This window comes from Terrihabitans rhizophilus (assembly GCF_033898525.1).
GTDB lineage: Bacteria > Pseudomonadota > Alphaproteobacteria > Rhizobiales > Methylopilaceae > Flaviflagellibacter > Flaviflagellibacter rhizophilus.
Map to the genome: position 1 here is coordinate 572969 of NZ_JAXAFJ010000001.1, position 191877 is coordinate 764845.

The window sequence follows — 191877 nt, forward strand, 5'->3', positions numbered from 1 at the left end:
ATGGCTCTGTCGCTGGTGGACATGGTCCAGCAGTTTGGCTTCGTGGAGGACACGCTCCGCGTCATAGGACAGCCGCAGACGGTGTCCGACGCGCCCGGTGCCGTGCCGATGCGACCGGGCAGCGGTCGCATCGAATTCCGGGATGTAAGCTTTGGGTACGGAGCCGGTGCGGACGCTGTGCGCGGCATCAACCTCGTCATTCCGGCGGGGCAGAAGGTTGGCATCGTCGGACCGTCGGGTGCCGGCAAGTCAACCCTCATCCAGCTGCTGCAGCGCCTCTACGATGTCGGCTCCGGTGAAATCCTCATCGACGGGCAGCCGATCCGGTCCGTGAAGCAGGACAGCCTCAGGTCGGCGCTGGCCGTGGTGCCGCAGGAGATCCTGCTGTTCCACCGCCCGCTGATGGAGAACATTCTCTTCGCGCGCCCGGAGGCAACGGACGAAGAGGTGTTCGCAGCCGCCCGCGCTGCCCATTGCGACCGTTTCATCCGCCGCCTGTCCCACGGCTACGATACGGTGGTGGGAGAGCGGGGATCGAAGCTTTCCGGAGGGCAGCGGCAGCGGATCGGCATTGCCCGCGCATTTCTCAAGGCGGCACCCATCACCATCCTGGACGAGGCGACCTCTGCCCTCGACACGGAATCGGAAATGGAGATCCAGCGCACCCTGGTCCGCCTGATGCGCGGACGCACCGTGATCGCCGTGGCTCATCGGCTGTCCACGCTCACCGCGTTCGACCGCATCCTCGTGGTCGCGGACGGGCGCATCGTAGAGGACGGCTCGATTCAGGAACTGCGCCGCCGGGGCGGATTGTTCGAGCGCATGTGGCGTCTGCAGGCCGAAGGCCTCGATCACGAGCCCGAACCCCAGCCCGCCGAGGAAGCGATCCGGCCGCTGGAGCTCCATCCCGGATAGTTCTACGGAAGCGCGATCAGTTCGCGGATCTTCAGCGCCAGCGCGTCGAGGACGAAGGGCTTGGTCACCATCATCGTTCCCTCGTCCTCCATGCGGTTGCTCTGGATGGCGTGCTCGGCATAGCCCGTGACGAACAGGATCTTGAGACCCGGCCGCTGCTCCCTCGCCGCCTCGGCCAGTTGCCGGCCGTTCATGCCCGGCAAACCGATATCCGTGATCATGAGGTCGAGCCGCGCATTCGAAGCCAGCACCGGCATCGCGCCGGCCCCGTCCCCAACCTCGATGCAGGCATAGCCAAGCTCGCGAAGCACCTCTGCGATAAGCAGCCGCACCGACGGATCGTCCTCGACCAGGAGAACCGTTTCGCCCGAGCCCCGGACAAGATCGACCACTTCCGTCGAGATCCCGGCAGGCAGGTCTCCCTCATAGAGCGGCAGGTAGATGGCAACGCTCGTGCCTTCTCCGACCCTGCTCTCGATCGTGACGTGACCCCGGGACTGCTTCGCGAAGCCATAGATCATGGACAGGCCGAGGCCTGTGCCCTGCCCGATCGGCTTGGTGGTGAAGAACGGCTCGAACACCTTCGCCAGGACCTCGGCCGGGATGCCCGTGCCGCTATCCCGCACCTCGACCACCACGTATTCGCCCGGCGCGATCTCTTCGGTGCCGGAGCGTTCGACAGCCGCCAGCGAGGTGTTGCGCGTGGTGATCGTCAGTTCGCCGCCGTCCGGCATTGCGTCGCGTGCGTTGATCGCAAGATTGAGGACGGCATTCTCCAGCTGGTGGGCATCGGTGACCACGGAGCCGAGCCCTTCTCCCAGGACTATCGACAGCCGCACCTGCTCGCCCAAGGTCCGGCGCAGCAATTCCTCCATGCCGCCCATCAGCTGGTTGAGGTTGAGCGCCTTCGGATCGAGCGGCTGGCGGCGGGCGAAGGCCAGCAGTCTGTGCGTCAGCGCGGCAGCGCGATTGGCAGAGACAATGGCCGCATCCATGAAGCGCTGGATGTCCTCGAAGCGATTGGCCGCAATGCGCCGCTTCAGAACCTCCATCGAACCGATGATGCCCGTGAGGAGATTGTTGAAGTCGTGCGCGATCCCGCCCGTCAGCTGACCGATCGCCTCCATCTTCTGGGACTGGCGCAAGGCATCCTCGGCTTCCCGCAGGGCCTTCGCAGCTTGTCGTTCGGAGGTCACGTCGCGTCCGACAGCCTGGAACAGGCCCCCATCGGAAACGGCGCTCCACGCGATCCACCGGCTGCCCTGCTTCAGGGTCGTGAGCCGCAGTTCGAAGAGTTGCGGCGCGGTGCTGGCCGACAGGCTGGCAAGTGCCGCCTGCAGGAGCGGCTGGTCCTCCGGCACCAGGAAATCCGCAAGGTTCGCGCTGATCAGCACGTCCTCACTCCAGCCGAACAAGCGTGTCCACGCCGGATTGACGGCATTGATCCTGCCGTCGAGTTGCGCCACGAGCATCACATCGGACGAGAGCCGCCACATCCGATCACGGTCCGCGGTGCGCTCGGCAACCTTGCGCTCCAATGTCTGGTTCAGTGTCCTGAGGGCGTCCTCGGCTGCGCGGCGCTCGTTCACGTCACGCAGGATCGCGGTGACGAACACCCGCTGCTCGCTTTGCCAGCGCGACGCCGAAACCTCGACATAGGACGGTGAGCCGTCCTTGCGCCGCGCCACCAGCTCGACGGCCCGGGGCAGGTCTGTGCCGTCAAGGACTGGCTGCCAGATGCCATTCCACTCACCTGCGTCGGCGAACAGGAGGCAGGCGGACTGGCCAACCAGCTCGTGCTGTGCGTAGCCGAATTCCCGCGCCGCAGCCGGATTCGCCAGCTGGATCACGCCGTCCGCATCCACGGTCAGAACCGCGTCGGGCGCGCTGTCCACCACGGCGTCATAGCGGGCCTTTTGGCGTGTCCGCAGCACCAGCTCGCGTTCGGTCGAGACCGTGACATCGGCGATCTGCACCAGGCAGCAGTCGAAAGGCTGCCCCCCGAGGGGCCGAACCGAGACATTGAAGATCAGGGTTCGCCCGGTCCTGGTCTTCAGGGGCAGCATGCCGGGATGCAGCGAATGGGTCAGCACGCTCGACGCGCCGGCGGACACGGCCTGCTGCACGGCGGAGTTCAGGCGCGCCAACGGCGCTTCGGGAAACAGTTCGGCGAGGGTCCTGCCGACCGCGGCCTCGGCGGGTATGGCACTCGCGGCGGCGATCCAGCCGTTCCAGTGCACGATGCGGTCGTCGCGTCCGAGGAGGATCAGCCCTGTGTCGAGTGCGTCGAGAACGACCGATGGCCGCTGCAGGTCAGGTCCGCACATCGGTCCGCGTCTCAAGGCCTCCCGCACGCTCGATCAGTTCGCCGAGCAGCGTCTTCAGGGCGGTCAGCGACGGCATGTCCATCAGCATGGCGATGTAGCCGCGGATGTCGCGCTTACGCATGGCGAAGTTGATGTACAGGAACAGCACTACATCCTCGCCATCGGCCGAAGACTGGAGCCCGAAAAGCTGCTCGCTCTCGCCGCGAAGGATTTCAGGCAGGGACATCTTCAGGCTGCGCTGGAGCATGTTCGCCATGGTGGCGAGACAGCCGTTGAGGATCACATTGCCGGTTTCGGCCAGTGCCTCCTGTTCGAGTTCGATGATGTCCTCGAGCGGAAGTTCGCCGCCGGTCACGGCGCGCACCAGTTCCAGGCTCTTCGTTTCCGGGAAGATCAGCAGCGCCCGGCCCTTGATGTCCCCCTCGAAGAGCTGATGCACCGCCACCAGCTTCTTGGACTCGCGCTCACCGAGGATCTTGACGGCCTGGTCGCGGCTGACAAGCGCCACGTTCGGCACCGACAGAAGCACCTGCTCGCCGACCATTTCGCGCAGGCTGGCCGCGGCACCGCTGACGCCGATATTGACCAGCTCGGTCAGGGCATCGAGCTCGAGGTCATTCAAGACGGACATAGAAGGTTGGGTCACTGATGGCCCGTCTTCGTCCGCATCACGCTGGCTTCGAGAAAGTCGTTCAGCGCCTGCGCCGTCAGAGGCTTGGACAAGAAGCTCGCACCCGCTTCTCGTGCACGATTGACGATCTCGACCTGATGGTTGGCCGAGATGACAGCCACCGGAAGCTCGGGATAAAGCGCCAGCAGTTCGGCGGCGAGGGTCAGGCCATCGCGCCCCGGCATGTTGAAGTCCAGCAACGCCACGTCGATCGGTGATCGACGGGCAAGTTCCAGGGCCTCGTCGGCGTTCGCGGCCTCTATCCTGATCCAGTCGGGGTGGCTGGCATTCAGCGCCTTGGCCACGGACATGCGGGCCAGCTTGCTGTCGTCGACAATAAGAACCTTGATGCTCATGCAGTACTCGTATCCCCGCGAAGCGCCGGAGACATAGCGTTTTTTCATCCTGCAGCGGAATCGCTAAGGGCGCGTTGCGGATGCCTTCATCGTGTCATCAATGAACCTTTGCAGCCATTCGCCGCGCGGTGGTCCGAGGGTCTGCGCCTTCGAGGCCAGCAGCACCTGGATGACGGCTGTGTGAGCCCTGTCGCACAGGCGCCAGTCCACGACCGCGCCAGGCAGGGAGAGCAGGTGCCTGAGCAGGGCCTCGGCGTCCTCGGCACCACAGCTGCCTTCCATCTCGATGGTGCCGTGGTCTGTTGCCCGCACGCTCATCGCAGCAATTCCTCAAGATCGAGCACAAGCATCACCCGACCGTCGCCGAGAAGAGTTGTGCCGCCGATGCCTGGCATACCGGCCAGGAGCCCTTCGACCGGCTTGAGCATCACAACCATTCGCTCGCCGAGACGCTCGACCTCCACGGCACCAACTCCGTCGCCGAGCGATGCAACCACGAGGATCGCATCGGCAGGCTCGTCCTGCGATGCAGGAAGATCGAGCGTACGCGCCAGATCCACCACGGGAATCGTGCGGTTGCGGAGCACGAACGCCTTGGCGGCGCCGATGGCGATGATCCTCTCGCGCGGAAACCTCACCGTTTCGCGGACGGCTTCGAAAGGAATGCCGAACACCTGCCCCCCGGCTTCCACGGTCATCACCCGCGTGATCATCACGGTGAATGGCAGGACGAACCGTACGATGGTCCCCTGCCCGGCCCGGCTGCCGATGCGGACGCGGCCACCCAGACGCTCCACGGCACTGCGCACGGCATCCATGCCGACGCCGCGCCCCGAGAGGCTGGTCACGGTCTGGGCGGTCGAGAAGCCGGGAGCGAAGATCAGATCCACGGCCTCCTCGTCGCTCATCGCGGCAAGCGCTTCCGCCGTGGCCACGCCGCGCGCCTCGGCAACCTGCCGGACGCGGGCGACGTCCACGCCCCCGCCATCATCCTCGACGCGGATCACGACCGTCTCGCCCTCGCGGGCGGCATTTAGCCTGATGGTCGCGACGGCCGGCTTCCGCCGCTCCGCGCGCAGGGCGGCGGGCTCCACACCATGATCCAGGGCATTGCGAAGCACGTGCAGCAATGGTTCGAAAAGGCTTTCGACAACCGCCTTGTCGGCTTCGGTCGCGTCGCCCTCGACAACCAGATTGATGGGCTTGTCCAGCTTCACGGACATGTCGCGCACGAGACGCGGGAACCGCTGGAACACATGGCGCATCGGCAGCACGCGGATCTCCAGCATCGAGCGCTGAAGCTCGCCGGCAAGCCGCTCCAGAAGCGCATGCTGCTCCTTCAGCCTGGCGGCAACATCGGCAGGCGCTGTTCCCTCAAGGGCCAGCCCCGTGGTGTGCCCGAGCGCGTTCTTGAGCACGATCAGCTCGCCGGCCAACCGCACCACCGCGTCGATCTTCTCGACGTCGACGCGCAATGTCTGCGCCTGAAGGTCCTGCGGAACCGATGCGGATTGATCCGAGGGTTCCGGGGCAGTTTCGAGGGGACCGTCAAGTTCTGCCCGGATTGCGGCGACCAGCATTCCGGGATCGGCTTCTTCCCGGCTCCGTTCGAGCGCGGCCTCTAACCGGGCCTGCGCCTCCCCGAGACCTGCGTGCCGCAGCACATTGATCGACACGGCAGCTGCCGACCCGATCCGGCCCCCGACATCTTCGGCCTGCGACTGGCCGAGCATCGCCATCTGCTCACGGAGCACCGCGACCGCCTCTGCCGAGAGGCCTCCCCTGCCCGGTCCTTGAAGCACGGCCGGGCGCAGCTCTTCGAGGTCCACCTGCGCGCCGAGATCGTGGAGTGCCGCCCTGACCTCGGCGACAGGTGCGGTGCTCAAGGCCGTGATGACGATCTGGCACGTGAACGGGTCGAACGCCTCCAGCGCGGCCCATGACGAGCGTGGCCCCAGGCTCACCGCGGCGACGCCGGGCAGCGCCTCGATCCGTGCAAGAGGGTCTTCGCCGCGGAAGAAGCTGTCAGGCTGGGGGGTATAGCGGAGCGCCGTGGCGGCGGCTCCGGCTATTCCGACATGCTCAGCGACAAGCTGGGCGACCCAGTCGTCATTGGCCGCTCCGGTATTGGGAAACCCCTGCTCGCGGCCCGCCTCGAACCGTGCGAGCACCGCATCGGCGGCCGCATCAGCCCCCTCCGGCACGTCACCGCTGGCCTGCATGGCATCCAGCCATTGCACCACCTGGTCGAGGCAGGCCAACAGCCGTCCGGTCGCGGCAGGCGTCAGCGTCTCGCCACCCGCCCGGACGGCGGCGAGCAGATCCTCGCCGGCATGCAGCACCCGGCCCATGGCGTCGAAGTCGACGATGCCGGCCGCGCCCTTCAGCGTGTGGAAGGCCCGGAAGGCGCTGTCCAGCCGCTCGGCCTGACCGGGATCCTGCTCCAGTGCGAGGAGGTCCTCGGTCGCCTGTACGACGAGTTCCCGCGCCTCGACGAGAAACTGTTCGATGAAGTCATCCATGCCCGGGAGCCCCGCAGAGCATGGCGGCGTATTCGGCCAGGGTGTCCTGAGCCAGCGGTTTCACCAGGTAGAAGTTCGCACCGGCCGCGCGGGCGGCGGCCACGTCTTGCGCCCCGGCTTCCGTGCTGGTCACGAGCGCCGGAATGCATGCCTCCGGCCCCTCTTGGCGGCGGAGCCGCCTCAGGAAGGTCATGCCGTCCATCTGCGGCATGTTCACGTCCACGATCAGCAGGTCGACAGGCGTGCTGAGCAGCTTCTCCAGCGCCTCAAGCCCGTTCATGGCTTCCTCCACCTCGTAGCCGGCCCGCTCCAGCGCATCGCGGTAGTAGAGCCGGACGAGAGCCGCATCGTCGACGATCATCACGCGCTTCCTGGATGGGTCAGCCACGCGCAGCCTCCGGTGGTCGCTGGTAGACAATGGCATCCGCATAGCGGCGCACCTCGAAGAGCGGCGAGATGCGGCTCATGGATTCCGTATGGCCAAGGCAGATGAATCCTCCGGGCCTGAGGTTCTCGAACAGGTTTTCGGCCGCCACGCGCCGCGAGGCGTCATCGAAGTAGATCAGCACGTTTCGGCAGAAGATGATGTCGAACTGGCCGTGGGCGCGCGTCTCCGCAGGCTCGACAAGGTTCACGGGCGAGAACCGCACGGACTGGCGCAGATCGTCGATGATCTGCCAGTCTCCCCCTTCGTGTTCATGAAAGTAGCGTTCGACCAGAGCGGACGTCAGCCGCATCAGGGCTCGCTGCCGGTACACGCCCCGCTCAGCCGCCCTCAGCACCTTCGTGTCGATGTCCGAACCCAGTATCTCGATGTCGTGGCGATCCACCTCGGGCCAGGTCTCCAGCAGCCACATCGCGATGGAATAGGGCTCCTCGCCGGTGGAGCACGGAACGGACCAGATGCGGATCGGGTCGCCCGGTCTCTTGGCCCGAACCCTCTCGCCCAGCAGGTCGCTGGTCATGCAGCGGAGCTGGTGGTCCTCGCGATAGAAATAGGTCTCGTTCACCGTGAAGGCGTTGATGAACTGCTCCACCTCGCCGTCCGCATCGATGCGCAGCCGCGCGAAGTAGCTGGCGAAGCTTGCGGCCCCGACCGCCTTCATCCTGTCGAAGATGCGCCGCTCGACGTAATATCGCTTGCTCTCGGTGAACACCATTCCGGTGCGGCGGTAGACGAACTCGCAGAGCCTGCGGAACTCCTCTTCAGAAACGGGCTGTTCAGCCACGCGGCCCGCCGTCCCCGGAGCCGATCCGGTCGGCCGCGACCTTTATCGAGAAGCCCAGAAAAGCCTCTTCCGGAAAACGCGCCGCACATCTCTGAAGCGCGGGCAGCGCCTCGGCCGTACCGATCTCCGCCAGCACTTCCACGGCCGCCGCACACACATTGACCTCCGGCTCGTCGTCGAGCAGCCCGGCCAGAAGGCGCGAGCCTTCGTCCGCCGGCAGGCCACGCGCCAATTCGCAGGCCAGGAGCCGCACATCAGGATCGCGGTCTCCGAGGAGCAGCGGCAGATGCACGCGGCACGCGGAAGGCATGGCGCGCAAGGCATCCAGCGCACCCGCGCGCAGCCCGGCATCGTCGGAGCGCAGGCAGGGGATCATCACCGCCACGGCGTTTTCGGCCTGGCCCGCCCGGGACAGCGCGGTGAAGATCGCTTCCCGCACCCTTGGATCCGGCTCCACCGGGAGAGCCCGGCCAAGAGCCTCGATCCCGCCCGGCAGTTCGGCTGCACGACGGGCAGCGGCGAAACGCGCCTCAGCGCTTGGAGCCGTGAGCGACGACAGGATGTCCGCCTCCGGGATCGCCGCAGGTTCAGGTGTGCCTGCAAGGTCTTTGCGGATCAGGGGCATTTCGGCACCAGGCGCTGCAGACGCCCTGCAATCAAGGGCAACGGCTCCACGAAATCGGCTCCCCCGGCCTTCACAAGTTCGCCCGGCATGCCCCAGACCACCGCCGTCTCCTCGGCCTCCGCGATGGTGCGTCCACCCAGTTCCCGCAGCCGGGCCATGGCTCCGGCACCGTCATTGCCCATGCCGGTCATGAGTACGCCGACGAGTTGGCTTGCCGGGAGATGCTCCATGGCCGTCCTCACCAATCGATCGGCGCTCGGGTGCCAAGGGTAATCACGTTCGGGCGGCGCGGCCATGGCCACCCGGCCGGCAGGCCGGGTGGACACGATGAGGTCGGCCTCGCCACGGCCGATATAGACCATGCCCGCCTCCAGCAGGACGGGTGCTCCAGCCTCGACGACCTTAAGCGCGCACAATCCATCCAGACGGCGGGCCAGCGCACCCGTGAAGCTTGCCGGCATATGTTGCGCCACGAGGATGGGCCAAGGGAAGCCTGCGGGGAGGCGGGTCAGCAAGGCTTCCAGTGCCGGCGGCCCGCCCGTCGACGTGCCCACCAGAACAAGGCCATCCCCCTGCGCCGCCGCAAGGCTGGGGCCTGTCACGAGCTCCGCATCCGCCTTGCGGGCGATAGCGGGAGCCGCGCCCCCGATGCGGTGCCGGACCCTTTCCTTCAGGCGCAGGCTGGACCTGAGCTTCGCCCCCGCGGCCGCGCGCACCTTGGCGACAAGCTGGGGCACGAACTCGTCCATCCGCAGCGAGACTGCACCCGTTGGCTTGGCGACGAAATCGACGGCGCCGAGCCGTAGGGCCTCCAGCGTCGCTTCCGCGCCGGCGGCGGTGAGTTGGGACACCATGATCACCGGCTTCGGACGTTCGACCATGATGCGGTCGAGGCAGGCGAGGCCATCCAGCTTGGGCATGTGGACGTCGAGCGTCACGACGTCGGGATCGAACACGGTAAGCCGGTCGAGCGCCTCCAGCCCGTCGCGGGCGAATTCAACCTGGAAGTCCGGTTCCACTGCAAAGGCCTGGCCGAGCAGCTTCCGCACAAGTGCGGAATCGTCCACCACGAGGATCTTGATCAAGGATCGAGCCGCTCCGCTCTCGTTGCGAAGTCGTCGAGGAGCACCTGTTCAGCCCGCGTCAGCAGCTCCGCCGGATCAAGCAACAGGATCATCCGACCGGCCCCGGGGGTGATGACGCCGTGCACCAGTTGCGTCGTCTCCCCGGCGAGATCGGGCGCGGGCTCTATGGCATCCGCCTCACTCCGCAGCACCTCGGTCACGCTGTCGACGATGATGCCTGCTTTCAGGCGCTGGGTGCTGATGACCACGAGGCGTCGCATCGCCCCGTCCGCAAGCTCCGGCATGTCGAAGCGGCGCCTCTGGTCGATGACGGGCAGCACCTCGCCGCGCCTATTGACGATGCCCTCAAGGAAGGCCGGAGCCTTCGGTACGCGGGTGATCTGATCCGGCACCCGCGCGACTTCGTTGACGGCCTCTACCGGCAGCGCGAATTCATCATCGCCAAGGCGGAAGACAAGAAAGCGGCGATCCGCACCCGTGCCGGTGGAAGGCGCCGAAGCTTCCAGCTCGGCCCCGCCGTTCAGTCGCCGCATGACCTCCTCCCGGAACAGGTGCTCGGGGGCGAGGATGGAGACCAGCCGCTTTCCCTCCTCGCCACGATAGATGGACTTGATGGCCGCCTCGCCGCCGATCCGCGCGGCGAGAACGGGCGGAACGGGTTCGATCCGCGAAACATCGGCCGGGATGATGGCGCGCATCCGGTCCGCCACCAGCCCGACCCGGACGCCGCCAATGATGGTCACGACGACCCGCTCGTCCCCGGTCGCCGGCGCCAGGGGAAAACCGAGCAATCCGCGAAGGGACATGAGTGTCAGCAGCCCGCCGCGATACGACACCACACCCAGAACGAGCGCTTCGGCTTTCGGCATCAGGGCTGTCGCAGGTGGAGCGGTGACGATCTCCCCGACCGCCGAGAGAGGAAGCCCGAATTCCTGTCCCGCAACCTCGAAGGTGACGAGCATCTCAACGTCCGCAGGGGCTTCGCTCTGCCGTGCATCGCCTGCGGAGCCATGTGCCGAGGCCTGTCGCGGCGGCCGTGAGCGAGGCGTGAAAGCCGCACCCAGAAGTGCCTGGATGTCGAGAATCCGGGCGACGCCTCGCCCCTGTCCGGCCTCGAACGCGCCACGCAGCCTTTCGCCACGCTCGGCGCCCAGCTCCGCCTGCATGGTCTCCACACGGGCCCCGTCCACGCTGAGCAGTTCATCCACATGATCGACCGCGAGCACCACAGGGGCTGCTCCCATCAGGACGATTGCGCGCGATGCCGCCGCACCGCTGCTCTCATCCTGCCCCAGCAGACCCCGGACACTTGCGACCGGCAGCACCGCGCCACGCAGATTGGCGACGCCGAGCAGGCCCCTCGGCCCGTGCGGCACACGTGTGACCGGTGGCACCCGCACGATCTCGGCCACCTCTTCCGAGGGCAAGGCGTACAGCCGCGCACCTATGCGGAATGTGAGGAACCGCCGCGCCTCCTTTTGGCCCGCTGACCAGGCCGGATCAGCCATTCTGCTTCAGCTCGTCGGCCAGCAGCGCGATCTCCTCGACCGCGGCGGCGAGATCCTCGGCGCCGCGCGCCTGCTGCGTCGACGCGGTAGCGGCCTGCCGGGCGGCGGCACTTGCCTCCTCTGCCGCCGAGGCGATCTGCCGGGCACCGGTTCCTGTCTGCACCACAGCCTCGAGAACCGTCTCGATGCCGTCGAGAATCGCCCGGCTGTTGGTGCCGAGTGCGTTGACCTCGGCATCGATCCTCTCGAGCGTTGCGAAGATCGCCCTGTTGCTCTGCACCTCGATCTCGGCTGCAGCGATGGCGGCTTCCAGATCACGGCGCAACCCGGCTGCTCCGTCGAGGATGCTGCGCACGGTGTCCTTGGCCACTTCCACGCTCTGGGACGCTTCCCGTGCAAGGGTGCGGATGTCTCCGGAGACCACGGCAAAGCCGCGCCCGGCATCCCCGGCCCTCGCCGCCTCCACCGACCCACTCACCGCCAGCATGTTGGTCTGGACGATGATGAGGCTGATGGCATCGATCACCTTCTCGATGCGGCGGCCGACGGTCTCGATGCCGCTGATGGTCGCGAGGCTCGTCCGCGTCATCTCACGCGCGCCGTCCACGCCCTCGATGAGCTTTTCGACCAGGCTGCGGCTCTCGCGCAGTGCAGCTTCCATCAGGGTTACGCGATCTGTCGCAACGTTGGCGTTGCTGCGGGACAGACCCGCGCTCTTCTCGATCTGCGCAAGCGCGGCCGAGGTCTGCTGCGTGGCGGCAGCCTGCTGCTGCGAGCCGCGGTTTATCTGCTCCACCGCAGCCATGATCTGGCTGGCCGCGCTCGACAATTCCTGAATGGTCGCGGACAGCTCCTCTGCCGTCGCTCCGATCTGCTCGGCGGCGGAGGCTTCGGCGCGGCCGGCGTGCAGGGTCTCGGCCAGCACCGCCAATGCCTGCGCGGCGACCTGCCCCTGCTCGAGCGACTGGGCCTGCTGCTGGATGCCGAGCTGCGCTTCGGACGCTGCGGACGCCTGCTCCTCCGCGGCACCGGCCACCTGCTCGGCCCCGCGCTGCGCTTCCGAAGCCGCCCGTTCGGCCTCGATGGAGGCGTTCAGCGTCTCCTCGCTGCCGCGTGCGATACGCTCCATGTCGCTGCGCATCGCATCCAGCGTCTCGATCACTCCGGCGCCGGACTTCGCCTCTGCGATCGCAGCATCCGCCGCATCCTTCACGGCGACGACGACGCCTCGCACATCGCGCTGGATGCCGTCGGCAAGCGCTCCAACTTCGAGGGCGCTTTTCTCGGAGGTCTCCGCCAGCGCCCGCACCTCTTCGGCCACGACCGCGAATCCGCGCCCGTGATCACCGGCACGCGCGGCCTCGATGGCGGCATTCAGCGCCAGAAGATTGGTCTGGTCGGAGATGCGGCTGACCGTGCGGGTGATGTCCCCGATATCGCGGGCGCGCCGATCCAGTTCGTTGATGATGGCGATGGACGCGGTCTGCCGCTCGGCATTGCGCTCGATCGCGCGGACGGAGGTGGTGATCTGCACCGCCGTCTCCGCCAGGACGATCTGCACGGACTCGGTGCGGCGGCGCGATGCCTCCGCCTGCACGCGGGACTCGGACAGGCTGGCGACGACGGTATTCATCGCGGCGAGCTGCTCCTGCGAAGCGCCCGCCGCCTCCTCGGCGCCGCTGGCGATCTGCTCCATGGAGCGCCGCAGTTCCTCGGCTGCGGCCGAGGCTTCCGCTATGCCGCTCGCCAGTTCCTCGGTCGCGGCCGCGATGCGTCCCGCCAGCCTGTCCCCGCCTCCGGCAGGCGGGCGTCGGCTGCGGACCGGCGGCTGGACCGGCTCGGCCGTCGACGGTTCCGAGGGTGCAGCGCCGGTCCTCTTGCTCAGGATCTTTGATGTCTTGACTAAGGTCATAGCGTTCCGGCCTGAGGATCTCGACGAGGCGACCACAGGAATGGGGCGTTTCGAAAGAACAGTCGATGCGGGAAAGTATTTGAGGCCGGTGGCTTCTCCAAGCGAAACGTTCCGGCAGGACGGAACGGCAATTCCGTCAGCGTCCTTGCGCATTCACGCACGCAGAACACGGCCGGCCGGGACTTGATTTCCGCCGCCTGCGGATAACATCAGGAAGAGGTGCGAACTCAAGCTGGACGCCGATATGGCGGAGGCCGCACCATGTCACACGCCGAAACCGCACCCCACCATCTGGTCACCGACCGGCCGGATGCCGCAATCAGGCGCATCGGCATCCCGGATCTGAGGGACAGCCTCCGGGACGGCTGGAACGATTTCCTCAAGCACCCATCGCACAACGTGTTCCTTGCGGTGCTCTACCCCGTCGTCGGCATGCTGCTCGGGCTCTTCGTCGCCGGCGGCAATGCGATGGACCTCCTCTACCCGCTGATCAGCGGCTTCGCCCTTGTCGGCCCGCTCGCGGCCCTTGGCTTCTACGAGATCAGCCGGCGGGAACAGATGGGCGAGCGGGTGCCCTGGACCCGGGCCTTCGATGTTCTGCGCGGACCGGCGGCTTTGGCCATCATCCAGATCGCCATTCTCCTGACAGCGATCTTCGTGCTTTGGCTGATCTGCGCACACGCGTTGTTCACGTATCTGCTGCCCGGCGCCGAAGGGCAGGACCTCGGTGGTCTTCTCCGCACCATCTTCTCGACATCCGAGGGATGGGCGCTGATCGTGGTCGGCAACGCCCTCGGCTTCATCTTTGCCGCAGTCGCGTTTTCCGTGAGCGTCGTCTCCCTGCCCTACATCGTGGACCGCAAGGGCGGCGCAGCCCCGGCTGTCGCCACGTCGTTCAGGGCCGTGCGCGCGAATCCACTGCCCATGGCGGCGTGGGGCCTGGTCGTTGCTGCCCTGCTGGTCCTTGGATCACTGCCGTTCCTCATGGGCCTCGCCGTGGTGGTGCCCGTGCTTGGCCATGCGACCTGGCACCTCTACAGGCGGCTCGTCATCGCCGATTAGGTAGGCAGGTCCGGAGCGCCGGGCCGACCCGGTGAACGAAAAAGGGGGGCGAAGCCGCCCCCCTCTCCCAGACTCCTTGCCGCCGATCAACCGAAACGGAAGTCGTCGGCGTCGAGGCTCGTGAGCTTCAGGCCTTCCAGCAGGACAAAGTTGTCGTCGCCGTCATCCAGGCTGATCATCACCCCGTCCTCCGTCTGGGTCGTCGCGGAGCGGACATCGTCGAAATCGCCGAAGTCCAGTTCCGCGAGGTCGATGACGTCGCGGCCACGACCGAAGTCGGTGATGACGTCGGCACCCGAGTTCTTGGAGAACACGAAGGTGTCGTTGCGGAAACCGCCGGTGAGGACGTCGTCGCCCTCGCCGCCGTTCAGGCGGTCATTGCCAAGACCGCCGTTCAGGAGGTCGTCGCCCGCGCCACCCTCGAGGGTGTCGTTGCCGATGCCGCCGTAGAGCTCGTCATTGCCTTCACCACCGGGCAGCTTGTCGTTTCCGATCCCGCCGTTCAGCACATCGTCGCCCACGCCGCCATTCAGAGTGTCCTTGCCACTGCCGCCGTTGAGGAGGTCGTCGCCCGCATCACCGTTGATGACGTCGTCGCCGAAGCCACCATTGATCTCGTCATTGCCGTCGCCGCCATCCAGCCGGTCGGCCCGGAAGCCGCCCCGGATGGTGTCGTTTCCGGCATCGCCGAAGATGCTGTTGGCCTTGAAGATGGAGCCCTTCAGGGCGTCGTCGCCCGTGGTGCCCTTCGTCCAGCCTTCATGCGCATCCTGCGGCGCGACGTTCACGACCACCTTTGCGGTGGAGGTGCCGCCCTGTCCGTCCGACACGGTGTAGGTGAAGGACCCCTCGCCGCTGAAGCCGGCGGTGGGGGTGAACACCACCTTGCCGTCGGCCAGGGAGACGGTGCCGTTGACCGCTCCGCTCACCGCCGTCACCGACAGGGTGTCGGCATCGGCATCGGTGTCGTTGGCCAGCAGCGCCGCGACCGCGATGGTGGCGGCAATGCCGGCCTTCGTGGAGACGGTGTCATTGGCAGCGACCGGAGCGCGGTTCGGCTGTGCCTTGACCGCGACGGAGACCGTGCCCTGCGCCTGGCCACCCTTTCCGTCGGAGACGGTGTAGGTGAACTGGGCGTCTCCGCTGAAGCCGGCGGTGGGTGTGAACACCACCTTGCCGTTGACAAGCGCCACCGTGCCGCCGGTGCCGTTCTGGACCGAGACGAGGCTCAGCGTGTCGCCGTCCGCGTCGCGATCATTGGCCAGCAGGGTCGAGGCCGAGACCGTCAACGGCTTGTTCTCAAGGCCGACGAGGCGGTCCTGAGCCGTCACCGGGGACACGTTGGCGCCGGCGCCGACATCCACGCCGACTGTGGCGGTGGCGGTGCCGCCCTTGCCGTCGCTGATGGTGTAGGTGAACGAGCCCTTGCCGACGAAGCCGGCAGTCGGCGTGAACACCACATTGCCATCGGCATCGAGGGTCACCGTGCCGTTGGTCGCGCTCTGCACCGAAGCGATGGAGAGCACGTCGCCGGCATTGGCGTCCGTGTCGTTGGCAAGAAGGAAGGCCGCGGCAACGGTGATGGCCGCGCCCTTGATGGTGGACAGGCCCTCATCGGCCACAGCGACCGGCGGCGTGTTGGTGCCGGGCTGCGGGCCGGGGCCCGCGTCCTCTTCCGCCAGCGACACCACCGTCACGTCATCGAAGGACACGCCGGCGCTGCCCCAGGAGTACAGGCCGACCGTGCCCTTGGTCTGGGCATGGCTCTCGATGGCGTAGGCGAACAGCTGCTCGCCGTTCACATAGGCCTGGATCTTGTCGTCGAGGACGTCCACGCGCAGATCGAAGGCCTGGCCCGGCGTGTACTTGGCCGGGAACTGGTTGAGGTAGCTTTCCACGCCGTCCTTGACCTGGATCAGCTGGAACAGGCTGCCCGCACCGTTGCCCGGAGTACGGTCGTAGTCACCGTTCGCGTCGAGCTCGACCTTGTAGTAGTTCTTGGCGTCCTGATAGTAGACGAGCACGCCGAGAGCACCATTGTCGGGGGTCTGGATGGTCGTTTCGACCGAGTAGTCGCTCCATTCCTTTGCTTCCGCATCGTTGTACAGGGCGTAGGTGCCCTTGCGCAGCACATTGACGCCGTCGCCCAGGGGGCTCCAGCCCGTCTTCCACGGATCGGAGTTCGAGGCGCCGCTCCAGGTCAGCTGGCGGCTGGCGAGGTCCGACAGCTGGACGTATTTGCCGTCGCGAAGCTCCCACTGGGACGCGGTGCCGTTCGGGCCCACGCCGCCCATCTCGCCCTCGTCGACGATCGTCCAGTTCGCCAGAGAAGCCGCCGAGCCGAAGCTCTCGGACATCAGCACCTTGTCCTTGGCGACGGCTTCGACGAGCACCGTGTCGGTGGCCGTCTTGCCGGCGCTGTCCGTCACCGTCAGCGTCAGCTTGTGGCTGCCGGCATCCAGCGTGACATTGGCCGTCTTGCCCTCGGCAACCACTTTGCCGTCGGCATTCTTCCACACATAGCTGGTGATGTTGGACAGGCCGAAGGTGCCTTCCGCATCGAGCGCGACCGTGACCTTGCCGTCGCCGTCAAGGTCGAGCGAGCGGACATCGTCGCCGGCATGCGCGGTGAGCGCCACCTTGTTGACGACCACATTGTCGAACTGCGAGCTGCGCTGGTTGTTCGAGTACAGGCCGATCGTACCGCCCGTCAGCGGGTTCGCGTCCTTGACCGAGCCGAACACGCTGGAGCCGTCGATGAAGACGTTGATCTCGTTTCCGGCGACAGCAACCTCGAGCTGGAAGTCACGGCTCCAGGGGGTGCCGCCATTCTCCTTGGCCAGCACCGTCTCCACGCCGTTCACGACCTTCACCAGCGAGCGCGTATTGGTCTCGGCATCGAGCGCAACGCGGTAATGGTTCTTGTCGTCCTGGTAGTAGAACACGACGCCGACGCCATCATTGTCGGTGGTCTTGATCGTGGTCTCGAAGTGGTAGTTGGACCACGACTTCGCCGCGGCATCGCCCCACAGCAGGACGTTGTTGCCGGCATCGCTCTGGTCGAACAGGCGACCTTCAAGAGCAGCCTGACCGTCCTCGACAGTGTCGCGAGAGGCGGCCGTTCCCTTGACGATGAAGCTGCCGGTGCCGCTGCCGGCCGCGCCGCCGATGACTTCGCTCGTCACCTTGGCATTGCCGAAATCGTCGGCGAAATCGGGCTTGCTGAAATTGACCTGGACCGAACGCTCAGACGGCTGGGTGGCGACGATGCCGCCGGCCTTCGGACCGCCGAGCGCCGCGATCTCGGCATCGGTGAACACCTTGTCGGTGAACAGGACGCTGGAGGCGTAGCCGTTCGCCGTCTCGTTGCTCTCGTCGGCGAAGAGCAGGATGCCCTTGTTGAGGTCGATGGCGTAACGGCCGTGATTGCCACCGCTCTGCGTGGTGGTGCCAACATTGACGCCGTCGATGTACTTGGTGATCAGCGTGCTGGTGCCCTGGTCCTGCAGCGTGAAGGCGACGCGGTGCCACTGGCCGTACTTCACCGTCCCTTCGTAATCGCTGTTGATGCCGATGCCGCCTTCCGTGGCGGAACGGGTCTTCAGCGCAAGATCCTGATCGCTCTTGTTGGTGATGTCGGTCTGCAGGAACGAGAAGTAGCTCGCAACGCCCGGCTGGATCAGCACGTCATAGACGAGCGAATAGGACGTGACGACGTTCGCGCCCTCCGGAAGGGGCTCGCCCGCGACCACCTTGATGCCCTGCGTGGGGCCGAGCTTGGGGATGTAGGTCACATTGGCATCGCCGCCCGGGAGCGCCGGCAGGTTGAAGCCTGATGCCGAGCCGGTGTTCGTGGCGATGGCGGGTGCGGGCTTGACCGACCAGCCGGCAGCATTGCCGTCGTTGAAGTTGTCGACGAGCAGCGTGTTCTCGGTCGAGACAACCACCGCCACCTTGTCGGTCGATACGCGGCCTTCGCCGTCCGTCACGGTCAGCGTCAGATCGTGATAGCCGGCACCGAGTTGCACCGTCGGCTTGGCCTCGGTGGAAACCACGTTTCCGTCGCGATCCGTCCAGCTGTAGGACAGGTCATCGTCCTCGCCGGGGTTCAGCGTCCAGTCACCGTCGAGCGGGACAGCCGCCTTGTCCTGACCGGCTTCGGCCGTGACGAACTTGTCGTTGCCGGCCTTGGCGATGGCAACGAGGTCGGGCGTCGTTAGGTCGAGGTTCTCGAAGGTCTCCTGATGGCCGCGATAAGGGCCTGTCAGGCCGTCGCGGTCCAGCTCGCCATCGCCGCGCGGCGTGTCGAGATAGTCGTCGAGCTCGGTGAAGTAGGTCGAGGTGTAGACGGCCTTGTTGTCGGGATCGACCGTGACGAGGCGGATGGCGCCGTTGCCGCCATTGCTGCCGCTGCCCATACCACCGCCACTAGTGATCTCGCCGGCCACGCCGTTCTGGTAGTTCACCATCATCTGATGGACCGGATTGCCGAACTGGTCATAGCTCACGAGCGTCTCGGCGGCGTCGCCGAAGATGTGGCCCGAGAAGGTGAAGGCGATGTTCGAGTACTTCTGCACCAGCTCGCGGTACATGGTCTCGCCGTCGTTCGCGCCTTCCGCGCTCTCGCCCATGCGGTAGTCGTAGCCGGCGCCCTCGTCATAAAGCGGCGCGCCGGTGGCGTCGTGGCGCCCGGCCCAGTTCATGTAGGAATGGTTGGCCAGGATGACCTGATGGTCGAGATGGTCTTCCAGCACCTCGCCGGCCCAGCGAAGCACGTCATCGCGCGGGCCGAATTCGAGGCTCAGCACCAGCCACTTGGTGCCGTCCGGCGCCGTGAAGGTGTGGTAGGTGTTGGCGCTGCGGGTGGGCTCCTGGTCGTAGACGCCGCCGAAGGTGGGGCTCGTCGCGGCCTGCTTCTCCGGCGAGAAGCGGATGTCCAGCGGGTCCGTCGAATGGTTGTGGGCGTTGCCCTGGTTCTGGTCGTGGTTGCCCGGCAGCAGCGAGTAGGGGATCTTTCCGTCCAGGATGCGCAGGGCCTCCTCGGCGAAAGGCCAATGGGCCGTGTCGCTGTTGTTCGTGGTGATGTCGCCGACATGCACGACGAACTGGATGTTCTGGCTTTCTTTGTTGTCGACCAGCCAGTTGGTCATGTTCTTGAAGATGCCGACCTTCGCCGCATTGGTGTAGTCCTGCGTGTCCGGCAGCACCGCGATCGTATAGGCGTTCTCGCCGGTCACGCGGACGCGGACGTTCTCGGTCGTGGAGACGCCGAGGGCATCCTTCGCGATGATCTTCAGGTCGGAGTGACCGAGCGTCTCGAGGAAATCGACGGTCAGCTGGCTGCCGTTGAGGGTCACGGCCGCAACCGAAGGATCGCTGCTGACAACGGTGTAGGACAGACCGGCACCATCGAATACTTGATCAAGATCGATGATCCGGTTGTCGCTTCCGCGCTTCACCATGGAATCGAGAATAGGTTCGGCAATTATCGGCATGTCGCGCGTCCTTGCTTGCCGTCTATCCCGAAGGTCTACTTCGGAATGCGGCCAGGAATAGAAACTTTTGCTACCGGGGCAGTGCTCGTCCGGGCAGTTGGACGATTAACCCTCGATCATGACGGCTCGTTAAAACGCCGGGAGCGCGCCCTATACAAAGAATCCACCCGGGCCATCGGCTGAGCCGATGGGTGCGGCGTCACAATCACGTAGCGGCCGCCGACTATCGAAGCGCCTCCTACAGGCGAGGCGCCGATGTCGATTGCTCAGCTTCGAGCTTTTCACAGCGTCGCGACGGCCGGCGGTTTCTCGCAGGCCGCCCGCGAGATTGCGATCAGCCAGCCCACCCTTTCGGGGCAGGTGCGGCAGTTGGAACAGCTGTCCGGCACCACCCTGTTCGAACGCCGCCAGCGGGGCGTGGAACTGACCGCCGAGGGCGAAGCCCTGTTCGAAGTCACGCGCCGCCTGTTCGAGGCGGAAGCGGAGGCCCGGACCCTGCTCAAGGACGACATGAACCGGCTGGGTGGCCATCTGCGGGTGGTTGCCGACGGCGCCTTTCATTCGGTGCCGATCATCCGCCACCTCAACGGCAAGCGCCCCCGCCTCACCTTCTCGCTGGCGGTGGCCAATTCCGAGCGGGTCATTGCCCATCTGCTGGAATATCGCGCGGATGTCGGCGTCACCGCCTGCCTGGCCGCCGACCCGCGCCTGCACCTCGAACCCTTGCTGGAGAGCCGCATGGGCGCATTCGTCAGCCGTGATCACCAATGGACCGGCCGCGACCATCTGGTGATGAAGGATCTGCAGGATCAGCCCTTCGTCATGCGCGAGCGCGGCTCACGCACCCGCGCCGTGTTCGAGGAGAACCTCGCGCAGCATGATGTCGGCCTCGGCCAGATCATGGAGGTGTCCACGCAGGAGGGCGTGCGCGAGGCGGCCGCGGCAGGCTTCGGCATCGGCATCAGCGCCGACATCGAGTTCGGCCATGACAGCCGGCTGCACTTCCTGCCGATCCTGGACGCGGACATCCTCCTCATCGAATATGTGACCTGCCTGGCAGAGCGCCGCAGGCTGCCGCTGGTGCGGGACTTCTTCGAGAGCGCCGCTGATCTCTACGGGTCCATTAGTCCTCGCGCAGCGCGTTCTCCAGCTGGTCCCGAAGCGGCTTGACGATGTAGTTCATCGCCGTGCGGTCGCCGGTCTGGACATAGATCTCCGCCGGCATGCCGGGCAGCAGGACGAGATCGCCCAGCTTCTGCATCTCCTCGGGGGCGAGAGCCACCCGTATGGTGTAATAGCTGAGGCCTGTTTCCTTCTCCTGGATAAGATCCGCCGAGATGCGGGTGACCTGCCCCATCACCTCCGGCGTGGTGCGCTGGTTGAAGGCTGCAAGCCGCACCTTTGCCGTCTGCCCCGTGTGCAGCTGGTCGATATCCGCCGGCTTCACCTTGCCATCCACCGTCAGCTTCTCGGCGTTCGGCACGATCATCATCACCGTCTCGGACGGACCTATGACGCCGCCCACGGTGTGCGCGGAAAGCTGGTGGACGATGCCGGCGATAGGGGCCCGCAGTTCGACGCGCTGAAGCTGTTCGCTGGACGCGATCTTCTTCTGCACGAGCTCGCCCCATTTGGCCTCGGCCTCGCGCAGATGCTCGATGACCTCCGTGCGGAAATCCTGGTCGATCTGCAGGATCTGCAGGTTCGTCTCGGTGATCCGTCCCTTCGAGCGCGCAAGATCGGCCTGCAGCTGGCCGCGCTCGCCGTTGAGGCGCGTCTGCTCCCGCTGAAGGGTTCGCAAGCGGGTGAGGGGCACCAGCCCCTGCTTCTGAAGTCCGGAGACATCCATGAGCTCGAGCCCGATCAGGCGCAACTCGCCGTCCTTGGCTGAGATCTGCGCGGAGAGACCGCGCGCCTCCTCATCAAGCTGCGCGGTGCGCTCGCGAAGCTGCGCGATCTGGCCTAGCCGCCCCTCCCGCCGGGAGCGGAAGAGGCTGGCCTCGCCGGCGGAGGCTGCGGCGAGCAAGGCGTCTGCCTCGTTCTGCGAGGCGGTCTCGGCCATGGCCTCCTGCCCGTCACGCTCTGCAATGAGGCGTGCGCGCCGCGCTTCCAGTTCCGCCAACTGCGTCTCGACCACGGTGAGATTTGCGCGGGTGATCGTCTCGTCCAGCCGGAGCACGAGCTCACCGGCCGCGACCGCCTGCCCGTCCCTCACGAGGATGGCCCCGACGACGCCGCCTTCGGGATGCTGAACGCGCTTCGCATTGCCCTCGACAACAACCGTCCCGGACGCGATGACGGCGCCGCTGAGCGAGGCAAGAGCTGCCCAGCTTCCGAAGCCTCCGAACAGGACAGCGGTGATGACCACACCGGCCACCACATGGCGGCGGATGGTGCGGCTGTTCTCGACCTCGTGCGCGGTGTTGATCATGCGACGGCCGCCGGCTGCTTGAGGACGCGGCCAAGCACCTCTTCCTTGGCGCCGAATGTCTGCTGCCGTCCCTCGGCCAGCACTAGGACGAGGTCCACGGCCGCAAGGGCGCTGGGCCGGTGCGCGACGACGATGACGATGCTGCCCGCCTGCCGCGCCGAGCGGATGGCATGGGTCAGCGCCGCCTCGCCATCGGCATCGAGGTTGGAGTTCGGCTCGTCGAGCACGATCAGGAACGGGTCGCCATACAGAGCGCGGGCAAGCGCCACGCGCTGACGCTGGCCGGCGGAGAGCGCGTGACCGGCCTCCCCGATGCGTGTGTCGTAGCCGCCGGGGAAGCGGACGATCATGTCGTGGATGCCCGCCCGCTCGGTCGCGGCCAATATCTTCTCCGGCGTGGCGTCGGGCTGAAAGCGGCTGATGTTCTCGGCGATGGTGCCGTCGAACAGCTCGATGTCCTGCGGAAGGTAGCCGATGTGGGGGCCAAGCGCGGCGCGGTCCCACTGGTCGAAGGTGGCGCCGTCGAGCCGCACGCCGCCCCGGCTTCCCGTCCAGACGCCGACAAGGCCGCGGGCCAATGTCGATTTGCCCGAACCGCTGGCGCCGATGACGCCGACGGCCGCTCCGGCCGTCGCCTCGAACGTGATGCCGGCCAGGGTCGGCCGCGTCTGCCCGGGCGGCAGCACCGAGAGATTGTCGACTTCGAGGATCTTGTGCGGCTTCGGCAGCGGCATGGGAGCGGCGCGGGCCGCATCCGCGCCGGGCGCGGCAAGGCGGCGATAGCTCTGCCGGGCACCGACGAAGCCGCGCCAGTTGGCGATGGCAAGCTCCACCGGCGCCAGCGCGCGCTACGACAGGATGGAGCTCGCGATCATCACGCCCGGCGAGATCTCCTGCAGGATGGCGAGATAGGCGCCCACCGCGAGCATCAAGGATTGCAGGAAGAAGCGGAACACCTTGGCCGCCGCGCCGATGCCGCCTGCGGCATCGATGGTGCGCTGGTTCTCCTGCAGATATCCGCCATGAGCCTGCACCCAGCGCTCGCGCAATGCTGGCATCATGCCCATTGCCGACAGCGGCTCCACATTGCGGCGGCAGGTTTCCGAGACCGCATTCCGCGCGGAGGATTTCTGCGAGGCCGCACGCGTGGGGTTGCGGGTGCGCATCTCGGTGATGAGGGTCAGGATGCACAGCACGATGCAACCGCCGAGCGCCACCGCGCCCAGCCAGACATGGAAGATGAAGATCAGCGCGAGATACAGCGGCATCCAGGGCAGGTCGAAGATCGTGATCGGCCCCTGACCGCCGAGGAACTGGCGCAGGCCGTCGAGGTCGCGGATCGGCTGCTGGCCGTCGCCCTCGCGCCGCCCGCTCATCGTGAGCGAGGTCATCATGTCGAAGATCGGCCCGCGCAATTGCAGGTCCAGCCGCTCGCCCAGCCTCACGAGGATGCGGCTGCGCACAAGGTCCAGCGCGCCCTGGATGACGTAGAGCATGGCGGCGAGGCCGAGCAGCACGGCAAGGGTCGGCACGCTGCCGCTGGCCAGCACGCGGTCATAGACCTGCAGCATGAAGAACGGGCCGGTCAGCATCAAAAGGTTGATGACGCAGCTGAAGAGCCCGACGGCGATGAAAACGCCTCGACAGGACCTCAGCGCAACGACAACCGCCGGCTGGTCCTGCCGTGGTTTCGGCGGCGTTGCGGACATGTACTTCGTCCCGGCTGACAAACGCGGTAGGGGCGAAGCCGGCATTGTGCGGCTTCGCCGAATTGGCGGCACATTGGCCGCGCCGCATTACAGCCGCGTGTTGCCTGGATGACGGCCGGACGACATGGCCGCGCCGGACCGTTTATCCCGGAAGCACCGTCCAGGGTTCGTCGAACGTCCATTCCTCAAGGTTCACACCGGGTCCGCCACGGTCGACCACGATGAAATCCTGTGGCTGGCCCAGCGGCGCCAGGACGCCATGCCATGTGTTCCGATGATAGTTGATCCCCTGCCAAGGCGCGGTAAGGAAGGCCTGCGGCGTGCCGGGTCGGCCGTTCTCATCGGGGCAGACGATGACAAGGAAAGGTTCGGCCGTCAGCGGGATGAAGGCCTGGCTGCCGAGCGGATGACGCTCCACCAGATCCAGCTTCAGAGGGAGCGCGTAGGGGTCGCCCTCGACAAGGCTGATGAAAACCCCACCACCTTCCCCTGCCGCCACGGCCTCGGCCATCGGCGGAAGCCGTCGTGCGCGGCCCCCGTTGATGGGGATGCGTCCGGGATAGTTCGGCTTGTCGATGACATCGCCAAACGGCGCAAAGGCTTTGCGCGTCAGCGCCCGGGCCGTGATCGTTCGGCTCACCGCCCGAGCCCCGCATGCGCGCCCAGCCTCAGGTTCATGTGCCGGTTCACGTCCTTGTAGAGCAGGTACCGGAACGGGCCGGGCCCGCCGGCGTAGCAGGCCTGCGGGCAGAAGGCGCGCAGCCACATGAAGTCGCCGGCCTCCACCTCCACCCAGTCCCTGTTCAGCTTGTAGACGGCCTTGCCCTCCAGCACGAAAAGGCCGTGCTCCATGACATGGGTCTCCTCGAAGGGGATGGTCGCGCCCGGCTGCAGGGTGACGATGGTCACGTGCATGTCGTGGCGCAGGTCCGCCGGATCGACAAAACGGGTGGTTGCCCATCCGCCTTCGGTGTCGGGCATGCCTGCGGGCTCCACCTCGCTGTCATGGCTGAAGAGCACGTCGGGGGCATCAAGTCCGGGCACCGGCTGATACAGCTTCCGGATCCAGTGAAAGCGGGCGTTCGTGTCGCCACGGTTCCACAATGTCCAATCCTTGCCCGGAGGCAGATAGACAAAGCCTCCGCCCCCGAGTTGGCGGCTCTCGCCGTCCACCGAGAGGGTGATCTCGCCGCAAACGACGAAGAGCACGCTCTCCGCGCCTGTATCGGCTTCCGGCCTGTCGCTGCCGCCACCCGGCGACACCTCCATGAGATATTGCGAGAAGGTCTCGGAGAAGCCCGACATCGGCCGGGCGAGCACCCACAGGCGCGTCCCTTCCCAGAACGGCAGCATGCTGGTCACGATGTCGCGCATCACGCCTTTGGGGAGGAAGGCATAGGCTTCCGTGAAGACCGCGCGGCCTGTCATCAGCTCGGTCTGGCGGGGCAGGCCGCCGCAAGCCTCATGGTAGGACCGGATGTTCATTGCCTCTCCAGATGCGTCGCTTTGCGGAACCTTCGGTGCCAAGCACCCAAGCTATCTGATGATACGTGCAGAGCGCTGTGTCCATTCAGCAATTCTGCCGAAAACCGCTTCAACGGCTTGCGGGCGCAGAGATCGTATGCGGGCCGGAGACTGGAAGCCCGACTCCACTCCGCAGTGTCCCAGCGCCGGCTAGGTGGATAGACTTGCGGAAGATCATCGAGTGAGTTCATGGAACGGCGCATGCGCATACTGGTCATCAACCCCAACACCACAGCCTCGATGACGCGGAAGATCGGCGAGGCTGCGCGCAAGGCGGCGGCGCCGGGAACGGATGTCCTCGCGGTCAATCCCGAGGACGGGCCGCCCAGCATCGAAGGCTATTTCGACGAGGTGTTCTCGATCCCCGGCCTCATCGGCTGCATCCAGAAGAATCCAGACTATGATGCCTATGTCATCGCCTGCTTCGACGACACCGGCCTCCACGCCGCCCGCACCGCGACGTCCGCTCCCGTCATTGGCATAGGGGAAGCCGCCTTCCACATGGCCAGCCTTCTGGCGGGACGCTTCAGCGTGGTGACCACGCTCGCCGTCTCGATCCCGGCAATAGAGGCCAATCTTGTCCATTACGGGCTGTCGGTGCGGTGCGGACGGGTTCGGGCCTCGGAGATCGCGGTCCTCGAACTCGAGCGTCCGGGCTCCGATGCCTGCTCCACGATTTCGGCGGAGATCGGGCGGGCCATCAAGGAAGACCATGCGGATGCCATCGTGCTTGGCTGCGCCGGCATGACGGATCTCGCGGAGCGCCTGTCGCGCGAACATGGTGTGCCGGTGCTGGACGGCGTCTCCTGCGCGGTAAAGCTGGCCGAGGGGCTGGTGCAGCTTGGCTTGCGTACATCGAAAGCCGGCGGCTATGCGGCGCCACGCCCCAAAGCCTATTCCGGGATCTTCGCCGCCAACTCGCCGAAATAGTCTTCGGCGTTCCAGCTAAGGCACGAAGACCGGCAGAGCGGCGCGGCTGATCGTGAAGTGTGCCGGCGTCGAGGTCAGCAGTTCACCATCGGTGTTCACGAGGTGGGGACGCCGTGTGCGGATCGTCAGTTCCGTAGTGCCGAATGCGCGCACGCTGGCATGCTGCCCGTGCGTACCGCGCCGCAAGGCCGGGGCCAGCCGCACCAGCTGCCACCAATGCTCCACTTCGAGGCTGTAGAAGTCGAGCCGCCCGTCGAATGGCGTGGCGGAACTCTCGACCGTCATGCCGCCGCCGTAGAACCGGCCATTGCCGACCGACATCTGCATGGTGCGGACCTCCTCGACCGTACCGTCATGGTCGATAAAAGCGGTGAAGGGCCGGCTCTGCGAAAGGATGCGGCTTGCGGCGGCGGCATAGCCCAGCACCCCGAAGCGCTTCTTCGCCTCGCTCGTCAGCTGGCGGGCAAGGTTCACGCTGAAGCCGATGCTCGCAACATTGAGGAACGGGTGACCGTTGACGTTGCCGAGGTCGAGCCGCCGGACAGCGCCCGCAGTGATGACCCGCGCTGCCTCCACCGGGTTCACCGGAATGGACAGGCTGCGCGCCAGATCGTTCGCCGTGCCCAGAGGCAGTATGCCGAGCGGCAATCCGGTGTCGCGAATGGCACCCGCGGCTGCATTCATGGTTCCGTCGCCTCCGCCCGCAACCACGAGATCGACGCCGCTCGCGTTGTCCCGGATGCACCGATCAAGATCCTCCCGGGTGCACAGGCCCGCCGGCTCCACCAGATCCACGCCGCTCGCGGTGAGAACGTCGAGCGCGTCCTGGACCCGGGCGGTGCCGCTCCGGGCCTTCTTGTTCACCAGCAGGAGGGCACGGCGTCGAAAAGCTTGGGGGTGCACGGCGGGAATCCTGACGCGGGATATTCGCGGCCCTGGAACGGGCGCTGCGAATAGACCTCACACGCCTGGGGCAGGAACAAGGCCGTGCGAGCCGGACCGCCCGGCACCCGCCATTTCCCGGTCTCGCTGCGCCTGCCCTAGTCGATCCGCTCGTAGGTCGCCGACATCACCTGCACCCACTCCCCGTCCGCGCCTTTCATGCGGGAGGTAAGCGTCCGGCGGGTGGGGCTCTCGAAGGTGTAGATGTCCTGGTAGGGCAACAGGGTGTCGGGTGCGTTGAAGTCAGGACCCGTGGTGTCCAGCGTCAGCACATCGCCGCTCGCGTCCAGCGTGCCCTCATAGACCCAGAACACGTCCATCATCGAACCGGACCAGCTGCCGACATAGCGCCCCTTCCGAGGATCGTAGCCGAGGACCATCAGCGTTTCCGCACGCGCCCCGTCGTCGGGCATGGTGCCGCGGCCTTCGCTGACGACGAACAGGTCGCCAAGTTCCCGCACGGTCTCGATCCACTTGTTATCCGCAGGACCAGCCTGTCCCCCGTCCCCGCCGGGCATCTCGGCGGCGCATTCAGCCATGGTCATCCGCCAGGTGCCCACCAGTCGTTTCAGCCAGCGATGCTCCGCATGCGGGTCGGTCTTCATCTCATCGTCCTCTCAAGCAGGATAACATTGATATCAATCTATTTGGGTGCCAACGCCGTCGAAGACCTCGCCAGGCGGTCCGCCCGGCGGCCGGCTCCACGCGCATCCACGGGCAATTGATCGGGGTTGAGGGTTGCCCTTGTCATCTTCATGGAGGAGAAACAAGGAACCCTTGTGAACTGCTGCTGCCCCTTCATCGAAGCACAGCGACGGATGCACGCCATCCTCCTGTCGCGGCGATGATCCCCGAAGCGGCAATTCTGCTGCCGCGCCCCGGCGCGAGATGCAGCATGATCGGCAACCGGCCAAATCCCTCCGCTCTGGAGGGGAAACAGGGTGCGAGACGGCTCTTTCACGAGCGATCAGGATTGTTCAGGTAGGAAGTGCATCGATGGTGTGGCAGAGCAACAGTTTGGTTCTTCTTGTTGCGTTGCCGTTCGTCGCCAGTTTCATTGCCATCCTGCTTCCCGCCAACGCACGAAACGCCGAAGCCTGGGTCGCTGGCCTGGCGGCACTGCTCGGGGTGGTTCTTACCGCCCTCGCCTATCCGCTGGTGCAGGACGGCGGGGTGGTGCGGCATGTCGTCGAATGGGTTCCGACGCTCGGGCTCAATGCAGCCCTGCGGCTGGACGGCTTTGCGTGGATGTTCTCCATGCTCATCACGGGCATCGGCCTGCTCGTCGTCATCTATGCCCGCTATTACATGTCGCCCAAGGATCCGGTGGCACGCTTCTACGCGTTTCTGCTTGCCTTTATGGGCGCGATGCAGGGCCTGGTCCTGTCCGGAAACATCATCCTGCTCGCGGTGTTCTGGGAACTCACGAGCATCTTCTCGTTCCTGCTCATAGGCTACTGGCACCAGAACCAGGCTGCCCGGGACGGGGCCCGCATGGCGTTGACGATCACCGGCACCGGCGGGCTCTGCCTGCTGGCCGGCATGGTGCTGCTGGGCCGGATCGTCGGCAGCTACGATCTCGACGTGGTGCTGGCGTCCGGGGCGGCCATCCGGGCGCACGATCTCTACCTCCCGATGCTGCTCCTGATCCTGGCCGGCGCATTGACCAAGAGCGCGCAGTTTCCGTTCCACTTCTGGCTTCCAAACGCCATGTCGGCGCCCACGCCCGCATCGGCCTACCTGCATTCCGCCACGATGGTGAAGGCGGGCGTGTTCCTGCTCGCCCGCTTCTGGCCGGTGCTGTCCGGCACGGACGAATGGTTCTTCATCGTTGGGCTGGCGGGAATGTCGACGCTGCTGCTGGGCTCGTTCTTCGCCATCTTCCAGCAGGACCTGAAGGGACTGCTCGCCTATTCGACGATCAGCCATCTCGGCCTCATCACGACGCTTCTGAGTTTCGGCAGCCCTCTGGCGGCTGTCGCGGCCATCTTCCACATGCTCAACCACGCCACCTTCAAGGCCAGCCTGTTCATGGCGGCAGGCATCATCGACCATGAGGCCGGCACCCGCGACATGCGAAAGCTGTCTGGCCTGTTCGCCTTCCTGCCGGTGACGGCGACGCTTGCGATGGTAGCAAGCCTCGCAATGGCCGGAGTGCCCCTGCTGAACGGCTTCCTGTCGAAGGAGATGTTCTTCGCCGAGAGCATCGAGCAGCACCGGGTCTCGTGGCTGGACCACATCGCGCCCTATGTAGCGACCGTCGCCGGTGCATTCGCCGTCACCTATTCCGTGCGCTTCATCCACAAGGTCTTCTTCGGGCCAAAGCCGGTGAACCTGCCGCGGGAGCCGCACGAGCCGCCGCACTGGATGCGGGTGCCCATCGAACTCCTCGTCCTCGTCTGCCTTGTGGTCGGCATGGTGCCGGCGATCAGCGTGGGCGGCTTTCTGGACACCGCCGTCTTCGCGGTTCTGGGCCAGCGCACGCCCGAGTACAGCCTTTCGGTGTGGCACGGCCTCAACCTGCCCCTGCTCATGAGCACGGTGGCGCTCGTAGCCGGCCTCGCGATTTACGCCCTGCTGCAGCCCTATCTGCGCAATTCCGAGGAGGGTCCGCCGTTCATCCGCCGCCTGCAGGGCCGGCGCATCTTCGAGCGGATTCTCGTCACCCTCAGCTGGCGAGGAGCCCGCTTCCTAGAGCGCTTGCTGGCCACGCGCCATCTGCAGCCGCAGCTGCGCGTGCTGATCGGAGCAGCTCTGCTCGGTGGCATCTGGGCCATGTGGGGCTCGGCGGAAAAGCTGCCGGCGCTGTCGGCCGCGGGCATGGATCCGGTGCTGGCGGTGCTCTGGGCCGTCGGAGCAGTGTGTGCCGTGGGCGCCGCCTACCAAGCCAAGTTCCACCGGCTGGCGGCCCTGATCCTGCTGGGCGGCGCCGGGCTCGTGAACTGCGTGACCTTTGTGTGGTTCTCGGCGCCCGACCTTGCAATCACCCAGCTCCTCGTGGAGATCGTGACCACCGTCCTCATCCTGCTGGGCCTGCGCTGGCTGCCCAAGCGTGACCCGGAGATCCACGACAGCTTCCATCTGAGGACGCTGCTGCGTCGCTCCTTCGATCTCGCACTCGCGGTCGCGGCGGGTCTCGGGACTGCCGCCATGGCGTATCTGACGATGCGGACCCCCGTGCCGTCATCCGTCGGTGACTACTATCTGGAGCGCGCGTACAGCGAGGGGGGCGGCACCAATGTCGTCAACGTCATCCTTGTCGACTTCCGCGGCTTCGACACGTTCGGCGAGATCGTGGTGCTGGGCGTGGTCGCGCTCACTGTGTTCGCGCTGCTGCGCCGTTTCCGTCCCGCCGAGGACACGAGCGAGATCCCCGTTCAGCAGCGCGAGCAGAACATCTTCGATGACCTGCAGCGCGACAGGACCGTCGGCGAAACGCTGAACGACTACCTGCTGGTGCCCTCCATCATCATGCGCTGGATGTTTCCGGCCATCGTGCTCCTGGCCGCCTATCTCTTCCTCCGTGGCCACGATCTGCCGGGCGGCGGCTTTGCGGCCGGCATCACGATGTCGATCGGCTTCCTGCTGCAATATCTCGCCGGCGGGACGCGATGGGTGGAGGAAAGGCTGCGCATCCGGCCCGTCGTGTGGATCGGGCTCGGCCTCATGGTGGCGGCGCTGACAGGCCTTGGCTCGTTCGGACTGGGCTACCCGTTCCTCACCTCCTACTCCCAGTACACGGAGCTTCCCCTGCTCGGTAAGGTGCCCACGGCCTCGGCACTGCTGTTCGATGTCGGCGTCTTCAGCCTCGTCGTCGGCGCGACGGTGCTGATGCTCATCGCCATCGCCCATCAGTCCATCCGCTCGGCCAAGACGAAGGTGCCAAAGGCGCACGCGGATGTGGGGGCCGGCTGATGGAACTGCTCATCGCACTTGCCATCGGCACGCTCACCGGCTCAGGCGTCTGGCTCATCCTGCGCCCGCGCACCTATCAGGTCGTGGTCGGACTGGCCCTGCTGTCCTATGCGGTCAACCTGTTCATCTTCTCCATGGGACGCCTCCGCTCTCATGCCGCCCCCGTCGTCGACGGATCCTCGGTCGTTGACCCGTCCGCCTATGCGGATCCCGTGCCGCAGGCTCTGGTTCTCACCGCCATCGTCATCGGCTTCGCCACCACGGCGCTGTTCCTCGTCGTCCTGATCGTCTCCCGCGGCCTTGCGGGCACCGACCATGTCGACGGACGGGAGAGGTCGTGATGGAGGTCGCGCCGCAGCACATCGTCATCGCACCGGTCCTGATCCCGCTCATCGCGGGCGCGCTGATGCTGTTCTTCGACGATCGACAGCGCCAGCTGAAAGCCGCCATCGGCATTGCCTCCACGCTGGCCCTGCTCGTGACCGCGGGCATGCTCCTGCTGCGCGTGCACCACCATGATGCGGTGGCCCTCGTCTATCTGCTCGGCAACTGGCCGGCCCCGATCGCGATCAACCTTGTCGCCGACCGCCTCTCGTCCATCATGGTGGCCGTGACGGCGCTTCTGGCGCTCCCTGCCCTCGTATTCTCCATGCAGCGGTGGGAACGGAGCGGCCCGCACTTCCACAGCCTGTTCCAGTTCCTTCTGATGGGCCTGGGCGGCGCGTTCCTGACCGGCGACCTGTTCAACCTCTTCGTCTTTTTCGAGGTCATGCTGGCGGCCTCCTACGGGCTCGTGCTGCATGGATCGGGCGCCGCGAGGGTAAGGTCCGGCCTGCACTACATCGCGATCAACCTGGTCGCTTCGCTCATCTTCCTGGTTGGCATCGCCCTTGTGTTCGGCGCGACCGGGAGCCTCAACCTTGCGGAGATCTCGCAGAAGGCCGTGCAACTCACGGGCTTTTCGGAACCGGCGCTCAGGGTCGGCCTCGCGATGCTGGGGCTGGCCTTCCTGATCAAGGCGGGCATGTGGCCGCTGGGCTTCTGGCTGGTGCCGGCCTATTCGGCCGCCGCCGCTCCGGTGGCCGCGATTTTCGCGGTCCTCAGCAAGGTCGGCGTCTACGCGCTGCTGCGGCTTTCGCTGCTGGCGTCGGCGGAAGGAGAGGCTTTCGGGGCGATGCTGATCTTCGTCGGCGGCTCGCTGACGCTGGTTTTCGCCTCCATCGGCATTCTTGCCTCGCAATCGCTTCCGCGTGCCGCCGCCTACTTCGTCCTGATGTCCTCGGGCACGCTGCTGGCCACCTTCGGCATGTCCGATCCCGGCAGCACCGCCGGCGCGCTGTTCTACCTCATCAGTTCCACGCTGGCGGTCAGCGGCCTGTTCATGATCGTCGAACTGCTGGAACGCGAGCAGGGCGCGGCCGCAAACGTGCTGGCCGTCACCATGGAAGCCTATGGCGGGGCGGAGCCGGGGGCGGACGAGGAGACCGAGGTGGGCCGGGTCATCCCCGGCGCCCTCGCCGTGCTCGGCATCAGCTTCTCCCTGCTTGCCCTGGTCCTCATCGGACTGCCGCCCCTCACGGGCTTCCTGGCGAAGTTCGCCATTCTGCACGCGGTGATCGGGCTGCCCTCGGTCGAATCCGGGGGCACCGGAAACCAGGCTGCCATCCTCGCAAGCCTGCTGATCATCTCGGGCCTCACGGCGATGATCGCGCTGGTGCGGATGGGCATCCGCATCTTCTGGGCGCCCGTGGAAAGCTTCCAGCCTCGCGTGACGGTGCTGGAGATCGCGCCGATCCTGTTTCTCGCGGCAGTTCTTGTGGCAATGTCGGTCGGGGCCGGCACGGTCATGAGCCTCGTGACGGACGCGGCCGGCGACCTGCACCAGCCCAGCCGCTATCTTGATGCCGTGCTCGGTGCCGGCCGCGTTCCCCCTTACGCCGAGGCGGGCAAATGAGGGCGTTCCTTTCCTATCCACTGCTGGCCGCTGGCCTCGCCGTCATGTGGCTGGCGCTGTCTGGCCTCACGCCGGGCCATGTCGTGCTTGCCGTGCTGGTGGCGTTCGGTGCCAGCCATGCAATGCACGCGCTGGGCGAGCCGAGCCCGAGATTGCGCCGCCTGACCGCGATACCCGAATTGCTGGGGTTCGTGCTCGTCGACATCGTGCGGTCCAACATCGCGGTGGCCCGCATCATCGTTCTCGGCAGCCGTCACCGCCGGTCGTCCGGGTTCATCTCCGTACCCCTGAAGCTGACGAACCCGTCAGGGCTCGCCATCCTGTCGATCATCCTCACATCCACGCCGGGCACGGCGTGGCTGGACTACAACTCCGCGCGGGGAACGCTGCTGATCCACGTCTTCGATCTTGTCGACGAGCAGGTCTGGATCGACATCATCGCCAACCGCTACGAGCGTCTCCTGCTGGAGATTTTCGAATGAACGTCCTCATCATGCAGGTGGCGCTGTCCATCGCACAAACCCTGCTGGCCTTCGCGGTTCTTCCCTGCGTCTACCGGATGATCGTCGGCCCGCGCGCGCAGGACAGGGTTCTCGCCCTCGATGCGCTTTATGTCTGCGCGATGCTGCAATTGCTGGCTTTCGGCGTGCGGACCGGGAGCACGCTCTACTTCGAGGCGGCGCTCATAATCGGCATGCTGGGCTTCGTCGCGACGGTCGCGCTGGCCAAGTTCCTGATGCGTGGCGAGGTGATCGAATGAACGCCTCTTTCGAGGACATCCCGCTATGGGCTGCGGTGCTGAGCGCCGCCTTCCTGCTGCTCGGCTCGTCGCTTGCGCTGATCGGCACGATCGGCCTTGCCCGGCTCGGCTCGTTCTATGACCGCATCCACGCGCCCACTTTGGGCACCAGCTGGGGCGCCGGCGGCATGATCGTGGGGTCCATGATCTTCTTCACGGCGGCGGCGTCCCGGCCAGTGGTGCACGAGATCCTGATCGGCCTTTTCATCACCGTCACCACGCCCGTGACTTTGATGATGCTCGGCCGCGCGACCGTCTACCGCGATCGCTCGGAGAAGCACCCCGACGTGCCGCCGATCTTCCCCGACGAAGCCGCACTCGTGGCCGAAGACAAGCCGAAGGGCATCTAGTCTTTCAAGCGCCAGCTTTGCCAAAGCGAATCGAGAACACCGCTGCGCCAGCCGGGCGTTAGTTCTTTGATCCAGAGCAAACGCAATCTTGCATGCGACGGCAGCACCAGCCTTGCTGTCCGCGCTGTTCGCCGCACGAATGGCCACCATAAGTTGTTAATCATAAAGGCCCAGAGCGCCGCTAATCTGCAGATGTGGCTGCTTTGGAAGCAAATTCCGGCGTCAGTACTAAGCAGCCGGAGTAAAAAGCCCCTGACCCAGAGTCTGCAGTGTAGCGCCATTGCCACATATATGACCTAAATGTGGTACTTTTCCAGACTCAAGTTGTACTTTGGTTGTGTCCTCAGCTATGGCCTGAGAAAGCAATTTCGGGGGACGCCATGCAGCCGTTTACAAGTCATCGGACCATCAACGGCCGCGTTTCGCGCCGAGCAGCGCTTCTTCTCGGAACGGCGCTGACGGCTGGCGTCCTATCGCAGGGCACCTTCATTTCGGGAGCTTACGCGGCCAACGAATGCGGCGCGCCCGTCAATCAAGCGGTGGTCTGCGACGCGACGAACTATCAGGCTGCCGAAGGCGATATCGGATACTTCAATCCCGGTGCGCTGACCCTGACGCTGCAGGATCTTACGGTCACGGCGAACACCGCAGTTCGGCTTACGAACAGCGCCGTCACTCCGGGTGATGCGGCGATCATCGTTGAAAACACGGATATCACCACCGCCACGGGTGCTGGTGTGCAGGTCAACGTGGCCAGCGATAGCGCCGCGACACTGACCGTGAACTCTGGCAGCAGCATCGTCAGCGGAAATACCAATGCCGCTTTCGTCCGTTCGGTGGGTGGAACAGTCACCGTCACGACCGAGGCTGGAACCACGCTGAATGGTGGTGCCAACGGCCTTCAGACCCGGACGGAAGAAGACAACCTCACGACCGTGACGATCGGCGGTGAAGCAATCGGCGGGACCGGCAGCGCGGTTGCCACTGCCGCAGTCGATGGTGACACCGTCATCACTATCGAGGGAACGGCATCTCTCACCGGCAACGGTAACTCGGGCATCTACGCCGACAGCAACGATGGCGACATCACGATCAGCACCGCGGCTGGATCGAGCGTGACCACCACGGCTGCCAACGACGGCTACTATGCCATCGAAGCCGCGTCTGACACCGGCACCATCAACATGACACTGGCAGGCGAGGTCGTTGAAGGCGGCGTTGCCGCGTTCACGAGCGGAGCCGGTTCGGTCAACATCGACATCCTTGGGCGCATCAACAACGCGTTCGGCGGCGGCGTTCAGGTGGAAACCGAGGACGGCGACATCACGCTCAACCTTGGCCAGACCGACGAGACGGGTGCGCCGATTCAAACTGTCGTTGAGAGCAGCAGCGATGCTCTGCAGCTATACAGCGATGAAGGTTCGATCTTCGTCACTGTTGGCGCCGGAACCAGCCTGATCGGCGGGCCTGCGAACGACGAGCTGGACGAAGAAGGCGGAGACGGCATCGAGGCCGTCGCAGATGCCGGCGATATCACCATCGGGGTGCTGAGCGGCGCGACCATCACGGGGGGCGACGACGGCATCTATGCCTCGACGGACAACGGCTCGGTCGTCATCAGCAATGCCGGCCTGATCGGTTCGGTATCCGAAGATGAAGACGGCCCGGTATTCTCCGGTGTCGGCGACGATGGCATCGATGTCGAGGCCTATGGAGACGGCCTCGTCGAAGTAGTCAACGAAGTCGGCGGCCTCATCTTCGCTGAGGACAACGGCATCGAAGTCAGCCAGGAAGGCAGCGGCGAGGTGTTCGTTGAAAACCTCGGCAGCATCGGCATCTTCGGAAACGCGGTTGGCGACGATGGCATCCGTGTCACGAACTACGGCACCACCTCGTTGGACGTTACAAACGGCGGCGCAATCTGGGCCACGAACTCCGCAATGGACGTCGCCAGCTTCATTCCCGGAGATGTGTCCATTCTCAACCAAGGGCTCGCCATCGGCAGCGGTCAGGAACCTGACGAAGCCGTGGTGCGCATCCGCACGGTCGCGTCGACGGAAGGCTCCGAGGTGCAGACGGCTCTCAGCTTCGAGAACACCGGCATCATCGCCAGCACCGATGCGGCCAACGCGCTGTTCAGCTTCATCGAGGCTGTCGAGGACGAGGACATCCTCGCCGGCGGGGATCTCGGCACGCTGCTCGGCAGCGAGGCGTTCTCCACCTTCACGGCTGATCTTGGCGACGCCGCCGAAGACTTCGCGATCTACGCGCAGGGCGACGACTTCGAAGACGAAGGCAGCTTCGGCTTCGGTGCTGGCGGGGAGTTCACCAATTCCGGGCTTATCGTAGGCCGCATCGGCATCGACAGCTTCGAAGCCAGCACCTTCGAGAACAACGGCCTGTGGCTGACCCGTGGCGACAACTCTTTCGGCGTCGGCGAAAGCAGCGTCCTGACGAACAATGTCCTGATCCAGACCGCCTTTGTATCTGGCGTGGAAGACGAAGCCTCCTTCAGCGGTCTGGACGTCTTCCAGAACAACGGCGTGCTCAGCATGATCGACAACTTCGGCGCCCTTGCGGGCATCGAGGGAACGCCGGTGTTCAACAACGACCGTGTGAGGGTGGACGGCACTTACCAGGCTTCGGGCAGCGCGATCCTCGCGGTCGATGCGACACTCGGCGCCGCAGGTCAGTCGGACTCGTCCGACCTCCTCGTCGTCGATGACGTGGATACCGGCGAACAGGGCGTGGTGGGCGACAGCCTGACGTCGATCCTCGTTCTGGACTCCAATGCGTCCGGGCTGGGTGCCCTCAACCTCGACGGCGTTGCGCTGGTCCGCGTCAACAACGGCGACGCCTTTCTCCAGAACTGGAAGCTCAACGAGGGCTCCTCGAATTACGACAGCTCGCGTGGCGTGATCGACAAGGGCTTTGTCTACTACACCCTTGGAGAGCGTGATGCCCCGGAGGAGATCTCCGAGGAGATCACTTTGCAAATCGCGGAGGACAACGCTCGCGAGATCGTCCTTATCGGCTTGCCGGACGTGGAAGCCTATCAGGCTGCGTCCATCATCACCGGCGCACAGGAGATCTGGCACAACACCACGGCCATCTACTCCGAGCGTCATGCCGATCTGCGTGACTTCATCATGGCCGGCGTCAACAGCCGCGCCGAGCGCGCCGACCTCCCGGTCGACGGCCCGGCTCCCACGACGACGGCAAACAACGTAACGCCGGGCGTGTGGGCAAAGGGCTTCGGCGGCTGGGTCCAGAACGATGGCGAGGCGGCCGGCTTCGATACCGGCTTCGACCAGGACATCTACGGCATGATGGCCGGCATCGACACGGGCCGCGAAAGCGTGTGGTCCGCGGACGATGCGATCCTCGGCGGGGTCTTCGCCGGCTACCTCTCGTCCGACCTCGACTTCAACACGGGCGGCTCCTCGATCGACTACGAGGGCTTCACGGTTGGCGGTTACGCCAGCTTCCTGAAGGGCAACTTCTTCGTGGACGCCACCATCAAGGCGGACTTCCTGGAGATCGAAGGCGCCGGCGGCGTCTTCGGTGACCTCAGCACCGATGCGACCTCCATCGGCGGCACGCTCGAGAGCGGCTATCGCTTCTGGTTCAACCGCTTCTTCGTGGAGCCAAACGCGGTGCTCGCCTATGTCCAGACCGACATCGACGACGCCACTGTGCTTGGTGGCGACATCGACTTCGCGGATGATGCGGAAAGCCTCCGTGGCGGCGTCGGCATCCGCGTCGGCGGCAATGTCTACACGGGTATGACGCACACTGTGGGCGTCTCGTTGGTCGGCCGTGCCTGGAACGAGTTCGAAGGCGAGAACCAGGTCACGATCGGTGGCGAGGGCGGTTTCGACATCGTCGATCAGGGCCCCGAGGACGTGTACGGCGAACTGGGCGGCACCTTGTCCGTCACCAGCCGAACCACCGGCTGGTCGGGCCAGGTCAGCGGATCGTACAAGTTCAACGACGAGTACGAGTCGGCCAGCGTGAAGGGTGGCGTGCGCTACCAGTGGTAAGCACGGCCTCCTAGGCTAGGACCGGGGCAGGCCTTTGGCCTGCCCCTTTTTGTTTGAGAGGTTTCCGATGCGCCCCTTCTTGCCGACAGCAGCTGGACTGCTCCTCCTGTCCTCGCTCCCCGTCCTCGCACAGGCGCCCGCGACGCCGCGCGCCCAGAAGGCCGAACCGGCGGCGCCCCCAGCAGCCCCGGCCATTCCGCAGAAGCGGGAAGAGATCGTCTATGGGGCATGGACGCTGGTGTGCACCTCCCCCGCGCAGGGCGCCGGCGCAAAGGTCTGCAATGCCGTGCTGCGCATCCGCGAGCAGAAGTCCGGAAAAGCGGTCCTGGGCTGGATCATCGCGCGCACCGAAGCCGGCGGTCTCGCGGGCGTCTTCGAGACGCCCACAGGCGTCCAGATCCCGGCGGGCGTCGAGTTGACCCTCGGCAAGGGTGCCGTTCGCAAGCTGCCTTACGACTGGTGCGACCCCCAGCGCTGCCAGGCTCGTGCCACGATCGACGCCGCGTTCCTCAAAGAACTCTCGGCCGCCGGGACCGCCAGCGTGAAGATGGTGTCCAAAGAGGGCAAGGCCGTGAATCTGGGCTTCGGCACCGAAGGCTTCGACAAGGTCGCGCCCTCGTTCCGCTAACAATCGTGCAGCCTGCCGGACGGGTGCCGTCAGGTTCTCCTTTGCCGCAGGTCAGTACTCACGCTCGATGCTGATCCCGCCGGATGCACTTCCGTCGGCGCCGGCCTTGCCCTTGACCTTGAGGTGGCGGCTGACGTCGAGGTTCAGGGTCACGCCGGCATCCTCGGGCTTGGCTCCGGCCTGTACGCCCAGGCTGACGCGGTCGTTGATGTAGCGGGACGCGCCCACGGCCACCCCGCCGCCCTCGCCCGTGGTGATGTCGAGACTGTCGACGCCGAGCGAGCGCCTCAGGTCCTCGAACGCGCTGCTGCCGCCGCCGGAGAACTGTGCCACGGCCTGTGCAAGCTGCAGCGCTTGCCCCGCCGAGAGGCCGCCCGAAGCCTTGCCGAAGAGCAGGCGCGACAGCACCTCGTCCTGCGGCAGATCGGGGTTGGAGCTGAACACGAAGTCCGGCTCCGAGGCGCTGCCCGTGACAGCGATCTGCGCCGTGACATCTCCCGCCGTGGTCTGCGCGAGGAAATCCAGATCGGGCGTCAGGCTGCCGGCAAAGCCGAGGCGGCCCCGCGTCAGGTCGATGCGCTGGCCCAGCACGTCGAAGCGCCCGCGCCTGAGCTCGAATGCACCGAGCGCGATCACATCGCTGCTCGTGCCCGTCAGCCGCAGATCGCCGCCTAGCTCGGCGTTGAGCCCGCGCCCACGCACGAAGATGCGGTTCGGCGCCGAGACCACGAGGTCGAGTTCGGCGTTGAAGGGCGCACCGGCGGCTGCCGCCTGCTGCCGCCGCGCCTTGGTGGCCAGGCGCTGCCGCGCCGCGCCCATGGCGCCGACATGGCGTGTTTCCGGCAGGGGCTGAAGCGTGCCCGGCAGGCGGTCGGGCACCGCGACATCCATGGCGATGATCCCGATGCGGCCAGAAACGCGCGGCGTGCGCGCCAGCGGGCCGGCAATCTGGAGGTCGAGATCGGCCGTTGCCGTCACCACGTCGTTCTGGATGAGCTGGGCCCGTTGGCCGATTATCCGCAGGTCGCCGGGGAAGCCGGCCACGGGATCCACCGCCACGCGCCCGCTTCCCGAAATGCGCCCATTGGCCGGCGTCGCGGCGGAGAGGCTCTCCACAGTGATGACGTCGCCCCGGGCAGCAAGGCGCGCCCGGATGGACTGCAGCGAAACGCCCCGCGTCGGGTCGGCGAAGCTGCCATTGTCGAGCGCGGCCGTGCCGTCGATGCGGGGATCGGAGAAGGTGCCGGCTACACGCAGGTCGAGCTTCGCCGATCCCGTGACCCGCTGCCCCTCGGCGCTGAGCTGCGTGTTCGCGATGGCCGCGTCCAAGGTTCCGCGAACCGCAAGTTCGAGCCCGCCGCTGGCCACCATAGGAACCGAGCCCGACACCGTGATCGTGCCGGCGCGCCCGGCGTTCACCGTGGAGTTGACCCCGGCGCGCCCATCTGCGAAGCGGCCATCGGCCTTGATGGCCAGCGGCGGAAGCCCGGCCTCGCGCGTCTGAGGCGACGTCAGGGCGTTGATTGTCAGATTGTAGGATCCCGCGGGCGCCGCAGCCGGACCCCGCACGTCGATCCGCCCGCCAAGGGTGCCGGTCAGGCCAAGTCCGGGCACCGCGATCTCGGCGGCGGCCAAAGGAAGACGTTCGATGATCGCGGACAGGTCGAGGCTGCGCCCGACACGACCGGACGCCGCAACGCGCCCGCCATCCACCCTCAGCACAAGATCGGCGATGTCCGCCCCCTCAGGCGTAAAGGCGATGCGCGCCGGCCCCGCGAGCGCGATCTGCCTCTTGCCACGGCGGGCGGTGAAGCTCGCGAGGTCTAGCCGGCTGGGCGTGCCGGGCACCAGCCGTCCCTTGCCCGCCAGATCGAAGCCACGCGCCCGCGCGGTCACGTCCAGCAGGCTTGAGCCGGCATCTCCCCTCGCCGTAAGGCGCAGCGTTTCGATGCCTTGGCCGGACGCCGAAATGCCATCGGCTTCGATGACGCCTTCGGCACGCGGTTCGCGGTAGAGGTCGCTCACCCGCGCATCGGCGTGCACGCGCCGCAGCAGGTTTCCGGCAAAGGCCAGCCGCTCGCCAGTTACGAGGATGGAGGCGTTCTGCCGTCCATCGGGCGCATCGAGCGTCACATCGGCGTCGAGGCTGCCCGCAAGCCGCGTCAGCACGATGGGCGAGATGTCGTCGAGGTTCGCGGACTTGATCGTCAGCCGACCGGCGGCCGTGTTGTCCGATGCGAGACGAAGGGCGCCTCGCGCGGTCACGCTGCCGATGCCGAGATCGAGCGTGTCCACGTCCCAACCGCCGGCTTGGATCCGTGCGAGTTCCAGCACGCCGTTAGCAGGCTTGCCGCCGACATCGCCATCGAGGGTCACGCGCGCCTTCGGCAACGCCGCAAGGTCGGTGGCATCCACGTCGAGCATCAGCGTCTTGATGGGACGACCCAGCGCCGTCGCATCGCGCGTGGCAAGGCTCGCCTTCACCTCGGGAGCGCGGAGGGAGCCTGTGAGCCGGGCGTCCAGACCGGCCTTCCCGGTCAGGCGGGCGTCCGCGCGGGCCAGATCCGTGATCTGGGCGGTAAGCACCACATCGGCATTCTGCTGCGTCGCGCGGCCATTGGCCACGGCGCTCAGATGCGCGCCGTTCAGCCGCAGACCATCGAGTTCGAAACCTCCGCGCACGCGCCGCAGCACTCCGGCAGCTGAGACTTCGCGCCCGAGCAATCCGTCCACGGCAGGCGTGCCGGTGCGCAGATCGGCCAGCCGCCCATCGATCGCCGCGTCGATCACGCGCTGCGGATTGCCGGTGAGCCGCGCGGTCAGGCGCGCCGAGCCGGCGACGGTGCGACCCACAAGCCCGGAATAGGGAGCAATGTCCGCCGCCTGCAGACCGGCGTTCGCATCGATCATGGATGCCCCGAAGCGCCCGTCGAGCGTTGCGGTCGCGCGCGCAAAGTCGAGGCGACCGGCTTCCAGGTTCAGCACCCGGTCCTCGTCAAGCACCCCCCGCGCGGAGAGATCGATGCGGTCACCCAGCGCGCGCGCAAGGTCCCGGTCCTCGGGCGCGAGGCCGCGAACCTTCAGGTCTGTGTCCAGCGCGAAACGCCTGGTGCCTTCCACGGGCACCATGGAGATGCGCCCGTCCACGCTGGCCAGCGCACCTTCGGGCACCCGGATATCTGACGCCATCAGGGTTCCGTTGATGCGTGGCTGGGCAAGAGGCCCTTCCACGCGCGCATCGAGAGCCAGATTGCCGATCTCGGCCTGCCCGGCACGGGTGCGCGTGCCGTCCGTCGGCAGCGCACGGGCCTGAAGCGTCAGGTCCAGGTCTCGCCGCGCCGTCACATAGCCGCTGACACCGAGGCGCGCGACTTCGGAGGTGATGCCGAAATCCTCGACGGCATAGCCACCGTCGTCACCGAACACGACGCTGCCCGTCATCTGCGTGGTGTTGCGAACGACAGGGGCCAACGGAGCGGGCACAAGGCCAGAGATGCGCGCCGCGAGGTCGAGCCTGAGCCGGCGGATCGGTCCGTCACGGTCCAGCACGGCGCGGCCATCGGCGCCGATGTCCGGCCCGGCGACGAAGTCGAGCCGCGAGGTCCAGCCATCGAGCGGTCCGCTGCCGGCGATCTTGAAGCTGACCGGCGGCAGCCCAGGAACATCGGCGGCATGCGCCACGAGGCCGCCCGCAGGCTCGTCGAGATCCACCGACAGGTCCAAAGTCTCGGTGCCCGGCGCATAGCCGAGACCGACCGCGAAGTGGCCCGGCGCGTCCTCCCGCTGCGCGTCGAGCGCGAATTTGAGGCCTTCCTGCGGATCGCCGATCTCGGCGCTGCCCGTCGCCGAAAGCCGGGCCGCCGTGCCGAGGATCGGCTCTCCAAGCTGGAAGCCGTTCAGGGCGAAGCGCGCAACCACCACCTTCACAGGCAGTTCCGGCAGGATCGGCTGGTCCGCGTCTTCCGGCACCTCTTCCGCGGGCAGGGGCCGGCGCAGGACGGACAGGCCGTCGACCGCCAGTTCGTTGATCTGGAGGCGGCGGCTCAGCAGTGCCGTGCGGCTCCATGAGAGCTTGGCCTGCCGAAGGACGAGCCATTCGCCGTCCGCGTCCGAGATGCGGATGTCGTGGATGGTCGAGTTCGACGACAATGCGCCCTCGACCCGTCCGATGCGCACCGTGGTGGCGGGCGTCGAGAGCACGCGCGACAGCAGCCTCGCGAGAGTGCTCTGGTCGTCTTCCTGCGTGTAGCCGGGCACGCCCACAAGGGTCGCGGCGGCGGCGGCGGAAAGCCCGATGGCGAGAAGCAGAGTGGCGGCTGTCCTGCGGAAGCGGCCCATCAGAATGCCTGCCCGATGCCGATATAGACGGCGTAGTCGGGATCGCCCTCGCCCGGATTCACGGGCACCGCGACGTCGAGGCGGATGGGGCCGATGCCGGTGTAGTAGCGCAGGCCGAGACCCGCCGCGAAGCGCACATCCTCATCGAATTCCGGCAGGCTGTCGGCGAAGGCCGTGCCGGCATCGATGAAAGGCACGATGCCGATCTTCTCGGTGACGCGGATGCGCGCCTCCACCGAGGCCTCCAGAAGGCTGAGGCCGCCGAGCGGTTCTCCGTCCAGCTGCGGGCCGAGGCTGCGGTAATTGTAGCCACGCACCGAGCCGCCGCCGCCGGCGAAGAAGCGGCGATTGGCGGGAATGTCCTCGATGTCGGCACCCGTGATGGAGCCGATGCCGATGCGCCCCGCCAGCACATAGCGTGCATCCTCGTCGAGCGCGAAATAGGTGGAGGCCTTGGCCTGCCCGACCGTCATGGAAACGGAATCGTCGAACACGTCGAAATAGGATCCCACCGACGCCGTAGCCCGAATGCCTTTCGTCGGTTCCAGCGCATTGTCCGTGGAGTCGTAGGTGACCGCCGCGCGCAGGCCGAACAGATTGTAGTCCAGCGCCTCTCCGGTGAGGTCGGTGAGCACGTCCTCGCTCTGGCCGATCTCGAATTCCGGGCCGATCTGTGCGGAGAAACTGTCGGTCCAGCGATGGCGCAGCGCCGCCGTCACATTGCCGAAGCTTGCGAGATAACCCTCCGTCGCCTCGCGGCTGACGGTGGTGTCGAGCAGGAAATCGTTGCGGCTTCCGCCAAGCGCGGGCTTGAGGAAGCTTGCCGACAGGCGTCCTCCGAGGTCTTCCCAGCCGAAATCACCGAAGTCCGGCAGGCCGGTGTCGTTGCCGCGCTGGGCGAAGAACAGGCTTCCGTCGAGGCGCAGGCGCTCGGCGCCGCCGAACAGGTTGCGGTGAGCCCAATAGGCGCTCAGCGCCGGACCATCCACGGTGGAATATTCGGCGGAAGCACCGATCAGGCGCGGCTTGCGTTCGGTCACCTCAAGCGCGATGGGGAGATTGCCCAGGGCGTCGAGGCTTTCCGCCTCGCGGATGCGAACCGAGGAAATGGCCTCGATCCGGCCGACGGATTTGCGCATGTCGCGCAGCTCGTCCGGCGAATAGGGGTTGCCCGGCTCGGTGTAGACATAGGAGCGCACCACCCGCGGATCGACCTTCTCGGTGCCGCTGACGGACACCTCACCGATGCCGGCCTCTGGCCCCACCCGGATCGTCAGCGTCAGGTCCATCGCCGCCTGTCCGTGGAACACCACGGGATCGCGGCTGACGGTCTTCACGAAGGGATGCCCCGCCCCGCGGAAATGGTCGATGATGCGGGCCTCGGCGGCCAGGATGTCGGCGGCCCGTGCGGGTTCGCCGGCATTCAGGTTCACGACCTTCGGGGGCAGCTGGTCCTCCGGGAACGGCAACCCGGTGGCGGCGTCCAGCACAGTGACGCTGCGGAAGGTGAATTGCGCTCCCGGATCGACCACGATGCGGACCGGCACATGCGCTCGGTTGCGGAACGCCTCGGCATAGCGCGCGACAGCGGAGGTATCGACCTGCTGCTGGCCGATGCGGTGGTCACCGACGATGACTGCGGCGGACGCGTTGTAGTAGCCGGCGCCCCACATGGCATCGACGAGGCGCTGCGGCTCCGTCCGTGCCCGCAGGGCCAGCGCTTCGCCATCCGCCGGCGGATCGGCCCGCAGCCGGTAAAGCGTGGAGGCATCCTTGAGCGCCTGCTCGACATCCGTGGCCGTGCCGGTTTCAAACGTCAGTGCGTAAGGCAGCGAAGCCGGGTTGGCGGCCGGAACCTTCTCGCCGCCAAACAACCCAAAAAAGCTGAACGCCTGCGCCGGCTGATCTGGCAAGGCCAGCAGCCCCACGGCCAGAACAGCCACCGCGATGCGAGGTTCTACGCGATACAATTTACCCAGCATTGTCCCCCGGCCGGCACCAGCCGGTCTAGAGACCCTCCCGCCATACAGGCACAAGAGCCATGCGTGCATTCAAACACTGCGCAGAATGGCCACACCTCGCCGGCCAGGGCAACCCCGAAGGCCACAAGGAGCAGGCGCTCAATCCCCGCCGCGAGCAAGCTGCTCCAATATTCTGTGCGCCGCCTTAATGCGAGCCGGGATGGGGAAGTTCTTGTTCGCCAGCATGACCAGCCCGATCTTCTTGTCCGGGAAGAAGGCGACATAGGCGCTGAAGCCGTTCGTCGATCCTGTCTTGTTGAACAAGGTCGGCCCTTCGGGCTTTCGCGGCGGAACGATCTCCGTGGCCGGGTTGGGCTCCCAGATCATCTGAGTGGAATTGCCCGCCAGCAACGACTCCAGGGACACGGGATAGGGATACTGCTCCCATCCTAGGCCCTGCGTCATCCCCGCCGTCCGGAAGAAGCCGATATGGGTGTTCTCAACGGCGCGGCGGATTTCCCCATCTAGGACTTCCGGCGTGATGTTGGCTTCCACGAACCGGATCATGTCCCCGGCGGTCGACCGGACGCCATAGGCCTCCGCGCCGAACATGCCTCCGGTTATGCGGATTGGCTTGTCGTCCTTGGTGTAGCCCTGGGCGTAGCTGCCCATCGCGCTCTTGGGCACACGGACATAGCTCTGGCTCATGCCAAGCCTCGGGAACAGGTCGGCCTCCACCGCAGTCGCATAATCGCTGCCGAGGGCGACCCCGGTGACGTGCCCCAGCAGCCCGATGCTGGGGTTGGAGTAGCGGCGTTGCGTACCGGGTGCCGCGTCCGGTTTCCACGTCCGCAGATAGACCTTCGTCTCCTTGTCCGTGCGGACGGTGTCCGGGAACTGCAGGGGCAGGCCGCCTGCCGTGTATGTCCCGAGGTGGAGCAGGCTTGCCTTGTCTACGGGCGCTCCGCGAAGCTCAGGCACGTATCTGCCGGGATGATCGCCCAGGGACATCTTTCCCTGCACCTCCGCAAGCGAGGCGAGCGTAGCGGTGAAGGTCTTGCTGACCGACCCGATCTCGAACAGCGTGCCCTCCGTCACGGGAGCGTCCGTCTCGCGGGTGGCAACGCCATAGGTGAAGATGCGGGATCTTGCCCCGGCGGTCACGGCGATGGCCATGCCGGGCACATCGTGCGCGGCCATGAGAGACCCGGCGGCATCATCCACCGTCTTGCGGATGTCTGCACCCTCTTGCGCCCGCGTCGGCACGGCTGCGCAGCAGACCGCCAGAACGAGGACGGCCCAGATGCCGCAAGCAGGGGCTGCAGGGTTCATCCGCCTGGCCGGCATCTCTTCATCCATCGTGCAGCGTCCTCTGACATGAGCCCCGTTCGATAGCGATCCAACGAATGGCCGACACCCCGAACGCGGAACCCGGATGGCCCGCCATTCGTATCTTTACCGGCTGCCCCAGCCGGATCGAGACGCCAGATGAACCATGCCTATCACGGGCCGAGCGCCGCAATCGCGGCCCATCCCCTGTACTCCACCTTCGTGTCGTTCCCCAGCGCCTGCTTCATCGGAACGCTCATGAACGACATCGCGTATTGGCGAACCGGGAACCTGCAATGGCAGAACTTCTCGGAATGGCTGCTGTTCGCGGGGCTTGTCGTCGGCGGTTTCGTGCTGCTGGCCGAGATTATCGCGCAGTTCAGGACATCCCGCACGGCGCCGGGCGGTGGGTGGCTTCGCGTCATCGGCATGCTCGTCGTTCTGGTGCTCGCCTTCATCAACAGCCTTGTCCATGCCCGCGACGGCTGGACGGCGGTGGTCTTCGACGGGCTCATCCTGTCCGCCACTACGGTCGCCGTGATGATCGTCACCGGGCTGGTGGGAAAGCTCTCCGTCCGCCGCGCATCAGGAGCCGTCCACAATGGCTAATCGCACCCGCTCCTTCCGCATCGCCGCACTTGCGGGCACCTGCGTTTTCGCGCTCGCGACAGCCGGCCACGCCCAGGAATTCGATACCACCCAGCAGATCGGGCCGAACCCGGTCCTGCCCGAGACCGACTCGCCGCTGCTGCCCGACCTGAAGGTCGCCGAGGTGATCGGATGGTCCGACGGGCAGACGCCCAAAGTGCCGGAGGGCCTCAAGGTCACAGTCTATGCGAAGGATCTCGTCAATCCGCGCACGGTGCACACCCTGCCCAACGGCGACGTGCTTGTCGTCCAGTCGCGCTCGCCCGCCGGCGAGCCAAAGGTACGCCCCAAGGACATCATCCGCGGCTGGATCATGTCCATCGCGCATGGCGACACCGGAGCCGACCAGAAGCCCAGCAACATCATCACGTTGCTGCGCGACACCAATCGCGACGGACAGGTCGATGAGCGCCATGATCTTCTGAAAGAACTGCACTCCCCGTTCGGCGTCGCCTGGGCGGACGACACGCTTTACGTGGCCGCCGCCGACGCCGTGCTGGCCTATCCCTACCCGCTCGGGCAGACCGCCATCTCCGCTGCGCCGCGCGTGCTGGCCCCACTGCCAGGTGGCCCGCTGAACCATCACTGGACCAAGGATCTGTCGCTCAGTCCGGACGGCCGCTTCCTCTACGCCTCCGTGGGATCGAACTCCAATATCGTGGAGAACGGGCTCGAAGCGGAGAAGGGCCGCGCCGCCATCTGGCAGATCGACCGCCAGACCGGCGCCAGCCGCGTCTTCGCATCGGGCCTGCGCAATCCCAACGGCCTGACCGTGCATCCACAAACCGGCACGCTCTGGGCCGTGATCAACGAGCGCGACGAACTCGGGCCGAACCTCGTGCCGGACTACATGACCTCGGTGCAGGACGGCGCCTTTTACGGCTGGCCGTGGAGCTATTACGGCAATCATGTCGACGAGCGCGTCTACCCGCCCCGTCCGGACATGGTGCAGCGCGCAATTGCTCCCGACTACGCGCTCTCCAGCCATGTCGCGGCTCTGGGCATGACCTTCTCCATGGGCTCGGCGCTGCCGGCGCAATATGCCAATGGCGCGTTCATCGGCCAGCACGGCAGCTGGAACCGTACGGCGTTCAATGGCTACAAGGTCAGCTATGTGCCGTTCGAAAACGGAAAGCCGAATGGCAAGGCGCAGGATGTCGTCACCGGCTTCATTGACGGAGACAAGGCGCATGGGCGACCGGTCGGCGTCGGCATAGACGGCACGGGCGCCCTTCTGGTGGCGGACGATGCCGGCAACACCGTGTGGCGCGTGGCGGCAGCCGATGGCACGATCAGCCCCGCCCCCCTCGCAACCGATCATGTGGACGCAGGTGCCGCCGGAACCTCCGCTGCAGCCGGCGCTCCACCTGCCGGCACGAACCCGGGCAGCGCGGCTCCCGCTCCGTCACCACTCGAGGTCGCACCCGCTGTGCTGCCTTACGGCGCCGAGCGCGCTGAGCAGTCGCCGCCTCCGAGCCCCTGAACGGCGGATGGTTGGGAATCAATGCTCTGATCGCAGGGCGCTGGCATCGGCCGGCGCCCTATCCGTATGCCTCTGGTGCTCGCTTCCTGATCGAATTCAACAACAAAGCCGGGCGGCTACTTGCTTATTGAGAATGCTTCGCAATATCATTCTCATATGATGGGTTGGAGGGCAGGCATGTTGGTTTCGCGAGGTCTGGTGTTCGCTGTTGCCATCTCCGTGGCGTGGGCCGGAACGGCGGCGGCACAAGCGCCTGCGAAGCCCTTCAAGGTGGTCACCACCTTCACCGTGCTGGCTGACATGACCCGCAACGTGGCCGGCAATGCCGCCGAGGTGGTCTCCATCACCAAGCCCGGCGCGGAAATCCACGGCTATGAGCCCACGCCCCGCGACATCGTCTCGGCGGGCGACGCACAGCTCGTTCTCAGGAACGGGCTCAACCTCGAGCGATGGTTCGAGCAATTCCTGCGCAATATGGGCGAGGTGCCCTCCGCCACCCTGAGCGACGGCATCAAGCCGATCCCGATCTCGGACGGGTCCTACAAGGGCGCGGCGAACCCGCATGCCTGGATGGCTCCGGCCGAAGGCCTCATCTACGTGGACAACATCGCGGCGGCCCTCAGCAAACATGATCCCGCCAACGCCGCGACCTACGCGGCCAATGCGGAAGCCTACAAGGCGAAGATCCGCGCCACCATCGAGCCGGTGCGGGCGCGCCTTGCCTCCGTGCCCGAAGAGCAGCGCTGGCTCGTGAGCTGCGAAGGGGCTTTCAGCTACCTCGCCCGCGACCTCGGGCTGAAGGAGCTCTATCTCTGGCCCATCAATGCCGACCAGACAGGAACGCCGCAGCAGGTGCGCAAGGTCATCGACGGCGTGAAAGCCAACAAGATCCCGGTGGTGTTCTGCGAAAGCACCGTGAGCACCGCGCCCGCCGAACAGGTGGCTCGGGAAACCGGAGCACGCTTCGGCGGCGTGCTCTATGTGGACTCCCTGAGCGGCCCCGATGGCCCGGTGCCCACTTATCTGGACCTGCTGCGCGTGACATCGCAGACCGTCGCCGACGGCCTCACAACGAAGGCTGCCGAATGAAGCTGAACCTTGATGGCGATGCGCCGGAAATGCCTGGCGTCGCGCATGCTCCGCCTGCCGAGGACGGCATCGTTGTTCGGGACCTCACCGTCACATACCGGAACGGCCACACGGCCCTGCGCGATGCCAGCTTTTCAATTCCGGCGGGCACCATAACCGCTCTGGTCGGCGTGAATGGCGCCGGCAAGTCCACCTTGTTCAAGGCGGTCATGGGCTTCGTGCCGGCCGCACGCGGAGAGATCCGGCTTCTCGGCCGCACGGTGCGGCAAGCGCTGCGGGAGAACCTCGTCGCCTATGTTCCGCAGGCCGAGGAAGTCGACTGGAGCTTCCCCGTTCTGGTAGAAGACGTCGTGATGATGGGGCGCTACGGCCATATGGGCTTCCTGCGCCGCCCATCCTCAGCCGACCGCCGCGCCGTCGACGACGCCTTGGCGCGCGTCGACATGACCGCGCTGCGTTCGCGGCAGATCGGTGAGCTTTCCGGCGGGCAGCGCAAGCGGGTCTTCCTTGCCCGGGCGCTGGCGCAGGACGGGCGCGTCATCCTGCTGGACGAGCCCTTCACCGGCGTGGACGTGAAGTCGGAGGACCAGATCGTGGCCCTGCTGCGCGAGTTGCGGGACGAGGGCAGGGTCATGCTGGTCTCCACCCACAATCTCGGCTCCGTGCCGGAGTTCTGTGATCGCACCGTGCTGGTGAAAGGCACCGTGCTGGCCTCGGGCCTCACCGAAGACGTGTTCACCCGCGACAATCTCGAACTCGCCTTCGGGGGCGTGCTCCGCCACTTCACCTTGACGGCCAAGGCCCTTCACGACGACGAAGACACGCGCGAGGTTCGCATCATCACGGACGATGAGCGGCCTTACGTCCAGTATGGCGACTGCGCCCGGCGCAGCAGCGGTGAAGCAGCGCAATGACCGAGCTGCTGCTCCAGCCCTTCGGCTATGGCTACATGGTCAACGCGATGTGGGTCAGCGCACTTGTCGGCGGTGTGTGCGCCTTCCTCTCCTCCTATCTGGTGCTGAAGGGCTGGTCGCTGATCGGCGATGCGCTGAGCCATTCCGTGGTGCCCGGCGTCGCGGCGGCCTACATGCTGGGCCTGCCCTTCGCGGTCGGCGCGTTCCTCTCGGGTGGGCTCGCCGCGGCGGCCATGCTGCTCCTGTCCGAGCGCTCGGGGCTGAAGGTCGATGTCGTGATCGGCATCATCTTCACCTCCTTCTTCGGCCTCGGCCTCTTCATGATCTCGATCAGCCCGGTCGCGGTCAGCATCCAGACGATCACCTTCGGCAACATCCTCGCGATCACGCCCGAGGACACGCTGCAACTGGCGATCATCGGCGTCGTGTGTCTGGCGGTGCTGGCGGCGAAGTGGAAGGACCTGATGGTCGTCTTCTTCGACGAGAACCATGCACGTTCCATCGGCTTGCGGCCGGGCCTCCTGAAGGCCGTGTTCTTCATGCTGCTGTCGGCCGCCGTCGTCGCCGCCATGCAGACGGTCGGCGCATTCCTCGTGATCGCCATGGTGGTGACACCCGGCGCCACGGCCTACCTGCTGTGCGATCGCTTTCCGCGCCTGATCCTGCTCTCGGTCGCCATCGGCACGGTCACGAGCTTTGTCGGCGCCTATGCCAGCTACTTCCTCGATGGCGCGACGGGCGGCATCATCGTTGTGCTGCAGACGCTGATCTTCCTCGCGGCCTTCCTGCTGGCGCCGAAGCACGGACTCCTTGCGGCGCGGACCCGTGCGCGTGAAGCGCTTGCAGGCGAGCCCGGCCCTGTGGGGGGCACGTCGTGAGCCTCGATGCCGCCCTGCTGCCGTTCGGCTTCCCCTTCATGCAGAACGCCTTCCTGATCTGCATCCTCGTAGCCGTGCCGACAGCTCTCTTGTCCTGCTATCTCGTGCTGAAGGGCTGGGCGCTGATGGGCGACGCCGTCAGCCACGCAGTGCTTCCCGGCGTGGTGCTGGCCTGGATCTTCAACATCCCGCTGATCATCGGGGCCTTCGCCGCCGGAATGCTGTGTTCGGTCGCGACGGGCTACCTCTCGGACAACAGCCGCATCAAGCAGGACACCGTGATGGGCGTGGTGTTCTCCGGCATGTTCGGGCTTGGCATCGTGCTCTACACCTCGATCACCACCAACGAGCATCTCGACCATGTGCTCTTCGGCAATATGCTGGGCGTGGGTACCGAGGACCTCGTCACCTCCGGCGTGATCGGCCTGATCGTCACGGCGGTCCTCGTCCTGAAATGGCGGGACTTCCTGCTCTTCGTGTTCGACCCCGCGCAGGCGCAGACTTCGGGCCTGCGCACCTCGTGGCTGCACTATGGACTGCTGGCGCTGCTGTCCCTGACCATCGTCGGCACGCTGTCTTCCGTGGGGCTGATCCTCGCCGTGGCCCTTCTCGTCACGCCGGGCGCCATCGCGTTCCTGCTGGCGCGCTCCTTCGGGCGGATGCTGGTGGTGGCGACCGTGGTCTGTACCGGCGCGATGATCGCCGGCACCTATGCGAGCTTCTTTCTCGACAGCGCGCCCGCGCCGACCATCGTGCTCATCCTCACCGCCGTCTTCATTCTGGCGCTCCTGCGCAAACTGGGGCTGCAGCGGGCGGCTTCCGGCCGGATGTCCCAGGTCGCGTGAACAGGTGCATGGTGTCCGATGACGCGGAGTGACACGCAACAGTCACTATGGGCCGGGCAGCCGCTGGTATATGGGTGAGCGATGGAAACAATGATCGCGCAGCTTGAGCAGTTCATCCACACCCATCAGGCTTGGAGCGGGGTGATCGTCTTCCTCATCGCCTTCGGCGAGTCGCTCGTGCTGGTAGGCATCCTGATCCCCGCGACAGCGGCCATGGTCCTCATCGGCGGGCTCATCGGCACCGGCGTGATCGGCCCCGTTCCGGTGATCATCGGAGCGATCCTGGGCGCCGTCTGCGGCGACGTGATCTCCTACATCATCGGCCGCAAGTTCGGACCGGGCCTCGTGCACCACAAGCTGCTGCGCCGCTATCGGCAGGCTATCGCCAGGACGCGGCTCTTCTTCCGCAAATACGGCTTCGCCGCCGTCTTCCTCGGCCGCTTCCTGGGCCCGCTCCGGTCCACGGTGCCGCTCGTGGCGGGCATGATGCGCATGGACCAGAAGCGCTTCCAGATCGCCAATGTGGTGTCGGCCGCCATCTGGGCACCTGTGATGCTGACCCCCGGCTGGGTCGGCGCCAAGGGGATGGAGGAGATGGGCGGCGGCATGGGCTCGCTCATCGGCCCCGTCGTCATCGTGCTGATCGTCACCATCGTCGGCACCTTGCTGGGCGGACGCCAGCTCGCGCGTTCCCGCCCGAACCGCCGCCGCCGTGCCTCGGAAATCGACGCCTCCTAGTCGGGCGGGGCGACTTACTCCGGACTTCTACGGATTGCGCCCGAATGTCGACTGCGCAAGATGCACGGGCTGGTTTCCACCCGGATTTCCATCAGCAGGGCCGCTCGACACCCGTGTCGCAGCGGCCCTTTTTTCATGAGCGATGCCTCGCCTAGATCTTCCCGAGATCGCGATAGCTGTCGTGCAGAGCCCAGTCCCCGGCGCTGAAGCGGTCGGCGGCGAAATTGTGCTGGTGCCAATAGGGATAGATGTAAGCCGGGCGGCTGGCGCGGTTCAGCCGGTCCAGTTCATCCCCGGAGAGCTTCAGCTCGGCGGCCGCCATGCTGTCGCGGAAGTGCTGTTCGGTCAGCCCGCCGACCACGAGGGTTGCAACGCCGGGGCGTGACAAAGTCCAGGCCAGGGACACCTGCGCCACGGAGACACCGCGCTCCTTCGCGATTGTGTCGAGCACGTCCACGATGCTCCACAGCCGTTCCTCGTCCCGGATCGGCGGCTCGCTCCAGCCCGCCGCCTGACGCGAAATCTCCGGTGCACGGTCGCGGCCGAAAGCACCGGACAGGAGGCCCGCCGCAAGCGGGCTCCACACCATCACGCCCAACCCCTGGTCTACGGAGATCGGCAGCAGCTCGTATTCCGCCTCGCGCGCCTCCAGCGTGTAGTGGATCTGCTGGGCCACGAAGCGCTGCAGGTTCCGGCGCTCGGAAATGCCCAGCGCCTTCATCACGTGCCAGCCCGAATAATTGGAGCAGCCGGTGTAGCGGACCTTGCCCTGCTGGACGAGTGTATCGAGCGCCGACAGCATCTCCTCGAGAGGGGTGAGGCCGTCCCACTCGTGCATCAGGTAGATGTCGACATGGTCGGTGCGCAGCCGCTTCAGGCTGCGCTCGCATTCGCGGATCAGGTGATGGCGCGAGACGCCCTCGTCGTTCGGGCCGCCGCCGATGCGCATGCGGGCCTTCGAGCAGATCAGAACGTCGTCGCGCCGGCCTTCAAGCACCTCGCCGAGGATCTCTTCCGAGCGCCCCATCGAATACATGTTCGACGTGTCGAACAGGTTGATGCCGCCATCAATGCAGGTGTCCACGAGCCGCCGCGCGTCCGACACGCTTTGCTTCGCCACCATCGCGAAATCGCCCTCCCCGCCGAAGGAGAAGGTGCCCATGCTGAGGGCCGAAACCTTCAGGCCCGACCGGCCAAGCGCCCTGTATTCCATGGTGATGGTCCCTTGCTGGTGCGTGTCGTGATCTTCGGTTGCCGCAGGCGGGTGTCAGGCTGCTCCGGCAGTCGCATTGGTGCAGCGGTCGCTGTCGCGCGCGATCAGCCGAGCGCCGACCTGGATCTTCACAGCGGGCTGCGCTTCCGTGGCGTTGATCATGTCGTCGAGCAGGGTGACGGCCAGGTAGCCGATCTTGCGCTTGGACACGTCGATGGTCGTCAGCGGCGGGTGGATCGTTGCGCTTTGCGGCAGGTTGTCGAATCCGATGATCGAGACATCGTCCGGGATGCGCAGGCCGTGCTCCCGCAGCGCCTTCATGAAACCGAACGCGATCACGTCGTTCGTGCAGAAATAGCATTCCGCCAGTTCCGCGCCCGACTTCAGGAGCGTCATCGTATCGGCATAGGCACCGTCCGACGTGGACTCGACCGACAGGACGTCGGCCGCGCCCACCGGCAGGTCCAGCCTCTCCATGTTCTTGAAGAACGCGTCCCGCCGAAGGCGGAAATTGGTGGTCTCGACATGGCTCGCCACGAAGCCGATGCGCCGGAACCCTTCGTCCTTGAACCGAGCGAGGACGGTGTGGACCGCGTCCTCATTGTTCATGTTGACGAAGCTCGCATCCGCTACGTCGTAGAACGTGTCGATGAAGATGGTCGGGCGGCCCACAGCCTGGATCGTGGCTATGTCGCTTTCACTCAACTCCGTTCCAAGGACGATCAGGCCGTTTACGGAGGCGCTGGATACCTGGTCCGCGATCACGCTGACCGGTTGCTCCTCGTGGCTGAACACCTCCAGCGAATAGCCCCGGCGCCGCGCCTCCATGGACATGCCGTCGATGTAGTCCGAAATGAAGTTGCTGTGGTCGCGGTTCACGGTGTGGCCGTGCTTGGCGATCTTGAGGAAGCGCAGGATACGGCTTGCCTCCCCGCGGCTCTTCGAGGGACGCGGCGTGTAGGACAGGCTTTCGACCGCCTTTAGCACCCGCACCCGGGTGCCTTCGGAAATCTCCCCCTTCCCGTTCAAGACGAGAGACACGGTCGCGGGCGATACGCCTGCAACGCGCGCAACGTCCCGGATCGTCGGGGGAACGACACCTTTCTGAGCTGTCATTCCGCTCCGTCCCGCACGGCGAACCCTCTCCAGATGAAGCCGGTGGACAGCACCGTGGAACCCCGCTTTGCTGCATTAGCCGAAAGGCGAAGCGTCCGAACGTGGCTTCTGCCCCGCTCCAGCCGCGCAACAGCCTTGCAGCCTGTACATAGCTCTGCTAATTCTTTTAGTAAAGAAGAAGAAAGTTTACTAAACGGAGGCGGACCTGCCTAAGACCCGAGGGCACATAATCGTACTCGTTGCGATAAACCTCCTCCTGCTCGCGGCCGGCGCTGCCATCTCGGGCGGCTCCTTCCTGTCGATCTTCAACCTGCAGTCCATGGCCAACCAGTTGCCGGAGATCGGCCTGCTCGCCATCGGCGTCATGCTGGCCATGTGCGCGGGCAATGGCGGCATCGACCTGTCCGGGATCTCGCTGGCCAATCTGTCGGGCGTCCTCTCCGCGGTTGTGGTGGCGGGGATGTTCTCCAGCGTCGAGAACGAATTCGCGTTCTCCGTGGCGTTCATCGCGGGTGCCGTGCTCATCGGACTGGCAGGCGGCGTCATCAACGGCGTGCTGATCTCGAAGCTCGGCATCACCCCCATCCTCTGCACGCTCGGCACGCAGATGGCCTTTACCGGCCTCGCCGTCGTGGTGTCCGCAGGCCGCGCCGTGACGGTGGGTAGCCCGGAACCGCTGTCCAGCATCGGCAACGGCTATATTCTCGAGCTGCCGATCAGCTTCCTGATCTACATCGCAGCCGCGCTGCTCATCGCCGCCGTGCTGCGCTACACGCGCTTCGGCTTTTGGCTGATGCTGATGGGCACCAATCCCAAGGCCGCGGAATATGCCGGCTTCCCGACCGACCGCGTGGTGATCGCCACCTACGCCATCAGCGGCACCTTGTCGGGCCTTGCCGGCGTCATCATCGCCGCCCGCAACGTCAACGTGAAATGGGATTACGGCACGTCCTACCTGCTCATCGCCATCCTGATCGCGGTGATGGCCGGCGTGCGCCCCGAAGGCGGCTACGGCCGCGTCGCCAATGTCGTGCTTGCCGCCATCGCCCTGCAGCTGTTGTCCAGCATGCTGAACTTCGGCGGCCTCTCGAACTTCGTGCGTGACTTCGCCTGGGGCGCGCTGCTGCTCGCCTTCCTCGCTGTCGCGCGGTTTGACCTCATCGGCTTTGCCTTCCGGGGCAGTGGCCAACAGGCCGCCCTGGCGCGCGCACCCCGCGCGGCAGGCGAAGGCAGCAACATCAAGCAATAACAATGGAGGACGTTATGGGAGTGAAAGCCAGGATTCTCGCCGGCTCCGTGATCGCCGCGGTGGTCGCGGCAGGCTCCGTCGGTTCGCTGATGGCGCAGGAGAAAAAGCCCGTCATCGCCACGGTCGTGAAGATCTCGGGCATTCCGTGGTTCGCCCGCATGAATGTCGGCGTGCAGGAATACCAGCAGAAGAACCCCGACGTGGTGGCCAGCCAGAGCGGCCCTGCGACGGCGGACGCTGCCCAGCAGCTCCAGATCGTGCAGGATCTCATCGCCAAGGGCGTCGACGCTCTTGCCGTGGTGCCCATGGACCCGCAGGTCCTCGAAGGCACGCTGAAGCGCGCCATGGACCGTGGAATCGTCGTGGTGACGCATGAGGCCGACAACCAGGTCAACACGCAGGCCGATGTCGAAGCCTTCAACAACGACGACTACGGCACGGCGCTGAACGAGCGTCTCGCCGAATGCATGGGCAAGTCCGGCAAGTGGACGACCTTCGTCGGCTCGCTCGGCAGCCGCACGCATCTGCAGTGGGTGGGGGCGGGCGAGAAGAATGCCGCGAAATACGCGGACATGCAGCTCGTGGACAAGAACAACGAGTCGTTCGACGACGCCAACGCCACCTACGAGAAGGCCAAGGAAATCCTGCGCAAGCACCCCGACATCAAGGGCTTCCAGACCTCGGCCGGCAATGACGTGCTGGGCGTCGGCCGTGCCATCGACGAGGCTGGCCTCTCCGGCAAGGTGTGCCTGGTGGGCACCGGACTGCCGAACCCCTCGGCCGACCTCCTGGAATCCGGCGCCATCACCGCCATCGGCTTCTGGGACCCGAAGAATGCGGGCATGGCCATGAACGCGGTTGCCCGTCTTCTCGTCGAGAAGAAGCAGGTGACCGACGGCATGGATCTCGGCGTCGATGGCTACAACAAGGTCACCGTCACCAAGGGTGCCGGCAAGGGCCTGCTGGTGGTCGGCAACGGAATGGTTCTGGCCGACAAGTCCAACTACAAGGAACGCCTGTTCTAATCGCAGGCCTTTCGCGCCGGGGCTTCCTCACCGAGGCCCCGGCGTTCTGCCTTAGCGGCCAGATCATCCAGACAGGTACGGACCTTTGCAGGCGCCAGAGAACGCAGGCGGCGCGAGCCGCTTCCTAGTTATGCGGAACATCCACAAGCGCTTCGGCGGCGTGCACGCGCTGCGCGGCGTGGATCTTTCGCTCGAGCTCGGGGAGGCCTACCACCTCCTCGGCGAGAACGGCTGCGGCAAGAGCACCGTCATCAAGATCATGTCGGGCGCGCATGCTCCCGACGAGGGCGAGATCGTGCTCGACGGCAAGAGCTACAGCTCGCTGACGCCGATCCAGGCCCTCAGTGCCGGCATCGAGACGGTCTACCAGGATCTCTCGCTCCTCCCCAACCTGACGGTCGCTGAGAACGTCGCACTCAGCGAGCAACTGGTCTCCAGCAAGGGCCGCCTGGCGCGCATGCTGAACGGCGCGCGGCTGCGCGAGACGGCGGCGAAGGCGCTCGACATGGTGGGCCTGCCCTCGGACCGCGCCTTCCTTGCGACCGTCGTGTCCGACCTGCCGCTCGCCCAGCGCCAGCTGGTGGCGATCGCCCGCGCGGTCGCAACGCGCGCCAAGCTCGTCATCATGGACGAGCCGACCACATCCCTCACCCGGCGCGAAGTGGACAACCTCATCTCCGTGGTCGCGCGCCTGCGCTCGGAGAACGTGGCCGTCCTCTTCGTCACGCATAAGCTGGACGAGTGCTACCGCATCGGCGGAAACGCCGTCGTGTTCCGCGACGGCGAATGCGTCGCACAGGGGCCGCTGGAAGGCTTCACCAAGCGCCAGCTCTCCGAGCTGATGACCGGCCATGCCATCGATTCCGAGCGCTACCGCACGGGCAGGCCGGGTACGGAGGAGCTGTTCAGCACCAGCGATCTCGGCGCTGGATCGGCCTTCCGCGGCATCACGCTGTCGATCCGCAAGGGCGAGGTGCTCGGCATCACGGGTCTGGCGGATTCCGGCCGCAACGAGCTTGCGCTGGCAATCGCCGGAGTTGCGCCAGCACGAACCGGCACCCTGCGCATCGATGGCACCGACACGGCGATCCACACCCCGGCCGACGCCATCCATGCCGGCATCGGCTATGTGCCGGAAGACCGGCTGGCGGAAGGCCTGTTCCTCGACAAGTCCATCCTCGACAACGAGATCGCCCTCGTTGTCCGCCAGCTCAGCAACAGCGCCGGCGTGCTGGACAAGACGGCGGGAGCGAGGCTCGCGGGCAAGCTGGCCGAGGACATGCGCCTCAACACGCGCGATCTCGATCTGCCGGTGGGCTCTCTTTCCGGCGGCAACCAGCAGCGCGTCCTCATCGGCCGCTCGCTCGGCAACGCGCCGAAGCTGCTCGTGCTCCATGGACCGACGGTCGGCGTCGACGTGGGATCGAAGGACACCATCTACCGCGCCATCCAGAAGCTGGCCGACGGGGGCATGGGCCTCCTGATCATCAGCGACGACCTGCCCGAACTGCTCCAGAACTGCGACCGCATCCTCGTCATGAACGGCGGACGGCTGGTCGCGGAATTCAACGCCGAGACAGCCGACGAAGACGCGCTGTACCAGGCCATGCTTACGCCGACGGCGAGGATTTCCGATGAGCGTATCGCGTCCTGAAGAACTGCGGGAGAGCCCGCAGGGATCGCGAGCGTTCAGCCTCGGCAGCCTGATCCGCCGCCGGCCGGAACTTGTCACGCTCGCTATCCTCATCGTCATCTGCATCGCCGTCGCCGTCGCGAACCCGGCTTTCCTGCAGCCATCGACGCTGATCGATATCGGCCGTGCCAGCGTGGTCATGGGGCTGTTCGCGCTGGGCGTGTTCGTGATCCTGGCTGCCGGCGGCATCGACGTGTCGTTCACCGCCATCGCGGCGCTGACGATGTATTCGACTACGCTGCTGGTGCAGAACTACGCGCCGGAGCTGCCCATCCTGCTTGTGATCCTTGCCGCGACTTTGGGCGGCGTGGTGCTGGGCGTGATCAACGGCCTGCTCGTCAACATTCTGCGCGTGCCGTCGCTGATCGTGACCATCGGCACGCAATACCTGTTTCGTGGCGCGTTGCTGTCCTTCATCGGCACGGTGTGGATCATGTCCATCCCCACCCAGATGGGCGCTTTCGGGCGGATGCCGCTGCTGCAGTTCGAGACGGCCAACCGCGCCGTCATCACGCTGCCGGTCTACTTCCTGGTTCTGCCGGTGGCCGCCTTGCTGACGTGGTGGATCCTGAACCACACCCTGATGGGCCGGGCCATCTTCGCGGTCGGCGGCAATGCCGATGTGGCCCAGCGCCTGGGCTACAGCCTGCGCACCGTGCACCTGTTCGTGTTCGGCTATGCCGGCGCGCTGGCCGGCCTGGCGGGCATCATCCACGTCTCGGCCAACCGCCTCGCCAACCCATTCGACCTCGTCGGCACCGAGATCAACGTCATCGCGGCCGTCGTGCTCGGCGGCGCGCGCATCACCGGCGGCACGGGATCGGTCATCGGGACGATCCTGGGCGTGCTGCTGATCGTGGTGGTCAACAGCGTGCTCGTGCTCGTCGGCATTCCCAGCACCTGGCAGCGCCTGGTCGTGGGCAGCTTCATCCTGCTGGCCGCCGCCTTCTTCGTCATGCGCGGCCGCCGCGCCTAGAATTCCAACTTCGAGGAAACCCAACCATGAAGAAGTTCCTGAACGAGACCGAGAACTTCGTCGACGAGATGCTGGACGGGATCTATCTCGCGCATCCCCGGCAGCTCACCTACGTCAACGACGACAAGCGCTGCATGGTCGTGACCAACCGCAAAAGCGGCAAGGTCGGCATCACCACCGGCGGCGGCTCCGGCCATCTGCCGCTGTTCCTGGGCTATGTCGGTGACGGCATGCTGGACGGCGCGGCGGTCGGCGGCGTGTTCCAGTCGCCCAGCGCCGAGCAGATGTACGAGGTCACCAAGGCCGTCGATCAGGGAGCCGGCGTGCTCTACATCTACGGCAACTATTCCGGCGACATCATCAATTTCGACATGGCCGCCGAGCTGGCGGACTTCGACGGCATCAAGGTCCGGCAGGTCGTCGGCAATGACGACGTGGCCTCCTCCGTCGTCGGCGAGGAGCACAAGCGCCGCGGCGTGGCTGGCATCTTCTTCGTCTACAAGGCGGCCGGGGCTGCAGCAGCAGAAGGTCTCGACCTCGATGAGGTGACGCGCCTCGCCGACAAGGCCCGCCTGCGCACCCGCACCATGGGCGTCGCGCTCTCCAGCTGCATCGTGCCCGAGATCGGCCATGCCACCTTCTCCATCGGCGAGGATGAGATGGAGATCGGCATGGGCATCCATGGCGAGAACGGCATCAGCCGCAAGAAACTGGCGCCCGCCGATGCGGTCGTGGACGAGATGATGGAGCGCATCTTCGCCGAACAAGACTACAAGAGCGGCGACGAGGTGGCGGTGCTGGTCAACGGCCTCGGCGGCACGCCGAAGGAAGAGCTGTACATCCTGTTCCGCCGGGTGTCGCAGCTGTTCACCGAGCGCGGCGTCACCGCCAAGCATGTGTGGGTGGGCGAATACGCCACCTCCATGGAGATGGCGGGTGCGTCCATTTCCGTGCTGCATCTCGACGAGGAGCTGGACCGGCTGATCGCCTCTCCGGCCAACACCCCATTCTTCTGCCACACCAAGATCTGACGGGCCGTCATGGACGCGATTTCCAGCAATGACCTCCCGGCCCTGTTCGACGCGCTGCGCCGGACATTCGCCGAGCAGCGCGAATTCCTGATCGCGCTGGACGGCAAGGTCGGGGACAGCGATCTCGGCATCACGATGAGCAAGGCCTTCGCGGCGGCGCACGAGACGGTTCGGGCGTTGGAAGCCGGCACGCCGGCGGCGCGCCAGTTCAAGGCCGCCGGCATGGCCATGGCCAAGGCCGCGCCGTCGACCATGGGCACCCTGACCGCGACCGGCTTCCTGCGCGGCAGCCAGACCTTGGAGGGCAAGGAAGAGATCGGCGTGGCCGAACTCGCCGCCTTCTGGCGTGCCTACTTCAACGGCGTGGCAGAGCGCGGCAAGGCAAAGGTGGGCGACAAGACGCTGCTCGACGTGCTGGACCCCATCGCGAACTCGATGGAAGCCTCCGCCGCATCGGGCGCCTCGCTGACGGAGGCGCTTGCGGCCGCAAGCCAGGAGGCTGACGAGGCGCTGGAGCGCACCAAGACCATGATTGCCCAGCACGGCAAGGCCGCAGCCTTCCAGGAGAAGTCCATGGGCCTTCAGGATGCCGGCGCCACGGTGGGCGTGCTGATCATCCAGACCATGCGCGACTTCGTGTCCGGGACGACCGGCGCAGCCTGAGAGCGCCTCCGGTCTCAGGCCGTGCCGACCTCGCGCCGCCACGGTGGATCCGCACCGGGGCGGCTGCACGTAACAGCGGCGCACCGGGCGGCGAAGCGCAGCGCGCGATGAAGATCGTTCTCGCCGATGGTCTTCAGGGCTGAACGGTCGAGGGCACCGAGATCGCGCAGCGCGACGAGCATCGCGCCCTGAAAGCTGTCTCCGGCTCCAATCGTATCGGCAATGTTCAGGTGTGAGGCTTCGACTTCGACGATCAGGCCGGAGCGCTGCCAGGCGCTCACGCCTTTCTTGCCGCGCGTGATCACCACGAGGCTGGCGCCCTCCCCGATCAGCCGTGCCGCCACATCGGACTGCTCCGCCCCCGGAAAAAGGAAGCCGCAGTCCACGTCCGACATCCGCACGATGTCCGCGCGACGGGTGAACCGGGCCATGCACGCGGCATAGGCCTCGCGATTGCGGATGAGCGCTGGCCGGCAGTTCGGGTCGAAGTGGATGACGGTCCGCCCGTGTGCCTCCTCCACGAGGGCCAACGTCTCCGAGGACGAGGGTTCGTTGATCAGCGTGGTGGAGCCGACATGCAGCGCGTCCACCGCTTCGAAGGGGATGGAGCCCACACTCCACGTCCAGCGCCGCGCGGCCGAGCTTTCATCGTGAAACGCGTAGTGCGGTTCGCCCTCCACCACCCGTACGAAGGCAAGCGTCGTCTGGTCATCGCTGCGCGCCGCATGCCGCAGGTCGACACCCGACGCCGTCGCATGATCCGCGATCATCCGGCCGAACATGTCCGTGGACAGTCCGCCCAGGAAGCCGGCCGGCGCCCCGAGCCGCGCCATGGCGACCGCCACGTTGAGACACGAACCGCCGACCGCCGGCACCAGGGCGTCCTGGCCGTCCGACGCCTTTGCCGGCATGAAGTCGATCAATGCATCGCCGCAGCTGAGCAGCATCAGGCGCGCGCTGCCGTGGACATGATCGACCGGCTCTCACGGTCCAGCCCCTGCATGAGCACGTGCACCCGCCGCTTGGCCGCGTGGAAGGCGGCGATCTCCGGTCCGGCCGGCGTGACGACTTCGCCCAGCCCTGACATGGCGCTCATGGCATCTGGCAGGCCTGAATGCGCACCCGCGGCCACCGCGCCCAGCATGGCGGCGCCCAGCGTCACGGGCTCTGCTGTCGATGGCAGCGCGACGGCAAGCCCGGTGGCGTCGGCGATGATGTGGCGCACAAGACGGCTCCGGCTTGCGCCACCGCTGATGACGATGGTTCGGCTCTCGATGCCCTGCTCGTGCATCACATCGACCACTTCAGCCAGTCCATAGGCCAGGCCGCACATTCCGGCGACGAACAGGCGCTCCAAATCCTCGACACCGTCACCCAGATCGAGTCCGGCGATGACCGCCCGCGCGCCCGGATCGGCATGGGGCGAGCGATTGCCGAGGAATTCCGGCAGGACGTGCAGGTCCTGCGCGAGACGGGCCGCCTGCGACGGATCGGCCACCCGGGCGAGCACCCGCCGTTCCAGATGCTCCAGCAGGCCCAGCCCCGCCGCTTCCGCCGCGGCGGCGGCTTCCGAATGAGCGGGATGGCAGCGCATCAGATGGTCGATGCCCGCGCCGGAGGCTGACTGACCGCCCTCGTTCAGCCAGACGCCCGGAAGCATGGCCGAGAAATACGGCCCCCACACACCCGGCACGAAGCGGGGATCGGCCGTGCTGGCCATGATGCAGGCCGAGGTTCCCATGATGTAGGCGATGCGGCCCTCCAGCGGCGCAGCACCGTCCTCTCCGCGCGCGCCGACCGTGCCCACGCCGCCGGCATGCGCATCGATCAGCGAGGCACCCACCGCCGTGCCCGGCCGAAGGCCAAGCTCCGCAGCGGCATCCGTCGTCAGGCCTTGGCCGAGAGCGGTGCCGGGCTTCACGACATCCGCGCCGATCCGGGCATGGCCGTCATCGTTCAGGTCAGCCAGCCCGATGCGCTCGAAGAAGGACGGACTCCAGCGCCCCTCATGCGCGAGATAGGTCCATTTGCAGGTGACGGTGCAGGTGGAGCGAGCGGTGCTGCCGGTGGCGCGGTATGTCAGGAAATCGGCCAGATCGAAGAAGTGTGCGGCGGCGTTGAAGGTGCCGGGCAGGTTCTCCTTCAGCCAGAGCAGCTTCGGCATCTGCATCTCGGGCGAAATCGTGCCGCCGACATAACGCAGCACCTCGTCCCCGGTGGCGTTGATGCGCTCGGCCTCCCCGATCGCCCGGTGGTCCATCCACACGATGATGTTCCGCGAGGCGTCGCCGTGCGAACCTACCGGGAGCGGCCGATCCCCCGACCCGAGAACCACCAGAGAGCACGTGGCGTCGAAGCCGATGCCGGCGACCGTCTCCGCCTCAACTCCGGATGCTGCCATGGCTTCACGCACGCAGCGGACGCAGGCGTTCCAGATGTCGTCGGAGGATTGCTCCACCACGTCGCCCGGCTCATGCCAGATGCGGATGGCGTGGCGTGCGCTCGCCAGCAGTTGCCCGTCCGCGTCGAAGACGCCGGCCCTCGCGCTGCTCGTCCCGACATCCACACCGATGAAAACCTGCCGCATGATCCTCTCGCCCGCCGTTCACAGCGTTTATAGCGGCCCTCACCCGGTGCGGCGACCCGGCCGATGGTCATGGTGGATCGTCCGATCTTCAGTCACAGAGGACCGGCATCTCGTCTGGAGGGAGGCAATTGTTTAGCCGCTCATCCCGGCTTCTTTGGAATGCCTCGACATAGATCAACAATTGTTTGGGCCCGTTTACCCGGCAATCCGGCTCTATTACATGGGGCCGGGTGCGGATAAGCGCCGCTATACACGTCCGCATGGCCGGACGTCTCCGGAGCTCTCAGACCTATGTCGATCCAGTTGATCAAGGACGATGCCCCGAGTTGGTCGGAGATCTACGATTGGTACACCGATCTGGAAGCGCCCTTCACCGCCGCGCAGGTCGAGGCGCTCGGGCTGCGCGGCGACCAGACGGTGGTGGACATCGGTGCCGGATCGGGCCGGCTGACCATTCCCATGGCCCGGAAAGCGGCGTCCGTCACAGCCATCGACGTCCTGCCCGGCCTGCTCGATCGCCTGCGGCAGCGCGCTCAGCGCGAAGGCCTCTCCAATATCCGTACGGCCAATCTGGACTGGCGCACCATCGAACCCGCCCGGGATCTGGATCGCCACGACGTGGTCGTCGCCTCACGGTTCGACGGCATCGAAGACCTGATGAAACTGGATGCCGCCGCCAATCAGCGCGTCTGCCTCCTGATCTTCTCGGGCCCCAGCACCGGTGCGCTCCATCGCGCACTCCTTCAGGGCATCGTGCGCGAGGCGGTCGAGCCGCAGGTGCTGCAGCCCGGCTTCACGACCATCTTCAACGATCTGTGCGATCTGGGGCTCGACCCCAACGTCCTGCACATCATGGACGGCTTCACCCGCAGCTACGCCAATGTGGACGAAGCCGTGGAGGATTTCGCGTGGATCCTTCCGGACGCGTCCTTTGCCTTCAACCTGCGCCGCAATCTGGAGCAATTCCTGACGCCGGACGAGAAAGGCGTGCGCTTCCTGTTCCGCACCCGCTCGACGCTCCTGTTCTGGGACAAGTAGGCGCACTTCCTCCACCAGCGGGCAGGCCCCGGCTCCTGAGCCCTAGAGCTCGGGCATCCGATGGGCCCAATCCGCCGCGCCGAAGCGCTGCACGCAGAAGTCCACGAAAGCCGCCACCCGGGCCGGCTTGATGGACCCCGGCGGCATCACCGCATGGAGCCCGAGCGGTTCCGACGACCAGCCGGGCAGAAGCTCCACTAGCGAGCCGTCCCTCAGCCGCTCCCAGACCAGAAATTCGGGCACGAACGCCGCGCAGGATCCTGCGAGCAGCAGCGGCACCACCACATCGGCATTGTTGGCGGTGACGCTGCCCTTGAACCGGTACGGAGAGGCCTCATGCCCCTCGGAGCGAAGAGCGAGTTGGCCCGGCGAGGAAAGATGCGAGAACAGCACGATGTCGTGGCCGCCGAGTTCGTCCGGATGCTGCGGCATGCCTGCCCGCGCCACATAGGCGGGCGCCGCCACCAAGGGCCTGCGCACGGCGCAGATGCGTCTCGCCCGCAGCGATGAATCCGCCAGCAGGCCGATGCGCAGCGCCATGTCGAAGCCCGAGGCGACCAGATCGGCGGTTGCGTCGCTGAGGACGAGATCGAGCTCGATCTCCGGATAGCGCGCGACGAAATCCGGCAGTGCCGGCCCGAGATGGTGGATGCCGAAGGAGATTGGCGCCGCGACACGCACCCGCCCGCGCGGCGCGCGGGCAAGGTCCGACAGGTCGGCATCGATCGACTGCGCGTCCGCCAGCATCCGCGTCGCCCGCTCCACCGCCATCTGCCCTGTCTGCGTCAGGGCGAAGCGGCGCGAGGTGCGGTTGATCAGGGGTGTGCCGAGCCGCTGTTCGAGCCGCGCCACGGCCTTGGATACGGTGGCCTTGGACAGCGCGAGATCGCGCGCGGCGCCGGAGAACGAGCCGAACTCGGCGACGCGCGCGAAGATGGCCCAGGCTTCGAGGTCCGGCAGATTGGGCATGGCCTGTCCTCGGTGGCGGGAGCGGCGGCGCGCGCCGCTCCCTTGGTCAGTGCATGGCGATCCACGCCTTGGCAAGATCGACATCGTTCTGCGTCAGCCCATGCTCGCCGGCCACCACTTCGTGCCGGACATCGGCACCCCGGTCGCGGAGCTGGCGCGCAAGCGTTTCGGCATTGGCGGCGGACACCATCGGATCAGCCCTCCCGGACAGCAGGAGAACCGGCTTGCCCACGAGGTCTGCCGCAGGCGGCTGCACGAACGGCACCATGCCCCGCAGCAGCACCGAGCCGGCAAAGCTCGCCGGCCTCAGCATCAGCGCGGCCGAGGCGATGTTCGCCCCGTTGGAAAAGCCGAGCGCAAAAGGCGCGGCGATCCCGTGGCGCTCGCGCGCCCAATCGACGAAATCCGCGAGTTCGTGAGCCCGCAGTTCCAGATCGGCCTCGTCGAAGCGGCCTTCCGCATGACGCCGGAAGAAGCGCGGCATGCCGTTTTCGAGCACGCGCCCGCGCGGGGACAGCAGCGCCGAACCCGGCGAGAGCTCGCGGCCAAGCGGCAGGAGATCTCCCTCGTCGCCGCCGGTGCCGTGCAACAGCAGCAGCGGGGGCCGGCCCGGTTCAGAAGAGGGTTCGAAGCGGTGGATGAACTCCACCTTGGACAGAGTGGTCATCGTTCAGGTCTCCGGGGACGGCTCTCGCCGCCCCCATCTATGTTCAGCCGATTGGGGGAAGAGCCGCCTCGATGGCGGGCCGGCGGCCTTCCAGGAAGGCCGGCAGCTTCAGGTCCCGGCCCAGCCGGTCCCTGCTCTCATCCGCGTCGAAGCCCGGCTCGTCGGTGGCGATCTCGAACAGCACGCCGCCGGGTTCGCGAAAGTAGACGGACCGGAAGTAGGCCCGGTCCTTCTGCTCCGTCGCCCTGAGGCCGTGGCGTTCGCGCAGCCGCTTCACCATAGCGTCCTGCTCCGCATCGTCCTTCGCGCGGAAGGCGATGTGGTGAACCGACCCGCCGCCTGCGCGGCCGGCAAGGAAGCCGCCGGCTTCGTGCAGGTCCACGATGCCGCCGATCCCCGTGCCGTCCGCACGGAAGCGCGTGACCGAGCCCTCGCGTCCGGCCTCGGCGAAGCCCAGCACGTCCGTTAGCACGGCCGCCGTGCCGGCGATTTCCGCCAGCAGCAAGTTGACGCTGTGGACGCCACGGATGGCGGCCTCCGGGGGCACGTCGCCCTCGGACCATGCCGGTTCGGACGCGATGCCCGGTACGCCCGCCAGGCCGAGGCGCATGCCGTCCGGGTCGCGGAACGCGATCACGCTCTCGCCGAAGTGCCGGGTGACCGGTTCATGCTCGACTCCATTGGCGACGAAGCGATGGATCCAGAAGCCGAGCGCCTCCTCGGGCACGCGGAACACGGTCTGCTGGGTCTCGCCGACGCCCACCCGCCCCGCGGCGACATGGTCCCACGGAAAGAAGGTGATGATCGTTCCCGGCTGGCCGGCCTCATCCCCGTAATAGAGATGGTAGGTGCCGGGATCGTCGAAATTGACGGTCTTCTTCACCAGCCGGAGGCCGAGAACGCGGGTGTAGAAATCCGCGTTACGGCCAGCAGCGCCGGCGATGGCGGTAACATGGTGGATGCCGTGCGTGCTCATGATCCTGTCTCCAGAGGCGCCGCAGTACGGCGCTGTTGGAAGCCAAGATAAGCATGCCCTGCATCTGTGAAATAGAAACCCTGGATACGCAGAGTTTCTATTATCGAACTATGCCACGATCCTTACCGGCACTGCCTTGTACGCCGGCGTCTTCGAGGCGCCGTCATGATGCTGCAGCGGCACCAGTGGGTTCATCTCCGGGTAATAGCCGCCGAGGCAGCCGTCCGGCAGGTCGAACGGGGTCACCTTCAAGCCCCTCACCTCACGGTGCACATTGTCGCCGGCATCGGTGACCAGGGAGACGGTCTGCCCTTCCCGGAAGCCACGCCGCCGCATCTCGCCGGGGTTGATCAGCAGCACGTCGCGGCGCCCTTCGATGCCGCGCAGGCGGTCGCTGTAGCCGTAGATCGTGGTGTTGAACTGGTCGTTGCTGCGCATGGTGATGAGGCGGTAGCGGCCCTCGTCGTCCTCGATCCCGGAGGCGTTGAGGCCTTCCGGCACGGTGAAATCGGCCTTGCCGCTTTCCGTTTTCCAGACGCGGTCCCGGGCCGAATTGCCGCGATAGAAACCGCCCGGCGTCCACATGCGCTCGTTGAAGTCGTGGAACTCGTCCGAATAGGTTTCGGCGATCAGGTCGCGCACCAGCGCGTAGTCCCCCACCCACCGGTCCCATTCGACCTTCGGGTTCGGCGGAAGAGTGGCCTTCGCCAGGCCAGCCACGATCGCCGGCTCGGACAACAGGTGTTCGCTCGCCGGGGTACGGCGGCCCTGCGAGCCGTGGATGCAGCTGAAGGTGTCCTCCATGCTGACGGCCTGCGAGCCGGTGGCCTGCACATCGTCCTCCGTACGGCCGAGGCAGGGCAGCAGATAGGCGACCTGCCCGTTCACCAGATGACTGCGGTTCAGCTTGGTGGCCACCTGCACGGTGAGCCGGAGGTCCCGCCATGCGGCCTCGAGCCGTTCGGTTTCCGGGATTGCGCGGATGAAGTTGCCGCCAAGGCCGATGAAGCTCTTGACCCGGCCGTCGAGCACGCCTTCGCAGGCCTCCACCGTGTTCATGCCCTTGTCGCGCGGCGGCTCGAAGCCGAACTGCTCGGCCAGCTTGTCGAGCGGCACCAGCTCCGGCTTCTCCGAGATGCCGACGGTGCGCTGCCCCTGCACGTTCGAATGCCCGCGCACCGGCGAGATACCGGTGCCTTCGCGGCCAATATTGCCTTTCAGCAGCAGCAGGTTGACGAACATTGCCACATTGTCCGAGCCGTGGACGTGCTGCGTGAGGCCCATGCCATAGACGCCGATGACTCGTTCGGCCTCGACATAGACCTGAGCCGCCGCCTCGATATCGGCGCGCGGAAGCCCGGACTCCTTCTCGATGTCGTCCCATGCCGTGGCGCGGACGCGGGCCTCGAACTCGGCAAGCCCGCTTGTGTGCTGCTCGAGAAAGGCAGTGTCGAGAACCCGGCGCCCCTGCGCCTTCGCGGCATCGTCGGCGGCAAACACATGCTTGCAGAGGCCCAGCAGCACCGCGATGTCGCCGCCGGGGCGCACCTGATGGTATTGCGTGCTGATGCGCGTCTCGTCGCCGGTCAGCATCTCCACCGGGCTCTGCGGATTGGTGAAGCTCTCCAGCCCCTTCTCCCGCACGGGATTGAAGGTGATGATCTTCACGCCGCGCTTCGCGGCCTCCTGAAGCGGATGCAGGAAGCGCGGGCTGTTCGAGCCGGTGTTCTGGCCGAAGAAGAACATGGCGTCGCACTTGGCGAGGTCGTCGAACACCACGGTGCCGACGGAAGCGCCGATGGACTTCTTGAGCGCCACCGAGGTGGTCTCGTGGCACATGTTCGAGCTGTCGGGCAGGTTGTTGTTGCCGTAGAGCCGCGCGAACAGCGCGTACATGTAGGACGTCTCGAGGCTGGCGCGGCCGGACGCGTAGAAGATGACGGACTTCGGATCGAGCGCCTTCAGCTCGGCGCCGATGCCGGCGAATGCCTCCTCCCAGCTGCACGGCACGTAGCGGTCGCTGTCCTTGTCATGGCGCATCGGGTGGGTCAGCCGGCCCTCCTGCTCCAGGTCATAGTCCGACCAGGTGCGCAGTTCCGTCAGCGTGTGCTTCGCAAAGAACTCCGGCGTGCAACGTCGGGTGGTCAGCTCCCAGAGGGTGGCCTTGGCTCCGTTCTCGCAGAACTCGAAGGCGTGGTAGTTCGCGGGCTTGGCCCAGGCGCAGGATACGCACATGAAGCCTTCCGGCTTGTTCTGGCTGGCCAGCGTCTCGGTGGCGGCGGGCGTCGTCCATTCTGCGCCGAACACGCGGGTGATCCCCCGCAGCGAGCCCCACCCGCCGGAGGGGCCGTCGTAATGCACTGTGTCGTTTCGCTCGGTCATCTGCCCTGCCGCCAATGCTCGTTCTCGTACGCTTCAGGGCGAACGAGCATGCGACGGCTGGGTTCCTGCACGCTGTCGTGAGCGGAAGGCGTTGTGCGGCAGCAGGCCCCGGGTCAGGCCTTTGCCGGTTCCGGCACTTCGGCCGCTTCGGGGGGTATGGACGTGACGTGGCGCGGCTTCGTCAGCGGCTCCGGGCGGGTCGTCAGCACATTCCCACGCATAAGGGCTGCGGCTGGGTCGATGCCGGTCGTGATCTGGAGCTCGAGGCGCTCCGCGTCGCGGCGCCGGACATCCGCCATGACCTCGGCGGCGTCTTCGACATCGACGCCAAGCCCGATCAGCACGTCGTGGCCGAAGGTCATGGCGGATTCGAATGTCTCACGCATCTGGTAGGCGACGCCCGCATTGGCCAGCCGCACGGCATGGCCACGGTCGTAGGCGCGGACGAAGAGGCGTGCGAGCGGGAACTCGGCGTGGCAGAGCTCCACGATGCGGTCATTCGTCTCCGCCTTGTCGGTGCAGATCAGGATGGCTTCGGCATCGGCCGCCCCCGATGTGCGCAGCACGTCGAGGCGGGTTCCGTCTCCGTAATAGATCTTGAAGCCGAAGGTGGCCGCGACGCGGATCAGGTCCACATCGGTCTCGATCAGCGACACCTCGACCCCGCGCGCCAGCAAAGGCTGTGAGACGATCTGCGCGAAACGGCCGAAGCCTATGATCAGCACCCTGCCCTGCAGTCCGTCCGCCTCCTCCACGCCATCCATGGATGCCGTGGGCTGCGGCAGGAAGCGCTCCACCAGCATCACGACGACCGGCGTCAGCGCCATGGAGAGAATGACCATCGCCGTGAAGATAGCCGAGATCCGGGCGTCGAACAGGCCCGTGGCAAGCGCCGCCGCATAGAGGACGAAGGCGAACTCGCCGCCCTGCGCGAAGATCGCCGAGCGCTGCACGGCCTCGCGGTTGCCGGCGCCGAACAGCCGGGCGATGGCGAAGGTCACCACCGCCTTCAGCGCCATCAGCCCCAATACGCCGCCGAGGATGATGGGCCAGTCGGCCGCCACTTCCGCGAGATCGAGCGACATGCCGACGCTGAGGAAGAACAGGCCGAGCAGCAGTCCACGAAACGGTTCGATGTCCGCTTCGAGCTGGTGCCGGAACGAGGATTCCGAGAGGAGGACGCCGGCCAGGAAGGCGCCCATCGCCATGGACAGCCCGCCCCATTGCATGAAGAGCGCAACGCCGAGCACCACCAGCAGCGCGGCCGCCGTCATCACCTCGCGCGCACCGGCGCGGGCCAGCACCCGGAAGAACGGGTCGAGCAGCCAGTGCCCGACGACGACGACAGCGGCGATGCAGCCGAGCCCGATGAGCACCGCCTGCCACCCGCTCCCGTGCGCCTCCCCGGCTCCCGCCTGAAGCGAGCCGAGAAACGCCACCAGCGCCAGCAGCGGCACGATCGCGATGTCTTCGAGGAGCAGGATGGCAATCGCGCGTTCGCCGGACGCGCCGACCGTTTGCCCCCGTTCTTCCAGCATCTGCATGATAACGGCGGTGGAGGACAGCACGAAGCCGAGCGATCCAATGAGGGCCGGGATCGGCGGAACGCCCGCGAGCACTGAGGCGCCGGACAGGACGGCGCCGCAGGTCAGCACCTGCGCGAGGCCGAGGCCGAAGATCTGGCCCCGCATCGCCCAGAGCTTACCGGGCCGCATCTCCAGCCCGATGACGAAGAGGAAGAGCACGACGCCCAGTTCGGCGATGTGCAGCGCGGATTCCGGATCCCCGAGGACGGCAAAGCCGAACGGACCGATGACCACGCCGGCAGCGAGATAACCGAGGACCGAGCCCAGCCCCAGGCGGCGAAACAGCGGAACGGCGATCACGCCGGCGGCCAGCAATGCCACCGCCTGCCCGATCTCCGGACCCGAGCCCTCCACCGCCATCTGGACCTCCATGGCGCCACCGCGCCGACGTTCCGGCGTGGTTAGCGCCCGTTGGCTGACGGCGCTAGTTCTTCATGGAGAGGAACTTCTCCATGTCGCCCTTAAGCTGGGCGTCCGCGTCCCGGAAGAAGTACTCGGACACGATGGTGGGCGAGGTGACCTTGCTGTTGATGCCGTCGTTCAGCGACATGTGCACGCCGTCGCGGCCGGACATCTGGTGGCACTGCGCACAGGATACGGTGTTGAAGCGCAGCGCATGCACGTCCTGCCTTTTGGGATCGCGGAAAGTGTCGACCTTCAGGGAAGACAGGGCCTGCTGAAGCTCTTCCTTCCGCGCGCCGGTGCTGCGCTCCATCTCGGCACGCAGCAGATCATTGTCATAGACGGACGAGTAGAACCCGTAGTCGATGCCGTGGCGCACGGTGGTCAGCGGCAGCAGTTCGCGCGTGGTGTTGTCGCGCTCCAGATTGCCGAAGATCCAGATGCCGGTCAGCGCGGAGCTGAAGGACACCGAGTGCACCGGGCGTGCCGAGGTGAATTCAGCCACGAACTTGCGCAGCTCCTCCTCGCCGCCGCCGGCTTCGCGCGCCTTCGTCACCTGGTCGAGGCGGCTCAGGAAATAGCTTTGCTGCTCCTTGCGGGTGGCTTCGTCGGCGGTGCGGTCGGTGGTGTCGTATTTGAGGTGCAGGAACAGCTGTTCCGTCACCTGCTCGCGGTTGTTCGGGTCCACCATCTGGTAGACGAAGCGCAGCTGCGGGATGATGCGCTCGCCTGCCCAGTCGGCATCGAGCTGCGGCTCCTGCGGCTTGAAGGTCATGCCCACGAGGCGGAAATTGTCCATGCTGCCGGTGTCGGACTTCACGTCCTTGATGGGCACCATCTGCAGGCCGTGCGTGTAGACATTGGTCTTCGTCACGTCCGCGAGGCTGAAGGTGTCGTTGCCCGGCTCTGCCTTCGGATCGTAGTCCGGGTAAGGCTTGCCATTGAGGTAGTCGAGGACCTTGGCGAAGTCGCCGTCCTTCAGCACCAAACGCAGCGGGTACTGCGCCTGCAGTTCAGGCGTGCCCTGCACCACCATCTGGCGCGGCAACTGGAAGCTTGTCAGCCCCTTCTGCGGGCGCGGCGTGTCCAGCCCGTAGTCGAAGGCATGGCCATCGGGGTAGTACCAGAGCGAGTTGCGCTTCAGGTCGTTGAGGTCGAAGCGCGGGCGCTTGTCGTAGCCGCGCTCCTCGACCATGGGAAAGTTGACCGAGAGCTTGGCCTCGAACCGCTGGAGGTCCTTCTGCGGGAAGTCCTCCAGGTACATCGCGTCCCGGTTCTCCCACATATACTTCATGGGGTCGAAGTTCGGATCCGGATCATGCGAGACATGGCGGCCGCATTCGGCATCCGCGCGCAGCTTCGTGTAGTGCTCGAGACGGACGACAACGCGGGTATAGCCTTCCGCGCGCTCCTTCTTGAACATGTGGTCGGGATACTCGGTGATGTTGCGCAGCAGGTAGGCGCTGTCGACCTTGCAGCCTTCCGGCGTTTCCAGCGAGGACTGGTGGTCGATGTGGCGGGCATCGAAGAAGAAGGCGGGCGCCAGCTGCATGTAGCTGGCCTGATGGCCCTTCTGCATCATGGGATAGAGCGGCTCGGTCGCGCCGAGGCCGGAATCGATGAACTCGTAATTGTAGCCCGGTCGCGGCGCGCGCAGCAGGCTCTCGAAATAGGTGACGACGTCGTAGACCGAGCCTGGACGGAGCGAGGACGTATTGCTCTGCAGGATCTTGGTGCGGTTGACGTTGTAGACCGTCTCCGCCACCAGCGAGCTGTTGACGGGCTTCTCCTCTTCGGCAAATGCCGCGCCGGTGCAGAGGGTGAGGGCGAGCGACGCCAGAACGGTACGCGCGGCAGACGGCATCATCAGAATTGTCCCCTTGGCGTGTCCGACGGCAGGAGGCTTCGCCACCATGCATCCCCGGACCACGGAAGGACGGCGCATCGCGCACGTCCCCAGCATGGGGCCAATGCTGCCGACCGCCCCCTCTTTCGTCAACACAGCGGATAGGCCTAGGCGCAGATGTGAGCAGGAGTGTGACGCGCGCACCATCAGCGCGCTTCCGTGCGGATCCGGTTATCCGCGGCGCCTGCCTGCAGGCTCAGGTGCCCGCTGCGTCGTCCCCAAAAGGAACCAGAGCAGGGCAGCGGTCTTGATGGAGAGGTACGAGTTGCTGATCAGCATGGTGGTGACGAGGAAGATCAGCGCCGAACGCTTGAATACCGCCTGCTCCCGGCTCTCCTCGGCCGGCACCAAAGTGATGTAGAGCCAGATCGCCAGCGCCCCGAAGATGGACTGGTTGACGATGAGGAAGGTGATGCCGCTGTCGGCGCTCTGTGCCCAGCCTGCCCGTGACATGCCGAGCCATTCCGGCAGCCCGAAGCGCGAGAACACATAGGCCGCGAGAGAGGAGCGGCCGGGAAGATCGTCAGTCCTGACATCCACCACCGCATCCACGGCGAAGGAAGCCAGAACTATGACGGGGAGGAAGAAGAAGGAGGCGCGCGGCACGCGCGGCCGAAACAACGACGAGCCCACAATGACGGCGGTGACCATGATCGCAAGCCGGCCATCGCACGCCACCAGCAGGATAATGGTGGTCAGCAGATAGAACACCAGAAGCGGCCGCGCCATGGTGCGGGCATAGGCTGACACATAGGCGGCCACGATGATGCAGTAATTGCCGAGAGAGACCGGCTCGAGAAAGATCGACGAGGCGCGGTGTATATCGAGGAACGGGAAGAGGTTCCGCTGGCCGGGCCGCGTGGCGCTGACGAACAGGGTGGACTCATTGTTCCAGAAGGCCTCCGCCGCAAGCCCGCGTGTGGCGATGTAGAAGCCCTTGACGTTGAAGAGCCAGGAATAGAGGTCCAGCGCGATCACCTCGAACAGCACCACGCCCGTTGTCACCACCTGCAGCAACAGCAGCAGCGGCGCCGCGGCGCGCGGACCGGCGGCGATCCCGAGCGCGAAGAAGGTCGGGATCAGGATGACGTCGCGCACAGCCTTTGGATCGACGGTCCCGATCAGGCACCAGCGTGCTGCACCCATGATGAGAAGGAAGGCCAGCAGCAGGTACCAGGGCGTGATCAGGCGATCGTAGTTGCGCAGGATGATCACGTGGGAGAGCCCCACGACGCCCGCCTCGGCAAGGATCACATGGCTCGCCGAAAGGCCCATGACCTGCGCATTGATGAAGGCCAAGCCGAAATTGAAGAAGACCGCGCCGGCCACGACGGCAGGACCGGCCCACACCGCCCATCGATGCTGCACGGGCATGGACCGCTCGAAGGGCAAGGACAGGCTCACCCCGTCACGCTCCTGCCTTGCGGCTCACCGCGCAGGGTCACGCGCCTCCCCAGCCGCGCCGATGCGGCGGGGGCGGTGGGCGAAGGCCAGCACGGTGAACCTGGCGATGCCTAATGTGTAGCGCCCGGCGAGGCGCCGAGGCTCGATCAACAGGCGGTAAGCCCATTCCATGCTGAGCCGCTGCACAATGCCCGGCGCGCGCTTGCGGCGGCCCGACAGCCAGACGAACAGTGCGCCGACACCAGCGATCAGCGGCGCGTCCAATGCCTGATGGTTGGCGAGTATCCACGCCTCCTGCAGCGGATTTCCCATGCCGACGAGGACAATGTCCGCTCGTGAGGCGTTGATCTCGGCCATCAGGGCGTCACCCTTCTGCCGGAAGGAGAAACCGTCCTGCACGCCGGCCAATTCTATGCCCCCCATCGCCGCCAATGCTGCGGAAGCCCCAGCCAGATCCTCTTCGTGCGATCCCAGCAGGAAGACGCGGATCGGCCCCGTGCCACGGCGTAGATAGAAGGGGATGAAGTCCGTCCCGTTCATGTTGGCTGCAAACCGGCGCCCGTGCACGGCAAGGCTGGCGAGCTTCATCCCGAGGCCGTCGTTCACGGCAATGACCGGGGCGGCTGCCATGTGCTCTCGCAGCGCCTGGCACTTCACCACGAAGTTGGAATTGACGAAGAAGAGCAGGGTCTTCTGGCGCATGGCGATGCGCCGGTCGATCTCGGCCGCAAGATCATCGGCCGTGACATCGCTGATGTCGAAGCCGCCGATCTGCCGTGTCGCAGGGCTCTTCATGGCGGCGACCTAAGCGGGAGCGACGGTGCGCCGTGGCGCCGTGCTCACAAGCCGGGAATAGCGGATCAGGATTGCCAGCCCGCCACCCACTCCAAGCCCCGCCAGCAAGGCGGCCAGCATCACGCCCACGGCCGGAGGTCCTGCCCGCGAAAGCGAAGCACCGCGCACGATCTGCGCTGCACCTCCGGCCGCATCACCCTCCGCGAGCGAAGGCGCGGGTGCCGTGAAATAGGTGCCGAGCGTTGCGACCACGCGGCGCGCGAGGTCGGGATCGTCTGACTGGTAGGTGATGTCCAGCCGGGACCCCATGCCGACGCGCGCGACGAGCAGCGAGCCCTGGATCTTTGCCGCGGCGGCGGAAACCGCCTCCGGCGTTCCGGGCTCCGGCGGGGATTTTCCGGAAAAGCCCGGCAAGCCGGAGAGAAGCGAAGGTGGAGCGTAGAAGTCCGGCCTGGAATGGAGATCGAGCCGGGTGGCGATCTCGCGCGCCGTGGCATCCGACATCATCAACTCGATGAAGTTGGCGATGCCGGCTGAATCCACCGGCACGGACTGGCGGGCGCCGGTCAGGGACCTGATGCGGTTGTCGGACGCCTCCAGTGAGGCCGTCGTCTCCTGCAATTCGAGTAGGAGAGCGTTGCGGACGCCGTTCGAGGTATCCGCGATGCGTTGCTGTGCGGTGAATATGTCCTGCTGGCGCTGGAGGAGGCGGGTCTCCACCTCGATGCGGCGAGCCCCGAAGGTAGCCGCCGTCCGCTCGAGATCGCTGACCCGGCTGGCAGGCGCCAGCCCCTTCTGGGCCAGCGCGCGGACCGTCTCGAGTTCTTTGTCGATGGATTGCTGCTGCTCCGTGGCATAGCGCAGCTGTTCGGCCAGCGATCCGATTTCCCTCCGCGTGAAGTCCAGAAGCTGCTGCAAGGATGTGAGCTTGGACCTCAGGTCCGTCTGTCGCGTCTGGTGGAGCAGCCGTTCGTTCTCGATGATTTCGGCCATGGCCGGCTCGCGAGACGCTGCCAGGGCCGGCGGGAACGTCACGGTTTCCTTGCCGCCCAGTTCGCTCTTGATCCGGGCCAGACGCGCCGTCAGGCGTGTCTTGTTGTCCAGTTGGGTGCGCAACTCGCTCTCGGCGGCGACCAGGTCGCGCTGGCCCGCAGGTCCCGAGGCGGCCGCACCCGCCACGATCGCGGCGCGCGAAATGAAGATGGTCGGCCTCGCCGTCAGGTAGGCCATCGCCAGGCACAGGAACAAGATGACAGTCGCCGCGATGAGGCGTCGCGAAGCGATCAGGGTTGCGGGGCTGAACGCGTCGATGACGACCTCGGGCCGGTCCCAGTGCTCGGCCCTCCGCTGATGCCCGGCTCCCGACACGAAGGGCGGCTCCGCCGCGAAGTGCCTCATTGGCCCAGCCCTTCCACGTGAACCGGAGGCATGGGCTTGGCATCGGCGTCAGCCGAGCCCGATCGGCCGGAAGCGCCCAGCAGAGGCTTGCGAACCGGCAGCGGCGCGAACGAGGGCAAGCCGTCCAGCCGCTCCACCAGCTCATGGATCACATCATCCCAATCGCTGACGCTTCCGCGATCGATCGTGGTGCGGTCGAAGCGTAGCGCGCTCACCAAGGCAGCCACGGCCGATCCCGGCGCGCTGGGATCGTAGGGGATGATGTGCGCCCGCCCGTCGCGCGCGAAAGCCGGCGCAAGCGTGGGCAGGCGGCAATAGGTGTACTGGTGAAGCTTCAGGCTGGATTGGGCGAGATAGTCGAGCTCCGGCCGGGGAAGGTATGGGGCGATGCCGACATCGGCGTGCTGCATGAAAGGCACGAGGCTGGCAAACGGCACCTCGCCGTGGATGACGACATTCGGGTGTCCGGCGAGGCGCCGCAGGTCCATGCGGCCGAAGAAGTGGAAGTCGACGACCGGGAATGCCTCGACGAGATGGCGCACGATGGCTTCATCGAACGCCATGTCGCCGCCCACGATTGCGGCCGGGCGATTACCGGTGAAGGGGCTGGGATGGCGAGCATCGAGCGCGGCCTTGTCCACGCCGTGGCCGATATGCGCGACACGGCTGCCGGCGGGGAAATCGCCTGCCATGGATTGCGACGGCACGCGAATGAGGTCGTAGAGAACGGCCGTCCGCTGCAGGCGACGCTGCAGCGTGGGATGCATGCCCACGGCCCCCAGCCTGTCGCTGGCGCAATAGACGATGCGGGCACGCGGATTGATGTCCTTCAGCCGCTCGAAAAGCGCCACGGCGGCGCAGCTTTCCAGCACGATCACATCGGCCTGCGCAGCGATGCGCCTGATCTCGACGGGCAGCGATCTTGCGTAGAGATCGCCCAGGAAGGACGTCGCGGCATTGACGAGCCGCGACCGGACGGCAACGGGATGGACCGCTGGAACCCAGACAAAGCCCGTCAGGTTCGGACCACGCGGCACCCAGCGGTTCACCTCCGACGGTGCCACCGCCGCCAGCCTTTGCGGGTTGAGCAATGCCGACAGCTGGCTCAACTGCGTCGTGACCGCGAAGGTCGACCAACCCAACCGGGCGAAGGTCTCCGCCCAGAACACCATGCCCGTCTTGCGGGTGCCGAGGCCCACGAACTGCTGCGTGAACAGCAGGACGCGCCGTTGCGGGCAGACCGCCGCTTCGCCGTTCATGCCGCCACCCCCTTGGGGGCCCTCTGGTCGAGGATGCTCCGGTAAAGCTGGAGCACCTCTTCCGCGCGCTCCCGCCAGTCATAGCCGCCGGCCGAACTCATCAGCCTGCGGCGGGCATAATCACCGCTGCGGGCAAGATCGGCCGCGATCTGGCGCAGCGTCGATGCCGCCTCCTCGCTCGCGAAATCGTCGACCAGAACGCCCGTCCCGACACCCGAAAGCAGGGCCTCGAAGGCCGGTATGCGGCTGAGGACGGGGAAGAGCCCCGCCCCCATGGCTTCGACGACGCTGATGCCGAAGCCCTCATGCTCCGAAGCCGACGCATAGAAGCTGGACTGCTGGATCAGTTCGCCGATCCCCGCGTCATCGGGGGCAATCTCGAGATGGACCTGAGCGCCGAGGCCAAGGCGCTCGATCTGCTCGCGAACGGCACCTTCCTTCACATCCCAGAACGTACCGGCAATGATCAACCGCCATTCGGGATCGGCGGAGACCAGCCGGCTCAGGAGCAGGAGGAGAAGGTCGACCCGCTTGTTGCGCGAGATCCGGCCGAAATAGATCAGCGTCTTTGTCGGCTCGCGGCTGGCGCGATCTGCCCACTTCGCGCTTTCTACGCCGTTGCCGATGCGGTGGACGCGGTCGCTGATGCCCGAGAACAGGGCATAGTCGCTCTCGCCCGAGGCGCAGACCGCATCATAGGCCTTGATGCTGGCGCGGGTCGCGGTGCGGAAATAGACCTTCTTCGGCCCGCGCGCGAAATCGGTATGGAAAAAGCCGCCATGGGTGGAGGCCACCATGGGTTTGCCATGGAAGGCACGGGTAGCGGCCAAAGCGTCGAAGAAGAAATCGACGGCGTGGACATGGATGATGTCGGCGTGGCGCGTCGCGTTCCAGATGCCCGGCGCGACGGGGTAGCGCCGCGAGCCGAACCAGCCAAGGCGGCGCACATCGAGCCCATCCACCACGTCGCGGGCGGGCAGGCGCTCGCGTGGATTGGAGAACAGGCGATCCAGCGTGACGATGTCGACCCTGATCTTCTCCGAGAGCCGGGCGCACAGCCGATGCACGGATTCTTCCAAACCGCCGATCCCGGGCCTGAACTGCCGCACCACATGGACCACGCGCAGCGAGGACGGCAGAGCAGCAGCCGACGACGGCAGCCTGGAAACAGAAGGGGCTCGCAGGGGATCTGGCATGTCCGCACGTCCGCCTGTTTGCGACTCCCCCGCCGGGGCGCGCTTCCGCATCGCAGCGCCAGGACAGAAGAACCGCATCCGCACACCGCCAATCCGGCGGCTGCAACCTGTATAACCTATTTGGCGAAGAAATCACGCATAAGTTGCAATGAGGGCGAAGCCGTATCCGCAGGGTTGAGGCGGAAGGGGTAGTCGGATTTCCACAGGGAGCCCGCGCCCCACGCCGTCCAGCCAGCCCACACATCATCACTGGCGTGGATGAAGGTAAGCATGCGGCGGCTGGCCTCCAGCAGGTCCGGATCTCCCCCCGCCGGCAGTCCGAACTCACCCAGGAACAACCTCTTGCCGTTCTTGCGCGCCCACTCCGTCACTGGTGCCAGACGCTTAACGCCAAGTTCGTGATCCCCGCCGGCCAGCACGGCATGCCGCCCGCTTTCATCCGGATCGAGATATTGATGCACATGGAACACCAGGGCATTGCGCGGGTCCCTGATGGTGAGTGCCGCTTCCGAGAACGAGCCGACCAGCGCCGACGCCTTGGCATACCGAGGCGGCTCGATGTGGATGACATTGCCGGCTCCTGCGGCACGGATGGCATCCACGGCCGCCTGGTAGATGCGCGCCAGTTGCACCGCCTCCGTCGCTCCGTCCGCCGACTTCAGGTCATGCGGCTCGTTCATGAGGTCGAAGTGCACGCGCTCGTCGCCGGCAAATGCCTGGGCGAGCTTGCGCCATAGATCCGCGTAGTCGGCGCGGGTCACGAGCGCGGACGGGCCGTCGATCTGCGCCTGCTTCAAGACGCCGTCCACCTCCACCCAGCGGTTCCCGTAGTTGTGCAGATCGAGGATCGTGGACAGGCCGGCAGCGCTGGCGGTGTTCACTATCCGCCTCAGTTCCGCCGTGTCCACCGGTCCGCGAAGTACGGGCTGAACGCGCTCCCACCGGAGGGGAACGCGTATGACGCGGGCGCCCGCCGCCGCCCAGTCCCGGATCACGCCGTCGCTCGGCCACACATAATCGCGGCCGGGCCGGCCGTAAGGCGCGCCGGGCAGGCCTGCATTGACCCGGCCGAACTCGGCGCCCGACTGGTTGACGCCCACGAGATCGAGAGCACGTCCCGGCTGCGCCGAGACACACAGGCACAGAATGACGAGCAGGGTGCGAAGTGGAAATCCGGTCATGCGCTTACCTCCAGAGGGGCAGGCAGGAGAGGACCAAGCGGGCGGCGCCCAAGCGTGGCAACACGCCCGTAATACGAGACGCGGCGCACCTTCTCGATGGCTCGGTGATATTGCCGGTGCAGGGCGTCACCGGGCGACAGGGCCGGCAGGCTGCGGCGAGCGCCCTCGATCGTGGAGCCGAAATCCACCTCGATGACCGGGTAGGGAAAGACGCCTGCGCTCGGCACGCCATGGGCCCAGCAGCGGTCCATCTCGTCATCGATGGGCCGCACCACCTCCGGGATCGAGGCCAGGAACCGCTCCGCCATCGGACGCGTGATCCAGTAGGCCTGGGTGCCGTAGACGGGACGTTCGAAATAAACGATCTGCCGCCGCCCTATGGTGTCGCAAATCCGGGTGGTGGGGACCGGCAGCTTTCCGTAGAAGCGCACATAGCCGAGCGGGCACTCCCGCACGAATTCGGCCATGCGCCCGAAGAATGTGGGATCGATCAGCAGGTCGTCCTCGAACACGCAGAGGCCGTCGAGCCCCGGCGTCTCCAGAAGTCCGCGCCAGACCGCGACATGGCTCGCAAAGCAGCCCAACTCTCCCGGCGTCAGCTCGCGCCCGCGCATCCAGCGCGCCATCTGGGGCCGGTAGCGCAGCCTTTCCGGCGCATCGCGCCGCGCGTCGAAGAACTGCCAGTCCGCGCCGATCTGCTCCATCTGCCGGGCCATTGCCCGGCGGCGTTCATCGGAACCCGGCAGGCTGATGATGCGGAAGGCCGGCTTCATTCCGCCGCCACCCATATGGGAGCGACAGGAGAGCCGGCGTCCGCCAGCAGTCGGCAGGCAGCCTCGACGGACGAAACCATCTCGACACCCTCCGCCTCGGCCGTCCAGTCGCGCACGAAGCGCGCCACCTTGCCGTTGGCATTGTCGATGACGAATTGCGGGCGGCCGATCAGCAGCGAGAGGATGTGGGCGTGCAGGCGATCGGTCACGACGGAGCGACCGCTGCCAAGCAAGGCCTTGCCCCGCGACATGCGCGACCGCGCAAGTGCCCCGAAGGCTGCGCACACCGGCTGCTGGGACGGGAGAACCAACGCGGCGCGGCGTGCGAGCGGAAGGGCCGTGCGGTTCAACAGGCGGGTATCAGGGCCATCGTCCAGCCAGTCCGTGACCAACACGCCCTTCAGTTCGGGATCGACCTGACCCCTCCCCTCGCCGCGCTCGATGTCGGTGCGCAGCAGAAAAACAGCTTGGTGGGTCCAGGCCCCCACGGCTTGAGGGCCCAGCGCGAAGGCCATGTCCGGGCACAGATGGCTTTCGCACCGGAAGCTCTGGCGCGCGAGGTCCAGGCTCTCCCGGTCACGGACCAGCAGCACGAAATTGCCGTGCTGCTCGATCATGCGCTTCGTCGCGGCCATGTTGGCGGGCGACCTGAAATGCATGCTTTGCGGCAGCTGGATCACGCGCCGGTCCGGGAAGGCCTCCAGAACCAGCCGCCGGAAGTTCTGGAACTTCGGCCAAATGTCGCCGAAATTCCCGCCGCCGCTCAGATAAATCGGCCCGCTCGGGCAGAACCGCCGAAGCGCCTCGGGATCGAAGCCGTCCCGGGTACAGACATAGGATGGAGTGCAACCTGAAAGGGCATTCAGAGACTTGACGGCGCCGAGCCAGATAAGACTGTCGCCGACATTCGGATAGTTGGGGAAGTCGAGAAGTGCATATCCGGCACCCGGATCTGCAAGAGGCGTCACTGTTTCCAGTAGCCTCTGCTGGAGTGAGCATATAACGTCTGATCTGTGGATCGGCATGTTCATCGTCATCCGGTCGATCATCATATGGTCAGCAGGTCATGAACATCTCACTGGTCATATGCACTCGGAACCGAGCCGCATCTATCGGCAAGTGTCTCGACCGTGTAGGCGAGTTGCACTCTACCACAGATTGCAATGTGGTGGTGGTAGATAATGGCTCCAGCGACGAAACGCCGGCCGTCATCGCCGCTTTCGCGGACCGCGCGCCGTTCCCGGTGATCTATGTCCGGGAAGAGCGTCCTGGGCTCAGCACGGCCCGCAATGCCGGGGTGCGCGCCAGCAGCGGCCGCATCGTCGCCTTCACCGATGACGACTGCTATCCGGATCCCGATCTGCTCGACGCGGTGCGGCGCCTGTTCCGGGAGGATGGGCTGGGCTACGCCACCGGGCGTGTTCGCCTCTTCGATCCCGACGACTTCCCCGTCACCATCAACGAATCCTGCACCCCGGTGCTCTTCCCGCCGGGCTGCTACATCGCGCCCGGCGCGGTGAAGGGCGCCAACATGGTGTTCACGCGCGAGGCGCTGGAGCGGATCGGTGGTTTCGACGAGGATTTCGGAAGCGGGTCCTACTTCCCGGCGGAAGACTGCGACGCCGCGGCGCGGGCCAGTCTCGCGGGCTATGCCGGCAGGTATGCGCCCGAACTCGTGGTCTGGCATCATCATGGCCGCAAGGCCGCGGATGTGGAGAAGCTTCACCGCGCCTATGATTACGGGCGCGGCGCCTATCACATGAAAATGCTGGTGAAGGGCCGGGGAGTTGGGCCAAGGCTGCGGGGATGGAGGGGGCTTCCAAGGCGCGTCTTGGATCGCCCCGCGAGCCTGTACTGGGAGATTGCGGGTGCCGCAGGCTATCTAAGGGTCGCTCGCCGCAGGAACGGCCCAGGAAATAATTGAGGATGAGAACGGGTTTGATGTCGGCACAATAGGGACAGGATTGTACGCCACCATTCGTGAAAACTTGCTTTCTCTGCGAAGCTCCCATGCTTAACAAGAGAACCGGCCTGAGAAGATCTCGGCCGGTTCGTTAACTTGTTCTCATGGCAAGCCGCGATATCAGGCGGCTTGAAGATCCAACGCGCCGGTGTTTTCGAGATACTGGAGGAACTGGTCTTCCTGCCAGCTCGTGTTCTTCAGCGCATCAATAAGATATACGCTTTGCGTAAAAATCTGGCCTTTGTCTTCCCACTGAAGAGTCAGCATCACGTCGAAGGCCTTGGCATCATTGTGCAGGTCGATCCCGCGGACGTTCTGGGGCCCGTCCAGAGTGGCTTCGTAGCCGACGATCTTGACGCCGTTCTGGAACTTGAGGAGGTCGCCGCCGCCGCCTGTCTCGAACTTGAAGTCATCGATATAATCGACATCACCATCGTTGGCGTTCTTGCCGAACTCGAAGGTGTCCTTGCCGAGGCCACCGAAAAGGACGTCATCGCCTTGACCGCCGATGAGGAGATCATTGCCGTTCGAGCCGATCAGATGATCGTCGCCCTGCTTGGCGTCCAGCTTCGTGTCCTCACCAGCTTTGCCCCAGATTTCCTCGCCCGCAGGCGTTCCATTGACGAGTGCCATTTCAATCCCCTCCTCGGCTGGCTCGGATGAGCTCTCAGCCGCCGGAGGTTAAGCAAACCTTAAGATTTTATGCAACTTTTATTTGAGTGCAAGGTTGTACTAACAACTTTGGGTATACACCGGGAAGTCTCTGGGCGCGCGCTGCAAGACCTGTGTTCCGTCGCCTTCAATCATGCAGCGACCGTGCATACGGTTCACCTCGATCGCTGCGGCCCACATTGACCTTCATATTTCTTTCCGGTTATATTCGGATATGGAATATAGCCGCCTGGATATAAAATTCGCCGCCCTCGCCGATCCCACCCGGCGCGCCATCCTTGCGCGGCTGGCGCGGGGGGAGGCCAGCGTACAGGAATTGTGCGAGCCTTTCGCACTCAGCCAACCGGCCATTTCCAAGCACCTGAAGGTGCTGGAACACGCGGGGCTGATCGAAGCCGGCCAGTCCGCTCAGAGGCGGCCGCGCCGGTTGAAGATCGAGGCGCTGGACGATGTCGCCGAGTGGATGAACGCGGTTCACGACCACTGGGCGGAGAGCTTCGACCGGCTCGACGCCTTTCTCAAGAGCAACACCGACAAGGGGACGGAGACGCCATGACCGACGCAGTGGACACCGGGAACGAAGCCATCTTCCGCATCAGCCGCGTCTTCGCCGCACCCCGGCAGCGGGTGTGGGACGCCTTCACCAAACAGGATCAGCTGGCGCAATGGTCCGGCCCCAAGGGCGTGACCTGCCGCTTCCACACCTTCGACATGCGGCCCGGCGGCTTCAACCATTACAGCATGCAGGGAGAGGGCTTCCCGCCGAGCTACGGCAAGTCGGTCTACCCCGAGGTGGAGGAGCCGTCCCGCCTCGTCTGGGTGAATTCGTTCGCGGACGAGAACGGCAATGTGGCCCGCGCGCCCTTCGCCGACACCTGGCCGCTGGAGATGCTGACCACCGTGACCTTCGAGGAGCGCGGCGAGAGCACGCTGCTGTCGCTGGAATGGGTGCCGCTGAACCCAACCGAAGAGGAACGCGCCACCTTCATCGCCGGAATGAGCGGCATGACGGCTGGCTGGAACGGCAGCTTCGAGGGGCTGGACGCCTTCCTCGCGGGCGGGCAGCCGGCTTAAGCGTCGCCGCCGCCCTTCGCGCCGCAATCCCAAAGGGCCATCGCAGCGTCGGCGATGGCCTGGAGCTCCGCCTTGCCGGCGCCATCGCGGGCCTGCAGGGACATGCCGCCCTGCACCGCCATGACGTATCGGGCCAGCGCATCGGGCGTGATCCCGGCGGGCAATTCCTCCGGGGGCGCTTTCGTCAGGCGCTCCCGCAGCACCCCGAGGCCCTCGTCGCGCGCGGCGCGCACCTTTGCGCCAAGCTCGGCATTGCCCTCATCGCCGGCGGCCGACAGCGCCACCATGCAGCCGGCAGGATCGTCGGCTCCCTTGCCGAGAACGGCCGCGGAATCCGACAGCAGCGCCTCCACCGCACCGCGCGCCGTCTTGGCCGACGCGAAGCCGGACCAGATCTTCGGCGCGTGCTGGCAGGCGTAGTGCTGCAGGGCCTCCGCATAGAGTGCGTCCTTGGAGCCGAAGGCGGCGTAGAGGCTGGTCGAGCCGATGCCGATGGCTTCCGTGAGATCTGAAATCGAGGTGGCCGAATAGCCCTTTCGCCAGAACACGCGCATCGCGATCCCCAGCGCGCTGTCGCGGTCGAACGCGCGCGGTCGGCCACGGCAGGGTGCCGTTGATGCTTGTTCAGAGGGGGAAGAAGATTTCGGCATCGATCATTATATAAATCCGTTGACCGCCCTCGGCAATGCGCTTACCACTTCTGGAACGATCACTGCATAAATGGAGCAGGACATGAGCGATTTGTCAGGTAAGAAGGCGCTGGTCACCGGCGCATCGCGCGGCATCGGTGCCGCCATCGCGAGGCATCTGGCGGAGATGGGCGCGGATGTCGCCATCACCTATCAGAACTCGGCGGAGAAGGCGGCGGAGGTGGTGCGCGGCATCGAGGCCGGCGGTCGCTGCGGCTTCGCGATCCAGGCGGACAGCGCCGATCCCGCAGCGGTGAAGCGCTCGGTGGAAGAGGCGGTGGCGCAGCTCGGCGGGCTGGACATCCTCGTCAACAATGCCGGCATTGCGGGCTACGGGCTGGTCGAGGAAATGGCGCTGGCCGACATCGACGCCTTGCTCAACGTCAATGTCCGCTCCGTGGTGCTGGCCTCGCAGGCGGCGATCCCGCATCTCGGCGAGGGCGGCCGCATCGTCTCCATCGGCTCCTGCCTGGCCGAGCGCGTCGCCATTCCGGGCGTCACGGTCTATTCCATGACCAAGTCGGCGCTGCTGGCCTTCACGCGCGGCCTAGCCCGCGAACTCGGCCCGCGCGGCATCACGGTGAATCTCGTCCATCCCGGCGCGACCGACACCGACATGAACCCCGCCGACGGCGCCAATGCGGACAATCTGCGCGCCATGACCCCGCTCGGCCGCTACGGCACGCCGGACGACGTGGCCGCCGCCGTCGCGTTTCTCGCGAGCCCGGCTGCGCGCCAGATCACGGGGACGGGGCTTGTGGTGGATGGCGGGATTAATGCGTAGGGTCTGAGGCAGATCTGCCTGACAGTGGCGTCGTCCTCCGGCTTGACCGGAGGACCAATGAGCCGCCGTGGTGAATCCTCCGGTCAAACCGGAGGATGACGGCACGGAGGGTAGTTCCTCCCGCCCGCAGAAACGCCGCCTCCCCCGAACCTCATCCTGAGCTTGTCGAAGGATGCTGGAGGACTGTGCCTGGGGCCATCCTTCGACGAGCTCAGGATGAGGCCGTTTAACGAAGTCGGCGCTTCTGGCCCTCACGCGCGGCCTCGCCCGCGAACTTGGCCCAAGCGGCATCACCGTGAACCTCGTCCATCCCGGCGCGACCGACACCGACATGAACCCGGCGGACGGCGCCAATGCGGACAATTTGCGCGCTAGGACCCGCTCGGCCATTACGGCACGCCGACGACGTGGCGGCAGCCGTTGCGTTTCTGGCGAGCCCGACCGCCCGGGAGATCACGGGAACGGGACTTGTGGTGGATGGCGGGATTCAACATGGTGCCTCGGCTCTACGGCGCAACGAGACGATCTGAAGTTACGGATGCCAACCGATGATCAGAAGTACTCTGCCTTATTTCGCGGAGACCAATCAATCTGCTCAATGCCGAAGTTCATTTTCTTGCCGCAACTGTGACAGTCGTAAGTATCTCGGCCTGAGGCATTGTAGCTGAATTGAAGGACCGACCTGATTTTCTTCTCATAACAGGCAGGACATATGCGGTGGATAGGCTCACCTTCAGCGGCGTTCGCCCTTAGTTCGTAAGCGAAAGTGGCGCCGCCGTAGTCCTTCAGGAGGTAACGCCTCTTCGTCGCGTCCCAACCCTCAAGTTGTTCGAGTTTGCTCTGCAGCCCGCGTAACTGATGCATCAGCGTAAACTGATCAGATTGGGCGGAGAGAGCGCTACTTTGTGCAGCAACAATCACGCTCTGCAAATCTATAACCTTGGACTGGATTGCCGAAGCGTCTCGTAGGTCCATAACTGCCTTGGCCATCTCGGAGGCCGTCTTCAGCGAACCAATGGCTCCAGCGATTGCTCCCATGTCCATTAAGCGCAGCCCTCCCGATGTCTAAGATTAGAGATTTGTCTCAGGCCCTCACTGCCAAGAACTCTCGTGCCTCCATCACTCCCAGCTCAGCGCGCCGCCGTTCTGGTACTCGATCACCCGGGTCTCGAAGAAGTTCTTCTCCTTCTTGAGGTCCATGGCTTCGCTCATCCACGGGAACGGGTTCTCGGCTTCCGGGAATACCGGGGCGAGGCCGATCTGGGCGCAGCGGCGGTTGGCGATGAAGTGCATGTACTGCTCGCACAGAGCCGCGTTCAGGCCGAGGAAGCCGCGGGGCATGGTGTCCCGGCCATAGGCTGCCTCCAGCTCGGCCGCTTCCTTGATCATGGCGCGCAGCTCTTCCTGGAAGCTCTTCGTCCAGAGGTGCGGGTTTTCGATCTTGATCTGGTTGATGACGTCGATGCCGAAGTTCAGGTGAATCGACTCGTCGCGCAGGATGTACTGGTATTGCTCGGCGATGCCGACCATCTTGTTGCGCCGGCCGAGCGAGAGGATCTGCGCGAAGCCCGTGTAGAACCACATGCCCTCGAACACGACGTAGAACGCCACGAGGTCCTTCAGGAACTGCTGGTCGTTCTCGGGGGTGCCGGTCGCGAAGTCGGGATCGTCCAGGCCCTGCGTGTGCTTCAGCGCCCAGGCGGCCTTTTCGGTGATGCTGGGCACTTCGCGGTACATGTTGAACAGCTCGCCCTCGTCGAGGCCGAGGCTTTCCACGATGTACTGGAAGGTGTGGGTGTGCACCGCCTCCTCGAAGGCCTGGCGCAGCAGGTACTGCCGGCATTCCGGGTTCGTCAGGTGGCGGTAGATGGCCAGCACGATGTTGTTGGCAACGAGCGATTCCGAGGCCGCGAAGAAGCCGAGATTGCGCTTGATGGCGTGGCGCTCGTCCTCCGACAGGCCGTCGCGCGACTTCCACAGCGCGATGTCGGCCTGCATGGAGACCTCGGTGGGCATCCAGTGATTGTTGCAGCCGGAGAGGTACTTCTCCCACGCCCATTTGTACTTCAGCGGCAGGAGCTGGTTCACGTCGGCGCGGCAATTGATCATGCGCTTGTCGTCGACGGAGACGCGGCCGCCCGAGCGGTCGATCTCGCCGAGGCCGGTGGCGTCGCCGGCTTCCGCCTCCGGCTCATGCACGGCGGCATGGGTCGGCTGCTTGGCGGGGGCGTTGGGCGTGGTGTCGGACCAGTCGAGCATCGTCTTCTTCCTTGGGATCTCCGGGGCCGGGCCGCACGGAGACGTCACTTGAACAATCGGGGCGGCGCCGGCTCACCCGGCGCCGCTGGCGAGGGCCTTACTGGCAGGCCTCGCAGGTCGGGTCTTCGATCGAGCACGCATTCGGCACATTGATGAACTCGGGGGCCGCGGCCACCGTTCCCGCCGAGACGGCGTTCAGCTTGCCGTCGGTGCCCTTCAGCGTGGACTTCTCGACATGCGTCGCGGAGCGCGAGCGCAGGTAGTAGGTGGTCTTCAGCCCGAGCGTCCAAGCCAGGCGGTAGAGCTGGTCGAGCTTCTTGCCGTTGGGATTGGCGATGTAGATGTTGAGCGACTGCGCCTGGTCGATCCACTTCTGGCGACGGGACGCCGCCTCGATCAGCCAGGACGAGTCAATCTCGAACGCGGTGGCGTAGACGGCCTTGATCTCGTCCGGCACGCGGTCGATGGCGCCCAGCGAACCGTCGAAATATTTCAGGTCCGACACCATCACCGCGTCCCACAGGCCACGGGCCTTGAGGTCACGCACCAGATGCTCGTTCACCACCGTGAAATCGCCCGACATGTTCGATTTCACATAGAGGTTCTGGTAGGCGGGCTCGATGGACTGGGCCACGCCGCAGATGTTGGAGATCGTCGCCGTGGGGGCGATCGCCATGGTGTTGGAATTGCGCATGCCGGTGGTGACGACACGCTGGCGCAGGCTGTCCCAGTCGAGACGCGAGGATCGGTCCATCTGCACGGTCACGCCGCGCGCCTCGTCCAGCAGCTTGATGCTATCGAGCGGCAGGATGCCCCGCGACCACAGCGAGCCCTCGAAGCTGGGATAGCGGCCACGCTCGGCGGCGAGGTCCACGGAGGCCTGGATCGCGTTGTAGGCGATGGCTTCCATGCTCTCGTCGGCGAACTCCACCGCCTCCTTGGAGGCGTAGGGGATGCGCAGGATGTTGATGGCATCCTGGAAGCCCATCAGGCCGAGGCCGACCGGACGGTGCTTGAGGTTGGAATTGCGCGCTTCCGGGATCGTGTAGAAGTTGATGTCGATGACGTTGTCGAGCATGCGCATCGCGGTCTTCACCGTGCGCGCCAGACGCTCGCGGTCGAACGTGCCGCCCTCGACATGGGCCGCCAGATTGACCGAGCCGAGATTGCAGACGGCGACTTCCGTGTCGGAGGTGTTGAGCGTGATCTCGGTGCAGAGGTTCGACGAGTGCACCACGCCGACATGCTGCTGCGGCGAGCGCAGGTTGCAGGGGTCCTTGAACGTGATCCACGGATGCCCGGTCTCGAACACCATGGTGAGCATGCGGCGCCACAGATCGGTGGCGCGCACCTCCTTGTGCACCTTCATCTCGCCGCGGCGCGCCTTCTCCTCGTAATGGGCGTAGCGCTCGGCGAACTTCGCGCCGGTGAGATCATGCAGGTCGGCGGTCTCGTCGGGCGAGAACAGGGTCCAGATGCCGTCGGCCTCGACGCGCTGCATGAACAGGTCCGGCACCCAGTTGGCGGTGTTCATGTCGTGCGTGCGGCGGCGGTCGTCGCCCGTGTTCTTGCGCAGGTCGAGGAATTCCTCGAGGTCGATGTGCCAGGTCTCGAGATAGGCGCAGACCGCGCCCTTGCGCTTGCCGCCCTGGTTCACCGCGATGGCGGTGTCGTTGGCCACCTTCAGGAACGGCACCACGCCCTGGCTCTCGCCATTGGTGCCCTTGATGTGGGCGCCGAGGCCGCGAACGCGCGTCCAGTCATTGCCGAGGCCGCCGGAATATTTGGCGAGCAGGGCGTTGTCCTTGATGGACTTGAAGATGCCGTCGAGATCGTCCGGCACGGTGGTCAGGAAGCAGGACGACAGCTGCGGGCGCTGCGTGCCGGCGTTGAAGAGCGTCGGCGTCGAGCACATGAAGTCGAACGACGAGATCAGGCTGTAGAACTCGATGGCCTTGGCCTCGCGGTCGATCTCGCGGATGGCGAGACCCATGGCGACGCGCATGAAGAAGGCCTGCGGCAGCTCGAAGCGCACATTGTTCGAGTGCAGGAAGTAGCGGTCGTACAGGGTCTGCAGGCCAAGAAACTGGAACAGCAGGTCCCGCTCCGGCTTGATGGCGGCGGCGATGCGCTTCACGTCGAAGCGGGCGAGCTCGGTGTCGAGCAGGTCAAGTTCGATGCCCCGCTTCACATAGGCCTGGAAGTACTCGGCATAGCCTTCGGCCATCTCGGCCTGCGTCGCCTGCGTGGGGCGGCCGTTGATGAAGGTCAGGGCTTCGCGGCGCAGCCGGTCGTTCAGCAGGCGGGCGGAGACGAAAGCGTAGTTCGGCTCCTGCTCGACAAGCGTGCGGGCCGACATGATGAGCGCCAGCGCGAGCTCGTCCTGCGTGATGCCGTTGTAGAGGTTGCGGCGGGTCTCGGCGAGCACCGGCTCGGCGGCGGTGCCGTCCAGCCCGGCCACGGCCTCGGCGACCACGGCGTTAAGGCGCACCTCATCGAGCGGCGCCAGGGTGCCGTCGGGGGCGCGAACCTGCAGCGACGGCGCGGCGGGCGCAGTCGCGACGGCGGCGGCCTTCTCCTCGCGGCGCGCCTTGGCGCGTTCCTCGCGGTAGAGAACATAGGCGCGGGCCACCTTCTGGTGCTCGCCGCGCATCAGCGCCAGCTCGACCTGGTCCTGGATGTCCTCGATGTGCAGCGCACGCTCGGAATCGACGCGGCGGGTCAGCGCGGAGACGACCTGCTCGGTGACGGCCTCGACGGAATCATGCACGCGGCGCGAACCGGCGGCCTGCTGGCCCTCGACGGCGAGGAAGGCCTTGGTGACCGCGATGGCGATCTTGGACTGGTCGAACGGCGTCACGGAGCCGTTGCGGCGGATCACGTGGAAGGTCGGCACGGAGCCGGACTGGGGGGTCTTCGGTGTGTTCACGGCGTGCACCGGCGTTGCAGAGCCCTCACGGCCCAGATCGACGTTAATTCCCACGGCAGACCCCATATATAGGTGTACGAGAGCAGACATCCACGCTCTTTAGCGGTTCTGGCTGCTCGGCTGATCCTGAACGTCTTCCGATTCGAGACGATTAGCGACTCCTAACTGCGGGACTCACAGGCACCTATCCCCAGAAGATTCACGATGTCACCGGGATACAACAGCTTGGGCGGCAACCTGTTCTGCGATCTAGATGTGGTGGCAAGATGGCGCGTCCATCGCGTGGAGCAGCCTGTGGACTGCGGGGATAGAACGGGGCTCTCCACCAGACGGTAACGTTCCGGGGAAGATCGCCAAAAACGGTCGAGAGAGCCCTACTTCAACTGCAGCCCCAACCAGGGACACCTCATCCTGAGCTTGTCGAAGGATGCTGGAACGCACTCGACATCCTTCGACAAGCTCAGGATGAGGCACAGAGGATGACTACACCCATGCTTTCTACATAAAGAAATCTGCATATCCTTATTGACTCATGTGCAGCCAACTGCCACTCTGCACCCGTCGAGGTTCCGTGGGCGGCGTTCGTCCATGGCTAAGAGGGAATCCGGTGTGGTGCCGGAGCTGCCCCCGCAACTGTGAGCGGCGAGCCCGGGTCCATCCACGTCACTGGTGCGCAAGCACCGGGAAGGCAGGACCCACGGGCCGTGACCCGCGAGCCAGGAGACCTGCCCCGGCCAGATAGAACGTCCTCGGCGGGGTGCACGATGGATCGCGTATTCTGCGCATCGCGGGCGATCCATGCCGGACCGCCCCGCCGCGCCACGCGATCCCATGCCCACGCCACAGCAGATTGGGGTGGGTACAATGTCGATTACCGTCAGCAGCCTTGGCTTTCCGCGCATCGGGCCGCGCCGCGAACTGAAGAGCGCACTCGAAGCCTCATGGTCCGGCAAGACAGCGCCGGAGGCACTCGCCGAAACGGCGCAGGGGCTGCGCGCCGCAAACTGGCAGCGCCAGAAGGCGCTGGGGGCCACCTCGATCCCCTCTAACGATTTCTCGCTCTACGACCATGTGCTCGACACCGCCGCGATGGTCGGCGCCGTGCCGAAGATCTACGGCTGGACCGGCGGCGAAGTGCCTGTCGAGACCTACTTCGCCATGGCGCGGGGCACCCATGGCACGACGGTGTGCGAGCACGGCCATTCCCATGGCGGCAAGGGCCTGCCGGCACAGGAAATGACCAAGTGGTTCGACACGAACTACCATTACATCGTGCCGGAGTTCACGCCCGGGCAGGAGTTCGCGCTAGCCTCCTCCAAGGCTGTCCGCGAGTTCCGCGAGGCGAAGGCGCTGGGCGTGCACACCCGCCCGGTGCTGGTCGGTCCCGTCACGTTCCTCAAGCTCGGCAAGAGCGGTGAGCACGGCTTCGCCAGGCTGTCCCTGCTGCCGGGCCTCCTGCCGGTCTATGCCGAGGTGCTGCGCCAGTTGGCCGCCGAGGGCGCCGACTGGGTGCAGATTGATGAGCCCGTGCTCGTGCTCGACCTGACCGACCCCGAGCGCGCCGCGCTGAAGACGGCCTATGCCGAATTGGCGAAGGCCGTGCCCTCGCTGAAGATCCTTGTTGCGACCTATTTCGGCAATCTGGGCGACAATCTCGCCACCGCCGTATCGCTCCCGGTCGCCGGCCTGCATGTCGATCTCAAGCGCGGCGCGGGGCAGCTCGACACATTGCTAGCCGCCGCACCAAAGGAGCTTGCCCTCTCGCTCGGCGTCATCGACGGCCGCAATGTGTGGCGGGCCGATCTGGAGAAGACGCTCGACCTTCTGGAGCCGGTGGTCGATGCGCGCGGCGCGGACGGCATCATCGTCTCCGCCTCGTGCTCCTTCCTCCACGTGCCCATCGATCTGGAGCAGGAGACGAAGCTCGATCCGGACGTGAAGTCCTGGCTGGCCTTCGCGGTGCAGAAGATCGAGGAACTGGCGATCCTCGGCCGCGCGCTCGACAGCGGCCGTTCCGCCGTGGCGGACGCGCTGGAAGCCTCGTCGCTGGCCGCCGCCTCGCGCCGCATCTCGCCCAAGATCCACGACACGGCGGTGCAGTCGCGCCTTGCCGCCGTCACGCCCGGGGACGCCGAGCGCGCGCCATTCGCGGAGCGCCGCGCGATCCAGCGTGCCGAGTTCGGCCTGCCGGCATTCCCCACCACCACAATCGGCTCGTTCCCGCAGACGGATGAAGTCCGCAAGGCCCGCGCGGCGAACACCAAGGGCCAACTCTCCGACGCCGACTACAAGGCGTTCCTGCGCAAGGCCACCGAAGAGGCCGTGCGCTGGCAGGAAGTAATCGACGTGGACGTGCTGGTCCATGGCGAGTTCGAGCGCAACGACATGGTGCAGTATTTCGGCGAGCAGCTCTCGGGCTACGCCTTCACTCAGCATGGCTGGGTGCAGAGCTTCGGCTCCCGCTATGTGCGCCCGCCTATCATCTTCGGCGATGTCTCGCGGCCGAAGCCGATGACGGTGGAGTGGTCGGGCTACGCGCAGTCCCTTACCGGCCGTCCCATGAAGGGCATGCTGACCGGCCCCGTCACCATGCTGTTCTGGTCCTTCATCCGCGACGACATCCCGCGCGCCGACACCTGCCGCCAGATCGCGCTGGCCATCCGCGACGAGGTGGTGGACCTTGAGCGCGCCGGAATCGCCATCATCCAGATCGACGAGCCGGCCATCCGCGAGGGCCTGCCGCTGCGCCGCGGCGAGTGGGACGCATATCTGGATTGGGCGGTGCAGTCGTTCCGGCTCTCGGCGTCGGGCGTGAAGCCCGGCACCCAGATCCACACCCATATGTGTTACTCGGAGTTCAACGACATCATGCCGTCGATCGCGGCGATGGATGCCGACGTGATCTCCATCGAAACCACGCGCTCGCAGATGGAGCTGCTCGACGCCTTCATCGACTACAAATACCCCAACGAGATCGGGCCGGGCATCTACGACATCCACTCCCCGCGCGTTCCGTCCGCCGACGAGATGACGGCGCTGCTGGAGAAGGCGCGGGAGCGGCTGTCGCCCGACCAGATCTGGGTCAATCCCGATTGCGGCCTCAAGACCCGCAAATGGGACGAGGTGAAGCCGGCGCTGGAGAACATGGTGGCGGCCGCCAAGCGCCTTCGCGCGACGCTCTGACGCCACACTCCGGGTCGGCACCACCGGCCCGGAGACCAGTTCCTGTGCAGCTTCACGTTGAATCTGCTGGAAGTTTGGTCTTCTTCCCTTCGCTTTTCTGGCCCACACTTCGTTTTTGGCAGTGTGGGGCTGCGGCCCCGGCGGGTACCAGATGAGTCCTGAAGCAAAGCTCCGCTCCAACGAGCGCCGCCTCCCCCAACCTATCGTCATCACCTCGCATCCCGGCACGCCCAGCACGCAGCCGCAGGCCCTGAGCTGGGGCGCCGCTACGCAGACCGGCCGCGGCCCGGTCATCGCGACCCCCAACGCCACCGGGCGCAACGCCATCGGCGCCCATTCCGGGGCCTATTCCCTGTACCGGGCGCTGGCCGTGGCGGCGGGCCAGCTGGATGCCGGCCACAGGCCGGACCTCACCAACACCGCGCCGGCGGAGCCCATCGGCCCGTTCCCGCAATGGAGCGAGCCGGGCAAGATCGTCTCGCTCGATCCCTGGGGACACATGCCCGGACAGGGCTTCGGCGCGGAGATCGCGGCGGGTGCGGACATCCGTCCCTCCATCGCGGTCACCAAGGCGCACATCAACATGCCGGAGATCTGCGCCGCCATCGCGGCCGGCCGCCTGGTGCCGGATGGCGACGTGCTGTGCGCGAACGGCGATGCACGCGTGACCAAGATTGCCATCGAGCCCGTCTGGCACCTCGCCGGCGTCGCCCGCCGCTTCGGCATTGTCGAGACGGATATGCGCCGCGCCCTCTTCGAGCACACCGGGGGCATGTTTCCCGAACTGGTGACACGGCCCGACCTGCAGCTTTTCCTGCCGCCCATTGGCGGAACCACAATCTATCTGTTCGGCGACACAGCGAAGCTCGGAAGGCCGGAAACGAAGATCGCCTGCCGCATCCACGACGAGTGCAACGGCTCGGACGTTTTCGGTTCGGACATCTGCACCTGCCGCCCCTACCTGGCGCACGGAATCGAGGTCTGCATCGAGACCGCGCAGCGCGGCGGCGTCGGCGTCATCTCCTACAACCGCAAGGAAGGCCGCGCACTCGGCGAGGTCACGAAGTTCCTCGTCTACAATGCGCGCAAAAGGCAGGAGGGCGGCGACCGCGCGGAGGCCTATTTCCAGCGCACGGAATGCGTGGCCGGCGTGCAGGACATGCGCTTCCAGGAGTTGATGCCGGACGTGCTGCACTGGCTCGGCATCAGCCGCATCGACCGCCTCGTTTCGATGAGCAACATGAAGCACGCGCCCATCGTGGGCAGCGGCATCGAGGTGGTGGAGCGGGTGCCCATACCCGAAGACCTGATCCCCGCCGATGCGCAGGTGGAGATGGACGCGAAGAAAGCAGCGGGCTATTTCACCGATCAGGTGCCCGGCGTCGATGAATTGCGGAAGGCAAAGGGCCGTGAACTCGAGGCCTGATGCCAGCAAATCTGAACAAACCTGCCGAGGCCGTGGCTTGGCTCAAGACAGCTGACGCGGTGCGCGAGCGGAGCCATGCTCTTCTGGCGCTCGGTGAGGCCGGAACGCTCAACCATTTCAGGCTCGATCTCGACCGGATGGATCAGGCGGCGGATTACGTCGCCGACGTGATCCGCGAGCAGTACCCGCAACTCGAGATTCCCTATCATTCGCGCTGGCGCCATTTCCATGCAGCCGGCGTGGACCGCTGGGGCATGATCGCGGACGCGGTGTCCATGCTGGACATCACCGAGATCGCGCGGCTGCGCTTCGACCTGTGCGTGCCGAGCGTCCTGCTGGATGCCGGCGCGGGCACCACATGGCGCTACGAGGAGCCGGGCACGGGCATGTTCCTCGCCCGCTCGGAAGGATTGGCCGTGGCAAGCCTGCACGGCTTCGTGGAGGGCGCCTTCTCGTCCGATCCGCACAACCGCATGCTGGCCGACGCCGCCGGTCTGGAAGCGGTGACGCCCCAGACCATCGAGACAATGTTCCAGGTCTCCGGCAAGAACCCCCTGCTCGGCGTGCCCGGACGCGCGGAACTGATGCGCCATCTAGGTCAGGTGCTGCGCGAGCGACCGGACATCTTCGGCCGCTTCGAACCGCGCATCGGCCACCTCTACGATCACATCAAGCGCGCTTACCCCAATGCAGTACCCGCGCGGGCCATCCTAGAGGCCGTGCTCGATGCGTTCGGCCCGATCTGGCCGTCGCGCCTTCAGATCGGCGGCGAGAACCTGGGCGATGTCTGGCGCCATTCGCAGATCGTCACGCGCGACCTCACGTCAGGGCTGATCCCGTTCCACAAACTCTCGCAGTGGCTGACCTATTCCCTGATCGAGATCTTCCAGGACGCCGGCGACGAGGTCACGGACGTGGGGGAACTGACCGGCCTGCCCGAATACCGCAATGGCGGGCTGTTCATCGATCTGGGCGTGATCCGGCCGCGCGATCCCGCGTTGCGCGAGACATTGCTGCCGGTCGACCATGAGGCGGTGGTGGAGTGGCGCGGCCTCACGGTGGCCCTGCTGGACCGGCTTGCCACACCTGTGCGCCTGCGGCTCGGCCGCAGCGAGGACGACATGCCTTTGGCCTGCGTGCTGGAGGGCGGCACCTGGGCGGCGGGGCGCAAGATCGCCAGCGAACTCAGGCCAGATGGTGGCCCGCCGCTGAAGATCCTCAGCGACGGCACGGTATTTTGAGGCAAGGGGACGAGGGCAATGAACGGATTTTCGAACGTGGTCCTCGTCGATCACCCATTGGTCCAGCACAAGCTCACCCTTCTGCGGAAGAAGGACCAGCCCACCACGGATTTCCGCCGATTGGTGTCCGAGGTTGCCCTGCTTCTCGCTTATGAAGTGACGCGCGACCTGCCGCTGGAGACGGTGGAAATCGAGACGCCGCTGGAGCGCATGACCGCACCCATCCTCGCCGGCAAGAAGCTGTGCTTCGTCTCCATCCTGCGCGCCGGCAACGGCATCCTCGACGGCATGCTGGACCTCGTGCCGTCCGCGCGTGTCGGCCATATCGGCCTGTACCGCGATCCGCAGACCTTGGTGCCGGTCGAGTATTACCTGAAGCTGCCGGACGATATCGGCGAGCGCCTCGCCGTGGTGGTCGATCCGATGCTGGCAACCGGCCATTCCGCCGCCGCCGCCATCTCACGCCTCAAGCAGGCGGGTGCGCGCAAGATCCGCTTCGTCTGCCTGCTTGCGGCGCCGGAAGGCGTCGAAGTGCTGGCAGAGCACCATCCCGATGTGGAGATCTTCACCGCCTCCGTGGACCGCCAGCTCGACAGCCACGGTTATATCCGGCCCGGCCTCGGCGATGCCGGCGACCGGCTGTTCGGCACGAAATAGGCTTTCCGCCTGGCCTGCGCTCCGCCTCATCCTGAGCTTGTCGAAGGATGCTGGTTCACGCCTCAACGCCATCCTTCGACAGGCTCAGGATGAGGTCCGTTCCTGCAGCTTACACCCGGGGCGGCGGCAGGCGCTTCTGCACACGCTTGAAGACGTGCACCATGAAAGCCGAGGCCACCAGCGGCGTGGTCAGGTTCAGGATCGGGACCGCCATCAGGGCCGCGATCATCAGCCCGCCGATGAAGACGCGGCCGGTATAGGCGGAGCGAAGCGCCTTCGCCTCATCCTCAGGCAGGAACCGCATGGCCGCGAACTCGAAGTATTCGCGACCCAGCAGATAGCCGTTGGCGATCCACCAGACGATGAGGTTTACGCCCGGCACCAGCAGCAGGAACAGCGTTCCCACGTTCACCACCAGCACCAGCAGGGCGAAGCGGATGGCGAGCAGGATGGACCGCCCGGTCGGCAGTTCGCGGCCCGGCACGTCGGCGGGGTAATGATCGGCCTCGACGCGCTCGGCGATGCGGTCCTGATAGAAGCCCGCGACCAGCGAGACGACCGGCGGGATCAGGAAGAACAGCCCGGCCACGATGCCGAGCCCGCTCAGCACGCCCGCCGCCAGATCGAAGTTCTGGTTCTGCAGATCGATGAAGTGCGTCGCGAGGGTCCAGAGCAGCACGCCCAGCACCACGAGGAACAGCAGCGCAAGGCCCACGGTCTTCAGCAGGATGGAGCGGAAGGCGGGGGAAAATGCCTGGCTGAGCGCGAGAAGAGCGGCCTGGATCATGCGTTCTGGTCCCCTGCCCTCTCGTCAGCCTGTAGCATCAACCCCGCAAGACGGCTCCGGTTGCCTTCGTCACGGCCGCGACGATCGCGCCGGCCACCGCTTCGATCTCGGCATCCGTCATGGTCTTGTCGCGCGGCTGCAACGTCACCGCCACCGCCAGCGACTTCATGCCCTCCGAGACGCCCGTGCCTTCATAGACGTCGAACACCTCGGCGCCGGCGATGAGCTTGCGGTCTGCGCCCTGGACGGCGCGCAGCACGTCGGCCGCCTTCACGTCGCGCTTCACCACGAAGGCGAAGTCGCGGCTGACCGCCTGAAGGTCGAGCCGCTCCAGCGGCGGCTTGGCCTTGGTGGCCTTCGCCTTCGGCTCCGGAAGCGCATCCAGCACGATCTCGATGGCTACGACGGGGCCTTCGACATCGAGCGTCTTCAGCACGCGCGGATGCAGTTCGCCGAAATAGCCGAACACGTTCTTCGGCCCCAGCTGAAGCGTGCCGGAGCGACCGGGATGGAAATAGGCGGCGGCACCCGGCACGATCTGGACCCGGTCGGCCGGCAGGCCGAGGGCCGCCAGCAGGCCGAGGGCGTCGGCCTTGGCGTCGAACACATGCACCGACGCGGCACGCGAAGACCAATGCCGACCCGATCCCGACGGCTTGGCGGTTCCGCGCCGCAGCACTGCTGCCGCCATCCGCTGGTCGCCGGGGCCGGCGCCGAGGAAGATCTGGCCGACCTCGAACAGGGCGGCATCCTCAAGCCCGCGATTGGCGTTGCGCTGTGCGCCGGCGAGAAGACCCGGCAGCAGACTGGGGCGCATGTCGGACAGATCGACGGCGATGGGATTGGCCAGAGCCAGTTCCGGCTTGCCGCCGCCGAAGGCCTCGGCATGTGCCTTGGGCACGAAGGACCACGTCACGGCTTCCACGAGGCCGCGCGCTGCCAGCAGGCGACGGGCCGTGCGGCTGCGGCGCTGCAGTGCCGTCAGCACCGGACGCGAGATGCCCTCGGCACGCGGCAGGGGCACGGATTTGACGCGGTCCAGGCCGACGATGCGGACCACCTCTTCCACGAGATCGGCCTTGCCGTGCACGTCCGGACGCCATGTGGGCGGGGTGATGCTCAGCACGTCGTCATGTGCCATGCGGGCGAAGCCGAGACGGTCCAGCACGCCTGCGATCTCGTCCGCCGAGACGGAAAGTCCCGTCAGGCGCTCGACCTCGGATGTGGGGAAGCGGATCGGCACGCGCCCGTCCGGGATTTCACCCACCAGCAGGATCTCGGACGCCTCGCCGCCGCACAGGTCGAGGATCAGCCGCGTGGCAAGTTCGACACCCGGCACGGTGAAGGCGGGATCGACCCCACGCTCGAATCGATGACGCGCGTCGGAGTGCACCCCGAGCCGCCGGCCGGTCTGCGCGATGTTGAGCGGGCTCCACAGCGCGCTTTCCAGCAGCACATCCGTGGTGCCTTCATCGCAGCCGGTGGCCTCGCCGCCCATGACGCCGGCCATGCTCTCGACGCCGTTCTCATCGGCGATGACCACGACTTCGGTGTCGAGGTCGTAGGTCTTGCCGTCGAGTGCGGTCAGGCTCTCGCCCCCGCGCGCACGCCGCACCACGAGATCACCCGCCACCTTGACCGCGTCGAAGACGTGCAGCGGCCGGTTGCGGTCGAAGGTCAGAAGATTGGTGATGTCGACCAGCGCGTTGATGGGGCGCAGCCCGATGGCGCGCAGGCGTTTCTGCAGCCAGTCGGGCGACGGACCGTTGCGCACGCCCCGGATGCGCCGCAGCGCGAACGCCGGGCACAGCTCGGGATCATCGAGATCGAGTGTCAGGCCGATGCCGACCTCGCCGCGGCCTTCGACCGCTACGGTCTCCGGTGTGGTCAGCGCGCCCAGCCCCGCCGCCGCCAGATCGCGCGCGATGCCGGAGACGCCGAGGCAGTCCGGACGATTGGGCGTTACCGCGATCTCGATCACCGGATCGTCGAGCCCCATCAAAGGCGCGAACGGCACTCCGATCGGCGTGCCTTCCGGCATCTCGATGATGCCGTTGTGTTCGTTCGACAGGCCCATCTCGCGCTCGGACACCATCATGCCCTGCGAGGCCTGACCGCGGATTTCGCCCGGCTTCAGCACCGTGCCCGTGTCAGGGATCACCGCGCCCTCGCGCGCCAGCACGGCGATGATGCCGGTGCGCGCATTGGGGGCGCCGCAGACGACCTGCAGCAGATTGCCGTCGCCCGGATCGACCTTGCAGACGCGCAGCTTGTCCGCATTCGGATGCTGCACGGCCTCGACCACGCGCGCCGTCTTGAACGGCGCGAGCGCCGCGGCACGGTCCTCGACATGCTCGACCTCGAGGCCAACGCGCGTCAGTGCATCGGCGATCTCGGTGGTGGAGGCGGCGGTGTCGAGGTGCTCCTTCAGCCAGGAGATGGTGAACTTCACTGGCTGAGCCCTCCGATGAGGCTGGGGAGGTCGAACGGGCGGAAGCCGTAATGCTGGAGCCAGCGCTGGTCGGCCTCGAAGAAGGCGCGCAGGTCCGGCATGCCGTATTTCAGCATTGCCAGACGGTCGATGCCCATGCCCCAGGCAAAGCCCTGCCATTCATCGGGATCGAGCCCGCAATTCCTCAGCACATTGGGGTGCACCATGCCGCAGCCCAGGATCTCCAGCCAGTCGTCGCCCTCGCCGAAGCGGATTTCCGAGCCCTGGCGCGAGCAGCGGATGTCCACCTCCATGCTGGGTTCGGTGAAGGGGAAGAAGCTCGGGCGCATGCGCATCTCGACCTTCGGGACCTCGAAGAAGGCGGCGCAGAACTCTTCGAGGATCCATTTCAGGTTCCCCATATGCGCGGTGCGGTCGATGACCAGCCCTTCCACCTGGTGGAACATGGGCGTGTGGGTCTGGTCCGAGTCGTTGCGGTAGGTGCGGCCGGGGCAGATGATGCGGATGGGCGGCTGCTGCGAGCGCATGGTCCGGATCTGTACCGGCGAGGTGTGCGTGCGCAGCACCTTGCGCTGGCCGCTGGCATCGGGCGCGAAGAAGAAGGTGTCGTGCATTTCGCGGGCGGGATGGCCCACGGGGAAGTTCAGCGCCGTGAAATTGTGCTCGTCGTCCTCGACGTCAGGGCCTTCCGCGATGGCGAAGCCCAGATCGGCGAAGATCGCGGCGATCTCCTCCGTCACCTGGCTGATCGGGTGGAGGCGGCCGAGATCGGCGCCCGTGGCACGGACCGGCAGGGTTACGTCCACGGTCTCGGACGCGAGGCGCGCGTCCAGCGCGGCATCTGCCAAGGTCTGGCGGCGCTCGGCAAGTGCTGAGGTCACGCGGTCGCGCAGGCCGTTGATGGCGGGACCGAAGGTGCGGCGCTCGTCCGGCGACATCGCGCCGAGGCCCTTGAGCTGTTCGGAGACGGTGCCCTTCTTGCCCAGCGCACCGACGCGGATCGCTTCCAGCGCGGCCTCGTCGGCAGCGGAGGCGATGTCGGACAGGAGGCGGGATTCGAGCTGGTCGAGGCTGCTCATCTCGGGGGCCGTTGCGTGGCTCTTTGCACCATGCACAGAGCCCTGGGGGCAGAAGGGGTGATTACCCGGTCCGGCACATGGCGCACGGACAAGAAGCCCGCCGCCAGAGGCGACGGGCATTGGCGGTGTCAGGCAGCGGCCGCGGCAGCTTCCGGAAGCGCGGCCTTGGCCTGCGCAACAAGGATCTGGAAGGCAGCCGGCTCGCGGATGGCGAGATCGGACAGCACCTTGCGGTCGATGGTCACGCCGGCGCGGTTCAGGCCGTCGATGAAGCGCGAATAGGTCAGGCCGCCATCGCGGACCGCGGCGTTGATGCGCTGGATCCAGAGGGCGCGGAACGTGCGCTTCTTGTTCTTGCGATCGCGGTACGAGTACTGCATCGCCTTGTCGACGGCAGCCTTCGCGGCGCGGATCGTGTTCTTGCGGCGGCCGTAGAAGCCCTTGGCGGCCTTGAACGTCTTCTTGTGCTTGGCGTGGGAAGTTACGCCGCGTTTTACACGGGACATCTGTTTATCCTTTCAGCGCAGCGGCTCAGCGAGCCGACCCATAGGGGAAGAAGCTCTTGACGATGCCCTGGTCGGCCTTCGACAGAATCGTCGTGCCGCGCAGGTTCCGGATCTGAGACTTCGTGCGCTTGATCATGCCGTGGCGCTTGCCTGCCTGACCTGCGATAACCTTGCCTGTTCCCGTGAGCCGGAAGCGTTTCTTGACGCCCGACTTCGTCTTCATCTTGGGCATTTTGCTCTCCATCTAGAGTGGGACCGGCACAAGTCCGCCGAGGCGGCAGCCAGTCGAGCGAAAACTCCCGCCGCGGCAGCCCTTTCAGCCGGACGGGAGAGAGAGCGGGCTTTTAGCTGCGGACGGCCGCAAAGGCAAGGACGAAGACGGGACCGCCACCCGGACGCGCTTCTTTGATCTATTAACCCAAGCGTAAAATTTTCTCCTTTGGGGTGACCATCTGTTGTTCTGTATTCGCTAATCTGACCGGTAGAATTCGGAACGGGTGATACAACCCGTGCTTGCCGAACCTTTGGAGTACGTCAAGATGACCCTGTTAGAGCGTTTTCGGTCCGACGACCGGGGCGTTGCCATGGTTCTGTTCGCTCTGGCCGTGCTGCCGCTCTCCATGGCTGCCGGTGCGGCAGTGGATTACACGCGCGCGGCGCAGGCACGCTCGGCGCTCCAGAGCGAACTGGACTCAGCCGTGCTCAGCGGCGCGGGCCAGGAGAGCGGCCGCGCCGACGCCGCTAAGGCCATGCTGGAATCCTTTGCAACGCCTTCAGGCGTGACGATCACCTCCAAGAGCTTCACCGAGAACGGCGATCGGGTCAGTGGCACCGTACAGGCGGTGGTGCAGACCGCGATGATGCGCATCGTCAATATCGATACTATGGATGTTTCGGTCAGCAGCACGGCCCAACTCCAAACCGATGTGAAGGAGGGAGTGAACGAGCCGGATAAGGTGATCAAGCACGAGACTACGGTGCCGGGAAATCCGGTCTGCATCCTGGTGAAGAATGCGACCGCAGGCCAGGCCCTGCTGATCAATTCTAGTGTGCGGATCACCGCTCCCGGCTGCGAGATGCATGTGCGTTCGACCTCGAACAGCGCCGCAACGCTCAACAATGTCGACAGCGTCAACATGCGCGCGGTCTGCATCAAGGGAAAAGCAAGTCCTTGGAACGGCGTGAAGCCGGCCAGCTTTGTGCAGAATTGCCCGGCGATCGACGACCCTTATGCGGGCACGCTGCCGTCGGTGACGGTAGCGAACAACAATTGCTCAACAAAGAACGGCCAGTCCTACGACGCGAATTCCAGCGGCAAGAACCTGGTGTTGGCCTCGGGTGACTACTGCAACATCAACTTCAATTCCGGCTTCACCAGCATCACGTTGAGCGGAAACTACAAGGGCCTCAACCTTAGCGGAAACGGCACCGCCTACACGCTGAATCCCGGCGTCTACGAGAACGTCAACATTAATAGCGGCCCGTCGGTCGTCACGTTCAATCCGGGCCTGTACATCTGGAAAGGCACGACGAACTGGAATTCCGGCATCAGGTTTGTTGGCAACGGCGTCACGTTCTACTATCCGGATGCCAACTCCTATATCCAGATCAACAGCCAGGCACAGATTGATCTGCGCGCGCCGACAAGCGGCCCCTATAATGGCATCCTGTTCTTCGAAGCTCCCAATCTTTCGTCATCGTCCTTTAGCGTGAACGGCGCCGTCAATCAGCACTTCGAAGGGCTGATCTACTGGCCAAGCCGCCACGTGACCTTCAACGCTCAATCGAATGTGACGGCGGACAAGGTGGCATTGGTCGTGGATAAGCTGACCCTGAACGCCGGCATGAATTGGAAGTTCGAGCCTGCCGCCGGGACGGGCATGACGACCCCGGGTCGCACTGAAACGACCTACGAGACAATCCCGGGCCAGAAGAGCCCTGACATGATAGCCAAGTCGGTGCGCCTCGTTGAGCCTGAAGCCCCCTCGTCCGGGAGCGGCGGCGGAGAGTTCGGGAAGTAATAAAAAAGCGCGCCGGGAGGCGCGCTTTTCCACTTCCGGGACTGCTTGCTCAGCGCGGCGAGAGGATCATCACCATCTGGCGTCCTTCGAGCGAGGGATCGCTCTCGACCTTCGCGATGGGCGCAACCTCGTCACGCACCTTCCAGAGCAGGTTCAGACCAAGGTTTTGATGGGCCATCTCGCGGCCGCGGAAGCGCAGGGTGACCTTCACCTTGTCGCCTTCTTCGAAGAAGCGGCGCATCGCCCTCATCTTCACGTCGTAGTCGTGATCGTCGATGTTCGGACGCATCTTGATCTCTTTGACCTCGACGGTCTTCTGGTTCTTGCGCGCCTCGGCGGCTTTCTTCTGCGCGGAGAACTTGAACTTGCCGTAGTCCAGCAGCTTGCAGACCGGCGGCTGGGAGTTCGGTGCAATCTCCACGAGATCCAGCCCGGCTTCCTCAGCGAGGGTGATCGCATCCGCGATGTTCAACACGCCGCGGTTCTCACCTTCGGCGTCGATCAATTGCACGGACGGAACCCGGATTTCACGGTTGATGCGCGGTCCTTCTTTCTGGACGGGCGCTATGGATCTCATCGGACGGCGAATGGGTGTCTCTCCTAAACTGTTTCGGCAAGCGCGCGCAGCGGCCAAATGGGCCGCAAAGCTGCGCTGGGGAGGATGGGTGATTTTCGCGCGATGTCAACTCGCCACGCGCGTGATTTACATCCCGGATGTGGTGGCGCATCACCGCTTTCGCAACGGAGGAGCCCGTGGAACGCATTGATCATCTTGAGGCCGGAGGCCGCCGGCTCGCCTTTCGCCACCTGCCAGGTAAGGGACCAACCATTGTCTGGCTCGGCGGCTTCCGGTCCGACATGCTGGCCACGAAAGCCGGGCACCTTGTGGAATGGGGCCGGGCGAACGGGCGGTCGGTGCTGCGGTTCGATTATTCCGGCCATGGAGAATCCTCCGGACGTTTCGAGGACGGCACAATCTCCGACTGGCTGGACGATGCACTTGCCGTCATCCGCGCCCATGGCGGCCCGGCGCCGGTTCTCGTCGGCTCGTCCATGGGCGGGTGGATCGCGCTGCTTGCTGCCCGGCGTCTTGCGGCAGAGGGGCACGAACCAGGCGGCCTCGTCCTCATCGCGCCGGCGCCGGACTTCACCGAGACGCTGATGTGGGACCGCTTCTCCGAAGAGGCGAAGCACGCGGTCACGACAGACGGCGTCTACCATTTGCCGTCCGAGTACTCCCCGGAACCGACGCCGATCACCCGCGCGTTGATCGAGGACGGACGTCGGCACCTCCTTTTCGGGGAGTGCTTCCACGTCGGCGCACCTGTACGGGTCCTGCAAGGCATGCAGGACCCCGACGTGCCGTGGCAGCACGCGATGAGGCTGGTCGAGCATCTCGCCCAGGACGACGTCACCGTCACGTTGATCAAGGACGGGGATCACCGGCTCTCGCGGCCGGAGGATCTCTCCCGCATCATCGCTGCCGTGGAGTCCATCGCCGGTTAGCCGCCGGGCTCGAATCGTGAACAAGGCTGGTATTCACGTTCTGTGCTGTTCGACCTCCCCCCATTCCTGCGCCGTCCGGCAGCTCAACCGTCCACCATCCAGGTGATCGTGGACGGCCGGCCGGTGTCCATCGCGGTGCGACGCCACGCCAGCGCGCGCCGGCTCACGCTGCGGGTGCGCATTGCGCGTGGCGATGTGGTGATGACGCTCCCTGCACGCGTCAGCCTCAAGGCGGCGCAGGCATTTGCCGAACGGCAGGTGCCATGGATCGGCGAACGGCTGCGCGGTTTGTCGGGAGCGGTGCCGTTTGCCGACGGCGCGGAGGTACCCGTCCGCGGCGTGATGCACCGGATCGCGCCCGCCGGCACGCGCGCGGTGACGCGGCTGGCAGATCCGGATGATGGCGGCAGTCCCCTGCTGCTGGTGGGCGGATCGCCCGATCATCTGCCTCGCCGCACGCTGGACTTCCTGAAGCGGGAGGCAAAGCGCGATCTCGATGCAGCCGTCGCCCGGCATGCCTTGGCGCTCGGCGTCACCACGGCACGCATCACCATCAAGGACACGCGCAGCCGCTGGGGCTCCTGCTCATCGCAGGGTGCGCTGGCCTTTTCGTGGCGCCTCGTCATGGCGCCGCCCATGGTGCTGGACTACGTGGCCGCGCATGAGGTGGCCCACCGGCGCGAGATGAACCACAGCCCGCGCTTCTGGGCCATCGTCCTCGATCTGTTCCCGCAGACGGACGCCGCCGAGGCCTGGCTGAAAGCACATGGCGCGGGGCTGCACAGGTATGGCACGGCGGAGCTTTAGCCGCCGAACAGGCGCTTGATCAGGTCGATGGGATTGCGGATCGGCGCTTCCTCGCGCTGCGGCGGACGGCCGCCTCCCCACATATTGTCCCGTGCACGGGGCGGAGGCGCATCGGCCAGCACCGCGCGCGGCTCATAGAGCCCGGGCAGCGAGGCCATCGCCATTCCGCGATGGGCCTGAACCATGAACCGGTTCCAGATATCGACCGGCAGCCCACCGCCCGACGCTTTCTTGGTGGGCGAGGAATTATCGTTGCCCAGCCACACCACGGTGACGAGCTGGCCGGTATAGCCGGCGAACCAGGCGTCACGGTAATCCTGGCTCGTTCCGGTCTTGCCGGCTGCCTGCCACCCGCCGAGATCCGCCTTGCGGGCGGTGCCGACGCGCAGGGTCTCGGACATCATCTGGTTCATCATTGCCACATATTGCGGCGCCACCACCTGTCCGAGGCCGGAGCCGCGGCGCTCGTAGAGCACCTTTCCGCCATCGGCCGTGCGCACGCGGCGCACCACATGAGGGATGACGCCCTGCCCGCCATTGGCAAACGGCACATAGGCGCCGGCAAGCTCCAGCGGCGTCACCTCCGAGGTGCCGAGCGCAATGGAGGCATTCGGCTGCAGCGTCGAGGTCATGCCCATGCGCTGGGCGACGGAGACCACATTGGCGGGCCCCGCCTCCACGGCCAGCCGCACGGCGACCGTGTTCAGCGACGTCGCAAGGCCCTGCGTCAGCGTCACGGGTCCATGGTATTTCTTGTCGAAGTTCTCCGGCGCCCATTTGCCTATGCGGATGGGCGCGTCGGCGATGCGGGTGTCCGGCGTCATGCCCTGCTCCACCGCCGTCAGGTAGACGAACGGCTTGAACGCCGATCCCGGCTGGCGATGCGCGGCCACTGCGCGGTTGAACTGGCTCTGCGCATAGGAGCGCCCGCCCACCAGGGCCTTCACGGCGCCCTTGGTGTCGAGCGCGACGAGGGCTCCCTGCGAGACGCCGAGCTTGCCGCCGCTGTCGGCAAGTCCGCCGGACAAGGCCTGCTCAGCCTCCGCCTGAAGTAATGGATCCACGGTGGTGTCGACCACCACGTCCTGCTCGATCTTCCCGACCAGATCGCCGAGCTGGTCCACCACCCAGTCGGCGACATAGCCGGAGGCACCGTCGGAGCGGGCGTTCGCGACCGAGGGCGCGGTGCTCATGGCCTTCTTGGCCTCGGCCGCAGTGACGTAGCCCTGCTCCGCCATGGCCGCCAGGACCACGCGGCTGCGGGCTTCGGCGGCCTCCGGATCGCGCGTCGGGGCAAGCCGCGACGGCGCCTTGACGAGGCCGGCGAGGATCGCGCTCTCCTGCAGGGTCATGAAGGAGGCCGGCTTGCCAAAATAGCGCTGCGAGGCCTGTTCCACGCCATAGGCACCGGAGCCGAAATAGACGCGGTTGAGATAAAGCTCGAGGATCTCGTCCTTGGACAGCCGCGCCTCCAGCCATACGGCCAGGATGGCTTCCTGGATCTTGCGCTCCATGGAGCGCTCAGGCGTCAGGAACAGGTTCTTCGCGAGCTGCTGGGTCAGCGTGGAGCCGCCCTGTACCACGCTTCCCGCCTGCATGTTCACCACGAAGGCGCGCAGCAGGCCAATGGGATCGACGCCATAGTGCGACCGGAAACGCTGGTCCTCGATGGCGATGAAGGCCTGCGGAAGATAAGGCGGCACCTCTTTCAAAGTAACCTTGGAGCCGATCCCATCGCCGCGCATCGCCAGCGTCGAGCCGTCGACGGCCAGCACGGTTACGCTCGGTGCACGCGGCGGAATCTTGAGATCGCCGATGTCCGGTAGCTTGGTCGCCTCATAGGCGACAATGCCGCCGCCGGCGAGCACGGCAAGAACCACCAGCAAGGCGGAAGCCTTGATGAGGAACCCCCAGGGGAACCAGCCCCGGCGTCCGCCGCCGCGCGCCTTGCGGCGCTTGGGCTTTCCTTCCCCGCGCAGCGGGTGCGAGCGCTGCCGGCTTGCCATGTCCTGCCCTGCTCTGTCATCGCCATGCTGGAGCCGTGGCTCCGGCCGGGATGCGGGTTCCTCGCGCACGGCGCGCAGCTGGCCGCTCCGGTCGAAGTCCATCTCCGGACGGGCCTTGCGGGCCCCACGGCCCGGGGCGCCGCCGGCGCGATCGTCGGCAGTGAGGCGGAGGTCCAGCAACTCCTCGGGATGTGCGTCGAAGCTGGGCTCCTTGCGGTCCCGCCCCTTCTTTCCGCGCCCCTCGAACATGCCCACGCCCCTTTCGGGCCCGGCGGCCATGCCGCCGGCTACCTTCTCCAGCCCTGCCTTACGACCTGCACTTTGAACATGGCGGGTTTATGAGGTGTTAACCCTGGGCCTCAGCCCATCTTCCTCTTGCGCGCAGCCAGCGTGCGCAAGCGCAGGGCGTTGAGCTTGATGAAGCCCTCCGCGTCGCGGTGATCGTAGGCCACGGCGCCTTCCTCAAAGGTCACAAGTTCCTTGTCGTAGAGCGAATAGGGCGAGGTGCGGCCCACAACGTCGACATTGCCCTTATAGAGCTTCAGCCGCACCTGGCCGGTCGCGAATTCCTGGCTCTTGTCGACCAGCGCCTGAAGCATCTCGCGCTCGGGCGCGAACCAGAAGCCGTAATAGACCAGCTCGGCATATTTCGGCATCAGGCTCTCCTTGAGGTGGAGAGCTTCGCGGTCGAGCGTGATGCTCTCGATGCCGCGATGGGCCTTGTGCAGGATGGTGCCGCCGGGCGTCTCGTAGACGCCGCGCGACTTCATGCCCACGAAGCGGTTCTCGACGAGATCGAGCCGGCCGATGCCGTTCTCCTTGCCGAGGGCGTTGAGGCGCATCAGCAGGTTGGCAGGCGACAGCGGCTCGCCGTCGATGGCGACCGGATTGCCCTGCTCGAAGTCCACCGTGATGTAGGTGGCCTTGTCGGGCGCATCCTCGGGGCGGATGGTGCGCTGGTAGACCAGCTCCGGCGCCTCGTCCTTGGGGTCTTCCAGCACCTTACCCTCGGAGGAGGAGTGCAGCATGTTGGCATCGACCGAGAACGGCGCCTCGCCGCGCTTGTCCTTTGCGATCGGGATCTGGTTCTGCTCGGCGAATTCCAGCAGGCGGGTGCGCGAGGTCAGGTCCCATTCGCGCCACGGCGCGATGATGGTGATCTCGGGCTCCAGCGCATAATAGGCCAGCTCGAAGCGCACCTGGTCGTTGCCCTTGCCGGTGGCGCCGTGGGCCACGGCATCGGCGCCTGTCTGGCGGGCGATGTCGATCTGCTTCTTGGAGATCAGCGGCCGCGCGATGGAGGTGCCCAGCAGGTACTGGCCCTCATACAGCGCGTTGGCGCGGAAGATGGGGAACACGAAGTCCCGCACGAACTCCTCGCGGAGGTCCTCGATGAAGATGTTCTCCGGCTTGATGCCGAGCAGCTCGGCCTTCTTGCGCGCGGGCTCCAGCTCCTCGCCCTGGCCGAGATCGGCCGTGAAGGTCACGACCTCGCAGCCATATTCCGTCTGCAGCCATTTCAGGATGACGGAGGTGTCGAGGCCGCCGGAATAGGCGAGAACCACCTTCTTGGGCGTCTTCTTGGTCATGGCGGGGGGTCCGTGCGCAGGGGGTCGATTTCGCGCGCACCTTAGTCAGGCCGCGCCCGCACGCAAGCCCGGCTTTTCAGCACCCCGCGGGGTCCTCAAGCCTTCGGCTGCTTCGCCGCCGCCACGGGCGCTGCCGGAAGCACGTCACCGGTCGCCAGCTTCAGGTCCAGCATCTCCTTCGGGGTGAAGTAGAACAGCTCCTCGCGCGGCGTCTCCATGGCATGGATCCAGACGCGGGCGTCCACGCCCATGTCGACCAGATGGCGCTGGCACTCGGCTGAGACGCGCTGCGCCTGCGCCATGCCGGTATCGGCCTGCGCGCCGTCCTGCTGGGAGATTGCGAACACCTGATGCACGCCGATGGAGGCGCCTTTCTCCGCTATCCGCGATGAGCCGCCGGCGAAGACCAGCGGACAGGACGAGGCGCAGTGTCCCGCTTTTTCCACCAGGGTGGTCAGCCCGCGCTCGCGGATCAGCTTGCCCATGGCCAGCGCATCCTGCACGGATCCGCCGGGCGAATTCAGCACCACCGTCTTCACGTAATCGCCGCGCTTGCCGATCTCGTCGGCGAAGCGCGCGGATGTTCCGGGCGTGATGGAGCCCGTTGCGACAAGCCGCCCGCCTGCCATCAACTCCACGGTCATCGGCTGCTGAAGACGCGCATCCATCGGGCTGCCGCGCCGCTTCTCGTCGCCTGGCGCAACTTTGGGCCGGATGGACGGCAGGAAAGGCTCCACCTTCGGCGCTTCGCCCGGCAGAAGGCTCGGCTCGGCTGCGCGGGCCATCTCTTCGGTGCTGCGCTGAAAGAGGTCCCAGCCGAGCACACCGATGGTGACGGCGATGAGGGTGCGGAACAGGAAGCGAAGCACCGTCTCGTCCGGGCGCTCGCCGAAGATTCGCCGGACGAAGGTCGGCTCGGCCGCTCCAGGCGCCGGGTCTACGGCGCTCATTCCTTCTTGCCGCCCCGGGCATGTGCGAGCGCCGTCACATTAGCGTCCGCAGGCACAGCCGCGGCTTCCGCTAAGGCCACGTCATGAGCGGCAACCGCCACGCCAAGCCGTTCGCCCTCCACCTCGCGCAGCAGGCGCATGGCGTTGATGAGATCCGCCGCCGTCATGGTCTCGGCGCGGGCGGGCTCCTCCTCCCGCCTGATGGCGGCCTCGACCACGCACAGGATCAGCACCAGCACCGCCGGCAGAAGATCGATGGAGATGGCCCCGGCCCAACTTGGCAGGAAATCGCCGGCATAGCGCAGCACGGCCTCGGCCGTGGACAACGGCTGGAACCGCTGGGGCTGGACCTCGCCGCTTTCGAGGGTGCGGTCCGCAGCCTGCGACAAGGCGCTGGCCTGCGCCGCCACGGCGCGTTCCACGCTGGTGACGACCTCGCTCTGCCGGCCTGCGATCTCCGCCGTGCGTCCATCCGCGGCAGGCGCGATGAAGCCGGTCGCAAGATCGGCGGCAGCCCGCTTCACCGCCGGGCCCATCGAGGTCTGCTGCAGGGAGGCGATGGTGCCGACAAGTTTCAGCGCCTCGACGCCGAAGGCATCGCTGCGGGTCTTGATGTCCCCCGTGCCCGAGACCTGCTCGCGCATGCGGGCAATGCTAGCGCTGCCCTCGGCGTAGAGGGTCCGCGTGCGTTCCGTGCTTGCCGTGACCTCCCGGCCCAAATCGTCGAGCTGGCTCGCCATCTGGCTGAGCAGTTGGACGATGGTGCCGGAGCCGGCGCTTCCCGTCAGTGCGCCCGTGCGTTCGGCATCGGCGAGGCGGGCGAAGCGGGTGGAGGCCAACTGGATGTCCGGCAGCAGGCTCTGCGCGGCAAGTGCGCGATTGTTGGCTTCGTCGAGATTGCGCGTGTAGCCCTGCAGTGTCACCGCGAGGTGCTGCTCGATGGCCGCCGAGCCCGCAAGCGCCGCCGCGTTGAGCCATGACGACATGGCCACGATCATCACGCAGCCCAGCACCATCGCAAGGCCAAGATAGACGCGGCTCGCGATGTCCCGCACATGGGGCAGGAAGCGCATCAGCACCGACCAGAATGCGTAGATCGCGATCGACACGGCGGTGGAATAGATCAGCGCGGCGAAGAAGGTGATGACCGCCGATCCGTCGAGCAGGTCCCGCACGCCGAGATAGGTATAGACGCCCGATGCAAGGGCCAGCACGCCTAGCGTGATGCGCATGGTCATGTCGAGACCGGAGACGCCGGCGCGCAGGGATGACTTCATCGGGTTCTGCCAGTGGGGAGGACGGCTCCAAGATAAGGGGCCGGCGGCATTCTGCAATTGTTCTCCCCCCGCTGCCCGTCACGCCTGCGTGACGGTCTGGCGCCTTGCCGCTTGGCACCGGGCAGCGGACATCCGATATGAGGCTCCCGCCGCACCGGAACCGCCATGCCGCTCAGCCCCGACGACCTCGAACGCTATTCCCGCCACATCCTGTTGCGGGAGATCGGCGGCCCGGGTCAGCAGAAGCTGCAGAACGCGCGCGTCTTGCTGATCGGCGCCGGCGGACTCGGCAGCCCGGCTTTGCTTTATCTGGCGGCGGCGGGCGTCGGCACGCTCGGCGTCGTGGACGACGACACCGTGTCCCTGTCCAACCTCCAGCGCCAGATCGCCCATGGCACGAGCGACACCGGGCGCCCGAAGGTGGAGAGTGCGGCAGAGGCGGTGCGCCACATCAATCCCGGAGTGCAGGTGGTGCCGCACAATCACCGGCTGACCCCCGACAATGCGGAAGCCCTGATCGCCAGCTATGATGTGGTGCTCGACGGCTCGGATAATTTCGGCACGCGCTACCTGGCGTCCGATGCCGCATTCCGCGCGGGGCGGCCGCTGGTCATGGGCTGGCTCGGCACCATGGACGGCGCGCTGACCACGCTGCGCCCGCATGAGAACGGCCCGTCCGGCGCGCCGAACCCGACCTATCGCTGCCTGTTCCCGGAACCGCCGCCCGAGGGTGCGATCCCCGCCTGCGCGGAAGCCGGCGTCCTCGGCGCGCTAGCTGGCATCATCGGCTCCATGATGGCGCTCGAGGCGATCCGCCAGATCGTCGGCTTCGGCGAGGACCTCACCGGCCGCCTGCTGATGGTGGACGCCCGTTCGTGGCGCTTCGAGACGCTCGGCTATGGATGGGATCCCGAGAACCCGCTCAACGGCGAGGTCTCGGAGGCCCCGATCATCGCGTCCAGGTGAAGGGCTGGCCGGACTGCTTCACGGCCATCAGCTTGCCGTCGTTCTGCTTGAGCACGAGGTAGCAGCTTTCGCGCTTGGCCTCGCCGAGCTTCATGCAGAACCCGTCATCGGAGAGCCGCCACACCCCTTCCGTCACCCGGCCGGCAGAGGTCTTGCGGGTTAGCTTGCCGCCTTCGGCGAAGGCCATTTCGGACGTGCGGCCTTTGGCATCCGCGCTGGTAATCGGCTTGCCATCGAACATCGTGCGCCCGAGGTCCTGCGGCGGCACGAGTTCCACGGCCAGTGCAGGCATCGACAATGCGGCCAGCAGCGCGGCGGCCAGGATCTGCGTCTTCATGTTCCCCTCCCAAGGCATGTGGCGGAAGCCTAGCGCAGAGAGAACATAACGGGAACACAGAAAAAGCGCGGTTTCGGAAAGCCTACATCATGCTCGGCAGCACGCGGTCCGGCGGGCGGTGATTGTCCAGGAACGTGCGGATGTTGACGATCACCTTCTCGCCCATGTCCACGCGGCTCTCGATGGTGGCCGAGCCCATATGCGGCATCAGCAGCACCCGCCCCTTGCGGGCAAGCGCAATCCAGCGTGGATCAACCTCCGGCTCATGCTCGAACACATCGAGCGCCGCGCCGCCGAACAGGCCTGCCTCCATCATCTCGATCAAGGCCGCCTCGTCGATCACTTCACCGCGCGCGATGTTCACCAGATAAGCGTCGGGCTTCATCAGCTTGAGGCGACGGGCGGACAGCAGGTGGAAGGTGCCGGGCGTGTGCGGGCAATGGACGGAGAGGATGTCCACGCGCGCCAGCATCTGGTCGAGGCTTTCCCAGTAGGTTGCTCCGAGCGCCTCCTCGATACGGCCCGCCACGGGCTTGCGGTTGTGGTAGTGGACGCCAAGCCCGAAGGCGCGCGCGCGGCGCGCGACCGCCTGCCCGATGCGCCCCATGCCGAGAATGCCGAGTTGCTTGCCGCCGAGGCGCCGGCCAAGCATCCATGTGGGCGACCACCCCTTCCATTCGAGGCCATCGGGAAGGATGCGCATGCCTTCGGCCAGCCGGCGCGGTCCGGCCAGGATCATGGCCATGGTCATGTCCGCGGTGTCTTCGGTCAGCACGCCGGGCGTATTGGTGACCAGAATGCCGCGTCTGGTGGCGGCGGCCATGTCGATATGGTCCACGCCATTGCCGAAATTCGCGATCATGCGCAGTGACGGTCCGGCGCCTTCGATGAGACCGGCATCGACGCGGTCGGTCACCGTCGGCACCAGCACGGTCGCCTCCGACATCACCGCTGCCAGATCCTCGCGCGTCATCGGTTCGTCCGTGCCGTTGAAGCGCACGTGGAACAGCGCACGCATCCGGTCTTCCACCATGGCGGGAAGCCGGCGCGTCACGACGATCAGTGGCGTTTCACTCATATGCGGGCGGCAATCCGGGTCGCGTGGTTAGGACTTCGTCAACGGCACCTGTCCTATGGTCTGTACCGCTGCGTCGGAAGACCCGATGCGCGCGGAGTTTCCCTCAGCAGGTCTTCGAAAACAACCGCTTCAGGCATTGGCAGGAACAGGGATGGCAGGTCGCTCCTTCAAGGTACGCGCGCTCGTTCGGATCGCAGGCGTTCTGGTGCTCGGCATGGTGGCTGCCGGCGCGGGGATGATGCTGCTGGGCGGCAGTTCCAGCACAGGCGGCCCGGCGCAGGCCGGCACGTCCGCATCGGGCTCCGCTGCGGCAAAAGCCCTGCCGGCGGGAGGCGCGGTTGCCACCGGTCCGGTTAGCGGCATGCCCATTCCCCGCTTCGTCAGCCTGAAGTCAGACAAGGTGAATGTGCGGCGCGGGCCGGCTAACGACCACGACGTGCAGTGGGTCTTCACGCGGGCCAGCCTGCCGGTCGAGATCACGGCCGAATGGGACAACTGGCGCCGCATCCGCGACGCCGACGGCGCGGAAGGCTGGGTCTTCCACAGCCTGCTGTCAGGTCGCCGCACGGCGCTCATTGCACCCTGGTCCAAGGAAGAGGCGCTGCCGCTTTACCGCCGTGGCGACAAGACCTCGGCCGTCGTCGCCCGCCTTCAGCCCAAGGTGCTGGCGACTGTGAAGGAGTGCGACGGCTCCTGGTGCCGCATCGAGGGTCAGGGCTTCGACGGATGGATGGAGCAGGAAGTCCTGTGGGGCGCCTATCCCAACGAGCACTTCGACTAGGCTGACCGGCCTCGCATCCAGGACAGGCAGCCCGCCGAGAACAGCGGGCTGGCGACGAACATCGCTCCATGCCTGTAGAGCCCGAGGCCACTGCGGCCCGGGCCGACATCGAACACCCAGACATCGCCCCGGCTGTCCGACCAGACCACCCGCGCGTCCAGAGCGGCGGCAGCGGCAAAGACGGCCGAGTGGTCCAGATCCGGCCTGAAGACCGCGACAACCTGCGAAGCGCCCGCCGGGGGCCGCGCCGCCAGCAGCCCTGCGCAGATCAAGACCGCCACGGCCAGTGCGGCGAATGCGCGGCCATGCCCGCCACCCCCGCCCCGGCGTTGCAGCCACCGGGCAAGCGCCAGCGGTGCAAGGCCGAAGACGACGAGCCAGATGAGATCCCAGGCGAGCGGGTTGTCCGTGTCCATTCGTATGCGATGGATGCCGAGAATCCAGTGCGACAGCACGGCATCGACCACGTGCCACAGCCCGAAGCCGATCAGCATATGCGCGATGAGGGCCCGGTCGGCCCCCCGGCCGTCCAGGCCGCTGCGGGCCTGCCACAGCAACCAGAGCCCAACCGCCGTGATCAGGTACATGACCGCGTGGAACAGGCCGTCGGCCATGACCTGACCGCGCAGGCCGAGCCCGCTTTCGGTTTCCAGCGAGGACAGCAGATGGTGCCATTGCAGGATCTGGTGCAGCAGGATGCCATCGAAGAAGCCACCCAGACCGAAGCCCAGCAGCACTCCCGACGCCACGAAGCCGCGGCTCGACTTTGCGCTGATGTCCTGTTGCATGATCGCGCCCCTCCCCTGGAAGAACGGCGACGGGGGCAGGCGCGTTTCGCCCGGTAGCGCACGCGCAAAGAAAAAGGGGCCTTGCGGCCCCTCATCCAAATCCGATCAGCGGACGATGCCTAGCTGTTGCGGCCCTTGCGGCGCAGCCGGACCACCACGTCGACGCGGGCGATTTCCATGCCTTCGGGCGCTTCCGGAAGTCCGTCGAGCGTGATGTGCGCGCCGGGGATGTCCATCAGCTGGTTCTCGCCCTCCACCAGGAAGTGGTGGTGGTCGGAGACATTGGTGTCGAAATACGTCTTCGCACCGTCAACCGCGACTTCGCGCAGAAGACCCGCTTCGGTGAACTGGTGCAGCGTGTTGTAGACGGTCGCCAGCGAGACCGGCACACGGGCGCGCATGGCTTCCTCGTGCAGGATTTCCGCCGTCACGTGCCGGTCGCCCTTTGCGTAGAGCAGGCGGCCGAGCGCAATGCGCTGGCGGGTCGGACGCAGGCTCACGCCACGCAGCAGGGCTCCGACATCGCGGGCAACGCACGCGCTGGGCCGCAATCCGCAATCCAGCGGCCGCGTCGAGGAAGCGGTCGTGCCGCCCAGAGCCGTATCGTCGGCCATCGTCTCCCATCCGTCATGACGTGAAATAGCGCCCGCGAGGGGCAGCCGTTATCGTGTGTATACCAAAGGGGGCCGGTCCCCTGCAAGCCTCAGTGTGGAGACGGATCGCCGCCGCCGAGATCGTGCCACTCGGTCACGCGCGCGTCCGCGCCAAGATGGTAGACGAGCGGCGCGCCGGTCTGCAGCTGACGCTCGACGATGGTGTCCGGGTCGTGGTTCTCCAGAACCATGATGAGGGCGCGCAGCGAGTTTCCGTGCGCGGAGACGATGACGCGCTTGCCGCTCAGGACCTGCGGCAGGATGTTCTGCACGTAATAGGTCAGCGCGCGGGCCAGCGTGTCGCGCAGGCTCTCGCCTCCGGGAGGCGCCACGGCGTAGGACCGGCGCCAGGTGTGCACCTGATTGATGCCGAACTTGGCCGCTGCATCGTCCTTGTTAAGTCCGACGAGCTCGCCGTAATCCCGCTCGTTCAACGCGCGGTCGCGGATCACCGTGAGATCCTGCTGGCCCATCTCCTCGAGCATGAGGTCCAGCGTTCGATAGGCGCGGATCAGGGTGGAGGTGAAGGCCATGTCGAATTCGAGGCCGGCCTCCTTGAGCTTGCGGCCGGCGTCACGCGCTTCCTCCACGCCCTTCGGCGTCAGGTTGACGTCGCGCCAGCCGGTGAAGAGGTTCCTGAGGTTCCATTCGCTCTGGCCGTGCCGGACGAGGACGAGGGTGCGATCCATGTGTTTCACCTCACGGGGTCGGCAAGGCCGAGGACATCGGTCATTGAATATTGGCCCGGATTGCGGCCGCGCGCCCACAGGGCTGCGTGCACCGCGCCTCGCGCGAAGATGGCTCGGTCGCCCGCCGCGTGGGAGAGGACGATGCGCTCGCCTTCCCCTGCGAGGATCACGGAATGTTCGCCGATGACGGAGCCGCCGCGCAGCGTCGCGAAGCCGATGCTTCCGGGCACCCGCGCTCCTGTGTGTCCATCGCGGCTGCGAACCGACACATCGCCCAGTGCGACCTCCCGGCCTTCGGCGGCCGCTTCGCCAAGAAGCAGGGCCGTGCCGGACGGCGCGTCCACTTTGTGGCGGTGGTGCATTTCCAGAATCTCGAGATCGAAGCCGGGCAGCGCGGTCGCTGCCTGACGGACAAGAGCCGCCAGCAGGTTGACGCCAAGGCTCATATTGCCTGAGCGCACGACAACAGCGTGACGCGCCGCGGCCTGGATACGGGCCAGATCGGCGTCGGCGAAACCTGTCGTTCCGATGACATGGACAAGGCGCGCCTGCGCCGCCAGGGCCACGAACTCCACGCTTGCGGCGGGCGAGGTAAAATCCAGCACACCCTGCGCGGAGGCAAAGAGCGGAAGCGGATCGTCCGTGACGTTGACGCCGCACGGCGCCAGTCCGGAAAGGGTGCCGGCGTCCTGCCCGAGCAACGGGCTGCCCTCGCGCTCGATGGCACCCGCAAGCGTGCAGTCGGCGTTGTCCAGCACGGCGCGCATGAGCTCCCGGCCCATCCGTCCGCCCGCTCCCACTACAACCAGTCGCATGCCGCTCATCGCCCAGCCCCAGGTCCCGCGTGTAGCCGCTCGATCCTTGCCAAGGGGTGAAGGCCCGTCAGGCGCCGGTGCCTTCGATGACGATGAACTCGGCCTCGCAATGGCCATCGCGGAAGCCTTTGGCTTCCTGATATTGCGGGGAGTTCCAGCAATCGAGCGCCGCCTGGAAGCTCGGAAATTCGACAATGACATTACGCGCGCGTGCCGTGCCCTGCACCGCCTCGAATCGCCCGCCGCGCGTCAGGTAACGCCCGCCGAAGGCCTCTATGGCTCCAGGGCTACGCGCGGCGTAGTCCTTGAAGGCTTCAGCATCCGACACGTCGAGCCGTGCGATCCAGTATCCCTTGGCCATCGCTTCCTCCTACGGGCAGTCTTCTTGTACCCAGCTTCTACAATGCGTTTGCGATTTGCGCGACGATTGCTTCAGCCGCAGCCCGGGGATCTTCGGCACCCAGGATGGGGCGGCCGACGACAAGGTAGTCCGCACCGGCAAGGATTGCGTCAGCCGGGGTCACGACGCGCTTCTGGTCTCCCACCTCGTCGCCAGCGGAGCGGATGCCCGGAGTGACGATGCTCACCGTCGGCCCCGCCATCTCCCGCACCAGCCCGGCTTCGGCTGCCGAGCAGACAATGCCGTCCACGCCGAAGGCGCGGGCCTGCTGGGCGCGCATCCGCACCAGTTCGGAAACCGGGAAGGCGTAGCCCGCCTCGGCGGCATCGGCGTCGTCGTAGGACGTCAGAGCCGTGACGGCGAGGATGCGCAGACCGCTTTCGCCCCGTCCCGCGACGGCGGCGCGCATGGTCTGTGGATAGGCGTGCACCGTCACGAAGGCTGCGCCGAGCCGGGCAAGGCTCGCCACACCCTTCTCCACCGTGTTGCCGATGTCGTGCAGCTTGAAATCGAGGAAGACCTGCTTGCCCTCGCCGGCCAGCCGCTCTGCGAGAGCGAGTCCGCCGGCGAAGCCGAGCTGGTAACCGATCTTGTAGAAGGTCACGCTCTCGCCGAGCGTTGCGACCGCCGCTTCAGCGGATCCGATATCGGTGTCGAGCGCGACAATCAGCCGGTCGCGCGGATCGAGGGGAGCGGTCATGTCCGGTGTCCGGTGTTGAGCGCGGCACCGCGCATGATGAGATCGGGACCGCGCATCACGCCTCGGTGGCGCGGCGATAGGTCCAGACGCGGGCGGGGGGAATGTTGCGCCAGACGACCCGGCTGCCACGTGCAGCGGCGCCCTCGGCGGCGAAGAGCGGGATGGGCGGCGCAACCATATAGGTGAACTGGGCGAACGGCGCGCCGGGGCGGCAAAGTTCCAGGCATTCCTTGAGAAGACGGGCGCGCTGCGGCACCGGCTTTGTCAGCAGCGGCAGGCTTGAAACCACACCGGCCAAGGGCTCGTCCACCACGCCCGACAGCACGTCCCGCACGGCATAGGCATCGCCCTGAATCACATTGGCCCGCGGAAAGCGCTCGCGCAGCAGCATGACGAAGGCGGTGTTGAACTCCACGAGGACTAGCCGCGCCTCATCGATGCCGCGGTCGACCAGCGCCTGCGTAACCGGGCCCGTCCCCGGTCCGAGCTCGAGGATCGGGCCTTCGGAAGCCGGATCCATCGGTCGCGCCATCATCTGCGCCAAAGCCCGCCCTGACGGCGTCACCGACCCCATGATCAACGGCTTCTCCATCCATGACCGGATGAAGCGCGCCTCGTCACGCAAGGGAGGTTTTTTATGGCCGCCGGGAGCTAAGGGCGCGGGGTGGATCATCGTGCTGGAGGATTCGCACTTTTACGGATCGGGAGCAATGGTTTCGCGGCCTCGGAATTGCTTCAGGCGCTTCCGAACAGATCCTTCACCTTGGCGAAGAAGCCCTCCGATTCCGGGTGATTGCCTTCCGAGGAGGCCTGCCGGAACTCTTCCAGCAATTCCCGCTGGCGCTTGGACAGGTTCTTCGGGGTCTCGACCTCGATCTGGATGTAGAGATCGCCGAAGTCGCGCGAGCGAAGCACCGGCATGCCCTTGCGGCTGAGACGGAACTGCCGACCCGATTGCGTGCCCTCCGCGACCTTGAGCTTGGCCGCCTCGCCGGAAAGCGTGGGCACCTCGATCTCGGTGCCGAGCGCGGCATCGGTCATGGAGACGGGAACGCGGCAGTAGAGATCCGCTCCCTCACGCTCGAAGAAGCCGTGCGGCTGTACCGACAGGAAGATGTAGAGATCCCCGGCCGGCCCGCCGCGCAGACCGGCCTCGCCCTCACCGGAGAGACGGATGCGCGTGCCCTCCTCAACGCCCGGCGGCACATTGACCTGAAGGGTTCGCTCGCGCGTCACGCGGCCGGCGCCATGGCAGCTGTCGCACGGGTCGTCGATAACCTGGCCGCGCCCGCCGCAGGTGGGGCAGGTGTGCTCCATCAGGAACAGCCCCTGCGTGGCCCGCACACGCCCCGCGCCGCCGCACGTTCCGCAGGTCCGCGGCTTGGAACTGGCCTTTGCGCCGGAGCCGGCGCAAGCTTCGCAGGTGACTGGCGTCGGGATGCGGATCTGCGCGGTCTTGCCCCCATAGGCGTCCTCAAGCGAGATCTCCATGTTGTAGCGCAGGTCGGAACCGCGTTCGCGTCCGGAGGCCTGACGCCCGCGTCCGCCGCCGCCGCCCATCATGTCGCCGAACATGCTCTCGAAGATGTCGGACATGGACGCGCCGAATCCGGCACCGCCGAAACCGCCCGCCGCGCCGCCGCCGCCATTCTCGAAGGCAGCATGGCCGAAGCGGTCATAGGCCGCCCGCTTCTGCGGGTCCTTCAGCGCCTCGTAGGCGGAATTTATCTCCTTGAACCGAGCCTCGGCGGTCGCGTCGCCGGGATTGCGGTCGGGATGGCACTCCATGGCCATTTTGCGGAAGGCGCTCTTGAGTTCGCCGTCCTTGGCCGTCCGGGAGACGCCGAGGGTTTCGTAGAAGCAGCGTGTCGCCATGACGTGATGGTCACCGGATCAAAGAGCGGCCCCGGCCCGGCGGGCGCGACATGCGCTCGCGGAAGAAGGGCCGCCGAAGGGTTCGCCTCCCCGGAAACCACTGAAGGTCGCCGGAGAGGATGGTGTTCATTGCCTGGGATCAGGCAGACTTCTTGTCGTCGTTGACTTCCTCGAAGTCGGCGTCGACCACGTCCTCGTTGTCGCGCGTGCCGCCGGATGCCGGCTGCTCGCCCGCCGCGCCCTGCTGGTACACGGCCTCGCCGATCTTCATCGCAGCCTGGGCCAGGGTGTTGGTCTTGGCCTGGATGCCTTCGACGTCTTCCGTGCCGAGAGCTTCGCGCAGTTCCGCGATCGCACTTTCCACGGCGGCCTTGTCACCGGCCGGAGCCTTGTCGCCGAGTTCGGCAACGGACTTCTCGGTCGAGTGGATCAGGCTCTCGCCGCTGTTGCGGGCCTCCACGAGCTGACGGCGGCGCTTGTCGGCCTCGGCATTTGCCTCGGCGTCCTTCACCATCTTCTCGATGTCGGCGTCCGACAGGCCACCCGAGGCCTGGATGCGGATCTGCTGCTCCTTGCCGGTGCCCTTGTCCTTGGCCGACACGTTGACGATGCCATTGGCGTCGATGTCGAACGTGACCTCGATCTGCGGCACGCCGCGCGGTGCGGGCGGAATGCCGACAAGGTCGAACTGGCCCAGGACCTTGTTGTCGGCGGCCATCTCGCGCTCGCCCTGGAACACCCGGATCGTCACGGCGTTCTGGCTGTCCTCGGCGGTCGAGAAGGTCTGCGACTTCTTGGTCGGGATGGTGGTGTTGCGATCGATCAGGCGGGTGAACACGCCACCCAGCGTCTCGATGCCCAGCGACAGCGGCGTCACGTCGAGCAGCAGCACGTCCTTGACGTCGCCCTGCAGCACGCCGGCCTGCACCGCCGCACCGATGGCCACGACCTCGTCCGGGTTGACGCCCTTGTGGGGCTCCTTGCCGAAGAACTGCTTCACGACTTCCTGGACCTTCGGCATGCGGATCATGCCGCCGACCAGCACCACTTCGTCGATGTCGGAGGCCGAGAGACCGGCATCCTTCAGCGCCTTGCGGCACGGCTCGATGGTGCGCTGGACGAGATCGTCCACCAGCGCCTCGAACTTGGCGCGCGTCAGCTTCAGGGCGAGATGCTTCGGACCCGAGGCGTCGGCGGTGATGAAGGGCAGGTTGATCTCGGTCTGCTGTGCGGAGGACAGCTCGATCTTGGCCTTCTCGGCTGCTTCCTTCAGGCGCTGCAGCGCGAGCTTGTCGGAGCGCAGGTCGATGCCCTGCTCCTTCTTGAACTCGTCCGCGAGGTACTGGACCAGGCGGTTGTCGAAGTCCTCGCCGCCCAGGAAGGTGTCGCCGTTCGTGGACTTCACCTCGAAAACGCCGTCGCCGATCTCGAGGATCGACACGTCGAAGGTGCCGCCGCCGAGGTCGTAGACCGCGATCACGCCGGAGTTCTTCTTGTCCAGCCCGTAGGCGAGCGCCGCCGCAGTCGGCTCGTTGATGATGCGCAGCACTTCGAGGCCGGCGATCTTGCCCGCGTCCTTGGTGGCCTGACGCTGGGCGTCGTTGAAGTATGCCGGCACGGTGATGACGGCCTGCGTCACGGTCTGGCCGAGGTTGGACTCAGCCGTTTCCTTCATCTTCTGAAGCGTGAACGCGGAAATCTGCGCGGGCGAATACTTCTTGCCGTCGATCTCGACCCATGCGTCGCCGTTGTCACCGCGCACAATGGGGAACGGCGACAGCTTGCGGGCCTTCACCACCTCGGGATCGTCGAACCGGCGACCGATGAGGCGCTTGACGGCATAGATGGTGCGTTCCGGATTGGTGACCGCCTGGCGCTTGGCCGGCTGGCCGACGAGACGCTCGCCGTCATCCGTAAAGGCGACGATGGAGGGCGTGGTGCGTGCGCCTTCCGCGTTCTCGATAACTTTGGGCGTCGTGCCGTCCATGACAGCGACGCAGGAATTGGTCGTCCCGAGGTCGATACCGATGACCTTCGCCATGCTCTTCATTTCCCTTCAAATCAGCGAAACCGAGTGGGCCCCGAAGCAGCCCGTTTCCGAGGGCCGTCCCGCTCCCTGAACGGGCGGCCGGTCCCCTTAGGAATTCCACGCCTGAAGCGTGGTGATGGCGGTCATATAGTGAGGAGGTTTTGGCGCGCAAGACGCAATGCAGGCCTGCGCACGGCTGACGGCGCGGCGGCGGCGGCAAGTCGAGGCGCAGCGTGACCCGGCGTAGCGTCACGACCGAAGCCGAGCGGTTCAGGGGCTTGGAAGGCAATCAGAAGCGTCGCACGCGCCGCCTAGGCGCGTGCCAAAAATGATCGCGGCTCTCGAAGCCTCTCAGGCGTGTTCGCTGACGCTTTCCAGCGCGCGGGTCAGCACCAGCCGCACCTTGTTGCGCGCATGCTCCCGCAATTCGATCTCGGAGGCCGCACCGCTGATCTGGAGCGGGAACTTCATGTTGATGACGCTCGGCCCCTTGCCGCCGTCGCAGGCGATGCAGACCGAAGCCGTGTTGTCGACAAGATCGACCTGCAGGTTCTTCATCACGTAATGGCCCATGGCATTTCCTCCGGGCATCTGCGTGCCCATGAGAACAATCTATGCCTCCCCGGCACCGAGGAAAACCCTGTGGTGAAGACCGCCTGCATCGAAGTCTGGCCCGGCGCGCTGCACATGCCCGGCTACCTGTCGCGCCCGGTGCAGGAGGCGCTGCTGGACGAGCTCAGATCCGCCCTGCGCGCGGCGCCGCTGTTCCAGCCGACGATGCCCCGCACCGGCAAGCCGTTCTCCGTCCGCATGAGCAATCTTGGGCCGCTCGGCTGGGTCTCGGACAAGAGCGGGTATCGCTACCAGCCGCACCACCCGGTTACGGGAGACGCATGGCCATCCTTTCCGTCTACGGTGATCCAAGCATGGCAGGACCTGTCGGGGTGCGCCTACCCGCCCGAGGCCTGCCTCGTGAACTGGTACGCAGCCGGAGCAAGGATGGGCCTGCATCAGGACCGGGACGAGCAGGATTTCACGGCCCCGGTGGTGTCGCTCTCGCTTGGCGACACGGCGGTGTTCCGCGTCGGCGGCGAGGCGCGCAACACGCCCACCCGCTCGGTGCGGCTGGAGAGCGGCGACGCCTTCGTGCTCGGCGGCGCGGCGCGGCTGGCCTTCCATGGCGTGGACCGCGTCATACCCGGCTCCTCGACATTGCTGCCGGAGCCGGGACGCATCAACCTCACGCTGCGGCGGGTCACCCCGCCGCCGCTTCAGGCCTGATTGCCGGACGAGGGCTCGCTGTCGGACGGAAGCGTGTCGGCAACGCTCATCTTCGCGCCGCCCTTCGAGACGCCCACCTGGGCCGGCCGCAGAAGGCGACCAGACAGGCTGAAGCCGGCCTGCACCAGATGCACAACGCTGTTGGCGGGCTGCGACGGGTCCGGAACCTCGAAGATGGCCTCGTGCAGGTTGGGGTCGAAGCGGTCGCCCGTCTTCGGCTCGATGCGCGTGATGCCGTGCTTCGAGAGGACCGACGAGAGCTGCCGCCCCGTCATCTCCACGCCTTCAGCGAGGGATTTCAGGGATCCGTCCTGCGCATCCGCGGGCACCGAGGCCAGGGCACGCTCAAGGTTGTCGGCCACGGAGACGATGTCCCGCGCGAAGGAGGTCACCGCATAGGCACGGGAGTCGTGGACTTCCTTTTCCGTGCGCTTGCGGAGGTTTTCCATCTCGGCCAGCGTGCGCAGCACGCGGTCCTTGAGATCGGAGTTCTCGGCCTGAAGCTTCTCCACGGGATCGGGCTGCGCGGGCGCAGCCTCTGCGCGAAGGGCTTCCGGTTCGTTTTCGATGTCGTCGATATTGCTGGTCATGGCGAGCCGCATATCAGAGAGATATGAAGTAAAATCAAGCCGGCAAAGCGAACGGTCGAACGGGTTCATGCCGTTTACCGTTCCGGCAGCCGCCTGTGCGGGACAATCTTGGCCATGCCGGAGACAGCTTTAGATCCCTTGTTCGGACGCACGGTCGGCGGGCGCCTGCGGCTCGATACGCTCGGGAAGCTGCGCTGGCTTGCCGTAGGCGGCCAGACGGCGGCCGTGCTGGTCGTCTCCGGCGCGTTCGATATCGCGCTCCCCCTGCTGGCCTGCCTTGTGGTGATTGCCGTCTCGGCCGCTCTCAACGTGGTGCTGCGGCTCACCTTCCCCCTCACAACACGGCTGGACAGCGACAGGGCCGCCATGTTGCTCGCCTTCGACATCCTGCAGCTTGCCGCGCTTCTCAGCCTCACCGGCGGCTTGCAAAACCCGTTTGCGCTCCTGTTCCTGGCGCCGGTGCTGATTTCCGCCACCGCTCTGCCGCCACCACAGACCACATTGCTGGGCCTGCTCGCCTTTTGCTGCGCCAGCCTGCTGATCCCCTTCCACCTGCCGCTGCCATGGCCGGACGGCTCCTTCGAACTGCCCAAGCTGTATCTGCTGGGCGTGTGGGTGGCCGTCACCCTCTCGCTGGTCTTCATCAGCACTTATGCGTGGCGGGTGGCGGAGGAAAACCGCCAGATGTCCGAAGCGCTCGCAGCCACCGAACTGGTGCTGGCCCGCGAACAGCACATCTCCGCGCTCGATGGCCTTGCCGCCGCCGCCGCCCACGAGCTCGGCACGCCCTTGGCCACCATCCGGCTCGTGGCGCGCGAACTGGAGCGCTCGATGCCAGACGAGGGACCGATGAAGGACGACATCGTTCTTCTTCGCGAACAGGTCGATCGCTGCCGCGACATCCTCCGCAAGCTGACCTCGCTCCACGAGGAAGGAGCCCCCCACGCCCAGATGGCGCTCAGCACGCTCATCGAGGAGGTGGCGGCTCCCCACCGCGAGTTCGGCGTCGAGATCGCAATCGTGGCACGCGGATCCGATGCAGCCGAACCGGTGGTGCTCCGCAATCCCGCGATCCTGTACGGCCTGGGCAATCTGGTGGAGAACGCGGTCGATTTCGCGCGTGCCAAGGTCTGGATCGATGCGGGATGGACGGCGGATCAGGTCGCGGTGACCATCACGGACGATGGCCCGGGTTTCTCCCCCGAGGTTCTGGCCCGCCTGGGGGATCCCTACCTCACCACACGCGGCCCGCGCAGTGGAGAAGATCGCGAGCGACCCGGCCTCGGACTAGGCGTCTTCATCGCCAAGACCCTGCTTGAGCGCACGGGGGGCCGGGTGGAATTCGAGAACGGCGCTACGGGCGCCGTGGTGCGCGTGGTCTGGCCTCGCACCAGCTTCGAGGACGGGCGCGATCAGGGCTGATCCCCATGTCTCCGGCCCCTTTCTCTTGTGTCATGGGACCGTTGCACAATAGATGTGCTGCAAACAACGCCCATGAGGGCACCTGCAAGCAGGTATAAGAATGATCGAGGAAGCCCACCCGCCCTCCGGCGAGCTGTCACTGCTGATCGTCGATGACGACAAGGCGTTCGTGCAACGCCTTGCTCGCGCGATGGAGGGGCGCGGCTATGAAGTGTCCGTCGCCGAAAGCGTGCGCGAAGGGCTGCAACTGGTGGAAAGCCGCTGCCCCGCTTACGCCGTGGTGGACATGCGGCTGGGCGACGGCAACGGGCTCGATGTCATCTCGGCCCTGAAGCAGCGCCGCCCCGAGGCCCGTGGCATCGTGCTGACCGGCTACGGCAATATCGCGACCGCCGTCACCGCAGTGAAGATGGGCGCCATCGACTACCTCGCCAAACCCGCCGACGCGGACGAGATCCACGCCGCCCTGATGGCGCAGCCGGACCACAAGCCGACGCCGCCCGAAAATCCGATGTCGGCGGACCGGGTTCGCTGGGAACACATCCAGCGGGTCTACGAATTGTGCGGACGAAATGTCTCGGAAACCGCGCGCCGCCTCAGCATGCATCGCCGCACGCTGCAGCGCATCCTGGCCAAGCGCGCGCCGCGCTGATCAGGCGGCCTCGTCGCCGATCTCCGGATCGCAGAGGCGATGCAGACGCAGCGCCGTGGTGTGCGCGAGGTGCAGCGCCATGTGGCGTCGCGTGGCGCCGGCGAGTGCATGTTCCTCCGGCTCCCGCATGATCTGGGCGCCGTAGCGATCGGCCATGATGAGACCCGCCTCTTCGGGGATCACCTCCAGCGGGAAGCGGCTGTCGACGGCGAAGTACAGCCGGTCGCAATGGGCGCGATAGTCCTCCCATTTGTGGTCCGCGCGGAAGTCGGCGAGGCACGACTTGATCTCGACGATCCAGATCCGGCCCTTTGGACACACCGCCACGAGATCCGCCCGGCGCCCGGAAGCCAGGGCGACCTCCGGCACGCAGGCAAGCCCCAGCGACCTCATCAGTCGCATGGAGCCACGCGCGATCTCAATCGCCCCCGGTGACTGGCGCCCGTCTGCGCGGACCCGGCCGGCGGCGCCCAGCGCCTCCAGAATCCCGTTTTGTTCCATTTCGTCAGCTAACCGCGAAGGCTGCCGACGTGCAAGAGGCCGCGTCATGCGCGGCCCCCTGGAAGTCTTCGGGCAGCGGTGCTGCTAGTCGTCGTCGTGAACTGGCGCCGCCGGCTTCAGCTTCGGTGCCGGGCGGAAGCGCAGCACCAGAAGCCGGATCGTGACGTAGAACACCGGGGTCAGGACGAGGCCGAGAATGGTCACGCCGACCATGCCGAACGCGACCGAGGTGCCCAGCGCCTGCCGCAGTTCGGAGCCGGCGCCGGTGGCAATCGCCAGCGGAACCACGCCGAGCGTGAAGGCAAGCGATGTCATCAGGATCGGGCGCAGGCGCAGGCGGCACGCTTCGATGGCCGCGTCCACGGGATTGCGTCCCTCATCCTCGGCCTGTCGCGCGAACTCCACGATCAGGATGGCGTTCTTGGCGGCAAGCCCGATCAGCACCACGAAGCCGACCTGCGTCAGGATGTTGTTGTCCTGCCCTCGCAGGATCACACCCGTCAGGGCGGCGAGGATGGACAGCGGCACGATCAGGATGATCGAGAGCGGCAGCGCCCAGCTTTCATACTGCGCGGCCAGCAGGAGGAAGACGAACAGGATTGCCAGCGCGAAGATGCTTGTCGAACTTCCGGCATTGCGCTCCTGGAAGGCAAGCTCGGTCCATTCGAAGCTGACGCCCGGTGGCAATGTCTTGGCCGCGATCTCCTCCATCGCGATCAGCGCATCGCCGCTGGACACGCCGGGCGCGGCGCCGCCGCTGATGCCGATCGAATTGTAGAGATTGTGGCGGGTCACGAGATATGGACCCGTCGCGCCTTCCAGCGTTACGACGCTGCCGAGCGGCACCAGCGCACCCGTCGATGAACGCACCTTGATGGACGTGATGTCGGAAGGCTCGATGCGGTAGGGCGCATCGGCTTGCAGGTTCACCTGGAAGGAGCGCCCGAACGCCGTGAAGTCGTTCACATAGGCCGAGCCGATATAGCTTTGCAGCGCCTGGAAGATGTTGCCGATGGGCACATTCAGGATCTGGGCCTTCTCGCGGTCGACATTCACGAACAGCTGCGGAGAACGTGTGTTGAACGTGGTGTAGACGCCCGCGAGGCGCGGATCCTGCGCCGCGGCGGCGACCACGGCCTGCGCGGCCTGCTCCAGCGGTCGAAGGCCCGCGCCCGTGCGGTCCTGCACCTGCATGTTGAAGCCGCCGCCTCGTCCGAGACCCTGAACCGAGGGCGGCTTGATGACGATGGTGAAGCCTTCCTCGATGGCGAACAGACGCTTCTGCGCCTCTGCCACGACAACGTCGGCCGTCAGCCCGCTCTTCAGCCGGTTCTCGAAGCTGTCGAAGATGATGAAGCCGGTCGCGGCATTCGACGCCGCCGAGAATGTGGCGCCCGAGAAGCCGGCAATGCCGACGACATGGGAGATGCCGGGCACCCCGCGCAGGATGTCGGTGGCGCGGTGCACCACGTCGTCGGTGCGCTGCAGCGAGGCGCCTTCCGGCAGCTGCACGACCGCGATGGCGTAGCTCTGGTCCGTCTCCGGGATGAACCCGGTTGGCACGCGGTTGGAGATCCACCACGTGGCGCCGAGAAGACCCACATAGACCAGCAGGAACAGCGCCTTGTGCCGCACCGAGAAGCCGACGCTGCGCGAATAGCCGTGCGACAGCCGGTCGAAATTTCGGTTGAACAGGTTCGCGCCGCGCTGGAGCAGGCCCGGCTTCTCCGTGTGCTTGTGCGGCTTGAGCAGGATGGCCGCGAGGGCCGGCGATAGAGTCAGCGAGTTGATCGCGGAGATGATCGTCGCGGTGGCGATGGTCAGGGCGAACTGCTGATAGAACAGACCGGAAATGCCCGGCACGAACGCGGTGGGAATGAACACCGCCGACAGCACTAGCGCGATGGCGATGACCGCCACGCCGACCTCGTCCATCGTGATGTGCGCTGCCTCGCGCGGCGTCTTGCCCTCGGCGAGATTTCGCTCGACGTTCTCCACGACCACGATGGCGTCGTCGACCACGATGCCGATGGCGAGGATGAGGCCGAACAGGGTCAGCATGTTCAGCGAGTAGCCGAACGCGCTCATCACCGCGAAGGTGCCGATCAGCGACACCGGAATGGCGGCGATGGGGATCAGCGCCGCGCGCCATGACTGGAGGAAGATCAGCACCACGATGACGACGAGCGCCACCGCTTCCCAGATTGTGGCCGTGACGGCCTCGATCGAGGCCTCCACGAACTGCGTGGGGTTGTAGACGATGTCGTAGGCCAGGCCGGGCGGGAACTCGGCCCTCAGGGTTTCCATCTGGGCGCGAACGGCCGCAGCCGCCGACACGGCGTTGGAGCCCGGACGCTGCTGGATGGCGATGCCGACCGAGTACTGGTTGTCGAGGTACGAGTTCGACGCATACTGGCGGGCGCCGAATTCGATGCGGGCCACGTCCTTGAGGCGGATCAGGCGCCCTTCCTCGGATTTGATGATGACGTCCTTGAACTGATCGGGCGTTCGGAAACGGCCCGCGGTCGTCACCGTCACCTGGAAGTCGGCGGCATTGGGCTGCGGAGGCGCGCCCAGCGAGCCGCCGGAGACCTGCACGTTCTGTTCCTGCAGCGCGGCAGTCACATCCGTCGCGGCGAGGCCATAGGCGGACAGCTTCGCGGGATCGAGCCAGATGCGCAGGCTCAGTTCGCGAAGGCCGAACAGCTGGATGTCGCCAACGCCCTCGATGCGCTGGATCACGTCGCGGATGTTCAGATAGGCGTAGTTCGAGACGTAGAGCTCATCGAGGCTCTTGTCGGGCGAGAACAGGTTGACGAGCAGGAGGAAGTCCGACGCCGCCTTGTTGACGCTGACGCCGAGCTGGCGCACCTCGGCCGGCAGGCGCGGCTCGGCCGCATTCACGCGGTTCTGCACCTGCACCTGCGCGATGTCGGTGTCCGTGCCGATGGCGAAGGTGACGGTGATGGACAGCACGCCATCGCCCGTTGCCTGCGAGGACATGTAGATCATGCCCTCGACGCCGTTGATCTGCTGCTCGATGGGCGCGGCCACCGTTTCGGCAATCGTTTCCGCAGATGCGCCGGGATAGGTCGCGGTGACGCGAACGGTCGGCGGCGCGATCGTGGGGTATTGGGCAATCGGCAGCTGGAACAAAGCCGTGATGCCGATGACCATCAGAATGATGGAAATGACCGACGCGAAGATCGGCCGGTCGACGAAGAAGTGTCCGAATTTCATCGAGGGTGCCTCAGCCGGCCGTGTTCTGCGGCTTGGTCAGGTCCTCGGGAACCTTCAGTTCCGTCGGCTGCGGTGTCACCTTGGCGCCGGGGCGGGCGCGCATCAGGCCGTTCACGATGATCTGGTCGTCAGGACCAAGGCCCTCGCGAATGACGCGGAAGCCCTGGAACAGGCCGCCGGTCTTCACCGGACGCGGCTGCACCGTGCCGTCCGCGCCGACGCCCATGACGATGCTGCGCGTCTGGTCCTGCATGATGGCGTCGTTCGGCACCAGCATGGCTTCATAGGCGCCGCCGGTGGACATCTTCACCCGGCCGAACTGGCCGGGCGTGATGAGGCTGTTGGCGTTCGGCAGCACCGCCCGCACGCGAATGGTGCCGGTGGCCTGGTCGATGGAATTGTCCACGAAGTCGAGCTTCGCCTCATGCGTGAAGTCGGTCTCGTCGGGAAGGGACAGGAACACAGGCGGGCTTTCTGCGGTGCCGGCGCCCTTGCCCACGCGCTGGCGCTGATAGGCAAGGTAGCTCTGCTCATCCACGTCGAAGTAGAAATGGATGGGATCGTACTGAACGATCGTGGTCAGCAGCGTGCCGCCGCTGCCGGAGGCGATGAGGTTGCCTTCGGTCACGAGCTTGCGGCCGACGCGGCCGGAGACCGGGGCGCGAAGTTCGGTGTAGCCAAGGTTCAGCTGGGCCGCCTCGATCTCCGCGCGGCTCGCCGTCAGATTAGCCTGTGCCTGCAGGAAGGTCTGCTGCCGCTGCTGGAGCGCCTGCTCGGCGATGTTGCCGCTCTGGCGCAATTCGCGGGCGCGGTTCACCTCAGCCTGCGCGAGGTCCAGCACCGTCTGGTTGCCCTGCGCGGCGGCCTGGGCCTGACGCAGCGCCGCCTCGAACTGGCGAGGATCGATCTTGAAGAGCAGGTCGCCCGCCTTCACTTCCTGACCGTCGCGGAAGTTGACGGATTGCAGCGCACCCGACACCTGCGCGCGGATCTCGACAGAAGCCACGGCTTCGAAACGGCCGGGAAACTCGAGCCAGTCCACCACCTGGCGGGTGACCGGCTTCGCCACCGAGACCGGCGGCGCGGGAGGCGCCCCTTGGGCAAGCACCTCAGCAGCCGGCAGTGACAGGACGAGAACAGCCGCGAGCGTGCGACCGAAGAAGGACATGCGCATATAAGCCTCGAGGGGGCCGGAACGATCGCCAACATCATGCGACCGCGAAGGGACTGCAACCTTAGCGTCCCCTATAAAACATCATTGTTGCGGCAGTGCCACGCTTCTTTTGGCCACCGAGCTTCTACGTAGCGCCTATGCCGCGCGGCGCGGCACGGGCCTTTCGCTCTCGGGCGCAGCGCTCTCGCCGGGCGTCCCACTGCAGACGTATCGCGCGTCCTCATCGACCGCCCACACGTCGTGGATGCGGCGTCCGGCGATGATGTTCCGGGCGGTCAGCATGGCCGTCAACACCGCGTGGTCATGATCGGTGTCCCGGTGCATGCCGTTGCGGCCGACGAGGTGCAGCGTTGGATAGGTGGTCTCCAGGTCCAGTTGGACGATCCTGACCTGCCCGGCATAGAACTCGTCGTAAACGGGATAGGCCTTGGGCTGACGCACGACGCAGGCATCCACCACCGCTTGTGGCGCAAGCCCCATCGCAGCCATCTCGCGCTTGGCCAGGTCGACCAGCACGGAATCATCCGCGGACCACAGGCCGTCTTCCTCCAGGCAGAAATACTGGAGACCGAAGCAGGCATATCCCTCGTGTGGCACGAGCTCGGGCGACCAGGCGCGGAAGTTCAGAACCCGGCCGACCTGCAATGACGGGTCGTGGACGTGGATGCAGGTGTCTTCGAACAGGTCGCGGTCCGATCGGGCGATCAGCGCCACGGTGATGAGATCGCGATATCTGAGCTCGCGTGCGTGGAGCAGGCTGATCGGCTTCGGCAGGATCAGGTCGACAAGGTCACGGATGGGAGCGGACGACACCACGTTGCGCGCGATGAAGGTCTCGACCTCGCCGTTCGCGAGACGCGCCGTCACGGTCCACGAGCCGGACTTGTCGTTCCAGGTCAATCGCTCGAGCTTGCGGCCCAGGAGCACGCGCCCTCCCCGTGCCCGGATCTTCTCGGCGGCGGCCTCCCACACCATGCCGGGGCCTCGCCTTGGGTAGCGGAAGCTCTTGCCGGCTTCCCCGGTGCGGGGCTTCAGCCCCAATGCGGCCCTGAAAGCGGAGAGGGGATCGAACGCCTTGATGCGGTGGCCCATCCAGCCCGGCGAAACGTCGTCGCACGACATGCGCCACACCTTCTCGACATAGGGCCGGAAGAAGATGGAAAAGAACCGCTCGCCGTACTGGTTGCGCACGCGTTCATGGAAGGTGCGGGGCTGCGGGATGGGGCGGAGCCGCGCCCAGGCATGGGACAGCATGCAGGACGCGCCCTGCACCACTCCGAGATTGCGCAGCGCTTCGACAGCCTTCAGCGGATACGAATAGAACTTGCCGCCATGGAAGATGCGCGAGATCTGTGGACGCTCGATGAAGCCCTCGGGCAGGATCTCATTCCAGAGATCCACCACCTCCTCGGACTTCGAGACGAAGCGGTGCCCCCCGATGTCCAGCAGGAAGCCCTTGTAGTCCACCGAGCGGCTGATGCCGCCGACATGAACCGGGTCCTGTTCAAGGACGACAACCTCGCGGCCTTCCCTGGCCAGCAGATAAGCGGCGCTCAGTCCTGCGGGACCGGCCCCCACAACCAGCGTTTCAACGTTACGGATCATCGGGGCGGCGTTCCTGGTCTGGATGTCGCCGGAAGAACCGGCTGCCCTGACGGGCGGATGTCCAGCCATCATCGCGCACGAAACTTTAGGACCGGTAACCTTGCCCGGAAAGCCGCGAGGTATTCGGGGGCCGGATCAGGGCCAGAACGTGCGCGGTCTGCTTGCCCCCACGCGGCCTGCCGACCTGCCGAGGCAGGTCAATCGTCGCGCGAGAGGTCGCGCTCGGGTGCCGCGGCGGCGAAGCGGGCGATCTCCGACCGCATGAAATCAACCATGTCCCCGCCGGCCGCCTCCATCAGTTCGGCGGCGGACAGCCCTCGCTCCCCGGCATCGGCCATGCAGGCCTGCGCCAGGGCTTCTGCTGCACCGGCATCGGTGGTCGCGACGTTCTGGACGGTCCATCCGGTCAGGAAGGTCAGGGCTGAGGGACGCTCTACGGTCACGGAAAGGAGGCTCCGAACGGGAAGGTGCTCCCGTCTAGCGCAAGCGCTCGCGATGCGGAACCTTCAAACGTCGGGCTGTGCGCTTGCGAGCCAGCGCTCAGCGGACGCTGACCAGTTCAGTTTCGGGCAAAGGAGGCAACTGGCTCGGGCTGGGTATCTGCACCTGCGCCAGCATTGAGGCCTGATTGACGGCGATCAGGTCGTCGATGCTGGACGCGCCGTTGCGCGCCACCTTGATCAGCGGGCCGGGATCCGCGCCCTTCGGCATCTTCTCGTAGAAGGCGTTGCCGCCCTCGATGGAGACGTAGCGCATATTGTTGTAGCCGGGCTGGTAGCCGGCGGTGTGGAAGAACAGCACCTTGCCGACGCCCGGATGGCGGCGGCCCTTCAGCACCTGCCCGGCCATCTTGTGCGCACGGGCGGCGCTCGCGGGCTCCGTCATGGGCCGGGACAGGACGCCGGGCGCGAACTGACGCGGCTGGCCGACAACCGCGCAGACATCCCGGGAGAACTTGCCGGACTCCGCCCGGTTCATCACGACGGTGCCGACGGCCAGCATGCCGGCGTCGCTCGAGCGGTTCGACTCGAAATACATGGCGCGCGCGAGGCATTCCTGGCTGCTCATGCCACGGCTCACCGGGCGCTTGGACGTGGTCGCGCAGCCGGCCAGAACAAGACCGGCGATCGCGACCACGGCCACACGGCGCACAACACCGCAAAGTGCTTGGGACATACGCAAAACTCACCCGCACCGCGCTTTTCACGCAACGACCGACAGCTATCGCGGAAAGTGGTTTCGGAAGTCTTGCGCTCCGGCCCGAAGGCGAGGAAATCTCGCGTCATGGAGCACCACCCGCGCATCGCCATCACCTATTGCACGCAGTGCCAGTGGCTGTTGCGCGCCGCATGGATGGCGCAGGAACTGCTCTCCACCTTCGGGCCGGATCTCGGCGAGGTCGCGCTGGTTCCCGGCACGGGCGGCACGTTCCAGATTCACTACGACGGCGATCCGGTGTGGGACCGCAAGACGGATGGCGGCTTCCCGGATGCAAAGACGCTGAAGCAGCGCGTGCGCGACCGGCTGGATCCCGGCCGCGATCTCGGCCATTCGGACCGAAAGGCGGACGCGCCGGAGCCGCGCTAGACCGCCCAGAACATCAGGATCAGCGGCACGCCGGCTACAACAACCAGGATCGAGAGCGGAAAGCCAAGCCGCGCATAATCGCCGAAGCGGTAGCCTCCCGGCCCCATCACCAGCGTGTTGCACTGGTGGCCGATGGGGGTCAGGAAATCGCAGGCCGCGCCGAGCGCCACCGCCATCAGGAACGGCTCAGGCTGGTAGCCGAGCCCCTTGGCGAAACCCGCCGCGATGGGAGCCATGACCAGCACCGTCGCCGCATTGTTCAGGAACGGCGTCACCGCCATCGCCACGACCAGGATCAAGGCGAGGGCTCCCCACGGCGGAAGGCTGTGCGCGACGCCCGACAGCCAGCCCGCCAGCAGGTCTGTGGTGCCGGTGGTGCGCAGGGCATCGCTGACGGGGATCAGCGCGCCGAGCATGATCAGGATGGGCCATTCCACCGCGTCATAGGCCTCGCGCAGCGGCAGCGCGCCGGTCAGCATCATCAGCACAGCCGCACCGAAGAAGCCGATGGCAACGGGCAGGTGGAAGAAGCCGACGAGAACGATCGTTGCCGCCAGGATGACCAGCGGCACTACGGCCTTGCGGCGGCTTCCCAGCACCAGCGAGCGGTCCGCCAGCGGCAGCACGCCGATCTCTTTCATGGTGTGCGGCAGGCTGGTGCGGTTGCCGTTCAGCACCACGACGTCGCCCGCCCGCAGGCGGATGTCGCGGATGCGCTCGGTCAGGCGCTCTCCGGCCCGGCTGACGGCCACCAGATTGATGCCCCAGCGCTCGAACAGGAGCAGCGAGGACACGGTCCGGCCCACCAGCAGCGAACGCGGGTCCACCACGCCCTCCACCGAGCCGATCTCGTCCGTCGGGTCCTGCTTCGCGGCCGGGCGGTCCTCGCCCTCGAGCACGAGGCCGGCGCGCGCGGTCGCCGCCTCGAGCACATCGGGATCGCCGGAGAGGAGCAGGATGTCCCCCTCGCGGATCGCCGCGTCCGGCAGCGGTGCCGCAATGCGGCGCTTGTCGCGGACGATGGCGATGATGGACAGCGACCCACCTTCCGCCATGGCCTTAAAGTCGGCCAGGGTCCTGTCGACGAGGGCGGAACCCTCCGCGACCCGCGCCTCCGTCACATAGTCCTTGATGGCCACCGCCTCGTTCATCGAGGAAGCTCCGCGCCTGTCGCGGGGCAGCAGCCTGTAGCCGAAGGTGAGGAAGACGACGCCGGACAGCGCGATGCCGAGGCCGACAGGCGTGAAGTCGAACATCCCGAAAGGCTCGCCGGTCAGTTCCTCCCGCATTCGGGCCACGATGATATTGGGCGAGGTGCCGATCAGGGTCACGGTGCCGCCGAGCAGGGCACCGAAGGACATGGGCATCAGGAAGATGGAGGCCGACTTGTTCTCGCGCCGCGCGATCTGCATGGCGATGGGGATCATCATGGCCAGCGCCCCGATGTTCTTGATGACCGCCGAGAGCACGGTGACGGTGAAGACCAGCGCGAAGACTTGGGCGCGCTCGCTGCGGATGTGCGGCGACACCTTGTTCAGCGCAGCTTCCAGTACGCCCGTGCGGGCGATGGCGGCGCTGACGACGAGGGCGCTGCCCACCACGATCACGATGTCGTCCGAGAAGCCGGAGAAGGCCTCCCCTGCGGGCACGATGCCGACGAGCAGCGCGGCGAGGAGGCCGAGCGCCGCCACGAGGTCGTAGCGGATGCGGCCCATGAGAAAGAGGACCATCATCGCCGCGATGACGGCGACGGCAAGATATTGCTGGGTTGTCATGCGGAGCCCGGGCAGGGGAAAGGCCGAGGTGAACACCCGCCGATGATTGCGGTTCCCCGGAGCCGCGGCACTGTGCCCTTGTGCGCAAAAGGGGCTTCAGCCCTCCCCGCGCTCCCGCTCCAGCAATCGCCGCTTGCGGTCCACGCCCCAGCGGTAGCCGGACAGTCCGCCATCGCTGCGCACCACGCGGTGGCACGGCACGGCAATCGCAAGCGGGTTGGCCGCGCAGGCGCCGGCGACGGCGCGCACCGCGCCGGGAGCCCCGATGAGCGCCGCAAGCTCGGCGTAGCTGACCGTCTGGCCGGGGGGGATCGCCCGCAGTGCCTGCCAGACCCGGTGCTGGAAGGCCGTTCCGCGTATGTCGAGCGGCAGGCCCACATCCTGCCCGCCGCCATCGACCAGCGTGGCGACGAGGGCCAGCAAAGAAGCGAAGTCCGCTCCACCGGGATGCAGGTCCGCACGCGGAAACCGCCGCCTGAGATCCGCCTCGAGACTTGCGGCATCCTCGCCTATCAGGATGGCGCACAGGCCGGTGTCCGTGCGCGCCGCAAGGACGAGGCCCAGGACGGTCGGCGTGGTGGCGAACTCGACACGCATGTCCTGCCCTCCCCTGCGATAGGCCGCAGGCGTCATCCCGAGAACGCTGTCCGCGACGGCGTAAAAGCGGCCCGGCGATGCATAGCCTGCCTCGTAGATGGCGCCTGTCGTGTTTGATCCCGTAGCAAGCGCCTCCCTCATGCGCCGCTCGCGGACTGCGCGTGCATAGGCGGCAGGCGTGACTCCCGTGACGGCACGGAACACCCGCTGGAAGTGGAACGGGCTGAGACCCGCGTCATGCGAGAGCTTTCCCAGACCGGGAGCATTCTCCTCCGCCTCGATCGTCCGGCACGCCGCTTTCACGAGGCGCTGTTGCCCCGCGCGCGGGTCTTCGCCGTCAGGCCGGCACCGCAGGCAGGCGCGAAAGCCGGCGCGCAGCGCCTCCCCCGCATCCGCATAGAAGATGACGTTCCGAACCTGCGGGCGGCGCGACGGACAGGACGGGCGACAGAAGATGCCTGTGCTGCGGACCGCGTAGACGAAACCTTCCGCCTCGCGCCGTTCAAGCACCGCCGTCCAGCGCGGGTCATCCTCCCGAATTGCCAGCGGCTCTGCACCCATCTTGAGGCCTCCACATATCTGCGCCTGTGCTAGCGCGACTGCGATGCGCCCGCATCCCGTTCCTTGCGGTCAAACCATCGGCATCTCACGAGGCTCCGGCCCGGGCATCCACGAGCGGGATGAAGCGGGACGCCTCGAACGCCCGGAGGTGGAGAGGCAGGCTTGGCGTCGTGATCTCGCCGAGTTCGACGCCGTATTCACCCTTGGCGTCGAGAGCGGGGTAAACGCGCGACACGGTGTAGACCGCCCCGCGCTGCAACACCCTGACACCGCCGGCCGGAGGCTCATCGCGAACACAGATCACCCGCTGACCGATCCTGAACATCAAGCCTCCGAACGCATGATGCGGCACCTGCGCGGCGCCACCAAGTGCTTCGGGGTTTCAAGAGGCGAGAGAGATGCGGATCGGCGTCCGGTCTATGCCGGGAAGATGGCGCACCCATCAGGATTCGAACCTGAGACCTTTGCCTTCGGAGGGCAACGCTCTATCCAGCTGAGCTATGGGTGCAATGCGCGATCGCCGGCTAGCTTTAGCGAAAGCCCGGCCGCTCGGCAATCGGGCTTGCACCGGGTGATGCGGATTAGTCCTGCCGGGTAAGGCAGAACACGGCGAACAGGCCGTCTGTGTCCGTAAAGCGCTCCGGCACTTTCCAGCCTGCGCGCCCGGCCAAAGCTTCCAGATCGTCCACTGAGTACTTGTAGGAATTCTCGGTGTGGATGGTCTCGCCCGCGCCGAATTGGAAGCCCTGCCCTGCCACTTCCACCCTCTGGTCGGCCAGGCTTTCCAGATGCATCTCGATGCGGCTCTCCACGGGATTGAAGAAGGCGCGATGGCGGAATGCGGCGACATCGAAGGTGCCGCCGAGTTCACGGTTCATCCGGTGCAGCAGGTTCAGGTTGAACGCCGCCGTCACGCCGGCGGCATCGTTATAGGCCGCCTCGAGCCGCCCGACCTGCTTGCGGAGGTCCACGCCCAGCACGAGGAGCGACGCCTCGCCGAGGGTCTCGCCCGCCTGCCGCAGGAAATCCGCGGCCTCCGGCGGCGTGAAATTGCCGATGGTGGAGCCCGGGAAAAAGCCGACGCGCCGCCCCGGCAGATCGGCGGGAAGATGCACGGCGCGCGTGAAGTCGGCGGCCATCGGCACCACGTCGAGGCCGGGATAGTCCGCCCGCAACGCCGATGCCGCGCTCCGCATATGTTCGGCGCTGATGTCGATGGGCACATAGGCCGCCGGGGCGTCCATGGCGTCGAGCAGGATCCGCACCTTGGTGCTCGACCCCGAGCCGAACTCGACGAGCGAACAGCCCGCTCCGGCGCGGGCGGCGATGCGGCCGGCCGCGTCCCGCAGGATGCCGGTCTCGGTGCGTGTCGGGTAGTATTCCGGCAGATCGCAGATGCGGTCGAAGAGCTGGGAGCCCGCCTCGTCATAGAAATATTTCGCAGGCAGCGTTTTCTGCGCTCGCCCAAGCCCTTCCAGCACATCACGCGCGAAGGGCTGGGGCCAAGGCTCCTCCGCGTCCGGCCGCGCAGCCAATGCAAGGGCCATCAGATATCCTCTGCCAGCCGCAGGCCGGCAAAGGCCCATCTCTGGTGCGGATAGAAGAAGTTGCGGTAGGTGGCGCGGATGTGCCCGTCAGGCGTGGCGCAGCCGCCGCCGCGCAGCACCATCTGGCCCGACATGAACTTGCCGTTGTACTCGCCCAGCGCACCGGGCGCGGCCTTGTAGCCGGGATACGCGGTGTAGGCGCTGGCGGTCCATTCCCAGACATCGCCGAACATGCCCGAGGGCCGGCTCTCCGCCGGCACGCCCGCGACCGGACGCAGGAAGCCCGAATCCATGAAGTTGCCGTCCTGCGGCAGGTCCCGAGCGGCCACCTCCCACTCGGCTTCCGTCGGCAGTCGCTTGCCGGCCCAGCGCGCGAAGGCGTCGGCCTCGAACCAGCTGACATGCACGACGGGCGCATCCGGATCGACCCGATGCTGGCCGGAGAGGGTCATGGCCTCCCAGCCACCGGAGGTCTTCTCCCAGTAGAGCGGCGCCTCGTACTCGCCGCGCTTTACGCGCACCCAGCCGTCCATCATCCAGAGGTCGGAACGCGCGTATCCGCCGTCCTCGATGAACGCGATCCATTCCGCATTGGTCACCGCGCGCGAGGCGAGGCGGTACGGACGCAGCAGCACTTCGTGGCGCGGGCTCTCGTTGTCGTAGGAGAACGCATCGCCCTTGTGGCCGATCTCGAACACGCCGCCGGCATGGTCGAGCCATCGCAGATCTTCCGCCTGCCGCGCGACGGACGCCTTCCACGGCCGGTAGGCGGGGCGAAGGGGATTTCGCGAGAACAGGTTCAGCACGTCCATCAGGATGAGCTCCTGATGCTGCTGCTCGTGATGGCAGCCGATCTCCACCAGGGGAGCGATCGTCTCCCAAAGGCCCTCGTCGGCGCTGTCCATCAGCCGGTTCATCGCCGATGTCACATAGTCGCGATACGCGGCTACCTCGTCCACCGTGGGGCGCGTGATCAGCCCGCGCTCGAAGCGATTGTGGCGCGCGCCGGCGGCTTCGTAATAGGAGTTGAACAGGAAGGCGAACTGCGGATGCGCCACCTCGTAGCCGGGCGCATGCGGCACGAGGATGAAGGTCTCGAAGAACCACGAGACGTGCGCGAGGTGCCACTTCGTGGGGCTGCAATCCGGCATGGACTGCACCACCTGGTCCTCGGGCTGGAGCCCTGCGGCGAGATCCTCGCTGGTCGCGCGGACGCGCTCGAACATGGATTGAAGGCGCAGGGAGGTGTCGCCGCGCCGGCCCTCCACGCGGTCTGCCCGCACATCACTCATCGCCGCTTCTCCTTACGCGGCTGAGATAGTGCCTCGGCCGCGTAAGGGAAGATCGTGGGCGGCCTCCCCGGAAAGCCGCCGGATGTCAGATCCCCCTTGGGATCACTCCGCCGGCTGTTCCGTCATGCGCAGATAGGGCTTCAGCGCCGTCCAGCCCTTGGGAAAGCGCTCGCGCGCCGCCTCGTCGGAGACGCTGGGCACGATGATGACGTCGTCGCCCTTCTGCCAGTCCGCGGGCGTCGCTACGCTGTGCTTGTCGGTCAACTGCAGGCTGTCGATGGTGCGCAGGATCTCGTCGAAGTTCCGCCCCGTCGCCGCCGGATAGGTCAGCGTCAGGCGCACCTTCTTGTTGGGATCGATGATGAAGACGGAGCGCACCGTCATCGTGTCCGAAGCATTGGGATGGATCATGCCGTAGAGGTTCGACACCGTCTTGTCGGCGTCCGCCAGCAACGGGAAGTTCAGCCGCGCGCCCTGCGTCTCCTCGATGTCGTCGGCCCAGGTGCCGTGATTGTCCAGCTTGTCGACGGACAGGCCGAGCGGCTTCACGCCCCGGCACTCGAATTCCGGCTTCAGCTTGGCGACCGCGCCGAGTTCCGTGGTGCACACGGGCGTAAAGTTCTTAGGATGCGAGAACAGGACGACCCAGTCGCCGCCGGCCCACTCGTGAAAGCTGATGCGGCCTTCGGTGGACTCCTGCTCGAAATCCGGTGCGACATCGCCGATGCGGACGCTCATCACTGCTTCTCCTGACAAGGTTATGCCGGAGGCGATTAGGCCAATTCATCGAAAACACGCAAGTGCAAAGTTTGTCCTTCGAATTTTACGGGATACCCATGTTGTTATTGCGTAAACCTTAAACTTTGAATGATCCCCGCTCAGGCTCCTCCACCGCTACAGTGGAGCCCTGCTGGAACCCGATCATGCCGCAAGTCTCTGCCGCGATTACTAACGAACGTGTCGCCTGGGTCGACTATTCGAAGGGCATCTGCATCCTTCTGGTGGTCATGATGCACGCAACCTTGGGCGTCGAGGACGCGGTCGGGAAGACAGGCTTCATGCACTACATGGTGGAGTTCGCGCGTCCCTTCCGGATGCCGGATTTCTTCCTGCTCTCAGGCCTCTTTCTGGCGCGGGTGATCGACCGCGACTGGCGGCTCTATCTCGACCGCAAGGTAGTTCACTTCTTCTACTTCTACATCTTGTGGCTGCTCATACAGGGCGCATTCAAGTGGCCAGGCCTGGCCCTCAGCGAGGGGCCGGCGGCGGTGGCCGAGCAATTCCTGCTGGCACTGGTCGAGCCCTTCGGCACGCTGTGGTTCATCTACCTGTTGCCCATCTTCTTCGTCGCGGCCAAGCTCCTGAAGCCGGCGCCGCGCTGGCTGGTGCTGGTGGCGGCCGCGGCGCTCGAAATGGCCGTCATCCACACCGGATGGACGGTGATCGACGAATTCGCGGAGCGCTTCGTCTACTTCGTGATCGGCTGGACGTTCGCGCCGCACATCTTCGCCTTCGCGCGCCGCGTGGGGCGTGAACCCCTCCCTGCACTGGTCGGCCTGCCCGCCTGGGCAGCTGTGAACGCGCTCTGTGTGGCCCTTGGCATCGCGACGCTGCCGGGCATGGCGATGCTGCTGGGCCTTCTCGGTTCGGCCGCCATCGTCGCCATCGGAACGCTGCTGGCGCGTGCCCGCCTCGGCGAATTGATCCGCTTCGCGGGCGAGCATTCCATCACGATCTACCTTGCCTTCTTCCTTCCCATGGCCGTCAGCCGCCTCGTCTTGCTGAAGACGGGCATCGTCACCGATGTCGGCTGGATTTCGCTGATCGTCTGGCTCTCGGCCGCGTTGTCCCCGCTCGTGCTCTATCTCGCGATCAGAAAGACCGGCTGGGGCACGTTCCTGTTCGAACGGCCGAAGGCTTTTCGCATCGACCGGCCACGACGGAAGCTGGCCCCGGCGGAGTAGGCCAGACCGCCTGGGATGTCGGCTGCGTGGCTCTGCTTCCTCGGGAGCGAGCCGCACGTGATGCCTCATCCTGAGCCTGTCGAAGGATGCTGGGACGCGCCGCGAACGGCCAGCATCCCGGCCAGCCATCGAGAAGCCCCGCCTCCATCATCCTTCGACAGGCTCAGGATGAGGCCGTGCAGCGGTCTCGTGCAGCGCGGTCCAATGGTGACCTGCCCACAAGCAAAAAGGCGGCGGGCACAGGCCCGCCGCCTCGAAGTCCTTGAAGTCCGCCTGCCTTATTCGGCCGGCTGGATCACGCCGGTCTGCACCGTGTTGGCCTTGGCTTCGCGGATGGTGCGGGCACGCATCGGCTTCAGCACGAAGAGCGCCACGATGGCGGCCAGGGCGTTGACCGCGGCAGCGGCGTAGAACACGCCCTCCCACGAGCCCGAAGCCTCGTACATGATGCTGGCGACCGGGACTAGGAAGCTGGCGGTTCCCTTTGCGGTGTAGAGCAGGCCCGCATTGGTCGCGGCGAACTTGGAGCCGAAGGTGTCGGCGCAGGTTGCCGGGAACAGCGAGTAGATCTCACCCCATGCGAAGAACACGAGGCCCGTGAGCAGCGTGAACGCGATCGGGTCGTGGCCGAATTCCCACATCAGGACGATGCCGACGGCTTCGAGGGCGAAGCAGATGAACATCGTGTTCTCGCGGCCGATATGGTCCGACACCCAGCCGAAGAACGGGCGGGTTACGCCGTTCAGGATGCGGTCGATGGCGAGCGCGAAGGTCAGCGCGGGCAGCGTCAGGCCCATCATGGACACGGGAACGTCCGCGATCTGCCAGTCCTTGGCGATCGGGGCGATCTGCGCGGTCACGACGAGACCGCCGGCGGCGACGAGCACGAACAGGGCGTACATCACCCAGAAGACGGGGGTCTTCACCATCTCCATCGGGCCGTAGTCGCGGCGGCTCTGCATGCTGTTCGCAGCAGGCTTCGGCAGCAGGGCCGTGTTCGGCTTGGCCAGCAGGAAGCCCAGCACCAGCACGATGCCGCCCTGGATCAGGCCGAACACCATGAAGGTGTGCTCATAGCCCGAAGAGGCGATCATGTTGGCGATCGGGATGATCGTGATGGCCGAACCCGCGCCGAAGCCGGCAGCCGTGAGGCCGGCGGCGAGGCCGCGGCGATCCGGGAACCACTTCAGTGCGTTGCCGACGCAGGTGCCGTACACCGCGCCCGCGCCGATGCCGCCGAGGGCAGCGCCGAGGTAGAGCAGGAACAGCGAGTCCGCGATGGAGTTCACCATCCACGCCAGGGCGCAGAGGATGCCGCCGACGATGACGACGATCTTGGGGCCGAACTTGTCGACGAACCAGCCTTCGACCGGAACGAGCCAGGTCTCGGTCACGATGAAGATCGTGAATGCGATCTGGATGAGGGACAGGTCCCAGCCGTGCTTGGCCTGGATGGGCTTCACGAACAGGGTCCAGCCGTACTGAAGATTGGCCACCATGGCCATGCACACAATGCCGATGACCAGCTGCATCCAGCGGCCGCCCAAGGGCTGAGACGTTGTTTCAACTGAAGACATTCCCGTCTTCCTCCTAGACTTATTGTTTGTCGTTCCGCCCGAGGGCCCTTGGCAGGTCCGGGAGCGATACCGCCTCGCGGCGAGCGTCGAAGTCGCTCCTCGTGGGGCGCGGCTCAGCTATGTTCTGTAATCATCACTGGGTAAAAAGTACCGTAGACTTTGGTAGTAGATATACGGTAGCCCACAGGTTGCGGGCGAAACGCGGCGCCGACGCGGGTGATTTGAGGAAGGTGGCCGAGGACTCGGCTTCCCCGCCGCGGGCCCGCGGTCCATATTCCCGGCCATGACCGAACAGCAGCCCATCAAGCCCGGCGATCACGTCTTCCTCGTCGACGGGTCGTCCTTCGTGTTCCGCGCCTACTTCCAGTCCATAAACCAGGACGCGAAGTACAATTACCGCTCGGACGGGCTGCCCACGGGGGCGGTGCGGCTGTTCTGCACGAAGCTCTACCAGTTCGTGCGCGAGGGCGCGGTCGGCATCCGGCCCACACATCTGGCCATCGTCTTCGACAAGTCGGAGGCCACGTTCCGCAAGGACGTCTATGCCGACTACAAGGCCAACCGGAAGGAGCCGCCGCCGGACCTCGTTCCCCAGTTCCGGCTGATGCGCAAGGCGGTGAAGGCGTTCGGCCTGATCCCCGTCGAGAAGGAAGGCTTCGAGGCCGACGACCTCATCGCCACCTACGCGCAGGAGGCGGAAGCCGCCGGCGCCGACGTGCTCATCATCACCTCCGACAAGGACCTGATGCAGATCGTGACGCCGAAGATCGGCTTCTACGATTTCGAGAGCGGGGCCAAGGGCCGGCCCGGCTACCGTCCGGAGCGGCGCATCGATATCGACGGCGTCATCGACTATTTCGGCGTGACGCCGGATCTCGTCACCGACGTGCAGGCGCTGGTGGGCGACACCTCCGACAACGTGCCCGGCGTGCCCGGCATCGGCATCAAGACCGCCTCGATGCTGATCAAGGAGTACGGCTCGCTCGACAACCTGCTGGCCAGCCTCGACACCATCAAGCAGCCCAAGCGCCGCGAAAGCCTGATCCAGTATGCCGACCAGGCGCGCATGTCGAAGCGGCTCGTCACGCTGGACTGCAAGGTGGAGACCACTGTGCCGCTGCCGGACCTGCAGGTGGCCGAGCTCGACGCCCGCCGCCTGCTGGCCTTCACCAAGGCCATGGAATTCACCACCCTGACCAAGCGGGTGGCCGAGGCCACAGGCACCGACGCCAATTTCGTGGAGCCCGATCCGGAGCTGCGCGCCGGCACGGGCCGCTACGCCCAGCAGGCCTCGGAGGACAGCTCGACCGTCGAGGGCGGCGACACGGAGGACGCCCCCGTCCGCTTCGAGCGCGGCAAGGTCTCGCGCGGCACCGGCGCCAAGACCGGCGAGGCCGCCAACGGCGCGCACACCCCGCAGAGCTTGGCCGAGAAGGTCATCGCGGAATCGCGAGACACCCCCTGCGGGCGCGAGCATTACGACACCGTGCGCACGGTGGAGCGCCTCGACCAGTGGATCGCCGCCGCCCGCGAGCAGGGCCGCGTCGCCATCGACACCGAAACCACCAGCCTCGACGCCATGCAGGCCGAGATCGTGGGCATTTCGCTGGCCGTGCAGCCCGGCCTCGCCTGCTACATCCCCATCGCGCATGAGAGCGGCGACGCCGATATGTTCGGCGGCGGCCTCGCGCCCGACCAGATCCCGCTCAACACGGTTCTCGAGCGCCTGAAGCCCCTGCTGGAAAGCCCGGCGGTGCTGAAGGTCGGCCAGAACATCAAATACGACCTCTTGGTCTTCGCCCGCCACGGCATCGACCTCTCCCCCGCCGACGACACCATGCTGCTGTCCTACGCGCTCGACTCGGGGCGCGGCACGCACGGCATGGACGAGCTGGCGCAGCGCTGGCTCAGCCACACCTGCATCGCCTATCGCGACGTCACCGGCACCGGCAAGGCGCGCCTCGGCTTCGCCCGCGTGCCCATCGAGAAGGCCGCCGAATATTCCGCGGAGGATGCTGACATCACCTTGCGCCTTTGGCGCGTGCTGAAGGCCCGCCTCGCCGCCGAGGGCATGACCGGCGTCTACGAGACTTTGGAACGCCCCCTCGTCCCGGTGCTGATGCGTATGGAGCGGAACGGCATCGCCATCGACCGCCAGATGCTGAGCCGCCTGTCCGGCGAGTTCGCGCAGACCATGGGCGGGCTGGAGGCCGAGATCTTCGAGCTAGCCGGCGAGAGCTTCAATCTCGGCTCGCCCAAGCAGCTGGGCGACATCCTGTTCGGCCGCATGGGCCTGCCCGGCGCCAAGAAGACCAAGACCGGCGCCTGGGCCACCGGCGCCAATGTGCTGGAGGAGCTGGCCGAGGCCGGGCACGATTTGCCGCGCCGCATTCTCGACTGGCGCCAGCTCTCCAAGCTGAAGTCCACCTACACCGACTCGCTGCAGACCTATGTGCACCCCGAGACGAAGCGGGTGCACACCTCGTTCTCGCTGGCCTCGACCTCGACGGGGCGGCTGTCCTCGTCCGAGCCCAACATCCAGAACATCCCCATCCGCACCGAGGCCGGGCGCAAGATCCGCAAGGCCTTCGTGGCGGAGCCGGGCCGCAAGCTGATCTCGGCGGACTATTCCCAGATCGAGCTGCGCGTGCTGGCCCATATGGCCGACATTCCGCAGCTCAAGGACGCCTTCGCCAAGGGCCATGACATCCACGCCATGACGGCGTCCGAGATGTTCGGCGTGCCGATCGAAGGCATGCCGTCCGATGTGCGGCGCCGCGCCAAGGCCATCAATTTCGGCATCATCTACGGCATCTCGGCCTTCGGCCTGGCCAACCAGCTGGCCATCCCGCGCGACGAGGCCGGCGCCTACATCAAGAAGTACTTCGAGCGCTTCCCCGGTATCCGCGACTACATGGACCGCATGAAGGCCGAGGCGAAGGCCTGCGGCTTCGTGCGCACCCTGTTCGGCCGAAAGTGCCACTACCCGCTGAACGAGGCCCGCTCACCGGCCGAGCGCGGCTTCCTGGAACGCGCCGCCATCAACGCCCCCATCCAGGGCACCGCCGCCGACATCATCCGCCGCGCCATGATCCGCATGGAAGACGCGCTGAAGGCCGAGCGCCTCTCGGCCAGGATGCTGCTGCAGGTGCACGACGAACTGGTGTTCGAAGTGCCTGATGATGAGGTGGAGGCGACTTTGCCGGTAGTGCGGAGGGTTATGGAGAATGCGCCGCTGCCGGCGGTGGAGCTGGCCGTGCCGCTGCAGGTGGACGCGCGGGCTGCGGACAATTGGGATGAGGCGCATTGAGGGAGTAGAAGCATCTATTTCCGGCACGTCTTGAAAGGCAGAGCCATCAAGATAGTCTATCCAGCAATCTTCGGGGGCAAGATGGCAGATCGTTACTTCAGTTTGATGAGAGCCGGAATGGGACGCTTTCCAGCGGTGGACGCTGTTGTTCGATTAGCGACTCTGACCGAAGCTGTTCAGCACTACTACGCCAAAGGTGAAGCGATCTCCTTTGTCACCACGAGCGGAAGCGCGGAGGATCATCGTAACGCTATTATCATTGCAGATGTTGAAGATACTCCCCTTTATTTCTCGATATTGATGGTTCGTGGAGATCCAGGCAGAACGATTCCGGGATTTGTCAACCTACGGACCCGCAAGGTGACGACTATACGATCCGATGAACCTGACTCCGTGCGCGGTTCCTCTTGTCATCTAGTCATATCAAAGCAAGAAATCGCGGCAGGTAGGGAGCAAGGATCCTATCGGATGGTGATGGAGCAGGCGACGGGTATAAGCCGAATACTCGCCCGAGATTTCCTCGGATCCCTGCTCACGCGGTTTGCCGCCGACCACGGGGGTCGGTTCGTGGCTATCAAAAAAGTCAAGAAGCGTGGTGAGCAGCCGGAGGAGATCGAGTATCGACCCACAGTACGATTTCACCCACAACAGAATGCGAGCTTAAAGAGTGATCTGGAAGAAGGGAAAATCGGCGGCTTTAAGCTTGTAAGAGGAATAACTGATTTCACCGGCGAAGCGGATGAACCACGGGTACAGAAGCTGGATGTTCAATTACGCGCGCAGATCGATCCGACAAACGAATTTGGAAAGGTGCGCGCATTGGTTGAACGCATTCGATCTGCAATCGCCGACGTGGAATTCGAGGCTCTCAAGCTGGAGCTTGTTGACGACGGTGGAGCTCCTATCACCAATCCGAGGGTAATCGAATTAGTGGATATGGATGACTCTGACATGCGCTATTGCAAACGGCTGCCGATCAAGGACGCCAATTCTGCGACCGACGAAGTTTATGTAGACCTACATGAAGACATTCTGAATTCCGCAAAGACAATAATATCTGCTGACTCACACTGGAATTAGATATGTGGTGGATTACAGAACTACTGTCATCTACTAGGTTTTTGGCGATACAGGGTGATCGCGGATTTTGGCATTCCAAGAGGGTCTATGAGGTCGCGCTGCCGCTAGCGTTTGCGAGCGCAATGCTCGTTCTCTATGTCTGGAACCCTTGCTTGTTCAACGCTAAAGCACTTCAAACAGCGCCTGACAAGCTCTTCCAGTTTATGATTTTTGTGGTGCCCTTCCACTTGGCTGCTTTAGCAGCATTCTCAACATTTAACAGACCGGTCTTGGACCAACAGCTGAAGGGAACATCGGCGCAACTGCGCCACTGGAGCAATTCAGACAATGAGTATCAGTATAAACATCTTAGCTTGAGGCAGTATGTCAGCCTATTGTTCGGATATCTTTGTACAATAGGAATTTTATTCATTGTAATATACATCGTCTTTTCTGTGTTTTCTCTGGATATTGGATCAGATCTTACATCCCGCAGCGCGTCCATGTTCATGCTGATGTTTTTCATCGCGCATTATAGCTTGATGAGCATTTACGCTATAACTTTCCTCTTCGCGAAGGTGAACGAGATCTGATGGTGCTGATCAGCGAAGGCGGCAACCTCGTGTCTCAATTCGCTCACACCAGCAATGACCGATGCCTTGCGCTGTGTCATAGCTCTAGAGACTTGGTCAGCTCGGAAGCTCTCATGACACGCGTTTTGTTCTCTGCCGCGCTCCTCGCAGCGTTCGCCGCCGCCACCCACACCGCCTCCGCAGCGGACGCCCTGCTCGACCCCACGCCCATGGCGAACGCGGACACCGATCTCGTCATCATCATCGGTGCGGGCGGGCGGTTTCAGCCGGCTTATGAGGGCGCGTCGGAGACGGAGGTTTCGCCCTTCCCCATCATCGACCTGGAATATCTCCGCATCCCGGGCCTCGGCCAGTTCGGCGGGAAGAAGGGCGGCGGGTTTTCCATCGGGGCGAGCTTCGAGAGTGTCGGCGAGCGCGACAGCAGCGAATATGACGATCTGGAGGGGCTGAACGACGTCAGCGCCACCTACCAGCTGGGCGTGAAGGCCGGCTATGAATGGGACTTCGCGGAGATCTATGGCGCGGCGCGCTATGCCTTCGGCGGCGCCCATGGTGTCGTGGGCGAGATCGGCGCCAATGCCATCTTCCGCCCCTCCGCGCAGTGGGAGATCAAGGCCGGCCCGGTCGTGGCCTTTGCCAGTTCCGACTACATGGATACCTATTTCAGCGTGACGCCGGGCGAGAGCATCAACACCGGCGGCCGGCTCGGCGCCTATGAGGCCAAGGGCGGCCTCAAGTCCGCCGGCGTGGTGGCCGAGGCGCGCTATGAGTTCCGGCCCGACTGGTTCGTCAACGCCGACGCCTCCTACACCCGCCTCGTGGGCGATGCGGCGGACAGCCCCATCGTGTCCGACGCCGGCGACGAGAACCAGTTCACCTTCGGCCTCGGCCTCTCCAAGCGCTTCTCGCTCGACCTGTTCTGAGCCGCGCCGGACGCGTCAGCGCCGTGAGGTCGGGCGGCGCACCAGCTGGTCCAGCGCATCGGCGTTGAGGCGTCCCCATTCGTAGAGCCGCTCCACCGGCTCCACGAAGCGGGCGCCGAGCGCGCTCAGGCGGTATTCGACGGCCGGCGGCACCGTGCCCTGCACATGGCGGGTGATGAGCCCGCTGGCCTCCATCTCCCGCAGGGTCTGCGTCAGCATCTTCTTCGAGATGCCGGGAAGGCTGCGCTGCAGCACGCCCGTGCGCGCCGCGCCGCCATGGCGTGCGTGCAGCGTGTGCAGGATCATGCTGGTCCATTTGGTGGCGAACAGTTCCAGCACGCGCCGGGGCGCGCAGTCCTCGCGCCAGCCTTCCTCCGCGCTTCCCGCGTCCATGTGGATCCCTTTCGGTGCCTAGGTTCCTGATTGGTGCCGTCTGGCAGAGATGGGCGCCCGCGCCTAGCTCTCAAGCCTGACAACGAAACGGGAGATGGTGATGGCCGGCACGGCATTGGTGGTGGGCGCGAGCGGGATCGTCGGCAGCGCAACGGCGGCGCTTCTGGTGCGCGAGGGCTGGACGGTGCTGGGGCTGGCGCGGCGACCCGTGGCGCAGGAGGGCGTGCGGCCCGTGGTCGCCGACCTGCAGGACGCATCAGCGACGGCGGCGGCTTTGGCCGGAGAGACGCCCGACGCGGTGTTCATCACCACATGGCTGCGGCAGAATAGCGAGGCGGAGAACATCCGCGTCAACGCCGCCATGGTGCGCAACCTGCTGGACGGGCTGCGCCCGGGCGGCAGCGTCCGCCATGTCGCGCTCGTCACCGGGCTGAAGCACTATCTCGGCCCGTTCGAGGCCTATGGCAAAGGCGCGCTGCCGCAGACCCCGTTCCGCGAGGAGCAGGGCCGGCTCGACGTCGAGAACTTCTACTACGCGCAGGAGGACGAGGTGTTCGCCGCCGCCGCGCGCGACGGTTTCGGCTGGAGCGTGCATCGCCCCCACACCGTCATCGGGCAGGCCGTCGGCAACGCCATGAACATGGGCACCACCCTGGCGGCCTACGCCACATTGTGCCGCGAGACGGGGCGGCCCTTCGTGTTCCCCGGGTCCGCCGCGCAGTGGAACGGGCTGACCGACATGACCGATGCCGGCCTGCTGGCAAAGCAATTGCTGTGGGCGGCGACCACGCCCGCGGCGCGCAACGAGGCGTTCAACGTCGTCAACGGCGATGTCTTCCGCTGGAGCTGGATGTGGGGCCGCATCGCCGACTGGTTCGGCGTTGAGGCGGCGCCGTTCGACGGTACGGTGCGGCCGCTGGAACAGCAGATGGCCGGAGACGGGCCCGTATGGCGGCGCATCGCCGAGCGCGAGGGTCTGGCCGAGCCCGACCTCTCGCGCCTGGCATCGCCCTGGCACACGGATGCGGATCTCGGCCGGCCGATCGAGGTGGTCACGGACATGGGCAAGAGCCGGCGGCTGGGCTTCACCGCCTACCAGCCGACCGACGACGCCTTCTACGACCTGTTCGCCCGGCTGCGCGCCGAGCGGCTGATCCCCTGACGGCGCGGACTACACCACGCCGCCATTCGCGCGGATCACCTGCCCGTTGACCCAGCCGCCGTCCGGCCCGAGCAGGAACGACACCACGCCCGCGATGTCCTCCGGCTCTCCGAGCCGCCCCAGCGGGATCAGCCTGGTCAGGCCCGCCACCTGCTCCTCGGTCTTGCCGCCGAGGAACAGCTCCGTCGCCACCGGGCCGGGCGCGACCGTGTTGACGGTGATGCGCTTCGGCCCGAGTTCCTTGGCCATGATGTGCGTCAAGGTTTCCACCGCAGCCTTGGTGGCCGCGTAGATGCCGTAGCCCGGCAGTTTCATGCCCACCACGCTGGTGGAGAAGTTGACCACCCGCCCGCCATCGCGAATGCGGCGGCCGCCCGCGCGCATGCCGTTGAACACGCCCTTGAGGTTCGTCGCCACCATGGCGTCGAACTGCTCGTCGGTCGCCTCCGCCAGCGGGGCGAGGGTCATGATGCCGGCATTGTTGACGATGGCGTCGACGCCGCCAAAGGCCCGTTCCGTCTCGTCGAACAGCCGCGCCACGGCTTTGGCGTCGGCCACATCGGCCTGCACCGCGATGGCGCGCCCGCCGGAGGCGTTGATGCGCTCCGCCAGTTCGCGCGCCGGGGCTTCGCTGCCGGCATAGTTGATGGTTACCGCAAAGCCGTCGCGGGCCAGCCGCTCGGCGATGGCGGCACCGATGCCTCGCGAGGCGCCCGTGACGATGGCGGCCTTGTTCGCGTGTTCCATTCTGTCCTCCTCCGACCCCTGCCGTCCTGGTCATATCGGCTTCGCGAAAAAGCGCTACCAAACCCGTGGCCGGCGGCGCTTGATGCGGGGCCCTCCCGCTGCCCTTCGATGCAGCACCGGGACGCAAAGCCAGCACCGCATCGGAGGAAGTGTGACATGAGCACGATCACCACCAGGGACGGCACGGAAATCTTCTACAAGGACTGGGGTTCCAAGGACGCGCAGCCCATCGTCTTTCATCACGGCTGGCCGCTCACCGCGGACGACTGGGACGCCCAGATGATGTTCTTCCTGGGCGAGGGCTACCGCGTCATCGCGCATGACCGCCGCGGCCATGGCCGCTCCACCCAGACCGATACCGGCAACGAGATGGACACCTACGCCGCGGACGTGATCGAACTGGCCGCGGCGCTGGACCTCCGCAACGCCGTTCACATCGGCCATTCGACCGGCGGCGGCGAGGTCGCGCATTACGTGGCGCGCGCCGAAGCCGGCCGCGTCGCGAAGGCGGTGCTGATCGGCGCCGTTCCTCCGATCATGGTCAAGACCGAAGCCAATCCGGGCGGCCTGCCGCTGGAGGTGTTCGACGGCTTCCGCGCGGCTACCGCCGCCAATCGCGCGCAGTTCTTCGTCGATGTGCCGACCGGGCCGTTCTACGGCTTCAACCGTCCGGGCGCGAAGGTCAGCCAGGGGGTCATCGACAATTGGTGGCGCCAGGGCATGATGGGCGGCATCAAGGCCGAGTACGACTGCATCAAGGCCTTCTCGGAAACCGATTTCACCGAAGACCTGAAGGCCATCGACGTGCCGGTGCTGGTGATGCACGGCGACGACGACCAGATCGTGCCTTACGCCGATTCCGCGCCTCTGGCGGCTGCCCTGCTGAAGAACGGCACGCTGAAGACCTATGAAGGCCTGCCGCACGGCATGTGCACCACCCATGCCGAGATCATCAATCCCGATCTGCTGGCCTTCATCAGGGGCTGAGCCCTCTTCGCAAAAGCGCATCGCGGCCGTGGCCGCGATGCGTGGGAGATCAGGCCGCCCTGGCGGCTCCGCTGACCAGCGCCACCCAGTCTTCGAGCGCCCGGATCTTCTTGGCATGGAACGCGCGGACCTTCTCGTCGGCGAACGCTCCGTCGGCACCCACGAGATCGTCGGTGAACTGGATATAGGCCTCCGGCTGCCCGATCAGGCGCACATCGAGAACGCCGAGCAGATTGCGCAGGTTGGACTGCGCGCCGCCGGTGGCGACGCCGCTGGAGGAGGAGCCTGTGATGGCGCCCGGCTTGCCGGCCCATGAGTTCTTGCCATAGGGGCGCGAGGCCCAGTGCAGCGCGTTGAGCAGCACGGGCGTGGGCTGGCGGTTGTATTCCGGCGTCACGAACAGGAAGCCGTCGGCGGCCCGGACCTCGGCGCGCAGGCGGGCGACGCTCTCCGGCGGCGTGTCCGTGTCGAGATCCTGATTGTAGAGCGGCAGGTCGTCGATGCGCAGTTCCTCGAACGCGAAGTCCTCGCGCGCCAGAGCCGCCAGCGCGTGGCCGACCTTGCGGTTGATCGAGTCCTTGCGGTTGCTGCCGACGACGAGGCGGATGTTGAAGCGGGCCATGGTGAGGACTTCTCCGGAAAAGGCGTGTTGCCGCTCAAGTTAGCGTGCATCCCTTCCGCCGCAACTGTCCGCTGTGCATGCTTCACGATGCACCGCCGCAATGCCAGTATCGGGGAATGGCAGACCAAGTCCGCAATGTCCTGACCCGCGACACCATCGAAGGCGACTTCATTCGCCGCATGCTGCAGGAAAGCGGCCTGCCCTATCAGATCCGCACGGATGCCGAGCTCGAGGAGAGCCTGGAGAGCACGCTGCGCCAGAGGCCCGGCGGGCCGGTGATGGCTGGCGAGGATGTCTGGCTGTTCGCCTATGGCTCGCTGATCTGGAACCCGGCCTTCGAGTTCAAGGACCGTTCGACCGGCACCATCCACACCTGGCATCGGCGTTTCTGCCTGTCCACGCCCATGGGGCGCGGCTCGCCCGAGCATCCCGGACTGGTTCTGGGGCTGGACCGTGGCGGCTCGTGCCGGGGCGTGGCCTACCGCATCGCGGCCCACAAGGTGCGGCGCGAACTGCAGGTGGTGTGGCTGCGCGAGATGATCGCGGACAGCTATCTCCCGCGCTGGGTGCATGTGCGCAACGGCGCGGACAGCTTTCTCGCGGTGACCTTCACCATCAATCCCTTGTCCGACAACTATCAGCCGAAGATCACCCTGGCCGAGACAGCGGACCGCATCGCAATCGCGCGCGGCGATCTCGGCTCCAGCGCCGATTACCTGTTCCAGACCTTGGAAGGGCTGGAGACCTGCGGCATCCGTGATGTGTGGATGAGCCGGCTGGCCTGCCTCGTGCGGGAGCGGCTGGCCGCTCAGCCGTCCAGTTCGGGATAGCGGCGGAAGATGCCGTCTTCGCTGAAGGGGATGCGGCGCGGGCTCTGCAGGTAAGCGCGGATGCGCGGCAGTTCTGCCACCGCGTCGTGCAGCGCCATCACCTTCGGAGCCTTTGCCAGCGCCCGTTCCGCTGCTCTCGGGAAGGCGTAGCGCAGCCCCTCCACCAGCTGGAACAGCGAGAGATCGGCATAGGTGTTCTCGGCACCGACAAGACGGCCGGGACCTGCGGGATTGCGCGCCAGCACGGTCTCCAGCCAGCCGAGGAATTTGGGAATGCGGTTGTCGCGGAAGTCGGTTGCGCGGCGCGCCGCCTCGGGCTTCTGGTCCTCGTAATACAGCCCGTTGCCCACGGGATGATGCGTGTCGTGCGCCTCGGCCACCATGTCGGCGATGGTGAGCTGGATCTGATGGGTCCAGAGCCGTCCGCCTGCGTCTGAGGGCGCGAGGCCGAACCTGTCGCCCAGATGGAGCAGGATGTTGGCGACCTGTCCGACGACGAGGTCGCCATCCTTCAGGAAAGGCGGCGCGAACGCGGGCGTTGGTCCCTCGTGCATCGCCGAGAACATGGCCTCTACGCCATCCTCGCGCGCCACGTCGCGGTACGGCGCTCCGGCCTGCTCCAGCGCGAGCCGCACGAATTCTCCGCGCCCCTGAATGGTCGGCCAATAGTAGAGCAACAGCATCGTCGTCCTTTCCCTCATGGCGCACGGGCGAGGAATTGGCTAAGAGCCGGGCACAGCGCATTGCACCGGATCCGTCATGCCCAAGATCAAGCTAACGAATATTGTCGGCGTTCAGGTCCAGTCGAAGGACGAGACCTTCTCCATTCTCGGGCGCGACGGCGCCGGGCGCGAGGTCGTGGTGGAGCTTCCGCTGTCCGCCGCCCGCAAACTGGCCGCCGAGACCCGGCGCATCGCCATGGTGCGGCCGAAGACGCCAAACCCGGTGCCGCAGGTTCCCGGCCAGACCGGCGAGGTCGTCCCGCTCGACATCCGCACCGCTGCCGTGGGCACGCTGACGCCGCCCGCCGGTCCTGCCGTCGCCATCGTGTTCGACCAGGGCGAGGAAACGGAGCTGGCCTTCCGCCTGCCGGCCGCAGGCGCGCTGGAGCTGGGTCACCTGCTCGTCAAGGAAGGCGAGAAGCTGAAACGCTGAGCCGGCGAAACCTTCCCCTTACCTGTCGCGTTCAAGCACCTGAGACCCTAACCACCCGGCAGGTAACGACATGGCATTCTGGAGCACGTCCCGCACGTCCGATCTTCAGGCACGGATCGACGAGCTGCAGAGCAGCCTCACGGAGTTGAACCATCTGGTCGGCGAGGGCGCCGAGACGGCCGGCAAGCGTGCGGTGAAGACTGCCCATGCGGTCGAGGCGCGGGCGTCCAGCGGCGCGCATGATGTGCTCTCGGCTGTAAGCCCCCTGCTCGGCGACCTCGGGCGCCAGCTCGAAGGCATCCTCACCGCCGTTACTGCCCTGTCAGGCAGCTTTGGCGGACTGGCCCGCAAAGCCGGCAAGGAGAGCCGCGCGGCCTACAGCACCGTGGAAACGAAGGTCGAGGACAATGCCATGGTCGCCGTGCTTGCAGCCGCCGGCATCGGCTTCCTGATCGGTGCGGCGGTGGGCGGCACGGCAGCCGCACAGCGCCGGCCGCGCAACCCTTCCTGAATTCAGCACCCGGGCAGAAGGTCGGCGCTCGTCGCCGGCTATTCCAGGCAGTATACCGCCCGGCATGAGCGAGCCGGGCACCCTTATCCTGCACGACAACAGCGCCTCGGGCGGGTCGAGCCTGCTGTTTCGCTGGCCGCATCGCGTGCTCACCACCTGCAACGCCTTGGAAGCGCCGGGCCTGATCGCCGAGGCGGAGGCGGCGCTTGCACGTGGCCAGCACATTGCGGGCTTCCTGTCCTACGAACTCGGCCTGCTGTTCGAGGAGCGTCTGGCAGGGCTGCTGCCGAGCCGCTCATCGTTTCCGCTGCTGTGGCTCGGCATCTACGATGCTCCGGACGTGCTTACCCGCGCCGAGGCATGGAGCTGGATCGGCGGGAACTGCGGCCCTGAACGCCCGGTCATCGCGGACCTCGCGATCGGCGTGTCGCGAGAGGAGTACGGCACCGCCTTTCGGCAAGTGATGCGGTTCATCCACGCGGGCGACGTCTACCAGGTCAACCTGACCATGCCGGCGGGCTTCCGGCTGCAGGGCGACGCAATGGCGCTCTACCGCGACCTCTGCCTGCGGCAGGAGGTGGCTCACGGCGCCTGGCTCGACACCGGCGAGCACCGGGTGCTGTCGCTGTCGCCGGAACTGTTCGTCGCGAACACCGGCGGACGGCTGGTTACTCGCCCCATGAAGGGCACCATCGCACGCGGCCGGGACGATGAGTCGGATGCGGAGAAGGTGCAGCAGCTTCGCGCCGACGAGAAGTCCCGCGCCGAGAACCTCATGATCGTGGACCTCCTGCGCAACGATCTAGGCCGAGTGGCCAAACTCGGCAGCGTGGAGGTGGACGCCCTCTTTGCCGTAGAGACCTATGCGTCCCTCCACCAGATGACCTCGACGGTGAGTGCGCAGCTCGAATCCTCGAACGGGATCAGGGAGATCCTGGCAGCGCTGTTCCCGTGCGGCTCCGTCACCGGGGCGCCGAAGATCCGCGCGATGCAGATCATCCACGATGTCGAGGCGGGGCCGCGCGGTCTCTACACCGGCAGCATCGGGCACATCGCGCCGGGCGGCGATTTTCGCTTCAACGTGGCGATCCGCACCGCTGTCATTGATGTGGATGGCAATGGCCGCATTGGCGTGGGCGGCGGTGTGGTGGCGGATTCCGAGGAGCAGGCGGAATATGAGGAAGCGCTGCTGAAGCTGCGCTTCCTGCAGGGCGTGCACGAGCCGTTCGGACTGATCGAGACCTTCGCCTATGACGGCACGTCGCTGGTCCTCGAGGAGCGGCATCTGTCCCGGATGTGCGCTTCGGCAGCGGACCTCGGCCTGCCCTGCGACCGGCAGGGTGCAGAGGCGGCGTTGTTCGGCGCCCTCGCGGGCCGCAGCGAACCGGCCCGCGTGCGCCTGTTGCTCCGAGAGGATGGCGGGTTCGATGTGGCCGTCACCGATCTCAAGCCCATGACCGAGCTCAGCTTCACCATTGCGCCGCTGCCGGTGCACAGCGCCGATCCCCTGCTCCGGCACAAGACCACGCGTCGCGCCGTCTATGACGTGCCGCGCGCCGACGCCGCTCGCCGGCTGGGGGTGGATGAGGTGGTCTTCCTCAACGAGCGGGGGGAACTGACCGAAGGCAGCTTCACCAATCTGTTTGTGCAGAAAGACGGACGGCTGCTGACGCCGCCTGTCAGTTCCGGCCTCCTGCCCGGCACCCTGCGGGCCGAGTTGCTGGACACCGGGAGGGCCCATGAAGCCGTGCTGAACCTCGCCGCCCTTGAAGACGCCGACGCGGTGTTCTTCGGCAATTCCGTGCGCGGCCTGCTCCCCGCGCGCTGGGTGCGTATGGCCTAGTCGATTTCATTCAACGGTGGGTAAGCAGCAGGCTTAGCACCACGTCGGAGCGTATGGGTTCCGGCCTTCGCCGGAACGCCCGGATCAGCTCCGAAGCCCAAGCATGTGAACTGCGTCCCGGCGAAGGCCGGGCCCCACACCCTGTGACCGACCGGCTCCTGGCTCATTGCCTGCCGCTCTCCTCTAGCGCAGCTCAGCAGACAGCGCTCCGGACACTATCGCGGCGGCAGCAGCGCCCGCGCTGGCTTCTCCACCGGAGCCGGCGTCTTCGGCTCGTAGCGGCAGATGTCGCTGATCAGGCAGCGCCAGCATTCCGGCGTGCGGGCCTTGCACACATAGCGCCCGTGCAGGATCAGCCAGTGATGGGCGTGCAGCAGCGCCCATTTCGGCACCCGCTTCTCCAGCGCCAGTTCCACTTTCAGCACGTCCGCCCCGGGCGCAAGTCCGGTGCGGTTGCCGACGCGGAACAGATGGGTGTCCACCGCGATGGTCGGTTGGCCGAAGAAGATGTTCAGCACCACGTTCGCCGTCTTGCGGCCCACGCCGGGCAGCGCCTCCAGCGCCTCGCGGGTGGCCGGCACCTCGCCGTCATGGTTCGCGATCAGCTGCTCGGACAGCGCCACCACGTTCTTCGCCTTGGTGTTGAACAGGCCGATGGTGCGGATGTAGCGGGAGACGCCCTCCACACCGAGCGCCGCCATCTTCTCGGGGGTATCGGCGATGGCGAACAGCGCACGCGTCGCCTTGTTGACGCCGGCATCGGTCGCCTGCGCCGAGAGCACGACCGCCACCAGCAGGGTGAAGGCGTTGACGTATTCCAGCTCTCCCTTCGGCTCGGGATTGGCGGACTGGAAGCGGCGGAACACCTCTTCGATCTCGGCGCGGGTCAGCGTGCGGCTTCGCCGTTTCGGCGCTGGCGGCGGTGGGCTGGAGATAGCAGGCGGCTGGCGCGACGTCATCTCCGCGCTAATATGATGGCTGTGCGCCACCGGCAAGGATTGGCCCGATGACCTACACCCCGGAGGATGTGGAGCTCTACCGCACGGTGCTGCGTCCGCATCGCTCGCTCGGCCCCACGGGCTTTCGCGTGCTGATGATCGCGGTGGGCGCCGCCTCGGCCGTGGCCAGCATTCCCTTCTTCATCGTGGGAGCCTGGCCGGTCGTCGGCTTCTTCGGCCTCGACGTGCTGCTGCTCTATCTCGCTTTCCGCTGGAGCTACCGCACGGCGCGCGCCCGCGAGGAACTGGCGCTGACCCATTTCGAACTCAGCGTGCGCAAGGTCTCGCACTGGGGCGAGCACGCGGAATGGCGCTTCAACCCCTCATGGGTGCGCCTGCACCGCGAGGTGGATGAGGATTACGGGCTTCAGCGTGTGGCTATCGTGGAACGGCAGACGCATCTGAACATCGGCGGCTTCCTTGCGCCGGAGGACCGGGCCGCGTTCGCACGCGATTTCGGCGCCGCTCTCAGCGAAGCCAAGCGCGGGCCCCGCTACACCTGAAGGCGCTTAGAAGCGGCGGCGCACCCTGTTGTAGAAATAGGCCACAGCCGCAGCCGCAAGTGCTGCCAGCAGGGCGAAAAACAGGATGATCACGCCGACCGCGCCGAGCACGGACTGGAACGTGTCCCAGAAGCCGATCTGGCCCACCATGATGGCCAGGATGATGATGATCAGGATCGGCATAAGTGGGTCCCCGTCGGAAGCGCGTCCCAGCTTCAGGCCCGTCGCGCCAGGCGTCAATGGATGGGGATGACCTCACCCTGCACCAAGGCTGCGTGGCGCCGTACATCGGGCGGATTGTCACTTGTACAGGCACGCCGCGTTAACCTGGTTCCGCCCGACAACCTTAAACTTAAGTAGAAGCTGGAACGATTCGGATGAACCTCCGTTGGATTACACAGGACGGGGTCGTTGTTAATGAGGCTCAACGGCTCCGAGACCGGCGGAGAACAACATGTTTAACAACGGATCCCGTAAGATGATGTACGCGGCCAGCGCGGTCGCGATTGTATTGGCGATGAGCACCACGGCGGATGCATTGAGCCTTGGACTTGGCGGCGGAAGCCGCGGCGGTTCAAGCACCGGATCCGGCGCCAGCAGCGGCGGCAGCACGGGCGGAAGTTCGGCCGGCTCGACCAGCCGCGGCGGCGTGGGTGTTGGTGTCGGGCGCACCGGCAGCGGTGGTCTGGGTGTCGGCGTCAGCGTCGGCGGCGCGCGCGGCGCGAATGTCGGGGCCAGCATCGGCGGCAGCAGTGCAGCTTCGGTCGGCGTTGGCATCGGCGGTAGCACGAGCGTCGGCGCAACCGTCGGAAGCCGAACTTCGGCAGCCTCTGTCGGTGCCAATATCGGCAGCGCGGCGAAGGCCGGCGCCACCGTCGGTTCCGGAGAGGAGGCCGCAGACGTAGATGTGCGGCTGCTGGACGAACAGGAGGAAGGCATCCGGGCCCGCGCCCGTGTCGGCTCCCGCGAACGGCCGGCTGATGTCCGTGCCCGTATCGGTAGCCGCGAGCGGCAGGCCCTTCGCGCCCGCGCCACGGTCGGAGGCGATGACAGCGTGGCCGACGTGAATGTCGGCGCTCTCAACGATGCCGCGAAGGCGCGCGTCCGGGTCGGAGCACGTGATCGCGCTCCCGTGGATGCCAATGCCACCATCGGTCGCCGCGAAGCCAGCGCGCTCCGTGCCAAGGCCACCGTGGGCGGAGAGGACAGCGTTGCCAATGTTGGCGTCGGCGCGCTGAACAACGCTGCGCGTGCCAACGCCACGATCGGCGGGACGCAGCAAGCCGTGAAGGTCAACGCCAAGCTGCCCGGCGCCATCAAGGCTAGGGTCACCGTCGGTGGAGACAGCGTGGCCGATGTCCGTGTCGGCGCGCTCGACACTGTGCGGGCTCGCGCCACCATCGGCGGCGGCAGCGTGGCCGATGTCGGCATCGGTATCGGCGGCGGCGGCAATGGCGGCGGCACTGGCGGAAATCCGGGGAACGGCGGAAATCCCGGCAATGGCGGGAACCCCGGCGGCGGAAACGGCGGCAACAATGGCGGCCAGTCGGCCTCCAACGGAGATGGCGGGCCGGACGGCTGCGATCGCACCATTGCCCGCAGCGGCCGCTGCTACTGAGCCAAACTCCGATGCAAGAATGAGGCGCGGCTCCGGCCGCGCCTTTTGCATTCCGCGGGCCCGCCCTGCGGCACAGTCATTGCTTTTTCTCACGCTGTGCCTATGGTGCGCGCCAAATCGTAAACAGCGCTGCCCCATGCAGCCCCGCACCGGCGGGCGATTGCCGCCGCTTGAGACCCGACCACATGAAACTGCGCAATATCGCGATCATCGCACACGTCGACCATGGCAAGACCACGCTTGTCGACGAGTTGCTGAAGCAGTCGGGCTCCTATCGCGAGAACCAGCGTGTCGCCGAACGCGTGATGGATTCCAACGAGCTCGAGAAGGAGCGCGGCATCACCATCCTGGCCAAGGCGACCTCGATCGTCTGGAAGGACACGCGCATCAACATCGTGGACACGCCGGGCCATGCCGATTTCGGCGGCGAGGTCGAGCGCATCCTGAACATGGTGGACAGCGCCATCGTGCTGGTCGACGCCGCCGAAGGCCCGATGCCACAGACCAAGTTCGTGGTCGGCAAGGCGCTGAAGGTCGGCCTGCGTCCTATCGTCGTCATCAACAAGGTGGACCGCTCCGATGCGCGCCCGGCCGAGGTGGTGAACGAGGTGTTCGACCTGTTCGCGATGCTCGATGCCACCGACGAGCAGCTCGACTTCCACATCCTCTACGGCTCCGGCCGTTCCGGCTGGATGGCCGAGGCGCCTGAAGGTCCGCAGGACCAGGGCATGGCCCCGCTGCTCGACCTGGTGCTGAAGCATGTGCCCGAGCCGAAGATCCACGAGGACAACCAGTTCCGCATGATCGGCACGCTGCTCGAGGCCAATCCCTTCCTCGGCCGCATGATCACTGGCCGCATCACCTCGGGCTCCATCAAGCCCAACCAGAGCGTCAAGGTTCTGGCGCAGGACGGCTCGGTAGTCGAGCAAGGTCGCATCTCCAAGATTCTCGCCTTCCGCGGCATTGAGCGCACGCCGATCGAGGAAGGTGTCGCCGGCGACATCATCGCCATCGCCGGCCTGCAGAAGGGCACCGTTGCCGACACCTTCTGCGACCTTTCGGTCACCGAGCCGATGGTCGCGCAGCCGATCGACCCGCCCACCGTCACCATGTCCTTCATCGTCAACGACAGCCCGCTGGCCGGCACCGAGGGCGACAAGGTCACGAGCCGCGTCATTCGCGACCGCCTGTTGAAGGAGGCCGAGGGCAATGTGGCGCTGAAGATCGAGGAAGCCGCCGACAAGGACTCGTTCTTCGTGTCCGGCCGTGGCGAGCTCCAGCTCTCCGTGCTGATCGAGACCATGCGCCGCGAGGGCTTCGAGCTCTCGATCTCGCGTCCCCGCGTCGTCCTGCAGAAGAGCGAAAGCGGCGAGACGCTGGAGCCGGTCGAGGAAGTGGTCATCGACGTCGACGAGGAGCATTCCGGCGTCGTCGTGCAGAAGATGTCCGAGCGCCGTGGCGAAATGCTGGAGATGCGCCCGTCCGGCGGCAATCGCCAGCGCCTCGTGTTCCGCGCCCCCACGCGCGGCCTGATCGGCTACCAGGCGGATCTCATGACCGATACGCGCGGCACGGCCATCATGAACCGGCTGTTCCACGCCTATGAGCCCTACAAGGGCGACATCGCCGGCCGCCGCAACGGCGTGCTGATCGCCAACGGGCCCGGCGAGGCCGTGGCCTATGCGCTGTGGAACCTCGAGGATCGCGGCCCGATGATGATCGAGCCCGGCTGGAAGGTCTATCAGGGCATGATCGTGGGCGAGCACACCCGCGAGAACGACCTTGAGGTGAACGTGCTCAAGGGCAAGCAGCTCACCAACATCCGCACCACCTCGAAGGACGAAGCCGTGCGCCTGACGCCTCCGATCCGGATGACGCTGGAGCGTGCGCTGACCTACATCCAGGACGACGAGCGCGTCGAAGTCACGCCCAAGTCGATCCGCCTGCGCAAGGTCTACCTCGACCCCACCGAGCGCAAGCGCAAGGAAAAGAGCTCCGAGTTCGCCTGATCCCATCACGGGCGCCCTCATCGGGCGCCCGTTTTGCTTTAGGGGAAAGCCTCTCTTCGGAGGCTTCTTCCCAAGGCCTCATCCTGAGCTTGTCGAAGGATGCCATTCCCCGACCCTGCCGCGAAGAGCTGCGTTGTCCGGTGCATGAGCGGATGGCCAGCAGGTATGGGTCCCGGCCTGCGCCGCGACGCCCGCCTTCTGTCTCGAACTAGAACTCTGGCCCCCCGGCGTTCCGGCGAAGGCCGGAACCCACACCCGCCGACTCGCGACTCAGGCCGTACGGGGCATTCTTCGGAACACGAGGGTGAAGGCCGGATCTGGAAGCCAAGCTTCGCGCCTTGCGCCAGCAATTTCCTCCCATACCTCCAGCCAATTAAGGCTCGCCCCAATAGGCAAACCGGCTTACGAAGTCCGAGACTTTCCCGTGTGATCACCGCCCGGTTCCGTTGTCCCAGACCCAAGCCAGCACAGACATCATCCTCGCCTACCGCAGCACCGTGCGACGCCGCGCGTTCATCGTGGCGGCTCTTGGGATGGCGACCCTTCTGGCCTTCCTGCTGGACGTGGTGACCGGCCCCTCCTCGCTTTCCGTGATGGATGTGCTGCGGGGGCTGGTCGATCCGGCAAGCCTCAGCAAGCCGCAAGCTGCCATCATCTGGCAGGTGCGTCTTCCCGCCGCCGTGCTGGCGCTTCTCGTAGGCGCGTCGCTGTCGCTCGCCGGCGCGGAAATGCAGACGATCCTGAACAACTCGCTGGCCAGCCCCTTCACGCTCGGCGTGTCCTCCGCCGCCTCCTTCGGTGCCTCGCTCGCCATCGTGCTCGGCATCTCGCTGCCCTTCGTGCCGAAGGACTGGATCGTCTCCCTCAACGCCTTCATCTGCGCCTTCGGCTCGGTGCTGCTGCTGCAGGCGCTGGCCCGCACGCGGGGTGCCGGCGTGGAAACGGTGGTGCTGTTCGGCATCGCGCTTGTCTTCGCGTTCAACGCGCTCGTTGCCTTCGTGCAGTTCGTCTCCTCGCAGGAGGCGCTTCAGCAATTGGTGTTCTGGACCATGGGATCGCTCGGTCGGGCCAACTGGCCCAATGTGGCGGTGCTGGCGGTGCTGCTCGCCATCTGCCTGCCCTTCGCCATCCGCGCCTCATGGAGCCTCACAGCGCTGCGGCTGGGCGAAGACCGCGCCCGCAGCTTTGGCGTCAACGTCCCCCGACTGCGCTTCACGGCACTGCTGCGCGTCAGCGTGCTGGCCGCCACCTCGGTGGCTTTCGTCGGCACCATCGGCTTCATTGGCCTTGTCGGCCCGCACATCGCCCGCCTGATGCTGGGCGAGGACCACCGCTTCCTGCTGCCGGCCAGCGCCCTGACGGGGGCGCTCATCATGTCGCTGGCCTCGGTGGCCAGCAAGGCGCTGGTGCCGGGCGTCGTCATGCCGGTCGGCATCGTCACCTCCATGATCGGCGTGCCGGTGTTCCTGCTGCTGATCTTCAGCCGCCGCGAGCGCGTCTGATGGAGGCGGGCGTGCTGCGGGTGCGCGATCTCTCGACCGGCTATCGCAACCGCGACGTCGTGCGCGGCCTCAGCCTGCCCGATTTGGCAGCGGGCCAGACCCTCTCTTTGCTCGGCCCCAACGCCGCCGGCAAGAGCACGCTGCTGCGAGCTCTCGCGGGCCTTCAGCCGGCACGCGGCTCCATCGAGCTTGGCGGCACGGAACTGATCGGCCTCCCGCTGGCCGAACACGCACGGCGCGTCACCTACATGCCGCAGACGCTTCCACAGCGCGTGGCCCTGACGGTGCTGGAGGCCGTCATCGGCGCGCTGAGGGCCACGCCTCCGGAGGGCATCGAGCACGGCACCGACGCCATAACCCGCCGCGCGGTGGAGGTGCTGGAGCGCATCGGCATCGCCCATCTCGCCATGGAAGGGCTTGACCATCTTTCAGGAGGCCAGCGCCAACTTGCCTCGCTGGCCCAGGCCCTCGTGCGCCGCCCGCGGGTGCTGCTGCTGGACGAGCCCACCAGCGCGCTTGACCTGAACTACCAGCTGCGCGTGATGCAGCTGGTCCGGGAGGCAGCGCGCGAATGGGGGATGACGGTCATCATGGTGCTGCACGATCTGGCGCTCGCCGCCCGTTGGTCCGACCGGATCGTACTGCTGTCGCACGGCACTGTCGCCGCCGCCGGCAACCCCGTCGAGGCGCTGACGCCGGATGTGCTGGCGCGGGTGTACAATGTGCGCGCCCGCGTCGAGACCTGCTCGCGCGGCACGCTGCAGATCCTGGTGGACGACGTGTTCACCGCTCCTGACAAGGAGGACACATGATGAGCCTTACCTCTCATGCCGAAGTGCCGACCGAGAAGCCGCACGACTACATCATCCGCCTGTGCAAGCATTTCGCCCACAAGATCCCCGCCACCTATGACGACACGAGCGGCGTGATCGAGTTCGATATGGGCGTGTGCCGGCTGAAGGCGCGCGACGACACCCTGTTCCTCGAAGTCGAGGGCGCGGACGCCGAAGCCATCGAGCGGCTGGAAGGCGTGGTGACCCGCCATCTCGCACGCTTCGCGTGGAAGGAAGAGCCGGTCATAGATTGGGTGCGCCAGGGCTGACCCAGCATCCACTCGGCCTCATCCTGAGCTTGTCGACGGATGGTTGGTCACAGTGCATAAGCATCCTTCGACAGGCTCAGGATGAGGTCCGTTCCCTATCGGTCCCGCTTCACCAGAGCCGTAGCCAACACCGGCGCAATGAGCGCCGTTGCCTCCGGGCCGACAAGATGCGGGTGCAGGGCCGGCACGTCGTGCACATCGAGCGCAGCCACATAGGGCGCCCATTGTTCGGGATGCAGGTCCTCGCCGGCATGGTCGAGCGCCGCCCTGAAATACAGAACCCGCGACGCGATCTTTCCATGATGGTGGCCACGCACAAGCCGGTTGTTGCTGTCCACCACTCGAACCACACCCTCCAGCGCGCGCTCGCCAAGCAGCGCCAGCGGATGCCCGCTCTTCGCGAGGAAGCCGAGCACGGCCTCGCGCGTCAGCGGTCCATCGAGTTCGGACGGATCGTGCCCGGCAATGTGCAGCAACGCCTTCAGAGCCGAGTTCGCCTCCGGCGCCGGGCGCAGCCGCCAGCGGTCGGCCGGATAGGCGTCCAGCATGGCCACCACGCCGACCTGCTCACCGTCAGCCTCAAGCTGTTGCGCGATGGCGTGCGCGATGATGCCGCCGATGGACCAACCGACGAGGTGGTATGGCCCGATGGGCTGCACCGCGCGCATCTCGGCGACATAGGAAGCGGCCATGGCATCGAGCGTGTCCGGCGTTGCCGCATCAGGATCGATGCCGACGGACTGCAGGCCCCACACCGCACGCCCCGGGGGCAGTGCGCGCGCAAGGCGGCTGTAGCACCACGACAGACCGCCTGCGGGGTGCACGGCGAACAGCGCCGGGACATTGGCATCACCACGGCGCAGCGGAATCGGACTGCCAAGCCCCTGCCCGGCTTCCGGATCCTCACCGGCGAGAGTGTCGAGGAAAGCCGCGAGCCGCGCCACGGTGGAATGCTCGAACAGTGCGCCGAGGCCGATGCGTTGATGCCAGTCCGCGCGCAGCCGCAGCATCAGTTCGGCCGCCAGCAGCGAGTGGCCGCCGAGGTCGAAGAAGTCGTCGTCCGCGCCGACAGTGCCATCCAGCCCGATCACCTCGGCGAAGAGCGCGGCCACCGCCTGCTCGGTCGGGCTCTCAGCCGCGCGGCCTGCAGCGGTGGTCACCTCGGGCGCCGGCAGCGCGCGGCGGTCCAGCTTGCCGTTGGCCGTGACCGGCAGCTCGTCCAGTCCGATGAAGGCGGTCGGCATCATGTAGTCCGGCAGGCGGGCCGCAGCCGCCTTGCGCAAGGCGTCGCCCGCCGCATCTCGGGGCACCACATAGGCCACGATGCGCTGGTCCCCCGGCCGGTCCTCGCGCGCGATCACCGCCACCTGCCCGACGCCCGGTGCGCCAGCCAGCACGGCCTCGATCTCGCCGAGCTCAATGCGCAGGCCGCGGATCTTGATCTGGTGGTCGGAGCGACCGAGGAAGACCAGCGCCCCGTCATCGCGCCAGTGGGCGAGGTCTCCGGTCTTGTACATGCGTCCGCCCGGCCGGTAGGGGTCGGGCAGGAAACGCTCGGCGGTCAGGTCCGGCCGTCCCAGATAGCCGCGCGCGAGCTGCCGACCTGCGATGTAGAGATCGCCCGCGACGCCCGCCGGCACGGGGCGCAGCGACCCGTCCAGCACATACATAGCGGTGTTCCAGACAGGATAGCCGATCGGCACCGGCACGGAGCGGTCGTCACGCGTGGCCGGCCAATGGGTCACGTCCACCGCCGCTTCGGTCGGGCCGTAGAGATTGTGCAGTTCGGCGTCGATCAGCGCGTGGAAGCGGTCGCGCGTGGCGGCCGGCAGTTCCTCGCCCGAGCAGAAGACGAGCCGGAGCGGGATGCCGGCCGCCGCCGGTTCCGCAAGAAAGGCCTGGAGCATGGACGGCACGAAGTGCAGCACGTTCACGCCATGCGCCCGGATGACCTCCGCGAGCCATTCCGGGTCCTTATGCGCACCGTGCGGGGCCACGACCAGCGTGGCGCCCGACAGGAACGGCAGAAAGAACTCCCACACCGAGACGTCGAACGTCGCGGGCGTCTTCTGCAGCACGCGGTCGGCCGGTCCAATGCCGTAGACCGTCCGCATCCATTCCAGCCGGTTCACGATGGCGTCGTGCTCCACCACCACGCCCTTGGGCGTCCCGGTGGAGCCGGAGGTGTAGATTACATAGGCCGCGTCGTCCGGGCCGGGCGGGTCGAGAGCGATGCGGTCATGAACGTCGGCGAAGTCCGGAGTGACGACCAGTGTGCCCTCCGGAACCAGCAGCCCTGACCCCGCATCGGTCACCAGCAGGCGCGGCGCGGCGGACGTGACGATGGTGGCGATGCGCTCCGGAGGATGCTCGATGTCGAGCGGCAGATACGCCGCGCCCGCGCGCAGGATCGCCAGCAGCGTCAGCACAAAATCCGCGGAGCGGCGCAGGCCCACGGCCACCACGTTGCCGCGCCGCACGCCCATGAGTGCGAGACGTCGTGCCATTGCCATGCTGCGGCGGTCCAGATCGCCATAGCTCAGCACCTCCTCGGCGGTCTCCAGCGCCCCGGCCTCGGGATGGGCCGCCATGACCTTCTCGATCAGCGCGACGAGGGTGGTGCGCGGCACCTCATGCTCGGTGGCGTTGACGGCGTGGATCAGATGCCGGGCTTCGTCCGGCGTGGCGATCGGCACCTCGGCCAGCGTTCGGGCTTCGAGCCCAGCGGCGACAAAAGCCGCGAGGCGTCGAGCGTGCGCCGCCACGCCTTCCGCCGTGTAGAGCCCCGGATTGGCGTCCACCTCAAGGGTAAGCGCCCGCCCGCCGGCGCCTGCGCGGAAGGTGAAGGTTATGTCGTCCACCGGGCCAGTGCCGAGCGCCGTCACCCGGGCGCTTACGCCGGGCAGGTCGAGCCTTTGCTCGAACGGCAGCACATTGATGAGCGGCCCGAACAGCCGCCGCCCGCCTCCGACGAGGCCAAGGTCCCGGCGCAGCTGCTCGCTACGGTAGCGGCCATGACGCCGCGCCTTGAGCAGCGCCTTCGCCGCAAGCGCCGCGAACTCGCGCACCGGCAGGCTCTCGTCACCGCCGATGCGCAGGGGCAGCACATTCATCGCCATGCAGGGCACGCGGGCGGCCGCGCTGCCCATCCGGTTCATGCTCGGCACGCCGATGATCGCTTCCTCCGCACCGGTATGCCGCCGCACATAGGCGCCGGTCAGTGCCACCAGCACATCCGGCCAGGGAAGCCGCGCCTCACGTGACAGCGCGTGCAGCGCCTCCTCCGCTTCGGCCGGCAAAGTGGCGGCGGCGCGGTGGAAGGTGGGGCCGGTCAGTGCCGTGCCTGAGGCCATGCCGATCACATCCGGTGCGGCGGCTAAGGTTTCCAGCCAGAAGGCGCGGTCCATGGCGCGCTTCTCCGAACGAGCATAGACCTCAGCGTCAGCCACCACGGGTCCATAGGGGGGCAGCGCCGCGCCCGGCTCGCGGTTCTCGACCAAGGCGGCGTAAAGCTCGGCGATGCGCGCGGTCAGAAGAGCAGTGCCGAAGCCGTCGATCACCGCGTGGTGGATCTGCTGGTGCCAGAGGTGCCGGTCCGGGCTGACGACATAGAGTGTCTCGGCTGCCAGCCGGTCACGTGCAGGATCGAGCGACCTCGCCATATCTGCCGAGATGCGGGCGCGGGCGATGGCCTCCGCATCTTTCTCGCCGGAGAGATCGACCAGACACAGCTCGAAGCCGCCGCTTTGCACTTGCTGCAGCACGCCGCCCGATGCCTCGACCATACGCACGCGCAAGGCCTCAGCCTCGACCAGCGCTGTCTCGACGGCACGCGCAAAGGCGGCACGGTCCAGCGGGCCGTCCAGTTCCACCATCTGCCCGGTGTTGTAGATCGGGTTGTCCGGCTCAAGCCGCTGGGCGGTCCACAGGCCTTCCTGAGCGTCGGTCAGCGGCCAGGTTGCACCCACACTTGTTTCAGCCACCGGTCTGCACGCGTTCCGCCACCCGCCACCAGTGGGCAAGGGTCGGCACCTCGGCCAGTTCCGCGAACTGCAGCGGCACGCCCGCCGCCTTCCATTGCTCCACGAGCATCATGGCGCGGATGGAATCGAGACCAAGGTCAACGAGGCTATCTTCCATGTCGATCTCGCCCGGATCTTCGCCGATCATCTCCGCTATGTCGGCGCGCATGCTCTCAAGCGTCAGGCGCGTCATGCTGTTTCCTTCGCCGCCAGATGCCGCGCGCGCAAGGCGGCGCGCAATTCCTTGCGGCTGATCTTGCCGACGGCGGTTTCCATGAAGCCGTCCACGAAGACCACCTGGTCCGGCACCTTGAACTCGGCCAGCCCGCGCTCACGTATCCAGGCCTTCAGGACGGCTCCCTTCGGCTTTTCCCCTTGCGGGATGATGAAGGCGCAGCTGCGCTCGCCCATCACCGCATCCGGAATGGACACCACCGCCGCGTCGAACACCGCCGGATGCGCCAGCAGGTGGTCCTCAATCTCCTCGGCCGAGATCTTCTCGCCGGCGCGGTTGATGTGGTCCGTCGCACGGCCTTGCACCACCAGATTGCCCTCCGGCGTGCGCTTCACCACGTCGCCCGTGCGGTAGAAGCCGTCCTCGGTAAAGGCGCGCGCATTCGCGGCGGGGTCGTTGTGGTAGGCGCGGATCGTGTAGGGCCCGCGCGTCAGCAGGTAGCCGGCCTCGCCCTCCGGCACCGGCTGGCCGGCATCGTCCACGATGATGACTTCGTCATCCACGCTGATCGGCCGTCCCTGCGTGTTGACGATCACGTCCTCCGGATCGTCGAGCCGGGTGTAGTTCACCAGCCCCTCGGCCATGCCGAAGACCTGCTGCAGCGTGCAGCCGAGCGCGGGGCCGACCCGCTTTGCAACTTCAGGCGTCAGCTTCGCGCCGCCGACCTGCAGCACCTGCAGGCTGGAAAGGTCATGCGTGTTGGCGGCGGAGGCCTGCAGCCACAGCAGCGCCAGCGGCGGCACGAGGCCCGTGATCGTCACCCGTTCGCGCGCAATCAGCGGAAACGCCACATCCGGCGCGGGAGACGGGCTCAGCACCACGCATCCGCCGGTATAGAGGGTGCCGAAAACACCGGGAGAGCTCATGGGAAAATTGTGCGCGACGGGCAACGCCGTCAGGTAGACGCTCGACGCATCCTGCCCACAGATCTCGGCGCTGGCCCGGAAGGAGAAGATGTAATCGTCGTGCGTGCGGGGGATCAGCTTGGACAAACCGGTCGACCCGCCGGAAATCTGCAGGAACGCGACCTCGGACGGGCTCGGCTCCGGCAGCAAGGACCCTGATGCACCCTCAAGCTGCGCGAAGGGCGTGAACTCGCCGGCATCGCCCACCACCACCACCTCGCGGACCGCCGGCACATCGGTCTGCAGCTGGCGGGCCAGCGCGCGGTAATCGAAGCCGTCGTGCCGGTCCGCGATCACATAGGCCGACGCCTCGGCTCCGCGTGCGAAATGCGCGATCTCGGTGATGCGGTGCGCCGGCAGCGCATAGACCGGGACGAGCCCCGCGCGGAACAGGCCGAACACGGTGCTGAAGAACTCCGCGATATTCGAGAGGTGGACCACCACCCGTTCGCCGGGCACGAGCCCCAGTTCCAGGAAACCCGCCGCCACCGCGTCGGCGCGCCGGTCGAGTTCGGCATAGGTCCAGCGATGTTCGCCGCCCACCACCGCCAGCCGGTCGGGAGCCTCGGCGGCGCGCTGCCGGAGGAAACCGCCGAAGGTCTCGCCTCGCCAGTAGCCCGCCGCGCGGTAACGCGCAGCAAACTCCGGGGGCCAGGTCTGCTGAAGGGGTATCATGGCGAGCCGGTGCTTCGAACTGGACCGGACACGCCGGTGTCCGGTCCATGGGGTCGGTCGATCAGGGACGGATGAGGGACACCGTGTCGCCGTTGGGGTCTTCCACCGGCGGGGTGTCCTTCGGCGCATCACGCGGCGTGCCGCGCGCCTTGTTGGAGACGTAGACGAGCCCGGTCTCGCGATCGACGGAAACCGTCTGTGGCAGCGTGCCGGTCGGCAGCTGTGCCACCACCTCGTAGGTCTTGGTGTCGATGACGGAGAGCGTGCCTTCCTGCCTGTTCGAGACGAAGACCTGTTTGGTCTTGGGATCGTAGACGACGCTCAGAGCGCCCGCGCCGGTCTTCACCGTCTTGAGGAGCGAGCCGTCCTTGACGTCCAGCACGGTGACATCTCCGGACTTCTGGTTGGCGACGAAGAGGTGGCCGGCTTCCGGGTCCATCGCAAGGTTGATGGGGCTGTCTCCGCCTGTCGGCCAGTTTGCCACGACCTTCTTGGTCGCGAGGTCGATGGCAAGCACCTCGTGCGTGGTCATGTCGGTGGCGTAGAGCCGGTTCGCCGCAGCATCGTGCACGATGCCGCTGATGCCCTTGCCGGGCTTCTCGATGACCTCGGCGATCTGCCCCGTCGCGCCATCAAGGATCCAGATCTCGCCATGCTCATCCACCGGCTCCGCCGGAGCGGCGGGCGCCGGGGCAGCGGCTCCTGCCGGGGCCTCCGTCGGGCGGGGCGGCCGGGGGCGCATGCCGAACACAGAGACGAAGACCCTGTTGCCTTCTTGGTCCACCACGGCTTCGCGGACATGGGCTTTCTCGCCGCGCTTGGCGGTGTGCGAGACCTTGCCGGACTTCAGGTCGATCACGACCACGGAACCGTCACGGGTCGCGGTGCCGTAGAGCGTCTGCGTCTTGTCGTTGATGCCGAGCCCGAACACCGGCGACGCGGACACATCGATCTCGCCCTTCACCTCGAGGGTGGCGGCGTCCATGGCCACGATCTTCGCATTGTTTTCACCGCGCTTGCCGGTGCTGGCGACATAGACCGTCTTGGTGGACGGGCTGACCGCCAGTTCATAAAGGCCGGGAGCCACCTTCACCGACTTTTCGATGACGGGCTCCGCCAGGGCGACCCCGGCGGAAAGACCGAGCGCGAGCGCGCCGAGGGCGATCCGCCCCATGAACATATGCTGCATAACGTCCCTCATCCCCTAGTTCAGGCCGAGCCAGTACTCGCCGGGCAGGGGCACGGCGAGGAAGCGTGTGTTGATCTCATCGAGCGTCTTCGCGGGATCGAGGCCGCCGAACAGGTCCGGGTGGATCCAGCGGGCGAACACCTCGACCGCGATGATGTCGAGCGGCGAATTGATGAGCTGGTGGGCGAAGCCGAACATGCGCCCCTCCTTCACCGCCGTCAGGCTGGAGATGCCGGGCCGGGAGCCGACCTTCCGGAGCGCCGCCTGCGCCTGTTCATGGCTGTAGCCGGGGCCGAGGACGAGGCCGCCCGCCTTTTCGAGATGCGGCCCGCCCGTCGCGATGTAGACCTCCGGATCGCGCTCGATCACGTATTCGAGGTTCACGCGGCCGGAGGCCTGCTGCTTCAGCACGTCCGCCGCGATGTTATGCCCGCCGACGAACTCGATGTAGTCGCCGACATTGCCCTTGCCCGGTGCGTTGCAGCAATCGGCGGACATGCCGGCATGCGCTTCGAGGAAAACGGTTGGCCGCTGCTCCGGCGACAATCCCGCCACCGCGTCACTGATCGTCTTCATCCGCTCCTCGCGGAAGGCGATGAAGGCATCCGCCTGCGCATCGCGCCCGGTGATGGCGCCGAAGATCTTCAGGCTAGGGCCCAAATTCCTGAACGGGTGGCGGAAGAAATCGATGAAGACGACCTGGACCCCGGCACTTTCGAGCTGGGCCACCTGCGCGTCTGTCGGGCCGCTGCCATCGGCGAACACGGCTACTTCGGGTGCCGCCGCCAGCACCGCCTCCACCGAGAAGTCCTGCGCCGAGCTGGGCACCAGCGGCAGCTTTTCCAGGGACGGGCTCTTGGCCAGGAACGCTTTGTAGGCCTCGCCGCCAAGGCGGTTGATGTCTTTCGGCCACGCCGCCAGCAGGCCCGCCGGATCGGGATGGATCAGCGCCAGTGCGATGAGGTAGCGGCTGTCATCGACGGCGATGCGGGTGGCCGGAGCCTCCAGCGTCACTGTGCGGCCACGGATGTCCTTGAACGTTATGGCCGCGGCTGAAGCGGTGCCGCCAGCAAAGGCCAGCAACATCGCAATTGATACCAAGGAAGCACGCAGCACCTCCCAGTATCGATTGGGCTGACCTAGAATAGAAATGTTCCAATCCATCTCATGTACCGTTCGCCGACGGGCGCGGAGCTATCGCGCCGCAATGCTCGCGATGTCAAGCAATTGCAACAGGCCCGCGCCAGCCGGCGCGATCTTATTTCCTAGCAAGAAGATGAGAGTGGAATTCTTCTAAATCCACGTCCGTCACGATGTTTTGCTTCAACGGCGGCGTCGGGATAAACCCCGCGCATGACCCGCGATTTTTTTTCTCCATCTGGCGACTGGCCGCCTGTGGCGCTCCCGGACACCCATGTGCGTCCTGTGGCCGCGCCGGACGTAGGCCGCTACGAGTTGATGATCCACGTTCCGCCGCAGTCCGCCCCGCCGGCGGGGTTTCCGGCGATCTACCTGCTCGACGCCAATGCGGATTTCGCGACGATGGTGGACGCCGTGCGGCGCGGCTCACGCCGGCCGGATTCGACCGGCATCCCGCCGGCGGTCATCATCGGCATCGGTCATCCCGGGGATGCGCCCTATGACCAAGGGCGACGGCAACGCGATTTCACGACCGCGCGGGCGGAGCGGGGGGCATCCGGGGGCGCGCCCGCTTTCCTGGCCTTTGTGCGGGATGTGGTGAAGCCCACCGTTCGGGGCTCGCTGCCGATCAACCCCACCCATGAAATCCTGTTCGGCCACTCGCTGGCGGGTTACTTCACCCTTTGGGCGATGATGCAGGAGCCGCGCGGCTTCGCCGGCTACGCCGCCATATCGCCGTCGATCTGGTGGGACGAGCAGGGCCTCACCGGAGCCTTGAAGCGGGCCACGGCCGGGGAGAAACACCCAAGATTGCTCCTGGCGGTGGGCGAGTGGGAAGAAGCGCTCGCGCCCTGGCAGGCCGACCTCCCGCGTCGCCCGGAAATCGAAGTCCGCCGCCGCGAGCGGCGCATGATCGGCGCCGCTCGCGATCTCGCGGCGCGGTGCGCACGAACCGGAACGTTCGAGGTGAAGTTCGAGTGTGTCGCGGGACAGGATCATTCGTCGATCGTACCCGCGAGCGTAAATCTGGCCCTGCGCTTTCTTCTGGCAGCCTCCGCCTAGGCACGGCTTGACAGAACCTCGCGCTCGGCGGCATTTGCGCGAAATCTACAGTCCCTGACCGTAGTTTAGAATCTTTTCAAGGAACCGGCTCGCAGCCGGGTGGCAGGACAGGATGACGATGGTCGCTGAAGCACGGCCGCGTGCCGCATTTGCCGATGCCGAGATTCCCGTCATGTTCTCGTCGGGCGGCACGGGCTTCACGGCCTCCGGCGTGGCAGAGGTGCTCGACGCGCAGCCGGCCCGGCGCTTGGTCGCAGCGGCGGCAGGCTTCTTCGCGGCCGGCCCTGCAGGGCCGAACCGCCTCGTCGGCGCATTGCCGTTCGACCCCGAAGCGGACGGCTACCTGTTCCAGCCGGCGAAGCTCGGCACCGCGCCGGCCCGCAGTGCTCAAGCGCATGCCGCCTTCCCGGCACGGGTCTGGGGGCTGAACATCACGGCTCAACCCGACCCGGCAGCCTATGCGGCCGCGGTACGGGCTGCCTTGGCCATGATCCGCGCCGGGACACTGGAAAAGGTCGTCCTGTCGCGTAGCCTTCGCGTCGAGGCGGCCCGTCCGTTCGATATCCCTTCCATCCTCGCGCGGCTTTCGGTGGATCCCGGTGTCACCGTGTTCTCCATGCCCCTGCCGAACCGGGTGCTGGTCGGGGCAACCCCTGAACTTCTCGTCTCGAAGGGCGGCGCGGGAGTGCTGTCGCACCCGTTGGCCGGTTCGGCGCGCCGCCTGCCGGATGCATGCGAGGACCGCGACGCGGCCGAACGCCTGAAGGCCTCCGACAAGGACCGCCGGGAGCACGCGATGGTGGTCGAGGCCATTCTCGACGCGCTGGCACCGTATTGCCGCAACCTGGCAGCCCCCCCGGCGCCGGAGCTCGTCTCGACCTCCACGCTCTGGCACCTCGCCACGCCTATACGGGGCACTTTGCGCGATCCGTCCGTCTCCTCGCTGGAACTGGCCTGCGCCCTGCACCCGACGCCGGCCGTCTGCGGACTGCCGCGCCGTGCCGCCGCCGAGGCGATCCGGGCCATCGAGCCTTTCGACCGCGGCTTCTACTCCGGCGCGGTGGGCTGGTGCGACGGCAATGGCGACGGCGAATGGCATGTTACGATCCGCTGCGCCGAGATTGCCGGCTCCACCGCCCGTCTCTATGCGGGAGCGGGCATCGTGGCGGGTTCGGACCCCGACGAAGAGGTCGCCGAGACCGCCACGAAGTTCATGGCGCTTCTGAGCGCGCTCGGCGTCGCCGTTCCCGATTCCGGCTTCTGATCACCCGACCTAAGAGGACACGGCCATGGGCCTCCCCAAAATCGGCGCCTATGCGCTGCCGGCTGCACACGAGATCCCGGAAAGTCGCGTGGGCTGGAAGCCGGAGCTGAACCGCGCCGCTTTGCTGATCCACGACATGCAGAACTATTTCGTCCGCGCCTTCACGCCGGATGCCTCCCCCATCGCGCCCGCCATAGCGAACATCAATCGGCTGCGTGCGATGTGCGATGCGCTCGGCATCCCCGTGATCTACAGCGCCCAGCCGGGTTATCAGGATCCGCGAGACCGGGGTCTGCAGAGCGACATCTGGGGCCCGGGAATGGGCTCCGACCCGGAACATGCCGGCATCTTCGCCGATCTCGCTCCCGGCCCGGACCAGATCGTGCTGACGAAGTGGCGCTACAGCGCGTTCCAGCGCACCAACCTGGAGCACGTGCTGCGCGTGCGTGGCCGCGACCAGTTGATCATCAGCGGCGTCTACGCCCATATCGGCTGCATGCTGACGGCAGCCGACGGTTTCATGCGGGATTTCCAGCCCTTCTTCGTGGCGGATGCGCTGGCCGACTTCTCGCGCGAGCGGCACGACATGGCGGTGTCCTATGTGGCGGACCGCTGCGGCTGCGCGATCTTGACCGACGTGCTCCTTGGGGAGCTACGCGCATGAGCGGCAGCGGGCTGGCGGGCAAGATCGCGCTTGTGACCGGTGCTGCCGGCGGCATCGGGCAGGCTGTGGTGCGCAGCCTCCATGCGGAGGGCGTGCTGGTCGCCGCCTTCGATGTGGATGGCGATGCCGTGGAGGCGCTGGCCGCGGGCCTCCCACTCGGCACGGTGGTGGGGCGCGCACTCGACGTGTCGGATTCCGGAGCCGTCGAGGCGGCCGTCGCGCGGGTGGAAAGCGGACTTGGCCCCATCGACCTCCTGGTCAACGGCGCGGGCGTGCTCTCGACAACCCGCGTGGTGGACACCGACGACGCCGAATGGGCGCGGGTCTTCTCCGTCAACACGCTTGGGGTGTTCAACGTCTCGCGCGCGGTGACGCGGGTGATGATGGAGCGGAGGCGCGGCAGCGTCGTGACGATCAGCTCCAATGCCGCCGGCATTCCACGCCACGGAATGGCGGCCTATGCGGCCTCCAAGGCCGCCGCCACCATGTTCACGCGCTGCCTTGGGCTTGAACTCGCCGAATACGGCATCCGCTGCAACGTCGTCGCGCCCGGCTCCACCCGCACGTCGATGCAGACCGGCATGTGGAGCGACCCATCCGGGGAGGCGCGCGTGATCGAGGGCTCGCTCGCCACGTTCAAGGCCGGCATTCCGCTCGGCAAGATCGCGGAGCCGGAGGACGTGGCGGAGGCGGTGCTGTTCCTGCTCTCCGACCGCGCCGGCCACATCACCATGACCGACCTGTATGTGGACGGCGGGGCGACGCAGCGGGGCTGATCCGGGCAACAAAAAAGGCGGCCGGAGCCGCCTTTTTCTACGTCATTCCAGAAGGCGTCAGAGGCCTTCGAACAGCGCTGTCGACAGATAGCGCTCGGCGAAGCTCGGGATGATGATCACGATGTTCTTGCCGGCCATCTCCGGGCGGGAACCCACCTCGATGGCGGCGGCGACGGCCGCGCCCGAGGAGATGCCCACCGGAATGCCCTCGAGACGGGCAATCTTTCGGGCGGTGTCGAACGCCGTCTGGTTGCCGACGGTCACCACCTCGTCCACGATGTCGCGGATCAGCACGTCGGGCACGAAGCCCGCGCCGATGCCCTGGATCTTGTGCGGGCCGGGCTGGCCGCCGGACAGCACCGGGCTGTCCTCCGGCTCCACCGCGATCATGCGCACGGAGGGATTCTTCTCCTTCAGCACCTGGCCGACGCCGGTGATGGTGCCGCCGGTGCCGACGCCCGCGACCACCGCATCAACCTTGCCCTCGGTGTCGTTCCAGATTTCCAGCGCCGTGGTGCGGCGGTGGACTTCCGGATTGGCGGCGTTCTTGAACTGCTGCGGCATCACCGCGCCCGGGATCTCGTTGATGAGTTCCTCGGCCTTGGCGATGGCGCCCTTCATGCCCTTGGCGCCTTCGGTCAGCACCAGCTCGGCGCCGAGCAGGGCCAGCATCTTGCGGCGCTCGACCGACATGGTCTCAGGCATGACGAGGATCATGCGATAGCCCCGCGCGGCGGCCGTGAAGGCCAGCGCGATGCCGGTGTTGCCGGAGGTCGGCTCGACGAGGGTGCCGCCCGGCTTCAGCTGGCCGGAGGCTTCCGCCGCGTCGATCATGGCGACGCCGATGCGGTCCTTGACGCTGGAGATCGGGTTGAAGAATTCGAGCTTTGCGAGGAGGTTGGCCTGCACCCCACGCTCCTGCCCGATGCGGTTCAGGCGCACCAGCGGGGTGTTGCCGATCGTGTCCGTGATGCTGTCGTAGATCCGGCCCCGTCCTGCGAATTCGGTGGCCTGCGGCGTGCGCGCTGCGAACTGGGGCATGGATTTCCTCCGGTTTTGGATCTGTCTTCGTGTGCGCCTTACAAAACCACAGAAGCACGACGTTTCAAGTGGTGTTTACACGATCTAGATCGTAAAATCATAGTCCGGCACGGCATCGCCGAACACGGCCTCCTTCTGGGCCGCACGGCAGAGGTCATCGACCGTGATCTCCTCCAGCTTTTCCAGGAAGATCTCCGAGGCCTGGTCGATGGCCGGCACCACGATGCCCCGCACGAGGGCGGAAGGCTCCTCCTCCTCGTCCTGAACACCGTTCTCCGCGCCGTTGCCGGCCGAGGCTGCGCGCACGATGTCGGCAAGGGTGATGCGCCGCCGCTCGCGGGCAAGCTCATAGCCACCGCGCGGGCCGCGCACACCCTTCAGGATGCCGGAGCGCACCAGCACCTGCAGCAGCGTCTCCAGATGGCGGGGGGGCAGGCTGTGCCGCGCCGACAAGGCCTTGGCGGCGATGGGCGCTGGACGCGCGTGATAGGCGATGTCGACCACGGCGGCGATTGCCAGCAGGCTGCGGCGCGGGAGGAGGTTCATGGCCTGTCGTCCTTGCGGCGTCCGGTTCCGGTGGATCCGAATCCCCCGGCGCCACGCACCGTAGCGTTTAACACATCCATTTCATGGAGATCGACCATTGCGACGCGACAAATTACCATTTGCGCAATGCGCATTCCCCGGATGATCTCGAAGGGCTCCGCGCCATGGTTGATCAGCAGCACCTTCACCTCGCCGCGATAGTCCTGATCCACGGTGCCGGGGGCGTTCAGCACCGTTACGCCGTGCTTCAGCGCAAGCCCGGAGCGGGGCCGCACCTGCGCCTCGTGTCCTTCCGGCAGCTGGATCACGAGTCCTGTAGGCACGAGGCACCGTTCGCCCGAACCTATACGTAAAGGGGAAGCCTCTTCAACAGCCGCCACGAGGTCCATGCCTGCGCTGCCGGCCGTTTCGTAGGCGGGCAGCGGCAAGCCTTCCGCATGTGGCAGCCGCAGCACGCCAAGCCTCGGTTTCATCGCAGCATCTCCCCAAGCCGGGCGACGAGCCGGCGCGCCACCTCGTCCTTCGCCATCCTGTCCCACGTCTCGACACCCGAACCCGACACCAGATGAACGGTGTTGGCATCTCCGCCCATGACCCCGGATGCGGGGGAAACGTCATTGGCAATGATGAGATCGCAGCCCTTGCGCGCCAGCTTGGCCCGGGCGTTGCCCAGCACATCGTCCGTCTCGGCCGCGAAGCCGATCACGAGCGCCGGGCGTCCATCGACCCGGCGAGCAACGCCCGCCAGGATGTCCGGGTTCTCGACCAGCCTCAATTGTGGCGGTCCGCCCTCGCCCTTCTTCACCTTGGATGCGCTTTCCGCCTCCACCCGCCAGTCGGCAACCGCCGCTGCGAAGACCGCGATGTCGGCCGGAAGCGCGGCATCCACCGCAGCCTGCATCTCGCGGGCGGTCTCGACGTGCACCACGCGCACGCCCTCAGGATCGGGGATCGACACGGGGCCGGACACCAGCACCACCTCGGCGCCCGCTTCGGCGGCCGCGCGCGCGATGGCGTGGCCCTGCCGCCCGGAGGACCGGTTGGCCAGCACCCGCACGGGGTCGATCGGCTCATGCGTCGGGCCGGACGTCACCAGCACGCGCTTGCCCGTCAGCAGCCCGGGTGCCGGGGCGAGGATGCCCTCGGCGGCGGCGGCGATCTCCAGCGGTTCGGCCATCCGGCCCCAGCCGCTCTCGCCACGCTCCGCCATCGACCCGCTGTTCGGGCCAACGACGCTGATGCCGTCCTCGCGCAGTTGCGCCACGTTGCGCAGGGTCGCCTTGTGCGTCCACATGCGCGGATTCATGGCGGGCGCGATCAGCACCGGCCGGTCCGTCGCCAGCAGCGCCGTGGTTGCGAGATCGTCCGCGAGGCCATTGGCCATGCGGGCGATGAGATCCGCCGTTGCGGGGGCCACGATGATGAGATCGGTGTCCCGCGCCAGCCGGATATGGCCGATATCGTTTTCGTCGGCGAGGTCGAACAGGCTCGTGAACACCCGCTCTCCGGTGATCGCACCGACCGAGAGGGGCGTCACGAACTGGGTTGCAGCCTCGGTCATGATGGCGCGGACCGTGGCGCCGCGCTCCTTCAGCCGCCGCGCGAGGTCGAGGCATTTGTAGGCCGCGATGCCGCCACCGATGATGAGGAGCACGCGCCGTCCGCGCAGGGTTTGGCTGGTCATCGCCGCCTCAGCTCAGGAACAGCCAATAGGCCAGCATCAGCGCGATGGCCCAGAGTGCCAGATTGCCCCAGCGCGCGCGCCGCGCCTCGGCCCGGCCAATGCCCTCGAGACTCTCCGGCGCCAGCGGGAAGCCGCGCTCCGTCGCCTCTTCCAACCGGGCCACCAGCCGTTCGCCCCTGATCAGCAGGTCCGGCAGCGCCTGGATGCTGCGCCCCAGCTTGAGCAGCGTGTCGCCCGCATCCTCCGCGATGCCGACCGGGCCGAGATTGCGGGTGATCCATTCGCGCACCACGGGCGCGGAGGTCGACCACATGTCGAGGCGCGGATCGAGCGAGCGCGCCACGCCCTCGACCACCACCATGGTCTTCTGCAGCATGATCAGTTCGGGGCGCGTCTGCATCTCGAAGATCTCGGTGATCTCGAACAGCTGGGTCAGCAGCCGCGCCATGGAGATGTCCTCGGCGGTGCGGTCGTGGATCTGCTCGCCGATGGAGCGCAGCGCGCGGGCGAACTCGTCCACGGACTGGTTCGGCGGCACGTAGCCGGCGGTGAAATGCACCTCGGCCACGCGGTGGTAATCGCGCTCGATGAAGCCGTAGAGGATTTCGGCCAGGAAGCGCCGCTCCTTCTTGCCGAGCCGTCCGGTGATGCCGAAATCGATGGCCACGATGTTGCCGGCGGAATCCACGAACAGGTTTCCGGGATGCATGTCGGCGTGGAAGAAGCCGTCGCGCATCGCGTGGCGCAGGAAGCTCTGCAGCAGGCTGCGTCCAAGCGCGGGAAGATCATGGCCCGCAGCTTCCAGCCCCGCGCGGTCCGCCAGCGAGGTGCCGTGCACCCATTCCAGCGTCAAGACGTCCTTGGCCGTGCGGTGCCAGTCCACCGAGGGCACCCGGAAGCCGGGATCATGGCGCGTGTTCTCCGCCATTTCCGAAAGCGCCGCGGCCTCGAGCCGGAAGTCCATCTCGAAGGCCACGGACTGGGCCAATGTGTCGACCACGGCCACGGGACGAAGGCGCCGGGCGAAGCGGCTGAAGCGCTCCACCCAACGGGCCACGGCGTAGAAGGTGGTGAGGTCGCGGTGGAAGCGGCGGGCCACGCCGGGACGGATGACCTTCACGGCCACCGTGCGCTCGCCATCGGGGGTGCGCACGGTGGCGCGATGAACCTGTGCGATGGAGGCGGCGGCAAGAGGCGGGTGGAAGCTGGTGTAGAGCGCCTCGACCGGCTGCCCCAACGCGCGGCGAATCGTGTCTTCCGCCACCGTCATGCCGAAGGGCGCCATGCGGTCCTGCAAGGCTTCGAGTTCGCGGGCGATCTCGGGTCCCACCACATCCGGACGCGTGGCAAGGAACTGGCCGAGCTTCACATAAGAGGGCCCAAGCCGTTCCAGCGCGACGGGCAAGCCGCTGCCGGTGCGCTTGCTGGCCGGACGCTCGATGAGCCGCGAGGCCTGGATGGCGAGCCGTGCCATCGACGGCATGTCCGAGGTGTCGACCTCCCGAAACACGCCTTCGCGGGCAAACACCCAGGAGGCCCGCAGGACGCGCCCGAGATGGGGGATGGATGACAGCATTGGCCGCTACAGCCGCCAGCCGCTGTGCAGGGCCGCGATGCCGCCGGTGAACGGTGTGTAGGACACGCGCGACATGCCGGCGCGGCGCATCATCTGGGCGAGTTCCTCCGGCGGCGGGAAGCGCCGGATCGATTCCACCAGATAGCGATAGGGCTCGCCATCGCCCGCCACCATGCGGCCGAGGCCGGGAATGACCTTGAAGGAATAGAGATCGTAGACGCGGTTCAGCACCGGCATGTCCACTTTCGAGAACTCGAGGCAGAAGAACCGCCCGCCGGGCACCAGCACGCGGCGTGCTTCATCGAGCGCGCTCTGCATGCGCGGCACATTGCGCAGGCCGAAGGCGATGGTCACGGCTTCGAAGCTGGCATCCGGGAACGGCAGTTCCTCGGCATTGCCCTCGACGATGTCCACGCGCTGGCCGAAGCCCGCCGCATCCGTGCGCTGGCGGCCCACCTCAAGCATGGACGGATTGATATCAAAAAGAGTGGCATGGACGCCCTGCCCGCCGGCCTTCAGCGTGCGCAGCGCGATGTCGCCCGTGCCGCCGGCCACATCAAGCAGGCGGAAGCGGCGCGCGCTGCGTGGTGGGTTCAGCTCCGTGATCAGCGCCGATTTCCAGGCGCGGTGCAGCCCGCCGGACATCAGGTCGTTCATCAGGTCGTAGCGGCTGGCGACGCCGTGGAACACCTCATTGACGCGGCCCTGCTTGTCGCCGAGCGCGACGTCCTCGAATCCGAAATGCGTGGTCTCGGCGCGGCTTGCAGGATCGGTCATCGTCAGGGGTCCTCCGGTGGCGCGGACCCTAGCGCAGCGTCCGGGGCGGCGCTAGGTTGCCGCGAAAGGCCAGTTGCGTCCCATGCCCGAACTCCCCGAAGTCGAAACAGTTCGGCGCGGTCTCGAACCCGCGCTGGTCGGCGAGACCCTGGCCCTCGTCGAGGTGCGCAGGCCGGACCTGCGCTTCCCCTTCCCGGAGAACATGGCGACCCGCCTGACCGGGCGCCGGGTCGAAGCCCTGTCGCGCCGCGCCAAATACTTGCTGGCCGATCTCGACAACGGAGAGGTGCTGCTGATGCATCTCGGCATGTCGGGCTCCTTCCGCATAGAGCCGGCCGAGGGCGCCGAGGATGTCCCGGGCATCTTCCATCATGCGAGGAGCAAGCTCGCGCCGCACGACCACGTGGTCCTGGAGACAGGCTCCGGAACCCGCATCACCTATAATGACCCGCGCCGCTTCGGGTTCATGCTGCTGGTATCTCGCGCCGAACTTTCCGAGCATCCCCTGATGCGCGGACTTGGGCTCGAGCCGCTGGGCAACGAACTCGACGGGCAGGCCTTGTCGCGCCTGTTCGCCGGGCGCCAGACGAGCCTCAAGGCAGCCCTGCTCGACCAGCGGCTCGTGGCCGGGCTCGGCAATATCTATGTCTGCGAAGCCCTGTTCCGCGCCGGGCTTTCACCTTTCCGCAAGGCGGCCTCGCTCGCCGGAACCGTAAGGCCGGGCCTCAGGGCAACAAGGCTGGCCGAGAGCATCCGGGCCGTACTGACGGAGGCCGTGGCCGCCGGTGGCTCCAGCCTGCGCGATCACATCCAGACATCGGGAGAACTCGGCTATTTCCAGCACACGTTCCGCGTCTATGAGCGGACCGCCCAGCCCTGCGTGAAGCCGGGATGCGGCGGCACCGTGCGCCGCCTGGTGCAGAACGGGCGTTCCACATTCTACTGCCCGGCGTGCCAGCGCTGATCTTTCGTTGACCGCAGAGCCGCGAGGGACTATGACACCCGCCACTGCGGCGAGGTCCATCTTCGCCGCTCCTGTTTTTGTGCCTGCGCCTTCGGCCGGGCCGATGTTCGAGGAACACCCATGGCCAACACCTCCTCGGCCAAGAAGGCCGTCCGCAAGATCGAGGCGCGCACCGCCGTCAACCGCGCCCGCACCAGCCGCATGCGCACCTTCCTGCGCAAGGTGGAGGAAGCCCTGGCTTCCGGCGACAGCGCTGCCGCCGCCGAGGCTTTCCGCGCCGCCCAGCCGGAGATCATGCGCGCTGCCCAGAAGGGCGTGCTGCACAAGAACACGGCTTCGCGGAAGGTGTCCCGCCTCGCCGCTCGCGTGAAGGCCCTCGCCGCCTGATCCAACGCTCCCAGGGCGTTCAGTCGATCAAAAAGCCCGGCCCTAGGCCGGGCTTTTTTGCGTCTTGAGGCACCGTCGCAAGTTCGTTGTGCAAATGTCACATCGCTCCTTGCGGCGCACGATGCGCTTGACTCACAGGATTCGTTGAATCCTCAGGGGAAACCCCTCCCCGATCATAAATATATCAGCGATTACAACGGGTTAAAGGCAATACGCGGAGGGGGTCCGGGAATCCGCCAACGGGCCGGCGCCACCGCCCGCGCTGTTAAAAAATTTTTGCAACACCACCCCGTTTTCACCCCGTCCGGGAATCCCGCGGAGTCTCAAGGCTTTTCCGCATTAACCAGGTTTCGAGGTTGGCCAAACCGGACCTGCTGGCTCCGATTCGCGGGTCTGGAGCGCTTGCACGCCGAACATGCCCGTGTATCTTCCAGCTGTCCCCGGCGCCTGCCGAGGACTTCAAGACATCGCTTCAATCAAGCCCGCTCAAGAACGGGAGATGCGGAGTATTGCCGAGCCTCCAAGGTTGGGATGCTGGCGGGTCTTGAGACTGGAGAGGATCTCGGCCTGACGGTCCTCTTCACTGTTCAGTACGCGTGCATGGTTAGACAAGCAGGGAATGCGGTTTCTCTACGGAACCGCAGGGGGAGAACTATGTCTTCGCAGATGAATGGCGCCCATGCCGGTGACATTGATGCCCAGGCGGCCTGGCTGCAGCTGAAATCCGTTCCGGAGGCCCAGCTGGTCGATGTCCGCACCCGCGAGGAATGGACCTTCGTCGGCGTTCCCGATCTGGCGGAGCTTGGCAAGCAGGCCTTGCTGGTCGAATGGCAGAGCTGGCCGGCCATGAATGTCGGCCACGATTTCCTCGACCGTCTGCGCGCGGGGCTCAAGGAGCGCGGCGTTCCCGAAACCGCACCCCTGTTCTTCCTGTGCCGCTCAGGCGCCCGCAGCGCGGCTGCTGCGGCGACCGCCACGGCGTCGGGCTTTGGGCCGAGCTACAATGTGGTGGGCGGCTTCGAGGGCCCTCACGACGCAGATCGCCATCGCGGCGCGGTCGAAGGCTGGAAGGCGCGCGGCCTCCCTTGGCTGCAGACCTGATTCCACACCATGCACCACGCTCTTTTTCACGCCGGGCACGATCCGGCGGACACCCGGATTGCGCTTTGTCGCCCCACCACACAGGAGACCAAGATGGCCCTCACCGCTCAAAGCTCGTCCAGTGGCGGCGGTGATCTGCTGGCTTGCTGGGAGCGCGCCCAGCAGCGGCTGCGCGCCGAGCTCGGCGAGGACATCTATCTGAGCTGGTTCGCCCGCATCGAGCTCGATGAGGTGGAGGCCGATGGGTTGGCGCGGCTCTCGGTGCCGACCCGCTTTCTGAAGAGCTGGATCCAGTCCCATTACGCCGACCGCATCCTGCGCGCCTTCGTCGCCGAGACCGATCAGGTCCAGCGCATCGAGCTTGCCATCCGCACCGCGGGCATGCGCACGCCGATCACCGCGCGCCCTGCGGCAGCGGCCGGACAGGCGGTGCAGAACGCGGCGGACACCGAGGGCGTGCCTTCCGCGCCCCTTTTTGGATCAGTGTCGGCCGCCAGCGCGGATCTTCATGGCGGAAGCCTCGCCGGCTCGCCGGTCGATCGCCGCCTGGGCTTCGAAAGCTTCCTCGTCGGCCGAGCGAACGCGCTGGCGCATGCCGCCGCCAAGGAAGTGGCGCAAGCCCGTCCCGGCGAGGCCATCCGCTACAATCCGCTCTACGTCCATGCGGCGGTCGGTCTCGGCAAGACCCATCTCCTGCACGCCATCGCCGGCGCGGCGGAAGCGGGCGGCCGCCGCGTGCTCTACCTCACTGCCGAGCGCTTCATGTTCGGCTTCGTCTCCGCGTTGCGCGCCCAGACCGCCCTTGCCTTCAAGGAGACCTTGCGCGCCATCGACATGCTGGTCATCGACGATGTCCAGTTCCTGCAGGGCAAGACGGTGTCGGCCGAGTTTGGCCACACGCTGAACGCCCTGATCGACGGCAGCCGCCAGATCGTCATTGCCGCCGACCGCCCGCCCGCCGAACTTGAAAGCCTCGACGACCGCCTGCGCTCGCGTCTCGCTGGTGGATTGTCGGTCGAAATGGGCTCGCTGGACGAGGAACTGCGCCTGCAGATCCTGAAGCTGCGCGTCGCCGCGGCCCGCGAGCAGGTTCCGGGCTTCGACGTTCCCCCCTCGGTGCTAACCTATGTGGCGCGCTCCATCACGGCGAATGGCCGCGATCTCGACGGCGCAGTGAACCGGCTGCTGGCCCACAACACGCTGACCGGCGCCGCCGTGACCCTCGAAATGGCCGAGGAGGCACTGCGTGATCTCGTGCGCAACCGCGAGCCGCGCCGCGTCAAGATCGAGGACATCCAGCGCATCGTGGCCCGGCACTACAATGTGTCGCGCGCCGACATCCTGTCCGCGCGCCGAACCGCAACCGTCGTTCGGCCCCGGCAGATCGCGATGTATCTGGCGAAGGTGCTGACTCTCCGCTCGCTGCCGGAGATCGGCCGCCGCTTCGGCGGGCGGGACCACACCACGGTGCTGCACGCCGTCCGCAAGATCGACGGCCTCATCAACACCGACAATGCGCTGGCCGACGATGTCGACCTGCTCAAGCGGATGCTGTCCGAGTAGTCCTGCGGACTTGCACATTTCGAGGGGAGCGGCCAATGTCGCCTCCCCCGGCAGATGGGGGTTGCGGGCGGTCCCATCGCCCGGGCACTGCCGGTCCAGGACCTTCGAGCGGGATCTCAGACGATGAAAGTGACCCTTGAGCGGGCCGCGCTGCTCAAATCTCTCGCCCATGTGCACCGGGTCGTGGAACGCCGCACGACCATTCCGATCCTGTCGAACGTGCTGCTGCGCGCCGCATCGGGTGGCCTGCGCCTGCAGGCGACGGACCTCGATCTCGAAGTGGTGGAAACCAGCGCGGCCGATGTGACGGAGCCCGGCTCCACCACGGTGCCCGCCCACACCTTCTACGACATCGTGCGCAAGCTGCCGGACGGCGCCCAGGTGGTGCTGGAGCAGACCGGCGAGACGGGCACGCTCGTCATCCGCTCCGGTCGCTCACGGTTCACGCTGCAGACGCTCACGGAAGCCGACTTCCCGGATCTTGCGACCGGCGAGATGCCGGTGCGCTTCGAACTTCCGGCCTCCGACCTCAAGCGCCTCATCGAGAAGACGCAGTTCGCGATCTCGACGGAAGAGACGCGCTATTATCTCAACGGCATCTATCTCCACACCATGGAGGTCGAGGGCGTCCAGGCGCTGCGCGCGGTGGCGACCGACGGCCACCGCCTCGCCCGCGTCGAGCTGCCGGCGCCCGAGGGCTCGGCCGGCATGCCCGGCGTCATCGTGCCCCGAAAGACGGTAGCCGAGGTCATGCGCCTGTTCGAGGCGCCGGACGGCGTCGTCGTCATCGAACTGTCCGCCACCAAGATGCGGTTCTCGATGGGCGATGTGGTGCTGACCTCGAAGCTGATCGACGGCACCTTCCCGGATTATGCTCGCGTCATCCCGCTCCACAACGAGAAGCGGCTGACGATCTCCAAGGCGGATTTCGTGAGTGCCGTGGACCGCGTCTCCACCATCTCCTCCGAGCGCGGACGCGCGGTGAAGCTGGCGGTGACGGAGGGCAAGCTCGTCCTCTCGGTGACCAATCCGGACTCGGGCAGCGCCACCGAGGAGATCGAGGTCGAGTACTCGGCCGATCCGCTCGATATCGGCTTCAACTCGCGCTATTTGCTCGACATCGCCGCGCAGATCGACACCGACACCGCGCTGCTGAAGCTGAACGATCCGGGTTCCCCGACCCTGATCCAGGACATGGAGGGCGCGTCCGCGCTCTATGTCCTGATGCCGATGAGGGTGTGACGACGGGCACCACCGCTCAGCGCGTCGCCCTTACCCGTCTCCGGCTCACCAACTTCCGCAACCACGCGGCGCTCGATCTCGCGGGCGCCGGCTTGAGCGTGGCGCTGACGGGGCCGAACGGCGCGGGCAAGACCAACATCCTCGAGGCCCTGTCCATGCTGGCTCCCGGCCGTGGCCTGCGCCGTGCGCAGCGCGCCGACATGGCGCGCCAGGCGGGCGACGGCT

The 191877-nt window shown here is 66.3% G+C and carries 166 protein-coding genes, 1 tRNA gene, 2 pseudogenes and 1 riboswitch (1 of these 170 running past the window's edge); of the genes and pseudogenes, 71 read left to right on the plus strand and 98 right to left on the minus strand.

Annotated elements, in window-relative coordinates; translation table 11 throughout:
* A protein-coding gene (locus SCD90_RS02575) for an ABC transporter ATP-binding protein (RefSeq protein ID WP_319843050.1) crosses the window boundary here: on the plus strand, positions 1–915 show its end. Its footprint begins 954 nt before the window's first position; 915 of the gene's 1869 nt are visible here — the last part of the coding sequence; the start codon falls outside the window, past its left edge; the stop codon is at positions 913–915.
* A gap of 2 nt (positions 916–917) precedes the next feature.
* Here the strand turns inward: SCD90_RS02575 and SCD90_RS02580 are convergent, their stop codons facing one another.
* The 11 genes from SCD90_RS02580 to SCD90_RS02630 all read right to left on the minus strand — a co-directional run bounded on the left by SCD90_RS02580 (position 918) and on the right by SCD90_RS02630 (position 13149).
* Entirely contained in the window at positions 918–3242 is a 2325-nt protein-coding gene (locus SCD90_RS02580) for a PAS domain S-box protein (RefSeq protein WP_319843051.1), read from the minus strand.
* A complete protein-coding gene (locus tag SCD90_RS02585) occupies positions 3229–3873 on the minus strand; it encodes a chemotaxis protein CheC (RefSeq protein ID WP_319843052.1) in 645 nt (214 codons plus the stop codon). The genes SCD90_RS02580 and SCD90_RS02585 overlap by 14 nt, the downstream gene beginning before the upstream one ends.
* Before the next feature lie 11 nt (positions 3874–3884).
* Complete coding sequence (locus tag SCD90_RS02590) at positions 3885–4268, minus strand: response regulator transcription factor (RefSeq protein WP_319843053.1); 384 nt, start codon at positions 4266–4268, stop codon at positions 3885–3887.
* A 63-nt stretch (positions 4269–4331) separates the two neighbouring features.
* Positions 4332–4586 carry a hypothetical protein gene (locus SCD90_RS02595; RefSeq protein ID WP_319843054.1) on the minus strand — a complete coding sequence of 85 codons (255 nt, stop codon included), beginning with the start codon at positions 4584–4586 and terminating at the stop codon, positions 4332–4334.
* Complete coding sequence (locus tag SCD90_RS02600) at positions 4583–6790, minus strand: chemotaxis protein CheA (protein WP_319843055.1); 2208 nt, start codon at positions 6788–6790, stop codon at positions 4583–4585. The genes SCD90_RS02595 and SCD90_RS02600 overlap by 4 nt, the downstream gene beginning before the upstream one ends.
* Positions 6783–7151 carry a response regulator gene (locus tag SCD90_RS02605; RefSeq protein WP_319843056.1) on the minus strand — a complete coding sequence of 123 codons (369 nt, stop codon included), beginning with the start codon at positions 7149–7151 and terminating at the stop codon, positions 6783–6785. The genes SCD90_RS02600 and SCD90_RS02605 overlap by 8 nt, the downstream gene beginning before the upstream one ends.
* 19 nt (positions 7152–7170) lie before the next feature.
* Positions 7171–8019, minus strand: a complete 849-nt coding sequence (locus tag SCD90_RS02610) for a CheR family methyltransferase (RefSeq protein WP_319843057.1) — start codon at positions 8017–8019, stop codon at positions 7171–7173.
* Positions 8012–8644 carry a HEAT repeat domain-containing protein gene (locus SCD90_RS02615; protein WP_319843058.1) on the minus strand — a complete coding sequence of 211 codons (633 nt, stop codon included), beginning with the start codon at positions 8642–8644 and terminating at the stop codon, positions 8012–8014. The genes SCD90_RS02610 and SCD90_RS02615 overlap by 8 nt, the downstream gene beginning before the upstream one ends.
* The gene (gene cheB / locus SCD90_RS02620; RefSeq protein WP_319843059.1) at positions 8635–9729 is read right to left on the minus strand and encodes a chemotaxis-specific protein-glutamate methyltransferase CheB; all 1095 of its coding nucleotides are present in this window, start codon (positions 9727–9729) and stop codon (positions 8635–8637) included. Before cheB ends, SCD90_RS02615 begins: the two co-directional genes overlap by 10 nt.
* On the minus strand, positions 9726–11237 hold the full coding sequence (locus SCD90_RS02625; protein WP_319843060.1) for a chemotaxis protein CheW: 1512 nt from the start codon (positions 11235–11237) through the stop codon (positions 9726–9728). The genes cheB and SCD90_RS02625 overlap by 4 nt, the downstream gene beginning before the upstream one ends.
* Positions 11230–13149: a methyl-accepting chemotaxis protein gene (locus tag SCD90_RS02630; RefSeq protein WP_319843061.1), complete on the minus strand. Its 1920-nt coding sequence runs from the start codon at positions 13147–13149 to the stop codon at positions 11230–11232. Before SCD90_RS02630 ends, SCD90_RS02625 begins: the two co-directional genes overlap by 8 nt.
* A gap of 261 nt (positions 13150–13410) precedes the next feature.
* Between SCD90_RS02630 and SCD90_RS02635 the strand changes: the two genes are divergently transcribed.
* Positions 13411–14211, plus strand: a complete 801-nt coding sequence (locus SCD90_RS02635; RefSeq protein ID WP_319843062.1) for a DUF2189 domain-containing protein — start codon at positions 13411–13413, stop codon at positions 14209–14211.
* 86 nt (positions 14212–14297) lie between these two features.
* Here SCD90_RS02635 and SCD90_RS02640 read toward each other — a convergent pair whose 3' ends face one another.
* Complete coding sequence (locus SCD90_RS02640; RefSeq protein WP_319843063.1) at positions 14298–19706, minus strand: cadherin-like domain-containing protein; 5409 nt, start codon at positions 19704–19706, stop codon at positions 14298–14300.
* A gap of 255 nt (positions 19707–19961) precedes the next feature.
* On the opposite strand from SCD90_RS02640, the gene SCD90_RS02645 reads away from it, so the two are divergent.
* Positions 19962–20876, plus strand: coding sequence for a LysR substrate-binding domain-containing protein (locus SCD90_RS02645; RefSeq protein WP_319843064.1), 915 nt, complete (start codon positions 19962–19964; stop codon positions 20874–20876).
* Here the strand turns inward: SCD90_RS02645 and SCD90_RS02650 are convergent.
* From SCD90_RS02650 to SCD90_RS02665, 4 genes and pseudogenes are all read right to left on the minus strand, one after another.
* Positions 20830–22137, minus strand: a complete 1308-nt coding sequence (locus SCD90_RS02650) for an HlyD family type I secretion periplasmic adaptor subunit (protein ID WP_319843065.1) — start codon at positions 22135–22137, stop codon at positions 20830–20832. The two genes, SCD90_RS02645 and SCD90_RS02650, sit on opposite strands and share 47 nt — an antisense overlap.
* A pseudogene (locus tag SCD90_RS16705) lies at positions 22134–23846 on the minus strand (type I secretion system permease/ATPase). Before SCD90_RS16705 ends, SCD90_RS02650 begins: the two are co-directional and overlap by 4 nt.
* A gap of 142 nt (positions 23847–23988) precedes the next feature.
* Positions 23989–24486 (minus strand): ureidoglycolate lyase, encoded by a 498-nt coding sequence (locus SCD90_RS02660; RefSeq protein WP_319843066.1) that lies wholly within the window; start codon positions 24484–24486, stop codon positions 23989–23991.
* The gene (locus tag SCD90_RS02665; RefSeq protein WP_319843067.1) at positions 24483–25331 is read right to left on the minus strand and encodes a bifunctional allantoicase/(S)-ureidoglycine aminohydrolase; all 849 of its coding nucleotides are present in this window, start codon (positions 25329–25331) and stop codon (positions 24483–24485) included. Before SCD90_RS02665 ends, SCD90_RS02660 begins: the two co-directional genes overlap by 4 nt.
* 240 nt (positions 25332–25571) lie before the next feature.
* Between SCD90_RS02665 and SCD90_RS02670 the strand changes: the two genes are divergently transcribed.
* On the plus strand, positions 25572–26300 hold the full coding sequence (locus tag SCD90_RS02670; protein ID WP_319843068.1) for an aspartate/glutamate racemase family protein: 729 nt from the start codon (positions 25572–25574) through the stop codon (positions 26298–26300).
* Between the two features lie 15 nt (positions 26301–26315).
* On the opposite strand, the gene SCD90_RS02675 is transcribed toward SCD90_RS02670, so the two are convergent.
* Positions 26316–27203: a lipid kinase gene (locus SCD90_RS02675; protein ID WP_319843069.1), complete on the minus strand. Its 888-nt coding sequence runs from the start codon at positions 27201–27203 to the stop codon at positions 26316–26318.
* Positions 27204–27340: 137 nt separating this feature from the next.
* Positions 27341–27847, minus strand: coding sequence for a DUF1579 domain-containing protein (locus SCD90_RS02680; RefSeq protein WP_319843070.1), 507 nt, complete (start codon positions 27845–27847; stop codon positions 27341–27343).
* Positions 27848–28238: 391 nt separating this feature from the next.
* Here SCD90_RS02680 and SCD90_RS02685 point away from each other — a divergent pair, with 391 nt between their 5' ends.
* From SCD90_RS02685 to SCD90_RS02720, 8 genes are all read left to right on the plus strand, one after another.
* Positions 28239–31157 carry a monovalent cation/H+ antiporter subunit A gene (locus SCD90_RS02685; RefSeq protein ID WP_319843071.1) on the plus strand — a complete coding sequence of 973 codons (2919 nt, stop codon included), beginning with the start codon at positions 28239–28241 and terminating at the stop codon, positions 31155–31157.
* The gene (locus tag SCD90_RS02690) at positions 31157–31498 is read left to right on the plus strand and encodes a Na+/H+ antiporter subunit C (protein ID WP_319843072.1); all 342 of its coding nucleotides are present in this window, start codon (positions 31157–31159) and stop codon (positions 31496–31498) included. The genes SCD90_RS02685 and SCD90_RS02690 overlap by 1 nt, the downstream gene beginning before the upstream one ends.
* Positions 31498–33111: a monovalent cation/H+ antiporter subunit D gene (locus SCD90_RS02695; protein ID WP_319843073.1), complete on the plus strand. Its 1614-nt coding sequence runs from the start codon at positions 31498–31500 to the stop codon at positions 33109–33111. Before SCD90_RS02690 ends, SCD90_RS02695 begins: the two co-directional genes overlap by 1 nt.
* Complete coding sequence (locus SCD90_RS02700) at positions 33108–33593, plus strand: Na+/H+ antiporter subunit E (protein ID WP_319843074.1); 486 nt, start codon at positions 33108–33110, stop codon at positions 33591–33593. Before SCD90_RS02695 ends, SCD90_RS02700 begins: the two co-directional genes overlap by 4 nt.
* Complete coding sequence (locus SCD90_RS02705) at positions 33590–33871, plus strand: K+/H+ antiporter subunit F (protein ID WP_319843075.1); 282 nt, start codon at positions 33590–33592, stop codon at positions 33869–33871. The genes SCD90_RS02700 and SCD90_RS02705 overlap by 4 nt, the downstream gene beginning before the upstream one ends.
* Complete coding sequence (gene mnhG, locus SCD90_RS02710) at positions 33868–34260, plus strand: monovalent cation/H(+) antiporter subunit G (RefSeq protein WP_319843076.1); 393 nt, start codon at positions 33868–33870, stop codon at positions 34258–34260. The genes SCD90_RS02705 and mnhG overlap by 4 nt, the downstream gene beginning before the upstream one ends.
* A gap of 380 nt (positions 34261–34640) precedes the next feature.
* Positions 34641–38303: an autotransporter domain-containing protein gene (locus SCD90_RS02715; RefSeq protein WP_319843077.1), complete on the plus strand. Its 3663-nt coding sequence runs from the start codon at positions 34641–34643 to the stop codon at positions 38301–38303.
* 67 nt (positions 38304–38370) lie between these two features.
* Positions 38371–38931: an invasion associated locus B family protein gene (locus SCD90_RS02720; RefSeq protein ID WP_319843078.1), complete on the plus strand. Its 561-nt coding sequence runs from the start codon at positions 38371–38373 to the stop codon at positions 38929–38931.
* A gap of 51 nt (positions 38932–38982) precedes the next feature.
* On the opposite strand, the gene SCD90_RS02725 is transcribed toward SCD90_RS02720, so the two are convergent.
* The 3 genes from SCD90_RS02725 to ampC all read right to left on the minus strand — a co-directional run bounded on the left by SCD90_RS02725 (position 38983) and on the right by ampC (position 46562).
* Positions 38983–43269, minus strand: coding sequence for a translocation/assembly module TamB domain-containing protein (locus SCD90_RS02725; RefSeq protein WP_319843079.1), 4287 nt, complete (start codon positions 43267–43269; stop codon positions 38983–38985).
* Complete coding sequence (locus SCD90_RS02730; RefSeq protein ID WP_319843080.1) at positions 43269–45251, minus strand: autotransporter assembly complex protein TamA; 1983 nt, start codon at positions 45249–45251, stop codon at positions 43269–43271. The genes SCD90_RS02725 and SCD90_RS02730 overlap by 1 nt, the downstream gene beginning before the upstream one ends.
* Positions 45252–45389: 138 nt before the next feature.
* Positions 45390–46562 (minus strand): class C beta-lactamase, encoded by a 1173-nt coding sequence (gene ampC, locus SCD90_RS02735; protein ID WP_425265630.1) that lies wholly within the window; start codon positions 46560–46562, stop codon positions 45390–45392.
* A 156-nt stretch (positions 46563–46718) separates the two neighbouring features.
* Here ampC and SCD90_RS02740 point away from each other — a divergent pair, with 156 nt between their 5' ends.
* The 7 genes from SCD90_RS02740 to SCD90_RS02770 all read left to right on the plus strand — a co-directional run bounded on the left by SCD90_RS02740 (position 46719) and on the right by SCD90_RS02770 (position 53154).
* Complete coding sequence (locus tag SCD90_RS02740) at positions 46719–47168, plus strand: DUF2231 domain-containing protein (protein ID WP_319843082.1); 450 nt, start codon at positions 46719–46721, stop codon at positions 47166–47168.
* Positions 47161–48690, plus strand: a complete 1530-nt coding sequence (locus SCD90_RS02745) for a PQQ-dependent sugar dehydrogenase (protein WP_319843083.1) — start codon at positions 47161–47163, stop codon at positions 48688–48690. The genes SCD90_RS02740 and SCD90_RS02745 overlap by 8 nt, the downstream gene beginning before the upstream one ends.
* A gap of 177 nt (positions 48691–48867) precedes the next feature.
* Entirely contained in the window at positions 48868–49779 is a 912-nt protein-coding gene (locus tag SCD90_RS02750) for a metal ABC transporter substrate-binding protein (RefSeq protein ID WP_319843084.1), read from the plus strand.
* Positions 49780–49781: 2 nt separating this feature from the next.
* A complete protein-coding gene (locus SCD90_RS02755; RefSeq protein ID WP_425265631.1) occupies positions 49782–50693 on the plus strand; it encodes a manganese/iron ABC transporter ATP-binding protein in 912 nt (303 codons plus the stop codon).
* Positions 50690–51571, plus strand: a complete 882-nt coding sequence (locus SCD90_RS02760; protein ID WP_319843085.1) for a metal ABC transporter permease — start codon at positions 50690–50692, stop codon at positions 51569–51571. The genes SCD90_RS02755 and SCD90_RS02760 overlap by 4 nt, the downstream gene beginning before the upstream one ends.
* Positions 51568–52416 (plus strand): metal ABC transporter permease, encoded by an 849-nt coding sequence (locus tag SCD90_RS02765; protein ID WP_319843086.1) that lies wholly within the window; start codon positions 51568–51570, stop codon positions 52414–52416. The genes SCD90_RS02760 and SCD90_RS02765 overlap by 4 nt, the downstream gene beginning before the upstream one ends.
* 81 nt (positions 52417–52497) lie before the next feature.
* Positions 52498–53154, plus strand: coding sequence for a DedA family protein (locus SCD90_RS02770; RefSeq protein WP_319843087.1), 657 nt, complete (start codon positions 52498–52500; stop codon positions 53152–53154).
* A gap of 151 nt (positions 53155–53305) precedes the next feature.
* Here SCD90_RS02770 and SCD90_RS02775 read toward each other — a convergent pair whose 3' ends face one another.
* Positions 53306–54367, minus strand: coding sequence for an aldo/keto reductase (locus SCD90_RS02775; protein ID WP_319843088.1), 1062 nt, complete (start codon positions 54365–54367; stop codon positions 53306–53308).
* Between the two features lie 54 nt (positions 54368–54421).
* The gene (locus SCD90_RS02780) at positions 54422–55483 is read right to left on the minus strand and encodes a LacI family DNA-binding transcriptional regulator (protein WP_319843089.1); all 1062 of its coding nucleotides are present in this window, start codon (positions 55481–55483) and stop codon (positions 54422–54424) included.
* 205 nt (positions 55484–55688) lie between these two features.
* Between SCD90_RS02780 and SCD90_RS02785 the strand changes: the two genes are divergently transcribed.
* The 6 genes from SCD90_RS02785 (at position 55689) to SCD90_RS02810 (ending at position 62120) form a co-directional block, all read left to right on the plus strand.
* Positions 55689–56732: an ABC transporter permease gene (locus tag SCD90_RS02785; protein ID WP_425265632.1), complete on the plus strand. Its 1044-nt coding sequence runs from the start codon at positions 55689–55691 to the stop codon at positions 56730–56732.
* Positions 56733–56746: 14 nt separating this feature from the next.
* A complete protein-coding gene (locus SCD90_RS02790; protein WP_319843091.1) occupies positions 56747–57757 on the plus strand; it encodes a substrate-binding domain-containing protein in 1011 nt (336 codons plus the stop codon).
* Positions 57758–57887: 130 nt separating this feature from the next.
* The gene (locus tag SCD90_RS02795) at positions 57888–59411 is read left to right on the plus strand and encodes a sugar ABC transporter ATP-binding protein (protein ID WP_319843092.1); all 1524 of its coding nucleotides are present in this window, start codon (positions 57888–57890) and stop codon (positions 59409–59411) included.
* Positions 59392–60426, plus strand: a complete 1035-nt coding sequence (locus tag SCD90_RS02800; protein WP_319843093.1) for an ABC transporter permease — start codon at positions 59392–59394, stop codon at positions 60424–60426. The genes SCD90_RS02795 and SCD90_RS02800 overlap by 20 nt, the downstream gene beginning before the upstream one ends.
* 26 nt (positions 60427–60452) lie before the next feature.
* Entirely contained in the window at positions 60453–61457 is a 1005-nt protein-coding gene (locus SCD90_RS02805; RefSeq protein WP_319843094.1) for a dihydroxyacetone kinase subunit DhaK, read from the plus strand.
* A 9-nt stretch (positions 61458–61466) separates the two neighbouring features.
* A complete protein-coding gene (locus SCD90_RS02810) occupies positions 61467–62120 on the plus strand; it encodes a dihydroxyacetone kinase subunit L (RefSeq protein WP_319843095.1) in 654 nt (217 codons plus the stop codon).
* A gap of 14 nt (positions 62121–62134) precedes the next feature.
* On the opposite strand, the gene SCD90_RS02815 is transcribed toward SCD90_RS02810, so the two are convergent.
* Positions 62135–63067, minus strand: coding sequence for a carbohydrate kinase family protein (locus SCD90_RS02815; protein ID WP_319843096.1), 933 nt, complete (start codon positions 63065–63067; stop codon positions 62135–62137).
* Positions 63067–64707, minus strand: a complete 1641-nt coding sequence (locus SCD90_RS02820) for an FGGY-family carbohydrate kinase (RefSeq protein ID WP_319843097.1) — start codon at positions 64705–64707, stop codon at positions 63067–63069. The genes SCD90_RS02815 and SCD90_RS02820 overlap by 1 nt, the downstream gene beginning before the upstream one ends.
* 291 nt (positions 64708–64998) lie before the next feature.
* On the opposite strand from SCD90_RS02820, the gene SCD90_RS02825 reads away from it, so the two are divergent.
* Complete coding sequence (locus tag SCD90_RS02825) at positions 64999–65745, plus strand: class I SAM-dependent methyltransferase (protein WP_319843098.1); 747 nt, start codon at positions 64999–65001, stop codon at positions 65743–65745.
* A gap of 42 nt (positions 65746–65787) precedes the next feature.
* Here SCD90_RS02825 and SCD90_RS02830 read toward each other — a convergent pair whose 3' ends face one another.
* The 14 genes from SCD90_RS02830 to SCD90_RS02895 form a co-directional block, all read right to left on the minus strand.
* On the minus strand, positions 65788–66714 hold the full coding sequence (locus SCD90_RS02830) for a LysR family transcriptional regulator (protein WP_319843099.1): 927 nt from the start codon (positions 66712–66714) through the stop codon (positions 65788–65790).
* A 46-nt stretch (positions 66715–66760) separates the two neighbouring features.
* Complete coding sequence (locus SCD90_RS02835; RefSeq protein WP_319843234.1) at positions 66761–67372, minus strand: alpha/beta hydrolase; 612 nt, start codon at positions 67370–67372, stop codon at positions 66761–66763.
* Between the two features lie 52 nt (positions 67373–67424).
* A complete protein-coding gene (locus tag SCD90_RS02840; RefSeq protein ID WP_319843100.1) occupies positions 67425–68357 on the minus strand; it encodes a ring-cleaving dioxygenase in 933 nt (310 codons plus the stop codon).
* A 108-nt stretch (positions 68358–68465) separates the two neighbouring features.
* Complete coding sequence (locus SCD90_RS02845) at positions 68466–70739, minus strand: FdhF/YdeP family oxidoreductase (RefSeq protein ID WP_319843101.1); 2274 nt, start codon at positions 70737–70739, stop codon at positions 68466–68468.
* A 113-nt stretch (positions 70740–70852) separates the two neighbouring features.
* Positions 70853–72697: a monovalent cation:proton antiporter-2 (CPA2) family protein gene (locus SCD90_RS02850; RefSeq protein WP_319843102.1), complete on the minus strand. Its 1845-nt coding sequence runs from the start codon at positions 72695–72697 to the stop codon at positions 70853–70855.
* Between the two features lie 52 nt (positions 72698–72749).
* The gene (locus SCD90_RS02855) at positions 72750–74594 is read right to left on the minus strand and encodes a hypothetical protein (RefSeq protein WP_319843103.1); all 1845 of its coding nucleotides are present in this window, start codon (positions 74592–74594) and stop codon (positions 72750–72752) included.
* Between the two features lie 210 nt (positions 74595–74804).
* Positions 74805–76037: a hypothetical protein gene (locus SCD90_RS02860; protein ID WP_319843104.1), complete on the minus strand. Its 1233-nt coding sequence runs from the start codon at positions 76035–76037 to the stop codon at positions 74805–74807.
* A gap of 24 nt (positions 76038–76061) precedes the next feature.
* On the minus strand, positions 76062–76832 hold the full coding sequence (locus SCD90_RS02865) for a WecB/TagA/CpsF family glycosyltransferase (RefSeq protein ID WP_319843105.1): 771 nt from the start codon (positions 76830–76832) through the stop codon (positions 76062–76064).
* A 9-nt stretch (positions 76833–76841) separates the two neighbouring features.
* Positions 76842–78230, minus strand: a complete 1389-nt coding sequence (locus SCD90_RS02870) for a hypothetical protein (RefSeq protein ID WP_319843106.1) — start codon at positions 78228–78230, stop codon at positions 76842–76844.
* A complete protein-coding gene (locus SCD90_RS02875) occupies positions 78227–79489 on the minus strand; it encodes a GumK N-terminal domain-containing glycosyltransferase (RefSeq protein WP_319843107.1) in 1263 nt (420 codons plus the stop codon). Before SCD90_RS02875 ends, SCD90_RS02870 begins: the two co-directional genes overlap by 4 nt.
* Positions 79486–80685 (minus strand): glycosyltransferase family 4 protein, encoded by a 1200-nt coding sequence (locus SCD90_RS02880; protein ID WP_319843108.1) that lies wholly within the window; start codon positions 80683–80685, stop codon positions 79486–79488. Before SCD90_RS02880 ends, SCD90_RS02875 begins: the two co-directional genes overlap by 4 nt.
* Before the next feature lie 116 nt (positions 80686–80801).
* The gene (locus tag SCD90_RS02885) at positions 80802–81866 is read right to left on the minus strand and encodes a glycoside hydrolase family 5 protein (protein ID WP_319843109.1); all 1065 of its coding nucleotides are present in this window, start codon (positions 81864–81866) and stop codon (positions 80802–80804) included.
* Positions 81863–82639, minus strand: coding sequence for a glycosyltransferase family 25 protein (locus tag SCD90_RS02890; RefSeq protein ID WP_319843110.1), 777 nt, complete (start codon positions 82637–82639; stop codon positions 81863–81865). Before SCD90_RS02890 ends, SCD90_RS02885 begins: the two co-directional genes overlap by 4 nt.
* Entirely contained in the window at positions 82636–83607 is a 972-nt protein-coding gene (locus SCD90_RS02895) for a polysaccharide pyruvyl transferase family protein (RefSeq protein WP_319843111.1), read from the minus strand. Before SCD90_RS02895 ends, SCD90_RS02890 begins: the two co-directional genes overlap by 4 nt.
* Positions 83608–83705: 98 nt before the next feature.
* Here SCD90_RS02895 and SCD90_RS02900 point away from each other — a divergent pair, with 98 nt between their 5' ends.
* Positions 83706–84563 (plus strand): glycosyltransferase family 2 protein, encoded by an 858-nt coding sequence (locus tag SCD90_RS02900; RefSeq protein ID WP_319843112.1) that lies wholly within the window; start codon positions 83706–83708, stop codon positions 84561–84563.
* A gap of 159 nt (positions 84564–84722) precedes the next feature.
* Here the strand turns inward: SCD90_RS02900 and SCD90_RS02905 are convergent, their stop codons facing one another.
* Positions 84723–85235, minus strand: a complete 513-nt coding sequence (locus SCD90_RS02905; protein WP_319843113.1) for a calcium-binding protein — start codon at positions 85233–85235, stop codon at positions 84723–84725.
* A 253-nt stretch (positions 85236–85488) separates the two neighbouring features.
* Between SCD90_RS02905 and SCD90_RS02910 the strand changes: the two genes are divergently transcribed.
* Together SCD90_RS02910 and SCD90_RS02915 are read left to right on the plus strand one after the other, a co-directional pair.
* Positions 85489–85830, plus strand: coding sequence for an ArsR/SmtB family transcription factor (locus SCD90_RS02910; RefSeq protein WP_319843114.1), 342 nt, complete (start codon positions 85489–85491; stop codon positions 85828–85830).
* Positions 85827–86348, plus strand: coding sequence for an SRPBCC family protein (locus SCD90_RS02915; protein ID WP_319843115.1), 522 nt, complete (start codon positions 85827–85829; stop codon positions 86346–86348). The genes SCD90_RS02910 and SCD90_RS02915 overlap by 4 nt, the downstream gene beginning before the upstream one ends.
* Here SCD90_RS02915 and SCD90_RS02920 read toward each other — a convergent pair.
* Complete coding sequence (locus tag SCD90_RS02920) at positions 86345–86998, minus strand: TetR/AcrR family transcriptional regulator (RefSeq protein ID WP_319843116.1); 654 nt, start codon at positions 86996–86998, stop codon at positions 86345–86347. The genes SCD90_RS02915 and SCD90_RS02920 overlap by 4 nt on opposite strands.
* Before the next feature lie 82 nt (positions 86999–87080).
* Here SCD90_RS02920 and SCD90_RS02925 point away from each other — a divergent pair, with 82 nt between their 5' ends.
* Both SCD90_RS02925 and SCD90_RS02930 read left to right on the plus strand, forming a co-directional pair.
* Entirely contained in the window at positions 87081–87821 is a 741-nt protein-coding gene (locus SCD90_RS02925; protein WP_319843117.1) for an SDR family NAD(P)-dependent oxidoreductase, read from the plus strand.
* Between the two features lie 244 nt (positions 87822–88065).
* Positions 88066–88351 (plus strand): annotated as a pseudogene (locus tag SCD90_RS02930) (SDR family oxidoreductase).
* Between the two features lie 22 nt (positions 88352–88373).
* Here the strand turns inward: SCD90_RS02930 and SCD90_RS02935 are convergent.
* From SCD90_RS02935 to SCD90_RS02945, 3 genes are all read right to left on the minus strand, one after another.
* Complete coding sequence (locus SCD90_RS02935) at positions 88374–88865, minus strand: hypothetical protein (protein ID WP_319843118.1); 492 nt, start codon at positions 88863–88865, stop codon at positions 88374–88376.
* 75 nt (positions 88866–88940) lie between these two features.
* Positions 88941–90080 carry a ribonucleotide-diphosphate reductase subunit beta gene (locus tag SCD90_RS02940; RefSeq protein ID WP_319843119.1) on the minus strand — a complete coding sequence of 380 codons (1140 nt, stop codon included), beginning with the start codon at positions 90078–90080 and terminating at the stop codon, positions 88941–88943.
* Positions 90081–90177: 97 nt separating this feature from the next.
* Entirely contained in the window at positions 90178–93075 is a 2898-nt protein-coding gene (locus SCD90_RS02945; protein ID WP_425265633.1) for a ribonucleoside-diphosphate reductase subunit alpha, read from the minus strand.
* A 481-nt stretch (positions 93076–93556) separates the two neighbouring features.
* A riboswitch (cobalamin riboswitch) is annotated at positions 93557–93756 on the plus strand.
* 117 nt (positions 93757–93873) lie between these two features.
* Here SCD90_RS02945 and metE point away from each other — a divergent pair.
* From metE to upp, 4 genes are all read left to right on the plus strand, one after another.
* Entirely contained in the window at positions 93874–96192 is a 2319-nt protein-coding gene (gene metE / locus SCD90_RS02950; protein WP_319843121.1) for a 5-methyltetrahydropteroyltriglutamate--homocysteine S-methyltransferase, read from the plus strand.
* Between the two features lie 151 nt (positions 96193–96343).
* Positions 96344–97618, plus strand: a complete 1275-nt coding sequence (locus tag SCD90_RS02955; RefSeq protein WP_319843122.1) for a GTP cyclohydrolase II — start codon at positions 96344–96346, stop codon at positions 97616–97618.
* The gene (locus tag SCD90_RS02960) at positions 97618–98859 is read left to right on the plus strand and encodes a URC4/urg3 family protein (protein WP_319843123.1); all 1242 of its coding nucleotides are present in this window, start codon (positions 97618–97620) and stop codon (positions 98857–98859) included. The genes SCD90_RS02955 and SCD90_RS02960 overlap by 1 nt, the downstream gene beginning before the upstream one ends.
* 18 nt (positions 98860–98877) lie before the next feature.
* Positions 98878–99516 carry a uracil phosphoribosyltransferase gene (gene upp, locus SCD90_RS02965; protein WP_319843124.1) on the plus strand — a complete coding sequence of 213 codons (639 nt, stop codon included), beginning with the start codon at positions 98878–98880 and terminating at the stop codon, positions 99514–99516.
* Positions 99517–99625: 109 nt separating this feature from the next.
* Here the strand turns inward: upp and SCD90_RS02970 are convergent, their stop codons facing one another.
* The 5 genes from SCD90_RS02970 to rpmI form a co-directional block, all read right to left on the minus strand.
* Positions 99626–100303 (minus strand): sulfate transporter family protein, encoded by a 678-nt coding sequence (locus SCD90_RS02970; RefSeq protein ID WP_319843125.1) that lies wholly within the window; start codon positions 100301–100303, stop codon positions 99626–99628.
* Between the two features lie 37 nt (positions 100304–100340).
* Positions 100341–102755, minus strand: coding sequence for a phenylalanine--tRNA ligase subunit beta (gene pheT / locus SCD90_RS02975; RefSeq protein ID WP_319843126.1), 2415 nt, complete (start codon positions 102753–102755; stop codon positions 100341–100343).
* Positions 102752–103834 (minus strand): phenylalanine--tRNA ligase subunit alpha, encoded by a 1083-nt coding sequence (gene pheS, locus SCD90_RS02980; protein ID WP_319843127.1) that lies wholly within the window; start codon positions 103832–103834, stop codon positions 102752–102754. Before pheS ends, pheT begins: the two co-directional genes overlap by 4 nt.
* Before the next feature lie 128 nt (positions 103835–103962).
* A complete protein-coding gene (gene rplT, locus SCD90_RS02985; RefSeq protein WP_319843128.1) occupies positions 103963–104340 on the minus strand; it encodes a 50S ribosomal protein L20 in 378 nt (125 codons plus the stop codon).
* Between the two features lie 25 nt (positions 104341–104365).
* Positions 104366–104572 carry a 50S ribosomal protein L35 gene (gene rpmI / locus SCD90_RS02990; RefSeq protein WP_319843129.1) on the minus strand — a complete coding sequence of 69 codons (207 nt, stop codon included), beginning with the start codon at positions 104570–104572 and terminating at the stop codon, positions 104366–104368.
* 277 nt (positions 104573–104849) lie between these two features.
* Between rpmI and SCD90_RS02995 the strand changes: the two genes are divergently transcribed.
* On the plus strand, positions 104850–106361 hold the full coding sequence (locus SCD90_RS02995) for a TadE/TadG family type IV pilus assembly protein (protein ID WP_319843130.1): 1512 nt from the start codon (positions 104850–104852) through the stop codon (positions 106359–106361).
* A gap of 49 nt (positions 106362–106410) precedes the next feature.
* On the opposite strand, the gene infC is transcribed toward SCD90_RS02995, so the two are convergent.
* Entirely contained in the window at positions 106411–106950 is a 540-nt protein-coding gene (gene infC / locus SCD90_RS03000; protein ID WP_319843235.1) for a translation initiation factor IF-3, read from the minus strand.
* Between the two features lie 125 nt (positions 106951–107075).
* On the opposite strand from infC, the gene SCD90_RS03005 reads away from it, so the two are divergent.
* Together SCD90_RS03005 and SCD90_RS03010 are read left to right on the plus strand one after the other, a co-directional pair.
* A complete protein-coding gene (locus tag SCD90_RS03005; RefSeq protein ID WP_425265624.1) occupies positions 107076–107867 on the plus strand; it encodes an alpha/beta hydrolase in 792 nt (263 codons plus the stop codon).
* Between the two features lie 42 nt (positions 107868–107909).
* Positions 107910–108674 carry a M48 family metallopeptidase gene (locus SCD90_RS03010; RefSeq protein ID WP_319843131.1) on the plus strand — a complete coding sequence of 255 codons (765 nt, stop codon included), beginning with the start codon at positions 107910–107912 and terminating at the stop codon, positions 108672–108674.
* Here the strand turns inward: SCD90_RS03010 and SCD90_RS03015 are convergent.
* The 4 genes from SCD90_RS03015 to SCD90_RS03030 all read right to left on the minus strand — a co-directional run bounded on the left by SCD90_RS03015 (position 108671) and on the right by SCD90_RS03030 (position 114496).
* Entirely contained in the window at positions 108671–110959 is a 2289-nt protein-coding gene (locus SCD90_RS03015) for a transglycosylase domain-containing protein (protein WP_319843132.1), read from the minus strand. The genes SCD90_RS03010 and SCD90_RS03015 overlap by 4 nt on opposite strands.
* Positions 110960–111039: 80 nt before the next feature.
* A complete protein-coding gene (locus SCD90_RS03020) occupies positions 111040–112269 on the minus strand; it encodes an argininosuccinate synthase (RefSeq protein WP_319843133.1) in 1230 nt (409 codons plus the stop codon).
* Between the two features lie 95 nt (positions 112270–112364).
* Positions 112365–113219, minus strand: a complete 855-nt coding sequence (locus tag SCD90_RS03025) for a COG3904 family protein (protein ID WP_319843134.1) — start codon at positions 113217–113219, stop codon at positions 112365–112367.
* Complete coding sequence (locus SCD90_RS03030) at positions 113216–114496, minus strand: hypothetical protein (RefSeq protein ID WP_319843135.1); 1281 nt, start codon at positions 114494–114496, stop codon at positions 113216–113218. Before SCD90_RS03030 ends, SCD90_RS03025 begins: the two co-directional genes overlap by 4 nt.
* A gap of 165 nt (positions 114497–114661) precedes the next feature.
* On the opposite strand from SCD90_RS03030, the gene SCD90_RS03035 reads away from it, so the two are divergent.
* The gene (locus SCD90_RS03035; RefSeq protein ID WP_319843136.1) at positions 114662–115462 is read left to right on the plus strand and encodes a HesA/MoeB/ThiF family protein; all 801 of its coding nucleotides are present in this window, start codon (positions 114662–114664) and stop codon (positions 115460–115462) included.
* On the opposite strand, the gene SCD90_RS03040 is transcribed toward SCD90_RS03035, so the two are convergent.
* Positions 115446–115799 carry a hypothetical protein gene (locus SCD90_RS03040; protein ID WP_319843137.1) on the minus strand — a complete coding sequence of 118 codons (354 nt, stop codon included), beginning with the start codon at positions 115797–115799 and terminating at the stop codon, positions 115446–115448. The two genes, SCD90_RS03035 and SCD90_RS03040, sit on opposite strands and share 17 nt — an antisense overlap.
* An 82-nt stretch (positions 115800–115881) precedes the next feature.
* Positions 115882–116877: a 2-hydroxyacid dehydrogenase gene (locus tag SCD90_RS03045; protein ID WP_319843138.1), complete on the minus strand. Its 996-nt coding sequence runs from the start codon at positions 116875–116877 to the stop codon at positions 115882–115884.
* Between the two features lie 151 nt (positions 116878–117028).
* On the opposite strand from SCD90_RS03045, the gene SCD90_RS03050 reads away from it, so the two are divergent.
* A complete protein-coding gene (locus SCD90_RS03050; RefSeq protein WP_319843139.1) occupies positions 117029–117658 on the plus strand; it encodes an SH3 domain-containing protein in 630 nt (209 codons plus the stop codon).
* On the opposite strand, the gene SCD90_RS03055 is transcribed toward SCD90_RS03050, so the two are convergent.
* The 10 genes from SCD90_RS03055 to SCD90_RS03100 all read right to left on the minus strand — a co-directional run bounded on the left by SCD90_RS03055 (position 117655) and on the right by SCD90_RS03100 (position 126180).
* The gene (locus tag SCD90_RS03055; protein WP_319843140.1) at positions 117655–118446 is read right to left on the minus strand and encodes a DUF2243 domain-containing protein; all 792 of its coding nucleotides are present in this window, start codon (positions 118444–118446) and stop codon (positions 117655–117657) included. The genes SCD90_RS03050 and SCD90_RS03055 overlap by 4 nt on opposite strands.
* Before the next feature lie 119 nt (positions 118447–118565).
* Positions 118566–119060 (minus strand): iron response transcriptional regulator IrrA, encoded by a 495-nt coding sequence (gene irrA / locus SCD90_RS03060; RefSeq protein WP_319843141.1) that lies wholly within the window; start codon positions 119058–119060, stop codon positions 118566–118568.
* An 89-nt stretch (positions 119061–119149) separates the two neighbouring features.
* On the minus strand, positions 119150–119788 hold the full coding sequence (locus SCD90_RS03065) for a 2,3-bisphosphoglycerate-dependent phosphoglycerate mutase (protein WP_319843142.1): 639 nt from the start codon (positions 119786–119788) through the stop codon (positions 119150–119152).
* A 5-nt stretch (positions 119789–119793) separates the two neighbouring features.
* Entirely contained in the window at positions 119794–120612 is an 819-nt protein-coding gene (dapB, locus tag SCD90_RS03070; protein WP_319843143.1) for a 4-hydroxy-tetrahydrodipicolinate reductase, read from the minus strand.
* A gap of 58 nt (positions 120613–120670) precedes the next feature.
* Entirely contained in the window at positions 120671–120964 is a 294-nt protein-coding gene (locus SCD90_RS03075) for a DUF1330 domain-containing protein (RefSeq protein ID WP_319843144.1), read from the minus strand.
* A gap of 37 nt (positions 120965–121001) precedes the next feature.
* Entirely contained in the window at positions 121002–121703 is a 702-nt protein-coding gene (pyrF, locus tag SCD90_RS03080; protein WP_319843145.1) for an orotidine-5'-phosphate decarboxylase, read from the minus strand.
* A 55-nt stretch (positions 121704–121758) separates the two neighbouring features.
* Entirely contained in the window at positions 121759–122376 is a 618-nt protein-coding gene (locus SCD90_RS03085) for a class I SAM-dependent methyltransferase (RefSeq protein WP_425265625.1), read from the minus strand.
* 62 nt (positions 122377–122438) lie between these two features.
* Complete coding sequence (dnaJ, locus tag SCD90_RS03090) at positions 122439–123578, minus strand: molecular chaperone DnaJ (RefSeq protein ID WP_319843146.1); 1140 nt, start codon at positions 123576–123578, stop codon at positions 122439–122441.
* Between the two features lie 139 nt (positions 123579–123717).
* A complete protein-coding gene (gene dnaK, locus SCD90_RS03095) occupies positions 123718–125619 on the minus strand; it encodes a molecular chaperone DnaK (protein ID WP_319843147.1) in 1902 nt (633 codons plus the stop codon).
* Positions 125620–125958: 339 nt separating this feature from the next.
* Complete coding sequence (locus SCD90_RS03100; protein WP_319843148.1) at positions 125959–126180, minus strand: hypothetical protein; 222 nt, start codon at positions 126178–126180, stop codon at positions 125959–125961.
* Between the two features lie 114 nt (positions 126181–126294).
* Here SCD90_RS03100 and SCD90_RS03105 point away from each other — a divergent pair, with 114 nt between their 5' ends.
* The gene (locus SCD90_RS03105; RefSeq protein ID WP_319843238.1) at positions 126295–126888 is read left to right on the plus strand and encodes an alpha-ketoglutarate-dependent dioxygenase AlkB; all 594 of its coding nucleotides are present in this window, start codon (positions 126295–126297) and stop codon (positions 126886–126888) included.
* Here SCD90_RS03105 and grpE read toward each other — a convergent pair.
* Complete coding sequence (gene grpE / locus SCD90_RS03110) at positions 126879–127490, minus strand: nucleotide exchange factor GrpE (protein WP_425265634.1); 612 nt, start codon at positions 127488–127490, stop codon at positions 126879–126881. The genes SCD90_RS03105 and grpE overlap by 10 nt on opposite strands.
* 126 nt (positions 127491–127616) lie before the next feature.
* Between grpE and SCD90_RS03115 the strand changes: the two genes are divergently transcribed.
* Both SCD90_RS03115 and SCD90_RS03120 read left to right on the plus strand, forming a co-directional pair.
* On the plus strand, positions 127617–128900 hold the full coding sequence (locus SCD90_RS03115) for an ActS/PrrB/RegB family redox-sensitive histidine kinase (protein WP_319843150.1): 1284 nt from the start codon (positions 127617–127619) through the stop codon (positions 128898–128900).
* A gap of 100 nt (positions 128901–129000) precedes the next feature.
* Positions 129001–129552, plus strand: coding sequence for an ActR/PrrA/RegA family redox response regulator transcription factor (locus SCD90_RS03120; RefSeq protein ID WP_319843151.1), 552 nt, complete (start codon positions 129001–129003; stop codon positions 129550–129552).
* On the opposite strand, the gene SCD90_RS03125 is transcribed toward SCD90_RS03120, so the two are convergent.
* The 6 genes from SCD90_RS03125 to SCD90_RS03150 all read right to left on the minus strand — a co-directional run bounded on the left by SCD90_RS03125 (position 129553) and on the right by SCD90_RS03150 (position 137248).
* Complete coding sequence (locus SCD90_RS03125) at positions 129553–130053, minus strand: MmcB family DNA repair protein (RefSeq protein ID WP_319843152.1); 501 nt, start codon at positions 130051–130053, stop codon at positions 129553–129555.
* Positions 130054–130137: 84 nt separating this feature from the next.
* Positions 130138–133293 carry an efflux RND transporter permease subunit gene (locus tag SCD90_RS03130; RefSeq protein WP_319843153.1) on the minus strand — a complete coding sequence of 1052 codons (3156 nt, stop codon included), beginning with the start codon at positions 133291–133293 and terminating at the stop codon, positions 130138–130140.
* A gap of 10 nt (positions 133294–133303) precedes the next feature.
* A complete protein-coding gene (locus SCD90_RS03135) occupies positions 133304–134461 on the minus strand; it encodes an efflux RND transporter periplasmic adaptor subunit (protein ID WP_319843154.1) in 1158 nt (385 codons plus the stop codon).
* A gap of 141 nt (positions 134462–134602) precedes the next feature.
* Positions 134603–136072 carry an NAD(P)/FAD-dependent oxidoreductase gene (locus tag SCD90_RS03140; RefSeq protein ID WP_319843155.1) on the minus strand — a complete coding sequence of 490 codons (1470 nt, stop codon included), beginning with the start codon at positions 136070–136072 and terminating at the stop codon, positions 134603–134605.
* Positions 136073–136269: 197 nt separating this feature from the next.
* Positions 136270–136515, minus strand: a complete 246-nt coding sequence (locus SCD90_RS03145; protein WP_319843156.1) for a hypothetical protein — start codon at positions 136513–136515, stop codon at positions 136270–136272.
* A gap of 97 nt (positions 136516–136612) precedes the next feature.
* Complete coding sequence (locus SCD90_RS03150; protein ID WP_319843157.1) at positions 136613–137248, minus strand: cell wall hydrolase; 636 nt, start codon at positions 137246–137248, stop codon at positions 136613–136615.
* A gap of 108 nt (positions 137249–137356) precedes the next feature.
* Between SCD90_RS03150 and SCD90_RS03155 the strand changes: the two genes are divergently transcribed.
* Entirely contained in the window at positions 137357–137659 is a 303-nt protein-coding gene (locus SCD90_RS03155) for an Rdx family protein (RefSeq protein ID WP_319843158.1), read from the plus strand.
* Here SCD90_RS03155 and SCD90_RS03160 read toward each other — a convergent pair.
* The 7 genes from SCD90_RS03160 to SCD90_RS03190 all read right to left on the minus strand — a co-directional run bounded on the left by SCD90_RS03160 (position 137656) and on the right by SCD90_RS03190 (position 144169).
* Positions 137656–139434 (minus strand): SLC13 family permease, encoded by a 1779-nt coding sequence (locus tag SCD90_RS03160; protein ID WP_319843159.1) that lies wholly within the window; start codon positions 139432–139434, stop codon positions 137656–137658. The two genes, SCD90_RS03155 and SCD90_RS03160, sit on opposite strands and share 4 nt — an antisense overlap.
* Positions 139435–139530: 96 nt before the next feature.
* Positions 139531–140592: a bifunctional DNA-binding transcriptional regulator/O6-methylguanine-DNA methyltransferase Ada gene (gene ada, locus SCD90_RS03165; protein ID WP_319843160.1), complete on the minus strand. Its 1062-nt coding sequence runs from the start codon at positions 140590–140592 to the stop codon at positions 139531–139533.
* Between the two features lie 85 nt (positions 140593–140677).
* Positions 140678–140917 (minus strand): hypothetical protein, encoded by a 240-nt coding sequence (locus SCD90_RS03170; protein WP_319843161.1) that lies wholly within the window; start codon positions 140915–140917, stop codon positions 140678–140680.
* Between the two features lie 106 nt (positions 140918–141023).
* Positions 141024–141100 (minus strand) — tRNA-Arg (locus SCD90_RS03175).
* A 73-nt stretch (positions 141101–141173) separates the two neighbouring features.
* Complete coding sequence (gene egtD / locus SCD90_RS03180; protein ID WP_319843162.1) at positions 141174–142139, minus strand: L-histidine N(alpha)-methyltransferase; 966 nt, start codon at positions 142137–142139, stop codon at positions 141174–141176.
* Complete coding sequence (gene egtB / locus SCD90_RS03185; protein ID WP_319843163.1) at positions 142139–143431, minus strand: ergothioneine biosynthesis protein EgtB; 1293 nt, start codon at positions 143429–143431, stop codon at positions 142139–142141. The genes egtD and egtB overlap by 1 nt, the downstream gene beginning before the upstream one ends.
* Positions 143432–143533: 102 nt before the next feature.
* Complete coding sequence (locus SCD90_RS03190; protein WP_319843164.1) at positions 143534–144169, minus strand: peroxiredoxin; 636 nt, start codon at positions 144167–144169, stop codon at positions 143534–143536.
* Positions 144170–144354: 185 nt separating this feature from the next.
* On the opposite strand from SCD90_RS03190, the gene SCD90_RS03195 reads away from it, so the two are divergent.
* Positions 144355–145395, plus strand: a complete 1041-nt coding sequence (locus SCD90_RS03195; protein WP_319843165.1) for an acyltransferase family protein — start codon at positions 144355–144357, stop codon at positions 145393–145395.
* A gap of 278 nt (positions 145396–145673) precedes the next feature.
* On the opposite strand, the gene oxlT is transcribed toward SCD90_RS03195, so the two are convergent.
* Positions 145674–146972 carry an oxalate/formate MFS antiporter gene (gene oxlT, locus SCD90_RS03200; RefSeq protein ID WP_319843166.1) on the minus strand — a complete coding sequence of 433 codons (1299 nt, stop codon included), beginning with the start codon at positions 146970–146972 and terminating at the stop codon, positions 145674–145676.
* Between the two features lie 283 nt (positions 146973–147255).
* Between oxlT and polA the strand changes: the two genes are divergently transcribed.
* From polA to SCD90_RS03220, 4 genes are all read left to right on the plus strand, one after another.
* Positions 147256–150282 carry a DNA polymerase I gene (gene polA / locus SCD90_RS03205; protein ID WP_319843167.1) on the plus strand — a complete coding sequence of 1009 codons (3027 nt, stop codon included), beginning with the start codon at positions 147256–147258 and terminating at the stop codon, positions 150280–150282.
* Positions 150283–150363: 81 nt separating this feature from the next.
* Positions 150364–151362: a hypothetical protein gene (locus SCD90_RS03210; RefSeq protein WP_319843168.1), complete on the plus strand. Its 999-nt coding sequence runs from the start codon at positions 150364–150366 to the stop codon at positions 151360–151362.
* A gap of 2 nt (positions 151363–151364) precedes the next feature.
* The gene (locus tag SCD90_RS03215) at positions 151365–151934 is read left to right on the plus strand and encodes a hypothetical protein (RefSeq protein ID WP_319843169.1); all 570 of its coding nucleotides are present in this window, start codon (positions 151365–151367) and stop codon (positions 151932–151934) included.
* Between the two features lie 113 nt (positions 151935–152047).
* Positions 152048–152857 carry a MipA/OmpV family protein gene (locus SCD90_RS03220; RefSeq protein WP_319843170.1) on the plus strand — a complete coding sequence of 270 codons (810 nt, stop codon included), beginning with the start codon at positions 152048–152050 and terminating at the stop codon, positions 152855–152857.
* Between the two features lie 15 nt (positions 152858–152872).
* On the opposite strand, the gene SCD90_RS03225 is transcribed toward SCD90_RS03220, so the two are convergent.
* Entirely contained in the window at positions 152873–153250 is a 378-nt protein-coding gene (locus tag SCD90_RS03225; RefSeq protein ID WP_319843171.1) for a winged helix-turn-helix transcriptional regulator, read from the minus strand.
* Positions 153251–153350: 100 nt separating this feature from the next.
* Between SCD90_RS03225 and SCD90_RS03230 the strand changes: the two genes are divergently transcribed.
* A complete protein-coding gene (locus SCD90_RS03230; protein WP_319843172.1) occupies positions 153351–154412 on the plus strand; it encodes an SDR family oxidoreductase in 1062 nt (353 codons plus the stop codon).
* A 9-nt stretch (positions 154413–154421) separates the two neighbouring features.
* On the opposite strand, the gene SCD90_RS03235 is transcribed toward SCD90_RS03230, so the two are convergent.
* Entirely contained in the window at positions 154422–155159 is a 738-nt protein-coding gene (locus SCD90_RS03235) for an SDR family oxidoreductase (RefSeq protein ID WP_319843173.1), read from the minus strand.
* Between the two features lie 156 nt (positions 155160–155315).
* On the opposite strand from SCD90_RS03235, the gene SCD90_RS03240 reads away from it, so the two are divergent.
* Positions 155316–156146, plus strand: a complete 831-nt coding sequence (locus SCD90_RS03240) for an alpha/beta fold hydrolase (protein WP_319843174.1) — start codon at positions 155316–155318, stop codon at positions 156144–156146.
* 49 nt (positions 156147–156195) lie between these two features.
* Here SCD90_RS03240 and SCD90_RS03245 read toward each other — a convergent pair whose 3' ends face one another.
* Positions 156196–156768 carry an NADPH-dependent FMN reductase gene (locus SCD90_RS03245; RefSeq protein WP_319843175.1) on the minus strand — a complete coding sequence of 191 codons (573 nt, stop codon included), beginning with the start codon at positions 156766–156768 and terminating at the stop codon, positions 156196–156198.
* Positions 156769–156884: 116 nt separating this feature from the next.
* On the opposite strand from SCD90_RS03245, the gene SCD90_RS03250 reads away from it, so the two are divergent.
* On the plus strand, positions 156885–157598 hold the full coding sequence (locus SCD90_RS03250; protein WP_319843176.1) for a gamma-glutamylcyclotransferase: 714 nt from the start codon (positions 156885–156887) through the stop codon (positions 157596–157598).
* On the opposite strand, the gene SCD90_RS03255 is transcribed toward SCD90_RS03250, so the two are convergent.
* On the minus strand, positions 157577–158281 hold the full coding sequence (locus SCD90_RS03255; RefSeq protein WP_319843177.1) for a glutathione S-transferase: 705 nt from the start codon (positions 158279–158281) through the stop codon (positions 157577–157579). The two genes, SCD90_RS03250 and SCD90_RS03255, sit on opposite strands and share 22 nt — an antisense overlap.
* Positions 158282–158357: 76 nt before the next feature.
* On the opposite strand from SCD90_RS03255, the gene SCD90_RS03260 reads away from it, so the two are divergent.
* The 3 genes from SCD90_RS03260 to pabB all read left to right on the plus strand — a co-directional run bounded on the left by SCD90_RS03260 (position 158358) and on the right by pabB (position 161107).
* On the plus strand, positions 158358–158753 hold the full coding sequence (locus SCD90_RS03260) for a hypothetical protein (RefSeq protein WP_319843178.1): 396 nt from the start codon (positions 158358–158360) through the stop codon (positions 158751–158753).
* Between the two features lie 70 nt (positions 158754–158823).
* Entirely contained in the window at positions 158824–159264 is a 441-nt protein-coding gene (locus SCD90_RS03265; protein ID WP_319843179.1) for a hypothetical protein, read from the plus strand.
* Between the two features lie 64 nt (positions 159265–159328).
* Positions 159329–161107, plus strand: coding sequence for an aminodeoxychorismate synthase component I (gene pabB, locus SCD90_RS03270; protein WP_319843180.1), 1779 nt, complete (start codon positions 159329–159331; stop codon positions 161105–161107).
* Between the two features lie 215 nt (positions 161108–161322).
* On the opposite strand, the gene nth is transcribed toward pabB, so the two are convergent.
* Positions 161323–162066 carry an endonuclease III gene (gene nth, locus SCD90_RS03275; protein WP_319843181.1) on the minus strand — a complete coding sequence of 248 codons (744 nt, stop codon included), beginning with the start codon at positions 162064–162066 and terminating at the stop codon, positions 161323–161325.
* 47 nt (positions 162067–162113) lie between these two features.
* Here nth and SCD90_RS03280 point away from each other — a divergent pair, with 47 nt between their 5' ends.
* On the plus strand, positions 162114–162608 hold the full coding sequence (locus SCD90_RS03280; RefSeq protein WP_319843182.1) for a DUF2244 domain-containing protein: 495 nt from the start codon (positions 162114–162116) through the stop codon (positions 162606–162608).
* Between the two features lie 6 nt (positions 162609–162614).
* Here the strand turns inward: SCD90_RS03280 and SCD90_RS03285 are convergent, their stop codons facing one another.
* The gene (locus tag SCD90_RS03285; protein WP_319843183.1) at positions 162615–162791 is read right to left on the minus strand and encodes a hypothetical protein; all 177 of its coding nucleotides are present in this window, start codon (positions 162789–162791) and stop codon (positions 162615–162617) included.
* 271 nt (positions 162792–163062) lie between these two features.
* On the opposite strand from SCD90_RS03285, the gene SCD90_RS03290 reads away from it, so the two are divergent.
* The 5 genes from SCD90_RS03290 (at position 163063) to SCD90_RS03310 (ending at position 168839) form a co-directional block, all read left to right on the plus strand.
* Entirely contained in the window at positions 163063–164226 is a 1164-nt protein-coding gene (locus SCD90_RS03290; RefSeq protein ID WP_319843184.1) for a hypothetical protein, read from the plus strand.
* A 185-nt stretch (positions 164227–164411) separates the two neighbouring features.
* The gene (typA, locus tag SCD90_RS03295) at positions 164412–166235 is read left to right on the plus strand and encodes a translational GTPase TypA (RefSeq protein ID WP_319843185.1); all 1824 of its coding nucleotides are present in this window, start codon (positions 164412–164414) and stop codon (positions 166233–166235) included.
* A gap of 446 nt (positions 166236–166681) precedes the next feature.
* Entirely contained in the window at positions 166682–167737 is a 1056-nt protein-coding gene (locus SCD90_RS03300; protein WP_319843186.1) for a FecCD family ABC transporter permease, read from the plus strand.
* Positions 167737–168549, plus strand: coding sequence for an ABC transporter ATP-binding protein (locus SCD90_RS03305; RefSeq protein WP_319843187.1), 813 nt, complete (start codon positions 167737–167739; stop codon positions 168547–168549). Before SCD90_RS03300 ends, SCD90_RS03305 begins: the two co-directional genes overlap by 1 nt.
* Positions 168546–168839, plus strand: coding sequence for a DUF2218 domain-containing protein (locus SCD90_RS03310; protein WP_319843188.1), 294 nt, complete (start codon positions 168546–168548; stop codon positions 168837–168839). Before SCD90_RS03305 ends, SCD90_RS03310 begins: the two co-directional genes overlap by 4 nt.
* A gap of 95 nt (positions 168840–168934) precedes the next feature.
* On the opposite strand, the gene SCD90_RS03315 is transcribed toward SCD90_RS03310, so the two are convergent.
* The 5 genes from SCD90_RS03315 to SCD90_RS03335 all read right to left on the minus strand — a co-directional run bounded on the left by SCD90_RS03315 (position 168935) and on the right by SCD90_RS03335 (position 176951).
* A complete protein-coding gene (locus tag SCD90_RS03315) occupies positions 168935–172822 on the minus strand; it encodes an amino acid adenylation domain-containing protein (protein ID WP_319843189.1) in 3888 nt (1295 codons plus the stop codon).
* The gene (locus SCD90_RS03320) at positions 172815–173054 is read right to left on the minus strand and encodes a phosphopantetheine-binding protein (RefSeq protein WP_319843190.1); all 240 of its coding nucleotides are present in this window, start codon (positions 173052–173054) and stop codon (positions 172815–172817) included. The genes SCD90_RS03315 and SCD90_RS03320 overlap by 8 nt, the downstream gene beginning before the upstream one ends.
* Entirely contained in the window at positions 173051–174676 is a 1626-nt protein-coding gene (locus tag SCD90_RS03325) for a (2,3-dihydroxybenzoyl)adenylate synthase (protein ID WP_319843191.1), read from the minus strand. The genes SCD90_RS03320 and SCD90_RS03325 overlap by 4 nt, the downstream gene beginning before the upstream one ends.
* A 61-nt stretch (positions 174677–174737) precedes the next feature.
* Entirely contained in the window at positions 174738–175865 is a 1128-nt protein-coding gene (locus SCD90_RS03330) for a YncE family protein (RefSeq protein ID WP_319843192.1), read from the minus strand.
* A gap of 15 nt (positions 175866–175880) precedes the next feature.
* Positions 175881–176951 carry an ABC transporter substrate-binding protein gene (locus SCD90_RS03335; RefSeq protein ID WP_319843193.1) on the minus strand — a complete coding sequence of 357 codons (1071 nt, stop codon included), beginning with the start codon at positions 176949–176951 and terminating at the stop codon, positions 175881–175883.
* A 267-nt stretch (positions 176952–177218) separates the two neighbouring features.
* On the opposite strand from SCD90_RS03335, the gene SCD90_RS03340 reads away from it, so the two are divergent.
* From SCD90_RS03340 to SCD90_RS03355, 4 genes are all read left to right on the plus strand, one after another.
* Positions 177219–178067, plus strand: a complete 849-nt coding sequence (locus SCD90_RS03340) for an alpha/beta hydrolase (protein ID WP_319843194.1) — start codon at positions 177219–177221, stop codon at positions 178065–178067.
* A 112-nt stretch (positions 178068–178179) separates the two neighbouring features.
* On the plus strand, positions 178180–179331 hold the full coding sequence (locus SCD90_RS03345) for an isochorismate synthase (RefSeq protein ID WP_319843195.1): 1152 nt from the start codon (positions 178180–178182) through the stop codon (positions 179329–179331).
* 25 nt (positions 179332–179356) lie between these two features.
* On the plus strand, positions 179357–179995 hold the full coding sequence (locus tag SCD90_RS03350; protein ID WP_319843196.1) for an isochorismatase family protein: 639 nt from the start codon (positions 179357–179359) through the stop codon (positions 179993–179995).
* Complete coding sequence (locus SCD90_RS03355; RefSeq protein ID WP_319843197.1) at positions 179992–180771, plus strand: 2,3-dihydro-2,3-dihydroxybenzoate dehydrogenase; 780 nt, start codon at positions 179992–179994, stop codon at positions 180769–180771. Before SCD90_RS03350 ends, SCD90_RS03355 begins: the two co-directional genes overlap by 4 nt.
* A 57-nt stretch (positions 180772–180828) precedes the next feature.
* Here SCD90_RS03355 and cysK read toward each other — a convergent pair whose 3' ends face one another.
* The 6 genes from cysK to ubiE form a co-directional block, all read right to left on the minus strand.
* The gene (cysK, locus tag SCD90_RS03360) at positions 180829–181812 is read right to left on the minus strand and encodes a cysteine synthase A (RefSeq protein ID WP_319843198.1); all 984 of its coding nucleotides are present in this window, start codon (positions 181810–181812) and stop codon (positions 180829–180831) included.
* Positions 181813–181896: 84 nt separating this feature from the next.
* Entirely contained in the window at positions 181897–182358 is a 462-nt protein-coding gene (locus SCD90_RS03365; protein WP_319843199.1) for an RrF2 family transcriptional regulator, read from the minus strand.
* The gene (dut, locus tag SCD90_RS03370) at positions 182355–182831 is read right to left on the minus strand and encodes a dUTP diphosphatase (protein WP_319843200.1); all 477 of its coding nucleotides are present in this window, start codon (positions 182829–182831) and stop codon (positions 182355–182357) included. Before dut ends, SCD90_RS03365 begins: the two co-directional genes overlap by 4 nt.
* Positions 182828–184042 carry a bifunctional phosphopantothenoylcysteine decarboxylase/phosphopantothenate--cysteine ligase CoaBC gene (gene coaBC, locus SCD90_RS03375; RefSeq protein ID WP_319843201.1) on the minus strand — a complete coding sequence of 405 codons (1215 nt, stop codon included), beginning with the start codon at positions 184040–184042 and terminating at the stop codon, positions 182828–182830. Before coaBC ends, dut begins: the two co-directional genes overlap by 4 nt.
* Before the next feature lie 7 nt (positions 184043–184049).
* Positions 184050–185618 (minus strand): 2-polyprenylphenol 6-hydroxylase, encoded by a 1569-nt coding sequence (gene ubiB, locus SCD90_RS03380; protein ID WP_319843202.1) that lies wholly within the window; start codon positions 185616–185618, stop codon positions 184050–184052.
* Between the two features lie 6 nt (positions 185619–185624).
* Positions 185625–186395 carry a bifunctional demethylmenaquinone methyltransferase/2-methoxy-6-polyprenyl-1,4-benzoquinol methylase UbiE gene (gene ubiE, locus SCD90_RS03385; RefSeq protein WP_319843203.1) on the minus strand — a complete coding sequence of 257 codons (771 nt, stop codon included), beginning with the start codon at positions 186393–186395 and terminating at the stop codon, positions 185625–185627.
* 82 nt (positions 186396–186477) lie between these two features.
* Here ubiE and mutM point away from each other — a divergent pair, with 82 nt between their 5' ends.
* From mutM to SCD90_RS03415, 6 genes are all read left to right on the plus strand, one after another.
* Entirely contained in the window at positions 186478–187359 is an 882-nt protein-coding gene (mutM, locus tag SCD90_RS03390) for a bifunctional DNA-formamidopyrimidine glycosylase/DNA-(apurinic or apyrimidinic site) lyase (RefSeq protein WP_319843204.1), read from the plus strand.
* Positions 187360–187479: 120 nt separating this feature from the next.
* Positions 187480–187746 (plus strand): 30S ribosomal protein S20, encoded by a 267-nt coding sequence (rpsT, locus tag SCD90_RS03395; RefSeq protein WP_319843205.1) that lies wholly within the window; start codon positions 187480–187482, stop codon positions 187744–187746.
* Between the two features lie 654 nt (positions 187747–188400).
* Entirely contained in the window at positions 188401–188847 is a 447-nt protein-coding gene (locus SCD90_RS03400) for a rhodanese-like domain-containing protein (protein ID WP_319843206.1), read from the plus strand.
* A gap of 93 nt (positions 188848–188940) precedes the next feature.
* Entirely contained in the window at positions 188941–190410 is a 1470-nt protein-coding gene (gene dnaA, locus SCD90_RS03405; RefSeq protein WP_319843207.1) for a chromosomal replication initiator protein DnaA, read from the plus strand.
* Positions 190411–190533: 123 nt separating this feature from the next.
* Positions 190534–191652, plus strand: a complete 1119-nt coding sequence (gene dnaN / locus SCD90_RS03410; protein WP_319843208.1) for a DNA polymerase III subunit beta — start codon at positions 190534–190536, stop codon at positions 191650–191652.
* Positions 191649–191877, plus strand: a 229-nt coding sequence (locus SCD90_RS03415; protein WP_319843209.1) for an AAA family ATPase, incomplete at its 3' end; no start/stop codon positions are given. The genes dnaN and SCD90_RS03415, both read left to right, overlap by 4 nt.

What these genes read in the sequence shown, in the direction of transcription:
- SCD90_RS02925 (WP_319843117.1), top strand. Translation starts at nt 87,081, where the DNA reads ATGAGCGATTTGTCAGGTAAGAAGGCGCTGGTCACCGGCGCATCGCGC.
- SCD90_RS03310 (WP_319843188.1), top strand. Translation starts at nt 168,546, where the DNA reads ATGATGAGCCTTACCTCTCATGCCGAAGTGCCGACCGAGAAGCCGCAC.
- SCD90_RS02640 (WP_319843063.1), bottom strand. Translation starts at nt 19,706, where the DNA reads ATGCCGATAATTGCCGAACCTATTCTCGATTCCATGGTGAAGCGCGGA.
- ubiB (WP_319843202.1), bottom strand. Translation starts at nt 185,618, where the DNA reads ATGCTGTCATCCATCCCCCATCTCGGGCGCGTCCTGCGGGCCTCCTGG.
- SCD90_RS02650 (WP_319843065.1), bottom strand. Translation starts at nt 22,137, where the DNA reads ATGATCAACACCGCGCACGAGGTCGAGAACAGCCGCACCATCCGCCGC.
- ampC (WP_425265630.1), bottom strand. Translation starts at nt 46,562, where the DNA reads ATGAACCCTGCAGCCCCTGCTTGCGGCATCTGGGCCGTCCTCGTTCTG.
- SCD90_RS03105 (WP_319843238.1), top strand. Translation starts at nt 126,295, where the DNA reads ATGCCCGGCTACCTGTCGCGCCCGGTGCAGGAGGCGCTGCTGGACGAG.
- SCD90_RS03085 (WP_425265625.1), bottom strand. Translation starts at nt 122,376, where the DNA reads ATGATCCACCCCGCGCCCTTAGCTCCCGGCGGCCATAAAAAACCTCCC.
- SCD90_RS03225 (WP_319843171.1), bottom strand. Translation starts at nt 153,250, where the DNA reads ATGGACGCGGGAAGCGCGGAGGAAGGCTGGCGCGAGGACTGCGCGCCC.
- SCD90_RS03140 (WP_319843155.1), bottom strand. Translation starts at nt 136,072, where the DNA reads ATGATCCGTAACGTTGAAACGCTGGTTGTGGGGGCCGGTCCCGCAGGA.
- SCD90_RS03035 (WP_319843136.1), top strand. Translation starts at nt 114,662, where the DNA reads ATGCCGCTCAGCCCCGACGACCTCGAACGCTATTCCCGCCACATCCTG.
- SCD90_RS02645 (WP_319843064.1), top strand. Translation starts at nt 19,962, where the DNA reads ATGTCGATTGCTCAGCTTCGAGCTTTTCACAGCGTCGCGACGGCCGGC.
- dnaA (WP_319843207.1), top strand. Translation starts at nt 188,941, where the DNA reads ATGGCCCTCACCGCTCAAAGCTCGTCCAGTGGCGGCGGTGATCTGCTG.
- dapB (WP_319843143.1), bottom strand. Translation starts at nt 120,612, where the DNA reads ATGAGCGGCATGCGACTGGTTGTAGTGGGAGCGGGCGGACGGATGGGC.
- SCD90_RS02815 (WP_319843096.1), bottom strand. Translation starts at nt 63,067, where the DNA reads ATGCTGCTCAGCTGCGGCGATGCATTGATCGACTTCATGCCGGCAAAG.
- upp (WP_319843124.1), top strand. Translation starts at nt 98,878, where the DNA reads ATGAACGGATTTTCGAACGTGGTCCTCGTCGATCACCCATTGGTCCAG.
- SCD90_RS02750 (WP_319843084.1), top strand. Translation starts at nt 48,868, where the DNA reads ATGTTGGTTTCGCGAGGTCTGGTGTTCGCTGTTGCCATCTCCGTGGCG.
- SCD90_RS02850 (WP_319843102.1), bottom strand. Translation starts at nt 72,697, where the DNA reads ATGGAGGTCCAGATGGCGGTGGAGGGCTCGGGTCCGGAGATCGGGCAG.
- SCD90_RS03260 (WP_319843178.1), top strand. Translation starts at nt 158,358, where the DNA reads ATGCCCAAGATCAAGCTAACGAATATTGTCGGCGTTCAGGTCCAGTCG.
- SCD90_RS02840 (WP_319843100.1), bottom strand. Translation starts at nt 68,357, where the DNA reads ATGAGCACGCACGGCATCCACCATGTTACCGCCATCGCCGGCGCTGCT.
- SCD90_RS02700 (WP_319843074.1), top strand. Translation starts at nt 33,108, where the DNA reads ATGAGGGCGTTCCTTTCCTATCCACTGCTGGCCGCTGGCCTCGCCGTC.
- SCD90_RS02665 (WP_319843067.1), bottom strand. Translation starts at nt 25,331, where the DNA reads ATGAACATCCGGTCCTACCATGAGGCTTGCGGCGGCCTGCCCCGCCAG.
- SCD90_RS03250 (WP_319843176.1), top strand. Translation starts at nt 156,885, where the DNA reads ATGGCAGACCAAGTCCGCAATGTCCTGACCCGCGACACCATCGAAGGC.
- SCD90_RS02855 (WP_319843103.1), bottom strand. Translation starts at nt 74,594, where the DNA reads ATGATGCCGTCTGCCGCGCGTACCGTTCTGGCGTCGCTCGCCCTCACC.
- SCD90_RS03130 (WP_319843153.1), bottom strand. Translation starts at nt 133,293, where the DNA reads ATGAAATTCGGACACTTCTTCGTCGACCGGCCGATCTTCGCGTCGGTC.
- SCD90_RS02720 (WP_319843078.1), top strand. Translation starts at nt 38,371, where the DNA reads ATGCGCCCCTTCTTGCCGACAGCAGCTGGACTGCTCCTCCTGTCCTCG.
- mnhG (WP_319843076.1), top strand. Translation starts at nt 33,868, where the DNA reads ATGAACGCCTCTTTCGAGGACATCCCGCTATGGGCTGCGGTGCTGAGC.
- SCD90_RS03075 (WP_319843144.1), bottom strand. Translation starts at nt 120,964, where the DNA reads ATGGCCAAGGGATACTGGATCGCACGGCTCGACGTGTCGGATGCTGAA.
- SCD90_RS03195 (WP_319843165.1), top strand. Translation starts at nt 144,355, where the DNA reads ATGCCGCAAGTCTCTGCCGCGATTACTAACGAACGTGTCGCCTGGGTC.
- SCD90_RS02685 (WP_319843071.1), top strand. Translation starts at nt 28,239, where the DNA reads ATGGTGTGGCAGAGCAACAGTTTGGTTCTTCTTGTTGCGTTGCCGTTC.
- SCD90_RS03320 (WP_319843190.1), bottom strand. Translation starts at nt 173,054, where the DNA reads ATGACGCGCCTGACGCTTGAGAGCATGCGCGCCGACATAGCGGAGATG.
- SCD90_RS03235 (WP_319843173.1), bottom strand. Translation starts at nt 155,159, where the DNA reads ATGGAACACGCGAACAAGGCCGCCATCGTCACGGGCGCCTCGCGAGGC.
- SCD90_RS03135 (WP_319843154.1), bottom strand. Translation starts at nt 134,461, where the DNA reads ATGTCCTTCTTCGGTCGCACGCTCGCGGCTGTTCTCGTCCTGTCACTG.
- SCD90_RS03230 (WP_319843172.1), top strand. Translation starts at nt 153,351, where the DNA reads ATGGCCGGCACGGCATTGGTGGTGGGCGCGAGCGGGATCGTCGGCAGC.
- SCD90_RS03170 (WP_319843161.1), bottom strand. Translation starts at nt 140,917, where the DNA reads ATGTTCAGGATCGGTCAGCGGGTGATCTGTGTTCGCGATGAGCCTCCG.
- SCD90_RS02595 (WP_319843054.1), bottom strand. Translation starts at nt 4,586, where the DNA reads ATGAGCGTGCGGGCAACAGACCACGGCACCATCGAGATGGAAGGCAGC.
- SCD90_RS03305 (WP_319843187.1), top strand. Translation starts at nt 167,737, where the DNA reads ATGGAGGCGGGCGTGCTGCGGGTGCGCGATCTCTCGACCGGCTATCGC.
- SCD90_RS02880 (WP_319843108.1), bottom strand. Translation starts at nt 80,685, where the DNA reads ATGCCAGATCCCCTGCGAGCCCCTTCTGTTTCCAGGCTGCCGTCGTCG.
- SCD90_RS02900 (WP_319843112.1), top strand. Translation starts at nt 83,706, where the DNA reads ATGAACATCTCACTGGTCATATGCACTCGGAACCGAGCCGCATCTATC.
- SCD90_RS03045 (WP_319843138.1), bottom strand. Translation starts at nt 116,877, where the DNA reads ATGAGTGAAACGCCACTGATCGTCGTGACGCGCCGGCTTCCCGCCATG.
- SCD90_RS03255 (WP_319843177.1), bottom strand. Translation starts at nt 158,281, where the DNA reads ATGCTGTTGCTCTACTATTGGCCGACCATTCAGGGGCGCGGAGAATTC.
- oxlT (WP_319843166.1), bottom strand. Translation starts at nt 146,972, where the DNA reads ATGTCTTCAGTTGAAACAACGTCTCAGCCCTTGGGCGGCCGCTGGATG.
- cysK (WP_319843198.1), bottom strand. Translation starts at nt 181,812, where the DNA reads ATGCCCCAGTTCGCAGCGCGCACGCCGCAGGCCACCGAATTCGCAGGA.
- rpsT (WP_319843205.1), top strand. Translation starts at nt 187,480, where the DNA reads ATGGCCAACACCTCCTCGGCCAAGAAGGCCGTCCGCAAGATCGAGGCG.
- SCD90_RS02910 (WP_319843114.1), top strand. Translation starts at nt 85,489, where the DNA reads ATGGAATATAGCCGCCTGGATATAAAATTCGCCGCCCTCGCCGATCCC.
- SCD90_RS02670 (WP_319843068.1), top strand. Translation starts at nt 25,572, where the DNA reads ATGCGCATACTGGTCATCAACCCCAACACCACAGCCTCGATGACGCGG.
- SCD90_RS02605 (WP_319843056.1), bottom strand. Translation starts at nt 7,151, where the DNA reads ATGATCGTCGACGATGCGGCTCTCGTCCGGCTCTACTACCGCGATGCG.
- SCD90_RS03220 (WP_319843170.1), top strand. Translation starts at nt 152,048, where the DNA reads ATGACACGCGTTTTGTTCTCTGCCGCGCTCCTCGCAGCGTTCGCCGCC.
- SCD90_RS03335 (WP_319843193.1), bottom strand. Translation starts at nt 176,951, where the DNA reads ATGTTGCTGGCCTTTGCTGGCGGCACCGCTTCAGCCGCGGCCATAACG.
- dnaJ (WP_319843146.1), bottom strand. Translation starts at nt 123,578, where the DNA reads ATGGCGACACGCTGCTTCTACGAAACCCTCGGCGTCTCCCGGACGGCC.
- SCD90_RS02770 (WP_319843087.1), top strand. Translation starts at nt 52,498, where the DNA reads ATGGAAACAATGATCGCGCAGCTTGAGCAGTTCATCCACACCCATCAG.
- SCD90_RS02760 (WP_319843085.1), top strand. Translation starts at nt 50,690, where the DNA reads ATGACCGAGCTGCTGCTCCAGCCCTTCGGCTATGGCTACATGGTCAAC.
- SCD90_RS02970 (WP_319843125.1), bottom strand. Translation starts at nt 100,303, where the DNA reads ATGATCCAGGCCGCTCTTCTCGCGCTCAGCCAGGCATTTTCCCCCGCC.
- dnaK (WP_319843147.1), bottom strand. Translation starts at nt 125,619, where the DNA reads ATGGCGAAGGTCATCGGTATCGACCTCGGGACGACCAATTCCTGCGTC.
- SCD90_RS02890 (WP_319843110.1), bottom strand. Translation starts at nt 82,639, where the DNA reads ATGAAGCCGGCCTTCCGCATCATCAGCCTGCCGGGTTCCGATGAACGC.
- SCD90_RS03330 (WP_319843192.1), bottom strand. Translation starts at nt 175,865, where the DNA reads ATGCAGCATATGTTCATGGGGCGGATCGCCCTCGGCGCGCTCGCGCTC.
- pyrF (WP_319843145.1), bottom strand. Translation starts at nt 121,703, where the DNA reads ATGACCGCTCCCCTCGATCCGCGCGACCGGCTGATTGTCGCGCTCGAC.
- SCD90_RS02635 (WP_319843062.1), top strand. Translation starts at nt 13,411, where the DNA reads ATGTCACACGCCGAAACCGCACCCCACCATCTGGTCACCGACCGGCCG.
- rpmI (WP_319843129.1), bottom strand. Translation starts at nt 104,572, where the DNA reads ATGCCCAAGATGAAGACGAAGTCGGGCGTCAAGAAACGCTTCCGGCTC.
- SCD90_RS02960 (WP_319843123.1), top strand. Translation starts at nt 97,618, where the DNA reads ATGCCAGCAAATCTGAACAAACCTGCCGAGGCCGTGGCTTGGCTCAAG.
- ada (WP_319843160.1), bottom strand. Translation starts at nt 140,592, where the DNA reads ATGGGTGCAGAGCCGCTGGCAATTCGGGAGGATGACCCGCGCTGGACG.
- SCD90_RS02690 (WP_319843072.1), top strand. Translation starts at nt 31,157, where the DNA reads ATGGAACTGCTCATCGCACTTGCCATCGGCACGCTCACCGGCTCAGGC.
- SCD90_RS03100 (WP_319843148.1), bottom strand. Translation starts at nt 126,180, where the DNA reads ATGGGCCATTACGTGATGAAGAACCTGCAGGTCGATCTTGTCGACAAC.
- irrA (WP_319843141.1), bottom strand. Translation starts at nt 119,060, where the DNA reads ATGGCCGACGATACGGCTCTGGGCGGCACGACCGCTTCCTCGACGCGG.
- SCD90_RS02680 (WP_319843070.1), bottom strand. Translation starts at nt 27,847, where the DNA reads ATGAAGACCGACCCGCATGCGGAGCATCGCTGGCTGAAACGACTGGTG.
- SCD90_RS02615 (WP_319843058.1), bottom strand. Translation starts at nt 8,644, where the DNA reads ATGCCCCTGATCCGCAAAGACCTTGCAGGCACACCTGAACCTGCGGCG.
- SCD90_RS03160 (WP_319843159.1), bottom strand. Translation starts at nt 139,434, where the DNA reads ATGACAACCCAGCAATATCTTGCCGTCGCCGTCATCGCGGCGATGATG.
- SCD90_RS02775 (WP_319843088.1), bottom strand. Translation starts at nt 54,367, where the DNA reads ATGGAATACAGGGCGCTTGGCCGGTCGGGCCTGAAGGTTTCGGCCCTC.
- SCD90_RS02740 (WP_319843082.1), top strand. Translation starts at nt 46,719, where the DNA reads ATGAACCATGCCTATCACGGGCCGAGCGCCGCAATCGCGGCCCATCCC.
- polA (WP_319843167.1), top strand. Translation starts at nt 147,256, where the DNA reads ATGACCGAACAGCAGCCCATCAAGCCCGGCGATCACGTCTTCCTCGTC.
- SCD90_RS03025 (WP_319843134.1), bottom strand. Translation starts at nt 113,219, where the DNA reads ATGAGCGCCGTAGACCCGGCGCCTGGAGCGGCCGAGCCGACCTTCGTC.
- SCD90_RS02590 (WP_319843053.1), bottom strand. Translation starts at nt 4,268, where the DNA reads ATGAGCATCAAGGTTCTTATTGTCGACGACAGCAAGCTGGCCCGCATG.
- SCD90_RS03400 (WP_319843206.1), top strand. Translation starts at nt 188,401, where the DNA reads ATGTCTTCGCAGATGAATGGCGCCCATGCCGGTGACATTGATGCCCAG.
- SCD90_RS03155 (WP_319843158.1), top strand. Translation starts at nt 137,357, where the DNA reads ATGGAGCACCACCCGCGCATCGCCATCACCTATTGCACGCAGTGCCAG.
- SCD90_RS03345 (WP_319843195.1), top strand. Translation starts at nt 178,180, where the DNA reads ATGACGATGGTCGCTGAAGCACGGCCGCGTGCCGCATTTGCCGATGCC.
- SCD90_RS02820 (WP_319843097.1), bottom strand. Translation starts at nt 64,707, where the DNA reads ATGCGGCAGGTTTTCATCGGTGTGGATGTCGGGACGAGCAGCGCGAGG.
- SCD90_RS03290 (WP_319843184.1), top strand. Translation starts at nt 163,063, where the DNA reads ATGTTTAACAACGGATCCCGTAAGATGATGTACGCGGCCAGCGCGGTC.
- SCD90_RS02705 (WP_319843075.1), top strand. Translation starts at nt 33,590, where the DNA reads ATGAACGTCCTCATCATGCAGGTGGCGCTGTCCATCGCACAAACCCTG.
- mutM (WP_319843204.1), top strand. Translation starts at nt 186,478, where the DNA reads ATGCCCGAACTCCCCGAAGTCGAAACAGTTCGGCGCGGTCTCGAACCC.
- SCD90_RS03005 (WP_425265624.1), top strand. Translation starts at nt 107,076, where the DNA reads ATGTGGTGGCGCATCACCGCTTTCGCAACGGAGGAGCCCGTGGAACGC.
- coaBC (WP_319843201.1), bottom strand. Translation starts at nt 184,042, where the DNA reads ATGACCAGCCAAACCCTGCGCGGACGGCGCGTGCTCCTCATCATCGGT.
- SCD90_RS02625 (WP_319843060.1), bottom strand. Translation starts at nt 11,237, where the DNA reads ATGGCTGATCCGGCCTGGTCAGCGGGCCAAAAGGAGGCGCGGCGGTTC.
- SCD90_RS03340 (WP_319843194.1), top strand. Translation starts at nt 177,219, where the DNA reads ATGACCCGCGATTTTTTTTCTCCATCTGGCGACTGGCCGCCTGTGGCG.
- SCD90_RS02585 (WP_319843052.1), bottom strand. Translation starts at nt 3,873, where the DNA reads ATGTCCGTCTTGAATGACCTCGAGCTCGATGCCCTGACCGAGCTGGTC.
- SCD90_RS02885 (WP_319843109.1), bottom strand. Translation starts at nt 81,866, where the DNA reads ATGACCGGATTTCCACTTCGCACCCTGCTCGTCATTCTGTGCCTGTGT.
- SCD90_RS02630 (WP_319843061.1), bottom strand. Translation starts at nt 13,149, where the DNA reads ATGACCTTAGTCAAGACATCAAAGATCCTGAGCAAGAGGACCGGCGCT.
- SCD90_RS02790 (WP_319843091.1), top strand. Translation starts at nt 56,747, where the DNA reads ATGGGAGTGAAAGCCAGGATTCTCGCCGGCTCCGTGATCGCCGCGGTG.
- nth (WP_319843181.1), bottom strand. Translation starts at nt 162,066, where the DNA reads ATGACGTCGCGCCAGCCGCCTGCTATCTCCAGCCCACCGCCGCCAGCG.
- SCD90_RS03020 (WP_319843133.1), bottom strand. Translation starts at nt 112,269, where the DNA reads ATGACCAAGAAGACGCCCAAGAAGGTGGTTCTCGCCTATTCCGGCGGC.
- ubiE (WP_319843203.1), bottom strand. Translation starts at nt 186,395, where the DNA reads ATGACCGATCCTGCAAGCCGCGCCGAGACCACGCATTTCGGATTCGAG.
- SCD90_RS02955 (WP_319843122.1), top strand. Translation starts at nt 96,344, where the DNA reads ATGAGTCCTGAAGCAAAGCTCCGCTCCAACGAGCGCCGCCTCCCCCAA.
- SCD90_RS03055 (WP_319843140.1), bottom strand. Translation starts at nt 118,446, where the DNA reads ATGCAACAGGACATCAGCGCAAAGTCGAGCCGCGGCTTCGTGGCGTCG.
- SCD90_RS03050 (WP_319843139.1), top strand. Translation starts at nt 117,029, where the DNA reads ATGGCAGGTCGCTCCTTCAAGGTACGCGCGCTCGTTCGGATCGCAGGC.
- SCD90_RS03015 (WP_319843132.1), bottom strand. Translation starts at nt 110,959, where the DNA reads ATGGCCGCCGGGCCCGAAAGGGGCGTGGGCATGTTCGAGGGGCGCGGA.
- SCD90_RS02580 (WP_319843051.1), bottom strand. Translation starts at nt 3,242, where the DNA reads ATGTGCGGACCTGACCTGCAGCGGCCATCGGTCGTTCTCGACGCACTC.
- SCD90_RS03365 (WP_319843199.1), bottom strand. Translation starts at nt 182,358, where the DNA reads ATGAACCTCCTCCCGCGCCGCAGCCTGCTGGCAATCGCCGCCGTGGTC.
- SCD90_RS02695 (WP_319843073.1), top strand. Translation starts at nt 31,498, where the DNA reads ATGGAGGTCGCGCCGCAGCACATCGTCATCGCACCGGTCCTGATCCCG.
- egtD (WP_319843162.1), bottom strand. Translation starts at nt 142,139, where the DNA reads ATGGCCCTTGCATTGGCTGCGCGGCCGGACGCGGAGGAGCCTTGGCCC.
- SCD90_RS02830 (WP_319843099.1), bottom strand. Translation starts at nt 66,714, where the DNA reads ATGCCCAATCTGCCGGACCTCGAAGCCTGGGCCATCTTCGCGCGCGTC.
- SCD90_RS03355 (WP_319843197.1), top strand. Translation starts at nt 179,992, where the DNA reads ATGAGCGGCAGCGGGCTGGCGGGCAAGATCGCGCTTGTGACCGGTGCT.
- metE (WP_319843121.1), top strand. Translation starts at nt 93,874, where the DNA reads ATGTCGATTACCGTCAGCAGCCTTGGCTTTCCGCGCATCGGGCCGCGC.
- SCD90_RS02945 (WP_425265633.1), bottom strand. Translation starts at nt 93,075, where the DNA reads ATGGGGTCTGCCGTGGGAATTAACGTCGATCTGGGCCGTGAGGGCTCT.
- SCD90_RS02870 (WP_319843106.1), bottom strand. Translation starts at nt 78,230, where the DNA reads ATGAGGCACTTCGCGGCGGAGCCGCCCTTCGTGTCGGGAGCCGGGCAT.
- SCD90_RS02915 (WP_319843115.1), top strand. Translation starts at nt 85,827, where the DNA reads ATGACCGACGCAGTGGACACCGGGAACGAAGCCATCTTCCGCATCAGC.
- dut (WP_319843200.1), bottom strand. Translation starts at nt 182,831, where the DNA reads ATGAAACCGAGGCTTGGCGTGCTGCGGCTGCCACATGCGGAAGGCTTG.
- SCD90_RS03210 (WP_319843168.1), top strand. Translation starts at nt 150,364, where the DNA reads ATGGCAGATCGTTACTTCAGTTTGATGAGAGCCGGAATGGGACGCTTT.
- SCD90_RS03065 (WP_319843142.1), bottom strand. Translation starts at nt 119,788, where the DNA reads ATGGATCGCACCCTCGTCCTCGTCCGGCACGGCCAGAGCGAATGGAAC.
- grpE (WP_425265634.1), bottom strand. Translation starts at nt 127,490, where the DNA reads ATGCGGCTCGCCATGACCAGCAATATCGACGACATCGAAAACGAACCG.
- SCD90_RS02825 (WP_319843098.1), top strand. Translation starts at nt 64,999, where the DNA reads ATGTCGATCCAGTTGATCAAGGACGATGCCCCGAGTTGGTCGGAGATC.
- SCD90_RS02875 (WP_319843107.1), bottom strand. Translation starts at nt 79,489, where the DNA reads ATGAACGGCGAAGCGGCGGTCTGCCCGCAACGGCGCGTCCTGCTGTTC.
- SCD90_RS02805 (WP_319843094.1), top strand. Translation starts at nt 60,453, where the DNA reads ATGAAGAAGTTCCTGAACGAGACCGAGAACTTCGTCGACGAGATGCTG.
- SCD90_RS02780 (WP_319843089.1), bottom strand. Translation starts at nt 55,483, where the DNA reads ATGACAGCTCAGAAAGGTGTCGTTCCCCCGACGATCCGGGACGTTGCG.
- SCD90_RS02795 (WP_319843092.1), top strand. Translation starts at nt 57,888, where the DNA reads ATGCGGAACATCCACAAGCGCTTCGGCGGCGTGCACGCGCTGCGCGGC.
- SCD90_RS03265 (WP_319843179.1), top strand. Translation starts at nt 158,824, where the DNA reads ATGGCATTCTGGAGCACGTCCCGCACGTCCGATCTTCAGGCACGGATC.
- SCD90_RS03150 (WP_319843157.1), bottom strand. Translation starts at nt 137,248, where the DNA reads ATGTCCCAAGCACTTTGCGGTGTTGTGCGCCGTGTGGCCGTGGTCGCG.
- SCD90_RS02940 (WP_319843119.1), bottom strand. Translation starts at nt 90,080, where the DNA reads ATGCTCGACTGGTCCGACACCACGCCCAACGCCCCCGCCAAGCAGCCG.
- SCD90_RS03215 (WP_319843169.1), top strand. Translation starts at nt 151,365, where the DNA reads ATGTGGTGGATTACAGAACTACTGTCATCTACTAGGTTTTTGGCGATA.
- SCD90_RS02845 (WP_319843101.1), bottom strand. Translation starts at nt 70,739, where the DNA reads ATGACCGAGCGAAACGACACAGTGCATTACGACGGCCCCTCCGGCGGG.
- SCD90_RS02935 (WP_319843118.1), bottom strand. Translation starts at nt 88,865, where the DNA reads ATGGACATGGGAGCAATCGCTGGAGCCATTGGTTCGCTGAAGACGGCC.
- SCD90_RS02865 (WP_319843105.1), bottom strand. Translation starts at nt 76,832, where the DNA reads ATGAAGAGCCCTGCGACACGGCAGATCGGCGGCTTCGACATCAGCGAT.
- SCD90_RS02905 (WP_319843113.1), bottom strand. Translation starts at nt 85,235, where the DNA reads ATGGCACTCGTCAATGGAACGCCTGCGGGCGAGGAAATCTGGGGCAAA.
- SCD90_RS02725 (WP_319843079.1), bottom strand. Translation starts at nt 43,269, where the DNA reads ATGGGCCGCTTCCGCAGGACAGCCGCCACTCTGCTTCTCGCCATCGGG.
- SCD90_RS02600 (WP_319843055.1), bottom strand. Translation starts at nt 6,790, where the DNA reads ATGGATGACTTCATCGAACAGTTTCTCGTCGAGGCGCGGGAACTCGTC.
- SCD90_RS03190 (WP_319843164.1), bottom strand. Translation starts at nt 144,169, where the DNA reads ATGAGCGTCCGCATCGGCGATGTCGCACCGGATTTCGAGCAGGAGTCC.
- SCD90_RS03240 (WP_319843174.1), top strand. Translation starts at nt 155,316, where the DNA reads ATGAGCACGATCACCACCAGGGACGGCACGGAAATCTTCTACAAGGAC.
- SCD90_RS02800 (WP_319843093.1), top strand. Translation starts at nt 59,392, where the DNA reads ATGAGCGTATCGCGTCCTGAAGAACTGCGGGAGAGCCCGCAGGGATCG.
- dnaN (WP_319843208.1), top strand. Translation starts at nt 190,534, where the DNA reads ATGAAAGTGACCCTTGAGCGGGCCGCGCTGCTCAAATCTCTCGCCCAT.
- SCD90_RS03120 (WP_319843151.1), top strand. Translation starts at nt 129,001, where the DNA reads ATGATCGAGGAAGCCCACCCGCCCTCCGGCGAGCTGTCACTGCTGATC.
- SCD90_RS02715 (WP_319843077.1), top strand. Translation starts at nt 34,641, where the DNA reads ATGCAGCCGTTTACAAGTCATCGGACCATCAACGGCCGCGTTTCGCGC.
- SCD90_RS02745 (WP_319843083.1), top strand. Translation starts at nt 47,161, where the DNA reads ATGGCTAATCGCACCCGCTCCTTCCGCATCGCCGCACTTGCGGGCACC.
- SCD90_RS03325 (WP_319843191.1), bottom strand. Translation starts at nt 174,676, where the DNA reads ATGATACCCCTTCAGCAGACCTGGCCCCCGGAGTTTGCTGCGCGTTAC.
- SCD90_RS03280 (WP_319843182.1), top strand. Translation starts at nt 162,114, where the DNA reads ATGACCTACACCCCGGAGGATGTGGAGCTCTACCGCACGGTGCTGCGT.
- SCD90_RS03030 (WP_319843135.1), bottom strand. Translation starts at nt 114,496, where the DNA reads ATGAAGTCATCCCTGCGCGCCGGCGTCTCCGGTCTCGACATGACCATG.
- SCD90_RS02810 (WP_319843095.1), top strand. Translation starts at nt 61,467, where the DNA reads ATGGACGCGATTTCCAGCAATGACCTCCCGGCCCTGTTCGACGCGCTG.
- egtB (WP_319843163.1), bottom strand. Translation starts at nt 143,431, where the DNA reads ATGAGTGATGTGCGGGCAGACCGCGTGGAGGGCCGGCGCGGCGACACC.
- pheS (WP_319843127.1), bottom strand. Translation starts at nt 103,834, where the DNA reads ATGAGCAGCCTCGACCAGCTCGAATCCCGCCTCCTGTCCGACATCGCC.
- SCD90_RS02730 (WP_319843080.1), bottom strand. Translation starts at nt 45,251, where the DNA reads ATGCTGGGTAAATTGTATCGCGTAGAACCTCGCATCGCGGTGGCTGTT.
- SCD90_RS03350 (WP_319843196.1), top strand. Translation starts at nt 179,357, where the DNA reads ATGGGCCTCCCCAAAATCGGCGCCTATGCGCTGCCGGCTGCACACGAG.
- pabB (WP_319843180.1), top strand. Translation starts at nt 159,329, where the DNA reads ATGAGCGAGCCGGGCACCCTTATCCTGCACGACAACAGCGCCTCGGGC.
- rplT (WP_319843128.1), bottom strand. Translation starts at nt 104,340, where the DNA reads ATGTCCCGTGTAAAACGCGGCGTAACTTCCCACGCCAAGCACAAGAAG.
- SCD90_RS03040 (WP_319843137.1), bottom strand. Translation starts at nt 115,799, where the DNA reads ATGAAGACGCAGATCCTGGCCGCCGCGCTGCTGGCCGCATTGTCGATG.
- SCD90_RS03125 (WP_319843152.1), bottom strand. Translation starts at nt 130,053, where the DNA reads ATGGAACAAAACGGGATTCTGGAGGCGCTGGGCGCCGCCGGCCGGGTC.
- typA (WP_319843185.1), top strand. Translation starts at nt 164,412, where the DNA reads ATGAAACTGCGCAATATCGCGATCATCGCACACGTCGACCATGGCAAG.
- SCD90_RS03245 (WP_319843175.1), bottom strand. Translation starts at nt 156,768, where the DNA reads ATGGCCCGCTTCAACATCCGCCTCGTCGTCGGCAGCAACCGCAAGGAC.
- SCD90_RS03285 (WP_319843183.1), bottom strand. Translation starts at nt 162,791, where the DNA reads ATGCCGATCCTGATCATCATCATCCTGGCCATCATGGTGGGCCAGATC.
- SCD90_RS02920 (WP_319843116.1), bottom strand. Translation starts at nt 86,998, where the DNA reads ATGCCGAAATCTTCTTCCCCCTCTGAACAAGCATCAACGGCACCCTGC.